At 64.3% G+C, this 230,686-nt stretch carries 165 protein-coding genes and 6 pseudogenes (1 of these 171 running past the window's edge); 116 read left to right on the forward strand and 55 right to left on the reverse strand.

What is annotated here, in order from left to right; translation table 11 throughout:
- The first annotated feature begins 77 nt into the window (after positions 1-77).
- The 5 genes from smc to def are packed head-to-tail and all read left to right on the forward strand — an operon-like array spanning position 78 to position 8,621.
- Complete coding sequence (gene smc, locus AC3RCJ_RS13275; RefSeq protein WP_492958835.1) at positions 78-3,605, forward strand: chromosome segregation protein SMC; 3,528 nt, start codon at positions 78-80, stop codon at positions 3,603-3,605.
- On the forward strand, positions 3,602-4,774 hold the full coding sequence (locus tag AC3RCJ_RS13280) for a cell division protein ZipA C-terminal FtsZ-binding domain-containing protein (protein ID WP_492958837.1): 1,173 nt from the start codon (positions 3,602-3,604) through the stop codon (positions 4,772-4,774). The genes smc and AC3RCJ_RS13280 overlap by 4 nt, the downstream gene beginning before the upstream one ends.
- 14 nt (positions 4,775-4,788) lie before the next feature.
- Complete coding sequence (ligA, locus tag AC3RCJ_RS13285) at positions 4,789-7,140, forward strand: NAD-dependent DNA ligase LigA (protein WP_492958839.1); 2,352 nt, start codon at positions 4,789-4,791, stop codon at positions 7,138-7,140.
- 54 nt (positions 7,141-7,194) lie between these two features.
- Positions 7,195-8,088, forward strand: a complete 894-nt coding sequence (galU, locus tag AC3RCJ_RS13290) for a UTP--glucose-1-phosphate uridylyltransferase GalU (protein WP_492958841.1) — start codon at positions 7,195-7,197, stop codon at positions 8,086-8,088.
- A complete protein-coding gene (gene def / locus AC3RCJ_RS13295; protein WP_492958843.1) occupies positions 8,085-8,621 on the forward strand; it encodes a peptide deformylase in 537 nt (178 codons plus the stop codon). The genes galU and def overlap by 4 nt, the downstream gene beginning before the upstream one ends.
- A 134-nt stretch (positions 8,622-8,755) precedes the next feature.
- Here the strand turns inward: def and AC3RCJ_RS13300 are convergent, their stop codons facing one another.
- The 4 genes from AC3RCJ_RS13300 to map form a co-directional block, all read right to left on the reverse strand.
- On the reverse strand, positions 8,756-9,520 hold the full coding sequence (locus AC3RCJ_RS13300; RefSeq protein WP_492958845.1) for a flagellar brake protein: 765 nt from the start codon (positions 9,518-9,520) through the stop codon (positions 8,756-8,758).
- Between the two features lie 159 nt (positions 9,521-9,679).
- Complete coding sequence (locus AC3RCJ_RS13305; RefSeq protein ID WP_289915539.1) at positions 9,680-10,429, reverse strand: pseudouridine synthase; 750 nt, start codon at positions 10,427-10,429, stop codon at positions 9,680-9,682.
- 47 nt (positions 10,430-10,476) lie between these two features.
- Entirely contained in the window at positions 10,477-13,044 is a 2,568-nt protein-coding gene (locus AC3RCJ_RS13310; protein WP_492958847.1) for a [protein-PII] uridylyltransferase, read from the reverse strand.
- A 39-nt stretch (positions 13,045-13,083) separates the two neighbouring features.
- Positions 13,084-13,896 carry a type I methionyl aminopeptidase gene (map, locus tag AC3RCJ_RS13315; protein ID WP_492958849.1) on the reverse strand — a complete coding sequence of 271 codons (813 nt, stop codon included), beginning with the start codon at positions 13,894-13,896 and terminating at the stop codon, positions 13,084-13,086.
- A 631-nt stretch (positions 13,897-14,527) separates the two neighbouring features.
- Here map and AC3RCJ_RS13320 point away from each other — a divergent pair.
- From AC3RCJ_RS13320 to AC3RCJ_RS13400, 17 genes are all read left to right on the forward strand, one after another.
- Positions 14,528-17,449, forward strand: coding sequence for a TonB-dependent receptor domain-containing protein (locus AC3RCJ_RS13320; protein ID WP_492958851.1), 2,922 nt, complete (start codon positions 14,528-14,530; stop codon positions 17,447-17,449).
- Between the two features lie 286 nt (positions 17,450-17,735).
- Positions 17,736-18,488 carry a 30S ribosomal protein S2 gene (gene rpsB, locus AC3RCJ_RS13325; RefSeq protein WP_086145236.1) on the forward strand — a complete coding sequence of 251 codons (753 nt, stop codon included), beginning with the start codon at positions 17,736-17,738 and terminating at the stop codon, positions 18,486-18,488.
- 159 nt (positions 18,489-18,647) lie between these two features.
- Positions 18,648-19,559 carry a translation elongation factor Ts gene (gene tsf / locus AC3RCJ_RS13330; protein WP_492958853.1) on the forward strand — a complete coding sequence of 304 codons (912 nt, stop codon included), beginning with the start codon at positions 18,648-18,650 and terminating at the stop codon, positions 19,557-19,559.
- 147 nt (positions 19,560-19,706) lie between these two features.
- Positions 19,707-20,423: a UMP kinase gene (gene pyrH, locus AC3RCJ_RS13335; protein WP_076569768.1), complete on the forward strand. Its 717-nt coding sequence runs from the start codon at positions 19,707-19,709 to the stop codon at positions 20,421-20,423.
- Positions 20,424-20,592: 169 nt separating this feature from the next.
- Positions 20,593-21,153 carry a ribosome recycling factor gene (gene frr, locus AC3RCJ_RS13340; protein WP_492958856.1) on the forward strand — a complete coding sequence of 187 codons (561 nt, stop codon included), beginning with the start codon at positions 20,593-20,595 and terminating at the stop codon, positions 21,151-21,153.
- A 99-nt stretch (positions 21,154-21,252) separates the two neighbouring features.
- A complete protein-coding gene (gene uppS, locus AC3RCJ_RS13345; protein WP_492958858.1) occupies positions 21,253-22,020 on the forward strand; it encodes a polyprenyl diphosphate synthase in 768 nt (255 codons plus the stop codon).
- Complete coding sequence (locus tag AC3RCJ_RS13350) at positions 22,020-22,853, forward strand: phosphatidate cytidylyltransferase (protein ID WP_492958860.1); 834 nt, start codon at positions 22,020-22,022, stop codon at positions 22,851-22,853. Before uppS ends, AC3RCJ_RS13350 begins: the two co-directional genes overlap by 1 nt.
- A 10-nt stretch (positions 22,854-22,863) precedes the next feature.
- A complete protein-coding gene (ispC, locus tag AC3RCJ_RS13355; RefSeq protein ID WP_492958862.1) occupies positions 22,864-24,048 on the forward strand; it encodes a 1-deoxy-D-xylulose-5-phosphate reductoisomerase in 1,185 nt (394 codons plus the stop codon).
- Entirely contained in the window at positions 24,045-25,400 is a 1,356-nt protein-coding gene (rseP, locus tag AC3RCJ_RS13360) for an RIP metalloprotease RseP (RefSeq protein WP_492958864.1), read from the forward strand. The genes ispC and rseP overlap by 4 nt, the downstream gene beginning before the upstream one ends.
- Positions 25,401-25,483: 83 nt before the next feature.
- Positions 25,484-27,820 carry an outer membrane protein assembly factor BamA gene (gene bamA / locus AC3RCJ_RS13365; RefSeq protein WP_492958865.1) on the forward strand — a complete coding sequence of 779 codons (2,337 nt, stop codon included), beginning with the start codon at positions 25,484-25,486 and terminating at the stop codon, positions 27,818-27,820.
- 50 nt (positions 27,821-27,870) lie between these two features.
- Entirely contained in the window at positions 27,871-28,389 is a 519-nt protein-coding gene (locus AC3RCJ_RS13370) for an OmpH/Skp family outer membrane protein (protein WP_492958867.1), read from the forward strand.
- Positions 28,390-28,450: 61 nt separating this feature from the next.
- Positions 28,451-29,506, forward strand: a complete 1,056-nt coding sequence (gene lpxD / locus AC3RCJ_RS13375) for a UDP-3-O-(3-hydroxymyristoyl)glucosamine N-acyltransferase (protein WP_492958869.1) — start codon at positions 28,451-28,453, stop codon at positions 29,504-29,506.
- Positions 29,503-29,997, forward strand: coding sequence for a 3-hydroxyacyl-ACP dehydratase FabZ (gene fabZ / locus AC3RCJ_RS13380; protein ID WP_071077748.1), 495 nt, complete (start codon positions 29,503-29,505; stop codon positions 29,995-29,997). Before lpxD ends, fabZ begins: the two co-directional genes overlap by 4 nt.
- Entirely contained in the window at positions 29,997-30,788 is a 792-nt protein-coding gene (gene lpxA / locus AC3RCJ_RS13385; RefSeq protein WP_492958871.1) for an acyl-ACP--UDP-N-acetylglucosamine O-acyltransferase, read from the forward strand. The genes fabZ and lpxA overlap by 1 nt, the downstream gene beginning before the upstream one ends.
- Positions 30,772-31,947 carry a lipid-A-disaccharide synthase gene (gene lpxB, locus AC3RCJ_RS13390; RefSeq protein ID WP_492958873.1) on the forward strand — a complete coding sequence of 392 codons (1,176 nt, stop codon included), beginning with the start codon at positions 30,772-30,774 and terminating at the stop codon, positions 31,945-31,947. The genes lpxA and lpxB overlap by 17 nt, the downstream gene beginning before the upstream one ends.
- 44 nt (positions 31,948-31,991) lie before the next feature.
- The gene (rnhB, locus tag AC3RCJ_RS13395; protein ID WP_426055891.1) at positions 31,992-32,630 is read left to right on the forward strand and encodes a ribonuclease HII; all 639 of its coding nucleotides are present in this window, start codon (positions 31,992-31,994) and stop codon (positions 32,628-32,630) included.
- A complete protein-coding gene (locus AC3RCJ_RS13400; RefSeq protein WP_492958876.1) occupies positions 32,627-33,409 on the forward strand; it encodes a TrmH family RNA methyltransferase in 783 nt (260 codons plus the stop codon). Before rnhB ends, AC3RCJ_RS13400 begins: the two co-directional genes overlap by 4 nt.
- Before the next feature lie 52 nt (positions 33,410-33,461).
- On the opposite strand, the gene ppsR is transcribed toward AC3RCJ_RS13400, so the two are convergent.
- The gene (gene ppsR / locus AC3RCJ_RS13405; RefSeq protein ID WP_492958878.1) at positions 33,462-34,310 is read right to left on the reverse strand and encodes a posphoenolpyruvate synthetase regulatory kinase/phosphorylase PpsR; all 849 of its coding nucleotides are present in this window, start codon (positions 34,308-34,310) and stop codon (positions 33,462-33,464) included.
- 152 nt (positions 34,311-34,462) lie between these two features.
- Here ppsR and ppsA point away from each other — a divergent pair, with 152 nt between their 5' ends.
- The 5 genes from ppsA to AC3RCJ_RS13430 all read left to right on the forward strand — a co-directional run bounded on the left by ppsA (position 34,463) and on the right by AC3RCJ_RS13430 (position 40,047).
- Positions 34,463-36,892, forward strand: coding sequence for a phosphoenolpyruvate synthase (gene ppsA, locus AC3RCJ_RS13410; RefSeq protein ID WP_492958880.1), 2,430 nt, complete (start codon positions 34,463-34,465; stop codon positions 36,890-36,892).
- A 166-nt stretch (positions 36,893-37,058) separates the two neighbouring features.
- Positions 37,059-37,556: a Dps family protein gene (locus AC3RCJ_RS13415; protein WP_492958882.1), complete on the forward strand. Its 498-nt coding sequence runs from the start codon at positions 37,059-37,061 to the stop codon at positions 37,554-37,556.
- 196 nt (positions 37,557-37,752) lie between these two features.
- A complete protein-coding gene (locus AC3RCJ_RS13420) occupies positions 37,753-38,169 on the forward strand; it encodes an NfeD family protein (protein WP_492958884.1) in 417 nt (138 codons plus the stop codon).
- Between the two features lie 15 nt (positions 38,170-38,184).
- A complete protein-coding gene (locus AC3RCJ_RS13425; protein ID WP_492958886.1) occupies positions 38,185-39,129 on the forward strand; it encodes an SPFH domain-containing protein in 945 nt (314 codons plus the stop codon).
- Between the two features lie 609 nt (positions 39,130-39,738).
- Positions 39,739-40,047: an H-NS histone family protein gene (locus AC3RCJ_RS13430; protein WP_492958888.1), complete on the forward strand. Its 309-nt coding sequence runs from the start codon at positions 39,739-39,741 to the stop codon at positions 40,045-40,047.
- Positions 40,048-40,351: 304 nt separating this feature from the next.
- Here the strand turns inward: AC3RCJ_RS13430 and smpB are convergent, their stop codons facing one another.
- Positions 40,352-40,801 (reverse strand): SsrA-binding protein SmpB, encoded by a 450-nt coding sequence (smpB, locus tag AC3RCJ_RS13435; protein ID WP_492958890.1) that lies wholly within the window; start codon positions 40,799-40,801, stop codon positions 40,352-40,354.
- Positions 40,802-40,894: 93 nt separating this feature from the next.
- Between smpB and AC3RCJ_RS13440 the strand changes: the two genes are divergently transcribed.
- Entirely contained in the window at positions 40,895-41,326 is a 432-nt protein-coding gene (locus AC3RCJ_RS13440) for a type II toxin-antitoxin system RatA family toxin (protein WP_035818194.1), read from the forward strand.
- Positions 41,319-41,618, forward strand: a complete 300-nt coding sequence (locus AC3RCJ_RS13445) for an RnfH family protein (protein ID WP_492958892.1) — start codon at positions 41,319-41,321, stop codon at positions 41,616-41,618. Before AC3RCJ_RS13440 ends, AC3RCJ_RS13445 begins: the two co-directional genes overlap by 8 nt.
- A gap of 8 nt (positions 41,619-41,626) precedes the next feature.
- Here the strand turns inward: AC3RCJ_RS13445 and AC3RCJ_RS13450 are convergent, their stop codons facing one another.
- On the reverse strand, positions 41,627-42,235 hold the full coding sequence (locus AC3RCJ_RS13450) for a hypothetical protein (RefSeq protein WP_492958894.1): 609 nt from the start codon (positions 42,233-42,235) through the stop codon (positions 41,627-41,629).
- 292 nt (positions 42,236-42,527) lie between these two features.
- On the opposite strand from AC3RCJ_RS13450, the gene guaB reads away from it, so the two are divergent.
- From guaB to AC3RCJ_RS13470, 4 genes are all read left to right on the forward strand, one after another.
- Positions 42,528-43,988 (forward strand): IMP dehydrogenase, encoded by a 1,461-nt coding sequence (gene guaB / locus AC3RCJ_RS13455; RefSeq protein ID WP_492958896.1) that lies wholly within the window; start codon positions 42,528-42,530, stop codon positions 43,986-43,988.
- Between the two features lie 82 nt (positions 43,989-44,070).
- Positions 44,071-45,681: a glutamine-hydrolyzing GMP synthase gene (gene guaA, locus AC3RCJ_RS13460; protein WP_071324006.1), complete on the forward strand. Its 1,611-nt coding sequence runs from the start codon at positions 44,071-44,073 to the stop codon at positions 45,679-45,681.
- A gap of 398 nt (positions 45,682-46,079) precedes the next feature.
- Positions 46,080-46,541: an Arm DNA-binding domain-containing protein gene (locus AC3RCJ_RS13465; protein WP_492958898.1), complete on the forward strand. Its 462-nt coding sequence runs from the start codon at positions 46,080-46,082 to the stop codon at positions 46,539-46,541.
- Positions 46,538-46,930: a primase-helicase zinc-binding domain-containing protein gene (locus tag AC3RCJ_RS13470; protein ID WP_492958900.1), complete on the forward strand. Its 393-nt coding sequence runs from the start codon at positions 46,538-46,540 to the stop codon at positions 46,928-46,930. The genes AC3RCJ_RS13465 and AC3RCJ_RS13470 overlap by 4 nt, the downstream gene beginning before the upstream one ends.
- 3 nt (positions 46,931-46,933) lie before the next feature.
- Here the strand turns inward: AC3RCJ_RS13470 and AC3RCJ_RS13475 are convergent.
- A protein-coding gene (locus tag AC3RCJ_RS13475; protein ID WP_492958906.1) for an IS3 family transposase occupies positions 46,934-48,096 on the reverse strand; the annotation gives its coding sequence in 2 pieces (ribosomal slippage) (positions 46,934-47,841 and positions 47,841-48,096; 1,164 coding nt in all).
- Positions 48,097-48,643: 547 nt separating this feature from the next.
- Here AC3RCJ_RS13475 and AC3RCJ_RS13480 point away from each other — a divergent pair.
- Positions 48,644-49,621, forward strand: coding sequence for an IS481 family transposase (locus AC3RCJ_RS13480; RefSeq protein ID WP_492965694.1), 978 nt, complete (start codon positions 48,644-48,646; stop codon positions 49,619-49,621).
- Positions 49,622-49,967: 346 nt separating this feature from the next.
- Here the strand turns inward: AC3RCJ_RS13480 and AC3RCJ_RS13485 are convergent.
- Positions 49,968-50,147: pseudogene (locus AC3RCJ_RS13485) on the reverse strand (transposase domain-containing protein); the annotation flags it as partial.
- A gap of 547 nt (positions 50,148-50,694) precedes the next feature.
- Between AC3RCJ_RS13485 and AC3RCJ_RS13490 the strand changes: the two are divergent.
- The 6 genes from AC3RCJ_RS13490 (at position 50,695) to AC3RCJ_RS13515 (ending at position 58,216) form a co-directional block, all read left to right on the forward strand.
- Positions 50,695-51,057: a hypothetical protein gene (locus tag AC3RCJ_RS13490; protein WP_492963362.1), complete on the forward strand. Its 363-nt coding sequence runs from the start codon at positions 50,695-50,697 to the stop codon at positions 51,055-51,057.
- 77 nt (positions 51,058-51,134) lie between these two features.
- Positions 51,135-52,448, forward strand: a complete 1,314-nt coding sequence (locus tag AC3RCJ_RS13495) for a TolC family protein (protein WP_492963364.1) — start codon at positions 51,135-51,137, stop codon at positions 52,446-52,448.
- On the forward strand, positions 52,445-53,965 hold the full coding sequence (locus tag AC3RCJ_RS13500) for an efflux RND transporter periplasmic adaptor subunit (protein WP_492963366.1): 1,521 nt from the start codon (positions 52,445-52,447) through the stop codon (positions 53,963-53,965). The genes AC3RCJ_RS13495 and AC3RCJ_RS13500 overlap by 4 nt, the downstream gene beginning before the upstream one ends.
- Positions 53,962-57,126: an efflux RND transporter permease subunit gene (locus AC3RCJ_RS13505; protein WP_492963368.1), complete on the forward strand. Its 3,165-nt coding sequence runs from the start codon at positions 53,962-53,964 to the stop codon at positions 57,124-57,126. The genes AC3RCJ_RS13500 and AC3RCJ_RS13505 overlap by 4 nt, the downstream gene beginning before the upstream one ends.
- A 75-nt stretch (positions 57,127-57,201) precedes the next feature.
- Positions 57,202-57,606, forward strand: a complete 405-nt coding sequence (locus AC3RCJ_RS13510) for a copper-binding protein (protein WP_492963370.1) — start codon at positions 57,202-57,204, stop codon at positions 57,604-57,606.
- Positions 57,607-57,952: 346 nt separating this feature from the next.
- The gene (locus tag AC3RCJ_RS13515) at positions 57,953-58,216 is read left to right on the forward strand and encodes an HNH endonuclease (protein ID WP_492963463.1); all 264 of its coding nucleotides are present in this window, start codon (positions 57,953-57,955) and stop codon (positions 58,214-58,216) included.
- Between the two features lie 297 nt (positions 58,217-58,513).
- Here the strand turns inward: AC3RCJ_RS13515 and AC3RCJ_RS13520 are convergent, their stop codons facing one another.
- The 5 genes and pseudogenes from AC3RCJ_RS13520 to AC3RCJ_RS13540 form a co-directional block, all read right to left on the reverse strand.
- Positions 58,514-58,909: an ACT domain-containing protein gene (locus AC3RCJ_RS13520; protein WP_492963372.1), complete on the reverse strand. Its 396-nt coding sequence runs from the start codon at positions 58,907-58,909 to the stop codon at positions 58,514-58,516.
- Positions 58,910-59,552: 643 nt separating this feature from the next.
- Positions 59,553-60,810, reverse strand: a pseudogene (locus tag AC3RCJ_RS13525) (IS3 family transposase).
- 227 nt (positions 60,811-61,037) lie between these two features.
- Positions 61,038-61,226 (reverse strand): annotated as a pseudogene (locus AC3RCJ_RS13530) (hypothetical protein); the annotation flags it as partial.
- Between the two features lie 365 nt (positions 61,227-61,591).
- Positions 61,592-62,689, reverse strand: coding sequence for an MvdC/MvdD family ATP grasp protein (locus tag AC3RCJ_RS13535; RefSeq protein ID WP_492963374.1), 1,098 nt, complete (start codon positions 62,687-62,689; stop codon positions 61,592-61,594).
- A 108-nt stretch (positions 62,690-62,797) separates the two neighbouring features.
- The gene (locus tag AC3RCJ_RS13540) at positions 62,798-62,998 is read right to left on the reverse strand and encodes a bacteriocin (protein WP_492963376.1); all 201 of its coding nucleotides are present in this window, start codon (positions 62,996-62,998) and stop codon (positions 62,798-62,800) included.
- Between the two features lie 682 nt (positions 62,999-63,680).
- Here AC3RCJ_RS13540 and AC3RCJ_RS13545 point away from each other — a divergent pair.
- From AC3RCJ_RS13545 to AC3RCJ_RS13575, 7 genes are all read left to right on the forward strand, one after another.
- Positions 63,681-65,447, forward strand: coding sequence for a hypothetical protein (locus AC3RCJ_RS13545; protein WP_492963378.1), 1,767 nt, complete (start codon positions 63,681-63,683; stop codon positions 65,445-65,447).
- Positions 65,440-65,859 carry a hypothetical protein gene (locus AC3RCJ_RS13550; protein ID WP_492963380.1) on the forward strand — a complete coding sequence of 140 codons (420 nt, stop codon included), beginning with the start codon at positions 65,440-65,442 and terminating at the stop codon, positions 65,857-65,859. Before AC3RCJ_RS13545 ends, AC3RCJ_RS13550 begins: the two co-directional genes overlap by 8 nt.
- A complete protein-coding gene (locus tag AC3RCJ_RS13555) occupies positions 65,856-67,124 on the forward strand; it encodes an HlyD family secretion protein (protein ID WP_492963382.1) in 1,269 nt (422 codons plus the stop codon). Before AC3RCJ_RS13550 ends, AC3RCJ_RS13555 begins: the two co-directional genes overlap by 4 nt.
- Before the next feature lie 22 nt (positions 67,125-67,146).
- A complete protein-coding gene (locus AC3RCJ_RS13560) occupies positions 67,147-69,297 on the forward strand; it encodes a peptidase domain-containing ABC transporter (protein WP_492963384.1) in 2,151 nt (716 codons plus the stop codon).
- 116 nt (positions 69,298-69,413) lie between these two features.
- A complete protein-coding gene (locus AC3RCJ_RS13565) occupies positions 69,414-70,250 on the forward strand; it encodes a DUF6624 domain-containing protein (protein WP_492963386.1) in 837 nt (278 codons plus the stop codon).
- Between the two features lie 206 nt (positions 70,251-70,456).
- A protein-coding gene (locus AC3RCJ_RS13570; RefSeq protein ID WP_492963388.1) for an IS5 family transposase occupies positions 70,457-71,261 on the forward strand; the annotation gives its coding sequence in 2 pieces (ribosomal slippage) (positions 70,457-70,792 and positions 70,794-71,261; 804 coding nt in all).
- A gap of 358 nt (positions 71,262-71,619) precedes the next feature.
- Complete coding sequence (locus tag AC3RCJ_RS13575) at positions 71,620-75,465, forward strand: P-loop NTPase family protein (RefSeq protein WP_492963390.1); 3,846 nt, start codon at positions 71,620-71,622, stop codon at positions 75,463-75,465.
- 1,083 nt (positions 75,466-76,548) lie between these two features.
- Here the strand turns inward: AC3RCJ_RS13575 and AC3RCJ_RS13580 are convergent.
- From AC3RCJ_RS13580 to AC3RCJ_RS13590, 3 genes are all read right to left on the reverse strand, one after another.
- A complete protein-coding gene (locus AC3RCJ_RS13580) occupies positions 76,549-78,444 on the reverse strand; it encodes a DUF8600 domain-containing protein (protein WP_492963392.1) in 1,896 nt (631 codons plus the stop codon).
- A gap of 6 nt (positions 78,445-78,450) precedes the next feature.
- A complete protein-coding gene (locus AC3RCJ_RS13585) occupies positions 78,451-80,490 on the reverse strand; it encodes a hypothetical protein (protein ID WP_492963393.1) in 2,040 nt (679 codons plus the stop codon).
- Positions 80,491-80,599: 109 nt separating this feature from the next.
- Positions 80,600-81,454: a siderophore-interacting protein gene (locus AC3RCJ_RS13590; RefSeq protein WP_492963395.1), complete on the reverse strand. Its 855-nt coding sequence runs from the start codon at positions 81,452-81,454 to the stop codon at positions 80,600-80,602.
- An 88-nt stretch (positions 81,455-81,542) separates the two neighbouring features.
- On the opposite strand from AC3RCJ_RS13590, the gene AC3RCJ_RS13595 reads away from it, so the two are divergent.
- The 4 genes from AC3RCJ_RS13595 to AC3RCJ_RS13610 all read left to right on the forward strand — a co-directional run bounded on the left by AC3RCJ_RS13595 (position 81,543) and on the right by AC3RCJ_RS13610 (position 84,006).
- A complete protein-coding gene (locus AC3RCJ_RS13595; protein WP_492963397.1) occupies positions 81,543-82,118 on the forward strand; it encodes a TetR/AcrR family transcriptional regulator in 576 nt (191 codons plus the stop codon).
- Positions 82,119-82,292: 174 nt separating this feature from the next.
- On the forward strand, positions 82,293-82,967 hold the full coding sequence (locus tag AC3RCJ_RS13600; protein WP_492963399.1) for a CsgG/HfaB family protein: 675 nt from the start codon (positions 82,293-82,295) through the stop codon (positions 82,965-82,967).
- Positions 82,968-82,987: 20 nt separating this feature from the next.
- On the forward strand, positions 82,988-83,347 hold the full coding sequence (locus tag AC3RCJ_RS13605) for a DUF4810 domain-containing protein (protein WP_492963401.1): 360 nt from the start codon (positions 82,988-82,990) through the stop codon (positions 83,345-83,347).
- Entirely contained in the window at positions 83,344-84,006 is a 663-nt protein-coding gene (locus AC3RCJ_RS13610) for a DUF799 domain-containing protein (protein ID WP_492963403.1), read from the forward strand. Before AC3RCJ_RS13605 ends, AC3RCJ_RS13610 begins: the two co-directional genes overlap by 4 nt.
- Positions 84,007-84,123: 117 nt before the next feature.
- Here the strand turns inward: AC3RCJ_RS13610 and AC3RCJ_RS13615 are convergent, their stop codons facing one another.
- The gene (locus AC3RCJ_RS13615) at positions 84,124-84,762 is read right to left on the reverse strand and encodes an NAD(P)H-dependent oxidoreductase (RefSeq protein WP_492963405.1); all 639 of its coding nucleotides are present in this window, start codon (positions 84,760-84,762) and stop codon (positions 84,124-84,126) included.
- Between the two features lie 108 nt (positions 84,763-84,870).
- Positions 84,871-85,869 carry an aldo/keto reductase gene (locus AC3RCJ_RS13620; protein WP_492963407.1) on the reverse strand — a complete coding sequence of 333 codons (999 nt, stop codon included), beginning with the start codon at positions 85,867-85,869 and terminating at the stop codon, positions 84,871-84,873.
- Positions 85,870-85,983: 114 nt separating this feature from the next.
- Here AC3RCJ_RS13620 and AC3RCJ_RS13625 point away from each other — a divergent pair, with 114 nt between their 5' ends.
- A complete protein-coding gene (locus AC3RCJ_RS13625) occupies positions 85,984-86,880 on the forward strand; it encodes a LysR family transcriptional regulator (protein WP_492963409.1) in 897 nt (298 codons plus the stop codon).
- On the opposite strand, the gene AC3RCJ_RS13630 is transcribed toward AC3RCJ_RS13625, so the two are convergent.
- Together AC3RCJ_RS13630 and AC3RCJ_RS13635 are read right to left on the reverse strand one after the other, a co-directional pair.
- Positions 86,881-87,966 carry an ATP-binding protein gene (locus tag AC3RCJ_RS13630; protein ID WP_492963411.1) on the reverse strand — a complete coding sequence of 362 codons (1,086 nt, stop codon included), beginning with the start codon at positions 87,964-87,966 and terminating at the stop codon, positions 86,881-86,883.
- Entirely contained in the window at positions 87,966-88,718 is a 753-nt protein-coding gene (locus AC3RCJ_RS13635) for a response regulator (RefSeq protein ID WP_492963413.1), read from the reverse strand. Before AC3RCJ_RS13635 ends, AC3RCJ_RS13630 begins: the two co-directional genes overlap by 1 nt.
- Before the next feature lie 162 nt (positions 88,719-88,880).
- Between AC3RCJ_RS13635 and AC3RCJ_RS13640 the strand changes: the two genes are divergently transcribed.
- Genes AC3RCJ_RS13640 through AC3RCJ_RS13650 form a run of 3 tightly spaced genes read left to right on the forward strand, consistent with a single transcriptional unit; the run spans position 88,881 to position 94,590 of the window.
- Positions 88,881-90,014, forward strand: a complete 1,134-nt coding sequence (locus tag AC3RCJ_RS13640; protein ID WP_492963415.1) for an efflux RND transporter periplasmic adaptor subunit — start codon at positions 88,881-88,883, stop codon at positions 90,012-90,014.
- Between the two features lie 44 nt (positions 90,015-90,058).
- Positions 90,059-93,205: a multidrug efflux RND transporter permease subunit gene (locus AC3RCJ_RS13645; RefSeq protein WP_492963417.1), complete on the forward strand. Its 3,147-nt coding sequence runs from the start codon at positions 90,059-90,061 to the stop codon at positions 93,203-93,205.
- Positions 93,205-94,590, forward strand: coding sequence for an efflux transporter outer membrane subunit (locus tag AC3RCJ_RS13650; protein WP_492963419.1), 1,386 nt, complete (start codon positions 93,205-93,207; stop codon positions 94,588-94,590). Before AC3RCJ_RS13645 ends, AC3RCJ_RS13650 begins: the two co-directional genes overlap by 1 nt.
- Positions 94,591-94,598: 8 nt before the next feature.
- On the opposite strand, the gene AC3RCJ_RS13655 is transcribed toward AC3RCJ_RS13650, so the two are convergent.
- Both AC3RCJ_RS13655 and AC3RCJ_RS13660 read right to left on the reverse strand, forming a co-directional pair.
- Positions 94,599-95,285 (reverse strand): DAPG hydrolase family protein, encoded by a 687-nt coding sequence (locus AC3RCJ_RS13655; protein ID WP_492963421.1) that lies wholly within the window; start codon positions 95,283-95,285, stop codon positions 94,599-94,601.
- Positions 95,272-96,471 carry an MFS transporter gene (locus AC3RCJ_RS13660; RefSeq protein WP_492963423.1) on the reverse strand — a complete coding sequence of 400 codons (1,200 nt, stop codon included), beginning with the start codon at positions 96,469-96,471 and terminating at the stop codon, positions 95,272-95,274. The genes AC3RCJ_RS13655 and AC3RCJ_RS13660 overlap by 14 nt, the downstream gene beginning before the upstream one ends.
- A gap of 135 nt (positions 96,472-96,606) precedes the next feature.
- Between AC3RCJ_RS13660 and AC3RCJ_RS13665 the strand changes: the two genes are divergently transcribed.
- From AC3RCJ_RS13665 to AC3RCJ_RS13780, 24 genes are all read left to right on the forward strand, one after another.
- A complete protein-coding gene (locus AC3RCJ_RS13665) occupies positions 96,607-97,371 on the forward strand; it encodes an IclR family transcriptional regulator (protein WP_492963425.1) in 765 nt (254 codons plus the stop codon).
- Between the two features lie 172 nt (positions 97,372-97,543).
- Positions 97,544-99,121: a flavin monoamine oxidase family protein gene (locus AC3RCJ_RS13670; protein ID WP_492963427.1), complete on the forward strand. Its 1,578-nt coding sequence runs from the start codon at positions 97,544-97,546 to the stop codon at positions 99,119-99,121.
- 29 nt (positions 99,122-99,150) lie between these two features.
- Positions 99,151-99,660, forward strand: coding sequence for a RidA family protein (locus tag AC3RCJ_RS13675; RefSeq protein ID WP_492963429.1), 510 nt, complete (start codon positions 99,151-99,153; stop codon positions 99,658-99,660).
- A 20-nt stretch (positions 99,661-99,680) separates the two neighbouring features.
- On the forward strand, positions 99,681-102,062 hold the full coding sequence (locus tag AC3RCJ_RS13680; protein ID WP_492963431.1) for a TonB-dependent receptor plug domain-containing protein: 2,382 nt from the start codon (positions 99,681-99,683) through the stop codon (positions 102,060-102,062).
- Between the two features lie 50 nt (positions 102,063-102,112).
- On the forward strand, positions 102,113-103,036 hold the full coding sequence (locus AC3RCJ_RS13685) for a LysR family transcriptional regulator (RefSeq protein ID WP_492963433.1): 924 nt from the start codon (positions 102,113-102,115) through the stop codon (positions 103,034-103,036).
- 161 nt (positions 103,037-103,197) lie between these two features.
- Positions 103,198-104,034 carry an ABC transporter permease gene (locus AC3RCJ_RS13690; protein WP_492963435.1) on the forward strand — a complete coding sequence of 279 codons (837 nt, stop codon included), beginning with the start codon at positions 103,198-103,200 and terminating at the stop codon, positions 104,032-104,034.
- Between the two features lie 2 nt (positions 104,035-104,036).
- Positions 104,037-104,891 carry an ABC transporter ATP-binding protein gene (locus AC3RCJ_RS13695; protein ID WP_492963437.1) on the forward strand — a complete coding sequence of 285 codons (855 nt, stop codon included), beginning with the start codon at positions 104,037-104,039 and terminating at the stop codon, positions 104,889-104,891.
- A 1-nt stretch (position 104,892) separates the two neighbouring features.
- Positions 104,893-106,116, forward strand: coding sequence for an acyl-CoA dehydrogenase family protein (locus AC3RCJ_RS13700; RefSeq protein ID WP_492963439.1), 1,224 nt, complete (start codon positions 104,893-104,895; stop codon positions 106,114-106,116).
- On the forward strand, positions 106,113-107,225 hold the full coding sequence (locus AC3RCJ_RS13705; protein ID WP_492963441.1) for an LLM class flavin-dependent oxidoreductase: 1,113 nt from the start codon (positions 106,113-106,115) through the stop codon (positions 107,223-107,225). The genes AC3RCJ_RS13700 and AC3RCJ_RS13705 overlap by 4 nt, the downstream gene beginning before the upstream one ends.
- 13 nt (positions 107,226-107,238) lie before the next feature.
- Entirely contained in the window at positions 107,239-108,183 is a 945-nt protein-coding gene (locus AC3RCJ_RS13710; protein ID WP_492963443.1) for an NAD(P)-dependent oxidoreductase, read from the forward strand.
- 29 nt (positions 108,184-108,212) lie between these two features.
- The gene (locus AC3RCJ_RS13715; protein ID WP_492963445.1) at positions 108,213-109,082 is read left to right on the forward strand and encodes a class II aldolase/adducin family protein; all 870 of its coding nucleotides are present in this window, start codon (positions 108,213-108,215) and stop codon (positions 109,080-109,082) included.
- A 12-nt stretch (positions 109,083-109,094) separates the two neighbouring features.
- Positions 109,095-109,871: an energy transducer TonB gene (locus AC3RCJ_RS13720; RefSeq protein ID WP_492963447.1), complete on the forward strand. Its 777-nt coding sequence runs from the start codon at positions 109,095-109,097 to the stop codon at positions 109,869-109,871.
- Between the two features lie 20 nt (positions 109,872-109,891).
- Entirely contained in the window at positions 109,892-110,107 is a 216-nt protein-coding gene (locus AC3RCJ_RS13725; RefSeq protein WP_492963449.1) for a hypothetical protein, read from the forward strand.
- Positions 110,104-111,096 (forward strand): ABC transporter substrate-binding protein, encoded by a 993-nt coding sequence (locus AC3RCJ_RS13730; protein ID WP_492963451.1) that lies wholly within the window; start codon positions 110,104-110,106, stop codon positions 111,094-111,096. Before AC3RCJ_RS13725 ends, AC3RCJ_RS13730 begins: the two co-directional genes overlap by 4 nt.
- Positions 111,097-111,188: 92 nt before the next feature.
- Complete coding sequence (locus AC3RCJ_RS13735) at positions 111,189-113,666, forward strand: TonB-dependent receptor plug domain-containing protein (RefSeq protein ID WP_492963453.1); 2,478 nt, start codon at positions 111,189-111,191, stop codon at positions 113,664-113,666.
- Positions 113,656-114,651, forward strand: coding sequence for an ABC transporter substrate-binding protein (locus tag AC3RCJ_RS13740; protein ID WP_492963455.1), 996 nt, complete (start codon positions 113,656-113,658; stop codon positions 114,649-114,651). Before AC3RCJ_RS13735 ends, AC3RCJ_RS13740 begins: the two co-directional genes overlap by 11 nt.
- Complete coding sequence (locus AC3RCJ_RS13745; protein WP_492963457.1) at positions 114,648-116,006, forward strand: LLM class flavin-dependent oxidoreductase; 1,359 nt, start codon at positions 114,648-114,650, stop codon at positions 116,004-116,006. The genes AC3RCJ_RS13740 and AC3RCJ_RS13745 overlap by 4 nt, the downstream gene beginning before the upstream one ends.
- A 28-nt stretch (positions 116,007-116,034) precedes the next feature.
- Complete coding sequence (locus AC3RCJ_RS13750) at positions 116,035-116,637, forward strand: cysteine dioxygenase family protein (RefSeq protein ID WP_492963459.1); 603 nt, start codon at positions 116,035-116,037, stop codon at positions 116,635-116,637.
- A 21-nt stretch (positions 116,638-116,658) separates the two neighbouring features.
- Complete coding sequence (locus AC3RCJ_RS13755; RefSeq protein WP_492965712.1) at positions 116,659-118,281, forward strand: rhodanese homology domain-containing protein; 1,623 nt, start codon at positions 116,659-116,661, stop codon at positions 118,279-118,281.
- A 141-nt stretch (positions 118,282-118,422) separates the two neighbouring features.
- Positions 118,423-121,197: a heparinase II/III domain-containing protein gene (locus tag AC3RCJ_RS13760; protein ID WP_492964956.1), complete on the forward strand. Its 2,775-nt coding sequence runs from the start codon at positions 118,423-118,425 to the stop codon at positions 121,195-121,197.
- 133 nt (positions 121,198-121,330) lie between these two features.
- Positions 121,331-122,611 carry an arsenic transporter gene (locus AC3RCJ_RS13765; protein WP_492964955.1) on the forward strand — a complete coding sequence of 427 codons (1,281 nt, stop codon included), beginning with the start codon at positions 121,331-121,333 and terminating at the stop codon, positions 122,609-122,611.
- A gap of 46 nt (positions 122,612-122,657) precedes the next feature.
- Positions 122,658-123,287 carry a Rossmann-fold NAD(P)-binding domain-containing protein gene (locus AC3RCJ_RS13770; protein ID WP_492964954.1) on the forward strand — a complete coding sequence of 210 codons (630 nt, stop codon included), beginning with the start codon at positions 122,658-122,660 and terminating at the stop codon, positions 123,285-123,287.
- A gap of 47 nt (positions 123,288-123,334) precedes the next feature.
- Positions 123,335-123,811 (forward strand): GNAT family N-acetyltransferase, encoded by a 477-nt coding sequence (locus tag AC3RCJ_RS13775; RefSeq protein ID WP_492964953.1) that lies wholly within the window; start codon positions 123,335-123,337, stop codon positions 123,809-123,811.
- Between the two features lie 24 nt (positions 123,812-123,835).
- On the forward strand, positions 123,836-125,125 hold the full coding sequence (locus AC3RCJ_RS13780; RefSeq protein ID WP_492964952.1) for a glycosyltransferase: 1,290 nt from the start codon (positions 123,836-123,838) through the stop codon (positions 125,123-125,125).
- Here the strand turns inward: AC3RCJ_RS13780 and AC3RCJ_RS13785 are convergent.
- The 5 genes from AC3RCJ_RS13785 to AC3RCJ_RS13805 all read right to left on the reverse strand — a co-directional run bounded on the left by AC3RCJ_RS13785 (position 125,122) and on the right by AC3RCJ_RS13805 (position 129,626).
- Complete coding sequence (locus tag AC3RCJ_RS13785) at positions 125,122-126,066, reverse strand: DUF2145 domain-containing protein (protein WP_492964951.1); 945 nt, start codon at positions 126,064-126,066, stop codon at positions 125,122-125,124. The two genes, AC3RCJ_RS13780 and AC3RCJ_RS13785, sit on opposite strands and share 4 nt — an antisense overlap.
- Positions 126,063-126,512 carry a hypothetical protein gene (locus tag AC3RCJ_RS13790; protein ID WP_492965716.1) on the reverse strand — a complete coding sequence of 150 codons (450 nt, stop codon included), beginning with the start codon at positions 126,510-126,512 and terminating at the stop codon, positions 126,063-126,065. Before AC3RCJ_RS13790 ends, AC3RCJ_RS13785 begins: the two co-directional genes overlap by 4 nt.
- A 140-nt stretch (positions 126,513-126,652) precedes the next feature.
- On the reverse strand, positions 126,653-127,486 hold the full coding sequence (locus AC3RCJ_RS13795; RefSeq protein ID WP_492964949.1) for an HDOD domain-containing protein: 834 nt from the start codon (positions 127,484-127,486) through the stop codon (positions 126,653-126,655).
- 173 nt (positions 127,487-127,659) lie between these two features.
- Positions 127,660-128,766, reverse strand: coding sequence for an acyl-CoA dehydrogenase family protein (locus AC3RCJ_RS13800; protein WP_492964948.1), 1,107 nt, complete (start codon positions 128,764-128,766; stop codon positions 127,660-127,662).
- Positions 128,767-128,840: 74 nt separating this feature from the next.
- Positions 128,841-129,626 (reverse strand): AraC family transcriptional regulator, encoded by a 786-nt coding sequence (locus tag AC3RCJ_RS13805; RefSeq protein ID WP_492964947.1) that lies wholly within the window; start codon positions 129,624-129,626, stop codon positions 128,841-128,843.
- A gap of 147 nt (positions 129,627-129,773) precedes the next feature.
- Here AC3RCJ_RS13805 and AC3RCJ_RS13810 point away from each other — a divergent pair.
- The 4 genes and pseudogenes from AC3RCJ_RS13810 to panB all read left to right on the forward strand — a co-directional run.
- Positions 129,774-130,100, forward strand: a pseudogene (locus AC3RCJ_RS13810) (EamA family transporter); the annotation flags it as partial.
- Positions 130,101-130,239: 139 nt separating this feature from the next.
- Positions 130,240-130,680: an EamA family transporter gene (locus AC3RCJ_RS13815; RefSeq protein WP_492965719.1), complete on the forward strand. Its 441-nt coding sequence runs from the start codon at positions 130,240-130,242 to the stop codon at positions 130,678-130,680.
- 36 nt (positions 130,681-130,716) lie between these two features.
- Positions 130,717-131,163, forward strand: coding sequence for a PaaI family thioesterase (locus tag AC3RCJ_RS13820; protein ID WP_492964946.1), 447 nt, complete (start codon positions 130,717-130,719; stop codon positions 131,161-131,163).
- Positions 131,164-131,186: 23 nt separating this feature from the next.
- Complete coding sequence (gene panB / locus AC3RCJ_RS13825) at positions 131,187-132,014, forward strand: 3-methyl-2-oxobutanoate hydroxymethyltransferase (protein WP_492964945.1); 828 nt, start codon at positions 131,187-131,189, stop codon at positions 132,012-132,014.
- On the opposite strand, the gene gstA is transcribed toward panB, so the two are convergent.
- Positions 132,011-132,625, reverse strand: coding sequence for a glutathione transferase GstA (gene gstA / locus AC3RCJ_RS13830; protein WP_492964944.1), 615 nt, complete (start codon positions 132,623-132,625; stop codon positions 132,011-132,013). The genes panB and gstA overlap by 4 nt on opposite strands.
- A gap of 362 nt (positions 132,626-132,987) precedes the next feature.
- Positions 132,988-133,848: a LysR substrate-binding domain-containing protein gene (locus tag AC3RCJ_RS13835; RefSeq protein WP_492964943.1), complete on the reverse strand. Its 861-nt coding sequence runs from the start codon at positions 133,846-133,848 to the stop codon at positions 132,988-132,990.
- Positions 133,849-134,010: 162 nt separating this feature from the next.
- On the opposite strand from AC3RCJ_RS13835, the gene AC3RCJ_RS13840 reads away from it, so the two are divergent.
- Both AC3RCJ_RS13840 and AC3RCJ_RS13845 read left to right on the forward strand, forming a co-directional pair.
- Positions 134,011-135,516: an MFS transporter gene (locus AC3RCJ_RS13840; protein WP_492964942.1), complete on the forward strand. Its 1,506-nt coding sequence runs from the start codon at positions 134,011-134,013 to the stop codon at positions 135,514-135,516.
- 45 nt (positions 135,517-135,561) lie between these two features.
- Positions 135,562-136,353 carry a hypothetical protein gene (locus AC3RCJ_RS13845; RefSeq protein ID WP_492964941.1) on the forward strand — a complete coding sequence of 264 codons (792 nt, stop codon included), beginning with the start codon at positions 135,562-135,564 and terminating at the stop codon, positions 136,351-136,353.
- Between the two features lie 19 nt (positions 136,354-136,372).
- Here AC3RCJ_RS13845 and prpR read toward each other — a convergent pair whose 3' ends face one another.
- Positions 136,373-138,325 (reverse strand): propionate catabolism operon regulatory protein PrpR, encoded by a 1,953-nt coding sequence (gene prpR / locus AC3RCJ_RS13850; protein WP_492965723.1) that lies wholly within the window; start codon positions 138,323-138,325, stop codon positions 136,373-136,375.
- 175 nt (positions 138,326-138,500) lie between these two features.
- Here prpR and AC3RCJ_RS13855 point away from each other — a divergent pair, with 175 nt between their 5' ends.
- Entirely contained in the window at positions 138,501-139,388 is an 888-nt protein-coding gene (locus tag AC3RCJ_RS13855; RefSeq protein WP_492965188.1) for an isocitrate lyase/PEP mutase family protein, read from the forward strand.
- Between the two features lie 21 nt (positions 139,389-139,409).
- Here the strand turns inward: AC3RCJ_RS13855 and AC3RCJ_RS13860 are convergent, their stop codons facing one another.
- Positions 139,410-140,192, reverse strand: coding sequence for an alpha/beta fold hydrolase (locus AC3RCJ_RS13860; protein WP_492965725.1), 783 nt, complete (start codon positions 140,190-140,192; stop codon positions 139,410-139,412).
- A gap of 11 nt (positions 140,193-140,203) precedes the next feature.
- Positions 140,204-141,220: a M14 family zinc carboxypeptidase gene (locus tag AC3RCJ_RS13865; RefSeq protein ID WP_492965182.1), complete on the reverse strand. Its 1,017-nt coding sequence runs from the start codon at positions 141,218-141,220 to the stop codon at positions 140,204-140,206.
- A gap of 209 nt (positions 141,221-141,429) precedes the next feature.
- On the opposite strand from AC3RCJ_RS13865, the gene AC3RCJ_RS13870 reads away from it, so the two are divergent.
- The 12 genes from AC3RCJ_RS13870 to AC3RCJ_RS13925 all read left to right on the forward strand — a co-directional run bounded on the left by AC3RCJ_RS13870 (position 141,430) and on the right by AC3RCJ_RS13925 (position 167,237).
- Positions 141,430-142,167 carry a hypothetical protein gene (locus tag AC3RCJ_RS13870; protein WP_492965181.1) on the forward strand — a complete coding sequence of 246 codons (738 nt, stop codon included), beginning with the start codon at positions 141,430-141,432 and terminating at the stop codon, positions 142,165-142,167.
- Positions 142,164-142,727: an RNA polymerase sigma factor gene (locus AC3RCJ_RS13875; RefSeq protein WP_492965180.1), complete on the forward strand. Its 564-nt coding sequence runs from the start codon at positions 142,164-142,166 to the stop codon at positions 142,725-142,727. Before AC3RCJ_RS13870 ends, AC3RCJ_RS13875 begins: the two co-directional genes overlap by 4 nt.
- Before the next feature lie 8 nt (positions 142,728-142,735).
- Positions 142,736-143,728 (forward strand): FecR family protein, encoded by a 993-nt coding sequence (locus AC3RCJ_RS13880; RefSeq protein ID WP_492965728.1) that lies wholly within the window; start codon positions 142,736-142,738, stop codon positions 143,726-143,728.
- Positions 143,729-143,872: 144 nt separating this feature from the next.
- Positions 143,873-156,496: a filamentous hemagglutinin family protein gene (locus AC3RCJ_RS13885; RefSeq protein ID WP_492965730.1), complete on the forward strand. Its 12,624-nt coding sequence runs from the start codon at positions 143,873-143,875 to the stop codon at positions 156,494-156,496.
- The gene (locus AC3RCJ_RS13890) at positions 156,493-157,188 is read left to right on the forward strand and encodes an RNA polymerase sigma factor (RefSeq protein ID WP_492965732.1); all 696 of its coding nucleotides are present in this window, start codon (positions 156,493-156,495) and stop codon (positions 157,186-157,188) included. Before AC3RCJ_RS13885 ends, AC3RCJ_RS13890 begins: the two co-directional genes overlap by 4 nt.
- Positions 157,189-157,295: 107 nt before the next feature.
- Positions 157,296-157,958, forward strand: a complete 663-nt coding sequence (gene paoA, locus AC3RCJ_RS13895) for an aldehyde dehydrogenase iron-sulfur subunit PaoA (RefSeq protein WP_492964974.1) — start codon at positions 157,296-157,298, stop codon at positions 157,956-157,958.
- Positions 157,955-158,914 carry an FAD binding domain-containing protein gene (locus tag AC3RCJ_RS13900; protein ID WP_492964973.1) on the forward strand — a complete coding sequence of 320 codons (960 nt, stop codon included), beginning with the start codon at positions 157,955-157,957 and terminating at the stop codon, positions 158,912-158,914. Before paoA ends, AC3RCJ_RS13900 begins: the two co-directional genes overlap by 4 nt.
- A gap of 4 nt (positions 158,915-158,918) precedes the next feature.
- Complete coding sequence (gene paoC, locus AC3RCJ_RS13905; RefSeq protein WP_492964972.1) at positions 158,919-161,117, forward strand: aldehyde oxidoreductase molybdenum-binding subunit PaoC; 2,199 nt, start codon at positions 158,919-158,921, stop codon at positions 161,115-161,117.
- 122 nt (positions 161,118-161,239) lie between these two features.
- The gene (locus tag AC3RCJ_RS13910; RefSeq protein ID WP_492964971.1) at positions 161,240-162,877 is read left to right on the forward strand and encodes a response regulator; all 1,638 of its coding nucleotides are present in this window, start codon (positions 161,240-161,242) and stop codon (positions 162,875-162,877) included.
- Positions 162,874-163,905 (forward strand): ABC transporter substrate-binding protein, encoded by a 1,032-nt coding sequence (locus AC3RCJ_RS13915; RefSeq protein WP_492964970.1) that lies wholly within the window; start codon positions 162,874-162,876, stop codon positions 163,903-163,905. The genes AC3RCJ_RS13910 and AC3RCJ_RS13915 overlap by 4 nt, the downstream gene beginning before the upstream one ends.
- Before the next feature lie 10 nt (positions 163,906-163,915).
- A complete protein-coding gene (locus tag AC3RCJ_RS13920) occupies positions 163,916-166,426 on the forward strand; it encodes an ATP-binding protein (protein ID WP_492964969.1) in 2,511 nt (836 codons plus the stop codon).
- Between the two features lie 91 nt (positions 166,427-166,517).
- Complete coding sequence (locus tag AC3RCJ_RS13925; RefSeq protein ID WP_492964968.1) at positions 166,518-167,237, forward strand: SIMPL domain-containing protein; 720 nt, start codon at positions 166,518-166,520, stop codon at positions 167,235-167,237.
- Between the two features lie 88 nt (positions 167,238-167,325).
- Here the strand turns inward: AC3RCJ_RS13925 and AC3RCJ_RS13930 are convergent, their stop codons facing one another.
- The 3 genes from AC3RCJ_RS13930 to AC3RCJ_RS13940 are packed head-to-tail and all read right to left on the reverse strand — an operon-like array spanning position 167,326 to position 171,266.
- Positions 167,326-169,746, reverse strand: coding sequence for a TonB-dependent siderophore receptor (locus AC3RCJ_RS13930; protein WP_492964967.1), 2,421 nt, complete (start codon positions 169,744-169,746; stop codon positions 167,326-167,328).
- A gap of 60 nt (positions 169,747-169,806) precedes the next feature.
- Positions 169,807-170,781 carry a FecR domain-containing protein gene (locus AC3RCJ_RS13935; RefSeq protein ID WP_492964966.1) on the reverse strand — a complete coding sequence of 325 codons (975 nt, stop codon included), beginning with the start codon at positions 170,779-170,781 and terminating at the stop codon, positions 169,807-169,809.
- Positions 170,760-171,266, reverse strand: a complete 507-nt coding sequence (locus AC3RCJ_RS13940; protein WP_492964965.1) for a sigma-70 family RNA polymerase sigma factor — start codon at positions 171,264-171,266, stop codon at positions 170,760-170,762. Before AC3RCJ_RS13940 ends, AC3RCJ_RS13935 begins: the two co-directional genes overlap by 22 nt.
- A gap of 240 nt (positions 171,267-171,506) precedes the next feature.
- Here AC3RCJ_RS13940 and AC3RCJ_RS13945 point away from each other — a divergent pair, with 240 nt between their 5' ends.
- On the forward strand, positions 171,507-172,493 hold the full coding sequence (locus AC3RCJ_RS13945) for a magnesium and cobalt transport protein CorA (RefSeq protein WP_492964964.1): 987 nt from the start codon (positions 171,507-171,509) through the stop codon (positions 172,491-172,493).
- 7 nt (positions 172,494-172,500) lie between these two features.
- Here the strand turns inward: AC3RCJ_RS13945 and AC3RCJ_RS13950 are convergent, their stop codons facing one another.
- The gene (locus AC3RCJ_RS13950) at positions 172,501-173,199 is read right to left on the reverse strand and encodes an alpha/beta hydrolase (RefSeq protein ID WP_492964963.1); all 699 of its coding nucleotides are present in this window, start codon (positions 173,197-173,199) and stop codon (positions 172,501-172,503) included.
- A 320-nt stretch (positions 173,200-173,519) separates the two neighbouring features.
- Between AC3RCJ_RS13950 and AC3RCJ_RS13955 the strand changes: the two genes are divergently transcribed.
- The 4 genes from AC3RCJ_RS13955 (at position 173,520) to AC3RCJ_RS13970 (ending at position 176,325) form a co-directional block, all read left to right on the forward strand.
- A complete protein-coding gene (locus AC3RCJ_RS13955; protein WP_492964962.1) occupies positions 173,520-173,831 on the forward strand; it encodes a hypothetical protein in 312 nt (103 codons plus the stop codon).
- A gap of 264 nt (positions 173,832-174,095) precedes the next feature.
- Positions 174,096-174,812, forward strand: coding sequence for an STN domain-containing protein (locus AC3RCJ_RS13960; RefSeq protein ID WP_492965736.1), 717 nt, complete (start codon positions 174,096-174,098; stop codon positions 174,810-174,812).
- Positions 174,812-175,354, forward strand: a complete 543-nt coding sequence (locus AC3RCJ_RS13965; protein WP_492964960.1) for an RNA polymerase sigma factor — start codon at positions 174,812-174,814, stop codon at positions 175,352-175,354. Before AC3RCJ_RS13960 ends, AC3RCJ_RS13965 begins: the two co-directional genes overlap by 1 nt.
- A gap of 14 nt (positions 175,355-175,368) precedes the next feature.
- Positions 175,369-176,325 (forward strand): FecR family protein, encoded by a 957-nt coding sequence (locus AC3RCJ_RS13970; protein ID WP_492965738.1) that lies wholly within the window; start codon positions 175,369-175,371, stop codon positions 176,323-176,325.
- 26 nt (positions 176,326-176,351) lie between these two features.
- Here AC3RCJ_RS13970 and AC3RCJ_RS13975 read toward each other — a convergent pair whose 3' ends face one another.
- A complete protein-coding gene (locus tag AC3RCJ_RS13975; RefSeq protein ID WP_492965141.1) occupies positions 176,352-176,693 on the reverse strand; it encodes a transposase in 342 nt (113 codons plus the stop codon).
- Between the two features lie 487 nt (positions 176,694-177,180).
- On the opposite strand from AC3RCJ_RS13975, the pseudogene AC3RCJ_RS13980 reads away from it, so the two are divergent.
- From AC3RCJ_RS13980 to AC3RCJ_RS14000, 5 genes and pseudogenes are all read left to right on the forward strand, one after another.
- Positions 177,181-177,300, forward strand: a pseudogene (locus AC3RCJ_RS13980) (FxDxF family PEP-CTERM protein); the annotation flags it as partial.
- Positions 177,301-177,457: 157 nt separating this feature from the next.
- Positions 177,458-177,718: a hypothetical protein gene (locus AC3RCJ_RS13985; protein ID WP_492965142.1), complete on the forward strand. Its 261-nt coding sequence runs from the start codon at positions 177,458-177,460 to the stop codon at positions 177,716-177,718.
- Positions 177,719-178,342: 624 nt separating this feature from the next.
- A complete protein-coding gene (locus AC3RCJ_RS13990; protein ID WP_492965147.1) occupies positions 178,343-178,747 on the forward strand; it encodes a putative metallopeptidase in 405 nt (134 codons plus the stop codon).
- Complete coding sequence (locus AC3RCJ_RS13995) at positions 178,744-179,688, forward strand: structural protein (protein ID WP_492965143.1); 945 nt, start codon at positions 178,744-178,746, stop codon at positions 179,686-179,688. Before AC3RCJ_RS13990 ends, AC3RCJ_RS13995 begins: the two co-directional genes overlap by 4 nt.
- A 75-nt stretch (positions 179,689-179,763) precedes the next feature.
- The gene (locus tag AC3RCJ_RS14000) at positions 179,764-180,411 is read left to right on the forward strand and encodes a lecithin retinol acyltransferase family protein (RefSeq protein ID WP_492965145.1); all 648 of its coding nucleotides are present in this window, start codon (positions 179,764-179,766) and stop codon (positions 180,409-180,411) included.
- Positions 180,412-180,576: 165 nt separating this feature from the next.
- Here the strand turns inward: AC3RCJ_RS14000 and AC3RCJ_RS14005 are convergent.
- A pseudogene (locus AC3RCJ_RS14005) lies at positions 180,577-181,011 on the reverse strand (transposase); the annotation flags it as partial.
- A gap of 222 nt (positions 181,012-181,233) precedes the next feature.
- Between AC3RCJ_RS14005 and AC3RCJ_RS14010 the strand changes: the two are divergent.
- Entirely contained in the window at positions 181,234-194,031 is a 12,798-nt protein-coding gene (locus tag AC3RCJ_RS14010; RefSeq protein WP_492965740.1) for a filamentous hemagglutinin family protein, read from the forward strand.
- Complete coding sequence (locus tag AC3RCJ_RS14015; protein WP_492962707.1) at positions 194,031-194,612, forward strand: RNA polymerase sigma factor; 582 nt, start codon at positions 194,031-194,033, stop codon at positions 194,610-194,612. The genes AC3RCJ_RS14010 and AC3RCJ_RS14015 overlap by 1 nt, the downstream gene beginning before the upstream one ends.
- 21 nt (positions 194,613-194,633) lie before the next feature.
- Here the strand turns inward: AC3RCJ_RS14015 and AC3RCJ_RS14020 are convergent, their stop codons facing one another.
- The 7 genes from AC3RCJ_RS14020 to AC3RCJ_RS14050 form a co-directional block, all read right to left on the reverse strand.
- On the reverse strand, positions 194,634-195,479 hold the full coding sequence (locus tag AC3RCJ_RS14020; RefSeq protein WP_492962699.1) for a universal stress protein: 846 nt from the start codon (positions 195,477-195,479) through the stop codon (positions 194,634-194,636).
- A 33-nt stretch (positions 195,480-195,512) separates the two neighbouring features.
- Complete coding sequence (locus AC3RCJ_RS14025) at positions 195,513-197,327, reverse strand: PHA/PHB synthase family protein (protein WP_492962697.1); 1,815 nt, start codon at positions 197,325-197,327, stop codon at positions 195,513-195,515.
- 61 nt (positions 197,328-197,388) lie between these two features.
- The gene (locus tag AC3RCJ_RS14030; RefSeq protein ID WP_492962695.1) at positions 197,389-200,946 is read right to left on the reverse strand and encodes a PAS domain S-box protein; all 3,558 of its coding nucleotides are present in this window, start codon (positions 200,944-200,946) and stop codon (positions 197,389-197,391) included.
- Positions 200,943-202,088, reverse strand: coding sequence for an FIST signal transduction protein (locus tag AC3RCJ_RS14035; protein WP_492962693.1), 1,146 nt, complete (start codon positions 202,086-202,088; stop codon positions 200,943-200,945). Before AC3RCJ_RS14035 ends, AC3RCJ_RS14030 begins: the two co-directional genes overlap by 4 nt.
- Before the next feature lie 14 nt (positions 202,089-202,102).
- On the reverse strand, positions 202,103-203,161 hold the full coding sequence (locus AC3RCJ_RS14040; RefSeq protein ID WP_492962691.1) for an HD domain-containing phosphohydrolase: 1,059 nt from the start codon (positions 203,159-203,161) through the stop codon (positions 202,103-202,105).
- Positions 203,162-203,210: 49 nt separating this feature from the next.
- Positions 203,211-203,714, reverse strand: a complete 504-nt coding sequence (locus tag AC3RCJ_RS14045) for a chemotaxis protein CheW (RefSeq protein WP_492962689.1) — start codon at positions 203,712-203,714, stop codon at positions 203,211-203,213.
- 57 nt (positions 203,715-203,771) lie between these two features.
- Positions 203,772-204,674, reverse strand: coding sequence for a GGDEF domain-containing protein (locus tag AC3RCJ_RS14050; RefSeq protein WP_492962687.1), 903 nt, complete (start codon positions 204,672-204,674; stop codon positions 203,772-203,774).
- A 493-nt stretch (positions 204,675-205,167) separates the two neighbouring features.
- Here AC3RCJ_RS14050 and AC3RCJ_RS14055 point away from each other — a divergent pair, with 493 nt between their 5' ends.
- A complete protein-coding gene (locus AC3RCJ_RS14055) occupies positions 205,168-206,826 on the forward strand; it encodes a methyl-accepting chemotaxis protein (RefSeq protein ID WP_492962685.1) in 1,659 nt (552 codons plus the stop codon).
- 18 nt (positions 206,827-206,844) lie between these two features.
- On the opposite strand, the gene AC3RCJ_RS14060 is transcribed toward AC3RCJ_RS14055, so the two are convergent.
- From AC3RCJ_RS14060 to AC3RCJ_RS14095, 8 genes are all read right to left on the reverse strand, one after another.
- Positions 206,845-207,591 carry a 4'-phosphopantetheinyl transferase family protein gene (locus AC3RCJ_RS14060; protein ID WP_492962683.1) on the reverse strand — a complete coding sequence of 249 codons (747 nt, stop codon included), beginning with the start codon at positions 207,589-207,591 and terminating at the stop codon, positions 206,845-206,847.
- Between the two features lie 124 nt (positions 207,592-207,715).
- A complete protein-coding gene (gene bcaP, locus AC3RCJ_RS14065) occupies positions 207,716-209,113 on the reverse strand; it encodes a branched-chain amino acid transporter BcaP (protein WP_492962681.1) in 1,398 nt (465 codons plus the stop codon).
- 211 nt (positions 209,114-209,324) lie between these two features.
- Positions 209,325-211,118 carry an MFS transporter gene (locus AC3RCJ_RS14070; RefSeq protein ID WP_492962680.1) on the reverse strand — a complete coding sequence of 598 codons (1,794 nt, stop codon included), beginning with the start codon at positions 211,116-211,118 and terminating at the stop codon, positions 209,325-209,327.
- A 38-nt stretch (positions 211,119-211,156) separates the two neighbouring features.
- Positions 211,157-212,251 carry an N-acetylglucosamine-6-phosphate deacetylase gene (nagA, locus tag AC3RCJ_RS14075; RefSeq protein ID WP_492962679.1) on the reverse strand — a complete coding sequence of 365 codons (1,095 nt, stop codon included), beginning with the start codon at positions 212,249-212,251 and terminating at the stop codon, positions 211,157-211,159.
- Between the two features lie 3 nt (positions 212,252-212,254).
- Entirely contained in the window at positions 212,255-213,022 is a 768-nt protein-coding gene (locus AC3RCJ_RS14080; protein WP_492962678.1) for a DeoR family transcriptional regulator, read from the reverse strand.
- Positions 213,023-213,056: 34 nt separating this feature from the next.
- On the reverse strand, positions 213,057-214,400 hold the full coding sequence (locus tag AC3RCJ_RS14085) for a D-tagatose-bisphosphate aldolase, class II, non-catalytic subunit (protein WP_492962705.1): 1,344 nt from the start codon (positions 214,398-214,400) through the stop codon (positions 213,057-213,059).
- Positions 214,400-215,362: an ROK family protein gene (locus tag AC3RCJ_RS14090; RefSeq protein WP_492962677.1), complete on the reverse strand. Its 963-nt coding sequence runs from the start codon at positions 215,360-215,362 to the stop codon at positions 214,400-214,402. The genes AC3RCJ_RS14085 and AC3RCJ_RS14090 overlap by 1 nt, the downstream gene beginning before the upstream one ends.
- A complete protein-coding gene (locus tag AC3RCJ_RS14095; RefSeq protein ID WP_492962676.1) occupies positions 215,349-216,485 on the reverse strand; it encodes an SIS domain-containing protein in 1,137 nt (378 codons plus the stop codon). Before AC3RCJ_RS14095 ends, AC3RCJ_RS14090 begins: the two co-directional genes overlap by 14 nt.
- A 356-nt stretch (positions 216,486-216,841) precedes the next feature.
- Here AC3RCJ_RS14095 and AC3RCJ_RS14100 point away from each other — a divergent pair, with 356 nt between their 5' ends.
- The 5 genes from AC3RCJ_RS14100 to AC3RCJ_RS14120 all read left to right on the forward strand — a co-directional run bounded on the left by AC3RCJ_RS14100 (position 216,842) and on the right by AC3RCJ_RS14120 (position 229,572).
- Positions 216,842-220,192: a TIM-barrel domain-containing protein gene (locus AC3RCJ_RS14100; protein ID WP_492962674.1), complete on the forward strand. Its 3,351-nt coding sequence runs from the start codon at positions 216,842-216,844 to the stop codon at positions 220,190-220,192.
- Positions 220,193-220,288: 96 nt separating this feature from the next.
- Complete coding sequence (locus AC3RCJ_RS14105; RefSeq protein ID WP_492962672.1) at positions 220,289-223,249, forward strand: TonB-dependent receptor plug domain-containing protein; 2,961 nt, start codon at positions 220,289-220,291, stop codon at positions 223,247-223,249.
- A gap of 491 nt (positions 223,250-223,740) precedes the next feature.
- Positions 223,741-226,788 carry a TonB-dependent receptor gene (locus AC3RCJ_RS14110; RefSeq protein WP_492962670.1) on the forward strand — a complete coding sequence of 1,016 codons (3,048 nt, stop codon included), beginning with the start codon at positions 223,741-223,743 and terminating at the stop codon, positions 226,786-226,788.
- 66 nt (positions 226,789-226,854) lie between these two features.
- A complete protein-coding gene (locus AC3RCJ_RS14115) occupies positions 226,855-228,246 on the forward strand; it encodes a Gfo/Idh/MocA family protein (RefSeq protein ID WP_492962669.1) in 1,392 nt (463 codons plus the stop codon).
- 63 nt (positions 228,247-228,309) lie between these two features.
- Positions 228,310-229,572, forward strand: a complete 1,263-nt coding sequence (locus AC3RCJ_RS14120; RefSeq protein WP_492962667.1) for a DUF3472 domain-containing protein — start codon at positions 228,310-228,312, stop codon at positions 229,570-229,572.
- A 4-nt stretch (positions 229,573-229,576) separates the two neighbouring features.
- On the opposite strand, the gene ertE is transcribed toward AC3RCJ_RS14120, so the two are convergent.
- Positions 229,577-230,686, reverse strand: the 3' portion of a protein-coding gene (gene ertE / locus AC3RCJ_RS14125) for an N-carbamyl-l-glutamate amidohydrolase ErtE (RefSeq protein ID WP_492962665.1). The gene runs 162 nt beyond the window's last position; 1,110 of the gene's 1,272 nt are visible here — the last part of the coding sequence; its start codon lies off the right edge, out of view; it ends in the stop codon at positions 229,577-229,579.

Genomic DNA, 230,686 nt, shown 5'->3' on the forward strand with positions numbered 1-230,686 from the left:
TGCCGTCGCGATTGTGAATGCGATCCGGGTTCGCCCATAATTTCAACCGCCAGCGTAGGCCAGGAACTCTAAAACACGTGCGTCTCTCTTCCATCAAGTTGTCGGGATTTAAGTCTTTCGTCGATCCCACCAATTTCCAGGTGCCAGGCCAGCTCGTGGGCGTGGTCGGACCCAACGGTTGCGGCAAGTCGAACATCATCGACGCCGTGCGCTGGGTGCTGGGCGAATCGAAAGCGTCGGAATTGCGCGGCGAATCGATGCAGGACGTCATCTTCAACGGTTCCACCCACCGTAAACCTGCCGGGCGCGCTTCCGTGGAACTGGTGTTCGACAACAACGACGGCAAGGCGTCCGGCCAGTGGGGCCAGTACGCCGAGATCGCCGTCAAGCGCACCTTGACGCGCGACGGCACGTCCACCTATTACATCAACGGCCAGCCCGTGCGCCGGCGCGACATCCAGGACATCTTCCTCGGCACGGGCCTGGGGCCGCGCGCCTACGCCATCATCGGCCAGGGCATGATTTCGCGCATCATCGAATCGCGCCCCGAAGAGCTGCGCGTGTTCCTCGAAGAAGCGGCCGGTGTCTCCAAATACAAGGAACGCCGCCGCGAGACGGAAAACCGCCTGCAGGACACGCGCGAGAATCTGCTGCGCGTGGAAGACATCTTGCGCGAACTCAATGCCAACCTGGAAAAGCTGGAAGCGCAGGCCGCTGTCGCCACGCGTTTCCACGCCTTGCAGGCGGACCAGGAAGAAAAGCAGAAACTGCTGTGGCTGCTTCGCAAGAACGAGGCGCACAACGAGCAGACGCGCTATTTCCGCGAAGTGGAACAGGCGCAGACGGACCTGGAAGAACAGACGGCCAAGCTGCGCAACGTGGAACTGACCCTCGAGCAGATGCGCCAGGCGCACTTTGCCGTGGGCGACCGTTTGCATACGGCGCAAGGCCATCTGTACCAGACGAACGCGGAAATCGGCAGCCTGGAAGCGCAGATCAAGTTCGTCATCGAATCGCGCGCCCGCCTGCAGGCCCAGCTGGCCACCCTGACGGCCCAGCGCGACCAGTGGACCAGCCAGGGCGGCGAATACCAGGAACAGATCGAGGAGGCGGAATTCCACCTCGAGGAACTGGCCGCGAAGGTGGAACAGTCGCAAATGATGGCGGAACAGAAGGGCGAGCAATTGCCCGAGCTGGACGCGGCCTGGCGCGCCGCGCAGAACAAGAGCACGGAATCGCGCGCGCGCATCATGCAGGCCCAGCAGCAGCTGGAACTGGAATCGGCGCACCAGCGCAACGCCTCCAACATCCTGGCCAGCCTGTTGACGCGCCGCGAGCGCTTGCAGCAGGAAAAGAACAGCCTGAGTTTGCCCGACAGCAGCCACCTGGAAAACCTGAAGCTCCAATTGGAAGAAAAGCAGCAAACCCTGGAAGAGCAGGGTTTTTACCTGGAAGAAGCGCTGGAGCAACAACCCAAGCTGGAGCAGGAGCGGATGGAAGCGCAGGCGCAGGTGAATGCCGAAACGGCCGCCAACGCCCAGCTGGAAGCGCGTCTTTCCGCTTTGAAGCAATTGCAGGAACGCGTGCAGACCCAGGGCAAGGTCCAGCCGTGGCTGAAGAAGCACGAACTCGACACCTTGCCCCGTCTGTGGCAAAAGCTGCAGATCGAGGCGGGCTGGGAAGCGGCCATGGAATCGATCTTGCGCGAGCGCACGTCGGCCTTGCAACTGTCGAATATCGACTGGGCCAAGGCCTTCTTTGCCGACGCGCCGCCGGCCAAGCTGGCCCTGTACGCGCCATCGACCGTGGCGCCGCTGCCCGTGCCGGACGTGCCAGGCCTGAAACCGTTTTTGAACTTGTTGAAACTCAACGATCCGGGCTTGCGCGGCTTGCTGCAGGATTGGCTGTACAACGCCTATGCCGTGGAAGACGCGGCCGAAGCGCTGGCTGAGCGGGGCAAGTTGCCGCCGGGCGGCTATTTTGTCACGCGCGCGGGCCACGTGGTCACGGCCAGCAGCGTGCGCTTCTATGCGGCCGATTCCGAGCAGGAAGGCATGCTGGGGCGCCAGCAGGAAATCGAGAATATCGGCAAGCAGCTGCGCGCCCAGCAATTGCTGGCCGAAGAGGCGCGCGCCCGTTCCGTGCGGGCCGATGCGGCCGTGGGCGCCTTGACGCGCAACCTGTCCGACTTGCGCTTGCGCATACAGCAACTGACGTCTTCCGTGCATACTCTGCAACTGGACGTGGTGAAACTGTCGGAAGTGGAAGCGCGCTTCAACCAGCGCAGCACGCAGATCGGTGCAGATCTCGCCGAAATCGCCGCGCAGGAAGCCGAGCAGCAGCAGATCAAGGCAGAATCGGAAGAGAAATTCGAACAGCTGGACATGGAACTGGGCAACTTGCAGGAAGCGCACGAAGACGGCCATACCGATTTTTTGCAGAAGGAACAGCGCCTGGCCGACGCGCGCGAAGCCTTGCGCGACCTGGAACGCGCTGCCAAGGATACGGAGTACGCGGAAAAAGCCCACCGCGCGAAGATCGAGGAATTGCGCCGCAATATCGCCACGGCCAGCACGCAGGCCCAACAGGTGACGGCAAGCCTGCAGGCGGGCGAACTGGAACTGGCCAACCTGGAAAGCGGCGCGGCCGCCGACGGCTTGCAGGACCTGCTCGAGCGCCGCACCACGCAGGAGCGGGCGCTGGCCGATGCGCGCCACGAACTGGACCAGATCACGCAGCAGCTGCGCCTGTCCGAGGATGCACGCACGCAATCGGAACGCAGCTTGCAGCCGCAGCGCGACAAGATCATGGAAATGCAGCTCAAGGAACAGGCCGCGCGCCTGAACCAGGAGCAATTCGCCCAGCAATTGCTGGAAGCGGGCGCCGATGAGGCCGCCTTGACGGAAAAATTGCATCCGGACATGCGCCCATCGTACCTGCAGGGCGAAGTGACGCGCCTGACCAACGCCATCGCGGCCCTCGGCGCCGTCAACCTGGCCGCGCTCGACGAGTTGGCGCAGGCGTCGGAGCGCAAGAATTTCCTCGACGCCCAGAATGCCGACCTGACGGAAGCGATCAACACCTTGGAAGACGCGATCCACAAGATCGACAAGGAAACGCGCGATCTGCTGCAAGACACGTTCGACAAGGTCAACCACCACTTTTCCGAACTGTTCCCCATTTTGTTTGGCGGGGGGCAGGCCAGGCTGACCATGACGGGCGACGAGATTCTCGATTCCGGTGTACAAGTCATGGCGCAGCCTCCCGGCAAGAAAAATGCCACCATCCACCTGTTGTCCGGTGGAGAGAAGGCGCTGACCGCGACGGCATTGGTGTTTTCCATGTTCCGCCTGAATCCGGCGCCGTTCTGCCTGCTCGACGAAGTCGATGCGCCGCTGGATGATTCGAACACGGAACGCTTCTGCCGCATGGTCAAGCGCATGTCCGACCAGACCCAATTCCTTTTCATTTCGCATAACAAGATTGCGATGGAAATGGCCCATCAATTGATCGGTGTGACGATGCAGGAGCAGGGCGTATCGCGCATCGTGGCGGTGGACATGGAGTCCGCCGCAAATTTTGCAACCGAGGCACAAGCAGCATGACAGACCTTCAAATTACCTTGTTCGGCGCCGGCGGCGTCTTTATCGTCGGTGTTTTTTCCTACAATAAATGGCAGGAATACAAGGCCAAGAAAAGCGTGGAACGCGCGTTTTCCACCGACCACGATGACGTGCTGATGCGCGAGGGCGATGCGCCCGTGGCGGATGGCCAGCAAGCCGTCTTGCGCCAGGAACCGCGCTTCGATGCGGCGCCCGCCGCCAAGGCGGAACCGTCGTTCGGCGCACCGCCGGCCGCCGTTGTGCCCGATGCGCCCGTGCATGCGGAACCGTCGCTGGGCGATGTGCCCGCCGAACCCGCTCCAGTGGCCGCGCCTGCTGCCCCGCCCGTACAGGAAGTGAGCGCCGCCAGCGAACAGGCGACCAGCCTGGTCGATCCGCTGATCGACTGCCTGCTGCCGCTGTCGCTGGAAGCGCCCGTGCGCGGCGACAAGATCCTGCCCGTGCTGCAAACCCTGCGCCTGGTGGGCAACAAGCCCGTCCATTTCATCGGCCTGCACGTGAATGGCGACTGGGAACCGATCACGCATGGCGGCGTCTACACCAGGATGCAGGGCGGCGTGCAGCTGGCCAGCCGCAGCACGGCCCTGAACGAACTCGAATACTCGGAGCTGGTCACGCGCCTGCGCGGCGTGGCCGACGACATCGGCGCCGAGCCGGAAGTACCGGACATGATGGAAGTGATGGCCGAAGCGCGCAATCTGCACCGCTTCGTCGCCGGCCACGACGCCCAGCTGGGCGTGAACCTGCACACCAACGGCGCGCCGTGGGCCATTTCCACCTTGCTCGTCGCACTGGAAAAACAAGGTTTCGACGTGCGTCCCGATGGCCGCTTCGTCATGCCGGACGGCGACGGCGGCCATCTGTTCTCGCTGTCGACGAATGTCACCCTGGCCGAGGAAACGACGCCCCGCCTGACCCTGCTGCTGGACGTGCCTTGCGTGGCGCCCGCGCGCGACGGCTTTGGCGCCATGGTCGCCTGCGCGAAATCGCTGGTGGGCCGCCTGGACGCGACCATCGTCGACGATTACAACCAGGCCCTGTCGGACGCTGCCCTGGCCGAGATCGCCGGCCAGGTACAGGAGTTTTACCAGGAAATGGACGCGGCCGACATCCCGGCCGGCTCCACCCGCGCCCTGCGTTTATTTAGCTGAAGAATCCCGCAACAATGACTGATCCGACCAACCAGGACGCCGCCCAGCGGGTCCTGGCACTCACCGCCGAACTCAACCGGCACCTGCACGCCTACCACGTGCTCGACAATCCCACCATTCCCGACGCCGAGTACGACAAGCTGTTTGCCGAACTGCAGGCGCTGGAAGCGGCCCATCCCGACTTGCTGCAACCGGATTCGCCCACCTTGCGCGTGGGGGCGGCGCCCTTGCCGCAATTCGAGCAAGTCACGCACACGGTGCCGATGTTGTCGCTGAACAATGGTTTCACCGATGACGATATCGTCAACTTCGACCGCCGCGTGCGCGAAGGCCTGGATCTTGACGTTGCGGAGGTCGACTATGCGGCCGAGGTGAAATTCGACGGCCTGGCCATCAACCTGCGCTATGAAAACGGCCTGTTCGTGCAGGCGGCCACGCGCGGCGACGGCGCCACGGGCGAAGACGTGACGGCGAATATCCGCACCATTTCCGGCATCCCGCTGCGCTTGCATGGCGACAAGATACCGGCCGTGCTTGACGTGCGCGGCGAAGTGATGATGTTCAAGGCCGATTTCGCGCGCCTGAACGAGCGCCAGCGCGAGGCCGGCCACAAGGAATTCGCCAATCCCCGCAATGCGGCGGCCGGCAGCCTGCGCCAGCTCGATTCGCGCATCACGGCCCAGCGCAAGCTGCGCTTCTATGCGTATGGCATCGGTGCGCTGGAAGGCGCCGCCATGCCGGTGTCGCATTCGGCCTTGCTGGACTGGTATGAAACGCTGGGTATCCCCGTGTCGAAGGAGCGCAGGGTGGTGCGCGGCGCGCGGGGCTTGCTCGATTACTACCATGATATCGGCGCGCGCCGCCCGGCCTTGCCTTATGAAATCGACGGCGTTGTCTACAAGGTGAATGCCACGCAAGACCAGCAGGAACTGGGCTTTGTCTCGCGCGCGCCGCGTTTTGCCTTGGCACACAAGTTTCCCGCCGAAGAGGCATTGACGGTGGTGCTGGGCATCGATATCCAGGTGGGCCGCACCGGCGCCATGACGCCCGTGGCGCGCCTGGCGCCCGTGTCCGTCGGCGGCGTGACGGTGACCAACGCCACCTTGCACAATGAAGATGAAGTCCTGCGCAAGGATGTGCGCGTGGGCGATACCGTCATCGTGCGCCGCGCCGGCGACGTGATCCCCGAAGTGCTGGCCGTGGTGCTGGACAAGCGCCCGCAGCCGGCGCCGTTGCCGTTCAAGATGCTGGAGTCCTGCCCCGTGTGCGGCTCGCACGTGGTGCGCGAAGAGGGCGAGGCGATTGCCCGCTGTTCGGGCGGCCTGTTCTGTTCGGCCCAGCGCAAGGAAGCGTTCCGCCATTTCGCGGGCCGCCGCATGATGGATATCGAGGGATTGGGGGAACGTTATATCGATACCCTGGTCGAACTCGAGTACGTGCATGGCCTGGCTGATCTGTACAGCTTGACCCTGGACAAACTGCTGGAAATGAAACTGCGTGCCGATGAACGCGATGGCAGCACGCCGGAAACGGTGCAGCAAGGCAAGATTCCCACCAAGTGGGCGGAAAACTTGCTCGCTGGCATAGAAGCGAGCAAGCGTCCGCCGCTTGAGCGTTTCCTGTTCGCGCTGGGCATCCGCCACGTGGGCGAATCGACGGCCAAGACCCTGGCCGAGTGGTTGGGCAGCCTGGAGCGCGTGCGCCGCGCGCCGGCCGCCTTGCTGCGCGTGCTGCCCGATATCGGCGGCACGGTGGCCGAGTCGATTGCGGACTTCTTCGCCGAAGAGAAAAACCAGCAGGCGCTCGATGCCCTGCTGGCCGCCGGCGTGGCGCCGCAGGGCGAGCATGCCCCGAGCGCCAAGTTGCGCACGCAGCTGGAACAGGTCAAGCTGCTGGCCGCCATCGGCATACCGAAACTGACGGAAGCGCGCAGCAAGCAGCTGGTGGAGCGGGGCATGACCCTGGCCACGCTGGCGTCGCAGGGCAGCGGCTTCCATGCCGGCTTGCCGGCCGCTGTGGGCGAGGCGCTGGCTGCCTGGCTGGCGGACGAGGACAATCTGCGCCTGCTGCGTCAACTGGACGACTTGCGTACGGAATTGCTGTCACAATTGCCTGAACTGCCAGCTTCTGGCGGCAAGCTGGACGGCAAGACCTTTGTCTTGACGGGCACCTTGCCCAGCTTGAGCCGCGATGAAGCGGCGGCGCTGATCGAGGCGGCTGGCGGCAAGGTCAGCGGGTCCGTGTCGAAGAAGACGGGTTTTGTCGTTGCCGGCGCCGACGCGGGCAGCAAGCTGGCCAAGGCCCAGGAGCTGGGCGTGGAGCTGCTCGATGAAGCGGGGTTGCTGGCCTTGCTGGCGCAGCAATAAGAGGCTCCTCGTTGCCGTTGACGCGTATTCATTCCCTATTTTGCAGACAGACCCATGAAAAAAATCAGAAAAGCAGTGTTTCCCGTCGCCGGCCTGGGCAGCCGTTTCTTACCTGCCACCAAGGCACAGCCGAAGGAGATGCTGCCCATCGTCGACAAGCCCCTGATCCAGTACGCAGTGGAAGAGGCCGTGGCGGCGGGGGTCACGGAACTGATCTTCATCACGGGCCGCAACAAGCGCGCGATCGAAGACCATTTCGACACGGCCTATGAGCTGGAAGCGGAACTGGAAGCGGCGGGCAAGCGGCAGTTGCTGGACATGGTGCAGAACGTGATACCGAAGCATGTTAATTGCATCTATATCCGCCAGTCGGCGCCGCTGGGCCTGGGGCATGCCGTGCTGTGCGCCCGGCCCGTGATCGGCGACGAGCCGTTTGCCGTGCTGCTGGCCGATGACTTCATGGATGTGGAGGACGGGACGCGCCCTGTGCTGGCGCAGATGGCCGATGTTTTCCAGTATGAAAACTGTTCGCTGCTGGCGGTGCAGGATGTGCCGCGCGCGGAAACCCGGCAGTACGGCATTGTCAGCGCCCAGCATTATCAGCCTGACCTGGAACTGGTCTCGGCCATCGTGGAAAAACCGCTGCCCGAGGAAGCGCCATCGACGCTGGCCGTGGTCGGCCGCTATGTGCTGACCAGCCGCATCTTCGATCACCTGGAGAACCTGGGTACGGGGGCGGGCGGCGAAATCCAGCTGACCGACGGCATCGCCGCGCTGATGCGCGAAGAGCGCGTGCTGGCGTACCGCTACGCGGGCCAGCGCTATGATTGTGGCTCGAAACTCGGTTATCTGAAGGCCACCACGGCGATGGGCATGAAGCATCCGGAAACGGGCGCTTCCTTCCGTGCCTATTTGCAACATTTACTAGCTACCCTGGAAACAAAATGACCGTACGCGAGATTTTGAAAATGGGCGATCCGCGCTTGCTGCGGATGGCCGAGCCTGTGCGTGAATTCGGCACGCCCGAGCTGCACGCCTTGATCGCCGACATGTTCGACACCATGCACGCGGCCAATGGCGCCGGCCTGGCGGCGCCGCAGATCGGCGTCAACCTGCAGGTGGTCATCTATGGCTTCAAGCAGAATGCGCGCTATCCCGATGCGCCGCAAGTGCCGGAAACCGTGCTGATCAATCCAGTGCTGACGCCGCTGTCGGAACGCAAGGAAGAGGGCTTCGAAGGCTGCCTGTCCGTGCCTGGCTTGCGTGGCAGCGTGCCGCGCTGGAGCGAGCTGCACTATGAAGGCCTGGACCAGTTCGGCCAGTCCATCAGCCGCGATTGCGACGGCTTCCATGCGCGCGTGGTGCAGCACGAAGTCGATCACTTGCACGGCATCCTGTATCCGATGCGTATCGTTGACTTTACGCAATTCGGCTATACGGATGTGATGTTCCCCGACCTGGACCCGAACGACGACGACTGATCTGCGTCTGAGAAAACGTCCATGGCGGCGTTGCCTTGCCCTGAAGGTTTTTCAGGTGCCTCGCGAGTTCGACTGTCAAAAAAAATGGCCGCGCAGCATGAGCTGGGCGGCCATTTTTTATGGGCGAAGCGAGTCTAGCGTACCTTGCGGCTGCTGCCCAGGTTGTCGAGCAGCGTCTTCAGTTCTTCGCGCATGGCGTCCGTCAGGTTCAGGAAGCGGCAGCCGATCTGTACTTGCTCGCCCAGCAGGAAGGAGCGGAAAGTGCGCGACAGGCGGATTTCCAGGTCGGCGATCATGACCTTGTTGGGACCGAGTTCGAGCCGCACGCGCGACAGCTTGCGTCCCACGTACAGGCCGACCGTATCGCGCGGGTGGGCGCGCATGCCGATGCCGCCGGCCGAGAAATCATACAGCTGCAATTCATATGGCCGGCCTTCGAGCACGAAGGCGGCCAGGTAATAGACGCCCAGCGGCGTCTCCAGGCGTGCCGATTCGCGCCGCTCGAGCACCAGGCAGTGACTGGGGAAGTTGGTCAGGTAGACATTCGGTCGTTCCGGATAGGCTTGCCACTCGCCGTTGATCGTAAATTGCAGCTTGGCATTTTGCACCCACGAGACAAAGGTGGCGCCGCCCGCAGGCAGGGTCTCGCCTTCATTCAGTTCCAGCACGAATTGCGGCAAGTCGTCGTCGACGGACAGGATGCGCGCCATGATGACGTCTTCGCCGCCGGCGGGATAAATGGAAAGCGCATCGCCATTGTCGGCCAGGCTGCACAGCGTTTCGCCGATATCCCACGGGTCGCTCATGTGGTGCGGCTTGGTGCCGGGGGCCATCGGCTCGGCCACATCGGCCAGGCTGGGCGCACCTTTGCGCAGGGGATTGGGGATGGGATCGTTCACGACGGCTTATCTCTTATGTTCTGATGGGGGAATAGTGTATAGGCTTACGGCAAGATTTGCTAACTAAATCACAATAGTTATCTTTATTGCACTATATTCCCGTGGTGTTGATGCTACAGGCTGGCATGCCGCGCGGCATGCCATGCCGAGGCGCCGCGCTTAAAATTGCTCATCCGCGCTCAGGTAGCGCCATTGGCCCGTCGGCAGGTCGCCCAGCTTGACCTTGCCGATGCGCACGCGCTTCAGGCCCAGCACTTTCAGGCCGACGGCTTCGCACATGCGGCGGATCTGGCGCTTCTTGCCTTCGCGCAGGGTAAAGCTCAGCTGATCTTCATTTTGCCAGCGCACCTTCGCCGGCAGCAGGGGCTTGCCGTCGAGCCACAGGCCGTGATTGAGCCTTTTCAGCTCGCTGTCGGGCAGGGTGCCGCCCTTGGTGTAGCTCACGCGCACCAGGTATTCCTTGTCGATGTCGGTGTCGTGTCCGATCAGCTGCTTGGCCACGCGACCATCCTGCGTCAGCACCAGCAAGCCGACGGAATCGATGTCGAGGCGGCCGGCCGCCACCAGGCTGCGCAGCTGTGTCGGGTGGAACTGTTCCGGGCTGCGGTCTTCCGCCCAGCGATTCTCGGCCTTGATCAGGGCCACGGCCGGCGTGTAGCCATCCTCGGCCTGGCCGCTGACATAGCCGACGGGTTTGTTGATCAGTACGGTAACGCGCTTGGATTGTTCGGCCGCCGCCTGGCGCTCGACGGTGACGCGCTGGCTGGGATAGACCTTGCTGCCCAGTTCGGACACCACTTTGCCATCCACGCGGACCCAGCCGCGCGCGATCCATTCATCGGCTTCGCGGCGGGAGCACAGGCCCAGTTCGGACATGCGTTTGGACAGGCGTAATAATTCTTCGGTCATGGTTTGTGTTTCACTAAATCAAGAAAGGTAGGCGATGCGCGTGGGGCTTACACCTTGAGCGCATCGAGTAAATCGGTTTCCAGCAATATCTGGTTGCGGGCATTGTTGAGCGCGGGACCGTCGACGAGAAACACGTCTTCGACCCGCTCGCCCAGGGTCATGATCTTGGCCGTATGCAGGTTGATGCGGTACTTGGTCAGCACGTTGGCGATCGCATACAGCAAGCCCGTGCGGTCGTTGGCGGCCACCGACAGCAGGTAGTACTGGCCTTTTTCGTCGGGCCGCAAGTCCACCGTGGGCTGGAAGGGGAAGGTGCGCGACAGCCGCGACAGCCGACCCTTGCCCGGCGGCGGCAGCGGCGTTTGCGACTGCAGCAGCTCGCCCAGTTCGTGCTCGATCAGGCTGATGATGTCGCGGTAGCTCTTGGCAAAATTCTGCTCGGTGACGAGGAAGGTGTCGAGCGCATAGCCATTCCGGGTCGTGTGGATCTTCGCGTCGAGGATGCTGAAGTTCTTGCGGTCGAAATAGCTGCAGATGCGCGCGAACAGGTCGGGCTGGTCGGAAATATACACGGCCACCTGCAAGCCTTCGCCGATGGGCGCCAACCGGCATTTTACCACCGGTGTCTTACTGTCGAGCTTGTCGTACAGCGAGCGCGTCTGCCAGGCGATGTCGGAGGCGTCGTGGCGCAGGAAGTACGCCACGTCCAGTTGCTGCCACAGCTTCTGGTGCGCGTCCGGCGGCAAGCCGTACAGGCGCAGCGTGGCCAGCGCCTCCTGCTGGCGGTTTTTCAGTACGCGGTCGGCCGTGTGCGGTTCGCCGCCCAGCACGCGCAAGGTGACCTTGTACAGGTCTTCGAGCAGCTTGCCTTTCCAGGCATTCCACACTTTCGGGCTGGTGCCGCGGATGTCGGCCACCGTCAGCAGGTACAGGCCCGTCAGGTGGCGCTCGTCCTTGACCACTTTCGCGAACGCCTGGACGACGTCGGGGTCGGACAGGTCCTGCTTTTGCGCCACTTGCGACATGGTCAGATGATTTTCCACCAAGAAAGCCACCAGTTCCGTATCTTCCGGCGACAGGCCGTGGTCCTGGCAGAACTGGGTGGCATCGGCCACGCCGAGTTTCGAATGGTCGCCGCCGCGGCCCTTGGCGATATCGTGGAACAGGGCTGCCACGTACAGCAGCCACGACTGCGAAAAATCGGCCATCAGCTGGCTGCAGAATGGGTATTCGTGCGCATGTTCGCTCATCGTGAAGCGGCGCATGTTGCGCACCACCATCAAAATGTGCTGGTCGACCGTGTACACGTGGAACAGGTCGTGCTGCATCTGGCCCACGATGCGGCGGAAATTCGGCAGGTAGCGCCCGAGGATGCTCATCTCGTTCATGCGCCGCAGCGCGTGGATGATGCCCACGGGCGCCTGCATGATGCGCAGGAACAGGGCGCGGTTGGCGGGGTCCTGGCGGAAGGCCGCGTCGATCTTGAAGCGCTCGTGCCACAGGGCCCGCGTGGCGCGCGACGTCATGCCCTTCAGGGCCGGGCGTTCCGTCATCAGCACGAAAATCTCCAGCATGGCGGAAGGAGTTTGCTCGAACGTATCGTCGGCACTGATGTCGATCAGGCTGTTGACTTCATTGAAGCGGTCGTTGATGGGCACTGGCACATTGTCTTGCGGGAACAATCGCGCCTCGATGTTTTGCAGCAGGATCGTGTTGAGCTGGGTCACCGTCTTGGCGGCCCAATAATAGCGCTGCATCAGGAATTCGCTGGCGCGGCGCATGTGCGGCCCGCTGCCCGTCGCCTGCAGGCCCAGCGATTCGGCGATGGCCGTCTGCACGTCGAACACCAGGCGGTCTTCGCGCCGTCCCGCGTGCAGGTGCAGGCGCACGCGGATATCCTTGAAGGCGCGCTCCTTTTCCATCAACTGGCGCGCTTCCGTCAGGGTGATCAGGCCACCCGTGGCCAGGGTGCGCCAGGAATTGGCCAGGCCGGCCGCCTTGGCCACCCACAGGATCACCTGCAGGTCGCGCAGGCCGCCCGGGCTTTCCTTGCAATTCGGCTCCAGGCTGAAGGCCGTGTCTTCGTACTTGGCGTGGCGCTGGCGCATTTCCGCCGTTTTTGCCTGAAAAAACGCCTGCGGGTCCATCGCCGCCTGGTAGCGCCGCTGCAGGTGCGCGAACAGGTCCGCGTTGCCGCAGACGAGGCGCGCTTCCAGCAGGCTGGTCTGCACCGTGATGTCGGCCTTCGACTCGACCATGCATTCCTCCACCGTGCGGATGCTGTGGCCGATTTCCAGGCCCAGGTCCCACAGCAGTTGCACCAGTTCCTCGAGCTTTTCCTGCGTGGCGGCGTCGGGCGCCGCTTGCAGCAGGATCAGCAGGTCGACGTCGGAGTAAGGAAACAGTTCACCGCGGCCATAGCCGCCCACGCCCACGAGGGCCGTGCCGGGCGGCAGTCCCGCTTCCTGCCAGGCGCGCGCCAGTACGCCATCGACGCTGTGGCGCAGGCTGCGCAGCAGTTTTTCAGGCTTGCCGTCGGCCTGAAAGGCCGCAATGACGACCTGGCGGTCGGCTTTCAGTTGTTGTTTCAGCTGTTCCCGAACTTGCTTTTTCATCTGGGCCTTGGTGTGGCGGTGCGCGTGGCTGGGTAAATATCAGGCTTTGCTGGCGATGAAGGCGGGCGGTGGCGGCATGCCGGGCGATACGGTCAGCACTTCATAGCCCGTTTCCGTGACCAGCACCGTGTGTTCCCACTGCGCCGACAGGCTGCGATCCTTGGTCTTGATGGTCCAGCCGTCGTTCATTTCGCGGATTTCGCGGCGGCCCGCGTTGATCATCGGTTCCACGGTAAAAATCATGCCCGCTTCCAGGCGTTCCAGGGTGCCAGGCTTGCCGTAGTGCAACACTTGCGGTTCTTCATGGAAGACCTTGCCGATGCCGTGGCCGCAGAATTCGCGCACCACGCTGTAGCCGGCTTTTTCCGCGTGCTGCTGGATGGCGTGGCCGATATCGCCCAGGTGGGCGCCCGGCTTGATCTGATCGATTCCCAGCCACATGCACTCATAGGTGATTTCCGACAGGCGCTTGGCCAGGATGGTGGGCGTGCCGACCAGGAACATGCGGCTGTTGTCGCCGTGGTAGCCATCCTTGATGACGGTGATGTCGAGGTTGACGGAGTCGCCGCTTTTCAGGACCTTGTCGCCTGGAATGCCATGGCAGATGACGTCGTTGACGGAGGTGCAGATGGCCTTAGGATACGGTGTATAGCCGGGCGGGCAATAGTTGAGCGGGGCAGGGATGGTGCCCTGTACGTTGACCATGTATTCGTGGCAAAGGCGGTCGAGTTCGCCGGTGGTGACGCCAACCTTGACGAAGGGCGTGATGTAGTCGAGGACTTCGGCGCCGAGCTTGCCGGCTACGCGCATGCCTTCGATGTCGGCGGCGGAATTGATACGGATGGTGGACATGATGTGGATCGCAATCTGAATATATTCGGGGAAAAAGCGCAGACGAGTCCTGTCGGACAAAAAAAATCTGCAAATATGCTGAAATTATAAACGAGGCGGTAGTAATGCGCGGGGGACTTCCCGGAGGGGATGATGAGACGCGGGAGGGGGCAGTGCGAAATGGGCCAAATTAGTGCGTGATGAAAAACGTGGAAGCAAAGAAGAAGGAATGTTTCACAAAATCAGAGAATGTTTTTCTTGCCGGCATCAGGGTTCGCGGCCGTTTCAGGCGAATGTGCTTCTTGCACCGAAAAATGGCGTGCAAACATGCGGCAGCCGTGCCTTTGCACCGGCCTGGTGCATGCACAATCGCCATGTAGGATAGCAACGTTTTTTTTGGAAGAACATGAAAATAATTAGCATCAAAAAAAGTGTTGTTTCTTTGATGAATCCGCTTTCGTCGATTATTGACAGTGCCGCTTTGAAAATGGTTTGATGTAGTGATGTCAAGGAAATCTTGCTGACTCGCTCACAAAGCGGGCAACGATTGGAGACACAGTCGGCAGCGTTTGATTCGAAAAGACATTAGACATAATTTTATTTCTACAAGAGCCTGACTAGATCAGTAGGTAGTATTCAAATCGGAGAACTTATGCATCAACGCACCAAGATTGCTGTCGCAGTCGCAATGGCTTTGAACTCGCTGACCGCTTTTGCTCAGGCGCAAGCCGAAGCTGAAAGCACGCAACGCGTCGAGATTACCGGCTCCCGTATCCGCCAGGTTGACCTGGAAACGGCGCAACCTGTACAAAAAATCACCGCACAGCAAATCCAGGCTACCGGCCTCATCACTGTTGGTGATATTTTGAATCAGATGACTTCGGCTGGTACGCCAGCTTTCAGCAAGGGTTCGGTACTGACTTCGAACCGCGAGCAAGGCGGTCAGTACATCGACATGCGCAACCTGGGTGCCAACCGCCTGCTGGTGCTGGTCAATGGCAAGCGCTGGACGCAATCGGTTGATGGCTATACCGACATGTCGACCGTGCCTTCGTCCATGATCGAGCGCATCGATATCCTGAAAGACGGCGCTTCGTCGATCTACGGTTCCGATGCGATCGCCGGCGTGGTCAACATCATCCTGAAGAAGAAGCTGGAAGGCGCATCTCTCAGTGTCTACAAGGGCATTAACGAAAAAGGCGACGGCAAGACCGAAGACTATTCGCTGTCGTATGGCGCGAATGGTGAAAAAGCGTCGATGATGTTCGGCATTTCGCATAGCAAGACCGAGCCAGTCTGGGCCAAGACGCGTGATATCACTTCGCAAAGCTATGGTACGGGTAACTTCTTCGGCGACAATTTTGGTGCTTCGCCATGGGGCCGCATCACGCCGATCTATACCTCCGGACCGAAGGCTGGTGCTAGCAATGCCGTTGTCAAGGAAGGTGGCTTCAACAAGATCCTGAACCATACCGGCAGTTTCGATGGTAGCGGCGTTGGCGCGGATGCACGCAATGCTGCCAATTACCATAATTACACGGGCGCGCAGGAAGATAAGTATAACTCGTCGCAGCAGATGATGTTCCAGTCTCCGACGAAATTGACCTCGATCTTTACCAAAGGCACGATCGAGTTGCCAATGGATATGCGCTTCACGACCACGGCCATGTATGCCGAGCGCAGTTCAACGCGCCAGGTCGCCGGCTATCCACTGAGCAGCCTGTCGCAGCCCAACTATCGCGTCTATATCGACAAAGATAGCTATTTCAATCCGTACGGCAGTCAAGCGGCGGCTGGTGGCGTTGGTCAGGACCTCTTCTTCTCCCGCCGTACCACCGAGCATCCGCGCGTTACCGAAAACAATAATCAGACCTTGCATATCGATGCAACGCTGGAAGGCGAATTCACGCTGCGCAACTTGCCATGGAGCTGGAGTGTTGGTTACAACCACAATTCGCTCAAAGGCGAAAACCTGAGTACGGGCAACCTGAATCTGTTGAACCTGAAGAAAGCCCTGGGGCCATCGTTCATGAATGCCGCCGGCCAAGTGCAGTGCGGTACGGCAGCGAGCCCGATTCCATTCAAGCAGTGCACGCCATTTAATATCCTGGGCGGCCCATCCGTGGTGGATGCGGATGGCTGGAATTATATCCTGGCGAATGGTCAGGGCACTTATGGCAGCACGGTCAACAGCATTACCGCCGATGTTTCCGGCGAGTTGTTCACTCTGCCAGCGGGTCCGCTCGGTTTCGCTGGCGGTATCGAGAAGCGCGACGTGCGTGGCTATGATCGTCCAGGCCAGTTCGACCAGTCCGGTTATTCGACCGACCTGGCCGCGCACACCACCGAAGGTCGTTACTCGGTCAAAGAGCTGTATCTGGAAGCAAATATTCCTTTGCTGAAAGACAAGCCATTTGCCAAGTTCCTGTCGCTGGATCTGGCATCGCGCTATTCGGACTACGACAACTTCGGTACGACGACCAACAGCAAAGCCAGCATCATGTGGAAACCTGTTGACGACCTGCTGGTTCGTGGCACCTGGGCTGAAGGATTCCGCGCTCCTGCGCTGGGTGACACCTTTGGTGGTGGTGGTCAGAGTTTCGACCCATACCTCGATCCATGCGACAGCCGCTGGGGCGTGGCTGCGCGCGATCCTGCCGTAGCTAAGCGTTGCGCAGCGACCGGCGTGCCGGCTGGCTATCGCCAGTTGAATCAATCGGGCTCGGAGGTAGGTGCTTCCGGTGCGCAATCGACGGTGCCTTTCAATACGGGCGTGGGTAACAATACGCTGACGCCTGAAACGGCAAAAACCAAGACCCTGGGCTTTGTGTATAACCCATCGTTCGTGCCCGGCCTGACGGCTAGCCTGGACTGGTTCAAGATCAGCGTGAAAAACCAGATCTCGGGCTGGAGCGCCGCTGAAATCATCGCCAATTGCGTGGAAGATAATCTGCAAGCGTATTGCCCTGACGTCACGCGTGATTCGACCGGTGCCATCATCGGCCTGTCGCGGGGTCGTATCAATAAAGGCGAGTTGTCGACCGAAGGTTTCGATATCGGCCTCGGTTATCGCCTGCCACGCACGGCATATGGTAACTTTGCCATCCGTACTGAATCGACCCTCCTGCGTTCGTTCAAGGAAAAATCGTCGGCCAAGGCGGACTGGCAAGAGTACGCAGGCGAGTTTACGTATGCCCGCCTGAAGTCGAACATCAGCCTGGACTGGATGATGGGCAACTGGAGTTCGACCCTGACCGCGCGTTACACCAGCGGCGTGAAGGATGTGTGCGTGGATACGGAAATCGAGTGCTCGAATCCGGATGCACCTGGCGTCAGCTACAATAGCCCTGCTTACAACAAGCGTGGTTCGACCACCTACATCGACCTGAACGTGGCGTATAAAACGCCGTGGAAAGGCCAGATCTCGGTCGGCGCGAACAACCTGTTTGACCGTGCTCCACGTCTGATGTACGCGGCGACCAGCCTAGGCGTTAATACTTCGTCCTCGTCGGCCGTTGACCCTAATGCGCCTATCGACCGCTTCGTCTACGTGCGTTACAACCAGGCTTTCTAATTCCGCGCTCCGCAAGGGGCACGGCATGACAGTCTGAACAAAGCCCGCCAGGTTCGCCTGGCGGGCTTTTTTTCATGGCGCGAGCGCAAGCGGGGCGCCTGGGGCGGGGCGCGCAAGGCGGACTTGAAATCCTTGCTGTTTCGGTGTAGAATCCCGGGTTGCTTGAATTCTCTTTTAAGCAATGCAGTAAAACAGTGTCTTTAATTTATATAAACACGCGAATCCGGTCGACAAGGGTGCCTGTATGGTGACTGATCGGATTCCAGACCCAACCCTGGAGTTAATAATGTCCGTAACAATGCGCGAAATGCTGGAAGCCGGTGTCCACTTTGGTCACCAAACCCGTTTTTGGAATCCAAAAATGGCACCGTTCATCTTCGGCCATCGCAACAAGATCCACATCATCAACCTGGAAAAAACCATGGCGATGTACCAGGACGCAATGAAGCACGTGCGTCAACTGGCTGCAAACCGTGGCACCATCCTGATGGTTGGCACCAAGCGTCAAGCTCGCGAAATCATCGCTGCTGAAGCGCAACGCGCTGGCGTGCCTTTCGTTGATCAACGTTGGTTGGGCGGCATGCTGACCAACTTCAAGACGATCAAGACCTCGATCAAGCGCCTGAAGGACATGGAAGCGATGGTTGAAGACGGTTCGATCGAAAAGCTGTCGAAAAAAGAAGCGCTGATGTTCTCCCGTGAAATGATCAAGCTGCAAAAATCGATCGGCGGCATCAAGGACATGGGCGGCGTTCCTGACGCAATCTTCGTCGTCGACGTCGGCTACCACAAAGGTGCGATCACCGAAGCAGCTAAACTGGGTATTCCGGTCATCGGCGTTGTCGATACCAACCACTCCCCAGAAGGCGTGAACTTCGTGATCCCAGGTAACGATGACTCCTCGAAAGCCATCATGTTGTACGCTCGCGGTGTTGCAGATGCAATCATCGAAGGCCGTGCAGCTGCCGGTAACGAAGTTGTTGAAATGGTTAAAGCAGCCGCTGGCGACGAATTCGTCGAAGTTAACGAACAGGCTTAATGGCCAGGCTATCGCAGGATAGCCGTTTGTAAGCACAGCAGTAAGGGAAAAGGGGTGGCAGCAGCTCCCCCTTTTTTTTAACAAAAAAAACGATAGTGACCGCTGGCGAGGCATGCATGCCCGGCCGCGACTATCGACTCACCGAATCAGGAGAAACACATGGCAGCGATTACAGCAGCGATGGTAGGCGAATTGCGCGGCAAAACCGACGCACCAATGATGGAATGCAAAAAAGCACTGACCGAAGCCGAAGGCGACATGGCGCGTGCGGAAGAGATCCTGCGCGTCAAACTGGGCGGCAAGGCATCGAAAGCATCGGCACGCATCACCGCTGAAGGCGTCGTGGCAACCTACATCGCCAACGGCGTAGGCGCCCTGGTCGAAGTGAACTCGGAAACCGACTTCGTTGCGAAAAACGACGACTTCCTGGCACTGGCCAACAACGCTGCCCGTCTGGTAGCGGAACACAACCCGGCTGACGTCGCTGCCCTGCTGGCCCTGCCACTCGATGGCAAGACCCTGGACGAAGTGCGCGCTGCCCTGATCGGCAAAATCGGCGAAAACATGACCATCCGCCGCTTCCAGCGTTTCGAAACCAGCGCCAAGCTGGCTTCCTACCTGCACGGTTCGCGCATTGGCGTGATCGTCGAATTCGACGGCGCCGATGAGCAAGTGGGCAAGGACGTGGCCATGCACATCGCTGCAATGAAGCCAGTGTCGCTGTCGGCGAACGAAGTTCCTGCGGAACTGATCGAAAAAGAGCGTTCGGTTGCACAACTGAAAGCTGAAGAAGACGCAGTCAAAGCGGCCGCCGAAGGCAAGCCAGCGCAATCGCCGGAAATCCTGGCCAAGCGCCTGGAAGGTTCCGTGCAGAAGTTCCTGAAAGAAGTGTCCCTGTTGAACCAGGCTTTCGTGAAAAACGACAAGCTGTCGGTTGAGCAAATGCTGAAGGCGGCTAACACCAGCGTCAAAGGTTTCGCCATGTACGTAGTGGGCGAGGGCATCGAGAAGAAGCAGGACGACTTCGCAGCAGAAGTCGCAGCACAGATGGCTGCCTCCCAGGGAGCGTAAGTAAAGCGGGCCGAGAGGCCCGTTTTTTTGGCCCGCCCGCACCTGTCGTGCCGGGCGGCGGCATGGGCAGTCCCGCGCGCCTATCCGGCGCTGCAAGGCGCTGCGCCATGTCATACTCGAATAACCTCATTTATGGAGCCCCAGCTCATGTCAAAACCAGCCTACAAGCGCGTCCTCCTCAAGTTGTCCGGCGAAGCCCTGATGGGTGATGATCCCTACGGCATCAACCGCGCCACGATCGAGCGCATGGTGGCCGATGTGGCCGAGGTGGCGAAGTTGGGTGTGGAACTGGCAATCGTGATTGGCGGCGGCAATATCTTCCGTGGCGTCGCGCCCGGCGCGCAAGGCATGGACCGTGCCACCGCAGACTACATGGGCATGCTTGCCACCGTGATGAATGCCCTGGCCCTGGCCGATGCCATGCGTCACGTCGGCATCACCGCGCGCGTCATGTCGGCCATCGGCATCGAACAGGTTGTCGAGCCCTACGTCCGTCCGAAAGCCCTGCAATACCTGGAAGAAGGCAAGGTTGTCGTCTTCGCCGCCGGCACCGGCAATCCATTCTTCACCACCGACACGGCAGCTGCCCTGCGCGGTTCCGAGATCAGCGCCGAGATCGTCCTGAAGGCCACCAAGGTCGACGGCGTCTACACGGCCGATCCGAAGAAGGATCCGAATGCCACCCTGTTCCACACGATTACCTTCGACGACGCCATCGCCAAGCACCTGCAAGTGATGGATGCCACCGCTTTCGCCCTGTGCCGCGACCAGAAACTGCCGATCAAGGTGTTTTCGATCACCAAGCCAGGCGCGCTGATGCGCGTGATTCTCGGTGAGGACGAAGGTACTTTGGTTCACGTCTAACAGACGCCATTTTAATAGTAGTTATCATTAATAACGCCTGACAAAGCCGTCGCGAGCGCAGGGGAGTTGTGGCTGGGAAGCGCAACCGTACCGAGGTACGGTGAGCATCGCAGGCCGCAAATGCCGACGCGCAGCAGGTTTTGACAGGCGTCACTACAGGAGTACGGTAATGTCCTTAGCTGACGTTAAAAAGAATGCCCAGGAACGCATGGCGAAGTCGCTGGAAACACTGAAGGCCGACCTGGCCAAGGTGCGCACCGGCCGCGCCCATACGGGTATCCTGGACCACGTAATGGTCGAGTACTACGGTTCGCCGACGGCGCTGACCCAGGTTGCCAACGTGACCTTGATCGACGCGCGTACCATCGGTGTGCAGCCGTATGAAAAAAAGATGGCCACCACCATCGAAAAAGCCATCCGCGACGCCGACCTGGGCCTGAATCCATCGGCGCAGGGCGACATGATCCGCGTGCCAACCCCGCCGCTGACGGAAGAGCGTCGCAAGGAAATGGTCAAGCTGGTCAAGAGCGAAGCGGAAGACGCGAAGATTGCCGTGCGTAATATCCGCCGCGATGCCAATGAATCGCTGAAAAAACTGGTCAAGGAAAAAGCCTGCTCCGAAGACGACGAGCGCCGCTCCTCGGAAGAAGTGCAGAAGCTGACGGACAAGTTCATTGCCGACATCGACAAGATGGTCGTCGACAAAGAAAAAGAAGTGCTGACCGTCTAGTTTTCAGCTTGCTTGGCACTGCCCGGAAAAGCATCGCTTTTCCGGGCAGTGCTATTTGGCGCATAATAGCTATCTTTTATTTTTGGCATTAGTGTTTTCATGATCTATTCGAGTTCGACAACGGCAGTACCGGAGGTGGGCACGGTGCCGCGCCATGTAGCAATCATTATGGATGGCAATGGTCGCTGGGCAACCAAGCGCTTCCTGCCCCGTGTGGCTGGCCACGTCAAGGGCGCCGATGCCGTGCGCGGCGTGGTGGAAACTTGCCTCGACCGTGGCATCGAATATCTGACCCTGTTTGCCTTCAGCTCGGAAAACTGGCGCCGCCCTGAAGAAGAGGTGTCGATGCTGATGCGTCTGTTCGTCACCATGCTCGAACGGGAAGTGGTGAAGATGCATGCCAACGATATCCGCCTGAAGGTGGTCGGCGACCTGTCGCGCTTCAATGAGCAACTGCAGACCCTGATCGCCAATGCCGAACGCAAGACGGCGCGCAACACGCGCCTGACGGTGACCATCTGCGCCAACTATGGCGGCCGCTGGGACATCATGCAGGCTGTCAATAAAATGACGGCAACGGCGATCGCCAATGGCCAGCCCGCCAGCCACGCGTATGCGGAGGAAGAGCTGGCGCCGCACCTGGCCATGGCCTACGCACCCGAGCCCGACCTGTTCATCCGCACGGGCGGCGAGCAGCGCATTTCCAACTTCCTGTTGTGGCAACTGGCGTACACTGAATTGTTTTTCACCGAGACCTTCTGGCCCGACTTCGGCGTCGAGTGCCTCGACGCGGCAATCGCGTCTTACCAGCAGCGCGAACGGCGCTTTGGCCGTACCAGCGCGCAACTAATTGAAAAGACAAACTGATGCTGAAAACACGGATAATCACCGCCCTGGTCTTGTTGGCGGTCTTGCTGCCGGTTCTGTATCTGAATTATTTCCCCGCCTTCGCCGTGATCGCCACGGCGTTCTTCGGCGCCGCCGTCTGGGAAAGCTTCCGCATCTTCAAAAATCGCCAGGCGCTGCTGATCGCGGCCGTCTGGACCGCCGCCTTCGCATATACGTTTTTTGTCGGCAACGGCATGGCCCAGCTCAATTTCTGGTTCGGGATGTGCGTGGCCATCTGGCTGATCCGCTTCGTGCCCTCGCTGGCGACGGGCTTGCCGCCCATGGAAGGCATGGGCAACACCTTGCTCAGCCTGGTGTACCCGGTGACCATCGTCGGCTGCTTCGTCGCCATCATCGCCCTGTTCCTGCATAGCCCCTTGTTCCTGCTGTCCGTGATGGCCCTCGTGTGGATCGCCGATATCGGCGCCTATTTCTCGGGCAAGGCTTTCGGCAAGCGCAAGCTGGCGCCTAGTATTTCTCCAGGTAAATCCTGGGAGGGCGCCATCGGCGGCGGCATCGCCGTGCTGGCCATCGCTGCCATCACCATCGTTGCCGCGCCATCGCTGCCCGTGCTGCAAGATACCTTTGCCGTGCAGCTGCAGCTGCGCCGCGGCTGGCCCATGGCCTTGCTGGTGCTGCTGGTGCTCGTCGCCGCCAGCATTGTCGGCGACCTGTTCGAATCCCAATTGAAGCGCCGCGCCGGCATCAAGGACAGCAGCAACCTGCTGCCTGGCCACGGTGGCGTACTCGACCGTATAGATGCCCTGATCCCGGTCTTGCCATTTGCCGCCCTGGTGGCTAGCTGGCTTTAAGGAAACTTTCATGCAATACATTACCATCCTTGGCGCTACCGGTTCGGTCGGCGTGTCCACCCTGGACGTGCTCGCGCGTCATCCCGAGCAATACAGTGTGTATGCGCTGAGCGCCCACAGCCGCGTGGTCGAACTGGCCGCCCAGTGCCTGCAATTCCGTCCGCAGCGCGCCGTCGTCGGCACGGCGGACGCCGCCCTTGAACTGACGCGGCTGCTGCGCGGGCAGGGCGTCGCTACGCAGGTCGAGTATGGCGTCGAAGCCCTGTGTGCCATCGCCAGCGCGCCGCAGGTGACGGGCGTGATGGCGGCCATCGTCGGCGCGGCCGGCCTGGCACCCACCTTGGCGGCGGCACGTGCCGGCAAGAAAGTATTGCTTGCCAATAAAGAAGCGCTGGTCATGTCCGGCCAGCTGTTCATCGACGCGGCGCACGATAACGGTGCCGTGCTGCTGCCGATCGACAGCGAGCACAACGCAATCTTCCAGTGCCTGCCGCATGCCTACGGGCGGGCGCCGGGCGCGGCCGGGGTGGCGAAGATCGTGTTGACGGCGTCCGGCGGGCCCTTCCTCACGCGCGACGTCGAGACGCTCGACAGCGTGACGCCGGACCAGGCATGCAAGCATCCGACCTGGGCCATGGGCCGCAAGATTTCCGTCGATTCGGCCACCATGATGAACAAGGGCCTGGAAGTGATCGAGGCGCACTGGCTGTTCGGCGCGCCGGCCGAGCAGATCGAGGTGCTGATCCATCCGCAAAGCGTGATCCACTCGATGGTGTCGTATGTGGACGGTTCCGTGCTGGCCCAGCTGGGCAATCCGGACATGCGCACGCCGATCGCGCACGCCTTGGCGTATCCGCAGCGTATCGCTTCCGGCGTGGCACAGCTTGATCTGGCGCAAGTTGCTACATTGCAATTCGAACGGCCCGATTTGCGCCGCTTTCCTTGCCTGGCGCTGGCCTTCGACGCCCTGCGCGCGGGCGGCACGGCGCCGACCCTGCTGAACGCGGCCAATGAAGTGGCCGTGCAGGCGTTTCTTGACGGGCAGATCGGCTTTCGCCAGATCGACCGCGTCATCGCCCATGTGATCGAGACGGTGCCGCACGGCGCCGCTTCCAGCATCGAGGCCGTGATGGAGCAGGACCGCCTGGCCAGAGCGGCCGCGCAGGCGTACATCGCCCACAGGCTGGCCGCATGACCTTGATGACCACCTTGCTGGCGTTTATTGTCGCGCTGGGCTCATTGATTACCTTGCACGAGCTGGGCCACTACCTGGTGGCGCGCTGGTGCGGCGTGAAAGTGCTGCGTTTTTCCATCGGCATGGGCAAGGTCGTGTATTCGCGCAAGTTTGGCAAGGACCAGACGGAATGGGCGATTTCCGCCTTGCCGCTGGGCGGCTACGTGAGCATGCTCGACAGCCGGGCGCAGGACCTCAGCGGCTTGCCGGAAAGCGAATTGCGCCGTGAGTTCACGCGCCAGAGCGTCTGGCGCCGCATCGCCATCGTGGCCGCCGGGCCGCTGGCCAATTTCCTCGTCGCCATCGTGCTGTATGCTGGCCTGTTCATGCACGGCATCGAAGAGCCGTCGAGCAAGCTGGGGCCGGTGGCCGAACGGACTGCCGCGTATGCGGCCGGCTTGCGCAGTGGCGACATGGTGCAGTCGGTAAACGGCAGGATGGTGGTCAGCTGGTCCGACATGCGCTGGGAACTGATCCAGGCGGCGCTTGACAAGCAGCCGGTGCGCGTCGAAGTGCGCCGGCCCGACCGCGGCCTGCAGGAGGCGACCTTGTCGCTGGACGGCCTGACGGAGGCGGACTTCGAAGGCGATGCGCTGGGCAAGCTGGGACTCACGCTGGCCCGCTCCGCGCCGATGTTGATCGAGATCATGCCGGGTGGCGCCGCCGCGCGCGCCGGTCTGCAAAAAGGCGATCAGCTGCTCGCCATCGATGGCCGGCCCGCGCAGGACGTGGCAGCCATCATCGACACCCTGAGCCGCTCGCCAGGGCGGACCCTGCAGCTGCAAGTGCGTCGTCAGGGGCGCGATCTGAGCTTGCCCATCACGCCCGACGCCGTGCGGGGCGGCGACGCAGCTGTAACAGTTGGTAAGATCCAGGCGAAGCTGGGACAGGTGCCGGATATGATCACCGTGGCATCGGGACCGTTCGCCGCCGTGGGCAAGGCGGCCACCAAGGTCTGGGATACCAGCGTGATGAGCCTGAAAATGCTGGGCAAAATGATCACTGGCCAGGTTTCGCTGAAAAATGTGACAGGACCGATCACCATCGCCGATTATGCGGGGCAGACCGCCCGCATCGGCCTGGTAAGCTACCTGAGCTTTATCGCCTTCATCAGTATCAGTCTGGGAGTGATGAATTTGCTACCCATTCCTGTTCTGGATGGCGGGCATTTGCTGTATTATTCGCTGGAAGTTTTGACCGGACGCCCCTTGCCGGAGCGCGTAGGCGAGATTGCCCAGCGCCTGGGGATCGGTCTGTTGCTGACCTTGATGGTGCTTGCCGTCTTTAATGACGTGCTGCGGCTGCTCAACTAAGGCAGTAGCCGATGCCATTGAGTGAGCCGCACAAGCAATCTTTTGTGTATGTTGTCCATTGATTTACCCATTGAATAACCCCAATGAAATTACATTCTGCTCGTTTTGCCTTGCCTTCCTTTCGCCGCAGCCTGATCGGCGCCGCCGTCATGGCCTTCTGTGCCGGCCACGCGCTGGCCGTCCAGCCGTTTACTGTCAAGGATATCCGGGTCGAAGGGATCCAGCGTACCGAAGCGGGCACTGTCTTCAGCTACCTGCCGGTGCGCGTCGGCGAAACGTTCTCCGACGAGAAGAGCATTGCCGCCATCAAGGCCCTGTACGCGACGGGTTTCTTCAAGGATGTACGCCTGGAAGTCGATGGCGACGTGCTGGTGGTGCTGGTCGAGGAACGTCCGGCCATCGCTTCGGTGGAATTTACCGGCACCAAGGAATTTGAAAAGGACGTGCTGGTCAAGGCATTGAAGGAAATTGGCGTGGGCGAGGCCAAGATCTTCGACAAGGCTTCCGTCGACCGCGCGGAACAGGAACTCAAGCGCCAATACCTGTCGCATGGCCTGTACGGCGTGAAGATCACCACCACCGTCACGCCGATCGAGCGCAACCGCGTCAACGTGGTGTTTGCCGTCGACGAGGGCGACGTGGCCCGCATCAAGCAGATCAATATCGTCGGCAACAAGGCTTTCTCGGACAAGGAGCTGCGCGAGCAGCTGGCCTTGAACACGGGCGGCTGGTTCAGCTGGTACACCAAGGCGGACCAGTATTCGAAGACCAAACTGACGGGCGATATCGAGTCGCTCAAGTCCTTCTACCTGGACCGCGGCTACATCGAGATGCAGGTCGATTCGACCCAGGTGTCGATCACGCCCGATAAAAAAGACATCTACCTGACGATCAATATCACCGAAGGCGAGAAGTACAAGATCGCCGGCACCAAGTTCGAAGGCGAGATGTTCGGCCGCGAGGAAGAACTGAAGGCCTTGAACCTGATGCGCGATGGCGACATCTATTCCGGCGCGCGCCTGACCGCCACCAACAAGCGCATCCAGGATCGCCTGGCCACCTTCGGCTATGCGTTCGCCAACGTCAATGCGAATCCGGAAATCAACCGCGAAAAGCATGAAGTGGCATTTACCTTCTTCATCGATCCGGGCAAGCGCGTGTATGTGCGCCACATGAATATTGCCGGCAACACGACGACGCGCGACGAAGTCATCCGCCGCGAATTCCGCCAGTTCGAATCGTCCTGGTACGACAGCAACAAGATCAAACTGTCGCGCGACCGTGTCGACCGCCTCGGCTACTTCAAGGACGTGACCATCGACACGCCCGAAGCGCAGGGCACGAACGACCAGGTCGACGTGAATGTGACGGTGGTGGAAAAACCGACCGGTAACTTCCTGATCGGCGGCGCGTTTTCGCAGTCGGAAAAATTCACGCTGTCGGCCTCGATTTCGCAGGCTAACTTCGCCGGCAGCGGCAACACGGTCGGTATCGAACTCAATACCAGCCATTACAGCCGCACCATCGCGTTCTCGCAAACCAATCCGTACTTCACGGACGACGGCATTTCGCGCAGCTTCGAAGTGTATCTGCGCACCACGGAACCGCCGGCGCTGAACATCGGCAGCTACAAGATCAAGCAGACCGGTGGCCGCGTCAGCTTTGGCGTGCCGTTCTCGGAAGTCGATACCGTCTTCTTCGGTATCGGTGCCGAGCGTTCGCGCATCGAGACCGATCAGACCAGCCCGCTGCGCTTCCGCCAGTACGTGATCGACAATGGCGGCCCGTCCGATGGTATCGGTTCAGCTACCACCAACGCCATCCCGCTGACGGCGGCATGGCAGCGCGACAGCCGCGACAGCGCCCTGACGCCATCGATCGGCCGCTACCAGCGCGTCAACCTGGAAGCGGACTTGATCGGTAACCAGAAATATTTCCGCGCCATCTATGAGCACCAGTATTTCCGTCCCTTGTTCAGCAAGGTGACCCTGGCGCTGAAGGGCGAGCTCGACTACGGTCATGGTATCGGCAAGCACGTCTATCCGGTCTTCAAGAACTTCTACGGCGGCGGCATCGGTTCGGTGCGCGGCTACCTGAGTTCCTCGCTGGGTGCGGTCGAGCCGAATACCAATGACGCCCTGGGCGGCGCGTCGCGCCTGATCGGCAACGCGGAGCTGCAGATGCCATTCCCCGGTTCGGGCAATGACCGCAGCCTGCGCTGGTTCGGTTTCCTCGACGGCGGCCAGGTGTACCAGGAAGGCGAAAAAATGCGGATCTCGCAATTGCGCTATTCTGCTGGCTTGGGGATCAGCTGGATTTCACCGGTGGGCCCGCTCAAGCTGAGCTATGCCAAGCCGCTGAATGCCAAGCCGACGGACCGCCTGGAGCGCTTCCAGTTCCAGATGGGCACGGGTTTCTGACCGGCCATCTGTACCTGGCGCCAGCTTTCACTTTTTGACCATGGAGTATCATGAACACCGCATCCGCTACCCTGCCCAAGTCCCTTGCCGTGATCGCATTGTGCTGGAGTTCGCTGTTGCCGGTGCAGGCGCAGGCTCAGGAGTCGAAGATCGCCTGGATCAGCAGCGAACGTATCTATAACGAATCGAGGCTGGCCAAGCTGGCCAGCGCCAAGCTGGCGGAGGAATTCCGCACGCGCGAAAAAGCCGTGCAGGAACTGGCCAGCCGCTTCAAGGTGGCCAACGAGGCGCTGGAAAAGGACATGCCGACCCTGAGCGAGGCGGAGCGCGCCAAGCGCCAGCGCGAGTTTTTCGAGCTGGACAAGGAACTGCAGCGCCGCCAGCGCGAGTTCCGCGAAGACTTGAGCCAGCGCACGAACGAAGAGCGCAGCGCCATCGCGGAAAAAGCCAACACCATCATCCAGCAGATGGCGCATATCGAAGGATATGACATCGTGCTGCAGGAAGCCCTGTGGGCCAGTCCGCGCATCGACATCACCGACAAGGTCCTGAAGGCGCTGGACAAGTAATCGAAATGGTTTTAAGCCTGCCGGTGCATGCGCTGGCAGGCGTACTTATAAAGGTAATCAGATGGGCACTCGACTAGGAGAATTGGTCGAACGCTTCGGCGGACAGTTGGCGGGCGATCCCAATCTGGAAGTTTCAGGGATCGCGCCGCTGGCCGACGCCGGCGCTTCGCACATCAGCTTTCTCAGCAACAGCAAATTCCGCGCGCAGGCCGCCAGCAGCGGCGCCGCTGCGCTGATCCTCACGCCGGCCGACGACGCGCTGATCGGCGTTGAATACGCCGGCGCGCGCATCGTCACACCGAATCCCTATGTGTATTTCGCGCGCGCGGCGCAATTTTTCGCCGCCCTGCATGAAATCAAGGCGCCAGCGGGCATTCACCCGAGCGCCGTGGTCGATGCGGGCGCGCAGGTCGACGCCAGCGCTTCCATCGGCGCCAACGCCGTGATCGAGGCGGGCGCCGTGATTGGCGCCGGCTGCGTCATCGGTCCCGGCTGCGTGGTGGGCCGCGACGCCGTCATCGGTGCCGGCACCGAGCTGTTCGCCAACGTGACTTTCCACGCGCGCTGCGTGATCGGCCAGCGCGGCATCATCCATTCGGGCGCCGTGATCGGCACCGACGGATTCGGCTTCGCCAACGAAGGCGGCGTGTACATCAAGATTCCGCAGACGGGCAGGGTGGTGATCGGTGACGATGTCGATATCGGCGCCAACACCACCATCGACCGTGGCGCACTGGCCGACACCATCATCGAGGATGGCGTCAAGCTGGACAACCAGATCCAGATCGGCCACAACTGCCATATCGGCGCGCACACGGCCATGGCCGGCTGCGTCGGCGTGGCCGGCAGCGCCATCATCGGCAAATACTGCACCTTTGGCGGCGCCGCCATGGTGCTCGGTCATTTGACGATCGCCGACCGCGTCCACGTCGGTTCGGGCAGCATGGTGTCGCGCTCGATCGCGGAGCCTGGCCAGTACACGGGTTTTTATCCGCTGGCCAAGAACGCCGACTGGGAAAAGAGCGCCGCCATCGTGCGCAACCTGTCAAGCATGCGCGAGAAGATCCGCGCGCTTGAAAAAACAATGAAAACACTGACCACGCAAGACGAAAAATGACTACTGAAAAAAAGACCCTCGACATCCTGGCCATCAAATCGCTGCTGCCGCACCGCTACCCGCTGCTGCTGGTGGACCGCGTGCTGGACTGGGAAGCGAACAAGACCATCACCGCCATCAAGAACGTGACGGTCAACGAAGAGTTCTTCCAGGGCCACTTCCCGCATAAACCAGTCATGCCCGGCGTATTGATGATCGAAGCACTGGCGCAGACGGCGGCCTTGCTGTCGTTCCTGTCGATGGGCGTGAAACCGGACGAGAATTCCGTGGTGTACTTTGTCGGCATCGACAATGCGCGCTTCAAGCGTCCCGTCGAGCCGGGCGACCAGCTGAAGATGGATGTGGAAATCCTGCGCGTCTCGCGCGGCATCTGGAAGTACAAGGCGGTCGGCTCGGTCGACGGCAAGGTTGCGCTGGAAGCGGAACTGATGTGCACCATCCGCAGCGCGCAGGATGCGAGCCAATCTGCGAGCCAGCCAGCGGGGCAGTGATGGCGGCCATCCACTCCACGGCGGTCATCGATCCCCGGGCTGAGCTCGACAGCTCGGTCGAAGTGGGCCCGTATTCCATCATCGGCCCTCATGTGCGCATCGGCGCCGGCACCAAGGTCGGCCCCCATGTTGTGATCGAAGGCCATACGACGATAGGCACGGACAATCATCTGTTCCAGTTCTCGTCCATCGGCGCGCAGCCGCAGGACAAGAAATGGGCGGGCGAGGCGACGCGCCTGGAAATCGGCGACCGCAACACCATCCGTGAATTTTGCACCTTCAACACGGGCACCGTGCAGGGCGGCGGCGTGACGCGCCTGGGCCATGACAACTGGATCTCGGCCTATGTGCACCTGGCGCATGACTGCCAGGTGGGTAGCCACACGATCTTTTCGAACAACGCCCAGCTGGCGGGTCATGTGGAAATCGGCGACTGGGTCATCATGAGCGGCTTCGCCAATGTGCACCAGTTCTGCAAGATCGGCGCGCACGCCTTCGTCGGCATGAGCACCAGCCTGACGCAGGACGTGCCGCCATTCGTGCTCCTGAACGGCAATCCGGCCGCCGCCCATGGCGTGAATATCGAAGGCCTGAAGCGTCGCGGTTTTACGCGCGAGCAGATCAACGGCATCCGCACCGCATATAAACTGATCTATCGCTCGGGACTGACCCTGGAAGAAGCCAAGGCAGCCCTGTTCGAAGAAGAAGCGGCATCACCGCCCGAGGTGGCGCAACACATTCGCGCCATGCGCGAATTCCTTGGCGTGGCGTCGCGTGGCATCGTCCGCTGACCGGAGCAGCGACCTGTCGGTCGCCATCGTCGCCGGCGAGGTGTCGGGCGATTTGCTGGCCAGCCGGCTGCTGTCCGGCCTGGTGCCGCAGCTGCCCGGCGCCCGCTTCCACGGCATCGGCGGCGAGCACATGGCCAAACAGGGCTTTGTTTCGGACTGGCCGCTGGACAAGCTGACCGTGCGCGGCCTGTTCGAGATCATTCCCCGCTACCGTGAAATCAAGGGCATCCAGAATGCGCTGCGCGACCAGTTGCTGGCCGAGCGGCCCGCCGTCTTCATCGGCGCCGACTATCCCGGCTTCAACCTGGGACTGGAGCAGCAGCTGAAGGAAGGGGGCATCCCCACCGTGCACTACATCGGGCCGCAGATCTGGGCCTGGCGCGGCGGGCGCATCAAGAAAATCATCAAGGCCGTCTCGCACATGCTGGTGATCTTCCCGTTCGAGGAAGAAATCTACCGCAAGGCGGGCGTGCCCGTCACCTACGTCGGCCATCCGCTGGCCGAGATGATCCCGCTGCAGCCCGACGAAGCGGCCGCGCGCCGTGTCCTGGGCTTGCCGGAAGACGCGAATGTCGTGACCCTGATGCCGGGCAGCCGCATGGGCGAACTCAAATACAATGCGGTGGCCTTTGTCGGCGCCTGCAAGCTGCTGCTGGCGCGCGACCGCTCCTTGCGTTTCGTCGCGCCCATGGCCGGCGAAAAGCAGCGCCAGTACTTCCTGCAGCTGATTGCCGAAGCGGGCCTGCAGGACGTCGAGATCCTGCTCACCGACGGCGGCTCGCACACGGCCATCTGTGCCGCCGATGCGGTGCTGGTGGCATCCGGCACGGCCTCGCTGGAAGTGGCGCTGTACAAGAAGCCCATGGTCATCGCCTACAAGATGATGCGCGCCTCGTGGGAAATCATGCGCCACATGGGCTACCAGCCGTGGATAGGCTTGCCGAATATCCTGGCGCGCGACTATCTGGTGCCCGAACTGCTGCAGAACGCGGCCAGCCCGCAAGCGCTGGCCGACGCCATGTGGCAGCAGCTGAGCGACGTGCCGGGCCGCTTGCGCCTGGTGCAGCGTTTTACGGACATGCATCTCAGCCTGCTGCGCGACAGCGCGCAGGAAAGCGCGAATGCGGTGATGCAGGTCATCGCCGCCCACCGCAAGTAAATCCCGATCACCGCTTCAAGCGCATTACCAACCAAAGATTCAACGTGAAAAATATCTATCCCGGCCTGTTTGACGACTTGCCATTCTCGCTCGATGAAATCATCTGCGGCGTCGACGAGGCAGGGCGCGGTCCGCTGGCCGGCCCCGTGTTCGCCGCCGCCGTGATCCTCGACCCGAACCAGCCCATCGACGGCTTGCGCGACTCGAAAAAGCTCACCGAAGCCAAACGGGACCTGCTGGCGCCGCAGATCAAGGCCAAGGCCCTGGCCTGGGCCATCGCGGAAGCGTCGGAAGAGGAAATCGACCGCCTGAACATCCTGCAGGCATCGATGCTGGCCATGCGCCGCGCCGTCGAGGCTTTGAGTACCGTGCCGACACTGGCCCTGATCGACGGCAACCGCTGCCCCGTGATGCCGATACGCGGCATGGCCATCATCGGCGGCGACGACAAGGTCGATTCGATTTCCGCCGCCTCTATCCTGGCCAAGACGGCGCGCGACGCGGCCCTCGTGCACCTGCATGCGGCCTATCCCGAGTACTGCTTCGACCAGCACAAGGGCTATGGCACCAAGCTGCACCTGGAGCGCCTGCACCTGCACGGCGCCTCTCCCGTGCACCGCCGCTCGTTCGCGCCCGTGCGCAACGTGATCGCCCTGTTCGGTGGACAAGAGGTGGTGGCATGAAGACGATCACCTCGCGCGACAACGCGCAATACAAGGAGCTGCTGAAACTGGCGGGCAGTTCGCAGGCGCGCCGCAAGTCGGGCCGTACCTTGCTCGACGGCGTGCACCTGTGCCAGTCGTACCTGCAGCTGCGCGGCACGCCGGAGCAGTGCATCGTCAGCGAAAGCGCCTTGCAGAACCCCGAGGTGGCGGACATCGTCGGCCAGCTGGAAAGCCAGCGCGCGCACGTGCTGGGCTTGCCCGACGCGCTGTACCACGCGGTGAGCCAGGTCGAGCACGGCGTGGGCGTGATGTTCCTCATCGAGACGCCCGAACGGGCCGTCACGCAGCCCCTGAGCGTGTCGGCGGTGCTGCTCGATAACCTGCAAGACCCGGGCAATGTCGGCTCCATCCTGCGCAGCGCGGCCGCAGCCGGCATCACGCAGGTGTACTGCAGCGCCGGCACGGCCTTCTGCTGGTCGCCGAAAGTGCTGCGCGCGGCAATGGGCGCGCATTTCGTGCTCGAGATCTTTGAAAACGTCGACCTGGCGGCGCTGGTCGCCGGCGCCAAGGTGGCGACGCTCGCCACCAGCGGCTATGCCACCCGGCGCCTGTATGACGTCGACCTGCGCCAGCCCGTCGCCTGGCTGTTCGGCCACGAAGGGCAGGGCGTGGCCGACGACTTATTGTCGATGGCGACGCACCAGGTGGTGATTCCCCACCAGGGCCAGATCGAGTCGCTGAACGTGGCCGCCTGCGCCGCCGTCTGCTTCTTCGAGCAACTGCGGCAGAACCAGTAGCGGGAAATGCAACGGGGCCGCCATGGCCCCGTTTTTTTTCCGGCTGCCCGAATCAGTATTCGCGGCGGTTCGGCTTGATCTCTTGCAGGATCGTGGTGGAGATCTCCTCGATCGACTTGGTGGTCGAGGAAAGCCAGCGGATGCCTTCGCGCCGCATCATTTTTTCCGCCTCATTGACTTCGTAGCGGCAATTTTCAAGGGCCGCATACTTGCTGCCAGCCCGTCTTTCGTTGCGTATTTCCGACAAACGTTCGGGCGTAATGCTCAATCCGAAAATTTTATTCTTAAATACGAGCAGGGCCGAAGGCAGCTTCTCGCGCTCGAAATCGTCGGGAATCAGCGGGTAATTGGCCGCTTTGATGCCGTATTGCATGGCCAGGTACAAGCTGGTCGGGGTCTTGCCAGAGCGCGAAACACCCACCAGAATGACATCGGCCGACGACAGGTTCTTGTGCGACTGTCCGTCGTCGTGCGCCAGCGAGTAATTGATCGCCTCGATGCGGTTCTTGTATTCCTCGCTGTCGACGATGTTGTGCGAACGGCCGATGGTATGGGTGGACATCACGCCCAGCTCCTGCTCCAGCGGGGCGACGAAGGTTTGGATCAGGTCCATGTGCATGCCGCTGGACTTGCGGATCACGGCCGACAGATCGCTCTTGACCAGGGTCGAGAAGATGATGGGGCGCTGGCCGTCGGCGGCAAACGCCTCGTTGATCTTGCGCGCCGCCTCATATGCCTTGTCCATGGTGTCGATGAAGGGCAGGCGGATCTGGCGGAAGCGCAGTTCAAACTGCGTCAGCACCGAGTGGCCGAAGGTCTCGGCGGTGATGCCGGTACCGTCCGAAACAAAGAAAACGGTGCGGGCCGCGGAGGGCAGGGGGGGGCGTGGTTCTTGTGTCATTGGTCTTCGGATCAAGATTGTGCGTCGTCAATTTGCGCCGCACAAGGTAAAATGGCTGTAACGGTATGATTGTGCTGCACGACGCCAAGAATAACAAGAAGACTGTCTGTGCGCCTCGCGTAAAGATTTCTATCATCAGTAAGGGTGTCATTATGACCAACGCAGTATCGCAGGAGAAAGACCAGGACGCGGTGTACGTCGCTTCGTTCGAGCATTTGCGCATGACGGATGTCGAATCCGTCGGCGGCAAGAACGCCTCCCTGGGCGAAATGATCAGCCAGCTGGCCGAAGCCGGCGTGCGCGTGCCCGGCGGCTTCGCCACCACGGCACAGGCATTCCGCGATTTCCTTTCGTATGGCGCGAATGGCGGCTTGCCATTGGCCGAGCGCATCGCGCAGCGCCTGGAAGGCTTGAACATCGACGACGTGCGCGCCCTGGCGCAAGCGGGCGCCGAGATCCGGCAATGGATCGTGGAAACGCCATTCCAGCCGCGTCTGGCTGCCGAGATCGATCAATTCTACGCCAAGCTCGTCGCTGATTCCGATACCGAAATGTCGTTTGCCGTGCGCTCGTCGGCCACGGCGGAAGATTTGCCGGACGCATCTTTTGCCGGCCAGCAAGAAACTTTCCTGAACGTGGTCGGCATCGACAACGTGCTCGACGCCATGAAGCAGGTGTTCGCCTCGCTGTACAACGACCGCGCCATCTCGTATCGCGTGCACAAGGGCTTCACCCACGCCGAAGTGGCGCTGTCCGCTGGCGTGCAGCGCATGGTGCGCTCGGACCTGGGCGCTGCCGGCGTGATGTTTACCATCGACACCGAATCGGGCTTCAAGGACGTGGTCTTCGTCACGTCCAGCTATGGCCTGGGCGAGACCGTGGTGCAGGGCGCCGTCAATCCCGACGAATTCTATGTGCACAAGCCGATGCTGGAAAAAGGCAAGTCGCCTGTAATCCGCCGCAACATCGGCTCGAAGCTGCTGAAAATGGAATTTACGAACGAAGCGAAAGCCGGCCGTTCCGTGAAAACCGTCGACGTGCCCGTCGAAATGCGCAACCGCTATTCGCTCAACGACAGCGAAGTGGTGGAACTGGCGAAATACGCCGTCATCATCGAAAACCACTACGGCCGTCCGATGGACATCGAGTGGGGCAAGGATGGCCGCGACGGCAAGCTGTACATCCTGCAGGCGCGTCCAGAGACCGTCAAGTCGCAGCAAAAGGCGACCGACGTGCAGGAACGCTTCAAGCTGAAGAGCACCGGCACCGTGCTGACGTCCGGCCGCGCCATCGGCCAGAAGATCGGCGCCGGCCCCGTGCGCGTGATTCACGACCCGGCCGACATGGAGCGCGTGCAGCCAGGCGACGTGCTCGTTGCCGACATGACGGACCCGAACTGGGAGCCGGTCATGAAGCGCGCTTCGGCCATCGTTACCAACCGTGGCGGCCGCACTTGCCACGCAGCAATTATTGCCCGTGAACTCGGCGTGCCGGCCGTGGTCGGCTGCGGCGATGCGACCGACGTGCTCAAAGACGGCACGTTTGTCACCGTCGTCTGCTCCGAAGGCGATGAAGGCAAGATCTATGATGGCCTGCTGGAAACGGAAGTGTCGGAAGTGTCGCGCGGCGAATTGCCGAAGCTCGATACCAAGATCATGCTCAACGTGGGCAATCCGCAGCTGGCGTTCGACTTCCAGTCCGTGCCGAACGCCGGCGTGGGCCTGGCGCGCCTGGAATTCATCATCAATAACAATATTGGTGTGCATCCACGCGCGATCCTCGAATACCCGAACATCGATGCCGACCTGAAAAAGGCCGTGGAATCGGTGGCGCGCGGCCACGCTTCGCCGAAAGCGTTCTATATCGACAAGCTGGCCGAAGGCATCGCCACCATCGCCGCCGCGTTCTGGCCGAAGAAAGTCATCGTGCGCCTGTCCGATTTCAAGTCGAACGAGTACAAGAAGCTGATCGGCGGTTCGCGCTACGAGCCGGACGAGGAAAACCCGATGCTGGGCTTCCGCGGCGCCGCACGCTACCTGTCGGCCGACTTCTCCGAAGCGTTCAACATGGAATGCGAAGCGATGAAGCGCGTGCGCAACGACATGGGCCTGACGAACGTGGAAATCATGGTGCCATTCGTGCGTACCCTGGGCCAGGCCGAGAAAGTCATCGACCTGCTGGCGAAAAACGGCCTGAAGCGTGGCGAAAACGACTTGCGCGTCATCATGATGTGCGAAGTGCCGTCGAACGCCATCCTGGCCGACCAGTTCCTCGATTATTTCGACGGCTTCTCGATCGGTTCGAACGACCTGACCCAGCTGACCCTGGGCCTGGACCGCGATTCCGGCATGGAATTGCTGGCCGCCGACTTCGACGAGCGCGATCCTGCCGTGAAAGCCCTGCTGGCCCTGGCCATCAAGGCTTGCCTGGCACGCGGCAAGTACATCGGCATCTGCGGCCAAGGTCCTTCGGATCACCCGGACTTCGCCGTCTGGCTGATGGAGCAGGGCATCGAATCGATGTCCCTGAATCCCGACTCGGTGATCGACACCTGGCAAAAGCTGGCGGCGCTGAAAGCGTAAGCTCGCTTCCGCGCCCTTGAAAAACCCGCTGCCGCTCACTGGCAGCGGGTTTTTTTATGGCTATGCCTTCCGCATCAAGCCGATGGCGGGCGGCGCGCACACCTGAATGATGAGGTAGCGCAAGATCAGCTAAAATGATTCCACCAACACATTGACGGGAGTTCACATGGCAAGCAAGAAACCGACCAAAGCCGCAAAGATCGATATCGGCATTTCCGAGGCGGACCGCGCGAAGATCGCGGAAGGCCTGTCCGGCCTGCTGGCCGACAGCTATACCCTGTACCTGATGACGCATAACTTCCACTGGAACGTCAAGGGACCGATGTTCAATACCTTGCACCAGATGTTCATGACGCAGTACACGGAGCAGTGGGGCGCGCTGGACCTGATCGCCGAGCGCATCCGCGCCCTCGGTTATCCTGCGCCAGGAACCTACAAGGAATTTGTCAAGCTCGCCTCGATCAAGGAAATCGACGGCGTGCCGCCCGCGCTGGAGATGGTCAGCCATCTGGTGGCGGCGCAGGAAGCGACCGCGCGCACGGCACGCCGCTTGTTTCCGCTGCTGGAAAAAGCCAATGACCAGCCCACGGCCGACCTGATTACGCAGCGCCTGGATGTGCATGAGAAAACGGCGTGGATGCTGCGCAGCCTGCTCGAAGAATAAAAATGCCGTCCGTCCTGAGGTATTGCCTGCGGCATTAAATCGCCTGCTTGCTATTGACGTCATCAGGAATTGCGTTAGACTGCCTGTATATAGGTGTGTGGCAGGAACAATATCAGGCAAGGCAGTGCATTAAACCCCGTCGCTTATATAGGCTGCGGGGTTTTTGTTTTTTTGGATTCAAATGGGTGGAGGCATCATGGCTGAATGGGTGGGCTGGTTTGTGGCGGCTGGCGCGGTATTGATCCTGGAATTGTTTACGGGAACGTTTTATTTGCTGATGATCGCCATCGGCATGGGCGCGGGCGGATTGGTGGCGCTGGCTGGCGCGAATGGCAGCGGGCAAGCCGCCGTTGCCGCCATTGTCGGCGTCGTCGCCACCCTGCTATTGCGGCGCAGCCGTTTTGGCAAGGCGGCGCGGCGCGATGCGGCCCAGGATCCGAATGTGAATCTCGATATCGGCCAAAGCGTGGCGGTGGCGCACTGGGTCGATGGGGTGGCGCGCGTCATGTATCGCGGCGCCTTGTGGGACGTGGAATTGATTCCGGGAAGCGATACGCAGGCCGGTCATTACACCATACGTGCCGTGCGTGGCAGCCGTTTGATTGTTGGATAACCTGGAGAGTAGATTATGGAAGTAAGCATCGGAAGCGTATCGTTGATCTTGTTATTGCTGGCCCTGGTATTTGTTTTCAAGACGGTCAATGTCGTGCCGCAGCAGCATGCATGGGTCGTCGAACGCCTGGGTAAATTCCATGCGGTATTGGGTCCGGGCCTGAATATCGTCGTGCCTTTTGTCGACCGCATCGCCTATAAGCATGTGCTCAAGGAAATTCCGCTCGATGTACCGCCGCAGGTGTGCATTACGCGCGACAATACCCAATTGCAGGTCGACGGGATTCTGTATTTCCAGATTACCGATGCCATGCGCGCGTCGTATGGTTCGTCGAACTATATCGCCGCCATTACGCAACTGGCGCAAACGACCTTGCGTTCCGTGATCGGCAAGATGGAACTTGACAAGACATTCGAGGAACGTGACCACATCAATACGGCCATCGTGAATGCCATCGATGAATCGGCCGCCAATTGGGGCGTGAAGGTGCTGCGCTATGAAATCAAGGATTTGACGCCACCCAAGGAAATCCTGCATGCGATGCAGGCGCAGATTACGGCGGAACGCGAAAAGCGCGCACTGATCGCCGCATCGGAAGGGCGCAAGCAGGAGCAGATCAATATCGCCAGCGGCGAGCGCGAAGCGAACATCGCCCGATCGGAAGGCGAGAAGCAGGCCTCGATCAACCGTGCCGAAGGCCAGGCCACGGCCATCGTGGCACTGGCGCAAGCCAGCGCCGAAGCGCTGCGCCAGGTGGGGGCGGCCATCCGCGAGCCCGGCGGCGAGGATGCCGTCAGCCTGAAAGTGGCCGAGCAATACGTGAGCGCCTTTGCGCAACTGGCAAAGGCAAACAATTCGATTATCGTGCCGGCCAATCTGGGCGACATGAGCGGATTGATTGCCACCGCCATGCAGGTGGTGAAAACCCAGAAACCGAAAAGTGGCGTGGCCATTCCCTGATGATTGACTAGCTATGCAATAGCCGGTGCCGCCCGCCTTTCGCGGGCGGTTTGCATTTGGGGCATAAAAACCTGCGACTGGCATTTTTCTGCGGAATGCAGGCTGCCAGCGGTATCAGGCATTTCTTTTTCTTTATGTTATGCTACGCGTGCTTTTAATATCGTGCGGATGAACGGCGTTTGCCCGGACTTTTCAATACGGTAGAGCTGGTTGCTTATGCGCCACATGAATAGGCAGTGTCCTGTATTTGTTTTTCCTCTAGCCTCTTCTAAATGGCGAATAGTATGCTGTCCGCATGTGCTTTGAATTGCCATTTACAATTACTATAAATTGCAATGAAACAAAAAGTGCTGCAGAATTAAAGGCATGCCGGTGTTGGCTGGTTGAATCATGGCCGGCTTCGGTGATTGGCCTTTGCTGGCAATGTATGGCTTGCGCCATCTTCCCGAATTTGCGCCGGCGCCCTCGCAGGGGCATGGGGAAGTGCGATTTCAGGTAAAAGAATTGTAAAAAACATTCAAATCTTAAAAAAAATCACCTCAGCCGCGTTACAATTGGATAGAATTTGACTGTTCAGTTATATTGTTCAACTCACACAAAGGAAATATCATGGATCTGTCCAGCTTATCCCTGTCCGAACTGCGTACGCTGCAGGACGACATCAAGAAGCAAATGAAAAAACGCGAGCAAGATGATTTGTCCAAGGCGCGCGAGCAAATCCTGGCGATCGCCCAGAGCGTCGGCGTTTCCGTAAAAGACCTGGTGGGCACGGGCATTCGTGCAAAAACCGGTACCGTGGCGGTGCGTTATCGCAATCCAGATGATCCGACTCAGCAATGGACTGGCCGTGGCCGTCAACCGAAATGGGTCAAGGAATGGACCGATGCGGGCAAGTCGCGTGATCTGCTGAAGGTTTAATGCCGAGGCTTTAATACCGTTCATTCGGATGCTTGTCCTGTGTCGTAGCACAGGTGTGGTACAGAGCAGCATGCAAGCATCCGGAACTTCCTTTTCTTCCTGCCATTGGCTATCCCTGGCCCGCATGCATACCCATGCATATCTGTATGGCGTTTCTGGTCATGCCTGTTTTTCTTCCTTGCTTCCCCTGTTCCATGGTATGGCTCGCTGATATGCCCATTTGCCGTCTGCAATCGGCAAAATAAAACCCGGCATATAGCCGGGCTGCTTGAGATTGCCGCGCACCTGGCGCGCGGGTCCGATATCAGCGGCGGTGTATCTTCATTGCCGCCTGGACTTCGCGTGCGCCATCGCGATCGCGTTCCGCGGCCCGCTTGTCGTGCTGCTTCTTGCCTTTGGCCAGGCCGATTTCGCATTTCACGCGGCCGCCCTTGTAATGCAGGTTGAGCGGCACCAAGGTATAGCCGGAGCGTTCCACCTTGCCGATCAGTTTATCCATTTCCGCGCGGTGCAGCAGCAGCTTGCGCGTGCGCACGGCTTCCGGGTGGATATGGGTGGAGGCGGTCGGCAGGGCGCTGATATGCGCGCCGAACAGGAAGAGTTCATCGCCGCGGACGACGACGTAGGCTTCCTTGATTTGTACGCGGGCGTCGCGGATGGCTTTGACTTCCCAGCCTTCCAGTACGATGCCCGCTTCGTAGCGATCCTCGATGAAGTAGTCGTGGAAGGCTTTTCTGTTGTCTGCTATGGTCATGAGATGGTAAATGTGCGCGGGTCGGTTAAACTACTGTCTCGCGCAAGCGCGATAAAATCAAATGTATCCAACATCATAGCAAATGGTTCTTCAATGGCAGTAGTACATAAATCAGTTTTTCTCGGCTATAGCGCCGAACAAATGTTCGCGCTGGTGGCGGCGGTGGAGGATTATCCCAAATTCCTGCCCTGGTGCGGTGCGGTCGAGATTCGCGAGCGGGGCGAGAACACGGTTGTCGCCAGCGTGGGCATACATTACCACGGCGTGCGCCAAAGCTTCACCACATCCAACGAGAACGTGCCCCCGACGTCCATCAAGATGAAGCTGGTGGACGGCCCTTTCAAGACCCTCGACGGCGTGTGGACCTTCAAGGCCCTGCGCGAAGACGCCTGCAAGATCGAACTGGACCTGCATTACGAGTTTTCCAGCCGCGTGCTCGAACAGATCATCGGCCCCGTGTTCGGCATGATCGCCAACAGCATGGTCGATTCCTTCTGCAAGCGCGCGGAGACGGTGTATGGCTGAGGCGTGCATCGAGGTGCAGGTGTGCCACGCCGCGCTGCCGGAACAGGCTTTCCTGCGCTCCCTGAGCGTACCCGTCGGCACCACGCTGGAGCAGGCCCTGGCGCTCAGCGGCTTGTTGCAGGCGGTGCCCGGCATCGACCTGAGCGTGAATATGGTCGGTATCTATGGCAAGAAAAAGCCGCTCGATACGGTCTTGCGCGAGCATGACCGGGTGGAAGTGTACCGCCCCCTGCAGGCAGACCCGAAAGAGGCGCGCCGGCGTCGCGCAGGCAGCAAGCCGGCCAAGGCGTGAGCGGGCGGCTAGACCCGCACGATATTTTCAAGATGAAATGAAATCGGCGTCGACGATGGGCCGCAGCCGCCGCCCGTGATGACGACGTCGGCGCTGGCAATGCCCAGCAGGGACAGTTCCGTGTCGACCGGCGAGAGCGGGGCCGGGGCCATGGCTTCGCCGGCAGGCATTGTCGACACGGCACTTATCCGGATGGTCGGCGCGGATGCGGACACGGCGTCCTGGAGTGGCTCTGCCGTTGTTGTCGCGACCGGCGCCATTGCATTGCTGTCGAGGCTGGCGTTGCCCGGTTCCGCTTGCCTGTTCCCGCGCGCTTCGGCGGCCTCGATGGCGTCGCGGTTGCGCCTCAGGATTGCATCCATATCCATATCCATTTCCAGATCCATGTTGCGGGCGGCGGCGCCCCATTGCGGCGGGTAGTCGGCGCCAAGGCCGCCAGCCTGCGCCTGCAGCGGAAGCAGGAGCGGTCCTGGGTCATCGATGGCACGGCTGCCGATCATCCGCCAGGCCAGGGCGCCCGGTTCGCCGGAGGCGCCGCCATTGCTTTGCTGGAAGATGGCGAGGCGCGGGTTGTTGGTTGCGCTGGAACGGTTAATGAAGTTCAGTTTGATTTGCATGTGCATGTCTTCCTGGTGCGGTGCCGCTTCGGCCGGCGATCGGCAAGAATTATAGATAAAATGATCAATCAGGAATCTAACGAATTGTCGCGCCAGTGGGAGGGCGCGAGGGCAGGCGGAGCCTGGCCATCTGGGCGAAACGAGGGCGAAAACACAGGCTTTTCCATGCACTTCCAGGTATTGGGCCTAGGGTCGTGACGGCATTTCTCCTATGTCTGCGGCGCCTTGAGATGGTTTAAGCAAAGAAATGAAAATTTCTGTATAATCTGCTTTTGCGCCAATAGGAAATGCTATGCGTCTACTTCAAAAAGCACTCACATTCGATGACGTGCTGCTCGTCCCAGCCTACTCCAACGTTCTGCCCGCCGATACGTCCCTCAAAACTCGCCTGACCCGCAACATCACCCTGAATATTCCCTTGCTGTCCGCAGCCATGGATACGGTGACGGAAGCCCGTCTCGCAATTGCGATGGCCCAGGAAGGCGGCATCGGCATCATTCACAAGAATTTGAATCCGAAGGACCAGGCGCGCGAAGTAGCTCGCGTGAAACGTTTCGAAGCAGGCGTACTGCGCGATCCGATCACGATTCCGCCGGACATGAAAATCCGCGACGTGATCGCCTTGACGGAACAGTATGGCATCAGCGGCTTCCCTGTCGTCAAGGGCAAGGAAGTGGTCGGCATCATCACCAACCGCGACTTGCGCTTTGAGCAGGAACTCGATGCGGAAGCTTCCGCCAAGATGACGCCGCGCGACAAGCTTGTGTATGTCAAGGAAGGTGCCGATACGGCCGAAGCCAAGCGCCTGATGAACAAGCACCGCCTCGAGCGCGTGCTGGTCGTCAACGACGCATTTGAGCTGCGCGGCTTGATCACCGTCAAGGATATCCAGAAGTCGACTTCCCACCCGTTCGCGTCGAAAGACAGCCAGGGCAAGCTGCTCGTCGGCGCTGCCGTCGGCGTGGGCGCCAAGGATGAAGAGCGCATCGACCTGCTGGTCGCCGCCGGCGTCGACGTGCTGGTGGTCGACACGGCCCACGGCCACTCGCAAGGCATCCTCGACCGCGTGAAGTGGATCAAGACCAAGTATCCGCAAGTGGAAGTGATCGGCGGCAACATCGCTACCGCCGCCGCCGCCAAGGCGCTGGTGGAGTACGGCGCCGATGCGGTCAAGGTCGGCATCGGTCCCGGCTCGATCTGCACCACGCGTATCGTCGCTGGCGTGGGCGTGCCGCAAATCACGGCCATCTCGAACGTGGCTGAAGCACTCGAAGGCACGGGCGTGCCATGTATCGCCGACGGCGGCATCCGCTTCTCGGGCGACATTTCGAAAGCGCTGGCCGCTGGCGCGTCCACCGTGATGATGGGTTCCATGTTTGCCGGTACGGAAGAAGCGCCGGGCGAAGTGATCCTGTACCAGGGCCGCAGCTACAAATCGTACCGCGGCATGGGTTCGCTGGGCGCGATGTCCGATGGGTCGGCTGACCGTTATTTCCAGGACGCCACCATGAAGGCCGACAAGTTCGTGCCTGAAGGTATCGAAGGCCGCGTCGCCTACAAGGGCAGCGTGCTGGCGATCATCTTCCAACTGGTGGGCGGCGTGCGTCAATCGATGGGTTACTGCGGTTGCGCCACCATCGACGAACTGCGCGAAAAGGCGGAATTCGTGGAAATCACCTCGGCCGGCATGCGCGAGTCGCATGTCCATGACGTGCAGATCACGAAAGAAGCCCCGAACTACCGCTCAGAATAAGCCGTAGCGATAGTCCAGACCGGCGCAAGGGTGAAACATCCCGGCGCCGGTTTTGCAATAGCCTCCAGATAAAGTCCCCACCATGCATTCTAAAATCCTCATTCTTGATTTCGGTTCCCAAGTCACCCAGCTGATCGCCCGCCGCGTGCGCGATTCCGGCGTGTTTTCCGAAGTCTTCCCGTATGACGTCAGCGATGAATTCGTGCGCAACTATGGCGCCGCTGGCGTGATCCTGTCGGGCAGCCACAATTCCACGCTGGAAGGCGACTCGCCGCGCGCGCCGCAAGCCGTGTTCGAGCTCGGCGTGCCCGTGCTGGGCATCTGCTACGGCATGCAAACCATGGCGGCCCAGCTGGGCGGCAAGGTGGAAAACGGCCTGGTACGCGAATTCGGCTACGCTGAAGTGCGCGCCCGCAGCCACACCAAGTTGCTCAACGGTATCGCTGACTTCGTTACCGACGAAGGCCACGGCATGCTGAAAGTGTGGATGAGCCACGGCGACAAGGTGCTGGACATGCCGCCAGGCTTCAAGCTGATGGGCAACACCCCGAGCTGCCCGATCGCCGCCATGGCCGACGAAGAGCGCCAGTTCTACGGCGTGCAATTCCACCCGGAAGTGACCCACACGGTGCAGGGCAAGGCCATCATTGGCCGTTTCGTGCATGAAATCTGCGGTTGCAAGTCGGACTGGAACATGCCCGACTACATCAGCGAAGCGGTGGAAAAGATCCGCGCGCAAGTGGGCACGGATGAAGTCATCCTGGGCCTGTCCGGCGGCGTCGATTCGTCCGTCGCGGCAGCGCTGATCCACCGCGCCATCGGCGACCAGCTGACCTGCGTCTTCGTCGACCACGGCCTGCTGCGCCTGGACGAGGGCAAGATGGTGATGGACATGTTCGCCAAGAACCTGGGCGTGAAAGTCATCCGCATCGATGCGGAAGACCAGTTCATGGGCCACCTGGCGGGCGTCGCCGATCCTGAGCAGAAGCGCAAGATCATCGGCCGCGAATTCGTCGAAGTCTTCCAGGTCGAGTCGGGCAAGCTGGTCAATGCCAAGTGGCTGGCGCAAGGCACGATTTACCCGGACGTCATCGAATCGGCCGGCAAGGGCAAGAAGGGCCAGACCATCAAGAGCCACCACAACGTGGGCGGCTTGCCGGACACCATGAAGCTCAAGCTGCTCGAGCCGCTGCGCGAACTGTTCAAGGATGAAGTGCGCAAGCTGGGCGTGGCCCTGGGCTTGCCGCATGACATGGTCTACCGTCACCCCTTCCCGGGTCCGGGCCTGGGCGTGCGTATTCTCGGCGAAGTCAAGAAAGAATTCGCCGACCTGCTGCGCCGTGCCGACGCCATCTTCATCGAAGAACTGCGCAACACGCCATACGAATTCGTGGCTGGCCAGGCCGTCGATCCGGACGCCTTGCCAGCGAACTGGTATGAAGCGACGAGCCAGGCGTTCGCCGTCTTCCTGCCCGTCAAATCGGTGGGCGTGATGGGCGATGGCCGCACCTATGAATACGTGGTGGCCCTGCGCGCCGTACAGACGCAGGACTTCATGACGGCCCACTGGGCGCACCTGCCGCACAGCTTGCTGGGCAAGGTCTCGAACCGCATCATCAATGAAGTGCGCGGCATCAACCGCGTCGTCTACGATATCTCGGGCAAGCCGCCTGCGACCATCGAGTGGGAATAATCTTCCGTCCGGCACCGTAAGGTAATGCCGGGTCAATGAAACAGCTAAGCCCCTGATTTTTCAGGGGCTTTTTTTATTTTGTCTGGCAAACCCAAGCAACCCATGGCAGAGCCAAGCACGCTTTTTTGTGGGTATTTTTAAGGGGACTCAAATTGCCGTAGGGAATATTTAACATTTGGTTCTTACTGGTCATTTCCACCGCGAGGGTATCAATGAGGGTATTTTTTATGCCAAGTCATTGATTTTAAGGTTAATTTTAGGTTCCGGGGAAGCTCGTCGGGGCGAGGGTATCTGGGCCTCGCGAGTGGCGGTGGATATCACTTTTTTCGTACTCAGTGATTGATTGTTTGAAATGCGTCCGGTGCCGGTACAGACTTGTGAACGAATGGGAGGTGCCCATGCTGACCGATACAAAATTGAAAAATCTGAAACCAGCTGAAAAAGCCTACAAGGTGCCGGATCGTGATGGAATGTATGCAACGGTCCTTCCCAGTGGCACGATCTCGTTTCGCTATAACTACCGCGTCAATGGCCGATACGAAACCTTGGTGCTTGGACGGTACGGCGCCGGTGGCTTGAGTTTGCAAGAGGCGAGGGAGCGCCTGCAGGACGCGAAGAAAGCGCAATCGGAAGGCAAGTCCCCGTCGCGGCTCAAAGCCCAATCGCGCAATCAGCTGGCCGATGGAGAGCCTTTCCACAGCGAGGCCGGCCGGAGAGATGAACGAGATTTCTCACGTTCAACGAACTGCTGTCGGGGCGAGTTGGCTTTGCCATTGAGCACGGGTGGCTGTTCACGCGCCGCGTGGCGTGCCCGAACCGAGGCAGTTCTTTCGGGACCTGACATGGGGAGGTCAACATGAGCAGAAATAAGGAAGAATTCAACGCGCATTTTCAGCAAGTCAAGCAGCGCGCGTTTGGTCGATGGACGGAAATTTTGCTGGCGCTGGGCGTGGATGCCAAAGTGCTCAATCAACGCAACCAGCCGTGCCCATTGGGTGATTGCGGCGGCACAGACCGGTTTCAATACACGAATAAGTTTGGCCACGGCAATTATATTTGCCGTGGCTGCGGCGCCGGTGGCGGATTTAAATTGCTAATGGGCTACTTGGGGCTCAGTGCTGTAGACGCGCTGAGCAGGGTTGAAGGCTATCTTGGCGTGACTGCGCCGAGGGCGCCGATCTCGCTCCCACAGGACTCGCGTACAGAACGCGATGGCCTGATTCGGAGGATTCTGGCCGAGACAGTGTAGTGGTCAACCCATCCCGGACACTACGTTAAGTTTTTCTTCGGCGACGGCCGGTGCCAGTCCCTGGTTGAACTGATGTGGCCGTATCCAGTTATACCGGTGCATCAGGTAATGGCTGATGTCCCGTTGTGCTTCTTGTGCCGTCACGTAACCGGTTGACGGCACCCATTCCGTTTTGACGCTACGGAACAGCCGTTCCATCGGGGAGTTATCCCAATAATTTCCCCGACGGCTCATACTCTGTCGTATCCGATAGCGCCACAAGCGCTGACGGAATTTTCGACTGGCGTACTGGCTACCTTGATCCGAATGAAACAGCAGCCCCTGCGGTCGACCTCGCTGCTCGTAAGCCATTTCCAGCGCTTGCACAACAAGGTCAGCGTCGGGCCGTAGCGAGAATGCCCAGCCCACCGCGCGGCGCGCGAACAAGTCCAACACCACGGCCAAGCAATACCATCGGCCTTGCGCCCAGACATAGGTGATGTCCCCGCACCAGACCTGATTTGGCGCCTCCACTGTAAATTCACGATTGAGGTGGTTCGGAATATCGACCCGCTCCACAGAGGCCTGCTTATAGGCATGGCTGCCAGGCTGCTTGCAGACCAGGCTCAATTCCTCCATCAAACGACTGACTTTGAAACGGCCAATTGCAGTGCCTTCCTCGCGCATCATGCCCATAATGCTGCGACTTCCCGCCGAACTACGACTCTCGACGAACAGCTCGTGCACACGGCTACGCAATGCCATGCGCTCAACATCAATGTGGCGGGCGCGCTCCCGATATGCATACAGGCATGACCGTGCTACGTCGAACACCGCGCAGATCAACTCGATTGATTCGTCACCACAAATCTGATCGATTACCTCGTACGTTCTATCCCTTCCGACATCAAGAGCGCGGTAGCCTTTTTTAAAATGGACTTCTCCCGCTCGAGACGCTCAATGCGCGCTTCGAGTTCCTGTATGCGCTGCTGATCAGGCGTCATTGCCTTACTCTGTGGCGTGATGCCTTGCCGCTCCAACTGAAGCTGCTGCACCCAGCGGCGCAGCACTGATTCGCCGATGCCGACCGACCGGCTTGCCTCCGTATGGCTATATCCTTGATCCAGTACCAGGCATGCCGCCTGCTGTTTGAACTCAGGGGAAAACGTACGTCTTTGCTTGCTCATCAAACACCTCTCCATGGCGAGCATTCTCGCCTAAATCAGTGTCCGGGTACATTAAACCACTACAATCCATCGGTTTTTCATCCTTCAAGAACCATGGATCAGGGGAGCCTAAGCTACTGATGGCGATTCAGTCATCCAGCCAATGGGACGACCGAACGCTGCACGATCCCAAGCCCCCCCTGAAGATGCTGCGGCTGCGCATGCCGGGTTCAGGGTCCTGCCCATGCGTTGGGTCGCCGAACGGACACGCGCGTGGATGGAGCGCTGATGCCGCAGAGTGACGCATCACGACCGCAAATTCACTGTTTCGGCAGCCTGGGCGTGGTTGGCTGAAGCGCGTCTGCTGCTCAGCAGACGCGCTTTTAAGAGTAGATTTCGTCTACACCCTCTAATCCCTGACACCGTGTTACCTGTTTAGTTTCGTGCGATCATATTCCTCGTCGCAGCATGGCCCTGTTCCGGGCCAAAGCTGTGCTTGACGAGTTGATCGGCGGTTTGCCACCGAGATCGTCCCACCGGTTACAGCACATCGCATAAACTTCAGTCCATGAGCTCACGCATTCATCCCCAAGCCCGCACCACCCCGAAGATCCGGCAGGAAATCAAGGACTCCGGACTGTCCGACCGCGAGGCCGCCAAGGTCTTCAACATCACTCGTGCCACGGCTGCCAAGTGGCTCAAGCGGGACGATGTGCAAGACCGTTCGCACCGCGCCCATACGCTGCATACGACCCTGAGCGCGACGCAGGAGGCCATCGTGCTGTCACTGCGCCAATCGCTCTATCTGCCGCTCGACGACCTGCTGTACATTACCCAGCAATACATCAATCCCGACGTCTCCCGCTCGGGCATTGCGCGTTTGCTCAAGCGCGAAGGCATGGCCCGCCTGGAAGATGTGATTCCCAAGGCCGAGGGAGAAACGATCTCGGCCAAGAAGACCTTCAAGGACTACGAACCCGGCTTTGTTCACGTCGACATTAAATACTTGCCGCAGATGCCAGACGAAACCTCGCGCCGCTATCTGTTCGTGGCCATCGACCGCGCCACGCGTTGGGTGTTCCTGCATATCTACGGTGACATGACAGTCAAAAGCAGCGTCGACTTCCTACGCCGGCTCAAACTGGCCTCACCGATCAAGATCATTAAACTGCTGACCGACAACGGCTCGCAATTCACCGACCGCTTCACAACAAAGGACAGGAAGCCCAGTGGCCAGCACGCTTTCGATAAAGTCTGCACCGCCATGGGTATCGAACACCGCCTGGCACCGCCCCGGCATCCGCAAACGAATGGTATGGTCGAACGATTCAACGGCCGTATCAGCGAACTATTGCAGCAGACCCGATTCGACAGCCGGGCCGATCTGGAGACGACCTTGCTCAACTATTTAAAGCTTTACAACCACCACATTCCACAACGGGCCATCGGTGCCAAAACACCCATCCAGGCGCTCAAAGAATGGCAGCAAAAGAAGCCGGAGCTATTCGTCAAGCGCGTTTATGATCAAACGGGACTGGACAACTAAGCACCTAATATTTCACCGAAATAAGTACGCAGATGGTTCGCACATCGTGAGCACAGTCGATTCTGTTTGGCGGTGCACGATGAAAGCGACTTTTCAAAGGGGCGAGGGTGAGATATTCCAATAACGGCACCTGCAACGGCTGCAACGCGTTGCAGGTTGCTACACCAAACCGTCAAGGGACACTTGCGATAACCATCAAAGCCCGTTGCAAGGGTGGCGCCGCGTCGCGCACGGGCATACCGACTCGCCAGGAGTCAGCTAGGTAAGCATAAGTCAGTGCCGTCTTGAGCCGGGTATTGATTTGCTCGATAGATGATGGCATCCCACCGCTGGGAAGCGGCGTGTTTCAAGCCGTTGAAATCTGCGCGGCTAAGTGCCAAGGTAGGAATTCGTCGAGCCGGTTGACAAAGTGATCTGCGATCTGCACCAGCATATGGAGCAGCCAGGCCTCGGGATCGACGCCATTGAGCTTGGCCGTTCCGATCAGTGAGTAACTAACGGCGGCGCTGGCGAACAGGCGGTTGCGGCAGCTGGTTGTACCGACAGCCCGCCGAAGCTCAAGTAGCTTTTGCTAGCGCGCAGCAGAAGTCTCTGCGGGGCAGGTGGACAGACAGCCAGCCCGATCTCGTCATTGGATCAGACAGCTACGAGATCGCACGCTATTCGTTCGACAAACTGCGCAGCAACGTACCCTTTCGTAGTTGCTCTGGTGGGTGACCGCGGCAAAACGTGAACGTCTCCTGTCCGGCAAAAATGGACCAACAGCGGCATTTGTGTTGGATCCGGCTCAAAGAAATGCGCCGAAAGTTACCGTCCAGCAGCTACTGGCAATGCGGTGCCAACATCTTCCCGGCTCGCCGGCTACACTTGAATGTACTGGTATGCCCAAGACATGTAGCGGTAGACAGAAAAAGCTTGACCTTCCCGCCATTGGAACGATTACAGTGTGAATATGGAAAAGGACTAATAATTGTCGACTCCTATCTCAACCAGGTTGGCTGCATTCCTTTAAAACGTTGATGAAGACTACTCGCTCCACGCGCTTATTGACGATGTTCGTCGCGATACTCAGCATGCTGTTCATGCAGCATGCTGCCGCGGCGTACCTGTGTCCGGGCGCGCCGCAGGCGGGGAGTAATCAGACTGCATCCATGCATGCAATGATGATGGCCATGCCGGACATGCCCGGTTGCACCGGCATGGATACGGATCAATCGACCCTGTGCCATGTCTACTCGCATGGCGACGCCGCCAGACAATCCCTGGACAAGATACCCGTCGCCGACCTGCCGCCTTTCGTCGCCATTGTCGTGCCGCTGTTGTGGGTGGTTCTTGACGTACCCATCCTGCCGGAAGTCCGTCCGCCCTTGGATGTGGCCTTGGCGCGCTCCACCGCACCGCCCATCGCCATCCGCCATTGCTGTTTCCGCATTTGACACTGCAGATTGCCTAGAACGTTGCCGTCTCGCCATCTTTGGTGTGACGCTATTGTCCATTGCATTCTGGAGATCCCATGTCACTCTCGTACTGCGTGCAGACGCACGCACGCGCAGCGCGTCTTCGCCCTTGGCGCAAGACGGCGCTTGCATTCGCCCTGGCATTGCCCTTGCTGGCAGCGGCCGCGCCGCATCCACTGACTTTCAACGAGGCGCTGCGGCAGGCCGTCGCCCGCTCGCGGCAGCTGCCTGCGCAAGACCAAGCGGTGACCGCCGCGCAGCAAATGGCCATCGCGGTTGGGCAGCGGCCCGATCCCGTCCTCAAGGCTGGCATCGACAACCTTCCGCTGAGCGGCCACGACCGCTTTAATTTGAATAGCGATGCCATGACCATGCGGCGCATCGGCATCGCGCAGGAACTGACCAGCACCGATAAATTGCACTGGCGCGCTGTCCGCCAGGAACGCGAAGCGGGCAAGGCGCAGGCACAGAAGCAGGTGGCCCTGGCCGCCATCGAGCGCGAGACAGCAATCGCCTGGCTGAACGTGTATTACAACCGGAAGGTGGCCACCGTGCTGGCCAAGCAGTTGGAGCTGTCGCGCCAGGAAATCGACGCTGCCGAGGCCGCTTATCGCGGCGGGCGCGGCAGCCAGGCCGATCTGTTGGCCGCGCGCGCCGCCCTGTTTGTGCTGGAAGACCGCGGCAGTCAGTCCCGGCGTGACCTCGACGTGGCCGCCAATGCGCTGGCCCGCTGGACGGGATACGAAAGCGAATTGGCAGAATCCGACTTGCCGGACCTGGACAACATCGGCCTCGATCCGGCCATACTCGACGCCCAAAGCGCGCGCCGCCCGCAGATCGCCGTGCTGGCGCGGCAGGAAGAGGCAGCGCAAGCTGATGTGCACCTGGCGCAGGCGAACCGCCATGCGGACTGGAGCGTCGAGGTAGCCTTCCAGCAACGCGGCAGCGCCTACGGCAACATGCTTTCCGTGGGCCTGTCGCTCCCCCTGCAGTGGGACCGTCCGCAACGCCAGGACCGCGACCTGGCGGCGAAACTGGCCTTGGCCGAGCAGGCGAAGGATGAGCGCGAAGAAGCCATGCGCGACGATGCCGCCACCACCCATGCCTTACTCATCGCCTGGAAGAATGGGCGTGAACGTACCGAGCGCTACACGCGGCAACTGCTGCCCGTGCTGGAACAGCGCAGCGAAGCTGCCCTGGCAGCCTACCGGGGTGGAAAGGGCACGCTGGCCGACGTGCTGGCCGCCCGGCGCGGCACGATGGATGCACGTATTGAATTGGTACGACTGCAGATGGACACTGCCCAGCGCTGGGCGCAACTGCGTTTCCTCTTTCCTGACACCCAGCAAGACCTGGAGCACCCGCAATGAGCAATAAAAAAACACTCGCCATCGTCACCGTGCTGGCAGCCAGCTTTGCCGCCGTCGGCTACTCCGCCTATCAGTTCGGCGCTGCCAACGGCACCCACGCTGCACCGGCAGTTGCCAGCAGCAGGACGCCGCTGTACTGGCACGACCCCATGGTGCCGGGCCAGAAGTTCGACAAGCCAGGCAAATCACCGTTCATGGACATGCAGCTGGTTCCTGTCTATGCAGACAGCGATGCCGCCAACGATGACAGCCGCAGCATCCGCATCGATCCCCGAGTGCAGCAAAATTTGGGCGTGCGCACGGCGCTCGTCACTTCGGGCGCACTGTCCGTACCGCTGGCGGCCGTCGGCAACGTGGCCTACAACGAGCGTGACGTGGCCGTCGTGCAGGCGCGCAGCGGCGGCTTCCTTGAGCGCCTGGCCGTGCGCGCGCCGTTCGACCCCGTGCGCAAAGGCCAGGCTTTGGCTGAACTGTATGTACCGGACTGGATCGCCGCGCAAGAAGAATTCCTCGCCGCCCGCCGCATGCGGGGCGATGGTGCGGCTGGCCTGGCTGATGCAGCCCGCCAGCGCATGCGCCTGGCAGGCATGGACGAGGCGCAGATCCGCCTGGTGGAAACGAGCGGCACCGTACACGCGCGGCTGACGGTGACGGCACCCATCGGCGGCGTCATTGCCGAGCTGGCGGCCCGCGAAGGCATGACGGTCACCGCCGGCGCACCGTTGTTCCGCATCAACGGCCTGGCCAACGTGTGGGTTAACGCCGAACTGCCCGAGAGCGCTGCGGCCATGGTGCGTCCAGGCACGCCGGTCGAAGCGCGCGTGCAGGCGCTGCCCGGCAAGGTTTTCCATGGCAAGGTCAGCGTGATCTTGCCTGAAGTGAACGCAGCTACCCGCACCGTGACGGCCCGCATCGAGTTGGCCAATCCTGGCAGCCAGTTGCTGCCCGGCATGTTTACAACGCTCAATTTCGCGCCTGGGGCGGCTACCGACGTTCTGCTGCTGCCCTCGGAAGCTGTAATTCAGACGGGTACGCGCAAGGTCGTCATGCTGGCCGGGGAGGGCGGCCGCTTTACTCCGATCGAGGTGCAAACCGGTGCCGAGGGCAATGGCATGACGGAAATCCGTACAGGGCTGGCTGCCGGGCAGAAAGTGGTGGTATCGGGCCAGTTCCTCGTCGATTCCGAAGCCAGCCTGAAGGGCACCATCACGCGCATGGGCGGCATGCCTGCGGCCGACGCGACGCCCGCCGTGGCGCAACATCACGCGGCGGGCACGGTGGAGCAGGTCGGCCCGCAAGACATCACCATTTCCCACGGCCCTGTCGCGTCGCTGCAATGGGGACCAATGACGATGGCGTTCAAGCTGCCGTCGGGCGGTTTGCCGGCGCAGCTCCGCGTGGGCGACAAGGTGGACTTTGCTTTCAGCAAGGGCGCGCAGGGCGGCTTCGTCATCACAGCCATCCGGCCTGCCGCCGCATCCATGGGCGGCATGGCGATGCCGGGAGGCAAGCCATGATTGCCAAGCTGATACGCTGGTCCATAGGCAACCGCTTCCTCGTCCTGCTGGCGACTATTTTCCTGGCGGCCTGGGGCGCCTGGTCGTTGGCGCACACGCCGCTCGACGCGATCCCCGACCTGTCCGACACGCAAGTCATTGTGCGCACCAGCTATCCGGGACAGGCGCCACAGATCGTCGAAAACCAGGTCACGTATCCGTTGACGACCACGATGCTATCGGTGCCGGGCGCAAAAAGCGTGCGCGGCTATTCCTTTTTCGGCGATTCCTTCGTCTACATCCTGTTCGAGGATGGCACGGACCCGTACTGGGCAAGGTCGCGCGTCCTGGAATATCTGAGTCAAGTGCAGTCGCGTCTGCCGGCGCAGGCGAAGACGGCGCTGGGACCGGATGCCACGGGCGTGGGCTGGATCTACGAGTATGCGCTGGTCGACCGCAGCGCCAAGCAGGACCTGGCGCAACTGCGCGCTCTGCAGGACTGGTTCCTCAAGTTCGAGCTCAAGGCGCTGCCGAACGTGTCGGAAGTGGCCAGCATTGGCGGCATGGTGCGCCAGTACCAGATCGTGCTGGATCCAGACAAGCTGCGCGCCTACGGCATTCCACACGGGAAGGTGATTGCCGCCGTGCAGCGCGCCAACCAGGAAACGGGTGGTGCCGTGCTGGAACTGGGCGAGGCGGAATACATGGTACGTGCCTCGGGCTATCTGCAGTCGCTCGATGATTTCCGCAAGATTCCTCTGGCAACGACGGACGCGGGCGTGTCAGTACGCCTGGGCGACGTGGCCACGGTGCAGCTGGGGCCGGAAATGCGGCGCGGCATTGCGGAACTGAACGGCGAGGGCGAAGTGGCGGGTGGCGTGATCATCATGCGCTCGGGCAAGAATGCGCTGGAAACCATTGCCGCTGTGAAAGCCAAGCTGGCCGTACTGAAAGCGGGCTTACCGCCCGGCGTGGAGATTGTGTCCGTGTATGACCGATCCAGCCTGATCCAGCGCGCCGTGGGCAATTTGCAGCAAAAGCTGATCGAGGAATTCATCGTCGTGGCCCTTGTCTGCGCCGTGTTCCTGTTTCACTTGCGCTCGGCGCTGGTGGCCATCGTCTCGCTGCCGCTGGGTATCCTGATCGCCTACATCGTCATGCATTACCAGGGCGTTAATGCCAACATCATGTCACTGGGCGGCATCGCTATCGCGATCGGCGCCATGGTTGACGCGGCCGTTGTCATGATTGAAAACGCACACAAGCATATCGAAGCCTGGCACGACGCGCACCCAGGACAGCAGTTGCAGGGTGAAACGCACTGGAACGTGATCGGCGACGCTGCCGCCGAGGTGGGCCCCGCCTTGTTCTTCTCCTTGCTGATTATCGTGCTGTCGTTCATTCCTGTGTTTAGCCTGGAAGCGCAGGAAGGCAGACTGTTCGCCCCGCTGGCGTTCACCAAGACCTATGCCATGGCGGCCGCCGCCGGCCTAGCCGTCACCCTGATCCCGGTACTCATGGGTTATCTGATCCGCGGCCGCATCCCTGCTGAGCACAGCAATCCGCTCAACCGGTGGCTGATCGCGTTGTACCGCCCTTTGCTGGACAGGGTGTTACGGCGTCCGAAAACTACCTTGCTGCTGGCGGGCCTGACTGTGCTGCTGACGGCGTGGCCGATGTCGCGCCTGGGCGGTGAATTCATGCCGCCGCTTGACGAAGGCGACCTCTTGTACATGCCATCGGCCTTGCCCGGCTTGGGAGCGGGAAAGGTGGCCGAACTGCTGCAGCAGACGGATCGCCTGATCAAGACTGTGCCGGAAGTGCTGACGGTGTTCGGCAAGGCGGGCCGTGCCGAGACGGCCACGGACCCGGCGCCGATGGAAATGTTTGAAACGACGATACAGTTCAAGCCGCGCGCGCAGTGGCGGGCCGGCATGACGCCCGACAAGCTGGTCGAGGAGCTGGACCGCGCCGTGCACGTGCCGGGCCTGACGAATATCTGGGTGCCGCCCATCCGCAATCGCATCGACATGCTGGCCACGGGCATCAAGAGCCCCGTCGGTATCAAGGTGGCGGGCGCCAGCTTGCAGGAAATCGACCGTATCACGGCCGGCATCGAGCATGTCGTCAAGCAGGTGCCCGGCGTGTCCTCGGCGCTGGCCGAGCGCCTGAACGGCGGGCGCTATGTCGACATCAAGATAGACCGCAACGCGGCGGCCCGCTATGGCTTGAATATTGCCGATGTGCAAAGTATCGTCGCCAGCGCCATCGGTGGCGAAAACATCGGCGAAACGGTGGAAGGCTTGCAGCGCTTTCCCATCAGCGTGCGCTACCCGCGCGAGCTGCGCGATTCCGTCGAGAAACTGCGCGAGCTGCCCGTGCTGACGGAGCGGGGCGCGCAGATACGCCTGGGCGACGTGGCCTCCATTCGCATCGCCGATGGTCCGCCCATGCTGAAAAGCGAGAACGCGCGCTTGTCTGGCTGGGTGTACGTGGATATCCATGGGCGCGACCTGAGTTCGGCCGTGCGCGAGATGCAGCGCGCGGTCGCTGCGCAGGTCAAGTTGCCGCCCGGCTATTCGGTGTCGTGGTCGGGGCAGTTCGAATACCTGGAACGGGCCACGGCGAAGTTGAAAATCGTCGTGCCCGCCACCTTGCTGATCATTTTCGTGCTGCTGTACCTGACCTTCGGCCGCGTCGACGAAGCCGCACTGATCATGGCGACCTTGCCGTTTGCGCTGGCGGGCGGCATCTGGCTGCTGTGGCTGCTGGGCTACCACCTTTCGGTGGCCAGCGGCGTGGGCTTCATCGCACTTGCGGGAGTGTCGGCAGAATTTGGCGTGATCATGCTGCTGTACCTGAAACAGGCATGGGAGGCGAAACAGGCGCAGGGCGCGCACGGCGAGGCGGCCTTGCTGGACGCCATCCGCGAGGGTGCCGTGCTGCGCGTGCGGCCGAAAGCCATGACGGTGGCCGTCATCATTGCCGGGCTGGTGCCGGTGATGCTTGGGACGGGAACAGGATCGGAAGTGATGCAGCGCATCGCCGCACCGATGGTGGGCGGCATGATCACGGCGCCGTTGCTGTCGATGTTTGTCGTGCCAGCGGTCTACCTGTTGATTCGTCGTAAGGCGATGCGGGCTGCAATGGGCAAGCGGTTGTCTACAGATGTTGCGCACTAGGCAGGCGCAAGGTGCTCGCAGCTTGAGAGAGCTTGTGGGAGGAAATCTATTTTTTAGTTACTCAAAGGAACCATCATGAAAAACACTTTACAACTCCCTTTGCTACTGGTCATGTGTATTGCCGGTCCGGTGTTTGCACAAGCGCCAATGGCAGTGAAAGACGGAAAAATGGAACGGCCAGGTTGCCAGGCTATGAAGGGCATGGCGACCAAGGATTGCACAGAAATGATGGCCACTACCGACGCCAGTCACCGTCCTACAATCACCCATAGCGCCATCGCCACCGTCAAGGAGGTCGATGCGGCCAAGGGCAAGGTGATCTTGGCGCATGAAGCGATTCAAAGTCTGAACTGGCCACCGATGACGATGGGTTTCACAGTAAAAGATCTGGCTCTGTTTGGCAAACTGAAGGTGGGGAAGCAAGTACATGTCGACATCAAGAAAGAAGGTGCTGAATATGTTGTTGTCGGAGTAAGATAAGATCCGGTAGGAGGTGATCTCGATACGAGGTAGCACCTCCTTTAACAATGTCTATATATCGATTGCGACGAGATGATCCGAAACGCTGTGATCTTGCCCCCGTATAACCAAACTCTGCTCTTTGAACCATGAGGCGATCACGAACTGGGTAAAAGAAAATGTACCAGGGCAGGTATCGTTCAATCGCTTGTGTCAGCGTTGTGAGCCGGATGCACCCTGCGATGAAGCCGCAGTCATTCGTGACGATTTTGAAAAGCGAACTCGAAAAGTGATGAGCGATGATCGCGATGCTCGACGAACTCGGTTAGCTGCAAAGAAGATCCGGAAGCCAGACGTTCGCTATGTGATGACAATAGTATTTGATCGAGATCCTGACGTAGTCGCCGAAGTTTTAGAGCGCGCATGCGGTAAATGTGAAGGCTGTGGGGCATTGGCGCCATTTATTAAAAAGGCGAATGGGGAGCCATACCTAGAAGTTCATCACATTGTCCCACTCGCAGAACATGGCGACGACATGCCCGAAAATGCACTAGCGTTATGTCCAAATTGTCATCGTCAACGACACTACGGGAAAAAGCCGTGGAGATCAGTTTTCGTGGGAAGTTGTTAGTTGGGATGAAATCGACATTCGTTGTTGCGGTGCGCAGAGGCGTTGGTGCGGCAAAGAAGCACCAACGTGTGAATGAAAGCCCTGTTAAGCAAAATGGGAGATCGAGGTGTTTCGCGGCATCAGCGCGCTTTGGATATCAGCCCCCCCCGCACTGTGCACATGCGTCTCGAAATGCTTTCCGCAAGTTGGACTGTTTGACGAGTGCTGTGGCTACGTTCAAGGTGCCGACACTTCGGCTTCGGTGATACGGGCGAGGGCTGGGCTCAGTTTGTGATCCCGTGCGATTCTGTGCACACGCTATTTTTCGTCATAGCTTATGAATCGATGTCCTGCTGCGGTCAGCAGCGGTAACGCACGTTCGAGATCGCGTCTCTGAAGCAATAGATGATCGCCGTCGAAGGTCGATACAACGAAGATGCCGATCCCGCCGCGCGAGAGCGGCTCGATAACTGACAAGACAATGCCGGTGGCGCCGAAAGCGAACGGACCGACGAAACGCCAACATACCCAATCCTGTTCGGACTGAATGCCTGCGGGTACGCGATCGGCCCTGCAGACGATCGATAGCTCCTGGCGCGAGCGGCTGATGGTGACAAAGCCTTTTCCGTCGACCCAATCGGGAATTACCGAATCATGCGCGAGGCGGCTGACTGCATAGGAGTATGGATCTTGTTCGAGTGTTATCTGATGCATATTAATCTTTGCCCCTGGAATGATGTTGAAGCCAGCATATACGATCGGGTGGCCTCTTGTAGTGAATAGTTTTAATCATCCATTCACGACTCTAATGGTAATCCTCCCATTTTTAGAGCGCGCTAAAAGTAGAGGTTATGCGGCCATGGCAAGCTTCTGTTTTGGCGTGATGCTATGACGTGCCAGGCCGCGCCGGCCGTGGTGGCAAGTCCACCGCCAGCGCGCAAAGTCCCCGATCTGGCCGAGCGCACGAAGCAGATGACGGGCTAGTTTATCGTAGCAAATTGTGCCGTAATAGGCCCCAGAAGCCGGCGCACCGCTGCGACTGCCTCGATCGGCGCTCGCCTGCTTTTTCTAGCGTGCGGCATGAGTCTCTGCAGGGCAGGGGAGATAGACCCAGACCCGCTCTCGTCGTTGGATCAGCCAACTACGAGTTTCGCACACCATGTGCTTGGCAGCACGCCCAGGCTATAACACGATCCATCGGCTCTTCATCTTTCAAGAACTATGGAGCAGGAGAGTCTAGGTGACTAGTGGCGATTCACTTGACACTCAATTATTAGGTCATGCGAGAATTGTGGATTGAAGAATATTTGTAGGACCCACTGATCTTGCCCCCGTATAACCAGACACAGCCAATCGTTTAGTTAGCGCCGCTTTCCTGAGCCCGGCGCGCCAGCTCTCTCCTGAACATGCGAGGCGATTTCCATTTCAGCGACGAATGCGGATGGACCTCGTTGAAATGCGTAAAAGCGTCTGGCAACTGGGCGAGCACGACTTCTGCCGTGCCGCGATCCATCAGGCTGACGTAGTCCCGTTTAAACGTGTTCACGAAGCTCTCGGCCATGCCGTTCGACTGCGGGCTGCATACCGGTGTATGCACCGGTTCAATCCCAAGTGCGCGCACCAGCGCGTGCGTTTCATGGGTTCGATAGGCGCCGCCGTTGTCGCTCAAGAATTCCAGCCTGGTCGAGCCGACGCTGGCCTGGCCGAATCTTGTCTCGACCGCTTCCACCAGCATGTCGCGCACGGGCTCGCCAGGCAGGCCACGTTCGGCCCACGCACGCCAGGCAATGATTTCTCGGTCACAGCAATCCTTCATGAACACACCGGTCACCACTTCGCCGTTGTCGCAGGCGATCTCGAAGCCGTTCGAGCACCCTGTCGACTGGGTTTGTCCACCGCCATCACGCTATTGTGCACGCGGCTGCTCACTGGGCGTTTCGGCGCCTTGGGTAGCAGCAGACTGTTCGCTTTCATCACGCGATAAAACCGCTTGTGATTGATTGCTGGCAGGCCCATCAAGGCGCGCGTGCGGTTGACCAGAGCGCCAGCCCGGCGGTAGCCATAGGTCGGCAGCGCCGTAATCTCGGCGCGCACGGCGTCGACCAGGATGGCGTCGGCAGGTTGGTGGAACGTCTGCATGGTGCGGCCATCGATCCAGTCTGCGGGACGAACCAGCAGTTGGGCGACGTGTGAGCGCGCTACGCCAAGGGCAGAGCAGACCGGCTTCACTGGTCGTCCTTGCCCGACAAGGGCGAGCGCGCAATCCACTTTTTTTCGCGAGCGAACTCGACGGCCTCCTTCAGGATTTCCGCCTCCATCGTTTTCTTGCCGAGCATGCGCTGCAACTGGGCTATCTGCGCGCGCGCAGCGGCCAGTTCGCTCGCCGGCACCACCGATTCGCCAGCAGTGACCGCCGTTAGCGCGCCTTCCCGTTCGAGCTTACGCCAGTTGAACAACTGGCTTGCACCGACGCCGTGCTTGCGAGCGACCAGCGACACGTTCATGCCTGGCTCGTAAGTCTCGCGCACCAGCGCCGCTTTTTCCTCGGCAGACCAGCGCCTGCGGCGCTCCTGACTCACCGTCACCACCTCGATTGTTTGCTTGTTCCTAGTCATATGCACAGTCCTATTCCTATCCGTAAGAATAACGCATATGCTGTGTCTGGTGAATCAAGGGGCTATTTCACACAATTTTTCTTCCGGTTTTTTCGGTTCACCGTTTGTGTAGTTGCGTTGGTTTACAAGTCATTGATTTTAAAAAATATTTTTCAATTTTTATTGAAGGCAACTACTTACCCTTATCATCTTGATGCGTCCGTGTTGCCAAGCTACTGTCATAGTATGAGCACCCGAGCCAGATATTGCTTGGCTCCAAGGCCAAGGCGCAAAATCCGTTGCTGCCCCATGTGGCCCCGTTCGACCTTGTCGTCAAACGGCGAATAGTGGATATCAGCTGATGCATGTTTGAGCTCAATGCCGGCCAGCGTAGGATGGCAAATAACATCCACCTTGTGCGGTGAACGGGCCAAGGTCTACCGCCATTGGGCGCCAAAATTACATATTCGCCGGCGTCGGCCTGTGTTGAGCACCGCCCCGATCAACTCATCTGGGACGGCGAAGCCCAATGGCGTCGATCCCGAGGCATAGCTACCCCATGTGTTGGCTCACATCAATGATCAGCCAGTCGTGCGACTCGACTACCTCACCACCGAAAACGACCTCGCGCAGATCACGCCTGCTTGAAACAACACCTTTTCCCAATGGCGCCATGCGTTCACCAATCAACTCGGCGCTGGGCTCAAAATGGCAATAGCAAACGCTTGCGGCCTAGTTAGATTGCCAACTGTTCAAGCGTTTGATAGATATTAAATATCACAACACAGCGGATCACGCAGCTTCATCCCAAATTTGGCTCTGCCAATTGATGCGAATCGAATCGTAGTCTCAAGGTTTCATACTGTTCACTTGAGGCAATTTCGCTGAAAGTCACCGGATTTTCTGGCGGAATATATTCGAAATCAGGATTCTTCTCCACCAGAAACTGTACAAAAGGATCTAGAGCACGCAATTCAGGCACCATCTGCTCGATCCAAAGAAATTGGCCTGCTTCGTTGTTTTCAAGGAATATATGTTCACCATCTGGAGTGACAATAAAATCGATGCATCCGAAAACCAATCCTAGTTCACTCAGCAACATTATACATTTCTGTTTTAGCTTGTCCGGTAACTCGTAGGCCCTTGCCTTCAACTCATTTTTAAGCACAGACACTCGCCAATCAAGCTTATCTTCGGCGAATAATGCCGCTGAGATAACATGGTTACCCATAATCGTGACGCGCACTTCGAATGCTTTTTCGAAATATTCCTGATAGATTCCCGGACAAGAACGGATAAGCATGTCTTCCGGTAGATCCGCCTCACTCACCAAACTTGTATAGGTTATTAATTGAGTCTCCGGCTTACGCCAAGCGTATGCCCGAAGCGGTTTATAAATCACCTTGCGTGGAGAACATGATCGGATGAAACTTCTAAGTTTTTCCGGGTTATTGGTCACTACAGTTTCTGGAACTCTCAAGCCAACTTTTACAGCGGCTTGTAGTTGAACTATTTTATTGTCAGCATATCGACTGTTTTTTAGATCATTCACCCAAAATGCATCCTGACCAATCAAAGGAATTGCAGATGCCATGAAATAACGGATCTCACTGTCGACGAACTCTTTATCTATTGCCTCAACAGCGGGCATCGCGCACTGTGCTTTCGGAATTCTTCGATGCCAGACCACCTCAATTCCTGCAGTACTTTTAATGCACTCACTGTCGTCAGAAACTTCAAAAGTACTATTTTTATTTCCATCGAATACAAATTCCGCCGTTTGGTGAGACGGGAAGTCGCGTGTGAACCATGTTTGAACCTGAAATCCCAATTTTTCAAGTGCAATTTGTACTGAAATTGCATGACTGTCAGCAGGGATCGTATGAATAAGTATCGTCAAAATAAAGCCCTAAATATTGGAAAGTAACCCGCAGAACTTTTTGAAGTCACTAGACGGCCCAGCATAAGTCCATACTACTGGGCCGACGGCTGCTTTTACGAGCCGTTTTTAACCGGCATCGCTAGTATAATCAGCGTCCTTGAATGGACCTGTGGACGTATTATCCCAACCTGGTTTGGAGCCAACACCATAGTCCTTATTGAAATCGGTGTAGGCGCCCCCGCTAACTTCTTGCAGCTCTTCATTCGTTAATTCACGCGCCAAACGTCGGCCCAGTACTGCTCCATTACGCGTTTCCGTGTTTTCCAATTCGTACTCCTAAAAAAGTTGAGCTATTTTCAACGGATAGCAGACCGTACGCCGGCTTCCTTTAGCCGGAATTCTTAAGATGCATGATTACTCTTGGTAATAATTTTAGCTCTAAAAATTTAGAGAGGTATCTTTACAATAAATTCACACAAGATTGGATAAATACCGCTTCCGCCAACACTGTATTCATTGAAAAATATCCTGGATCTTTACCGGAAATAAGTCTTCCAAGAAAAAGTGCTCAAATTATTGATTGATACAATATTTTATGTCAACTATTTTTTTAAGAAGTTCTAAAAAATATTTTCCCACCATGACTACGATTGATATCAATAGTGATATGTTCTAACCACATTTCGCCAAAAAAAGATATGGCTCTAGTTATTTTACAGACATACACATTTTGATATGCATCGATGCTATTTTTGATATGTCATAAAAAAATGGAAAATTTTATCTTTATGTCGTGATAGCATTCGATCTCATTTTTTATCCTGTGAGCTGAAGTGATAGCGTGATATTTGGTGACAATTCAAGATGAGATTGTCGTTCCCGACGGAATCCATAATTTTTTCATCCTGGCCTCTCAACATTTTATGATTGAGTTCTATGATGCTGAAATTGAATTTCGTTTAGTCTTACTGCTATTGGTATTGGGGAAGTAAATTTGCGAATAAATTATTTGGCAGAGCCATACTCTGACAGTCTGTTCTATCCATTTAGTGGAACCAAGCTAAAGGCGCCGCAGACACTTTGGCTTGGCGGGAAGTTTTTCTCCAACGACGAAAATATTGTGACTGCACACAAACGATTCCAATCTAGATTCGCTTATGTGATTCCAGATTGTGAGTGTTTCGAAGAGTTGGCTTTTGAACACGCTACCACTCGCGTACTCATGGCGGAACGTTACGGTGGCGAGGGGGTTGCCGACAACGGAGGAGGTGTCCGTTGTGGAAATATTGACGCTTTCCAAGTGAAGGGGATTGGAAAAAATCCCTTGGCGGGCGCAGGCCACGACCCGCTGCACTCATACGGTGGGCTGAGTGCAATCGACGCAATTTACGAGACCATTTATGCTAATACAATTGACAAAATATTACCGTTTGGAGTGGCCAATATACATGGGATACTGCTGACTGGGCCTAATGCCGCGCTTAATCTTGGTCATGTAGCTGGCGAACGTGGTTGGGGCGCGCTCATTGTCAGAGATGTCGCACTACGGCCGGCACATTTTGTGCGTGCAGGACATTTCGTCCCAGCTCCAGCCTTTCGGCCATATATGAGCTCTGACGTGGCAAGGGTACGACGGATTAACCGGCAGTTCGCAAAGCAATTTACAGATATCCGGGATTACATCCGCTTTATTGGAGAGTTCTTGGGGAAATGCGCAAGTCAATTTACATTTGCACGTTTTGCACGGCTCACCCATGGCTCACTCGGCGTCGGGAACATATGTTTTGATGGTCGATGGATTGATCTAACGAATACCGGGTTTATAAGATCTGATCAAAATACCGCTGGCTTTCTATCGCATCTACCTTCATTTTATGACGAACTGCTCACTCCAATTAAGATTGTCCAGGAAAATGTCGACACATTCAATAAGTATAATAAAACAAACTTAGGTGTAGCACCGCTGGCCGCCTACTACGTACAGCAGCTCGATGTTTATTTTTTACTTCATGTTGGTTATATACTTGGAATTCGCAGTGAAGAGCTGGACAATTCGAAACTTGAACAACCGCTTAAGATTTTAAAAACCGCAATATTTAGTATTTTAAGCACTGGGGTTCTAGTACGAAATGCTTGGCCTTTATCATTGTCCCGAACAGATCCAATTCTATGTTTTGTTGAGAACATGTTTTTGGCATTATTTGATAGAAATGCTGGACATGCAGCATTAAAAAACAATGTTAACACTACCAACTTCAAAATTGATTCGTTGATTGAGTCTATAGTCACGATCTTTGATGTTATGTTACCCAAAGCCATATATGATATGAAAAAGAAAGATTTTTGGGTACTCGCGTATTTTTTCACCTCGCATAAACGGGCATGCCTAACGGAATATTTTTTTAAAGAGAGAATGGAACGGACGACACGCGCTGTTCTAGCGACGAACGATATTGAAAAGATTCGTACCTTCATTGCCAATTCAATTGATCTATCAAACTGGGTATTTGATGATGTAAACGAAAATTATGTAATTTTATTAAAAATACCACAGGCCGAAATAATTTTTAATGTTCAAATTGGAAATTATACAGTTTCTGACAATCTAACCGGCAATAACAAGATAATTCAATCTGCGCGAGAGATGTTGCTTTATGTTGAAAATTCAATTAAAGAACTATGGGTATTGCATGATTTCGATTTTCGATTGCATTTGAAACGCACATTAGTATGCGCAGTTAAGCTAGAAGAAAGCCTACAGAAAAACCATGACTGAGCAAGAAGAAGTGTTTCTTAAATTCCTAAAGTTACGCATGGCCTATCGCCATGATTTACCATATTCCATGTTGTCAGTTTTAAAATTTGCGGCACAAGTGGGAAACCATCAATTTATTTACGATGCTGGTGGGGCTATAAAAGATTACGTAGCCTGGGCGAACGTCAGTAAGGAGGGAATCTGGAAATTGCAAAACGAACACATGTTTCCGATGCATGATTATGAATGGAACGAAGGGCGTATAATTTTAATAGCAGATATCCTGTTCGAAAGCATGAGTAAGTTTGCGTTGCGCCAACTTTTAAATTCATCTTTTCCAAAGTGTAGATTAATCGTATTTTTACGTAAAAAGCGAATTTCGATGTATTACCGATACAATGGAAAATTCAAATTAGCTAAACGTTGCACATGACGCTGCCTAAGTTATTCCGGACAGAGGCAAATGCAGCTCGACAGGTAAACTGGATGGGGGATGTGGTGCTGATTCGCCCTGTTTCCTTTTCGGTGCTTACGTTTACAGCGGTAGGATGCGCAGCATGTCTACTTGCCTTTCTGCTGTGTGGAACCTATACCAGACGCATTACGGTCTCAGGCCAGCTCGTCCCCAATGGTGGTTTAGTTAAGGTTTTTTCTGCCCAAAAAGGAATAATATTAAAAAAGCTGGTTTTCGAAGGAAAATCGGTTAATAAGGGGGATGCTCTGTATATTTTATCAAGTGAGAGATACGATCGCGATAGCGGATCAGTTGAAGGAAATATTAACGACCAAATCAAGTCGCGCCGTGGATCACTTATCGCACAACGCGATAAGACTGTTGTGCTTCAAAACGAGGAGCGTATTACATTAACCAGAAAAGTTGACGCCATTCAGAGCGAAATGGCGAAGCTTGATAGTTTGATCGAAGGTCAAAGACGACGTCTTACGCTATCAGAGAATACTGTTTCCAGATACGAGGGACTTTTGTCGCAAAATTATATCTCTAAAGAAACTGCACAACAAAAACAGGAAGATCAACTTGATCAGAGCAACCGCCTGCGAACCTTGGAGCGGGACCGTATTTCACTCGGACGCGAACATATCGCAGTGAATAGTGAACTCAATACTTTGAGCATTCGGCAGCATAACCTGCTGGCTGTAATTGACCGCGACATTGCTGGATTGAATCAAGAGGTCACCGAAAGTGAAGCAAGACGCGGACAGGTAATAACTGCGCCAGAGCCGGGAATAGCAACAGCCGTAGTTGCTGAAGTAGGACAAGCCGTCGATAGCACTCGTCCACTAGTAAGCTTGGTACCTGCTGGCGCACTTCTACAGGCGGACCTCTATGTCTCCAGTCGCAATATTGGCTTTATTCGATCTGGAGATAAAGTACTGTTGCGGTATCAGGCCTTTCCATACCAAAAATTCGGGCACGCTCGAGCTATGGTGATGTCGGTATCTCGTACAACACTACCCGTCAGCGAGCTCGATGCGTTGGGATATTCGCGCCCAAATGACAGCAGTAACGAACCCCTCTACCGCGTGACGGTGCAGTTGACTGCTCAGACAATCACGGCATATGGAAGGCAACAATCCTTGCAAGCAGGAATGCTTCTTGATGCAGACGTTTTACAGGATACCCGCAAGATTTTTGAGTGGGTTTTGGAACCTCTATTCACTCTTAGCGGCAAGCTTTAAGCGCTAGTCAATTTTTTCTACCATGCTCTTATCTGATTCAATTTCATTCGGCTTCAGTCGACCGGTACCTCTATTGTTGCAAACCGAGGCTGCGGAATGCAGTCTTGCATGCTTGGGCATGATAGCGGGATACCATGGTTTTCGAACCGATCTTGCAAGCTTGCGTAACCGCTTCTCGGTCTCGTTAAAGGGCGCAACACTGGCGCATTGTGTTGATATTGCGAGTGAAATAAAGTTAGCAACCCGTGCCGTTAAAGTGGATTTAGATCAGTTAAATCAGCTGGCACTACCATGCATGTTACATTGGAACTTCAACCATTATGTAGTTCTGAAATCAGTTAGTTCGAAATTCATAACCGTGCATGATCCTGCGGTGGGAGTGCGAAAAATTTCGTTAGAAGATGCGTCGAAGGCATTCACTGGCATCGCTCTCGAAGCATGGCCGCAGACGGACTTTGCTCCAGTACAAATGATTCAAACGATCAAGCTGCGTCAAATGCTCGGCAGGACAGTTGGAATTGCGCGTTCGTTTGGCCAAATATTTCTGTTAGCGCTGGTGCTTGAAATCTTTGCTTTAATCAATCCATTTTTTCTACAATGGGTCATTGATGATGTTGTCGTATCAGCTAGCCACGAATTATTGACCACATTGGCACTCGGTTTTGGTCTACTCATTCTATTGCAAGAAGCTGTTGGGGCAATTCGCCAATGGGCTATTCTATATCTCAGCACAACACTTTACATTCAATGGAATGCTAATGTTTTTACGCATCTTTTGCGTTTGCCTGTCCAATATTTCGAAAAGCGTCATCTCGGTGATATTGTTTCCCGATTTGGCTCTATCGAACATATACAGCGAACACTCACGACATCATTTATCGAGGCTATGCTAGACGGCCTTATGGTAACTGTGACGTTAATCATGATGTTTATATACGACAAAAACCTTACCTTTGTTGCCCTGACTGCGATGGGTTTATACGTTCTCTGCAGATGGATATGGTATATGCCACTCAGAAATGCCACCGAGGAACAGATTATTCATGCTGCCACGCAACAGAGTCATTTTCTTGAATCAATTCGCGGGATTAAAGCCATAAAATTATTTCAACGTCAAAAAGAGAGGCATTCGCGTTGGCTGACCTTGTTAGTAGAACAGATTAATGCAAACTTACGGACGGAAAAGCTACAGTTAATCAATGGATTGATTAACAGAATTTTATTTGGTATTGAAAATATTGTTATTGTATGGCTTGGGGCAAAACTGGTCTTGAATGGAAATTTTAGTGTAGGTGTTTTAATGGCATTTATTGCGTATAAAATGCAATTCAGTAACCGCGTCACCTCTTTAATTGACAAGTTTTTTGAAGTTAAGATGTTACGATTACAAGGGGAGCGCCTGGCTGATATTGTGTTCACCGAATCTGAGCCACTTTCGAATGAATGTAATATTTCAAATGATAGCGATTTCCTGCCAACCATTGAGGTCGTCAATTTGCAATTCCGTTACGCTGATCATGATCCTTTTATTCTCGATGGCGTTAGTTTTACAATTTATCCTGGAGAATCGGTGGCACTTTCGGGGCCATCAGGTTGTGGCAAAAGTACGCTATTAAATATTCTTTTAGGAATACTTCCGCCGACCAAAGGGGATGTCCTTATAGGCAAGGCCAGCATTCGAAGGCTAGGTATCAATGCACTTCGTCGAACGATTGGAACAGTTCTTCAAGACGACGTATTGTTTGCCGGCTCGATTTCTGAAAATATCAGCTTTTTCGATCCACTTCCTGATCACGCATGGATCGCAGAATGTGCTGTCATGGCTGCTATTGCAGAAGAAATTAACGCAATGCCCATGGGCTACAATACTTTGGTAGGGGATATGGGTACTGTACTTTCCGGGGGGGAAAAGCAACGTATCCTTCTTGCCCGTGCTTTATATAAACGCCCTACTATCTTGGTTCTTGACGAGGCTACTAGCCATCTTGATATTGGCAAAGAAAGCCAGGTAAACGCGGCTGTACGTTCACTTAACATAACGAGAATAATTGTCGCACACCGTCCGGAAACTATCGCATCGGCAGATCGAATAATTGTGCTGCTTGGCGGGCGTGTGGTACAGGACGAAAAAATTCTGCGCCCGGCTGACGCGACACCCTCAATCGCCGCCTAGATCATTTACAACATATCTCTCGAAGTCAATTAAGATATTTAGTCAGTTTCACTTGGAAGTAGTAAAAACAATCGAGAGTACTTTATGAAAAAATATTATTGTTGAAAGAAATTGATATGCATAAGATTAAATTTATATTCGCTGCAGCGCTAATTTTAATTTCAGCTAATTCCAAATCAGTTGAGCTTTTCGATTCAATCCATTTCTCCGGAAAGATTTTTAGTTCAACTGGAGTGATTCCAAAGAAACTATCAGTGTTGGCGGACTGCCAAGACCAGCGGGAACGCATTCTAGGTAAAATTGAAGGTGGCCAGTATCATATTGATCTGCCACCTGGCATCACTTGCAGTATCGTGATTGCCGAGTATGAATGGGATTCTGATCCTCAGCCTGTATACGATGCCCGTACCGCAATAGCGCTTCCAGTTTTGATCTATCCGCGGCAGGTACCTGAACCTGGTCTCGCTCGCGAATTATTAGAACTGGGTCGGCAAGACAGTGTGATGCGGCGATCTTGGGCTACTGAGAGGAAAAGTTTGACCTCGACGAAGAAAATGCAAATTGATGATAGTTTGCGGCAAAAACGCCTGAGGCAAATTATTGAAAAGAAAGGCTGGCCAACGCACTCCATGGTAGGAGCGCAGGCTGCGCGCGGAGCTTGGCTTATAGCTCAGCATTCATCGCCTGAGCAATTAAAGCACTGGTTGGCGTTGATGCGGAAAGCGGCGAGTAAACATGAAATCAACCTTGCAAATCTTGCGACGTCGATCGATCGCGTACTTGTCAACGATAATAAAATGCAGCTTTACGGCACCCAATATCGTAAACGCGAGGACGGCGCCATCGAATCCCAGCCGATCAAGGATTTTGCAAATATCGATGCGCGCCGCTTCGCCATGGGTATGTCATCTTATGCGCAATACCTCGAGGTCATTCAATCCGCCCCACACTAAAGTCTTAAACCGCGCTGTCGCAGTGGAATACCAGTACAGTCGTTCTTTTTCTATCGACGTAGGGCCTATTCAAATCAGTGAAAAGGCACTTTGCGGCCAATGTTACCGATAGCGCGTCTTAGAGCGCCTAACAAAACGTCGTCCAGAGAAACAAACGGCCCCGAAGCTGGTCAAACCCACCTGACATTGTTTTCGGGAGCCGCGCCATGGCTAAAGCCCTTCTTCCTGACGACCTGTGGGCGCTGATTCAGCCATTGCTACCAGCATATCGTCCTTCCCCCAAAGGCGGGCGCCCTCGCATTGACGACCGCGCCGCTTTGACCGCCATCCTGTTCGTCCTCAAGACAGGTTTGCCTTGGGAATATCTTCCCCGTGAACTGGGCTGCGGCAGCGGCATGAGTTGCTGGCGGCGCCTGCATGCATGGCAACAGGCAGGTAGCTGGCAACGCATCCATGACGCCATGCTGCAGCACTTGCGGGAATACGACCAGATTCAATGGGAACGCGCCAGTGTCGACTCGGCCAGCGTGCCATCCCCCCCTCGGCGGACAGCATACCGGCCCCAATCCCACCGACCGCGGCAAGCTCGGTTGCAAGCACCATCTGCTCGTCGATCAACGCGGTCTGCCTCTGGTGGCGAGCATATCAGGGGCTCAGGTACATGATTCCCGCATGCTGGTTCCTCTGCTTGAGGCCGTCCCTTCAGTAGCAGGTCTTGCTGGCCGTCCACGCAAACGTCCTGCCAAACTGCATGCCGACAAGGCCTATGCTTCGCGCGCCCATCGGGCCTGGTTGCGCAGCCGCGGCATCGCTCCACGCATAGCCCGCTATGGCATCGAATCGCGCGAACGCCTGGGTAAATGGCGCTGGGTGGTCGAACGCACACTCGGTTGGCTGCACCGCTTCCGCCGATTACGCATCCGCTACGAGCGCCGTGCCGATATCCACCAGGCATTCCTCTCGCTTGCCTGCATACTCATCTGCTGGAGATACATTCAGCGGTTTTGTTAGGCGTTCTAAGTCCTAGAGCAAGTTATTAGAGACGGTCGGATAACTTAGCGGAAATTTAGTCGGTGCAGTAGCAACGATCCCATGGCCAGGTAAATCACCAGCTCCATTTGGTGGACTGGACCAAACCACTTTGTGCTAGAGCTTGCGATACGTTCCAGTTCGAGGGGATTACGGCGGTGACAGACAGGAGTGTGGAAAGGAAGAACGAAAAGCTACCAAGAGTAAAAATGAAAACAATGCTTAAACTTCGTGATAACGTCACGCAATAAATAGTTACAGCATCGGTTGGTTGTTCCAGTACTTTTTGGACTGCAGCGCTTACGTTATCCTTCATAAATCGTTTTATTAAGGTGATTTTTTGGCAATTTTTGACATCGAAAAAGACGACCTACTGCGTTTGTCGGAGACACAACTGGAGAATTTCATTGCTCGCCTTGCCGAAGCAGAAGTAGCAGCGCACGGGCATAGCCCTGCTTGGGTAAGTTGGTCAGGTTCGATCAATGCTCCGGACGAAGGAATTGATATTCGCGTCCAGGTTCCTGTAGACAAACTCAATACAGGGTTCCTTGAAAGGGCGGATACCATTCTTCAGGCCAAGAAACATTCGATGCCAAAGGGGGATGTGACGAACGAAATGGTCACGCGTGGAGTTTTGTCATCAACGATTAGGGCGCAAGGTGCGAAAGGTGGTAGTTACATCATTGTCAGTTTGGCCGATGATTGCTCGCCCCCGATGAAAAATGCACGGATGTTGGCGATGCGCAATGCTTTGAAGGACGATCCCAACAAATCCAATATTCATTTGGACTTTTACGACCGCTCGAAACTAGTTCAATGGGTACGACAACACCCTTCAGTGATGCTGTGGTTAAAGGGGCAACTTGGGCAAGGAAACTCGGGTTGGCAGGCATACGGAGCTTGGAGTAATCCGCCTCGAGGTGTTGACGATACGCTGATTTCGGCATCAGGCGTCTCAGTCACGTTGCCTTCGCAAAGGCATGAAAAGCTTAGCCTTGAAAATGCCATCGAACCGATGAGAGACCTCATCAGGACTACGGCTAAAGCGGTTCGCATCACTGGGTTATCTGGAGTAGGAAAGACCAGGATCGTACAGGCACTGTTCGATGAGGCGGTTGGTAAAAATGCACTCGATCGCACATTGGCAGTCTACGTCGATACTGGTGCGAATCCGGACCCTTCGGCTACGGCGATGTTGGACAGGCTTGTTGCAGAGCGCCGGCGTGCCGTTCTGATACTGGATAACTGCCCATCAGATTTACACTCTTTGCTTGCCAGCAGGGTATCAGCCGCAGGCGGTGAAGTGAGACTTATCACCGTTGAGTATGACATCAGAGATGATAAGCCTCAGACAACCGAGGTAATCCACATTGAAGCAGTCGGGTCCGAAATGGCGGAGCAGCTTCTGATTCGCCGCTTCCCGGGTATTGGCCAGAACAACGCTCGCCGTATAGCAGAGTTTGCAGATGGGAACGCGAGAGTATCCTTGGCAATCGCCGAGAGGGTAGAGGCAGGCGAGAGCTTGGCTCAGCTTTCTGACACTCAGTTGTTCAGTCGCTTATTCGAACAGCGTAATCAGCCGGACAACGAGTTGCGGGAACAGGCTGAGATATTGTCCCTGGTATATTCGTTTTCGATCTCAAACGGGGAGGTTGGTGACCAGGAGCTGGACACACTTGGCTCGATCTTTGGCCATTCTCGTACCCAGTTGTTTAGATCCGTAAACAAGCTATCGGAACGCCATGTGGTACAAAAACGGGCACATTGGAGAGCCATCCTGCCGCATGCTATTGCGAACAAACTGGCGGCGTCGGCACTCGATAGTATCCCGGTTGATAAACTCAGGGCAGTCTTTGAAAGACCGGGCCATCAACGATTACTAATGTCATTTGCACACAGGTTAGGTCTGTTGCACGACCATCCGGTAGCAAAGGAGATCGTTGAGACTTGGCTCCAGTCTGATGGTCTGCTAGGGAGGATATCAGAGTTGGATGAGATGTCACTCCGAATTCTAGACTATATCAGCCCAGTTGCGCCTGAAGCTCTCCTTGACAGGATAGAAGCAGAACTTTCTACACCTGATTTCAAAGGTATGCATCCTCGTTACAAGTTGCAGCGGACTACGATTCTTAATCTATTGCGATTGTTGGCATACGAAGCAGAAGCTTTTGACCGTTGCCTTAGACTGCTGATCCGTGCGGCGGATTACGAAGATGAGAGCAACAACTTTGACGCGGTTCGAGCCAAGATCAGTACTTTTTTTCAAGCATACTTATCTGGCACACATGCTTCATTAGGACAGCGGATCGCGATCATAAACGAGTGCTTTTCATCAGAAGTGGCGGGACGGAAGTCGCTAGGTTTCCGCATGCTTTCAGCGGCCTTAGGTGGGCCGCGGTGGACGGGAAGCGTTATGAGCGAATTCGGTGCTCGTCCCAGAAACTTTGGATTTCATCCAAACCATAAAGAACTCGTGGAGTGGCGTAGTGCCTTCGTCGACGTCACAGTGAAATTGGGCACATGTGGTGATACTGATCTTGAGGGGCCCGCACGGCGGACTTTGGCGAATGCGTTTCGGGTGATGTGGCGCCAGGAGGCAATGAGGGGGAAACTCGTCGATGCGGCCCGTAAGTTGCATGCTTACCAACCTTTTGGCGAGGGTTGGAGAGCCGTTCGATCAACGATTAACTTCGACTATTCCAATCGCCAGGGCAAGGAAAATTTCCATCGCTTACCAGAAGAGCTCGCCGCCTTGGATAGAGAATTGAAACCCAACGACTTGGTGCCGTCAATAAAGACATATGTGCTAACTAAGGGCAGCTACGGGTCGCTGGATACCGATTTTTGTCATGGAGGTAATAATTATGATGAAGCTGAGAGGCGGCTCCAAGCTAAGGCACTGCGCTTGGGTGAGGACTTTGCTACATCGGCCCATGACCTTGATGAATTGGGATCCAACTTGTTTTCCAATGATTGGATGCCCTATCGTGTCACGTTTGGGAGGGGGTTGGCGAAGGGGGCTCTTGATCTGCGAGCTGGATGGCGAAAACTCGTTGAACATCTGGAACAGCAGACCGAAGCCAGCAAGAATTTTGCAGTCCTTGGCGGCTTTATCGAGGAGACTAATTCTGTCAATCCTGCTTTAGTGCAGGAGTTGCTCGACCAATGCTTACAGCATCCAGAACTTCGACAGGTATTGGTCGGCTTGCACCCGCAGCGCGATTTCAAGGAATCGGACCTAAGCCGTTGCGAGGTGCTTCTAGATCATCCAGCCACTTACCTTGGGATGTTCGGGCCAATCTTTTGGCAAGACGGGTACGCCAATTTGCCCGCGCGACGTGTACTCAATCTCGCGCAGCGACTCCTGACAAAAACGAATGGCGATGATGTGGTTTTGGATGCGCTGAGTATGAAGTTGCACGACAAAGATGTCGCATTGGACACTCTTGGTCCCGAATTGCGACTGGTCGGACTGCGAGCTGCGATCCAGAGGCTACAAAGGGATCAAAATGATTTTGGCGGAAATGTGGATTATGCCATGGAGAACGTCGTAAGTGCCGCGTTGCGCTTTGATGGCAATGAAACCGAAAAGTTGGTGTGGCTTGATACAATTTTCGCGGTTATTGATGCGAGCTATGGTCATGTCTATGCGTTTGAAAATGCCATTCAGGCGACTATCGCACTGATGCCAAAGGCGTTCCTCGATCGCGCTTTTCAAGGTACTGAAAAGCAACAAGATCTACGATTGTTGTTTATTAGCAATGACAGCCTTGATAAGCCACCGCTCACGCAAATTAATGTCGAAGAGCTGATTGAATGGTGTAATGCCCGAAACGATAGCAGCGTTTGGGCATCTGTTGCGGCAGGTATCACCGTTTGGTCTAACCAGGGAGATACGGAGACGGTTAAGTTGTCCGATTCAGCGATGAAACTGTTGGAGGCTTCAAGCAATCCAGAGGTTGTTTTGGATGCTATTGCTGATCGCGTATTACCTTCAATTTGCTCAGGTGGATTGGCGAACGCGATGAAACCTAGAGCTGCTGCAATTGGCATGTTGGTTGAACATAAGAACGTGAAGATTGCTGCAGCGGCAAAATCAATATCTGAAAAACTTGCGAATCGAATCGAGCGTGAAAAGGAGCGTGAACAACGAGAGCATAAGGGTCGCGAACAGCGGTTCGAGTGAAGCAAGTCTGCTTTAATGATTGATTATTAAAAAAAAGCTTGGTTGACGATGGTATATAATTATAATTTTAATATTATTTAAAGGTCGCTGGGATGTGCTTGGCCGGAGGGGAGGGGCGGTCCGCCATTTGTAGCCGATCTCCGCTTTGGCCGTCTCTTTTTTTGGGCAAGTTGCACTTTATTAAATGCCGATACGGCTCGACTGACTGTCTAGTTCGAGACGTGAAAGGCGGAGGTAATGTGGGGCATGGTAAAAGCGGTAGATAGATAAGTGCGTCCCATTGTTTCGTCTTTGTCGCTATAGCGGGCGTGATATTACGCGAGTGGCAGGGAGACAGCGTGGCTCTGAAGATCGGCGTATCCTTAAATTCATCGGAGCGCTTCGATTGCTGTTGGGCTGAAATGAATGCGTTGTCGCCCAGAAGAATCGGATAACAATGCGAGCAAGCGGACTGGTGTCTCCTATCCCGGCCGCGACAAACCGGCAACAGCGGATTTTGCAGGTGAGGGTATTTTTGAGGGTATCAGTAACTGAATGGTTTGGAAAACACCGAAAAATCAAACGCTTAGCCAGCTCATTGACCATCGAGTGGGAATAATCTCCCGTCCGGCAGCCGCTGGCACAGCCGGGTAGATAGATGAGGCCAAGCCCCTGATTTTTCAGGGGCTTTTTCTTTTTCGGGATAGCTGCTCCGGCAAGCTCGGGTAACGCCGAGCAGCTTCTCTTGATGGTGCTCAAGATGGTATGTCCTGCCTGGCGTGATGCTGTGGGGGCACGCATACGATCAGGCTGACCCGGCCGGGAGCGCATCCGTGGGGCCCGCTTATTGGCGGGCAGTCATGCCATCGACCAGTTGGCGCAACTGATGCCTGCGGGCAGTGGCGTGCGTTATCGCACGCTGCCCCGTTTCAGTGGGCCGCGGGGTAGCCGGCGCCGTTCCGGTTCAGCCGCCCCGGGCATAGATACCGGACTTGCGTCCCGACAGACCTGTTTGTCCGATAGGGGTGTCTTTTTTCGGACGGCGAGGCAAAAAATGTGCGAAATATGGTTTTATTTCGGATGGACTGCCTGAAACCATATTCCCTACGTCAGATCCTGCAGCGTTGCCTTCCCATTCTCAACAATCAATTCTCCTATCTTCCACTCGGCGCCGTCGCCGAGCGCTGGACACTGCAGTTCGCTGGAAGTGATTCCCAGATTGATCACGCACGCCAGGTTGCGCGGTCCAAGTTCACCGGTATTGGAAAAATTCCTGGCCATGATCCGGTATCGTTGGCCGTGCCACAGACTGATGTCTATCCTTTCCTCGCCAGGACCTTGTCGCACGTCCTTTTCCAGCCGCGCGAAGGGCGGCTGCGCCAGGTCACCTTGTTCATTGAAATCGATACGCTCGACACGACCATCCGCGTGCTCGATGTCCAGTAGCAGGTCCATATCGAGCAGCGTTTCATCCCAGCGCAGAACGATGGTGGCCAGGCTGCCAGATTTCAGCGGCAGCGCGCTGGCCGGGGCCGGACGCGAGGTTGCGGGTAGCGGAAACAAGGTCCGTTGCAAGGCGTTGCCCAATTGCGCCGATTGCCGTTCATTTTCTGCGCTCACGCCTCCCATAAAGCGGATACGGCTGTTCAAGTCCGAAGTGACGGCTGCCGTCAATGCCGCTGGATTGATCGGGCCGTGATTGACAACCAGGACGCTCGCAGCAGGACAGCTGGTGGCATAGTCCCTGGCCGCCGCCGAGAAATTGGCCACGCTGGGCGCAAGATAATGCTTGCACTCCAGTACCAGATGGGTGGCCGCATTATGCGAAGTAGCGAGGGCGGGGCGCAGGATGCGGAAGTCGGGCTGGATGCCTTTCTTGCGCTTGCTGCTGGTGCCCACCAGTGCCGAGCGCAATTCCGCCCAGATGTCGAATTGCTCGCCGTTATAGACATAGGTGGCGAGCCGGCTGCCGCCGAAGGCAAACGAGAGGCATCCGTCGACGACATGGTAGTGAAACGATTCGGCATGTTCGCGCGCCGTGCACAACAGGACACGGCCCGTCCACACAGAGAACAATTCATGCCGCTTTTTCCAGCTTGGCAACTGAAGCGAGTCGAGCAAGTCGTCATAAGTGCGTTTCACCCAGTCCTGGTGTTGCTCGATTCCTGCCAGCAGAGGCCCCAGCGCAGCGGCCGTGCCGCCAGCGTCGAGCGAGCCATTTGCCGCTTGTGCAGCGATTTGCTGCACTGCCTCAAGCGCCTGGACATCCCAATAGTTGCTCGCTGCCCCAAGCAGCCCGGCGATTTTTCTTTGCCCCTCGCCATCCGGGGCGACGCCAGGTTCCGGGGCAGCCTGAAACGCCGCCCAGCGCGTGGCGCCAAACTTGCTGCACAGTGCTCTGAACTCGCTGGCCAAGCCGGTGACATCGCATAGCACTTTATCGAGCGCGGCATGGCCGCTGACTGGCGCCGCTGGAACGGCAGGAAAACCGGCGGGCACAGACGCAAGTGACGTCTTCACGCCGACTTGCCTCAAGCCGGGCAACAAGTCCCACAATTGCCTGGCCGAAGGCAGTTCAAAACGCGAAACCAGCACGTTTTCCACCCGTTCCACCACTTCCCGGAATTCTTCCAGCGTGTATCGGACAGGATCGCTGACCGCGTCGAAACGGAACTTCAGGTCCAGCGTGCCACTATCGCGTCTGGCGCCAGCATCGGCCAGCATTTCAAGCAAGTCGCGCATCATGAAGGCGTAGGCGCGCTGCGACGTCAGCAAGGCCACCAGGAAGCGCTCGATGCTCATCGTGGGTAGGGGCGCGGCGGCATCAAGATCGAGCCAGTCGGCCAGGGGGCCAGGATGGGCAGATAGACCCAAGGCTTCTTTCAGGCTGATTTCCACGTCGGCATCGCGTCCCGGCACGCCGGATTTGCGCCTGATTTCAAGCCCGGCATCCGTCTGGAGCCGGTGCCACAACTGCGGCGGGGAGGTCAGGGCGGTCATGGCGCATCACACCTTGGGAGCTATTTTCACGACCGAAAGAGGCTTGGAGGCACTTCGGTCCAGCGATTTCCCGGCCACGGGGCCAAGGTGGCCCAGGTGAGTGACGCCGGCAAGAAACGCGGCAGCCAGTTCCCTTTCCCTCTTGCCCCTGTACACCGCAAGCAGCTGATGCCAGCCTCCGCCCGCCAGCGCGGGCGCCAACGCGGTAGTGGTGGGCTGCATCGCACCAAGGAAGCTCTTCAGGCGCGCTTCCCGATGTCGCTGCCAGCCTTGGCCGCCTTGCGCGCCGGCTGCGTGGAAACGGTCGATCAGGCGGTCCGCCGCCATCTCCCCTGCGCCGCTGAGGGCCGCGATCCTGGCCGCCGGCATATCCAGATTCAAGCCGCCTTCGTCGGGACGCTGGCTGATCTGGACTATGCGGTCCCGGAAACCGGCATAGGGAAACATGATCTCGTCGCGCCAGCATTGCATGGTACTGATAATATCGCGGAAAAAGCCCAGTAATCCTGTGAGCGGCGTCCGCCCGTCTGGTGGCCCCCAATGGCGATGGCGCCCGCCACGGTTATCCTCGGCCAGATAAATTCGTCCACCCTGATTGTCGGCCTGTTCCGGTTCGGCGATCGGATAGTCGGGATGCGCGGGCTTCAGATTGATCGCAAACGTGGGATGCCCAGGCAGCATCGCATCGAACATATGCAGCGGCATGTTGCTGCTGATGCCACCGTCCGAGAACCACGCCCGCGTGGCCCGAAGCGGCGTTGTCGGCGGACCGCTGTCGTCATTCTTCTTCAAACTGCGGTCGATGGCATACAGCGGCACGGCGGACAGCAAGATGGGAAAGCTCAGGCTCATCCGCACGGCGACAAGCACCGGCAATGCCGCGCCGCGCGGCAACGGGCGCAATGCCTTGCCCTCGGGGCTGAGCACCGGCCGGCAGGGCGCCGTGCCATCCGACATGCAGGCGCCCAGGTGCGCCATGATCGCTGGTGGAAACAGCGCCGCCCATTCTTCGGGGTCGTAAAAAAACGGCGGCGTGCCGGCCCGGAACGGGATCTCGTAAGCCATCTGCTGGCTGACGGCGGTCGTCATGACGGCCAGATGAATCGCCCGCCGGGCGAGAGGATCGTCGTGCCCCCACAGGTGGCCAAACGTCAGGGGCGGACCGGCCGGATCGAGTCCAGCCAGCGTATTGAGGTAGCCCGCCAGCCAATTGGTCAAGCCTTCCTGCGCGGTGCCAGCGGCGTCGTCCGGCGTACTGCCGCTGCACAGGCCATAGCCGTTCTTGTCCAGCCCTGCCAGGACGGCCTGCGCAAACAGGGTGCCGAGCAACGCCACCAGTCCCAGCCAGAATAATAGCTCGACCACGATGATGCCGAGCGCCGTCGCCATGCGTTGCAGCACAGACGCGTTGCCTCCCTCTGCCAGCAAAGGCAGCAAGGTCAGGCCGAACAATGCCGCCGCATACGCCGCAACGTGCGCCCAGCGGCGCTGGCAGGCGCTGGCTACCGCCGGCGCACCTAGCGACGGCAGCAACAACTTCATGCTCAACGCCAGCGGCGCCAGCGCCAGCGTCTCGGCGCCCGGATGCAAGGCCTTGAAAAACGGCCATAGCAAGAGGCTGCCCAACAGCAGGCAGATGGCGACAATGCCTGCATGCATGTTGAGCAGGCCAAAGAAGATGCCTGGCAGTGCCTGCTGCTGCGGCGTATTCAATGCCTGCACCAGCACGGAAAAATGGCTGCGCAACGCCGCGGTCGGCTGAAACAGGGTGAAGAGCTTGGAGCGGCCATCGGAGGTGGCTGTATCGCCCAGCAATTCCGGAAGTTGCGCCAGTGTCTCGAAGGAAACCGGATTGCCGTGGCTGCGGCCGTACTCGGCCGCAGCGCAGGCGCCAGCCGCTATTGCGCCGGCCGACGTGCCGCCGATATTCTTGAACGTGTACCTTGAGGCGAGACGCGCGATCAACTTGGGATAGATCACGCCGCTGGTGATTCCTCCCTTCATCACGAGATCGCACAGGTCGGGAGGCGGAGATGATGTACTCATTGAAGGGCTTCAATAGCAGAATGTCGTAGGCAAGATGACATTATCCATGTTGCAAGCAAGTAAAAATGCATACATTGTCACCAGCCACCAGCCACCAGCCTGGCGGCGCCTACACTTCCACGGCCAGGTCGTCAAAGTCGGCCACGGTGCCGCCGTTGGCGAGCAGCCGTTCGAAGCTTTGCCGTCGGCGCGCGTCGATGTCGGTATTGCTCACGCCGCGTTTCCAGTAGCCGGCCACCAGCACGCGTTCTTTCGCCAGGCCGCTGCCGCTGCGGAAATGCTGGCGGATCGCGCGCATTTCGTCGCGCTCGCCGGCGCCCCAGACCAGGTAGTCGAGCGGCTTGGCGAGGGTCAGGGCCCGCGCCGCCAGCGGGCCGTCCGGCGCCACGTGCGCGGTGCCGATACGTTGCAGCGCAAGGCCAGGCAGCACAGGCAGTTCGGCAAACGCCGCGGCGTCATCCGTGGCAACCCAGCCGACTCCGCTGGCATTGCCGGGCCATTGCCGCAGTATCGCGTACAGGGCCGGAATGCCGGTGTCATCCAGGAAGAAGGCAATTTTCTGCGGCCCGCCGTCGGGCAGGCAGAATTGTGGACGCGGTCCGGTGAGGCGGAATGCATCGCCCGCGCGCAGGCTGGCGCCCCAGCGCATCATCGGACTGGCATGCTCATGCAGCACAATGTCGAAGGTCAAGGCGGCCGTGGCCGGGTCGAAGTCGCGCACGGTGTAGATGCGCGACGCGCCCCCGTATGCGGCGTCGTCCAGGTGGATGCGAAATGCCACATTGGGCTGCGTCCAGGCAGTGTCATCGCCCGAGTGCGCCAGTCTGGCTGTGACGCGCAGCACGCTGGGAACCGGGCGGGCCAGGGCGGTGACGACCGCGGCCACCGCATGCAGGGCGCGGTCATGTCCGGCATTGCCCAGCATGCCGGCGGTGCCTGCCGTGTTTGTCAGCTTGTCTGTCATCGTATGCTTTCCTTTGGAGAATTAGTTTCATCATGCTAAACTAATTATCCAAAACAGACAACGCAGCTGCCGCCACGGGAAAATACATATGAATCCTGCATTACCTGCGCCGCGTGCCGGGCGTCCGCGCACCATCACGCGGGCGCGCATCGCCGATGCCGGCATCGCGATGGGGCTGCCCGGCATGACCTTCGTCGGCGTCGCCGCCTTGCTCGGGGTCAGCCATATGGCGCTGTACAAGCATGTCGCGAACCTGGCGGCGCTCAAGCTGCTGGTCGCCGAAGAGATTTTCGCCCGCTGGGAACTTCCGCCCCCAGGCAGCGACGAGCTGGAGCGTTATCTGGTGAAGTTCAGCGCCTCGCTGCGCGAACTCGTCAAATCGCATGCGGGGCTGGCGGCGTATCTGATACGCAGGAAGGCGACGACGCCCGGCATGCTGGCCAGGATCGATGCGCATCACGACCAGGTCGCCCGCAGCTACGCCATGCCCAAGGCGCGCGCGCGCTGGCTGCTGTCGACGGTGGCCTTGCATTGCGTCGCGCTGGCCGATACCGTCTATGCGCTGGCCGGCGAGGAGTGGGACGAGGCCGACGCGGCCATCGAAGCGGAATTCGACCTCGGCATGCGCGCGCTGATCGTCGGCGCGCTGGCGCTGCAGCCATAGCGGCCATGGATGCCGCGCCTCATGCTATTCAACAATCTTTATTGCTTAAGGGTTAATTGTGACTTTCCGTGAGAATTGTGAGACATGCAATGTCATATAATTTCCAATAGGAAATTAACTTGCTTAAAATTAATTTTGCAAGGGCATCCTGATCCTCCATCTCATAAGGGCACTATGAATAAGAATAAACCTGGCGCGCTGCTGGTGGCCGCGCTGATAGGCGCGGCGCTGGCAGGTTGCGCTTCCGAATCGTCGCAGGCCTTGGCCGTTCCCACCGTCGCCAGCGCTGCCCGTCCCTATGTGGGACCGCGCACCGTGATCGCCGTCGGCAAGTTCGATAACCGTTCCAGTTTCATGCGCGGCATCTTTTCCGACGGCGTCGACCGCCTGGGCAGCCAGTCGAAAACGATTTTGATCGCGCACCTGCAATCGTCCAACCGTTTCAATGTCCTCGACCGCGACAACATGGCGGAAATCAAGCAGGAATCCGAATACAAGAAGCAGAGCCAGAACATCAAGGGCGCCGACTTCGTCGTCACCGGCGACGTGACCGAGTTCGGCCGCAAAGAAGTTGGTGATAAGCAATTGTTTGGCATCATGGGGCGCGGCAAGACGCAAGTGGCGTATGCCAAGGTCACCTTGAACGTGGTCAATATTTCCACCTCGGAAGTCGTCTTCTCCAGCCAGGGCGCGGGCGAGTACAGCCTGTCGAACCGTGAAGTGCTGGGCTTTGGCGGTACCGCCAGCTATGACGCCACCCTCAACGGCAAGGTGCTGGACCTGGCCATGCGCGAAGCTGTCGAACGTCTCGTTGCAGGCGTTGAAGCCGGCGCCATGCGCAAACAATAAGGCTGCCGATGAAACAGACCATGATGAACAAGGGCGCCGCCCTGCTGGCGCTGCTGGCCTGCGCCGCGCTGACCGGATGCGCCACGCAGCCCAAGACACTGTACCAATGGGAAGGCTATCAGCCGCAAGTGTACGAATACCTGAAGGGCGAGAGCCCGGAGCAGCAGATCGCCGCGATGGAAAAGGACTTGCAGGTGATCAGTGCCAAGGGCAACCAGGTGCCGCCAGGCTATCACGCCCACCTGGGCATGCTGTATTCGATCGCCGGCAAGCCGGACCAGGTCGTGCAGCAATTCGAGGACGAGAAAAAACTCTTCCCCGAATCGGCCGCCTATATGGATTTCCTATTGGGAAAATTGAAAAAAGGTGAGAAATTATGATGCCGCGCTTCCTGAAAATGGCCCTGTGCCTGGCACCGGCGGTCTTCCTGATCGGTTGTGTGAGCAAGCAGGCATCCTACGACTACACGGCGTTCAAGGCCGCCAAGCCGCGCTCCATCGTGGTGCTGCCGCCGCTGAACAACTCGCCGGAAGTCAATGCCGGCAACAGCGTCTACGCGCAAGTCACGTATCCCCTGGCCGAGGCCGGTTACTACGTGCTGCCGGTGGCGGTGGTGGGGGAAACCTTCAAGCAAAACGGCATGACCGATGCCGCCGACATCCATGGTCTCGACGCCAGGAAGCTCAATGAGATCTTTGGCGCGGACGCCGGCCTGTACCTGACCATCTCCAGGTACGGTTCCAGCTACACCGTGATCGATAGCGTGACGGTGGTGTCGGTCGACGCCAAGCTGGTCGACCTGAAGACGGGCGCCTTGCTGTGGCAGGGCGCGGCCAGCGCGTCCAGCAACGAAGGCAACAACAATAGCGGTGGCGGCCTGATCGGCATGCTGGTGACGGCTGCGGTCAAGCAGATCATCAACAGCAGCACCGATGCCAGCCATCCGCTGGCCGGTGTCGCCAATGTGCGCCTGCTGTCCGCTGGCGCGCCCAACGGCCTGCTGTACGGTCCCCGTTCGGAGCGCTACCTGGCGCAGTGACCGCCGCGCAATGCGTGTCCGGGCCCTGTTTGCGCAGGGCGCCACACGCTTTACGCATGGCCGGGAAGTACGCCAGGCACGGCCGATGTCCTTGCCGGCATCCGCCGTGCCTGTTCCTCAGGCCAGTTCGGTGATGAACTGGTCGCGCTCGCGGCGCACTTTTTTCAAGTCCACCAGCCAGTCGCCCTCGTCGGCGCGGTAGCCCAGCGGCAGCATCACCACCGAGCGCAGGCCGCGCGCGCGCAAGCCGAGGATCTCGTCGACCTTGGCCGGGTCGAAGCCTTCCATCGGCGTCGAATCGACGTGTTCCGTGGCGGCGGCGATCAGCGCGGTGCCCACGCCGATATACGCCTGGCGCGCCGCATGCTGGTAGTTGGTCTCGGCATCGCGCTGCGGATACGTGGCCAGAATTTGCTGGCGATAGGCTTCCCAGCCCTCGTTCTTGAAGCCGCGCACGGTATTGACCAGGTCAAACATTTGGTTGATGCGTTCGGTCGTGTAATTGTCCCAGGCGGCAAACACCAGCAGGTGCGAGCTGTCCGTCACTTGCGACTGGTTCCACGCATGCGGCTTGATCTGCTCGCGCAGCGCCGGATTCGTGACCACGAACACTTCATACGGCTGCAGGCCGCTGGAACTGGCCGTCAGGCGCACCGCTTCCAGGATGCGCTCGACTTTCTCTTGCGGCACCGTTTTCGTCGGGTCCATCTTCTTGGTGGCGTAGCGCCATTGCAGTGTTTCGAGCAAATCGGACATGTGAATCCCTTTCATAATGAATAGTTTAGATTGGAAATGATAGCGGATTCATCCATTTCAAGTGGCCGGGCGCAAAGAGAGTTGTATAGATGAGCCAAAACGGCCCGCTCACAGGTCCACCATGGCCAGCTCCACCTGCGGGTAGCGCGCGCCCTGCACGGCGCCTGGGGGGATGGCGGCCGCGATGGCGGCAAGCTCCGTTGTGCCCAGCTTGATCTGTGCGGCGGCGACGTTTTCTTCCAGGTGGGCCAGGCTGCGGGCGCCCGGAATCGGCACGATGGCGTCGCCTTGCGCCAGCAGCCAGGCCAGGGCCAGCTGGGCCGCCGTGGCGCCGCGCGCGGCGGCCAGGCGCTGCAGTTCGGCCACCAGGCGCCCGTTGGCCGCCATCGCCGGCGGCTGGAAACGGGGCAGGCTGTGGCGGTAGTCGTCTGGCGCCAGCCCGGCGCTGGACGGCAGCTTGCCGGTCAAAAATCCCCGTCCCAGCGGGCTGTACGGCACGAAGCCGATGCCCAGGGCGCGGCAGGCGGGCAGCACCTCCGCTTCCACGCCGCGGCTCCACAGCGAGTATTCGGACTGCACGGCCGCGATCGGGTGCACGGCATGGGCGCGGCGCAGGGTGGCGGCCGACACTTCCGACAGCCCCAGGTGGCGCACCTTGCCCGCCCGTACCAGTTCGGCCATGGCGCCCACCACCTCTTCGATGGGCACGGCCGGGTCCACGCGGTGCTGGTAAAGCAAGTCGATGCACTCGATGCCGAGCCGGGACAGCGACGCCTCCACGGCTTGCACGATGTGTTCGGGGCGGCTGTCGACGCCGGCCATGCGCTCCACGCCCTGGCCGTGAGGCAAGATCTTGAAGCCGAACTTGGTGGCGATGTGGACCTTGCCGCGCAGTTCTTTCAGGGCGCGGCCTACCAGTTCCTCGTTGGCGTAGGGGCCGTAGACTTCCGCCGTATCGATTAGGCTCACGCCCAGCTCCACGGCGCGGTGCAGCACGCGCAGCGAGGTGGCTTCGTCGGCGCCGCCGTAGGCAAAGCTCATGCCCATGCAGCCCAGGCCGATGGGGGCGACGCGCAAGCCGGAGTGGCCCAGTGTTCGATGTTCCATGTTCATTTCCTTTCAAAAGAAGATGCAAGGAGTATGGGTGAAGGAACAGCATGCGATAAGATCGCTTATCCTGCATGCATTACTGAATTGTTTTCATGAATTTTTTCCTCGACAATGACTGACCTCAACGAATTGACGGCCTTTGCCGCCGTCGCCCGCCTGCGCAGCTTCCGCAAGGCGGCCCTGGAGCGTGGCGTCTCGGCGTCTGCCCTCAGCCACGCGCTGCGCGCGCTGGAAGAGCGCCTGGGCGTGCGCCTGCTGAACCGCACCACGCGCAGCGTCACGCCGACCGAGGCGGGCCAGCTGCTGCTGGCGCGGCTGGAACCGGCCATGCGCGAGATCGGCGACGCCTTGCGCGAGCTGAGCACCCTGCAGGATGAACCGGCCGGCAGGCTGCGCCTGAACGTGCCCCGTCCCGCCGCCCGCCTGCTGCTCGCGCCCATGCTGGCCGGTTTTGCCGCGCGCTATCCGCGCGTGCAGGTCGACGTGGTCACCGAGGACGGCATGATCGATATCGTGCGCGACGGTTTTGACGCCGGCATCCGCTTCGGCGAGCAGGTGGCGGCCGACATGATCGCCGTGCCCGTGGGCGCGCCGCAACCGTTCGTGGTGGTGGCGTCGCCCGCCTACCTGGCGGCGCATGGCGCGCCTGGCACGCCACGCGCCTTGCTGGCGCACGCCTGCATCGGCCGGCGTTTTCCCAGCGGGCGCCAGTATGCGTGGGAGTTCGGGCGGGAGGAAGACGCCGTCAGCATCGCCGTCGATGGCCCGCTGGTGTTCGATGACGATGCACTGATGCTGCGCGCGGCCCGCGATGGGGCGGGGCTGGCCTATGTGTACGCGGCTGATGCGCGCGCCGATATCGCGGCGGGGCGGCTGGTGTGCGTGCTGGAGCGCTGCATGCCGCCGCCGTCCCGTTACTTCCTGTACTACCCGGGCCGGCGGCAGATGCCCGCCGTGCTGCGCGCCCTGGTCGACATGCTGCGCGCCGCAGCCGACGCGCAGCCGTGATCAGGCGACGCTGTCCGGCGCGACGTAATCGGCGGGCCAGCGGATGGTGAAAATGGTGCCGCCCGCCTTGCCGCGTGCGCAGGTGGCGCTGCCGCCGTGGGCGCGCGCGATGGCCTCGACCACGGCCAGTCCCAGGCCGCTGCCGGCGCTCAGGCCCGCGCTGTCGCTGTCGCCGCGGCGGAACGCTTCGAACACGTGCGGCGCCAGTTCGTCCGCGATGCCCGGCCCCGCATCCTCGACGCTCAGGTAATACTGGCCGTCGTGCACGCGGGTGGCCAGGCGCAGCGGGCCCGGATGCGCGTGGCGGCGCGCGTTGTCGAGCAGGGCCAGCACGATTTGCCGGATGCGCGCCGCGTCGCAGCAGACGGGGTGGTCCGACAATTGCAGGCGCAGGGTAAAGCCCGCCGTTTCCAGTTCCTGTGCCAGCAGGCGGCTCACTTCCTCGATCTCCAGCGCCAGGTCGGTCCACGCCATGCGCAGCTGCATGTGGCCGCTGTCGGCCAGGCTCAGGGTGCGCAAGTCCTCGATCAGGCGGCCCAGGTCCTCGACTTGCGACAGCAGGCTGGAAAACGGCACTTCCTCGGGCTTGAAGACGCCGTCGACGACGCCCTGCAAGGTGCCGCGCAAGATGGTCACGGGCGTGCGCAGTTCGTGCGCGATGGCCGCGTTCCACGTTTCGCTTTCCTTGGCCGCCCGCTGCAGGCGCTCGGCCATGCTGTTGAAATCATCGACCAGCATGGCCGTCTCGCCCAGGCTGCGGTCGCCCGCGAAGGCGCGCGCGGACAGGTCGCCATGCGCCACGCGGCGCACGCTGTCCATCACGGAATTGATCGGTTTCAAGATGCGCGAAGCCAGCTTGATGGCGAAAAAGGCCGCCAGCCCCAGGCCGAAGACGGTGATGGCGAAGATCCACAGCCATTCGACGGTGCTGGGCGACCAGTCGTCGGGCTCGGACAGCATGTCGGGATCGATCTTGAAGGCGATGGCGAAGAAAGTCCAGGAACCGATCCAGATGATCAGGATGCTGCACACCATCAGCACGGACATCGACAGGATGATTTGCCGGTTCAGGCCCGTGAAGCGCATCAGTCGCTTTCCAGCCGGTAGCCCACGCCGCGCAGGCTGGCCGGCATGTTCATCACGCCCGCTTCTTCGAGCTTCTTGCGCAGCTTGCTGACGTGGCTGTCCACCGTGCGTTCCATCGAATTGCTCTCAGGCATGCACGACTCCAGCAATTCCAGGCGGCTGCAGACGCGGCGCGGCGTGCGCGCCAGGTGGGCCAGCAGGCGAAACTCCGTCAAGGTCAGGCTGAGCATGAGAGGCTGGGCCATGCCATCCTGCAGCACGCTGGCCACATATGTTTCCTGGTCGATGTCGATGGGGCCGCAGCGCAGGCGCTGGCCGCCGACCGGATGGTGGCGCACGCGCGAGCGGCGCAGCACGGCGGCCACGCGGGCCACCACCTCGGCCGGATTGAAGGGCTTGATGATGTAGTCGTCGGCGCCTACGCGCAGGGCGGCCAGCTTGTCGGCATCCTGGTCGCGCGCCGTGAGCATGATGACGGGCGTCTCGCCGCGCCGCCGCACTTCCGTCAGCACGCCCCAGCCGTCGACGCGCGGCATTTGCACGTCGAGCAGCAGCAGGTCCGGCGCCAGCGCCAGGTGCTGCTGCAGCGCTTCCTGGCCATCGAGGGCAAAGGCCGTGCGGTAGCCGTCGCGCTCGAGGTAACCGGCCAGGATGCGGGCGATCTGCGGTTCATCTTCGGCGATCAGGACGAGGGCGGAAGGCGGGGTGGTGGCGAGAAAAGACGGTTGGCTGGCGCTGTGATGATAGTTCATTGAAATAGTCTAGCATTCTTCTTTCTCTCCATCGAATCTCCACATTTCTTTGACGAAATATCCACGTTGGCCTTCTATGCTCTTGTTATCTGTCGACCGGACCGCCGGTTGGGATCTGCCATAGAAAAGACCATGCATCCGAACCACCTTACGAAGAAAAACATGTTGATCGCCGCGGCGCTGCTTGGCCTTGCCGCCTGTTCCAAACCCGCGCCGCAAGAAGGCGCCGCGCCGCCCGCCGCCGTCACGGTACTCAAGCTGCAGACGGCCGCCGTGGTGCTCAGCGACGAATTGCCGGGCAGGGTGGCCGCTTTCCGCACGGCCGACATCCGCCCGCAGGTGGGCGGCATCGTGCTGCGCCGCCAGTTCGAGCAGGGCGCCGACGTGCAGGCGGGGCAAAAGCTGTTCCAGCTCAACCCGGCGCCGTTCCAGGCGGAAGTCGATTCGGCCGCCGCCGCCCTGCAGCACGCGGTGGCCACGGCGCAGCGCGCCAGCAGCCAGGCGGACAGGTTAAAACCGCTGGTGGAGGCGGACGCCATCAGCCGCCAGGCGTATGACGATGCCGTGGCCCAGCGCGAGCAGGCCGCCGCCACCGTGGCGCAGGCGCGCGCGACCCTGGCCCGGCGCCGCCTGGACCTGGCCTTTGCCAGCATCGAGGCGCCGATTGCCGGGCGCATTGGCTCCGAACTGGTGACGGAAGGCGCGCTCGTGGGCCTGGCGGACGCGGCGCCGATGGCGCGCATCCAGCAGATCGACAAGGTGTATGTCGACGTGCGCCAGCCGGCGTCCGCGCTGGCGGCCCTGCAGGCCTCGGGGCCGGCCGGCGTGGACAAGCTGCCCGTCACCATTTTAGGCGCCGACGGCCGGGCGCATCCCGTCACGGGCCGCATCCTGTTCTCGGGCATCAGCGTCGATGCGGGCACGGGCGACGCCACCATCCGCGTGCTGGTGGACAATCCGCAGCGCCAGTTGCTGCCCGGCATGTTCGTGCGCGCCCGCATCGCCCGTGCCGTGCAGGCGGACGCCATGCTGCTGCCGCAGCAAGCCGTGCTGCGCGGCAGTGGCGGCCAGGCGCAGGCCTGGGTGCTCGACGGCACGAACAAAGCCAGCCTGAAGCCGATTGCCGTGGGCGACGTGGTCGAGCACCAGTACGTGGTCAGCGGCGGCTTGAAGGCGGGCGACACCGTCGTCATCGAAGGCCAGGAGCGCCTGCAGCCGGGCGCCACCGCCGCACCGCAGCCATGGAAGCGCGCCGCCGCCGTGGCCACGGCCCCTGCCGCCAGCGCCCTGCGCTGATCCGTACGCGTTGAAAGTGTACTTATTGAAAGTGGTTTAAATACATGCCTCAATTTTTCATCAACCGCCCCGTCTTTGCGTGGGTGGTGGCGGTCTTCATCGTCCTGTTCGGACTGATCGCCATACCGCAATTGCCGATTGCGCGTTTTCCTTCCGTGGCGCCGCCCAGCGTCAGCATCAGCGCCAGCTACCCTGGCGCCACGCCGCAAACCATGAACGATTCCGTGGTCGGCCTGATCGAGCGCGAACTGTCCGGCGTCAAGCACCTGCTGTATTTCGAGTCGTCCACCGATACCTCGGGCTCGGCCTCGATTACCGTCACCTTCCAGCCGGGCACGGACCCGGAAATGGCGCAGGTGGACGTGCAGAACCGCCTGAAAGCCATCGAACCGCGCCTGCCGCAAGCCGTGCGGCAAAACGGCTTGACGGTGGAATCGGCGTCGTCCGGCTTTCTGATGATCGTCAGTTTGATTTCCGACCATGGCCAGCATGACGAAGTGGCGCTGGGCGACTACCTGGCGCGCAACGTGACGGAAGAGCTGCGCCGCATTCCCGGCGTGGGCAAGGTACAGCTGTTCGGCTCCGAGCGGGCCATGCGCATCTGGGTCGACCCGGCCAAGCTGGTGTCGTACAACATCGCCATGGGCGAGCTGACGGCCGCCATCGCGCAGCAGAATGCGCAGATCGCCCCGGGCCGCCTCGGCGATTCACCCGCCGTCGATGGCCAGCGCGTGACGATTCCGCTGACGGTACAGGGCCAGCTGCAAACGCCGGCCGAATTTGCCGCCATCGTGCTGCGCGCGAACGCGGACGGCTCGAAAGTGACCATCGGCGACGTCGCACGTGTTTCGCTGGGCGCGCAAAGCTTCAATTTCAGCATCCGCGAAAACGGGCAAGCCGCCTCGGGCGCCGCCATCATGCTGTCGCCCGGTGCCAACGCCGTGCAGACGGCGGCCGCCGTGCGCGCGCGCATGGCCGAACTGGCGCACACCATGCCGGCCGGGATCAAGTATTCGGTGCCCTTCGATACGGCGCCGTTCGTCAAAATCTCGATCGAAAAGGTGATCGTCACCTTGCTCGAAGCCATGGTGCTGGTCTTCCTCGTCATGTACCTGTTCCTGCAAAAGATACGCTACACCCTGATTCCCGCCATCGTCGCGCCGATTGCCCTGATGGGCACTTTTACGGTGATGCTGCTGGCCGGCTATTCCGTCAACGTGCTGACCATGTTCGGCATGGTGCTGGCCATCGGCATCATCGTCGATGACGCCATCGTGGTGGTGGAAGCGGTCGAGCGCCTGATGGCGACAGAGGGCCTGTCGCCGAAGGAAGCGACGTCGAAAGCCATGCGCGAAATCACCGGTGCCGTCGTGGGCATCACCCTGGTGCTGACGGCCGTGTTCATCCCGATGGCGCTGGCCAGCGGCTCCGTGGGCGCCATCTACCGCCAGTTCACCTTGGCCATGGCCGTGTCGATCCTGTTCTCGGCCTTCCTGGCCTTGAGCCTGACGCCGGCCCTGTGCGCCACCATGTTGAAACCCATCGGACCGCATGATCATGATAAAAAAGGCTTTTTCCTGTGGTTCGACCGCCAATTTGAGCGCATGACGGCCCGCTATGAAAAAGGCGTGGTGGCGATGCTCAAGCGCGCTGGGCGTTCGATGGTGCTGTACGGCGCCATCGTCGCGGCGCTGGGCCTGGCCTTCATGCAGCTGCCGTCGGCCTTCCTGCCCGAGGAAGACCAGGGCTACTTCATCACCTCGATCCAGCTGCCGTCCGACGCCACCATGGAGCGCACGCTCGATGTCGTCAAACTGTACGAGCAGCACGTGGCCACGCGGCCCGGCATTGAGGTGAATCAATCGATCCTCGGCTTCAGCTTTTCCGGCGCGGGGCCGAATGCGGGCCTGGCCTTCACCATGCTGAAGGACTGGAAAGAGCGCAATGGCGCCACGGCGCAGGAAGAAGTGGCGCTGGCGCAGGCTGCCATGTCCCAGGCGAAGGAGGGCATGATCATGAGCCTGATGCCGCCCGCCATCGATGAACTGGGCAATTCGTCCGGCTTTTCGCTGCGCCTGCAAGACCGCGCCAGCCAGGGCGTCGAAGCCTTGCAGGCGGCGCAGAACCAGTTGCTGGCACTGGCCGCGCAAAGCGCCAAGGTGGCGGGCGTGTATCCGGACGGCTTGCCGCCCGGCGCCAGCGTGCGCCTCGATATCGACCGTACCAAGGCCGAGGCGCTGGGCGTGCCGTTTACGGCCGTGGGCGACATGCTGACGGCGGCCATGGGCTCGACCTATGTCAACGATTTTCCGAATGCCGGCCGCATGCAGCAGGTGATCATCCAGGCCGACGCGCCGTCGCGCATGCAGCTCAACGACGTGCTGGCCTTGCGCATTCGCAATAACGCGGGCGGCATGGTGGCCTTGGGCGAGCTGGTGCGCCCCGTGTGGAGCGAGTCGCCGCTGCAGCTGGTGCGCTACCAGGGCTACCCCTCGGCGCGCATCTCGGGCAGCGCGGCGCCGGGCGTGTCGAGCGGCGACGCCATGCTGGAAATGGAGCGTCTGGTGAAGCAATTGCCGCCGGGCTTTGCGCTGGCCTGGACGGGCCAGTCGCTGCAAGAGAAGGAATCGGCGTCGCAAGCGCCCATGCTGATGGCGCTGTCGATGCTGGTGGTCTTCCTCGTGCTGGCGGCCCTGTATGAAAGCTGGTCGATTCCCGTCTCCGTGATGCTGGTCGTGCCTTTGGGCTTGCTGGGTGCCGTGCTGGCCGTGATGCTGCGCGGCATGCCGAACGACGTGTTCTTCAAGGTGGGCATGATCACGATTATTGGCCTGTCGGCGAAGAACGCCATTCTGATCGTCGAATATGCGCGCCAGTTGCAGGCGCAAGGGCGTGGACTGGTCGAGGCGACGGTGGAGGCGGCCCGCCTGCGCTTGCGCCCGATTTTGATGACATCATTGGCGTTCGCGCTGGGCGTGGTGCCGCTGATGCTGGCCACGGGCGCCAGCGCCGAGACGCAGCACGCGATCGGCACGGGCGTGTTCGGCGGCATGATCACCGCCACCGTGCTGGCCGTGTTTTTCGTGCCCGTGTTCTTTGTCGTGGTGCTGGGCGCCGTCGACAAGATGGGCACGTACTTCAAGAAACGCAATAATCACACTGCGGTTAAAGCGGTGGAAGGAGAATCGTAATGCGTTCGATATTCATCACGCCCCTGGCCGCGCTGGCCTTGTCGGCGTGTTCCCTGACCCCGCCGCTGGTCAAGCCGGCGCCGCCCATTCCGGCTGCGTATGGCGAGGCGTCCGCGCCAGGCGCGTCCAACACCGCGGCCGACAGCGCGGCCGACCTGGGCTGGCGCCAGATGCTGCTCGATGCGCGCCTGCAGCGCCTGGTCGATATCGCGCTGGAAAACAACCGCGACTTGCGCGTGGCCTCGCTCAACGTGGAAGCCGTGCGGGCGCAGTACCAGATCCAGGATGCGGGCCGCTATCCGGCCATCGGCGCGAATGCGGGCGGCGTGCGCCAGCGCGGCGCCGATGCCAAGTTGCAAAACACGTTCACGGCGGGCATCGCCATGAGCGCGTTCGAGATCGACCTGTTCGGCCGCCTGCGCTCGCTGTCGGACGCCGCGTTTGCCCGCTACCTGGCGACGCAGCAGGGCCAGCGCGCGGCGCGCATGGCCCTGATCGGCGCCGTGGCCGACGCCTATCTGGAGCAGCGCCTCGCCGAGGAACAGCTGGCGCTGGCGCGGCAAACGCTGCTTGACTGGCGCCAGGCCTTGCTCCTGACGCAGCGCCTGCATGGCGCGCAGCAGGGCAGCGGCCTGGACGTGGCGCAAGCCGAAGGGCAGGCCGCCACGGCGGAGGCGGACGTGCAGGCGCGGGAGCGGGCCAGCGCCTTGGCGCGCAACAACCTCGAATTGCTGCTCGGCGCACCGCTGCCGGCCGATCTGCCGGCGGGCCGCGCGCTCGACGGCCAGCCCGTGCTGACGCAGCTGCCGCCGGGCCTGCCGTCGGACTTGCTGGCGCGTCGGCCCGACATCCTGCAAGCGGAATATGCGCTGGTGGCGGCGAATGCGGAAATCGGCGCCGCCCGCGCCGCCTTCTTCCCGCGCCTGTCCTTGACGGCGCAGCTGGGCCTGGCCAGTCCGGAACTCGGCGACCTGTTCCGTGGCAGCGCGCGCAGCTGGTCGTTCGCGCCGCAGGTGACGCAACCGCTGTTCCAGGGCGGCCAGTTGCGCGCGGAACTGCAGCTGTCGCGCCTGCGCAAGGACGTGGCCGTGCTGCAGTACGAACAGGCGATCCAGGCGGCCTTCCGCGAGGTGCGCGACGGCCTGGCCGGCAGCGCCACGTTTGCGCAGCAGATCGCCGCGCAAGAGCGCGTGGTGGCGGCGGCGCGCCAGCGCCAGCGCCTGTCGCAGCTGCGCTACGACGCGGGCCAGGACAGCCGGCTGGAATTGCTCGACGCACAGCGCCAGTCGTATGCGGCCCAGCAAGCCCTGCTCGACGCGCGGCGCGACCAGTTCAAGTCGGCCGTGGCGCTGTACAAGGCGCTCGGGGGCGGCCTCGAGGAGTGAACTTCCTGCTACCAGGGCAGCGCCACGGGCACGCTGTCGCGGTGCTTCGCCTGGTAGTGGGAACGCAGGAAGTGCGACAGGAAGGTGAATTCGTTGTAGCAATGCATGAGCAGGGCGCGGGCGAATGCATCGGGGAAGAGGGCGGCGATTTCCTGCGGGCTGTGGCCGGCGTCCGGCAAGTCCTGGCCCATGTAGAAATGGCTGCGCAAGGTCATGCCCCAGGCCGTGTCGCGGCCCATGTGCAGCAGGCGCCCGCCGATGACGGCGCCGTCCGCCGTGCGGGGCGGCGCATAGCTCATGCCCACCCTGGCGCACACGGCGGCCGAAATGCGGCCCTCGGCCCGCGCCGCCGCGTATTGTGGTGCATCAAAGAATTCACGCGGATCGCGGAACTGGATGGCCAGCTGTTCGGCCGGCATGCCGCTGAAAAACTCTTCCGCCAGGTGTATCGAGCCGATGTGCGTCCCGGCGCTGCCTTCGGCCCAGCCGCTGGCCAGGTGGTCGACCGGGTGCCACATCAGGTAGCGTTCCGTGTCGGGCCGCGAGCGGAACCACCATTCGAACATCTCGCCAGTACAATTTGGCAAGTCGGTGCGGCACGCCACGTGCAGCACGCCGCTGGGCAGCCGTTCGAAGCCTGTTTCCAGCGCCAGGGGAGCGGGGTGGAGCAGGGCGTGCACGTCATTGAGGTCCATGGTCTTGCCTTTCAGGGTGGGTGGTGGAAACAGCGGTGGTGCCGGCGGGGCGGCGGCGCAGCAGCGGGGCGACGGCCACGGCCGCTCCCAGCAGGGCCAGCATGGCGGTCGCGGCAAACGTCGTGGTCTGGCTGCCCGGCATATACGCCAGGAACGAGGACAGGAATTGCCCGCCGAAGATGGCCATCGACAGGTAGGCGAGGTTGCGGCTGCGGCTGGGCAGGTGGCTGCGCTCGACCGTCATGTGCGTGCACAGCGGCACCGACAGGCCGAAGCCCATCCCCAGCGCCACGGCGCCGGCCAGCAGCATGGACGGCGCGGCGGCGTCCGTGAACAGGGCGTGGCCCAGCGCATAGCAGGCGAAGGCCGCGCCCAGGGTGCCGTGTTCATGCAGGCGCCGGACCGCCTTGGGCATCAGCCAGGCGGCCGCCACCGCCACCAGTGACACAAAGGAAAGCAAGTACCCGGCCTCGGCCTCGCTCCAGCGCAGCTGTTGCAAGCGCCCTGGCAAGGCGATGATGGCGGCAAAGAACACCGTCATGGACAGCGCGGCCAGGCCATACACGATGCCCAGGGCGCGCGACGGGGCCGCCTGCCGGCCCGGCGCAGGCGCCTCGGCGTCCTGCACGGGCACCAGTGCCGGCACGCAGCGCCAGACGCATGCCAGCAGCACCCACGAGGCCAGATACAGCAGGAAGGGATAGCGCCAGCCCGCCGTGGCCAGCAGGCCGCCCAGCGCGAGAAACAGCACGCCGCCCAGTTCGATCGTCATGCCTTGCCTGGCGATCATGCGCAGCCGCGCCTGGCCGCTGAACAAGGCCGAGATCAGTCCCGTGCCCGAGGCCATCACCAGCGCCGTCGGCGCGCCCAGCAGGAAACGGTTGGCGAACACGGCCAGGTGGCCATGCAAGAACATGCCCGACGCCCCCAGCAAGCCATACAGGAACAGCCCCGCCAGCAGGGCGCGATGCAGTCCCAGGCGCTGCATGAGCATGGCGGCGAAGGGACCGGCCAGCACCACGCCCAGCGAGGGCAGCGTGACAAGCCAGCTGGCGGCGTCGGCCACCCCGAGCCGCGCGGCGATGGAGGGCAAGCCCGGGACCAGCACGCATCCCACCATGATGGTCAGGCTGGCAACGGAAAGGAGCGTGCACGTTGCTGTCTTCGATATACTGCGGCTGGACATGCGCCTCCCCCGGTGCTTGCGTTAAAAAACCGTTAATCGGAACACTGTTCCGAATGATGGAACAATTATAGGGCCATGTACAATGCCGGTCAATGCCGTCACGGCAGCTATCGTCATGCACAATTGGGTAAAGAGATGAGTGAAGAAAACGAAGGCAATAGCGGCAAGCAAGTCATTGCGCGCGCGGCGGCGGTGCTGCGCGCGCTGGAAAACCAGACGGCGGGCCTGAGCCTGGCGCAGATCGCCAAGGGCGCGGACTTGCCGCGCACCACGGTGCACCGCATCGTCGCGGCGCTGGAAGCCCAGCAACTGGTCAGTTCCGGCGCCGGCGGGGTGAAGCTGGGGCCGGCCATCGCGCGCCTGGCGGCGTCGGCGCATACGGACGTGGTGGCGCTCCTGCGGCCGTATGCGGAAGCGCTGGGCCGGCGCACGCGCGAAACGGTGGACGTGTGCGTCTACCGCGGCCTGCATGCGGTGTCGGTGGACCAGTACTGTTCCGACCATGAACTGCGCGTCGTCTCGTCCGTGGGAACGGCCTACCCGATCCACTGCACCGCGCACGGCAAGGCCTTGCTGGCGCAGATGCCGGAAGACGCGCTGGGCCGGCTGTTCGGCGAACGCCTGGAAGCGCGCACCGGCCAGACCATCACGGCGCTTGCGCAACTGCTGCCGCACCTGGCGCAGGTGCGCGCGCAAGGCTACGCCGTCGATATGGAAGAGCACGCGCCGGGCGTGTGCGGCATCGGCGTGGCGCTGCACACGGGCACCAGCGAGCGCTATGCGCTGTCGCTGGGCGTGCCGGCCCTGCGTTTCCACGCCCAGCGCGAGTTGCTGCTGTCGGCGCTATTGCAGTGCAAGGCGGAAGTCGAAGCCGTGCTGGGCGTACAGCGGATGGCGTAGCGTCCGTCCGCCCGGCACCGAGCCGGGCGCGCGCCGCTGTGCGCATATGCAAAGAGGAAAAAAATTATGATTAAAATTCATATTTCCATATAAAAAACAATTAGTTTTAACATAATCACGACGGGCATAAGATGGGTTGATCGTTTTTCAACCCTCTTTTCCGGAGTGATTCATGAGCTTGACGCGTCGCCATTTTCTGATGCAGCTGGCCGCCAGCAGCGGCTATACGGCCGCTTATGCGGCCATGACGACCCTGGGCCTGGGGGCGGCCGGCGTGGCCGCCACGGCCGCCGCCGCGCCGCTGCGATTGCCGCCCGGTTCGGGGCAGGGGCGCAGCGTGCTGGTGCTGGGCGCCGGCATCGCCGGGCTGGTCTCGGCCTGGGAGTTGCGCAAGGCGGGCTACCAGGTGCGCATCATCGAGGCGCGCGACCGCGTCGGGGGGCGCAACTGGACCATCCGCGACGGCACGCGCATCGAGTACACCGATGGCAGCAGCCAGACGGCCCGCTTCGACCAGGGCCAGTACTTCAATGCGGGGCCGGCGCGCCTGCCCAGCCACCACCAGACCATCCTCGGCTATTGCCGCGAATTCGGCGTGGCGCTGGAAGCGGAAGTCAATACCAGCCGCAGCGCATATTTCCTGCCCGATGCGGCCAAGGGCAAGCCGCCCATCCAGTTGCGCCGCGCCGTCAACGACGCGCGCGGGCGCATCTCGGAATTGCTGGCCAAGGCCGCCGATGCGGGCGCGCTGGACCGCGAACTGGGCGCGGACGACCGCCAGCGCCTGCTGGAATTCCTGAAAGTCTATGGCGACCTGGCGCCCGACCTGGCCTTCAGGGGCAGCGAGCGCTCCGGCTACACGGTGTTTCCCGGCGCGGCGGAGCAGGTGGGCGTGCGCCCCGAGCCGCTGTCGCTGGACGACCTGCTGGACCCGGACCTGTGGACGTCGCTGATCTTCGATGAACTGCTGATTTTCCAGCCCACCATGCTGCAGCCGGTAGGCGGCATGGACCGCATCCCCGCCGCGTTCGGCCAGCGCCTGCAAAAGGAACTGCGCCTGCAGACGGAAGTCACGCGCATCCGCAATGGCGCCGACGGCGTGGCCGTCACCGTGCGCCACCGCGCCAGCGGCAAGGAAGAGACGCTGCGGGCGGACTACGCCATCGCCACCTTTCCGCTGCCCGTGCTGGCCAGGGTCGACGCCAATTTTTCGCCGGCCGTGCGCGACGCCATCGGCTCCGTCGAGTACGACACGGCCAGCAAGATCGCCTGGCAGGCGCCGCGCTTCTGGGAGACGGACAACCATATCTATGGCGGCATTTCCGTCGTCAAGCATGCGACCTCGCTGATCTGGTACCCGAGCGGCGGCTTCCAGCGGCCCACGGGCACCCTGGTCGGCTGCTACAACATCGGCCAGGTGGCGCGCGATTTCACGGCCCAGCCCCTGCAGGCGCAGTTCGAGGCATCGCGCCAGGTCATCGAGCGCGTGCATCCGGGACGGGGCGCCGCCTTGCAGCGGCCCGTCAGCGTGGCCTGGCACAAGGTGCCGTACAGCCTCGGCTCGTGGGTGCACTGGGCGCGCCCCGATGCGGCCCAGTATGTGCTGCTGAACCAGCCCGACGGCCGCGTGCACTTCGCCGGCGAGTACCTGAGCCAGATCGGCGCCTGGCAAGAGGGCGCCGCCCTGTCCGCCCATCACGCCGTGGCGGCGATTGCCGCGCGCGTGGCCCTGGCCTCCCCATCTTCCTGACCCCACCTTTGCCAACGAAAGTATCGACCATGAAAAAACCTGTCCGCATCCTGACCGCCGCCACCCTGTTTCTGGCTGTCGCCAGCGCCACCGCGCAAGACATCCGGCGTACGCCGCTGGCCAATTCGCATTTCCCCATTTCCGTCGCCGTGACGGTGCCCGCCAGTGCCGACACCGTGTACTTCAGCGGCGTGCTGCCTGAAGTGGCCAACGTGGCCGCGCCGAAAGGCTCGATCGAGGCGTATGGCGACACGCAGGCGCAGACCCTGTCCGTGCTGCGCCGGCTGCAGGCGGCGCTGGCGGCCGAGGGCCTGGCCTTCGGCGACGTGGTGCAGCTGCGCGTCTTCCTGGTGGGCGATCCCAAGCTGGACGGCAAGCTTGATTTTGCCGGCCTGAACGCCGCGTATGGCCAGTTCTTCGGCACGTCCGCGCAGCCGGCCAAGCCGGCCCGCACGGCCGTCCAGGTGGTGGCGCTGCCGCTGCCCGGCGCGCTGGTGGAGATCGACCTGGTGGCGGCCAAGGCCGTCCGTGCACATTAATCGATAGGGATTTCATCATCATGCAGACAGTTCATACCCGCTTCAAGCCACGCGCCTTGCCGCTGGCCCTGTTCCTCGCGTTTGCCGCCGGTGGCGCCGTGGCCGCCGATGCGGCCGACGCCAATGCCCAGGCCGCGCTGGCCGCCGCCGAAGGTGGCGTGGTGGTGGTGACCGGCACGCGCGACGCGCGCCGCTCGGCCGACGAAAGCCTCAGTCCCATCGACGTGATCAGCGCCAAGGACCTGCAGCGCACGGGGCAGACGGACTTGCGCGATGCGCTGGTCAAGCTGCTGCCATCGGTGAACCGCCTGGCGCAGGCGGGCGACGCGGCCAATCTCACCAGCGCGCTGACCTTGCGCGGCCTCAGTCCCAACCACGTGCTGCTGCTGATTAACGGCAAGCGGCGCCACACCTCCGCGAACATCTCGGCCGACCCGGGCGCGCAGCAGGGCGCCACGCCGGTCGACCTGGACCTGATCCCCGTCAGCGCCGTCGACCACATCGAGGTGCTGCGCGATGGCGCCGCCGCGCAGTACGGTTCGGACGCGATCGCCGGCGTCATCAACGTGATCCTCAAATCCTCGGCGCAGGGCGGCACTGTCAGCGCCAACAGCGGCAAGTACTACCAGGGCGACGGCTTGACGCTGGGCGCGGCGGCCGACATCGGCTTGCCGCTGGGCGAGGACGGCTTTGTCCACCTGAGCGCGGAGAGCAAGCGCCATGAGCACAGCGTGCGCAGCGGCCCGGACGAACGCACGGGCACCCATGTCAACCGCACCCTGGGCGACCCGCAGAGCCGGCGCGAAGCGGTGGGCGTCAATGCCGCTTACGCGCTTGGCGCCGCCACCGAATTGTATGCGTTCGGCAGCGCCGCGCACCGCAGCGGCGCCAGCGTGCAGAATTACCGCCTGCCGAACCGCCTGCCGCAGCTGTATCCGCATGGCTTCAGCCCCGTCGAGACCAGCAACGAGCAGGACGGCTCGCTGACGGCCGGTGCGCGCGGCGAGCAGACGGCCGGCTGGCGCTGGGACGTGAGCGCCACGTATGGCGTGGACAATGTCAAGATCGGCATGCGCGATTCGGCCAACACCGACCTGTACGCGGCGACGGGTGCCACGCCCACCAGCTTCCACCTGGCCAGCTACAAGAATACGCAGTGGGGCGTGAACCTGGACGTGGTACGCCCGGTCGACATCGGCTGGCGCGCGCCCGTTTCCGTGGCGCTGGGCACGGAATACCGGCGCGAGACATATGCAGTGGGCCCCGGCGACGCGGCCTCCTCGTTCGGCAGCGGCTCGCAAGCCTTGCCCGGCCTGTCGGCGATCAGCGCGGGCAGCCATTCGCGCACCATCTCGGCCGCCTATGCCGACCTGTCGACCAGATTGGGGCGCCAGTGGGAGGCGGAACTGGCCGGGCGCTACGAGCATTACAGCGATGCCGGCAGCAGCAGCAACGCCAAGCTGTCGGCCCGCTACCAGGCCAGCGAGCGTTTCGCGCTGCGCGGCACGGCCAGCACGGGTTTTCGCGCGCCGTCGCTGGCGCAGGAGTACTACACCAGCCTGGTGGTGTCGCCGACCACGGCGGGCGGCCAGCTGGCCGTCAATTCGGCGGCCGCCCGCGGCCTCGGGGCGCGGCCATTGAAGCCGGAAAAATCGCGCAGCGTCAACCTCGGCATCGTCGCGCAGCCCTGGGACAAGTTCAACCTGACCATCGACGCCTACCGCATCGACATCCGCGACCGCATCATCCAGGGCGGTACCTACACGGGCGCCACGGCCATCAATGCGCTGACGGCGGCCGGCATCAGCCTGCCCACGGGCCTGTCGTCCGTCAGCGCCAGTTACTTTGCAAACGGCGTCGACACGCGCACGCAGGGCGTCGACGTGGTGGCCACCTACCAGAGCGCCTTGGGGGCCGGGCGCATCGACTGGGACCTGGGCGCGAACGTGAATACCCAGTCGGTGCAGCGCACGGCCAGCGACGCAAACGGCAAGCCGCTCCTGAATGCGCAGCAAAAGGGCTATCTGACCACCTCGACGCCGAAGAACAAGTTCATTGCCGGCGGCGTCTGGAGCCAGGGACCGTGGGGCGTGAGCCTGCACGCCACGCGCTATGGCCGCACCGCCACCGAGGCGACCTTTTATTCGGGGCCGAACATCTATTCCACGTCCGTGTTCAACCATATCGAAAACGCGCCGCGCACCCTGACCGACCTGGAAGTGCGCTACGCCGTCAGCAAGCGGCTGCAGCTGGCCGTGGGCGCCAACAACCTGTTCGACGTGTACCCGAGCAAGGTGCCGCCGGCCAGCCGCTACCTGGGCGTGTACCAGTACGACACGGCCGCGTCGCAGACCGGTTTCAACGGCGGCTATTATTATGTGCGCGCCAGCTACACCTTTTAGCCGGCCTCGCGTTAAGATGAAACTTTGGGAATGAGCGGAACCGCACCACCATGAAGATAGATGATATCAGCGCCTTTGTCGCCGTCGTGCGCAACCAGTCGGTCAGCGCCGCCGCCGACGCCCTGCGCCTGACGCAATCGGCCATCACGCGCCGCGTGCAGAATTTCGAACAGGAGCTGGGCGTGGAACTGCTCGACCGCAGCGTCAAGCCGCCGCGGCCGAACGCCACGGGCAAGCGCGTGTTCGAGCAGTGCAGCAAGGTGCTGCTGGAAGTGGACCGCCTGCGCGACCTGGTGCAGAACGACCAGGCGCCGACCGGCGTGTTCCGCATCGGCGTGATCCAGACAGTGGGCGACCTGGTGCTGCTCGATACCCTGCAGCGGCTGAACGCGGCGTTTCCCGGCCTGCACACGGAAGTGGCGTCGGGCTGGGGCGCGCAGCTGCTGGAACGGGTGGCCAACGCGGAGATCGACGCGGCCGTGGCCCTGTTCCCGGCCACCAAGGTGCTGCCCGAGGGACTGGTGGGGCGCGCGCTGGGCCGGCTGGAGCTGGTGGTGGTGGCCCGCAAGGGCGCCATGCCGCGCCGCAGCTACAAGCTGCGCGAGCTGTATGACGTGGGCTGGGTGCTCAATCCCGACGGCTGCGGCTTTCGCGCGGGCCTGGCGCGCACGCTGGCGCAGCAGGGGCTGTCGTTCAAGGTCAACCTGGAAACCTTCGGCACCGACTTGCAACTGGGGCTGGTGGCCAACGGCGTGGGCCTGGGCCTGATGCCCCTGCCCATCCTCGAACGCAGCCGCCACCTGGCACAGCTCGACATCGTCGGCGTCAGCGATTTCAAGCCCGTGCTCGATATCTGGCTGATCCAGGCGCAGCTGCCCGGGCCGGTGCAGCACGCGATCGACTTCGTCGCCGACGCGGTCGAACAGGCGTTCGCCGCGCCGGCGCCGGCCTCCCTGACGGCGCGCGCGGGCTGACCGGGCGCGCTTGCCGCGGACCCGGTACCGTCCGCAGGATTATTCTTAAAAATCATATATCAATAGAATAAACAATTAGTTTCGTCATAATCATTTGCTCCCTATACTGAATTTACCGGTGCTGGATCACGCCAGCCGCCACTTCAGAACAGGGAAGCCAGATGTCCATCTCTCCAAGCGCCAACAGTCCCGTCCAGGCCGAGCCGCATGCGCCAGCGGCCCGGGCCAAACGCCAGTTCCTGTCGTCCTTCCTTGAACGCGCCGTCAGCCCGCTGATCCTGCTGGCCGCCTGGGAGCTGGCCGCCCGCACGGGCCTGCTGCCCGAGCGCGTGCTGGCGGCGCCGTCGCAAATCCTCGCCACCATGGCCGAACTGACACTGTCGGGCGAAATCGGCAGCAATGTGCTCGTCTCGCTGCGCCGCGTGCTGATCGGCCTGGCCATCTCGCTGTCGCTGGGCACGGCGCTGGCGCTGGTGGCCGGCCTGTCGCGGCGCGGCGAGGTGGCTGTCGACTCGCCCATGCAGATGGCGCGCACCCTGCCTTTCCTCGGCCTGGTGCCGCTGTTCATCCTGTGGTTCGGCATCGGCGAATTCACCAAGATCGCGCTGATCGCCTTCGCCACCACGTTTCCCATGTACCTGACCCTGTACAGCGGCATCCGCGGCATCGACTCCCGGCTGGTCGAGGCGGCGCGCCTGTTCGGCCTGTCGTACCCGCAACTGATCGTGCACGTGATCCTGCCTGGCGCCTTGCCTTCGTTCCTTGTCGGCCTGCGCTACTCGCTGGGCGTGAGCTGGCTGTCGCTGGTGGCCGTCGAGCAGATCAACGCCACGGCCGGGCTGGGCTACCTGATCAACAACGCCCGCGACTTCATGCGCACCGACGTCATCGTCGTCTGCCTGCTTGTCTACAGCCTGCTGGGACTGGCCACGGACTTCCTCGTGCGCGTCATCGAACACCATGCGCTGGCCTGGCGCCCGACTTTCATCAAGGATTGAACATGCCGACTCTCGAATTGCATCTGCCGCGCCGTTCCCACGCCGCCACGCCGCGCGCCGCGTACGCGGGAACGAATGCCGCCAGCGCCGCCGTCCGGGCGCGCCAGGTGAGCAAGCGCTTCGGCGACCAGCTGATCCTCGACCAGCTGGATCTCGACATCCGTCCCGGCGAATTCGTCGCGCTGCTGGGCCGCAGCGGCTCCGGCAAGACCACCTTGCTGCGCGCGCTGGCGGGCCTCGACCAGATCAGTTCCGGCACGCTGGACGTGCCGCCGGCGCGCGCCGCCGTCTTCCAGGAGCCGCGCCTGATGCCGTGGAAGCGCGCCTGGCGCAATGTCACGCTGGGCCTGGACATCGCCGCGCCGCGCGAGCGCGCCCGCCTGGCCTTGCGGGAAGTGGGGCTGGCGCACCGCGAAAATGCCTGGCCGGCCACCCTGTCGGGCGGCGAGGCGCAGCGCGTCGCGCTGGCCCGGGCACTGGTGCGCGAGCCGCAGCTGCTGCTGCTCGACGAACCGTTCGCCGCGCTCGATGCGCTGACCCGCATCCGCATGCACCAGCTGATCCTCGCGCTGTGGCGCCAGCACCGGCCCGCCGTGCTGCTGGTCACGCACGACGTGGACGAGGCGGTGCTGCTGGCCGACCGCGTGCTGGTGCTGGACCAGGGGCGCATCGCCGCCGACATCGCCATCGCGCAGGAGCGCCCGCGCAGCGCCGAGCGGCGCGCATTCCAGCAGGTGCGCGCCCAGCTGCTTGAACTGCTCGGCGTCGAGGTCGAGCCGCTGGAGCCGCCCGCCGCCGAGCCGCCCGCCCATGCGCCGCTGCCCAGTCCCTTCAACTTCAGTAATTTTTCGGTCTGATATGCCTACCTCCATCCTGCGCCTCCCCGTTGCCCCGCTGCCCGCGCACCAGCTCGACAGTCCCGAATTCGCCGCCTTGCTGGCCGGCCTGACGGCGCGCTTTGCGGCCGGCGCCGCGCGGCACGACCGCGACGCCAGCTTCCCGCATGATAATTTCGACCACCTGCAGGAACTGGGCTTGCTGGCCCTGACCGTGCCGCGCGCGCTGGGCGGCCTGGGCGCCACGCTGGAGCAGACGGCGCGGGTGGTGGCGGCCGTGGCGCGCGGCGAACCGTCGACGGCGCTGGTGCTGACGATGCAGTACCTGCACCACGCGTCCGCCAGGCACGCCACGCGCTGGCCACGCCACCTGCGCGACCAGGTGGCGCGCGAAGCAGTGGCAGAGGGCGCGCTGATCAACGCGCTGCGCGTGGAGCCCGAGCTGGGCACGCCGGCGCGCGGCGGCCTGCCCGCCACCACGGCGCGGCGCACGCCGCAGGGCTGGCGCATCAGTGGCCGCAAGGTGTATTCGACCGGCATACCGCGCCTGACGTGGCTGGCCGTGTGGGCACGCAGCGACGACGAGCAGCCGCTGGTCGGCAGCTGGCTGGTGCGGCGCGACACGCCCGGCATCAGCATCGTCGAAACCTGGGACCACCTGGGCATGCGCGCCACCGGCAGCCACGACGTGGTCTTCGACGACGTGCTGGTGCCGCTCGAGCATGCGGTGGACGTGGCCCCCGCCGGCGCGGCGCAGGAACCCGACGCCGAGTTGCTGACCTGGATGGCCGTGCTGTTGTCGAGCATCTACGACGCCGTGGCCCGTGCGGCGCGCGACTGGCTGGCCGGCTGGCTGCAGGAACGCGTGCCGGCCAACCTGGGCGCGCCGCTCTCGAGCCTGCCGCGCTTCCAGGAAGCGCTGGGCCTGATCGACACCTGGCTGTTTTCCAACGCCAGCCTGATAGCGTCGGCGGCGGCGGGGCGCATCGCGCCGGCCGACAGCTTCCGCGTCAAGTACCTGGTCACCAACCAGGCCATCGAGGTGGTGCAGAAGGCCATCGAACTGACGGGCAACCCGGGCCTGTCGAACGCGAACCCGCTGCAGCGCCATTACCGCGACGTGCTGTGCAGCCGCATCCACACGCCGCAAAACGACACGATTCTGATCAACAGCGGCCGCGCCGCCTTTTCCTCCCTTGCCACAGCTGTCCCATCCGCCAACACCACCACGAAGGAAGCATCATGAGCATTGAATTCATCGGCTTTAGCGCCACCCAGGAAGTGTCCGAAACCGTGCTCGGCACGGGTCCCGTCGTCAACAAGGCCTTCCTTGGCGCCGTCGCCCGCGCCCACGAATACGCGGGCTTCGACCGCGTGCTGGTGGCGCACAGCAGCGCCTCCGTCGACGGCTTCCAGGTGGCTTCCTACATCGCCGCGCAGACGCACAAGCTGGGCATCCTGCTGGCGCACCGTCCCGGCTTCGTCTCGCCCACGCTGGCCGCGCGCCAGCTGGCGACGCTGGACCAGTTCAGCGACGGCCGCCTGGCCGTGCACGTCATCAGCGGCGGCGACGACGCGGAGCAGCAGCGCGACGGCGACTTCCTGGAACACGACCAGCGCTATGCGCGCAGCGATGAATTCCTCGATGTCGTCAAGCGGACCTGGAGCAGCAGCGGCCCGTTCGACCACGACGGCGCCGTCTATAAGGTCAAGGGCCAGAACGCGGGCGTGCGCCCGGTGGCGGGCACGCACCTGCCGATCTATTTCGGCGGCTCCTCGGAGGCCGCCATCGAGGTGGCGGGCAAGCATGCGGACGTGTATGCGCTGTGGGGCGAATCGCTGGCGCAGGTCGAAGAGATTATCGCCAGGGTGCGGGCGGCGGCGGCCAGGCATGGCCGCGCCGACAAGATCCGCTTCAGCCTGTCGCTGCGCCCCGTGCTGGCCGAAACGGAGGCGCAGGCCTGGGCCAAGGCCGACGCCATCCTGGCCAGGGCCACTGCCAAGGTCCAGCACAACCCGCATTTCAGCGGCCGCCCGCAGCAGCCCGTCAACGTGGGCTCGCAGCGCCTGCTGGCCACGGCGGCCGAAGGCAAGGTGGTCGACGAACGCCTGTGGACGGGCATCGCCGCGCTGACCCGGGCGGCCGGCAATTCCACGGGCCTGGTGGGCACGCCGGAACAGGTGCGCGACGCCTTGCTCAAGTACTGGGAGCTGGGCGTGACCACCTTCCTGATCCGCGGCTTCGAGCCGATCCAGGACGCGCTGCAATATGGCCGCGAACTGATCCCGCTGGTGCGTGCCGCGGTCGCCGAACGCGAGGCGGCGCAGCCCGGTGCCGCGCGCCTGGCCGCCTGAGCTGGAGAACGACATGACTGCATGGACCATCGCCAGCCAGTTCGACCCCAAGGTCAATGCGCTGCTGGCCGCTCAAGCCGGCTTGCCGGTGCTGGACCTGGCGCCCGGTCCGTTGACCGCGCTGCCCGACGCCGACATTTTGTTCGTGCTGCCCGCGCCGAAGGGACAGACGCTGCTCGATGCGCCGGAACCCCTGCACTGGCCCTCGCGCGTGCGCTGGGTGCAGCTGGCCTCGGTCGGCATCGATTACTACCCGCCCTGGCTGTTCAGGGGGCCGGTAGTGACGTCGGCGCGCGGCACGGCTTCGGACGCCATCGCCGAATACGTGCTGGCGGCCATCTTCAGCGCGGCCAAGCAGATCCCGGCGATCTGGCTGGAACAGGCCGGCGACTGGCGCCGCCTGTCGCTGGGCCTGCTCAAGGGCACAACCCTGGGCCTGTACGGCTTCGGCTCGATCGGGCAGGCGGTGGCGCAGCGCGCGCTGGCGCTGGGCATCAAGGTGGTGGCCCTGCGCCGCTCCGACGCGCCGTTCGGGATCGACGGCGTGGAAGCGGTGCCGGACCTGGCGAGCCTGCTGGCACGCGCCGACCACCTGGTGCTGGCCGCGCCGTCGACGCCGCAGACCCGCCACGCGATCGATGCGGCCGCGCTGGCGCACGCGAGACCGGGCCTGCATCTGATCAATGTCGCGCGCGGCAACCTGGTCGACCACGCGGCGCTGCAGGCGGCGCTTGATGCGGGGCAGGTGGCGCTGGCGACGCTGGACGTGACGGATCCGGAACCGCTGCCGGCCGGCCACGCCTTCTACACGCATCCGAAAGTGCGATTGTCGCCGCATATCTCGCCCAGCACGGAGGCCATCGTGCCGGCGCTGATCGACAAATTCCTGCACAACCTGCGACATTTCCGCGCCGGCGCACCGCTGACTGACGTGGTCGACACCGCGCGCGGCTATTAGCCTGTCAATCACCTGAACAAGGAACCATCATGAGCAGCACCGCCCCCCTGTATTCCGCCCCCTTGTCGCGTCCGCACCTGCGCGCCGTGGGCGCTTCCGTACCGCGTCCCGCCATCTACGGCGCGCCGCGCGATGCCAGCGGCAACATCATCTTTGCCGAGCCGCCGCCACCGCCGACCTTGGCGGCGCAGCGCCAGCACCGCAAGGAGCGCCTGGCCGTGTCGTTCCGGCTGTTCGCCCGCTACGGCTACGACATGGGCGGCGCCGGCCACATCACGGCGCGCGATCCGGAATTCCCCGACCACTTCTGGGTCAACCCGGCCGGCGTGTATTTCGGCCATATCCGCGTGTCCGACCTGATCCTCGTCAGCCACGACGGCAAGGTGGTCGAGGGCGACGGCTTGCTCAACCGCGCCGCCTTTGCCATCCATTCGGAACTGCACAAGGCGCGCCCGGACGTGATCGCGGCCGCCCATTCGCACGGCCTGTACGGCAAGGCATTCGCCGCGCAGGGCCGCCTGCTCGATCCGCTGACGCAGGATTCCTGCATGTTCTATGAAGACCACGCGCTGTTCCAGGACTTCAGCGGCGTGGTGCTCGACACCAGCGAAGGCGAGCGCATCGCCGCGACGCTGGGACCGCGCAAGGCGGTGATCCTGCAAAACCACGGCTTGCTGACCGTGGGCGCCTCGGTGGAGTCGGCCGTATGGCGCTATATCGCGTTTGAAAACGCGGCCCAGGCGCAACTGCTGTCGGAAGCGGCCGGCCCGACCAGGCCGATACCGCACGCAGTGGCGCGCCATACGGCGGGCCAGATCGGCTCCGACGCGGGCGGCTGGTTCAGCTTCCAGCCGCTGTGGGACGTGATCACGCGCGAAGAGCCGGACCTGTTCGACTGAGTGGAGACTGCCATGAACAGCGCTACCTTGACCCGTGCACCATTGCCGCGCGAGCCCATCGCGGCGACGCCCGTACTGTTTGTCGCCAGCCAGCCCGCGCTGCGAACAGGCGCGCCGGCCTGGCGCCGCTACCGTGGCGTGCTGGTTTCTGTCGCCTTGCATGGCGGCGCCGGGCTGCTGGTGTGGAGCCTGGCCAGCCCGCACCCGGCACCGAAGGCGGCGGCCACGGTGGTGCAGCTGATCCGCATGGCGCCGCCGAAAGCCATCGCACCGCCGCCACCGCCATCGACGCCGGAGCCGCGGGCAAAAGCGGTGTCGCTGGCGCCGCCACCGCCCGTCGCGGCAAGCGTGCCGCAGCCGAAAACGGCGGAGGCGCCGGCCGCCAGCGCGGAAGTCTCTACGCCACCTGCCACGCCGATCGGCCCCGTCACGCCGGCCGCGCCAGCGCCGGCGCCGATGGCGGCCAGGCCGGCGCCGCCCGCGCCGAAAGCGGTCGGCATGGACGGTATCCCCACCGACTATGTGAACCAGGTGTTCGCGCGCATCAACCGCAATACCGATTATCCGCAGGCGGCCAAACAGCGTCGCCAGCAGGGCCGGGTGGGCTATGTGCTGACGCTCGATCCGCAGGGCGCGCTGCTGAAGGTCGAGATCCAGCCTTCCGGCGTGGAAGCGCTGGACGAAGCGGCCAGGCAGGCCATCGAACGGGCCGCGCCGTTTCCCCGCTTGCCCGACCTGGGCGGCAGTACCTACCTGCTGGCCGGGAACATCATCTTTAAATTGAACTGAATCGACTCCTGGAGAACCGCATGAACCCGACCGCCATTTTCACCCTCCTGTCGCCGCTGGACCTGCTCCGGCAAGCCGGCGGCATCGTCAAGGCCATCCTCGCGCTGCTGATGCCGGCGTGTCTCGTCAGCCGGGGCGTCATCATCGACACGCTGCGGCGCTTCCGGCGCCTGCGGCGGCTGGCGCGGCAATTGCGCGCGCAGCAGAAAAAGGGCCGCACCAAGGATCGCCCATGAGCACGACACACAACCCGTACGCACGCCGCCGCTTCCTGCAGACGACGGGCCTGGCCCTGCTGGCCGGCGGCATCGGCGGCTTTGCCGGCGCGGCGCGGGCCGCGCCGCAGCTGCGCGACACCACGCTGCGCATCGGCACCTACAAGGGCGGCGATTCGTATTATTTCGACGAGGCGGGGGTGGCCGCCTTGCCCTACAAGAGCGCGATCGCGGAATTTGCCGCCGGCAACCTGATCGTCGAGGCACTGGCGGCCGGTTCGCTCGATTGCGGCGGCATGAGCGAGATACCGCCGATCTTCGCGGCCGCCTCGGGCGCGCCGATGAAGGTGATCGCGGTGCTGCGCGGCGATGTCAACAACCAGGTCGTGCTGCTGCCGAAGCATTCCGCCATCACGGATCCGGCGCAGTTCAAGGGCAAGCGCATCGGCTATGCGCGCTCGACCACCTCGCATTACTTCCTGCTGCAGCTGCTCAAGGAAAAAGGCTTGAGCTTCAAGGACATCGAACCGGTGGCGCTGGCGCCGCAGGATGGCTTTGCGGCCTTCCAGAGCGGCCAGCTGGACGCATGGGTGATCTACGGCCTGGTGGTGGAACTGGCGAAGAACCAGGGCGCGCGCGTGCTGCGCACGGCCGACGGCTATTTGTCGGGCAACTACGTGATCAGCGCGGCCACCTCGGCGATTGCCGATCCGCTCAAGCACGCGGCCATCGGCGACTACCTGCAGCGCATCGCCAAGGTCTACCAGTGGATCAACGAGCACCCGCAGCAGTGGGCGCAGAAGAGCGGCCGCATCGCCGGCGTGCCGCCGCAACTGTTCCTGAACCAGGTCAGGGCGCGCAGCCAGCCGTACAAGCTGGTGGCCGTCGACGCGGCCGCCATCGCCTCGCAGCAGCAGGTGGCTGATACGTTCGCGCAGGCGGGCCTGCTGGCACGGCGCATCGATGTCACGCCCCTGTGGGACCGCAGTTTTGCGCGCTATCTGGCGTAAATGCCGGGGCCTGGCCCCGGATCTTTTGCATGCAATAATCAGACGAGGATATTCCGATGCTTCAGACTTACCAGCGGCTCCGATACCAACCCGTGCACCTCGCGCTGCTGGCCTGCGGCCTGGCCGGCGGCAGCGCGACATCCCTGGCGCAGGCGCAGAACGGCATCGGCCAGGTACAGGACGTGGTGGTGACCACGGGCGTGCGCGGCGAACAGCGCACCGTGGCCGACAGCCCCGCGCCCATCGACGTGATCAATGGCGAACAGTTGCTGCACACGGGACGGGCCGAGTTGAGCGAGGCGCTGGCGCGCCTGCTGCCCTCGTTTAACTTCGGCACCAACCAGGCCGGCGTCAATTCCGTCGTGCGTCCCGTCAGCAACCGCGGCATGGGGCCTGCCTATACGCTGGTGCTGGTCAACGGCAAGCGGCGCCACAATGCGGCCCTGCTGACGAATGGCGGCGGCGACACCAGCGGCGTGAATCCGATCGACCTCGATACGATACCGCTGTCCGCCATCGACCATATCGAAGTGCTCAAGGATAGCGCGGCCGCCCAATACGGCTCAGATGCCGTGGCCGGCGTGGTCAACGTGATCCTGAAGACGGGCGAGCATGGCGGTTCGCTGGGCCTCGCCGCGGGCCGCCTGCAGGAAGGGCAGGGCAAGCTGAACGACTTCAAGCTGGAAGCGGACGCCGGCTTCAGGCTGGGCCAGGACGGCTTCGTGCATGTCGCCGCGAATGCGCGCCAGCGCGGCCAGTCGTGGAACAATTTCAAGTCCGCCAATCCCGTCAATTATTCGCCGGCCGGCAATCCGAAGAACGCGAGCTGGAACCGCGACGGCGCGCGCAACGGCGATCCCGGCATCGAAGCCTATAACCTGGCCTTCAACGCGGAACTGCCGCATGCCGCGTCGGGCGCGACCCTGTATGCATTCGGCACGGCGGGCACGCGCAATACCGTCGCCGGCAACAACTTTCGCCGCGCGAACGGCCTGGCCACCCTGGGCCAGCTGTTTCCGGACGGGTACTTCGCCGAAAACAACATGAGCGCCTACGACTTCCAGCTCACTGCGGGCGCGCGCGGCAAGGCGGCCGGCTGGCACTGGGACGTGAGCACGGGCTACGGCAAGAACCGCGCGCGCCAGTACAGCAACCTGAGCAGCAATCCTTCGCTGGGCCCCGCTTCGCCCACCAGCTTCGACAAGCTGGCCATCTACCAGTTCGAACAATGGACCACCAACGAGGATGTGACGCGCGCCTTCGACATCGGCTGGAGCAAGCCGCTGCAATGGTCGCTGGGCGCGGAGCAGCGCCTGGAACGCTTCACCACGTATGCCGGCGATCCGCTCGGCTATCTCAATGGCGGCTATCTCTTCAAGCCGGGCGACCAGGAAGGCAACCCGAACGTGGGCAAGCCGGCCGCCGTCGGCGCGCAGGCGGGCGTGGCGCTGTCCCCGCTTGACGCCACGCGCATCGCGCGCACGGTGCTGGCGCTGTACAACGACATCGGCTTCTATCCTGCGGCCGACTGGTTTGTCGACGTGGCCGTGCGCGGCGAACACTACAATGACAGCGCCGGCAATACCCTCAGCGGCAAGCTCAATTCGCGCTACGACATCACGCCGCGCCTCGCCGTGCGCGGCACCGTGGGCACGGGCTTCCGCGCGCCGTCGCTGACCCAGCTCGGCTACGCGCAGACGGACAACCGCACCAATATCAACCCCGTCACGGGAGAAGTGGCGCCCAGCCTGTCCAAGCTGCTGCGCAACGATTCCACGCTGGCGCGCCAGTTCGGCGCGCGCGACCTGGCGCCGGAAAAATCCACGAACGCGGGCCTGGGCATCGTCTTCAAGGCCGGCGACAGCGCCAACATCACGCTCGATGCGTATCAAATCCGCATCCGCGACCGCATCGTGCGCACCGCTTACATGTTCGGCCCGGCCTTCGCGCCGCTGCTGAAAGGCGCCGGGCTGACGGGCAGCGAATGGGTGCAGTATTTCGCCAATGGCGTCGACACGCGCACGCGCGGCGCCGACCTGGTGGCTGACGCGACGTCCGACTACGGCGCGCTCGGAGTGGTGCGCTGGGGCGCGGCACTGAACTGGAACCGCACGGCGCTGCTGGAGGTGAAGGCCACGCCGGCCGAGATCACGGCGCTGGGCGCCAATCCTGGCGGCACGCAGGTATGGTACGGCTATGCGGCAGGCGGCGGCATCGGCGACCTGACGGCATCGCCGCGCACCAAGCTGATACTGTCGGCGCGCTGGTTCATCGGCCAGTTCGACGTCAACCTGCAAGCCACGCGCTACGACAAGTCCACCTGGCAGACGACGGCCAGGCGCGCGCAGGACTACCATTTTGGCGCCAAATGGCTGACCGATCTCGACGTGAGCTATGCGCTGGGCAAGCATGGCAAGCTGCTGCTGGGCGCGGCCAACCTGTTCAACGTCTTCCCGGACAAGAACGGTCCCGGCGACGCCAACACGGGATCGTCGGGCTTCGTCTATGGCCCGTCGCCATTCGCGCCCACCGGCGCCTATTACTATGCCAAGGCGTCGTATGACTTTTGATCCGTGGCGCCGCCGCCTGCTGGGCGCCTTGCCGGCCGCCGCCCTGCTGGCCGCCTGCGGCGAAAAAGTGCTGGCGCCGTCCTCCAGCGAACTGTCGGCAGTCACGCTGGTGCTGGGCGACCAGGTCAACCTGCTGCGCTCGAAGGCGGAAGCGGCCGGCGTGCTCGCTGGCGCGCCGTACACGATCGAATGGGCCAGCTTCCAGGGCGCCGCGCCGCTGTTCGAGGCGGTCGTCTCGGGCGACGTGGACACGGCCATGGCCGCCGATACGCCGGCCCTGGCGGCGGCAGCCGGCGGCGCGCGCGTCAAGGTGGTGGCGGCCAGCGTGTCGTCGCCGGCCGGCGTGGCCATCCTGGTGCCGCCGAAGTCGCCCATCATGTCGGTGGCCGACTTGAAGGGCCGTTCAGTGATCGTTTCGTCGGCGCGCGGCAGCGTGGCCCATTACCTGCTGTTCGGCGCCCTGCGCGAGGCGGGCCTGTCGATCGACGACGTGACATGCGGCTTTATGCTGCCTGGCGACGCGGCGGTGGCGTTTGCCAGCGGCCAGGTCGAAGCGTGGGCCACCTTCGGCACCTACCAGGCCAGCGCCGAACTGCGCGGCGCGCGCGTGCTGCGCGACGGCGTGGGCATCAATTCCGGCATCGGCGTGATCGCCGCCTCCGATGTGGCGCTCGCGCATGCGGGCAAGCGCGCCGCGCTGGCCGACGTGCTGCGGCGCCTGGCCCGCTCGAATGCGTGGGCGAACGCGCATCCGGCCGACTATGCCAGGGTCTTCGAGCGCATCACCGGGCTGCCGCCCGACGTGGTGAAACTCGTGGTCGGGCGCGACCGGCCGCAGCTGCGCGCGCCGGACGCGCAGATCGTCGCGCAATTGCAGCAGGTGGCAGACGCCTTGTATGCCGCCAAACTATTTCCGCGCAGGGTCGACGCGCGCCAGCTCGTCGACACCAGCCTGTTTCCCCCCAACTTAGGAGCATTGACATGAGCACCACAACGCGCACCACGCAGGACCCGGCGGCACGGCAATTGAAACTCGGCTTCATCCTGCACGGCGTCGGCCCCGGCTGGGGCGACTGGCGCCATGCCGACGCCCAGCCGGGCGCCAGCACCGATGTCGATTTCTATATCCGCCAGGCGAAGCTGGCCGAGGCGGGCAGGTTCGACTTCCTGTTTGTCGCCGACAGCGTGCATATCACGGAAAAATCGAGTCCGCACTACCTGAACCGCTTCGAGCCGCTGACGATCCTCTCCGCGCTGGCCACCGTCACCAGCCACATCGGGCTGGTGGGCACCCTGACCGTCAGCTACAGCGAACCGTACACGGTGGCGCGCCAGTTCGCCTCGCTCGACCACCTGAGCCGTGGCCGCGCCGGCTGGAACGTGGTCACTTCCTGGCTCTCGGGCAGTGCGGAAAACTATGGCAAGCCGCAGCATCCGCCGCACGCGGTGCGCTACCGCATCGCCGCCGAGCACCTGCAGACGGTGCAGGGCCTGTGGGATTCGTGGGAGGACGACGCGCTGACCCACGACAAGGCCAGCGGCCAGTTCTTCGATGCGTCCCGGCTGCACGCGCTGCATCACCATGGCGAATTCTTCCAGGTGCGCGGCCCGCTGAACATCAGCCGCTCGCCGCAGGGCCAGCCCGTGATCTTCCAGGCGGGGGCCTCGGAAGAGGGGCGCAATTTCTCGGCACGCCATGCGGAAGCGTTCTTCACGGAGGGGTCGACGTTCGAATCGTCGCTGGCCTACTACACGGACATCAAGGCGCGCGCGGCGGGTTTTGGCCGCCCGGCGGAGCGCCTGGCCGTGCTGCCGGCCCTGCGCGCCATCGTCGGCGCGACGCAGGAAGAGGCGCAGGAACTGTACCGGCAGGCCGTGGCGCTGGTGCGCATCGAGGATGCGCTGGTGGCGCTGGCGCGCTCGTTCAATGAGCACGACCTGACGCAATATGCGCTCGATGCGCCATTCCCCGACATCGCGCAATACGGCGCGCAAAGCAACCGCAGCGCGTCCGAGCGCATCGTGCGCACGGCGCGCGAGGAAAGCCTGAGCCTGCGCCAGACGGCGCTGCGCTACGCCAGCCCGCGCCAGGAATTCGTCGGCACCGGCACGCAGGTGGCCGACGCGATCGAACGCTGGTTTGCGGGCGGGGCGGCCGACGGCTTCATCCTGTTCGAGTCGCTGCCCTATCAGCTTGACGCGTTTGTCGCGCACGTGGTGCCCGTGCTGCAGGAACGCGGCCTGCTGCGCCGCGAGTACGCGCATACGACCCTGCGCGGCCACCTGGGGCTGGACGTGCCGGAAAACCGCAATACGGCCGCGCGCCGCCAGGCCGCATGAGCGGCTATCATCGCACAAGGAGGAAAACATGACGACGCAAACCCGGAAACAAGCTGAAACGCAGGCTGACCTGCCCGCGCCGCTGCGCCATCTCGTCGACGGCTTCGACGCGCTGCTGGAGCAGGGCGCGTCCGAGCCGGCGCTGGTGGAGCAGGGCGGCGCCCTGCTGCGCGCGCTGCTGGCCGACGACGGCTGGCTGCCCCCGGAGGCGGCGCGGCCCGATCCCGTGCATTACCGCCAGTACCTGCTGTACCGCGATCCGCAGGCGCGCTTTTCCGTGGTCAGCTTCGTCTGGGGGCCTGGCCAGTCGACGCCCATCCACGACCATACCGTGTGGGGCTTGATCGGCCTGTTGCGCGGCGCGGAAGTGTCGCAGGATTTTCGCCGCGCGGCCGACGGCGCGCTGGTCAGGACGGGGCCGCCGCGGCGCCTGGCGACGGGCGAGGTGACGGCGGTGTCGCCCGCGCTGGGCGATATCCACCAGGTGGCCAATGCCCATGACGACCGCGTCTCGATCGGCATCCACATTTACGGTGCCGATATCGGCGCCGTGGAGCGTTCCGTGTTCAGCCCGGACGGCGCGGCAAAACCGTTCCGTTCCGGGTATGCGAACGCGGCGTCTTCCCTTTGACTTTCACCGATAGCTACGACCATGACAAAAAATCCGCAACAAACGGCCTTGCCCGTCTTCCCGCGCCGCAGCTACCAGCAGGTGCGCGCCGAATTGCTGGCCGGGCGGGAAATCGCGCTGCTCGACGTGCGCGAGGAAGACCCGCATGCCCAGGCCCATCCGCTGTTTGCCGCCAACCTGCCGCTGGGGCGCATCGAGATTGACGCCTACACCAAGCTGCCGCGGCGCGGCGTGCCCATCGTGGTGATCGACGGCGGCGAAGGCCACGACCAGGTGGCGGCCGAGCGCCTGCGCCAGCTCGGCTACACGGACGTGGCCGTGTTCGACGGCGGCGTCGACGGCTGGCGCGCGGCGGGCGGCGAGTTGTTCCGCGACGTGAATGTACCCAGCAAGGCCTTCGGCGAACTGGTCGAGGAAGAAAACCGCACGCCGTCGCTGGCGGCCGAGGAAGTGCAGGCGCTGATCGATGCCCGCGCCGACATCGTCATCCTCGACGCGCGCCGCTTCGACGAATACCAGACCATGAGCATCCCCGGCAGCATCAGCGTGCCCGGCGCCGAGCTGCTCCTGCGCGCGCGCGCGCTGGCGCCGGACCCGGCCACCACCATCATCGTCAATTGCGCGGGTCGCACGCGCAGCATCATCGGCACGCAGTCGCTGCGCAATGGGGGCGTGCCGAACCGGGTGGCGGCGCTGCGCAACGGCACCATCGGCTGGACCCTGGCGGGCCAGCAGTTGCAGCATGGGCAGTCGCGCACGTATGACGCCGAGGCGGGAACCGGCGGGGCCGCCGCCGCCGCGCGCGCGCTGGCCGAGCGCGCCGGCGTGCGGCGCCTGGACGTGGCGCAACTGGACGCGCTGGCGCGCGACGACGCGCGCACCACGTATTACCTGGACGTGCGCAGTGCCGAGGAATTTGCGCGCGGCAGCCTGCCGCGTTTCCGCAGCGCGCCCGGCGGCCAGCTGGTGCAGGAGACGGAGCAGTTCGGCCCCGTGCGCGGCGCCCGTTTCGTGCTGCTCGACGACGACGGCGTGCGTGCCAACATGAGCGCCTCGTGGCTGCGCCAGATGAACCATGAGGTGCATGTCGTCGATGGCGCGCAGGCGGCCGATTTTGCGGGCAATGCCGCGTGGAGCGCGCCGCTGCCGCCGCTGCCCGCCGTCGATGAGGTGGACCCGGCGCAGCTGGCGCAATGGCTGGCCGCCGCGCCGCGCCAGACGGTGGTGCTGGATTTTACCAGCGGCGCCAACTACAACAGGCGCCATCTGGCCGGCGCCTGGTTTGCCCTGCGCTCGGACTTGCGGGCGGCGCTGGCGAAGCTGCCAGCCGATGCGCGCCGCTATGTGCTCACCTGCGGCAGCAGCCTGCTGGCGCGCTTCGCCGTCGCCGACCTGCGCGCGCTGACCAGCCTGCCCATCTTCGTGCTGGCGGGCGGTACGGCCGCATGGGCGGAGCAGGGCTTGCCGCTGGAAACCGGACCGTCCCGGCTCGCCTCGCCGCTGATCGACCGCTACCGCCGTCCGTATGAAGGCACGGACCAGCAGCGCGAACAGATGCAGGCTTACCTGGACTGGGAATTCGGCCTGGTGGCGCAGCTGGGCCGGGATGGCACGCATGGCTTCAAGGTGCTGCCGCCCAGCTGACGCGCAGGCAGGCAGAGGCTGGCGATGATTTCAAAATAATATGTTTGCTGCCTTGATGTTATTATATAAATAACATCACTGCTCCTGTCGTCCGCTGCGGGACCAGTGTCTTTCCTGGTTCACCTTTGAAGAGGAGCATGCATGCGCCAGTCCCGCGTCGCCCTGTTGTTATCTGCCTGCCTCGGTGGCGCGCATGCCGCGCCCACGATCCTGGCATTCGATGCCGATCACCTGACGGTGGTTGAAGGCCAGCCGGTACGCCTGCACTGGGAGGTGAGCGGGGCCGCCACGGTCATGCTCAATGGCGTGCCGGTGAGCGGCAACAGCGGCATCGTCAGGTATGCGCCTGGCGATGCCGCCACGCTGCGCCATACCTTGACGGCCAGCGCGCCTGGCGAGGGGGAAACCGCCACGCGCACCATCGAACTGTCTCCCGCGATGGTGCTGGACAAGGACTATATCCCCGAAGCGTACGCGGCTGGCTGCAAACCCGTGCAGGAGCCCGATTTTGTCCTCAGCCATGAGTATGCGCGCATCGAGCCGCGCGACTGCGCCTCGGTGAAGGTGCGCAACCCCGTGTTTGTCTGGCCGGAGATTTATAACGCCACGCAGACGGTCTTGACGCTAAATTTCCCTAGCGGAAAGAGTCCATTGCAGATACCCACGACGCGCACCTCGCTGATCCTGCCGGAACTGTTGAGTGAAACCGGGCTGTACACGTGGCAGGTGCAGTATCGCCTGCCGGACGGCCAGAGCAGGTCCGGCGCGGTCCGGCGCTTTCATTTCGACGGCAATGCCGTCGACAACCTGCCCGACCTGCCCACCGCCGCCGAAGTCATGGCCAGGGTCGGACCGCGCTTGCATCCGCGCTTGATTCCGCTGGCGGCCGATGGCCAGGTCATGCAAGCGTCGGCCATCCACGCCGCCGTGCAGGCCAGCTCCCTGGCCGCGTCCTACAAAACGTATCTGGACGAGGCGGAGCAGGTACTGGCCAATGCGAAGTACCCGATGCCGGCGGAGCCCATCGGCCTGAAACCGGAAGCTATCGCCGACGCAGCGTTCAGGGCTGCCCAGGGGATAGAGCGGCTGTCCGTGGCGGCGCTGCTCAAGGGCGACCAGCGGTATCACGCACAGGCCATCGCCCGCCTGCTGCAGCTGGCCAGCTGGGCGCCCGACGGCGCTACCGGCGAATGCCGGCAGGACCAGGCCAACAGGCAGATCATGCTTACCCTGGCCCAGGGGCTGGACATGTTTTACAACAACATGACCACGGCGGACCGCTATGTGCTGATCAATGTGATCAACCAACGGCTCAACCCGCTGATGTACAAGATGGAGGCGAGTTTGCGCGCCAATCCGTATGACTCCCATGTGCTGGCCGCGGCCTATTATGCGGTGCAAACCCTGATGCTGTCGGCCGGTGCCGTCGGCCAGGGACCTGGCGGCGACGTGACGTTTGAACAGGGTGCGGAATATGACAAGTCCTGCAATGCAAAAGGCAAGCCGCTGGCGCCGGTTGACCGTTTTACCACTGCCTGGGAAACGCTGATCACGAGTTCCGGCACGTGGGGCGGCGGCACGGACAGCGCGTTCGGCAATGGTGTCAGTTACGCGTGGAACTCGCTCAATGCCTATGCGCCGGCCCTGGCCTCGTATCTGTTGATGGCCAACGTGGATCTCAGCCGTATCCCCGCGCTGCGGCAGTTCGGCGACAATTTCCATGCGCAGACGGTGCGCAACCGCTGGAGCAAGGTGCGCGGTGCGTTCGGCGACGGCAGCAACCTGACCGGGGATTATGAATCCTATGCCTGGAACTCCTACCGCCTGTTTGCCCAGGTATCGCAAAATCCTGTCGATGAATGGTATTACCGGGACAATATTGAGCAGACCCAGTCTTTTTCCTTGCCTTTCCATCATTATTTTCTGACGGCAATTAGACCGCCCGTTGAGCCCGCCGTGCGGCCGGCCTTGAAGCGCACGTATCTGTTCGAGGATGCGGGCGTGGTCGCCATGCATTCCACTACGGCCGATCCGCGGCGTTCCAGCCTGTTCTTCCGTTCCAGCCGCCTTGGCTCCATCAACCACAGCCATGCGGACAACAATGCCTTTACCTTTGTTTCAAAAGGCAAGAGTATTTTCATTTCAGGCGGTATCTACAAGAATTTTGAACGGGCGCTGAACCAGCGGATATCGCGCGCCACGCGCTACAAGAACGCGCTGACGTTCGATGCCGGGGAGGGGCATGACGATGCCGGCATAGGCCAGGCCGAGCCGGCGGCAAGCCCCGTTGTGCCGGGCGCGCCGCTGTTTTATATGCAGCCACATGGCAGGCTGATCAATTTTCATGCGGCCGAGACGAGCGACTGGTCGGTCGCCACCGGGGATGCCACGGCCGCCTACCGCAGCCGCGACATAAAAACGTGGATCTGGAACCCCTTGCTGCAAGGCGCGGTGCGCACGGTCGCCTATAACCCGAAGGCGGGCGTGGCCCTGATCTACGATTGGGCACACAGTGCAACCAAGCGCCGCTGGCAGATGAATTACCAGACGCTGGTGGCGCCGGTGGACATCGGGGCGCGGCAATTCCGGGTCGATGCGGGCGATGGCGTCAGCGTCTGCGTCAGTTATCACGGCTATGACGGAACGTTTGCGGCGCCGGAAAAGATGTCCGAGGTGGTGAGGTCCGAGGCGGGTGGGGACCCGGACATGGAATGGCCGGCAGGCGAACCTGAGCAATATCACACCGCGTACAGGACGAGGATGCGCAGCAATTCCCTGGCCAGCCTGATCGTCCTGAAGGAAGACTGCAATGCCGTTTCCGTGACGGCCGAGTATTTGTCGTCGACCAAGCTGCTCGTCCAGGTCGATGCCAGCTGGTTCGTCTTCGACAAAAAGGCGGTGCAGCTGTCCGAGTAACTGCGGCAAGAGCCTGGCAAGTGAATCATTGTTTTGATTCCATTTGATATTTCCAGTATTATGGAATCATTGTGTCCATTCACCGGCCTGGGCGCGATTGCGCGCCGTGCCGCCTTATCCGGAACCTCGCCGCATGCTGACCGCTTTCCTCATCTTTCTCGCCACGCTGACTCTCGTGATCTGGCAGCCGCGCGGCCTCGGCATCGGCTGGAGCGCCGTCATCGGCGCCGGCGCGGCGCTGCTGGCCGGCGTCATCCACTGGGGCGACATCCCCGTCGTCTGGCACATCGTGTGGAACGCCACCGGCACGTTCATTGCCGTGATCATCATCAGCCTGCTGCTTGACGCGGCCGGCTTCTTCGAATGGGCGGCGCTGCACGTGGCGCGCTGGGGCGGCGGCAGCGGACGCAAGCTGTTTACCCTGCTGGTCTTGCTCGGCGCCGCCGTGTCCGCCGTATTCGCGAATGACGGCGCCGCGCTGATCTTGACGCCCATCGTCATCGCCATGCTGCGGGCCCTGAAATTTTCCGCGAAAGCCACCCTGGCCTACGTCATGGCGGCCGGCTTCATCGCCGACACGGCCAGCCTGCCGCTGGTGGTGTCCAACCTGGTCAATATCGTCTCGGCCGACTATTTCAAAATCGGCTTTGCCGAGTACGCCTCCGTGATGGCGCCCGTCAACGTGGTCGCCGTGCTGGCGACCCTGGCGGCCTTGCTGGTTTTTTTCCGCCACGACATTCCGCGCGACTACGACGCCTCGCAGCTGAAACGCCCCGGCGCCGCCATCCGCGACCTCGCCACCTTCCGCGCCGGCTGGCTGGTGCTGGCGCTGCTGCTGGTGGGCTTTTTTTCGCAGGAAAGTCTTGGCGTGCCCATCAGCCTGATCGCGGCCGTCGGCGCGGCGCTGTTGCTGGGCGTGGCGGGCAGGGGGCACGTCATTTCCACGCGGCACGTGATCCGCCATGCGCCGTGGCAGATCGTCGTCTTTTCGCTGGGCATGTACCTGGTCGTGTACGGCTTGCGCAATGCCGGCCTGACGGGCTATCTGACGGGCGTGCTGAATCACTTTGCGCAATATGGCGTGTGGGGCGCGGCCATGGGCACGGGGGTGCTGACGGCCTTGCTGTCGTCCGTGATGAACAATCTGCCGACGGTGCTGGTGGGCGCGCTGGCCGTCGATCCCACGACGGCGCAGGGCGCCGTGCGCGAGGCGATGATCTATGCCAATGTCATCGGCAGCGACCTGGGGCCGAAGATCACGCCCATCGGCAGCCTGGCCACCTTGCTGTGGCTGCATGTGCTCGACAGCAAGAACATCCACATTTCCTGGGGATATTACTTCCGCGTCGGCATCGTGCTGACCGTGCCCGTGCTGCTGCTGACCCTGGCGGCGCTGGCGCTGCGCCTGTCCTGAGTTCCGTGTATGGTGCTGGCTGAAAGCCACTTTATATTGGGAAACGATGAAATTACTGCTTGTGGGGGCCACCGGCCTGGTGGGCCGCGAAGTGCTGCGCCTGGCGCTGGCCGACGCGCGCGTCAGCCGTGTCGTCGCGCCCGTGCGCAAGGCCTTGCCCGCGCATGGCAAATTGCAAGCGCCGCTCGTCGACTTCGAGCGCTTGCCGGCGGACGCGCCCTGGTGGCGGATGGATGCCGTCATCTGCACCCTGGGCACGACCATGAAGCTGGCCGGCACGCGGCAGGCATTTTCGCGCGTGGACCACGACTATCCGCTGGCCGTGGCGCGCCTGGCGCTGGCGGCCGGCACGCCTGCGTATGCGCTCAATTCCGCAGCCGGCGCCAATCCCGGCTCGCGCATCTTCTACAACCGCGTCAAGGGCGAGCTGGAACGCGACCTCGAGCCGCTGGGTTTTGCGTCGCTCACCTACGTGCGCCCGGGGCTGATCGGCGGCGAGCGCGACGTGGCGCGCGCTGGCGAGGGGGCCGCCTTGCGCCTGTTGCGCGTGCTGGGGCCGCTGCTGCCGCGCCGCTGGCGCATCAATCCCGCGCCGCGCATCGCGCATGCCCTGCTGGAAGCGGCGCTGGCCGCCGCGCCGGGCGTGCATGTCGTCAGTTCGGAGCAGCTGGCATGAATGCGCATCGCCTATAATCGGCATTCATGTTCTTTTGAGTACGTAAAATGCAAACAATACGTCCCTACCGGGCCGGCGACCGCGACGCCTGCCTGGCCCTGTTCGACGGCAATACGCCGCGCTTTTTCGACTCTTCGGAGCGTGTCCGCTTTGCCGCCTGGATCGATGCGGCGGCGCAGCCATATGTTGTCATCGAGCGCGTCATCGATGGTGCGGCGCGCATCGTCGCCTGCGGCGGCCATGTGCTCCAGGCGGACGGCACGACGGCCAGCCTGTCGTGGGGCATGGTGGCGCAAGACCTGCACGGCCAGGGGCTGGGCCGCGCACTGACGCAGGCGCGCCTGGATGCCATCGCCGCCATGCCGCAGCTTAGCCGTGTCAATATGAACACCAGCCAGCACACGCAGCGGTTTTATGCGCGCTTCGGTTTCGTGCCCGTGCAGGTGACGCCGGATGGCATCGGGCCCGGCCTCGACCAGTGGGATATGGTTTTGCAGCTGCCGGCGCGCGGCGCGCACCGATGAGCGCCGCCCGGCACGGAGGGCGGCATGGCGGATGACAACCTCCCGCCAGCGCCGCTCGTCATCGTCGCCAGCAGCGGCACCGGCGGCGACATGCAACCGTTCATCGCGCTGGCCCGGGGCCTGCTGCAACGGGGCCGGCGCGTGCTGCTGCTGGTGCCGGGCTGGCAGGAAACGGCCGCGCTGGCATCAAGGCTGCCGTATCGCACCTTCGGCACGCAGGAAGAAGGCCAGGCCATGCTGGGCGACCCGGACCTGTGGGATGAGCGCAAGGGCTGGGGCTTGGTGTGGCGCGGCCTCGTGCCGCACCTGGGCGCCGTGCGCGACGTGGTGCAAGGCTTGCCGGACGGTCAGGATTGCGTGGTGCTGTGCCACCCCTTCCTCGTGCCGATGGCCGCCCTGGCACGCTCGGCACGCCCCGACCTGCGCATCGTCGCGGCCTATCTGGCGCCATCGAATCTGTGCAGCAGCCATGATTTCCTGGCGGCCGGCTCGCTGCGCATTCCCGCCTGGGTGCCGCTGGCCTGGCGCCAGGCGCTGTGGCGGCTGATCAACCGCAGCATGGTCGACCCGGTGCTGCTGCCCGGCCTGAACGGGGCGCGCGCGCGGCACGGACTGCCGCCCGAAGCGCATTTTTTTGCGCACATGCTGGCCGCGCCGGATGCCTCGCTGGGACTGTTCCCCGCCTGGTTCGCCGCCCCGCAGGCGGACTGGCCGCCGCACTTCACGCAAGCCGGTTTCGCGGGCGCCGCCGTGGAGCAAACGGCGGCGCTGCCGCCGGAGCTGGAACGCTTTCTGCGCGAGGGCGAGCCGCCCATCGTCTTTACGCCCGGTACCGGCCACCAGCACGCGCAACGCTATTTCCGCATCGCCCTCGAAGTGTTGCGGCGGCTGGGGCGGCGCGGCCTGTTCCTCACGTCCCATGCGGCACAGGTGCCGCAGCATTTGCCCCTGAACGTGATGTGGCAGGCGCACGCGCCGTTCGCGGCGCTATTGCCGCGCGTGGCGGCCATCGTGCACCACGGCGGCATCGGCACCAGCGCGGACGCCTTCCGCGCGGGCATCCCGCAACTGATCGTGCCGTTCGCCTACGACCAGTTCGACAACGGCTGGAGGACCAAGCGGCTCGGCGTGGGCGATGTCTTGCTGGCCAGGCGTTTGTCGGTGCGGCGCATGCGGCGGCAGCTGGCGCGTCTGCTGGCCGCGCCCGAGGTCCAGCTGGCGTGCGGCGAGGTGGCCCGCCGGATGGGCCAGGGGCCGCAGCCAGCGCACTTGCTCGATCACGTCGAAGCGGCGCTGGCCGCCCGGACTGCTTAGGGGATGTCGTGCGGCGTATCGTCGAGGGCGATGACCCGGTCGCCCGGGCCGGGCACGCAGCCGTCGGCGATGGGTTCCCAGCCCCGGTGCACCACCACCTGCCTGCCGTCATGGCAGATTTCCACGCGTTCGCTGGCGGGCAGGCGCTGGCGCGCGAACGCCTCCAGGCTGGCCGGCAGGCTGACCGCCAGCTGCATCGTGCCGATGGCCTCGGGCGGGTGGTCGTCCATGTGCACGAGGGGCACGAAGATCGAACCGAGCATCAGCCAGCGCGCACCCACGTCGACGGGGGCGGGCGCATACCGGGCGGCGCGCAGCCAGTCCTGGGCGCGGGCGCGCAAGTCGCCGCCCGCGGCCAGTTCGCCCCAGGCGGAGGCCAGCATTTCCACCACCCACTGATTGCAATTCTGGTATTTCAGGCTGAACGCATAGGCGTTGGCGCTGTAGCGTCCCGCCAGCAGCAGCTGCACGCGCGACGGGTCGAGCAGCGCGCGGCGCAGCGGCGCCACCGTTTCCGCCGGCAGTTTCACCAGCGAGATGTAGCCGAGCGCGGCATCGTCGGTGCCCATGGCGAAACCGGCCGTGCCCTGGTCGAAGATGCGCGGGCGGCCTTCGTCGCAGGCGTAGTACAGCTGGCGCGCGGACCAGCCGCTGTCGTCGTCATGGCGCCAGGCCAGCGCCGCGTGCGAATAGCGGATGCCGAAGCGCGCCAGGTCCAGTCCCGAGCGGCTGATCAGCGCCACGCTGCCTTCGCTGGCGGCCAGTTCTTCGCGCACCACGGCGGCAAAGCGCAGCAGCCGGTCCTGCTCCGTGGCCGTGAGTGCCTGGGCGCGGTCGCAAAAGCGCGACGATGCCATCGATCCCGCATGCGCGCCGGCGGCCAGCGCGAGGGCGGCGCCGGCGCCCAGCAGCCGTGCCAGGTGGCGCAGACGCGGGATCAAAGGCTGACCGGACGCGTGGCCAGTTCGCCGTACCAGTCGTCGGCCAGCACGAGGAAGAAGGCGGCGCGCGTGTCGTTGCGCGAGAATTCGATGCCGTAGGCGCGGTTTTGCGCGTGCACCAGGTCGCCCTGCGCCAGCTGCTGCTGGTCGAAGGCGGCCCGCGGCAGGTCCAGCACCAGCGGCGCGGGTGCGGCATCGGCCCGCATGGTCAGGCGGGTCATGCCGTCGCGCCCCGGCGTGGCGGCGATGTCGATGATGCGGTACGGGCCGTTGGCCACCTTGTTGTCGCGCGACGAGCTGTTGCTCGAGCCATTGAGCGACGTGGAAATGCTGCCGCTCGAGGCGGAACCGGCGCTGGAAGCGGACGAGGCGAAACTGTCGGCGTTGGCGTTGCACGCCACGGTCAGCGCCGCGGCCAGGCCGAGCAGGCGTAGGGAGGTAGTCAAGGCAGTGTCCTTCATGATGAGCGGAAAGGGAATCGTGCGTATCGGCCGCATCATATAACGGCCGGTCCGCGCGGTGGCGGCCAGGCCGGTTTTTTTTGCCGGGGACTTTGTTACCGAATGTATCGGCGGGACCGCCGCGATCAGCTCAGCAGCACGGCGATCAGCGCGCGCGCCTCGGCCGATGGCGCCGTGCGCAGCGCATGCAGCACGGGATCGGTGGCCAGGTACGATTGCAGCCGTTCGCTGACGGTGACGGGCGCCTGCGGCAGCGGCGACGCCACGGGCGCCAGCGCCTTGGCCAGCAGCAAGGTATCGCGCAGGCCTTCCGGCGGCAGCATGATGGTGGAGCCGGGCAGGGCATTGACGGCATCGGCCACCACGGACGGCACGCCCAGCTGCTGCATCAGCGCGCGGCCGATGACTTCCAGCGCGGGCGCCATCTGCGCTTCCAGCTGCGCGTACAGGCCTGGCGTCCTGTCGGCCTGGGCCAGCAGGTAAAAGCCGGCCACCTCATGCACGATGCCGGCGAACAGCGCCGTGTCGGCATCCGTGTGCGTGACGCAGCGGGCGACTTCGTGCGCCAGTGCCGCCACGTGCACGGTATGCGTCCATAGCGCGCCGGCCCGGGCGCGCAAGGCGGAATCGGCGATGCCGGAGTTCAGCTGGCGGATCACGGCTGCCGTCGCCAGCGCATACAGGTTGCGGTGGCCCAGGCGCTCGACCGCCGCGCGCACGCTGGTGACGGCGGGGGCCAGGCCGCGCGCGAACATCGCCGAATTGGCCATGGCCACGGCGCGCGCCGACAGCGTCGGTTCGCACAGCAGCAGGCGGCTGATGTCGGCCGAGTGGCAATCGGGATTGGCCAGTTCCTTCTGCAGCAGGAGCGCCGTGTTGACGCTGGTGGGAAAGGCCAGGGTTTCCTGTTCGGCGCTGGCCAGGATTTGCGCCAGGCTGCTGAGGGTATCGACGTGCATGGGTAGGGTACCGAAAAAGTTTGCTGTATGGAATAGTTAACATTATCTGTCAAATCCGGCGCCGGTGCCGTTCGATGGCGCACCGTGACAATGAATGTTTTTCATGCCGCCATGCCGGACCCGCCCTCGGCCGCCCGCCGCTGCCGTAGCATCATTGCGGAGGGGCAAACAGCCTAGGGCAGCAGCAGCGCGTGCTGGCTGGCTGTATGGAAATCGCGCCACACGCGGTTGATGGTGCTGTCCTCGCGCGCCGCGTACAGGCCGCAATACGGATACAGGCCATCGACGGCCGCGCGGCTTGCGGCCACCAGGTCTAGCGAACTGGCCTGCACTGCCTGCATGGCATCCGCAGCGAGCGGCGCAGCGGCCGCCACCTGCGCCCAGCTGTCGTCGAGCACGGCATAAAAATGCGCGCGGGCGGCAGCGACCGCCTGCTGCTTGTCACGCAAAAAGGATGCCACTTCCGGCACCTCCAGCAGCGGCAAGCCGGCGCGCGCATGGCGGCGGTGGCGCATGCATTCCTCGGCCAATTCCATGAAATGCGCAGCCATGCCGGCCACGTTGGCGGCCAGGGTGACATACGCCAGTGAATAGAAGGGGTAGCGGTACAGCGGGCCGCCGGCCGTCGCGGTGTCGGGACTGATGGTAAAACCGTGTTCCTTGCCGAGCCATTGGCCGTCGATGCGGTAGCTGTGCGAGGCGCTGGCGCGCATGCCCAGGCTGTTCCACGACGGCACCAGCCGCACCAGCGCGGCCGGCACGAGGAAGGCGCGGATGCGCGGCTGGCCTTGTTCGTCGAGCAGGGGCTGGCCAGCGCGCTGCAGCCGGGCGTTCAGGGTGAAGTGGGTGGCCATCGGCGCACCGCTGGCGTAGTCCCAGCTGCCCGTGATGCGGTAGCCGTCGCCGTCTTCCTCCGCATGGCCGGTGGCGGCGCCGCTGCCGCCCAGGCAGGCGCGCGGCGTGCCGACGATGGCGCGCGCCAGCTCAGGTTCCAGGAAACCGGCGAACCAGCCCGCGCCCGCGCACAGGGTCAGCACCCAGCCCATGCTGCCGTCGACGGCGGCCACGGCTTCTTCCAGGCGCACCGCCTGCGGCAAGGGCAGCTCGGCCCCGCCCGCGCTGCGCGGCGCCAGCATGGTCAGCCAGCCGCGCTGGTGCAGCAGGGCCTGCTGGGCCGGGTGCAGGAAGCGGGCGGCGTCGGCCGCGGCCGCGTGGCGGGCGATGCGTCGAGCGTCGCGCTCGGCAAGGGTAGCAAGGGTAGCAAGGGCAGCGTGCGGCATGAGTCCAGTCCGGCAATGGCGAAGGCGGGCATTTTCGCACAGCGCGGGACATTGCGGGCGCCTGGCGAGTGCGGCTAGGCGCTGCGCCGCCGGTACTCGTCCGGCGTCTCGCCTGTCACCTTGCGGAACATGGTGATGAAGGCCGAGGAGCTGGCATATGCCAGGTCGAAGGCGATGCTTTCCACTGTCTGGCCCGCTTCCAGCATGGCCATCGCCTTGATCACGCGCAACCGCGCGCGCCATTGGGCAAAGCTCATGCCGAGGTCGCGCTGGCAGCGGCGCATCAGCGTGCGCTCCGTGGTGTTGACGGCCTGCGCCAGCGCGGCCAGCGGGCGGTCGTCGCCAGGGTTGCTGTCGAGCATGGCCAGCACCTTGCCCAGCATGGGGTCATCCGAGCTGGGCAGATAGCTGCCCACGGGCGTGGCGCGCGCCAGCTGGTCCAGCAATACGTACAGGAGGCGCTCTTCATGACTCGTCTGCGGCAAGCCGGGCGGATGGCTGCGCAGGTGCTCGTGCATGGCGCGCACGAAGGGCGTGACGGCCAGCGCGCATGGCGCGGCGGGCAGCTCCCCGCACAGAGCTTCGCTCACGTACAGCGAGCTGTGGCAGGCGGGATGGCGGTTCTGCCCCGTATGCGCCACGCGGGGCGGCAGCCAGATGCCGTACTGGGGCGGCACCAGGTAGTGTTTTCCTGCCACCAGCACTTCCACCACGCCGCCCAGCGCATACACGAACTCGCCCCAGGAGTGGCTGTGGCTGGGATAAATCCCAGCGGCCGGCATGGCGGCGCTGCGAAAGCAGATGGCGGCTGGCAGGGCGCCGCTGTAGGGCGCCAGCAGCAGATGTCTTGCGGTGGGCACGGGCATTGTGGTTGGCTGCAATGAAGGGCGGAGTGTCGGATTCTCACTATATCAAGAAAAGCCGCGCCATTGATAATGAGGACTCCGACATGGACAAGGAAGACTGTGGAGATGCGCAAGGCAATGGATGGGCAGGCGGTGGTGGTCATGACACTGCTGTGCGTCGTATGGAGTCTGCAGCAGGTGGGCATCAAGGCGGCGGCGCGCGACATGGCGCCCGTGTTGCAGATCGCGCTGCGTTCGGGCCTGGCCGCCGTGCTGGTGGGCCTGCTGATGCTGGCGCGCCGCGAAAACCTGGCGCAGGCGCGCGCCGCCTGGCGCCCGGGCCTGCTGGCGGGAGGCTTGTTCGCGCTGGAATACGTGCTGCTGGGGGCGGGATTGCAATACACGAGCGCCGCGCATGCCGTGGTGTTCCTCTACACGGGCCCTTTGTTCGTGGCGCTGGGTTTGCATTTCCGGCTGCCGTCCGAGCGCCTTGCCCCGCTGCAATGGGCCGGCGTGGCGCTGGCCTTTGCCGGCATCGTCGTCGCCTTTGTTCCCCTTGTCCCGGTAGCGGGGGGGGCTGGCCAATCCGCATGGCTTGCTGGGCGACCTGCTGTGTCTGGCTGCTGGCATGGCATGGGGCGCCACCACGGTGGTGGTGCGCTGTTCGCGCCTGGCGCACGTGCCGGCCACGCAAGTGGTGCTGTACCAGTTGACGGCGGGCTGCGTGCTGCTGCTGGGCGCGGCGGCGATGCTGGGCCAGCTGGCTTTCACGGCCACGCCCCTGGTCATCGGCAACCTGGCATTCCAGTCCGTGATTGTCTCGTTTGCCAGCTTGCTGGCGTGGTTTCATTTGCTGCGCCGCTATCTGGCGTCGCGCCTGGGCATCTTTTCCTTCCTGACGCCGCTGTTCGGCGTGCTGCTGGGCGCGGTGTTGCTGGACGAGCATGTGTCGACGGCGTTTCTGCTCGGCGCGGCGCTGGTGCTGGCCGGTATCGTGCTGGTCAGCGCCTGCGGCACCTTGAGCGTGTTGTTCGCGGCGCGCAAGAAGCAGGGTAGAGTGGTGCCGTAAGCCTTTTTTTCTGTTCATTTGAGAAAGTATTTCACCATGACACGACTTCCCGACCCACAATTCGCCGACCGAGTCCGCGCCAGTTTTGATCTGCAGAATGCCATGACCCTGATCCGCGCCAGCCTGCCCGTGGTGGCGCAGGGCAGCACGGGAATCCATGTGCCGCACTGGAGCGGCATCGAGCAGCAGCACGGTTTCGTGCACGGCGGCGTGGTGGGCATGATTGCGGACTCGGCCGCAGGCTACGCGGCCATGACCATGGTGCCGGAAGGCGCGTCCGTGTTGACGGTGGAATACAAGATGAACTTGCTGGCGCCCGCCGATGGCGAGAAATTGATTGCGCGTGGCAAGGTGGTGCGGCCAGGCCGCACGCTGATCGTGACGCAGGCCGAAGTGTTTGCCGTCAAGGATGGCCAGGAAACCCTGTGTGCGCTGATGCAGCAAACCATCATGGTGATGCACGGCAAGTCCGAGAAAACTTGATATAACTTGATGAAATGAAAACTATGTCCACTCCAGACCACCATGAACACTTGCCGCGGAGCAAACCGTTGACGGTGCCAGCCTTGCAGGCCATGCGCGCCGCGGGGCAGAAGATCGGCGCCCTGACTTGCTATGACGCCAGTTTCGCCACCCTGATGAATGCCTGTGGCGTGGAACTGCTGCTGGTCGGCGACTCGCTGGGCAATGTGGTGCAAGGGCAGGGCACGACCTTGCCCGTCAGCGTGGCCGACATCGTTTACCACACGGCCAGCGTGGCGCGCGGCAACCGTACGGCCGTGCTGGCGGCCGACATGCCGTTCGGCAGCTATGCCACGCCGCAAGCGGCGTATGACACTGCCGTCCAGCTGATGCGGGCGGGCGCGCACATGGTCAAGCTGGAGGGCGGCGGCTGGCTGTGCGAAACCGTGCGCTTTCTCACCGAACGGGGCATCCCCGTGTTCGCCCATCTGGGCTTGACGCCGCAGTCCGTGCACCAGCTGGGCGGCTTCAAGGTGCAGGGCAAGACGGCGCACAGCGCAGCCTTGCTGCAAGCCGACGCGCTGGCCCTGCAGGCGGCCGGCGCGTCGCTGTTGCTGCTCGAAGCCATACCGGCCGCGCTGGGCCGGGAAGTGTCGCAGCTGCTGGCCATTCCCACCATCGGCATCGGCGCCGGTCCCGACTGTTCAGGCCAGATACTCGTCATGCACGATATGCTCAACGTGTTTCCTGGCAAGAAGGCGCGCTTCGTGCGCGACTTCATGACGGGGCAAGCCGGCATCGGCGGCGCGTTCAGTGCCTATGTGGCGGCCGTCAAGGCAGGGGCGTTCCCGGCGCCGCAACACTGCTTTTAAGCGCTTTTCTCCAGTCCCTCCGCCGCCAGTGCCGCCTTGACGCTGTCGCGCTGGCCCACTCTTGCCAGGAAGGCTTGCAGATGCGCCAGCGCGGACAAGTCCACCCCCACGCCTGGCGCCCAGCCCGCGATGACGAACAGGTAGGCGTCGGCCACGGTGAAGGTGTCGCCCGTCAGATAGGCACGGCCTTCCAGGCGGCTGTCCACCCACTTGAATTTTTTGCCCAGTTGCTCGATGAACAAGGCCTTGGTGGCCGCGTCGTAGCGGGGATCGAACAGGGGGCTGAACGATTTATGCAGTTCGGACGTGATGTAGTTCTGCCATTCCAGCACCTTGTAGCGGGCCAGGCTGCCCACGGGCGGCAGCAGGTCCTGCCTGCCGGCCTGTTCGGCGATGTACTGGGCGATGACGGGGCCTTCGCTCAAGGTCGTGCCATCGTCGAGGGCCAGCAGCGGCACCTGGCCTTTCGGGTTGAGTTCGTAATAATTGCCGCCTTCCTGCGTGCGGTGCTGGCCCAGGTCGACCTTGACCAGGGTGCATGGCGTGCCCGTTTCGCGCAGGATGATGTGCGGTGCCTGCGAGCAGGCGCCCGGCGAGTAAAAGAGTTTCATGGCGATCCTTGAACGGATGGGAAAATGCCACTATAGCCCTGCGCCGCCGCGCGGTAAACGCGCGCACGCGCCATGGACTGTCACTGCCCGGTACACAATTGCGCTGGCTCAAACCCGGGAAGAGCGCAAGGTGTCGAGCAGCAAGGTAAGCGCGGGCGAGGGCTGGCGCGGCCTCATGCCGGCGCTGTTGCATCGCATGCGCGAACCGCGGTGTCACCTGGCGGCACGCGCGTTCAGATCGAAGACCTTGTGCAAGGTGGCAAAGTCGGTGTGACCCGCTGGCGGGGGCGAGGCAATGCCTGCATGGTTGACAATGCCATCGATGTCACACTGTTTTTTCAGCGCCTTGGGACGCTGCGCCGTCATGCCGCCGCGGCGGCTGACCACTCGCGCAGCAGTTGGCCGAACGCTTCTGCCGCCGCCGTGGTGCCGGCGGCGCGCCACAGCAGCTGGAACTGTGCGGCCGGCAGCGCGGGCAAGCCATGTCGGCCGTCGATGACCAGCATGCCCGCTTCCAGGTCGCCTTGCGGCAGGGCCGTGACGGCGAGTCCAGCGAGCACGGCGGCGCGCAAGCCCTGCTGGCTGGGCGAGGTGAATGCCATGCGCCAGTCCAGGCCGGCGCCATCGAGGGCGGCGACGCCCACTTGCCGGTGCAGGCAGGGCGCCGGTGAAAACGCCAGCGGCAGCGGCGCCTGGCCGTCGTGGTGGAAGTCGTGCGCCGCCGCCCAGACGAAACGCGTGCGGCGCAGCACGGCCGTGTCATCCGGGGCGCCGGCCAGGGCCATGACCACGGCCAGGTCCAGCGCATCGGCGGCGACCAGTTTTTGCAAGTCGAGATAGGTGCCGACCGTCACATCCAGGCGCACGGCGGGAAACAGGTGCGCGAACTGCGCCAGCAGGGCGGGCAGGCGCGCGCCCATGAAATTTTCCGGCACGCCAAAGCGCACGGCGCCGGCAATCGCGGAGCGCAGGAAGCGCCGCGACAGCGCCTCGTGCGCGGCCAGGACCTGGCGCGCGTGGCGCAGGAAGTCTTCGCCATCCTCGGTGAGGCTCAGGCTGCGCGTGGTGCGCAGCAGCAGGGCCGTGCCAGCCTGTTCTTCGAGGCGGCGGATCTGGTGGCTGACGGCGGACTGGCTCAGGTGCAGCCGCTCGGCCGCGCGCGTAAAGCCGCCCGTTTCCTGGACGGTCACAAAGGCGCGCAGCAGTGCGGTATCGAAATCCATGGCCTGACTCATGATGAAAATGAATGAATGGGGTGAAATTTTATCATTTCCCTCATGAATGGGGCGCTCCTAGAATGGCCGCTGCCTGCGTATCCGCGCCAGGCGCCCTTTCACCGCTAAACAAAGGCCACGATGCCCCTTTCTTCTTCTCAACAAAATACGATGACGCTGGCTGCCGTGTGCCTGGCGTCGCTCATGTTCGGCCTGGAAATATCCAGCGTGCCCGTGATCCTGCCCACGCTGGAGAAAGTCCTGCACGGCGACTTCAAGGATTTGCAATGGATCATGAATGCCTACACGATCGCCTGCACCACGGTGCTGATGGCCACGGGCACCCTGGCCGACCGCTACGGCCGCAAGCGGCTGTTCCTCGCCAGCGTGGCGCTGTTCGGCCTCACGTCGCTGGCGTGCGGCTGGGCCGGCAATGTGGAGGTGCTGATCGCCGCGCGCTTCCTGCAGGGCATGGCCGGTGGCGCCATGCTGATCTGCCAGGTGGCCGTGCTGTCGCAGCAGTTCCAGGACGGGGCCGCGCGCGGCAGGGCGTTTGGCGCCTGGGGCATCGTGTTCGGCATAGGGCTGGGCTTCGGCCCGGTCATCGGCGCGGCCATCGTGGCGCTGTCGGGCTGGCAATGGGTGTTCCTCGTGCAGGGGCCGCTGGCGCTGGCCGCGCTGTCGCTGGTGATGGCCGGCGTGCGCGAATCGCGCGATCCGCAGCGGCGCAAGCTCGACGTGGCCGGCATCGCCACGCTGTCGCTGGCCGTGTTCTGCCTGGCGTGGTTCATCACGCAGGGGCCGGCGCCGGGCTTCGCCGACGGCCGCACGCTGGCCAGCCTGGCCTTGTCGCTGCTCGGCTTTACCGTGTTCGTCGTCATCGAGCGGCGCCAGCCCGACCCCATGTTCGACTTCGCCGTCCTGCGCATCCGCCGCTTCTCGGGCGCGCTGCTCGGATCGGCCGGCATGAATTTCAGCTTTTGGCCATTCATGATCTATCTGCCGCTGTACGTGCAGAATTGCCTCGGCTACAGCAGCCTGGGCACGGGCCTGACCCTGCTTGCCTATACCTTGCCCACCTTGCTGGTCCCGCCGCTGGGCGAGCGGCTGGCGCTGCGCTACCGGCCCGACGCCGTGATTCCCGCCGGCCTGCTTGCCATCGGCCTGGGCCTGCTGCTGATGCTGTGCGGCAGCCGCGCCGCCGACGCCAGTTGGCTGACGATCCTGCCGGGCTGCCTGCTGGCCGGCAGCGGCCTGGGCCTGACGAATACGCCCGTCACCAACACGACCACGGGCGCCGTGGACAGCGACCGGGCCGGCATGGCGTCGGGCATCGACATCAGCGCCCGCATGATCAGCCTGGCGATCAATATCGCGCTGATGGGCTATCTGCTGGTCGAAGGCATCCTGGCCGCGCTGCGCGCGCGGCTGCCAGCCATGGCGGACGACGGCGCGCTGCGCCTGGCGGCGGAAGGCTTGTCGGCTGGCAAGTCCGGCGCAGACCTGGGCCTGGCATTGCCCGCGGGCGTGGCCCGGGCCGCGCTGGCGCACGGCTTTGGCGCGGTGATGCTGTATGGCGGCCTGGCGGCCTGCGCCTGCGCGGCGGCCAGTTGGCTGGTGTTTGGCGCCGGCCCGGCGCGGCGCGCCGCCGCTGCCGCGCCGGGCGGTCGGCTATAATCGCCCGGCGTTGGCAACCGTTGCGAACGCCGCCACAGGATAGCCATGCACAAACTGATCGCCGAATTAAACCGTTTATATCTGTTCGATACACAACAGCAATGCCAGGACGCCGATGGCGGCGCGCAGGCGCTGACGCCGGCCGTGCTGGCGCGCCACCTGTCGGGCGAACACACGGTGGCCGCCAGGCTGGTGACGGACGGCGGCCTGGCGCGCGCGCTGGTGATGGAATTCGGCGGCAAGGGCGGCGGCGAGCTGCACTGGAGCGCGCTGTGCACGATCGCCAATGCGGTGCAGCACGAACTCGACCTGCCGGCGCCCGCCGTCAGCATCTCGGGCACGGCCTTCCAGCTGTGGCTGTCGCTGGCCGCGCCCGTGCCCGTCGCGCAGGCACGGCAATTCCTGCAGTTGCTGCGCGCGACCTTCCTGCCGCCGTCGGCGGACATCCTCGCCGCGGCGCCGCCCGCCTACGTGGAGCAGGCTGCGCTGCCGCCTTGCCTGCAGCCGTCGGGCAAGTGGGCCGCCTTCATCCACCCCAGCATGGGCGCCGCCTTCGTCGACGAGCCGGGCCTGGACATGCCGCCGCCGCCGGCCGCCCAGCTGGGTTTCCTGGAAAGCTTGCGCAGCATCACGCCGGCGCAGTTCGCGCAGGCGCTGGCGCAGCTGCACCGGCATGCGGGACTGGCGCCCGTCCAGGCACCGGCAGCCACTCCCGCCGCCGGCGTGGCGGCCGCAACGCCGGCCGGCCTGCTGCTGCAGGACGCCACCCTGGAAGACATCGTGCGCTGGCTGCATGCGCGCCAGATCGAGCCGACCTTCCGCCACCTGCTGCCCTAGTACCGCTGGCCGGCCCGGCTCACGCGTCCGCCTCCTTCAGCAGGCGCCACAAGGTGGTGCGGCCGATGCCGAGGCGGCGGCTGGCGGCCGCCCGGTTGCCCTTGCAGGCGTCGATCGCCGCCATGATGTCTGCGCGCGACAGCGGCGCCGCTTCGGGCTGGCGCGCAGGGCCGTGCGGCGCCGCGGCGGACGGCGCCGCGTCGCGCCATGCGTCCAGTTCGGGAAACAGCCCGGCCAGGCCATCGGCCGCGCCGCCCGGCGCGTCGTTCAGGTGGATGGCGGCGCGCGTCAGCAGGTTTTCCAGCTCCCGTACATTGCCCGGCCAGCCGTAATGCAGGAACAGCGGCTGCAGCTGGCGCAGGATGTCCGCGGCCGGCGCCGCCGGCAGGCCGTACTGCGCGACGATTTTTTCCAGCAGGTGCGCCGCCAGTTGCGGCAGGTCGCCGCGCCGCTCGCGCAAAGGGGGCAGGCGGATCTGCAGCAGGTTCAGGCGGTAATACACGTCGGCGCGGAAGTGGCCCGTGGCGACCAGCTGCTTCAGGTCGCGGTGCGTGGCGGCGATCACGCGCACGTCGACGGGCACGGGCCGTCCCGAGCCCAGGCGCATCACTTCGCGCTCCTGCAGCACGCGCAGCAGGCGGCTTTGCAGCGCCATCGGCATTTCGCCTATCTCGTCCAGGAAGATGGTGCCGCCGTGCGCCATCTCGAACAGGCCGGCCTTGCCGCCGCGCCGCGCGCCCGTGAACGCGCCGTCGTCATGCCCGAACAGCTCGCTCTCGATCAAGCCTTCCGGCACGGCGGCGCAGTTGAAGGCGACGAAGGGATGGTCGCGCCGCCGGCCGGCATTGTGGATGCCCTGCGCGACGACTTCCTTGCCGGTGCCGCTTTCGCCCGTCAGCAGTACGGTCGCCTCATGCCTGGCGGCGCTCGCGGCTAGCCGGCGCACCTGTTCCAGCGCGGCGCAGGCGCCCACCAGGTCGCGCAGCCGGTGGCGCGCGATCAGGTGCCTGGGCCGCTGGGCCGTGCGCAGCGTACGCTCGATCTGCTGCGCGACGAGCGGGTCCTGCAGGGTGAGCACGGCGCCCGCGCGCATCTGCTGCTCGACCATCGGCACGCAGCTGAGCACCAGCGCTCGGCCATCGACGTCGATGACGCGGTTTTCGATCGCGCCCCCGGACGCCGCCTCGCGCAGGAAGGGCGCGGCGAGGCGGGCCACCCGCGCCGCGGCCTGCTGCTCCGGGGCGATGCCCAGCAGCTCGAACAGCACCGGATTGGCCGCCTCGAGCTGGCCCGCTTCGTCGAAGGCGGCCACGCCGTCGCGCAGGTGGGCCATGATGGTATTCATGCGGATGCGCTTGGTTTCCTTCTGCCGGCTCAGCAGGGCCAGTTCGACACAGCGTTGCAGCGCCTCTTCCACGGCGCCCTGCGAATACAGGAAGATGTGGTCGAGACCGATCTGCTGCGCCACGTCGCACGCCATGCCCGGCCCGATGATCACCGTGCAGCCGCCGGCCGCCAGCGCGCGCACGACGCGGTCGACGTCATTGATCGAGTCATACGAGCGTTGCCGCAGCTCGATGTTGAGCCAGGCGCCCAGCGCATCGAGCTCCTGCGCGATGCCGCCATGCATGACCAGGCCGATGCGCGCGCCGGGGCGCGCCGCTGCCGCTTCGCGGATGGCATCGAGCACGTCGAAGCCATTCACCTTGACCGTCACCACGGGCACCGACAGGTGGTCGCGCAAGTAGGCGCCGTTCGAGCCCGCCGCCAGGACCACGTCGACGGCGCCCGCGTCGATCGATGCCTGCAGCGCGGCCACGGCCGCGTGAAAGCCTTGGCGCAGCGGCAGGAACCTGACCTTGTCGCTGTAGCGGGGCAGCATGTTTTCGCACAGCGTCTGCAGGCGGCTGATGGTCACCAGCGCGATGCCGGGCAAGTCGCGTTTCAGCGCGGGGGCGGTAAAGGACGGCATGTGCTTGAACTCTCCAGGTGTTCCGATGGTGTTCGCGGGAACGTTCTGAAACGTTTCATTGCGTGAGGCGATTGTAGCGCAGAAATGCAAGTGATTGTTTTTACTGAGAAATTGTTATTGGCGCATCGGTGGCACGCTTCCTGCTAATAGACGAGGATTTAACCTGGAGTTCACCATGTCATCTTCTTCCGCCATCCGCCGTGCCCTGTTCCGCGACAACATCCTGCAGCGCCGCGCCTTGCTGATGCCCGGCGCGTTCAATGCGCTGAGCGCGCGCGTCGTCGCCGATCTCGGCTATGAAGCGCTGTACCTGACGGGCGCGGGCGTCACGAATATGTCGCTCGGCCTGCCTGACCTGGGCTTCGTGGGCTTGCAGGAAATCGCGGAACAGACGGCCCGCGTGCGCGACGCCGTCGAACTGCCGCTGATGGTCGATGCCGATACCGGCTTCGGCAATGCGCTCAATGTGCGCCAGAGCGTGCGCGTGCTCGAACGCGCGGGCGCCGATGCGATCCAGTTCGAGGACCAGGTGCTGCCGAAGAAATGCGGCCACTTTGCCGGCAAGCTGCTCATTTCGGCCGATGAAATGGTCGGCAAGCTGCACGCCGCCGTCGATGCGCGCGAAGACCGCAACGTGCAGATCGTGGCGCGCACCGATGCCTGTGCCGTGGAAGGCATCGAGGCGGCCATCGCGCGCGGCCACCGCTATATCGAGGCGGGCGCCGACGTGCTGTTCATCGAGGCGCCCGAGCGGCAGGACGACATCGAGCGCCTGCCGCGCCTGTTCGACGCGCCGCAATTGATGAACGTGGTCATCGGCGGCAAGACGCCGACGCTGTCGCAGGCGGCACTGGCGCAATTGGGGTATGGCGTGGTGCTGTATGCGAACGCCGCGCTGCAGGGCGCCGTGCTGGGCATGCAGCGCGCGCTGGGCGTCTTGCGCGACAGCGGCCGCCTGGACGAGGACGGCACCCTGGTGGTGCCGTTCAGCGAGCGCCAGCGTCTCGTCGACAAGGCCCTGTTCGACCGCCTGGACCTGCAGTACGGGAGCGGCGGCAAGTGATGGCGGTTGCCGGCCGCGGCGTCACGGCGCGGCCGGCCGGGCGGCCAGCCGGCGCAGCCATTGCAGCACCGCGTCCGCCACCCAGTCGCCGTCGTCGAGCGGCAAGTCGTGGCCCGCGTCGGGGTGCAGCATGCAGGGCGCCTGCCACGCCTGCGCCAGGCGCAGCGTGCAGCGGTGGTCGACCAGGCGGTCGCGCGCGCCGGCCAGCAGCAGCAGCGGCATGGCGGGGCGGCTGTCCGGCGCGCGGAAGCGGGCGGCCGACTGCAGCTGGCGCAGCGCATTGCGGCGGCTGACCGGGTACTGGCGCTGGTAGCGCAGCCAGTCGGCCAGCAGGGCGGCATTGCCGGCGCCGTGGCGGCGGCTGGTCAGGCGCAGGATCAGCGCTTCCTGGCTGCGCCGGCCGCCGAACAGCAGTTGCGCCAGCAGGGCCGGGTAATTCTGCCAGCGCAGGCGCCGGTAGAACGGATTCCAGGGCCGCATGCTGGTGTTGATCAGCACGCACAACGCGATTTCCTGCGGATGGCGGTGCGCCCATTCGACGGCCACCATGGCGCCCAGCGACAGGGCCAGCAGGCGGTAGGGCGGCGCCATGCCGCGTTGCAATAAATCCTGTCGGCAAAATTCCACCATGTCGGCCACCCGCGTGGCGCTGGGCAGCGCGTGCCGCTCGCCATTGCCGGGCAAGTCCGGCGTGACGATGGCCGCGCCCGGCAGCGCCTGCGCCAGCCGGGCGGGAAAGCCGCCCCAGTGGCGCTGTTCGCGCATCAGGCCGCGCAGCAGTATCCAGGCAGGCTGTCTGTCCATGCTTTTCTCCGTCATGCTTCATACCATTGCGCCAGCGCGCGCCGCCGCTGTGCCTTGCGGGCCAGGCCTTCCGGTATCCAGCGGCCGTGGCTGTTGGCGGCGCGCATGAGGAAGTCGAACCAGACCAGGTGCCGCCGCAGCACGCGCTGCAGGCGGTGCGCGGCCGTCGGGTTGAAGATGCTGACCCGGTTGAACAGCTGGCGCGGGTTTTTCTTGACCCACAGCCAGGAACCCATTTCCAGGGTCAGCGGCAGGAAAACCCGCTCGCTGTAGCTGGTGCCGTTCAGGTACAGATAATCCCACAGGTCGCCATGCGTGCGGTACTGCCGGCTTTGCGGCTCGAACACATAGTTATGGTTGGGATAGCTCTGGCTGAACAGCTCTTCCAGCGCGCCGATCTCGGCCAGGTGGGCGATCGGCACCTTGGTGTGTGCGTGGGGAAACCAGATGCGGTCGCGCAGGCCGAAGCCGGAATGGCAATCGAGGGCCATGCTGAACTGGCGCGACAGCAGTTCGCGCTCGACCAGCGCACACACGGCGGCGCTTTCCGCCTCCATGGCCGCCCCGGGCGCGCCCCGGTACCAGGGCAGGCGCCGGCTGTAGCGCTGGCCGCCCAGCATGAACGGCACTTTTTCGCGCGCGCTCAGCGGCGCATTGCGCATCAGGTCCACGCCCTGCGGATTGCAGCGCGTGGCTTGCCACATGCCGCCCGGATTGACCAGCGGCATGAAGACGAGGCGCATCGATTCGAGCTGCTGGTGCAGAGTGGCGTCCCAGCGCAAGCGCGCCAGCAGGCTTTCCAGGAAGGACAGAATGACTTGCGTGCCGATGCGCTCGAGGCCGTGGATGCCGCCAAAAAAGCCCAGTGCGGGCACGTCGGGGCTGGGGTTGCCCAGCGCAATGGTGTACACGGGAAACTGGCGCCCATCCATGGCGATGCTGCAGGGCGCGGCCACTTCCAGGTGGCGGCCGCCTTCGTCGATGAGGCGCTTCAGCATGACCAGCTCGGGCAGATTCTTTTCGATCATGGATCGCTTGAATGGGAGAGTGACGGCCAGTGTAGCCGAAATCGCGGCCGTTGCCGACGTCCCGCATGGCGAAATTTAGTGATGGCAAGCATGTCACGAAGCCGTCATTTTTGCTGTGTAGGCTATTGCAGTTGGCGCAAGAATTGTTACTTGATAACACCCCGTTGCAGCGTCTTTCCACTCTTTCACGATAGCGACACGATAGCGATATGACAGGCAGCCCCGCATCCGTTCATATGCTTGCGCTGGCGGGATACCTGGTCCTGCTGGGCTTGCTGGCCGCCGCGGCGCCGGCGCGGGCGCAGTCCGCCGATGGCGCCGTGCTGCAGTTCGATATCGCCGCCCAGAGCCTCGGCGATGCGCTCGAGCTGTACAGCCGCCGCACGGGCATCGCCGTGCTGATGGACCAGCGCCATGCGCAGCGCCGGTCCGGCGCCGTGCGCGGCGCGCATGCGCCCGGCGCAGCCCTGCAACTCCTGCTGACGGGCACCGGCCTGCAGGCGCGCCAGTCCGACGCGCAAGCCGTCATCGTATATGCCCCGGCAAGCGCCGCCGACGCGGCCGAGCTGCCGCCAGCTGCCGTCGTGGCCGCCGCCGATATTCCCGGTGCACAACAGGGCGGCGCCGATGTCGCGGCCTATGCGAGCCGCCTGCAGCACGTGCTGTTGGGGCTGCTGTGCCGCGCGGCGCAGACGCGTCCGGGCGGCTACCGGCTGGCGCTGCAGCTGTACCTGAACCGCGCCGGCGTGGTGGAGCGGGTGCAACTGCTCGACAGCACGGGCTTGCCCGCGCGCGACAAGGCCATCGCGCGCCTGGTGCTGGGCATGCGCGTGGGCGCCGCGCCGCTGCCTGCCATGCCGCAGCCCGTCTCCATCCTGCTGCTGCCGGAAGGGCCGGGCGCGGAAGTCGATTGCGCCGCGGGCGCGCCGGCAAGGTCGGCGCCATGAGCATGCCCGACCTGCGCAGCAAGCTGAAGCGCCACCTGAGCTCGCGCTACGCCGTGCTGCGCTGGCGCCTCGAGCGCGTCGTCGGCTGCCGGCACAACGCGGCCGATGCGCTGCAGGAAACCTGGCTGCGCCTCGAAGCGATGGCGCAGCCGGCCGCCGTGCACAATCCCGACGCCTACCTGCTGCGCATGGCGGCCAATATCGCCACCGATGCCTACCGGCGCGACCAGATCATCGTCACCGAACGCGAACGCGAGGAACTGATGCACATGGCCGACGAGTGCGGCAACGATGTCAGCGACCCGGCGCGCATCGTCGCCGCCCGCCTCGACGTGCAGGCGCTCGACGCGGCGCTGGCGCGCCTGTCGCCGCGCCGCCGCGCCATTTTGACCGGCGCCAGGGTCGATGGCTTGCTCAACGAAGAAATCGCCGAGCGCTTCGGCATTTCCGTGGCGATGGTGAAGAAAGAATTGCAGGCCGCCATGCAACACTGTAAAACGTGCATGGCCGACGCCGATGCCGCCCAGCGCAGCGACGTGTCGGGCCGCCGAAAATATTGATAACGCTCATGAATACTTCCGATCGCGGTCAGCGCGACCCTTGCGGCAGCGCCGGTGACACCGACGCCGCCATCCGCCAGCAGGCCGATGCCTGGTGGCTGCGGCTGCGCGCCGCCGATTTTACGCGCGCCGACGCCGAGGCCCTGCGCGCCTGGTGCGCCAGCAGCCCGGCGCACGCGCGCGCCTGGCGCGAGCTCAATCAACTGTGGCAGGCCCTCGACCCGGCACTGGAACGCGCCGCCGCGCCGCCAGCAGAGCCGCCGCGCGCGGCCGTGCTGGCGTTCCCGCTGCGGCCGGGGCGCCGCGTTTTCCTCGGCGGCGCGCTGGCCGCCGGCGTGGCCGTGCTGGCCCTGCGCCCGCCGCTGGGCGCCTGGCCGTCGCTGCAGGAGCTGGGCGCCGACTACCGCACGGGCACGGGCGAACAGCGGCAGGTGGCGCTGTCGCAGCAGATGACGGTGCAGATGAACACGCAGACGCGCATCGATGTGCGGGCGCCCGAGTCCATCGAACTGCTGGCGGGCGAGGCGGAAATCCTCGCCCGCGGCGCGCGCCAGCCCGTCAGCGTGGTGGCGGGAGCGGGGCGCCTGCTGGCGCAGTCGGCCCGCTTCAATGTGCGCCACACGGACGACGCCGTCTGTGTCACCTGCCTGGCGGGCGCCGTGGATGTTGTCTGGCAGCAACGGCGCCTGACCCTGGACGCGGGCCAGCAAGTGGTCTACGACGGGCGGGGCGTGCAGGCGGCCACGGCCGCACCAAAGGGCGAGGCCAGCGCGTGGCGCACGGGCGCGCTGTCGTTCGCCGGCAAGCCGCTGGCCGAGGTGGTGGCCGAAATCAACCGCTACCGGCCCGGACGCGTGCTGCTGCGCAACCCGGAACTGGGGCGGCGCCTCGTGCGCATGCGCTTTTCCATCGCCCAGATGGATGGCGCGCTGGCGATGATACGCGACCTGACGGGCGCGAAAATGACCAGTTTGCCGGGCGGCGTGGTGCTGCTGAGTTGATCGCCGCATGTCCTGCGGCGGGGGCTGGCAAAATATTTTTCAAAAAACATTATCCCTTCCGCCACCGAGCTACGTCATGGAGGCATGGACGTCTGCGCTACCGCCAGACCCCGTTCCCTACTCACTAGCCAGGAAACCATTGCCATGACCAAGTTTCACACTGCCCAGCGCCCAGTCCCGAACGTCGACACGGGCGCGCAGCGTAGCTCCACGCTGGGCAGCCGCCTGCGGCTCACGCCGCTTGCTTACGCATTGACCACCATGCTGATGGCGGGCGCCTTTGCCGCGCCGGCGCGCGCGCAGCAGGCGTTCAGCGGCGGCTGGTTCGCGGCCAAGGGCGCGAACCAGAACACGGCATCGACGTCGGGCCGATTGCCGAACGGCCAGCCGCTGCCGCTGGGCAGCCGCCCCGAGGGCCAGCAACAGCAGGCGAACCAGCAGTTGCAGCGCTCGCTTAACAACCTGAACCTGGCCGCGCGCGCCATCGCCGCGCAGCAGGCGGCCCAGGCGCAGGCGCGCCAGGCCGCCGCCGGCGACGCCAGCGTGCCGAACGGCCTGGCGCAGGGCGGCCTGCAGGTCGACACCAACAGCCTGACGGCCGGCTGGCTCCATGCCCAGGCGCCCGTGCAGACGGTGGCGGCGGGCAAGACGGCCGTGGTGGTGCAGCAGACGGCGGACAAGGCCATCCTGAACTGGGAAACATTCAATGTAGGCAAGGACACGACCCTGACCTTCCAGCAGCAAAAGGACTGGGCCGTGCTGAACCGGGTCAACGATCCGCAAGCCCGTCCCAGCCAGATCCAGGGCCAGATCAAGGCCGACGGCACGGTGCTGCTGGTCAATCGCAACGGCATCGTGTTTACCGGCACGAGCCAGGTCGACACGCGCAGCCTGGTGGCGGCCGCGGCCCGTATCGGCGATGCGCAATTCCAGAAAAACGGCATCTACAGCGCCGGCACGGCCGGTGCCACGACATTTACCGATGCGGACGGCAAGGTGCAGGTGCAGGCGGGTGCTCGCCTGGCCAGCAACGCGCCCAAGGGCAGCACGGAAGGCGGCGGCTATGTGATGCTGCTGGGCAAGGAAGTGCACCATGCGGGCGAGATTGCCACGCCCAAGGGCCAGGCCCTGCTGGCCGCCGGCGACAGTTTTACCATTAAAAAAGGCGTGGGCACGGACGGCAATCCGCTGTCGACCACGCGCGGCAGCGAAGTCACGCCGCAATTCGCGGCCGCCAGCACGGCGGGCAAGGTCGTCAACACGGGCCTGATCCAGGCACGCGAAGGCGACGTCACCCTGGCCGGGCGCGACGTGCGCCAGGAAGGTGTGGTGCTCGCTTCCACCACGGCGGCCACGCGCGGCACCATCCACCTGAACGCCCTGGGCAGCGACGCGGCCGTCACCGTGGGCCGCGGCGCCACCACGGCCATCGTGCTTGAGGACGATGGCAAGACGACGGCGCTCGACAGCCAGCGCGACGCCATGCGCGGCCCGGCCGTGACGGGCACGGAAAACATCGTTGCCGTCAACGACCGCCGCGACCAGTCGCGCATCGAGATCGGCAGCGCCGGCACGGTGGAGTTCCTCGGCGACTCGCTGACCCTGGCCACGGGCGGCCAGATCGCCGTCAACGCGGCCAGCCGCAGCCTGCTGCGCGACGGCGCCCAGCTCGACGTCTCCGGCGCCGTCGGCGTGAAGGTGGCCATGGAGGCGAACAATGTCGAGATCAACGTGCAGGGCAACGAGCAGCGCGATGCGCCCGTCAACCGCGACGGCAAGGCCTTGCTCAACAGCAGTATCTGGGTCGACCGCCGCAAGCTGGTGTTCGTACCGAAGGGCACGAACGGCTACGACAGCGACCGCTGGTACACGGCCGGCGGCTTGCTGGAAGTGGCCGGCTACCTGGGCACGCAGGGCCATTCCGTCAGCGAGTGGATGGCGCAGGGCGGCACGGTGAGCTTCGGCGGCAAGGACGTCGTCACGCAGGCAGGGTCCGCCATCAACCTGTCGGGCGGCACCCTGGACGTGCAGACGGGCGCGCTGCGCCAGACCTGGCTCAAGGGCGCCGATGGCAAATTATATGAGGCGGGCAGCGCCCCGGCCGACCTGGCGTATGCGGGCGTGTACAAGGGCTACGAGGAAGAGCATGCGCGCTGGGGCAAGGAAGCGAGCGCCTTCTACGCCAGCCCATTGATCGCCGCGCAAAAACGCCTGGAAAACGGCTATACGGTGGGCCGCGACGCGGGCAAGCTGGTGGTCGCGACGGGTTCGGCCGTGCTGGAGGGGGGCATGACGGGCGAGGTCTTCCAGGGCGAGCGCCAGACGCAGGCGCCGCAGGCCCTGCTCGACGGCTACCAGCAGTCGCAGCTGGCGGCCGCGCAGCGGGGGCAGCTGATCGTCGGCCAGTATCAGCCCATGTTCGACAAGCGCACGGGCGTGCTGCAGCACGCCTTGTCGGCCGTCATGGACGAGGTGCGCCTGACGCGCGTGCAGGACGGCATCGCCGCCGGCCTCGACGTCACAGGCGCGCTGGCACCCGAGCGCCAGGGCAGGCTGCTGCTCGACACCAGCTTGCTCAATGAGCAACATCTGGGCGCCATCCGCCTCGCCGCGAAAGGATCGATCACGGTCGACAGCGCGCTGCAGGTGGCCGACGGCGGCAATATCACCCTGTACGGCAAGGACGTGGCCATCAATGCCAGCCTGCGCAGCCATGGCGGCAGCATCATGGCCGGCAATGTGCTGAACCAGGTCGGCGCGCTGGGCATGTTGGACACCGTCGTCAATCCGGGTGGGCCAGCGGGCAAGCTGCTGCTGGCCGATGGCGTCACGCTCGATACGAGCGGCCTGCTCAGTAACGTGCTGCGCGATCCGCTGGCCGCCGCCGGCCTGCCTTATATCAATGGCGGCAATGTCTCGCTGCGGGCGCACGGCGACGTGCGCATCGGCAGCGGCAGCCTGATCGACGCCGGCTCGGGCGCGGCCATCCTGTCGCAGGCAAAACAGCAGGGCGGCAAGGGCGGCAATGTGAGCCTGGCCAGTTATGGGGCCAAGGCCGATTTGCTGCTGGGCGAGGGCGCGCAAGTGCGCGGCCATGGCGTGCAAGGCGGGGGCAAGCTCGAATTGCAGGCGAACAAGATCGTGATCGGCGAAATTGAAAACCCCGGGGCAGGCACTTTGCACCTGGGCGGCGACTTCTTCGACAAGGGTTTTTCCAGCTACAGCCTGTTCGGCAAGCAGGGCTTGACGGTGGCGGATGGCACGCAAGTGGACGTGCGCATGCCCGTGCTGCGCGTGGTGGACAACGAGAAACTGGCCTTGTGGATGCCGGAGCAGGTCACGGAAAACGCGCTCAAGGGCACCTTGACGCAGCGCAAGGGCGCCAGCCTGGCCCTGCAGGTGGGCGATATCCAGTCCGGCGCGGCCGACATGGCCAGCGCCGAGCTGCTGATAGGCAAGGGCGCCGTCGTGAGCGTCGATGCGGGCCAGTCCATCAAACTGGCCAGCGTGGGCCAGCTGACGGTCGAAGGCCGGCTGAACGCCTGGGGCGGCAAGATCAGCCTGGGCGGCGTGGGCGTCGACGTGAGCGTGTCCGAAGCGGTGGAAGCGGCCGGGCATGGCCGTTCCCTGTGGATAGGCGACAATGCCGTGCTCGACGTCGCGTCGCGCGCCGTCACGGCCATGGACGTGCAGGGCCGGCGCTATGGCAAGGTGGCGGACGGCGGCAGCATCGTCATCGGCGGCGAAATCGACCATGCGCAGGGCAGCACCTCGGCGGCCAGCCTGTTCGTCGTCGTGCGCGACGGCGCTGTATTGGATGCTTCCGGCGCACATGCGGTGCTGGACGTAAACGGCGCGGCCATCGACGTGGCCAGCGCGGGCGGCAGCATCGCGCTGGCGTCGAACAATGGTTTGTACCTCGATGGCCAGCTGCTGGCCAGGGCGGGCGGCGCGGGCGCGGCGGGCGGTAGCCTGTCCGTGGCCACGGGCACGCCCGTCTACCTGAAAACGCTGGCGACGGACAAGGTGTTGCAGGGGCGCCAGCTGGCCTTGACGCAGCACAAGGTTGCCAGCGACTTGGCCGACGGCGTGCAGGCGCGGGATGCGGCACAGGACGGGCCGCAGGCGCTGCAGTACGGCCATGGCCGCTACTCGGTGGAGCAGGTGCAGGCGGGCGGCTTCGGCAGCCTGTCGCTGCTGGGTGCCGCCTCCTTCGATGGCGACGTGTCGCTGACGCTGCAGCAAAGCTTCCAGCTGTATGGCGCGCCCGTGCTGTCTCCCGGCAGCAAGCCCGGCGCGCGCATCAACATCGCGGCGCCATACGTGCGCCTGGCCAGCGTCAAGCCGGCAGGGCGCGACTACTATGTCACGCCGGGCACGGCGGGCCAGTCGCCGATGGCCGGCCAGGTCAGCATAGCTGGCGACCTGATCGACGTGCGCGGCTTGGTCGACATTCGGGCGGACGACGTGCGCCTGACGAGCCGCGGCGACCTGCGCTTCCTGCTGTCGCCGCTGGGATGGGATGGCAACCAGGCGACGACGGTGCTGTCCACGCCGGGCGACATGACCCTTAGCGCGGCCCAGCTGTATCCGGAATCGGGCGCCGGCGCCGCCGTGCGCGCCGGCTATGGCAGCATCAATGGCAAGATCGGCTACGATCCCGCGCACAGCCTGAACATCGCCCGCACCACCGACAGCGTGCCGGCCATGCCGTATTCCGCCTTCGGCTCGCTGGAACTGGCGGCCGCGCACATCGAGCAGGGCGGCGTGGTGCGCGCGCCGCTGGGGCGCCTGGCCATCGGCGCGGCAGGCTATGACAATGACAAGAGCCTGAGCGTGAATCTGCTGTCCAACAGCATCACCTCGGTCAGCGGCGCCGGCCTGGCCATGCCGTATGGCGGCACCGTCGATGGCCAGACCTGGAACGTCGGCGGCAAGCCGGTCACCTTGATGGGCGTGGGCGGCATCAATGCGCAGGGCGGCCTGCACAACGGCGTGGAAATGGCCGGCGTGGCCGTGGACGTGCGGCCTGGCGCGCTGCTCGACCTGTCCGGCGGCGGCGAACTGGCGGGCGCCGGCTTCATCGCGGGCCGCGGCGGCTCGACCGACGCGCGCTACCACCCGCTGGCGCAGGTGGGGGCCAATGGCGGCTTTGTCCTGCCGGGCCTGGCCACCAACCCCGTGTACGCCATCGTGCCGGGCGTGCAGGTGCCGCAGGCGCCAGCGGGCGGCGAAAAGGCGGCGTCCGATCCGGCCGTGGGCCGGCAGGTGACGATAGGCAGCGGCGTGCCCGGCCTGGCCGCCGGCACCTACACGCTGATGCCGTCGACTTACGCCCTGTTGCCGGGCGCCTTCCGCGTGGAGCTGAACGGTTTGGCGGGCCAAGGCAGCGGCGCGGCCCCGGCGCAGCAGCTGCGCAACGGTTCCTGGGCCGCGCCCGGCACCCTGTCGATCGCCGGCACGGACATCCGCGCGCCGCTGGCCAGCCAGCTGATACTCACGCCGGCCAAGGTCCTGCGCAGCTATTCCCAGTACAACGAAACGGGCTATGCCGCCTTCGCGCTGGCCGATGCGCAAACGCGGGGCATTCCCCGCGCGCTGCTGCCGGCCGACGCGAAGACGCTCAAGCTGACCCTGGCGCAGGACGGCGGCCCGGACACCTTCCAGTTCAAGGGCACCGGTAAATTCGGCGCCGCCGAGGGCGGCTATGGCGGCACCGTGCTGCTGATGCCGGGCCAGAGTGCCAACGGCGATATTGAAATTCTCGCCGACGGCGCGCCCGCCACCAGCGGCGCCGGGCTGGTCAGCGTGCGCGCCTCCAGCCTGAACAATATCGGCGCTGCCCGCATGATGCTGGGCAATGCACCATCGGTGGAATATGGCCAGGCTGGCAACTACGTGAACTTCGGCGCCAAGTCGGCCCGCGCCATCTACCTGCGCGCGGGGGCCGTCCTGTCGGCGCCCGAGGTGTTCCTCGTCGCCCAGGACCCCAGTAGTTATCTGCTGGGCGATGGCTTGATCGATATCGCGCCCGGTGCCGGCATCAGCACCGTGGGCAAGGGCAAGGCCGCGTATGACGCCAACGACGGCTTCATCTACAAGAAGGGCCGCGCGGACGTGCACATGCTGGCGGCCTCGAACGGCTTGCTCAACGTGGCGCCGGCCAGCGGCACGGCGCGCGGCGGCATCCGCATCGGCGTGTGCGACGACGCCTGCACCGACAAAGGAACAGCGAGCCTGTACTCGGAAGGTACTTTGCTGCTGTCGACGAATGGCAGTTTCGCGCTGGACGACACGGCCCGCTACGGCACGCGCAACCTGAGCCTGGCCGTGGGCGCCATCAACATGGGCAGCGGCGAGGCGCTGGCGGCGGCCCAGGCCAGCGGCACGCGCTCGAGCGGCCTGACCATGAACCAGGGCGTGCTGGAACGCCTGCTGCGCGGCGATACCGGCACGGGCGCGCCGGCCCTGCAGTCGCTCATGCTGAGCGCGGCCGACAGCGTCAATTTCTATGGCAACGTGGTGCTCGACACCTACGACAAGGGCACGGGGAAATCGACCTTGGAGCGCCTGGTGCTGACCACGCCGGCCATGTATGGCCAGGGCGGCGCCGATACCGTGGCCACCATCCGCACGGCCAACCTGATATGGGGAGGCGCCCTGTCGCCGGCCGGCAATGTGATCGCGCATGGCGCCGGCACGGGCAGCGGCACCTTGAACCTGGAAGCGGAGCGCATCGATTTCGGCTTCGGCCCGTTCACGCAGCCGGCCGGCGTCGCCTCGTTCGACCGCCTGGCGCTCGGTTTTGGCACGGTCAACCTGAAGGCCAGCGGACAGGTCACGGCCAACCACAAGGGCAGCCTGTCCGTCTACCAGGCGCAGGGCGCCTACGAGGCGGGCAAGGGCTTTCAGTACAGCGGCGGCAACCTCAATATCAGCACGCCGCTGCTGACGGGCGACGCCGGTTCCTCGCACAGCTACACGGCGGGCGGCGCGTTGAAGGTGGCGGCCCCGGCCGGTACGGCGCCAGCGGCCCCCGTCACGAATAACGATGGCCTGGGCGCGCAACTGGCGCTGAACGGCGACAGCGTGAGCGTGGCGACGGCCGTGGTGTTGCCGAGCGGCAAGCTGGCCATCAGCGCCCAGCGCGACATTACCGTGGCCGACGGCGCGCGCATCGACATGGCGGGCCGCAAGAGCACCTTCTTCGACGTGGACAAGTACAGCTGGGGCGGCGACGTGACCCTGGACAGCCGGGCCGGCGATATCCGCGCAGCTGGCGGCGCCGTGATCGACCTGTCGGCCGAGCACAACCGCGCCGGCAGCCTGAAGGCCGTGGCCCTCGATGGCGCGGCCGGCATGGTCGACTTGCAGGGCAAGATCCTTGGCGGTGCCAGCGGCAGCTACGACGCGGGCGGCACCGTCGTGCCATACAAGCAGGGCAGCGTGGACGTGCGCGCGCAGACGCTGGGCGCGGGCGGCACGCTGGACAGCCAGTTCGCGTCGCTGAACGCGCGCCTGACGGAAGGCGGCGTGACGGGCGGGCGCAGCTTCCAGCTGAAACAGGGCGATTTGACTATCGGCAATGAACTCAAGGCGGGCGAGGTGCAGGTATCGCTCGACAATGGCCGCCTGACGGTGGCCGGCACGATAGACGCCAGCGGCGAGCGCGTGGGCAGCATCCGCCTGGCCGGCAAGCATGGATTAACTTTGGCCGGCAACGCCGTGCTCGACGCGCATGGCACGCTGTTGCGCGTCGACAGCTATGGCAAGATCATCGACAGCCCGAACCGCGCCACGGTGGAACTGAATGCGGGCGAGGGCACATTGGATCTGGCCGGCGGCGCGCAGATCGACCTGCGCCACGGCACGGCCGCCGTGGCCGGCAAGGGCAAGGGCGAATACGACGGTGCCGCGCGCGGCACGCTGGAACTGAGCGCGCCGCGCCTGGGCAGCGGCGGCGTTCGCACGGATCTTGATGCGGCCACCTTCGGCGACATCGCCATTGCGGCCGGTGGCGGTTTGACGATACGCGGCGCGAAATCGATCGCCGTCAACGCCATGCAGCGCTATGACGACGCGGCCTACGCCACGGACCTGTCGGCCAGCGGCCGCCCCTACCAGGTGATCAACCAGGCATATCTTGACAGCAAGCATGCGGACAGCACGGCCTTCATCGACGCGGCGCTGGCCAACACGAACTTGCGCAATATCAAGCTGGCGGGCCTGGCCACGGCCGCGTATGCCGATGCGCTGCACTTGCGTCCCGGCGTCGATATCGTCAGCAAGACGCCAGACGGCGACCTGGTGGTGCGGGGCGACCTGGACCTGTCGGGCATGCGCTACGCCAGCCTGAACCCGCGCTTTCAAGCAACAAATGTGCGCGGTTCGGGCGAGGTGGGCAGACTGCTGCTGCGCGCCGGCGGCGATTTGGGCATCTATGGCAGCATCAACGACGGCTTCGCGCCGCCACCGGCCACCCAGGATGACAAGGGCTGGATCTTGCTGCCGGGGCGCGACATCAATGGCAGCGACGTCATCGTGCCGGGCAAGGGCGTGACCGTGGCCGACGGCACCTTGTTCCCGGGCGGCATCGCGCTCAATTACGACTTGCCCGTCAAGGGCTTCAATCTGGACGCGCAGACGCGCCTGCCCGTGGCCGCGACGCTGGACCAGGCCGTCACCTTGCCGGCCGGCACGGTGCTGGCCGCTGCCGTGCGCGACGGCGCCGGCAACATCGTCCACGCTGCCGGCAGCCTGCTGGCCACGGCGCAGACCTTGACAGCCGGCATGCGCCTCGACGCGGGCAGCGTGCTGGCGCAAGCGGTGATGGTGCGCGGCATGACCTGGCCCAAGGGCGTGCCACTGCCTGGCGTGGCCGGCGAACGCTCGGTCTTCGCGCTCAATGGCAACCTGGCGCTGGCAGTGGGTTCGCTGATCCCGTCCGGCACGGACGTCAAGCTGATGGCCGGCGTGGAATCGATCGCGCTGCGTCCGGAAGTGGCGGGCAGCCAGGGCAAGCTGTGGGCCATCGCGCCCATGCTGGCCGAGGGTTCGCAGTCGTGGGGCATGCGCCTGGTGGCCGGCGCCGACCTGGAAGGGGCCGACACGCGCGGCGTGCAGGCGCATCCCGCGCACGGTACCCTGCGCCTGGCCGACAGCCACTACGGCATGTACGGCATCCTGATCCCGCCGAAAGGCGTGCAGTACTGGAGCAAGGAAGCGGGAGAGCAGGGCATCGAAGGCGTCGTGGCGGGCGAGCCGATCTCCGAGGAATTCCTCAATCAGAACGGCACCACGATTGCGCAGTTCTGTGCCGACACCCCCGGCTGGTGCGATCTGAGGGTGGCCTACGTGTGGACCAAGGCCGGCGCGGAAGAGTTTGCGGATGACAACGTGAAGGCGGGCGACCTGCTCGACCCCGTGGCGCTGGGCTGGCCCACCCTGTGCGAGGAAAATCCCACCTGGTGCGGCACGTCGAACCCCACGTTCGACTACAAGGCGAGCAGCCTGCGCTACAGCGTGCTGCGCACGGGCACGGGCGACCTGGACCTCGTCAGCGGCGCCAGCCTGCGCATGGACAGCCTGTATGGCGTGTACACGGCCGGCATGTCGTCCGCGCCGACGGCGGCCGGCGACCCGTACAACCTGCCGCGTTCGCGCAATGCGGACGGCAAGGTGCTGGGCAACCCCGACGGCGCCCATGAACGCCTGGTCGATGGCGGCGCCGACAGCATTTACCGCGCCTGGTATCCGGAGCAGGGCGGCAATCTGTTGCTGAAGGTGGCGGGCGACTTGAGCGGCTCGCTGGTCGACGCGCCTTCCGCCAGCAACGAGCGTCCCGTCAGCAAGGATGCCATGGCCGATTCGGTGACAGTGGGCAACTGGCTGTGGCGCCAGGGCAGTGGCGGCGTGGCCACGGGCGGTGCGCCCCAGCCGGTGGCGTGGTGGATCAATTTCGGCAGCTATGTAGGCCGCGGTACGCTGGCCGATACGGTGCTGGGTTTTACGGGCTTCGGCACCCTGGGCGGCGGCAATGTGCGCGCCGAAGTGGCGGGCAATGCCGGCGTGCTGGCGCCACTGACGGGCAGTTCGTACAACGGCAGCATCAACCCGCGTTCGCAGGGCTTGCTGCTGGCCGTGGGCGGCACGGGCCGCATGCAGGCGGACGGCAGCCTGCTGCAGACGGGCGGTGGCGATCTTGACCTGCGCGTGGGCGGTGCCCTGAATCCCGCCGGCAAGGCCGGTGGCAACCACCTGAACGGCGCGCTGGTCGATGTGCGTGGCCACGCGGAAGCGTCGGCCACGCAACTGGGCAGCGTGGCGCTGCAATACGGCACCCAAGCCACCGATCATGTGCCGCTGGAATCGCGCGCCTACGATGCCTTCCGCGCCACGCGCGCCACGCCCCGGGGCGCCATGACCCTGGTACCGGGCGACGCCACGTTCAGCGTGGCAACGCTGGGCGACCAGGTGCTGCAGGATGTGGCCGACCCCGGCCGCGTGACCCTGTTCAATGGCACGCCGTTTACCGGCGCGGCGGGCGAGCACGGCTACGGCTACAGCTGGTTCAGCCTGTGGACGCCGCGCACGGCGCTCGATCTGTACTCCGCCGGTGGTAACATGATCCCGCTGACTGCGGCGCTCGGCACGGCCACCGACCTTGCCGTCGTCTATCCGTCCATCATGCGGGCCGCGGCCGCGAATGGCAGTTTGTATTATGGCAAGGCGATCGGCAGCCCGAATGCCGTCCGCGACTATGGCCACCCACTGCTGCTGGCGCCGTCGCCCAACGCCCAGCTGCAATGGCTGGCCAGCGACTCCATCTACGCGGGCGGCTACGCCGTCAGCCAGTCCGGCGCCGCCGCCGACAGCATGGCGACGCCGTTCAAACCAGGCTTCACGGGCTGGGATATCCAGCCTAATGTGACCAATCCCCTGGCCACGAATGTCTCGAGCACGGGCACGCCGGCGACGAAATGGAACTTCCCGCTGTTCGCCTTCGGTCCCGACTCCTCGGCCGGCCCCGCCAACAGCGGCACGCAGACGGCCCGCATCTATGCCGTCACGGGTGACCTGGTGGGCGTGAACAGCGGCCGCATCGTCGAATTTTACAATGCCAGGCGTGCAGGCATCACCTGGTACGAGGGCGCTCAGCCCGTGTGGATGAAGGCGGGCCGCGATATCGTCGGCAGCGGCACGGCGCTGCTGGAAGGCATCGACGGCAGTGGCGATGGCGCCACCATGTTCCGCAATGTCAGCAACCTGTTTGTCCACAACAACGCCTATGACGTGTCGGTGGTCTCGGCCGGGCGCGATATCCTGAACAGCTCCTTCAACGTGGCCGGCCCCGGCACGCTCGATATCAGCGCCGGACGCAACATATTGATGCAGGACAAGGGCAGCGTCGTCAGCCTCGGCCCCGTCGTCGCCGGAGACAAGCGTCCGGGCGCCGGCATCGCCATGCAGGCGGGCGTGGGCGCGGCCGGTCTCGACTACCTGCGCTTCGTCAAGCCGTATCTGGACCCGGCCAACGTGGCGCAGGCGGGTGTGCCGCTGGCCGAGCAGGCTGGCAAGGTGGTGAAGTCGTATGCGACCGAATTGACGACCTGGCTGAATGAACGCTACGGCTTCAAGGGCACGGCCGCCGAGGCGCAAGCCTTTTATCTGGCCTTGCCCGAGCCGCAGCAGCGCGTCTTCGCCCGCGACGTGTATTTCGCGGAACTGAAGGCGGGCGGGCGCGAGTTCAACGATGCGGACAGCGCCCGCTATGGGAGCTTCCTGCGCAGCCGCAATGCCATCGCCGCCCTGGCGCCGGCCAAGGACGCCAGCGGCAAGGCCATCGATTATGCGGGCGACATCGTCATGTACCGCGGGCTTTACGCCAAGCGGAACGATGGCGAACAGCGCTGGGACTATTTCCCCCGCAGCGGCTACGTGCACACCAACTTCGGCGGCGACATCCAGCTGCTCACGCCGGGCGGCAAACAGATCTTCGGCATCGAAGGCGAGGCGCCGCCGTCGACCTCGGGCGTCATCACCAAGGGCGGCGGGAGTATCGAGCTGTTCTCGCACGGCAGCATACTGCTGGGCCAGAGCCGCGTCATGACGACGTTTGGCGGCGATATCCTCGGCTGGTCGTCGGCGGGTGACATCAACGCTGGCCGTGGCTCGAAGTCGACCATCGTCTACACGCCGCCCAAGCGCGTGTATGACAACTGGGGCAATGTGACCCTGTCGTCCGACGTGCCAAGCACGGGCGCCGGCATCGCCACGCTGGCGCCGATCGCCGAAGTGCCGGCCGGCGACGTCGACTTGCTGGCGCCGCTGGGCACCATCGACGCGGGCGAGGCGGGCATCCGCGTCTCGGGCAGCGTCAACCTGGCCGCGCTGGCGGTGGTGAACGCGGCGAACATCCAGGTCAAGGGCGAAGCGAAGGGCATGCCGACGGTGGCGTCCGTCAACGTGGCCGCCATGAGCAACGCCAGCGCGGCCGCCACGCAGGCGACGGCCGCGGCGCAGGACGTGGTGCAGCGCGAGCGCGCCGCCAGCCGCGCCGCGCAGCCGTCCGTGTTCACGGTGCGCGTGCTGGGCTTTGGCAGCGATGCCCCGTCCGACAGCGCGCAGGCCGCGCCGCAGGATGGCGCGCGCGCCGAGGCGGCCGGCTACAACCCGCGCAGCGCCGTGCGCGTGCTGGGCCTGGGCCCGCTGCCGGAATCGGCCACGCGCCAGCTGACGGCGCAAGAGCGCAGCAGGTTGTCGCCATGATGGCCGGCATGGGCGGGAGCGCCGGCACGGCCGCCAGGCGCCAGGCGGGCATGCGGCTGCCGCCCGGCCTGGCCGCGTATCGCCCGGCCATCCAGCCGCGCCTGCGGGCGGCCAACGATGCGCCGGCCGCGCAGGCCGGCGGCTTGCAGGCGGTGCTGGTGGCCCACTATGCGAGCCTGCACCGGCGCCTGGCGCGTCACCTGGGCTGCGCGGAACTGGCCAGCGACTGCCTGCACGACGCCTGGCTGCGCCTGGGCGCGGCGCAGCAGGGAACAGGCGCGCCGCTCGCGCACAACCCCGTTGCCTATGTGTTCCGCGTGGCCTGCAACGTGGCCACGGACAGCCTGCGCCGCAACCGCGCCTGGCTGTATGCGGACGACGGCGAGGGCGATGCCATCGACGGCGTGGCCGACGCGGCGGCGGGGCCCGAGCGGCTGGCCGAGCTGCGCGGCGACCTGCGGCGCCTCTTGCAGGCAGTCGAGCTGCTGCCGCGGCGCCATCGCCAGGTGCTCGAGGCCGTGCGCGTGGAAGAACTGAGCCGCCAGGAAGTGGCGCAGCGGCATGGCATGTCCTTGCGCAACGTCGATACGGCGCTGCGCCAGGCACTCGACCATTGTGCGCGCCATACGGGCCTGGCGGCGTTGGGCGGCGTCGGCACGCCGCGGCGCAGCCTGCGCTTGCGCCTGGGATAGGCGCATCATCCGTACGTTCGCGTACAGACGCGCAGCCATCCTGCTGTCACGCTGGAATCCCGGGCCTGCACGCGCCTGTCCAGCCAACAGCCAGGAGGTAGCGTCACATGACACAGGCCAGACCCCATGACGATGAAATCGATGCGGCGCGGCGCGGGCTGCTGATCGCCGGTGCGCTGTCGGCCACGGCGGCGGCCGTGCCCGGCGTGGCGGGAGCGGTAAAGACGGCCACCGAGGCCGGTTTTTCCGCGCCGCCCGTGCTGATGACAGTCAGCCTCGACGTCAACGGCCAGCGCCGCAGCCTGGAACTCGACACGCGCACCACCTTGCTCGACGCCTTGCGCGAGCACTTGCACCTGACGGGCACGAAAAAAGGCTGCGATCACGGCCAGTGCGGCGCCTGCACGGTGATCCTCGACGGCCAGCGCATCAATGCCTGTTTGACTCTTGCCGTGATGCATGAGGGCGCGAAGCTCACCACCATCGAGGGATTGGGCACGCCGGATAAATTGCATCCGATGCAGGCCGCCTTCATCGCGCATGACGGCTTTCAATGCGGCTACTGCACGCCGGGGCAGATCTGCTCGGCCGTGGCCGCGCTGGGCGAAATCCGCCAGGGCATCCCCAGCCACGCCAGCGCGGACTTGAACGCGCAGCCACAGGCGACCCCGGAAGAACTGCGCGAGCGCATGAGCGGCAATCTGTGCCGCTGCGGCGCGTATGCGAACATCATCGAGGCGATCTCCGAGGTGGCGGGGAGGCCGGCATGAGAGTGTTCAGCTACCAGAAGGCCGCCACGCCGGCCGAGGCGGCGGCCGCCGCCTTGCACACGCCGGGCGCGCGCTTCATCGCGGGCGGCACGAATCTGCTCGACCTGATGAAACTGGAAATCGACACCCCGGCACATTTGATCGACATCAATGGCCTCGCGCTCGATACAGTGGAAACGACGGCAGACGGCGGCCTGCGCATCGGCGCCCTGGTGCGCAATACGGCGCTGGCGGCGCACGCCACCGTGCGGCGCGACTACGGCGTGCTGTCGCGCGCCTTGCTGGCGGGGGCCTCGGCGCAGCTGCGCAACAAGGCGACGACGGCGGGCAACCTGCTGCAGCGCACGCGCTGCGCGTATTTCTATGACACGAACCAGGCCTGCAACAAGCGCGTGCCGGGCAGCGGCTGCTCGGCCATCGCCGGCTACAGCCGGCCGCTGGCCATCCTGGGCGGCAGCGACGCCTGCATCGCCACGCACCCGAGCGACATGGCCGTCGCCATGCGCGTGCTCGACGCCGGCATCGACACGGTGCGGGCCGATGGCAGCATGCGCCGCATCCCGATTGCCGACTTTTACCGCTTGCCGGGCAACACGCCGCAGCTGGAAACGGTGCTGCAGCCGGGCGAACTGATCACCAGCGTGACCTTGCCCCCGCCCGGGGGCGGCACGCACGTCTACCGCAAGGTGCGCGACCGCGCCTCGTACGCGTTCGCGCTGGTGTCCGTGGCGGCGATTATCTTGCCCGATGGCGCGGGCCGGCTGGCCTTGGGCGGCGTGGCGCCGCAGCCGTGGAGCGTTGCTGACGCGGAACAGGCGCTGCCCGCCGGCGCCGCCGCCGTCAGCGCGCGCCTGCTGGCCGGCGCCCATCCCACTGCCGACAACGCCTTCAAGCTGATCCTGGCGCAGCGCACGATTGCCGCCGTGATGGCTGAAGTACAAGCGAAGAAAGGCTAGGGCCATGAAATTTACGACACCCGCCACCACCAATCCCATCGACCAGCTGAAAGTCGTGGGGCGGCCCACGGACCGCGTCGACGGCTCCCTGAAAACCACGGGCACGGCGCCGTATGCGTATGAGCAGAACAAGGCCGCGCCGCACGCCGCCTACGGTTACGTCGTCGGCGCGGCCATCGCCAGGGGGCGCATTGTCTCGCTCGATGCCAGCGCCGCGCGCCGGGCGCCCGGCGTGCTGGCCGTGGTGACGGCGCAATCCGCAGGAAAGCTGGGCAAAGGCAAGATGAACACGGCGAAGCTGCTCGGCGGCCCGGACATCGAGCATTACCACCAGGCCATCGCGCTGGTGGTGGCGGATACCTTCGAGCAAGCCCGTTCGGCCGCGCAGTTGCTCGACGTCAAGTATGTCGAGCAGCCGGGCGTATTCGACCTGGCCAAGGCCAAGGGCGGCGCTGCCAGGCCGAAGGATGGCCAGCCCGACAGCAAGACGGGCGACTTCGCGCGCGCGTATGCGGCGGCCCCCGTGCGCCTGGACGCGAGCTACACGACGCCCGACCAGTCGCATGCCATGATGGAGCCGCACGCCTCGATCGCCGCCTGGGAGGGCGATAAATTGACAGTCTGGACGGCGAACCAGATGGTGGATTGGGGCCGGGGCGACCTGGCCCGCACTTTGGGCATGCCGAAGGACAGGGTGCGCATCGTCTCGCCCTACATCGGCGGCGGCTTCGGCGGCAAGCTGTTCGTGCGCGCGGAAGCCTTGCTGGCGGCGCTCGGGGCGCGCGCGGCGCAGCGCCCCGTGAAAGTGGCCTTGACGCGGCCCCTGATGTTCAACAACACGACGCACCGGCCCGCCACCATCCAGCGCCTGCGCCTGGGCGCCACGCGCGACGGCAAGATCACGGCCATCGGCCATGAATCGTGGTCGGGCGACCTGAAAGGGGGCCAGCCGGAAACGGCCGTGATGCAGACGCGCCTGCTGTACGCGGGGCCGCACCGCATGACGGCCATGCGCCTGGCCGTGCTCGACTTGCCGGAAGGCAATGCCATGCGCGCGCCGGGCGAGGCGCCGGGACTGATGGCGCTGGAAATCGCCATGGACGAGCTGGCGGAAAAATTGCACATGGACCCCATCGTCCTGCGCATCCTCAACGATACGAAGGTGGACCCGGAAAAGCCTGGCCGCCCGTTTTCGCAGCGCCGGCTGGTCGATTGCCTGCGCACGGGCGCCGTGGAATTCGGCTGGAAGGAGCGAGCAACCCAGCCGGGCATGCGGCGCGATGGCCGCTGGCTGCTGGGCATGGGCGTGGCCGCCGCCTTCCGCAACAACCTCGTCATGCCGTCCGCCGCCCGCGTGCGCCTGGACGGCCAGGGCATCGTCAGCGTGGAAACGGACATGACGGACATCGGCACGGGCAGCTACACGATTATTGCCCAGACGGCGGCGGAAATGCTGGGCGTGACCCTGGACAAGGTGGTCGTGCGCCTGGGCGACTCGGATTTTCCCGTGTCGGCCGGGTCGGGCGGGCAGTGGGGCGGCAACAGTGCCACGGCCGGCGTGTACGCGGCCTGCGTGCGCCTGCGCCAGGCCATCGCGGGCAAGCTGGGCTTTGACGAAAAGCAGGCGCGCTTTTCCGATGGCCAGGTGAGCCAGGGCGAGCGCAGCGTGCCGCTGGCGCAGGCGGCGGCGAATGGCGACATCGTCGCGGAAGACCGCATGGAATACGGCGACCTCGATAAAAAATTCCAGCAATCGACGTTCGGCGCGCATTTCGTCGAAGTGGGCGTCGACAGCGCCACGGGCGAAGTGCGCGTGCGCCGCATGCTGGCCGTGTGCGCGGCCGGCCGCATCCTCAATCCCAAGGCGGCGCGCAGCCAGGTGATCGGCGCCATGACCATGGGCGTGGGCGCGGCCCTGATGGAAGCGCTGGTGGTCGACCGGCGTCGCGGCTTCTTCGTCAACCACGACCTGGCCGGCTACGAAGTGCCCGTGCACGCCGACATTGCGCACCAGGACGTCATCTTCCTCGACGAAACGGACCCCCTGTCCTCGCCGATGAAGGCCAAGGGCGTGGGCGAACTGGGCATTTGCGGCGTGGCGGCGGCCATTGCCAATGCCGTTCATAACGCCACGGGGGTGCGGGTGCGCGACTATCCGCTGACCCTCGACAAGCTGCTGCGCGGCCTGCCCGCGATGGCCTAGCTTCGCGGCGTCGCCGCGCGCGTGACAAAGCGTGTATTTTTGGTAATTTTCAAGTGCTATGCTCGGAACGCATGTTGCGGGGCAAGTTCCCGGTCCGCAAGGTCATACCGCCAGGAGATTGCATGAACAGGTCCTCAATGCCGCCCCGGATACTGATTGTCGACGACGAGCTCGCGCACGTGCGCGCCCTGTGCGACACCTTGCGCGGCCAGGCCTACGAAACGACGGGGCTCACGTCGGGCGAGTCGGCGCTGTCGCTGCTGGCCATCGAATCGTTCGACTTGCTGCTGGTCGACCTGATGATGCCGGGCATGAACGGGATCGCCGTGGTGGAAGCGGCGCGCCAGATCGACCCGGACCTCGCCTGCATCGTCATGACGGGCGAAGGCACCATCGCCTCGGCCGTGCAGGCGATGAAGGCGGGCGCGCTCGACTATGTCGTCAAGCCCTTCAAGGTCTCGGGCATCCTGCTGATACTGGCGCGGGCGCTGGAAACGCGCCAGCTGCGCATCGCCAATGCGCGCCTGGAACTGCTGCTGCGCCAGCACACGGCCGAACTCGATGCCATGAACAAGGACTTGCAGCTGGCGCGCGAGGTGGCCGAGCGGGCGAACCAGGAAAAGACCAGTTTCCTGTCCAGCATGAGCCACGAGCTGCGCACGCCGCTCAACGCCATCCTGGGCTTTTCGCAGATGCTGACGTCCGATTCCATCCCCTCGACGGCGCAGGAAAGGAAAACCTTTGCCTCGCATATTTTCGGCGCGGGCCGGCATTTGCTGACCCTGATCAACGATATCCTCGACATCGCCAGGATCGAGTCGGGCAAGATGTCGCTGTCGATGGAGGCCGTGGGCCTGGCCGACATCTACCACGACTGCTGGCAGATGATGGAGCCGCTGGCGCAAAAGCGCGGCATCACGCTGACGTTTGTCGAGGCGGGCAGCGTGCACGTGCTGGCCGACCGCACGCGCCTCAAGCAGGTGCTGCTCAACCTGTTGTCGAATGCCGTCAAGTACAACCGCGAACAGGGCGAGATCCATGTCGATTGCCAGCCGCTCGATGCGCGGCTGCTGCGCCTGTCCGTGCGCGACACGGGCCTCGGCCTGAGCGCGGCGCAGCTGGAAACGCTGTTCCAGCCCTTCAACCGCCTGGGCCGCGACACGCGCGACGAAGAGGGCACGGGCCTGGGGCTGGTGGTCAGCAAGCGCCTGGCCGAAGCCATGCAGGCGCGGATAGGCGTGGCCAGCACGCCCGGGCGCGGCAGCACTTTCTGGCTCGATATCGCCAGTTGCCCTGCGCGTGCGCCGGTGATGGAAATCCCGCGCCTGCCTGTCTTTCCCCGTCCCGCCGAAGCCGTGCGGCTGCCGGACCGCAAGACGCTGCTGTATGTGGAAGACAATCCCCTGAATGTGACGCTGGTGGCGGGGCTGGTGCACTTTCGTCCCGATCTCGACCTGCTCTCCGCCGGCGACGGGCAGACGGGCCTGGAAATGGCGCGCCGCCACGTGCCGCAGCTGATACTGATGGATAGCGACCTGCCCGATATCAGCGGCACGCAAGTCATGCAGCTGCTGCGCGCCGACGCCCGCACCGCGCATATTCCCGTCATCGCGCTGACGGCCGTGGCCGGGCCGGCCGACGTCCGCCACGGACTGGCGGCGGGCTTTTATCGCTATCTCACCAAGCCGATCGACGTGGTGGCGTTTTCCGAGGCCATCAACAGCGCGCTGGAATCGGCCACGGCGCAGCGCAGCGCATGAACGGCGCCGCGCCAGCGCGACGGGGGATCTGGCTGGCGGCCATCGCGCTGCTGCTGGTGCTGGCCGCGGCGGCGGCCATCTGGCGGCTCAATGCCCGGCCCGGCCCGGCACCCGGTCCCGTGGAAGTGCTGCGCCTGGCCGTGAATGCGGACTACGCGGGCAGCTGCCCCGTGCTGGCCGCGCGCGGGCACGGCTATTTCGCGCGCGAGGGCATCCACGCGCTGCTGCAGCCGTATTCGTCGGGCAAGGCCTCGATGCAGGCCGTGCTGCAGGGCACGGCCGACCTGGGCACCGTTTCCGACATTCCCGTGGTGCTGGCCAGCCTGGAAAACCATGCCGTCGTCATCATTGCCAGCATCTTCGAGGCCGAGCGCGACCACGGCATCGTGGGGCGCCTGGATCGCGGCGTATCCACGCCCGCCAGCCTGAAGGGCAAGCGCATCGGCGTGACCCTGGGCACGTCCGGCCATTTCACGCTCGACGCCTTCCTGAACCGCCAGAAGCTGCTGCCCGGGGAGGTCAGCTTGCACAACTATGCGCCGGAGCAGCTGGCCGGCGCGCTGGTGCGGGGCGAGGTCGACGCGGCGGCCGGCTGGGAGCCATTCCTGACGGGCATGACGCATGCCATCGCGGGCAATGCGGCCATCTTCTATGGCGAGGATGTGTATGCGGGGCTGTTCAACGTGGCCGGCACGCGCGACTATGTGCGCAGCCACCCGGCCACGATGCGCAAGGTGCTGCGCGCGCTGATCGCCGGTGCGCGCTTCTGCCGCGACGAGCCCGATGCCGCGCGCGCGCTGTTTGCCAGCGCCTCGCCCGCCGAGGCGGCGCGCCTGCAGGCGGCCTGGCACGGCTACCAGTTCGGCGTCTGGCTCGACCAGGGCTTGCTGCTGGCGCTGGAGGACGAGGCGCGCTGGGCCATCAAGAACCGCCTGGGCGGGCGCGGCGAGATGCCGAATTTCCTTGACGCCGTCTACCTGGACGGCCTGGAAGCCGTGGCGCCATCGGCCGTGACGGTCATTCATTGAGAGGCCCACCGTGAAAATCGTGACGCGCTTCAAGCTGGCCGAGCTGTTCTGCGTGCTCATCGTGGCCATCATCGTCACCGTGCTGTTTTCCACCACCATGGCGATGCAGCGCGAGCTGGCGAAGAACAAGGCGGCGGCCGACATCCTGCAGGCCGTCACCTCGCTGCGCTACCTGTCGATCGAATATGCGCTGCACCATGGCGCGCGCACGCGCGCCCAGTGGCAGTTGCGCAGCGAGTCGCTGGCCACGGGGCTGCTGGCCACGCCCGCCTTCAACGGCGGCGAGGAGCGCGCGCTGCTGCGCGAATTGCAGGGCGAGCTGGCCGGCGTGGGCAGCCTGTTCGAGCTGTTCGTCGCCAACCACCGCGAACTGGGGCAGGACCCGCGGCGGCGCGAGGTGCTGGGCGAGCTGGAGTCGCGCCTGTCCGGGCAGATCATGGGCAAGGTGCAGGGCATGATCTCGGACGCGATGCGGCTGTCCGAGCTGAGCCGGCAAGGGGTGCTGGCGGCGCAGCAGCGGGCCAACGTGGCCGTGATCCTGTTCGGCGGCACGATCATCGCGCTGGTGGCCGGCTTGATCTATTTCACCATCACCAGCGTCACGGGGCCGCTGGAAAAGCTGCGCCAGGGCACCCTGATCGTCGGCGCCGGCAAGCTCGATTTTGCGCTCGGCGTGCACACGAAAAATGAAATCGGCGACCTGGCGCGCGCCTTCGACGGCATGACGGACAAGCTGCGCCGCACCACCGTCTCGCGCGACGAACTGGCGCAGACGAATGCCGCCCTGGAGACGCAGATCGCCGAGCGCCAGCTGGCCGAGCGCAAGGTGCATGAACAGCTCGAGCGCCTGAACCTGCTGCAGCAGATCACGCGGTCGGTCGGCGAACGGCAGGACTTGCGCAGCATCTTCCAGGTGGTCGTGCGCAGCCTGGAAGACCAGCTGCCCGTCGATTTCAGCTGCATCTGCCTGTACCAGCCGTCCGAGCACGCGCTGCAGGTGACGTGCGTGGGCGTGCGCAGCGAGGCGCTGGCGCAGTCGTTCATGATGGGCGAGCAGGCGCACATCCCCATCGACGAGAATGGCCTGTCGAGCTGCGTGCGGGGCAAGCTCGTGTATGAGGCCGACATCGGCGAAGTGGCGTTTCCGTTTCCGCAGCGGCTGGCGCAGGGGGGCTTGCATGCCCTCGTCATGGCGCCGCTGCTGGCCGAAAACACGGTGTTCGGCATCCTGATCGTGGCACGCCGCGCCGCGCACAGCTTTACCAGCGGCGAGTGCGAATTCCTCAGCCAGCTGAGCGAGCACGTGGCGCTGGCCGCCAACCAGGCGCAGTTGTACGGCGCGCTGCAGCGCGCCTACGAGGACTTGCGCCAGACGCAGCAGTCGGCGATGCAGCAGGAGCGCCTGCGCGCGCTGGGCCAGATGGCCAGCGGCATCGCGCACGACATCAATAACGCCATTTCTCCCGTGGCCCTGTACACGGAATCGCTGCTGGAGACGGAAACGAGCCTCAGTCCGCAGGGCCGCCATTGCCTGCAAGTGATCGAGCGGGCCATCGACGACGTGGCCGCCACCGTGGCGCGCATGCGCGAATTCTACCGCCAGCGCGAACCGCGGCTGGCGCTGGCGCCCGTCAACGCCAACCTGGTGGCGCAGCAGGTGCTGGACCTGACGCGCGCGCGCTGGAGCGACATGCCGCAGCAGCGCGGCATCGTCATCGAGCTGCGCACGGAACTGGCCGAGGCGCTGCCCATGCTGCCCGGCAGCGTGGGCGAAATCCGCGAGGCGCTGACCAACCTGATCTTCAACGCCGTCGACGCCATGCCGGAAGGCGGCACCCTGAGCGTGCGCACGGCCAGCGTCGGCGTGGCGGGCGCGCGGCAGGTGCGCATCGAGGTGGGCGACACGGGCATCGGCATGGATGACACTACGCGCCGGCGCTGCCTGGAGCCGTTCTTCACCACCAAGGGCGAACGGGGCACGGGCCTGGGCCTGGCCATGGTGTACGGCATGATGGAGCGCCATGGCGCCAGCATCGACATCGTCACGGCGCCGGGGCAGGGCACGACGGTGCGCCTGGCGTTCCCCGCCGATGCCGCGCAGGACGTGGCCGAACCGGACGATGCGGCCCACGTGGTGCCGCCGCGCCTGCGCATCCTGGTGGTGGACGACGACCCGATGGTGCTCAAGTCCCTGCGCGACATCCTGGAAATCGACGGCCACGAGGTGGTGTCCGCCGATGGCGGCCAGGCCGGCATCGACTGCTTCCTGGCCGCGTACGACCGGCACGAGTACTTCGCGGTGGTCATCACGGACCTGGGCATGCCCTACGTGGACGGACGCAAGGTGGCCAGCGCGGTGCGCCAGTGCTCGCCGGCCACGCCCATCGTCATGCTGACGGGCTGGGGCCAGCGCCTGGAGGCCGACAGCGACTACCCCGAACACGTCAACTGCGTGCTGGGCAAGCCGCCGCGGCTGAAGGAATTGCGGCGCGCCCTGAACAAGGTCATTTCGACGGGCTAGCGCCATGCCGGCGGCGCGCGGCCGGCGGATTGGGGGGGTTGTGTCAGTACTGCTATATTGTCGAAACATTATTTAATCACACGGGAGAGGCATGAAGCGCAAACTGTTGCTGTTGATGGGTCTTTTTACCTTGAACCTGGCCGCCCAGGCCTCGTCCTTGCCTGATTATCCCTTCATCTTCCAGACCGGCACGGCCCGGGTGGAAGTGCCGCCGGACATGGCCGTCATGGACATTACCGTTTCCAGCCGTGGCGCCGACGCGGCAAAGACGCTTGCCGTGGTCAATGCCAGTGCCGCGGAGATCTTTCAGTCGCTGGGTCAGGTGAAGATAGCGCAAGCCGATATCCAGTCGTCCAATATCATGCGCTCGCTCGATTACGCCAGCAGGGAAAAACGCGATGCGCCGCCCGTGTATGTGATCAACCGCAACTTGCGCGTGTGGGTGCGGGATTTGGCGGCCTGGACGCCGCTGGTGTCGCAGCTGGCCGCCATGAAAAATATCACGCGGCTGGACACGGAATTCAAGACCAGCGCGCACGATGCAATTGTCGCCGAGCTCGATTTGAAGGCGGCCAAGGATGCGGAGGCGAAGGCGGCGCGCGCTGCCAAATCGTTCAACCGGAAGATCGCGTCCGTCATGGCCATCTCGGAAGTGTCGTTTCAGTCGCTGGAGCGCACGCTGATGCATTCCGGCAGTGAGGTTTTCGCGCCGCCGCCCTATATTCCTCCAGCCGATGCATCGTCAGCCGTGCGCGCGCCCGGCAGCATCGCCTTGGAGAAGAGCGTGCACGTCTTGTTCAAGCTGGAGTGACGCTCGCCGGCACCGGGCCGATCCCGCCGGCGCGCCGGCCCGGCCGACCAAGGCGCTTCGCGCAATGCCAGGCCGGCCTGGCGCTACATCAAAAACGGTAGGTCAAGGTCCCCCGCACGCTGCGCGGCATGCCATACGTGCCTTGCGCATAGGTGTTGATGTTGATGTACTTCTTGTCGAGTACATTTTCCACGTTCAGCTGGGCCGTCAGCTGGCGCGACAGCTGGTACGTGGCCATCAGGCTGGCCGTGCCGTAGGCTTGCTGCGCGACGCGCTGCCTGCCGTTCGGGCCTTCGTCGTCAAAGTAGAACCTGCTTTGCCAGTTGACGCCGCCGCCCACGGTGAGGTCGGGCCGCGCCTTCCAGGTCATGAACAGGCGCGCCGTCGAGCGCGGCGACAGGGTGTTGATGTCCTGCTGATCGCGGTCTTTGGCGCGGAAGTGGCTGGCGCTGGCCGTCACGTTCCAGCCCGGCGCCAGACGGCCCGATAATTCTGCCTCGATGCCGCGGCTGGTGGCGCCGCGCGCCGCGTAATACGCCTGCGTGGTGGTGCCCGGCACGCGCGAGGCGCCGTCCGGCTGGGCCAGCTTGTCCTGCTTGATTTCAAAGATGCCGATGGAACCGTTGGCCTGGCCGCCGGCCAATTCCCCCTTCAAGCCCACTTCGATGCTCTGGCCCGTCAGCGGGTCCAGCCAGGCGCCGCTGCGGTCCTGGTTTTCCTGCGGGCGGAAGATGTCCGTGTAGCTGGCATACGCGGAATAGGTGTCGTTCAGGTCCAGCACCAGGCCCGCATACGGCACGAACTTGCTCTTGGCGAAGGCGAAGCGGGCGCTGCCGTCGAAGCCGACGCGGTCCTTGTCCCAGCGGCTCAGGCGTCCGCCGACGATCAGTTTGGTGTTCTCGGCCAGGTTCAGGCGCGCCGCGCCATACGCGCCATATTGCTTCGTCGTGTACTTTTCCGACAGCACGGGCTCGCCCCAGGCCGGTTGCGGGTAGCTGCCATCCCAGGCGAGGAAATTGCCGATCGGTTCGGGATCGAGCGCTTCCTTGACGCTGAATTCGGCATGTTGCACGGTGTAATTGGCGCCGATGATGACTTCATGTTCGCGTCCGCCAAGGTTGAACGGGCCGGACAGCTTGACGTCGGCGCTGCTCTGGTCGCGCTGGCCGAGGTAGCGGTTCGGATAGCCGAGCATGCCCAGCCCCGTGACCTTGTCCGGCCGTTCCGCCAGGAAGAGCAGCGGCGTGTCTTCCGTATGCTTGCTGTACATGGTTTGCGCCTGCGCCTTCCAGCCCTGGCCCAGCGCGTGTTCCACGGTGGCGTGCACGTTGGTCTGCTCGGTGGCCCAGGCGGCCCAGCGGGGCGCCGTGGTGACGGAACGGTCGAAATCGGTGCGCGAACCGTCGCTGTACCACAGGGGGAAGCCGCCCCAGTTGCTGCCTTTCGGGTCGTTCTTCTGGTAGCTGGCGCCCACCATGACGACGGTGCCGGGCGCCAGGTCCGCTTCGGCGGTGGCGTACAGGATCTGGCGCTGGTTTGAATAACCGTTGGTAAACGACTTGCGGTCCTGCCAGGCGCCAGCGATCCTGCCGCGTACGGAGCCGTCTGCGTTCAGCGGTGCGGCCAGGTCGACGGTGCCCCGGTAATCGCTCCAGGAGCCGGCCGCCAGCGACCATTGCCCCTCGAATTGCCGGGCGCTGGCCCGCTTGCGCACCAGGTTGATCGAGGCGGACGGGTAGCCGGCGCCCGTCAGCAGGCCCGTGGCGCCGCGCGTCACTTCCACGCGGTCGTAGATCAGCGCATCCATTTCCGACTCGCCGCCCGAATACTGCACCTTATAGGTGGTGGGCACGCCGTCGTACTGGAAATTGTCGACGTCGAAGCCGCGCGCGGAAAAGGTGCTGCGCTCCGTGTCGAACTGGTTGACGGCGATGCCGGGCGTGTTGCGCAGCACGTCGCGCACCGTCTGCAAGTCCTGGTCATCCATGCGCTGGCGCGTGATGACGCTGACCGATTGCGGCGTGTCGCGCAGCGACAGCACCAATCCGGTGGCGCTGGCCGTGGCTGGCGTCGTGTACGAATTTGACCCTTCCGTGCTGGTGCCGCGCTCGGCCATGGCGCGCACGGCGATGCCGGGCAGGGTGGCCGCGTCGGCGGCCGACGGCAGCCGGCGCACGGCGTAGTGGCCGCCGCCCTGGTCGACGGCGACGAGGCCGCTGCCATCGAGCAGGCGGGCGAAGCCGCCCGCCACGCTGTAGCTGCCGTGCAGGCCCTGGCTGCGCAAGCCCGCGTACAGCGTGGAAGCGCCGGAAATGCTGACGCCGGCGTCGGCCGCGAAAGCGGACAGGGCCGTGCCCAGGGGGCCGGCGGCCACCTGGTAGTGGCGCGCGGGCGCCTCCTGCTGGTGCGCTTGCGCAAAGGCGGGCGCGCTCAAGGCCAGGCTGCCCAGCAGGGCCAGGGTCGTGGTGGTGTTGCGGTAGTGCTTCATCAGGTGTTTCCCTTCGTTCATGTGTTGGTCCTGTGTGGATTGACGGGGCACATGGCGGAAAGGGACATTGTTTTCAAAAATTTATGCGGGCCCGACGGAAATCCACCAGCGGCCGTGGCGTTGCACGCGGATGGGCAGCGAGGCTTGCAATAGTGATAATAATTGATCTGTATCATGCAGTTGGTACACGCCCGACACGCGCAGGCGCGCCACGGCCGGGTCGCAGCGCACCACGCCGTGGCGGTAGCGGGCCAGCTGCGCCAGCACCTGGGCCAGCGGCGTGTCGTCCGCATACAGCAGGCCCTGGGTCCAGGCGTCGGCGTGCGGCGCCAGCGGCTGCGGCACGCTGGCGGCCGTCGTATCGAAGCTGGCTTGCCAGCCGGCCTGCACGATGACGGGGCTGCCTTCGGCGGGGCGCACTTCGACGGCGCCCTGCGAGACGGCCACGCGGGTGCGTGCCTGGATCAGGCTATCCTCCTGGCGTACCGTGAAGCGCGTGCCGAGGGCGCGGATGCTGCCGTTGCTGGTGCGTACGATGAAGGGGCGCCGGCGCGCATCGGGGCTGGTCGCCACGTGCAGTTCGCCGGCGCGCAGCTGGACCAGGCGCAGCGCATCGCTGAAGGCGATATCGGCGGCGCTGGCCGTGTTCAGGCTCAGGCGGCTGCCATCGGCCAGGGCCAGGTGGCTGATTTCTCCCGTCGCCGTGCGCAGCCCGGATGTCCATTGCTGCCACGGCGCCACCTTCAGCATGGCCCAGCCGGCTGGCCCGGCGACGATCAGCAGGGCCAGGGTCTTCAGGGCGGCGCGGCGGGCGGCGCCGGTCGGGCGGTCCAGCACGGGCAGGGCCAGCGGCGCGGGCAGCATGCCGAAGCGGCGGCACACTTGCTCGGCGCGCTGCCAGGCCGTTTCATTGTGCGGATGGCGGGCGCGCCAGCGGGCCAGCGCCTGCCGCGCGGCGTCGTCCAGTTCGCCGCCCTGCAGGCGCATCATCCAGTGTGCCGCTTCGCGCGCGGCGCGCGCATCGATGGCCGCGCTCATGCCAGCAACAGGATGCATTGCTCGAACGCCCGCACCATATAGCGCTTGACGGTGCGCTCGCTGACCCGCAGGCGCGCGGCGATGTCCGCATACGCCAGGCCTTCCAGCTGCGACAGCAGGAAGGCCGTGCGCACCTTCGCGCCCAGGCCGTCGAGCATGGCGTCGATCTGGTGCAGGGTTTCCAGGATCAGCAAACGGTCTTGCGCCGACGGCGCCACGGGCGCGGGCAGCTGTGCCAGGGTGGCCAGCCAGGCCTGCTCCAGCGACTGGCGGCGGTAGTGGTCGATCAGCAGGCGCCGCGCCACCGTCGTCAGGTAGGCGCGCGGCTCGCGCACGGTGACGGCCCGTTCCTCTGGCGTGGCCAGCAGTTTGACGAAGGTGTCTTGCGCCAGGTCGGCCGCGTGGTCCGAACAGGCCAGCTTGCCGCGCAGCCAGCGCAGCAGCCACGGGTGGTGCTCGCCATACAGCAGGGCAAGGGGATCGGCGGCGGGGGCAGGTTTCACGACACACGTCACGGCACACTCCAGGTTGGCGCTGAAGTTCCCAAGCCGCTGGCGGATGCTGGTCCTTCTTAAATGCGAATGGTTCTCATTTTACATTGATGTGTTTGAATGTCAATGGCGCCGGCCGCAGGGGCGCCGGCTCGATGGGCGACATTTTCTGGTTGTGAAGCAATTAACAGAGCGCTGCCGGCCTTCCGCTATACTGGCCCTCCAGCACAGCAGCCCCTCTCCGGAATCCCCATGGAACTCAGTACACACGCCGCCGTCGTCAATTGCGCGGCCTATCGCGCCGGCAAGAAGATCGCGCATTTCGACATCGACAAGGTGGGCGACTTTCTCGACGACCCCGATTGTTTCGTCTGGATCGGCCTGGCTGGTCCCGACAGCGCCGCCATGCAGGCGCTGCAGTCGGCCTTCGGCTTGCACGAGCTGGCTGTCGAGGATGCGGAAGGCGCGCATGAGCGGCCCAAGCTGGAGGAGTATGGCGACACCCTGTTCATGGTCTTGCACACTGCCAGCCTCGACGGCGCCGCCATCGTGTATGGCGAAACGCACGTCTTCCTTGGCTGCCGCTTCATCATCACCGTGCGCCACGGCCCTTCGGCCGGCTATGCGAAGTTGCGCGAGCGCAAGGAGAGCGTGCCCGAGAAACTCGCCAGCGGCCCCGGCTATGTACTGTATTCCATCATCGATTTCATCGTCGACCAGTACCAGCCCTGCATCGACCATCTGCAAGCGACCTTCCAGCAATATGAACAGCAGCTGTTCAAGCCGACCCTGTCCGAAGACAAGCTGCAGGATTTCTACCAGCTCAAGACGGAATTGCTGAAGCTGGACGCGGCCGTCAACCCGCTGCATGAAATCTGCACGCAGCTGATCCGTTTCCACGGCGATATCGTGCCCAAGGAAAACCGCATTTATTACCGCGACATCCTCGACCACGTGAAACGGGTCACGCACACGGCCGGGCAGATGCGCGAAATGGTCAATTCCGCCATGCAAGTGGCGCTGGGGCAGATTTCGCTACGCCAGAACGAAGTGGTCAAGCGCCTGGCCGGCTGGGGCGCCATCCTGGCCGTGCCCACCATGGTCTTCAGCCTGTACGGCATGAACTTCGAATTCATGCCCGAGCTGAAATGGCGGGGCAGCTATCCGGCCGTGATCGCCGGCATCTTCGTCGGCTGCTACCTGCTGCACCGGCGCCTGAAGCGCGACGGCTGGCTGTAGCCGGCGCTTATTCGCCGGCTACCGCGCCCGCCGCTTCCAGGATCAGCGCCGCCACCTCCACGGGACGCGAAGCGAGCGAAGCGTGGCTGGCGTCGAGCGTGATGACTTTCCTGGCCTGCAGGCGCGCCGCCATGCGCTGCTGGTTGGCGGGCGAAATCATGCGGTCGGCGCTGGACACCTGGTACCACGACGGCTTGTGGCGCCAGGCCGGGTCGGCCACGCTGTCGCCGAAGGTGCCGGCCAGCGGCGCCTTCTGCACCACGCCCAGCACGGCGCCTTCTTCCGCGTCCAGGTCCTGGCAAAAGCTCTCGTGGTACTTGTCGGCCTTGACCCACAGGTAGCCGTCGCTGTCGCCTTCCAGGCTGGCCGCGCCCAGCGGCGGGTGTTCCTGCGTGATGCTGCCCGGACTTTCGCCGGCATCGGGCGCGAAGGCGGCGACATACACGAGCCCACGCACATTGGGCGCATGGCCCGCCACGCTGATGACGGCGCCGCCGTAGGAGTGGCCTACCAGCAAGACCGGCCCCTGGACCTGCGCCACCATCTTGCGCGTGCGTTCGGCGTCGTCCGCCAGCGAGGTCAGCGGCAGTTCCACGGCGCGGATGGCCGTATGGCCCTGGCGCCGCAATTCGGCGATGACGCGGCTCCAGTGGGCGGCGCCGCCCCAGAAACCGTGGACGAGGACGATGGTGGTCTGATTGTTCATGCCGATACTCCTGGTGGCGGGGGCTGACCTGCTATGCCATGCCGCCTGTCAGCAGGTTGCGGCGCGGCGGCCGGCGGCATGCCGGTCCAGCCCTATTGTAGACGCTTGCGGGCATCGCCAGCGCCAGGCGCGGCTGCAAGCATTCGAGAGATTTGGCGCGCATTTAGCTGCTACCATGAATTCGTCATACCGTTTGCGAGTTAGCTTATGCGGAAATGCCCGCAGCGGCGGCTCGTCCCTTGCCGGGTCGCGGCGCGGTCTCGCACAAGCGCTGATGCAAGCCGTGGGCCGGTTCATGGTTTACCTGTCGAGGAGCAGCAATGAAACGTCATTTCCTGAGCGCCCTGTTGGTATCGATGTCCTTCCTTGTGCTGGCGCAGGCGCCGGCCCTGGCCCAGGACAAGCCGGTGAAACCGGCCAGCGGCGAGATGGCCAAGCCCGAGGCCCCGGTCGCCGCGCCCAACGCGGCATGCGATGTCAACGCCACGGTACAGCAGTGCTGCTCGGCGGCCAAGTGCGGCGGCGACGTGCTGAGCAATCGCGATGCGCATAACTGCAAGGTGAAAAGCTCGGGCAAGAGCTGGCATCCGGCCGCGCGAAACGGCCAGCCGGCCGCCTGCCAGCGCATGTAGTCAGGCGCTCGGGCACGGGACAGGGCGGCGTTGACCGCCGCCTGCTACCCGACGCGTACTCGATGAAGAAGTCGCCGTGCTTGCCATTGTCGATGGCCGGCCGGCGCCTGCCCGGCAGCGCGGCCGAGCATGGGGAGAGAATGACGGAAGGCGGCGTCCGGTCCGGGCGTGTCACGACAGTGTCACTTTTGCCGTGTAGCCTGCTGCTGGCGATGGACGGTCCGTCGGCAACAGCCCCATTTTCGAGAACAGGACGATAGCGTGATGACAGCGAGCCCGGCGTCGCTCAGTGTGCTGGCGCTGGCCGGATGCCTGCTGCTGGCCGGCCTCGCCGCCGCGGCAGTACCGCTCTACACGTTCCAGATTCCCGCCCAGCCGCTGGCCGACGCGCTCAGGGCATATGGCCTGGTCACGGGCATTTCCGTGCTGGCACCCAGCGGCGCCCTGCGCCAGCGCTACAGCAGTGCCGTGCAAGGCAGCCTGCCGGCGCCGGAGGCGCTGCAGCGCCTGCTGTCCGGCACCGGCCTGCAGGCCCATTTTCCAGAGGCGAATGCCGCCATCATCCAGCTGCCTGCCGGCGAGACCGAGACCGAGGCTGCGCCGCCAGCGCCGCCGGAAAGCGCTGCCATCGCCCTGGACGCCATCGATGCCGTGCATGCGGGCGGCGCGGACTATGGCGCTTATGTCAGCGGCGTGCAGGCGCAATTGCTGCGCGTCCTGTGCCGTTCGACCCTGACCCGCCCCGGCGGCTACCGCCTGGCGCTGCGCCTGCGCATCGCCGCGTCGGGCGGCGTGGCGACGCTGAAACAGGCGGGCAGCACGGGGCGTCCGCTGCGCGATGCGCTGATCTCCAGCCGCCTGCGCGCGCAGGTATTCGAGCCGCCGCCGCCGGCCATGCCGCAGCCGATCACGATACTGCTGCGTCCGCACGAGGCTGGCGGCGCCGCCTGTCCAGCGGCGGCAGGCGAAGGGCCAGGCTGATGCCCGATTCCTTGCGCGCGCGCCTGCGCGGCGTGCTGGTGACGCGCTATGGCCAGTTGCGCCGCAAGCTGGAATATATCGTCGGCACGGGCGAGCGCGCGGCCGATGCGCTGCAGGAGACCTGGCTGCGCCTGGAGTCCATGCCCGGTAATACGGCCGTGCGCAACCCCGACGCCTACCTGCTGCAGATGGCCGTCAACGTCGCCACCGACCAGTACCGCCGCGAACAGCGGAAACTGAGCGATGCCGATATCGACGCCCTGTTCGACGTGGAAGACGAACTGGCCGACCCCGAACGCATCGTCGCGGCGCGCAGCGAGATCGCGGCGCTGGAAACGGCCCTGCGCCAGCTCACGCCGCGCCAGCGCGAGATCCTGCTGGCCGCGCATATCGATGGCCAGCTCAATCGCGAGATCGCCGCGCGCCTGGATATCTCGCTGAGCCTGGTGGAAAAGGAGTTGCGGCACGCCTTGCGCCATTGCCAGCGATACGTGGGCGCGCCGGCCGACGTGGCCGCCCGTGGCGGCCCGCGCCGCTTCTGATACGATTCTTCATCATGACCCAACACCGCAACGACAGCCACGCCAGCGACGGCGATATCGAGGAACAGGCCAGGCAATGGCTGGTACGCCTGCGCTCGGGCCAGGCGAGCGAGGCCGATGCGCAGGCGTTCGCCCGCTGGCGCGCGCAAAGTCCCCGCCACGCCCGGGCTGCGCGCGAGCTGGGACAGCTGTGGCGCGGCTTGCGCCTGGCGGCGCCGGCGCTTGCACGCGCGCCGGCCAGGCGCGCGCCGTCGCTTGGCCGGCGCGCCTTCCTGGGCGGCGCGCTGGCCGCCGGCGTGGCGCTGCTGGCCGTGCGCCCGCCGCTGGCCCTGTGGCCGTCCGTGGGCGACCTGGCCGCCGACTATCGCACGGGCACGGGCGAGCAGCGCCAGCTGGCGCTGGCCGGCGGCGCGCAAGTGCGCATGAATACGCAGACGCGCCTGAACCTGCGCGGTGCGGGCGACGCCGCGTTCATCGAATTGCTGGCCGGCGAAGCGCAGATCGTGGCGGACGGGCACGACGCGTGTACGGTGCTCGCTGGCGGTGCGCGGCTGCAGGCGCGCGCCGCCAGTTTCAATGTGCGCTGCCTGCCCGGCGGCGAGGTGGAATTGAGCTGCCTGGAAGGCAGGGTCGAGGTCGACCATCCGCTGCGGCGCACCACCTTGTCCGCGTCGCAGCGCCTGCGCTACGACCCGGCCGCGCTGCACCTGGCCGCGCCTGCCGATTCCGCAGCCGTGCTGGCCTGGCGCCGGGGCTTGCTGCTGTTCAATGACACGCCGCTGGCGCAGGTGGTCGACGAACTCAATCGTTACCGGCCCGGCAGGATCTTCGTGCAAAGCGAAGAACTGGGCTTGCGCCGCGTCCAGGCGCAGTTTTCCATCGACAAGCTCGATGTCGCCCTGGCGCTGATCCGCGACCTGTATGGCGCCCGGCTCACCTACTTGCCTGGCAATCTGGTCTTGCTCAGCTAGGGTGTGTCTGACTGAGTTCATGGAGGCTACATCATCATAATTGTTGCCACAAGCACGGCCGTGAAGAAGTTATGGCCGCGTCTGTCGTATCGTGTTGCGACGGCGTGGTAATCTTTTAGCCGATGGATCGCGCGCTCGACGACATTGCGGCTTTTGTCGGCTTCGGTCTCGAACCGTGGAGGCGGGCCTCCACGGCGCCCTCGACGTAATCGATTTTTTCTCGCGTCGAGGCGCTCAGGGCACACGCACCGGATGCCGCGTTGCTGGATCGCCTTTCGATAACAACGCGCGCCATAAGCACAGTCCACACGCAAGCTGGTCGGGCGCTCACCACGCGCTATGGCCGTGGCAGCAAAAAACAAAGCCATCCTCGAGGTGTTTTTTTTACACCTAGAATTTTCATTATGTTAATATCATTGACATTATTAAAACTTCTAGGGGACTTCCATGTTTAAACGAATTGCTGGCGTCGTCGCCGCCTCTTTGTTCTGCGCTGCTTCGGCGCAAGCGGCTGATTACCGATTGGATTTCACGGCAATGAACTTCATCCCAGTGTCTTACGATGATTACGAAGAACCTAGTCCGGCACCGTTCAATTCGGCCAAGGGTTACGCCATCTTCTCGGCGGATTCACTTGGATCGAATTGGACCGCAGTAAAAAAATTCGACCTTACGATAGGTAACGTGCACTACACTCGGTCCGATGTGGGTGTCGCCTTCGTGAATAAGGGCGCTTTGGTCGGTGGACTGCTGAGTGGCTATAACGGGATCACCAACGAGACTAACGATTTTTGGATTTACTTAAATACTACGCAGTCGTACGATTTTACATACGCGAGCGAGAGTAAATTCGGATACTGGGGAACTTACAACATCAAGCAGACCGTGTCTGCCGTCCCTGAGCCGGAGACGTACGGCATGTTCCTCGCAGGCTTGGGGCTGCTGGGCGTTGTAGCGCGCCGCCGCAAGGCATAAACACCATTGCGGCCCTGGCCGCGCAATAAATCGAAGCCCGCCCCGAAACGATAGCGGGCTTTTTTGCGTCTACCGTTTTCGCCCCAGCAGGGATGTCATCTACGGCCGTAACGGTATCGATATGGGCACGCTACGCGGGCACTTCAGCATTGCCCAGATGGACGTCGACACGACGCTGGGCGAATACGAGTTGGCGCCACGCCGAGGCCTGCGTATCGTAGGGCACAAAGGCCCAGAGCTGGAATACATCAGCAGCCATTGGACGCCGCAGCAAATGGCCACCGGGGTGCGCGATATGACTCGCCATCTGGCTGTTGCGACCGCTGGCGGTGTCGACGCCTGGATGCGCGAGCGCAGCGAGGCCGCGCACCAGGCCATGATGCAGCATGCCCGGCGCGGCGGCATCCCATACAACTGACACTTGCGACTGCCAGTGCGCTCCAGTGGCAGGGCTTTGAAAAACGGGCGCAGTCACCGACGTAGCAAAGATCCAGAGGACTCCAGCCGCGATGCACCGCGGCGCCTGCTGGGGGCGGCGGCATAACGAAAGCAGCCACGCAGAAAATCCAACACCCATCGAATAACGGCGTGCTGGGCGCACCTGCAGGTTGGGACCAGGGCGAACTACCTTGCAACGCGCTGCCAGTCACGCGCACACATGTTGGCGATCTGCCTGCCGTGGTGTCGTACTGGCGCCCGAGCGTCGAGGAATTGGCCGTGCTGAATTGCGGCGGCTCTATCGCGCTGTGGGGGCTGGGCGCGACCATGCCGCCGGTCAATTTAAGCATCGAAGGCGCGTACGACACTACATTTAGTAGGTCGCGAACGAAAGTGTCAAAAATCACCGGGCTGAGACCGCCAGAATTGCTGTCAAACACTACATCTAGTAGGTCGGAATGAAGAAAAGCCGCAATCTCGCAGCGCCCAGATCCTTGCGCCCGATGCCGCCACCCGCATTCGCCGACCCGCTGAACAAGCGGTACCAGCCCGCGCCCGAGGTGCCAAGTGGGCGCGCACAACCATCCTCATCGAAGGCGGAGCGCTGCACAACGAAGACCACGCCCGCCTGGAATATGCCGACGTGCAGTTTCTGTGGGCACCACACAGCTTCGCCAAACAAGGTCGCACGGTGCTGGGCCAGTGCGAAGAAGTCACGTTCTGCCGTGGCCCGTGGCAGAAGGGGCGCCAGCAACAACAGATGGCCGACTGGTTCGGCGCAGTGCCGGACTGCCTCATTACCCTGGGTGCGCTACTGCGCGAGTCGAATGCGGTGATTTCGTCCCACTACACCGGCATGCAGGCCGAAATACCCCGCAACCTGACCGGCATGGTCCGCATCAACGCTGATTACATGACCAAGGTGCTGGCGCAGGCCCTGAAGATCGAGCTCGGCGCCAAGTTGCCGCCGGCCACCTATCTGGAAAAAAGCTGGTCGGTGACACCTTGATCAAGGGTGCGCCATCGGCGGACTGGTGGAAGCGCCAGGCGGTGGATACGCAATTCCGCTTCGCCAGCCAGGTCCGGCTCGGTGCTGCGCAGGGTGAGACGACGTCGCAGATCGTGTCGCGCGTGCCGGGCAAGAGCGCCAGGGCGGCCGATTCACTGGCCGACAAACCTGCGTTGCCTGCCACGCCGCCCATGCCTGACCCGAAAACTTCGCTACCCTCGGGCAGGCCGGGCGAGAAGTCGGCCAGCGAGCCGCCAAGTGCAAAAGGCAAGACGCCCGATGTGCCAGGCGCGCCACTGACCGGGCCGGCAGGAAAGCCTGGCGCGCCGACAGCAGCCCCGGCGGCCAAACCTGCAGCCAAGGGTCCGACGGCTGCGCCAGATCCTGTCGCCCCGGGCGAGCAGGGCCTTCTCAAGGCGTCAGCGGCAAATGCCCGTGCGCTGGTGCATAGCTCGGTGCAGGCCGTGGGCGACGCTGCGCGCCTGGCCTCGTCCGGGCAGAATGCGGACCTGATCGAGTGGCTGGTGTGGCTGGCCACGCTGGATTCGCATACCTGCCGGCTGTGCGCCATGCGCGACCTGCATGAGTACTCGCTGCATGATCAGCAGACGATCAACCACACGCACGAGCGGGCAGGTGGGCCCGGCGCCATCCATTTCAGCTGCCGATGCGTGCTCAGTACGCGCACCAAGTCTTTCAAGGATCTGGACATCGAGCCGGACGAGCCTGGCGAAAGCGCACGGCCCAGCGACGGAAGCCCGCTCAACAGCAAGATGAAACTCAAGGACTTCCTCGCCAGCAAGGACAAGGCCTGGCGGGCTGAGTACCTGGGCCCGGGCCACGCCGAAATGTATGAGGCGGGCAAGATCACGCTGGATGACCTGATGAATCTCAAGTGGCGGAAGCTGACGCTGGAGGAGTTACGGGCGAAGTATAAATAGTCTGGCAAAAACACTAAGTGTTAATGGATATGAAAAATTTCCATAAGGCACTATTCATTCGGTTGCAAAGTTGCTATGATGAAACTTCTTATTTTGAATATGCTTGCCATGACCAATCCTTCCAACTCGGCCCGCTCATCGTACGCTTACGGCAAGTCCAATTATTTTACCGACGCTGGATACGAATTGAAGATTGGCGATCACCTGATCGTGAGCCGCACGTTTTATACTCATCATGGCATCTATGCGGGTGAGGGAATAGTCATCCACTATTCTGGGTTCAGTGAAGGCTGGACATCAGGGCCGGTCGTTTTCGATACGCTTGATACCTTTTCTGGCGGCAGAGAGATTACTGTTAGAGGGTATTCCTCTGCTTCCTTTCAAGGCAAAGAAGTTGTCCGCCGTGCAGAATCCCGCCTCGGCGAGAATGAGTATGACCTCCACAGTAATAATTGCGAGGACTTTTGCTCGTGGGCAATTACAGGAAAGTCCCGAAGCACCCAGGTTGATGTCGTCGAGACGGTAGTGGGGTGTTTTCTGCCGGCAGTAGCCCTGGCAGCAACGGCACGAAAGCACCTCTCAAAGAAGGATGCTTCCGCCATTGAAACGAGCAGCTCAGGTGTGGTCACTGGGGTGGTCACCGCTGCAGCTGTCGTAGCGTGCTTGCCGGTAGCAGCTCCTGTCTTAGCGGTCACGCAAGCTGTCCGGTGGTTTCGCAAGTAACCTCGTATTCACCCGCTAGGGTGTGTCTGACTGAGTTCATGGAGGCCACATCATAATTGTTGCCACAAGCACGGCCGTGAAGAAGTTATGGCCGCGTTTGTCGTATCGTGTTGCGACGGTGCGGTAATCTTTCAGCCGATTGATCGCGCGCTCGACGTAATCGATTTTTCTCGCGTCGAGGCGCTCAGGGCACACGCACCGGATGCCGCGTTGCTGGATCGCTTTTCGGTAACAACGCGCGCCGTAAGCACGCTCCACACGCAAGCTGGTCGGGCGTTTGCGTGGAGTCCTCGTGCCGGTCGCGGCACGCTGATCGCGTCCAGTACAGGGCCGATATTTGCCGCATCGCTGCTTTGTCCGGCGGTGACCACGATCGATAATGGCAAGCCGTTCCCATCAACGCATAGATGGATTTTGCTGCTCAATCCACCACGTGATCGCCCCAGCCACTCGTCAGTTATGCGCCCCTTTTTTCTGCGTCCGGAATTTCTTCCTGGCGCCAACTGCACTGCGTTGTGCCTTGACGTGGGTCGCATCCAGTGCAGCGCCATCCCAATCGATACGCCCGGACGCTTCGGCTGCCGCTTGCAACTCAGTCAGATAGACCCTAGGCCCTGTCACGCGCGCGCGCATCAAGCCGGGCGTGGACACAGCGTATCTCGTTTTCCACTATGGGAACGCTCCCGGCGTTGTCTTCCATAGTGTTTCTGGAAAAAATAAATGCGGGTTAGGCGGGCAGCATGCGTCCCAGTCATGAGCAGCGCTTTTTCGGCGCGCCTTGCCTGACCAACCAGCACCTTCATTTTCCAGGAAATCATTGCCATGACCATGTTTCACACTGCCCGGCGCAAGACCATGACACAGACGCAGCGCGTGCCCGCGCCGCAAGCGGCCATGCGGCTTACGCCGCTCGCCTATGCCGTGGCCGTGCTGCTGGCGGCGGGCGGCACGGTCCAGCAGGCGCAGGCGCAGCAGGCGTTCAGCGGCGCCTGGTTTGCCGGCAAGGGCGCGACGCAGGCGACGGCGGCGCAGACGGGCCGCCAGCCGGGCGGCGTGCCGCTGCCCGGCCGGCCAGCCGCGCCCGGCCCGCAGGCGGGCGAGCAGCTGCAGCGTTCGCTCAACAACCTGCACCTGGCCGCGCGCGCCATCGCCGCGCAGCAGGCGGCGCAGGCCCAGGCGCGCCAGGGCGCGGCCGGTGCGCCTGGCGTGCCCGATGGCCTGGCGAAAGGCGGCCTGCAGGTCGATGCCGACAGCCTGACGGCCGGCTGGCTCAACGCCCAGGCCCCCGTGCAGACGGTGCAGGGAGGCAAGACGACGGTGCTGGTGCGGCAGACAGCCGACAAGGCCATCCTGAACTGGGAAACGTTGAATGTCGGCAAGGATACGACCTTGTCTTTTCAGCAGCAGAAGGACTGGGCCGTGCTGAACCGGGTCAATGATCCGCTGGCGCGCCCCAGCCAGATCCAGGGCCGCATCGAGGGCGATGGCACGGTGCTGCTGGTCAACCGCAACGGCATCGTCTTCCATGGCGCCAGCCAGGTCGATACGCGCAACCTGGTGGCTGCCGCCGCCGGCATCGGCGATGCGCAGTTCCGCGAGCGCGGCATATACAGCAATGGCAGCGCGCCGTCGATCAGCGACGCGTTGGGCAAGGTCGACGTGCTGCGCGGCGCGCGCCTCGCCGCGCGCGCGCCCGCCAATTCCACCGAGGGTGGCGGCTATGTGCTGCTGGCCGGTGCCGAGGTGCATAACGGCGGCGAGATCGTCACGCCGAAGGGACAGGCGCTGCTGGCCGCCGGCGACAGCTTCGTCATCCGCAAGGGCGTGGGCACGGATGGCAACGCGCTCTCCACCACGCGCGGCAATGAGGTCGTGCCGCGCTTCGAGGCGGCCGGTGCGGCAGGCAAGGTCGCCAATACGGGGCTGATCCAGGCGCGCGAAGGCGATGCGACCCTGGCCGGGCGCGAGCTGCGCCAGGATGGCGTGCTGCTGGCCACCACCAGCGTCGTTGCGCGCGGCACCGTGCACCTGCAGGCGCTGGGCGAACAGGCCGCCGTGGTGCTGGGACAGGGCGCCACGACAGCCGTCCTGATCGAGGACGATGCGAAGACCACGGCGCTCGACAGCCAGCGCGACGGCCTGCGCAGCCCGGCCGTGACCGGTACCGCGTCCATGCCGCCGCTGGCGGACCGGCGCGACCAGTCGCGCATCGCCATCGACAGCGCCGGCACGGTGGATTTCCAGGGCGCGTCGCTGACGCTGGCCACGGGCGGGCAGATCAGCGTCAATGCGGCCGGCCGCAGCCTGGTGCGCGATGGCGCGCAGATCGACGTGGCCGGCGCGGCCGGGGTCAGGCTGGCCATGGAAAGCAACAACGTCAAGGTCAACGTGCAGGGCAACGAACAGCGCGACGCGCCCGGCAACCGCGATGGCAAGGGGCTCAATAACAGCGATATCTGGCTGGACAGGCGTGGCCTGGTGTTGGTTCCCAAGGGGGCGAACGGCTATGACAGCGACCGCTGGTACACGGCGGGCGGCTTGCTGGAGGTGGGCGGCTACCTGGGCATGCAGGGACACATGGTGGGCGAATGGATGGCGCAGGGCGGCACGCTCAGTTTTGGCGGGCGGGACGTGGTCACGCAGGCCGGCTCCAGCATCAATCTGTCGGGCGGCACCTTGCAGGTGGAGGGCGGCTCGATCCGCCAGACCTGGCTGACCGGGGCCGATGGCCGCCAGTACGAAGCATCGCGCGCGCCCGGCGACATGCTGTACACGGGCCTGTACCGGGGCTTTGAAGAGCTGCACCCGCGCTGGGGCGAGTCGGCCACGGCTTCCTACCGCAGTCCGCTGATCGCGCCGCTCCAGCGGCTGGAAAACGGCTACATGGTCGGGCGCGATGCCGGCAGGCTGGTGATCGGCACGCAGGCGGCCGTGCTGGAAGGGCTGATCGATGCCAGCGCCGTCCAGGGCCCGGGCCAGCAGCAGGCGGCGCAGGCCGGTGTCGATGGCTACCAGCAGTCGCACAAGGCCGCCGCCACGCGCGGCCAGCTGATCGTCGGCCGCTCCGTGCCCATGTTCGAGAAGAGCACGGGCCTGACGCACGACAGCCTGGGCGCCGTCATGCGCGAAGTGCAACTGGCCGGCGGCGCGGACGATATCGCCGCAGGCGTGGACCTGGGCACGCTGCTGCCGACCGCGCGCCAGGGGCGCCTGGTGCTCGATACGGCGCGCCTGAACGGCTTCGAACTGGGGGCCATCCGCATTGCCGCCACGGACACGATCGCCGTCAATGGCGCCGTGCGCGTGGCCGACGGCGGCAGCGTGACCCTGTACGGCAGCGACGTGGCGGTGAATGCCGACGTGACGGCGCACGCGGGCGGCATCCAGATCGGCAATATCCTGCGGCAGGCTGTCAACGACCGCATCGAGGACAGCGTGCTGAGGACGCCGGCCGGCGGCAAGGCCGGCGTGCAGGTGGCCGGCGGCGTGACGCTGGACGCGAGCGGCTTGTGGAGCCAGTCCCTGCAGGAGGAGGATGCGCTGTCTGGCGGCAAGCTGGCATACCGGCATGGCGGCAGTGTTTCCCTGCGCAGCAGCGGCGACGTGCTGCTGCGTCAGGACAGCCGCATCGACGTGCGCTCGGGCGCGGCGCAGCTGGCCGGCGGCGCGGTACGCGGCGGCAAGGGCGGCAACGTGACGCTGGAAACGCGCATGCAGGGCAGCGACCGCGCGGCCGGCCTGGCTTTCGCCGGCGCGCTGCTGGGCCAGGGCATGGAGGGTGGCGGCACGCTGCAGGTGCGCGCGGCGAAGGTGCTGATTGGCGCACCGGCGCTGGCGGCCGACACGCTGCAGCTCGACAGCGGGTTTTTCGACAAGGGTTTTGCCCGCTACGATATCGGCGGCAACGGCGGCCTGACGGTGGCCGATGGCGCGCAGGTGGCGGTGACGATGCCGCTGCTGCGCCTGGCCGGGCAGGAGGTGGAAGCGTGGCTCTCGCCCGTGTACCGCGAAGACGCGGCGAAGGGCGTGCTGACGCAGCGCCTCGGCGCCAGCCTGCGGCTGCAGGCCGGCGTGGCGGACGTCTCCGGCGGCGCGGACATGGCCAATGTCCAGGCGCGCATCGGCCACGGCGCCGTGCTGGAAGTCGATCCCGGCCAGTCGATCACGGTGGCCGGCATCGGCCAGCTGACGCTCGATGGCCGCCTGAATGCCTGGGGCGGCAAGATTGCCCTGGAAGGCATGGCGGGCGATGTGCAGGCGGGCGAGGCGGCCAACGGCGCCGGGCATGGCCGCTCGATCTGGATCGGCGACGGGGCCGTGCTGGACGTGGCGGCGCGCGCCGCCACGGCCGTCGATGCACGCGGCCAGCGCTATGGCCTGGTGCGCGACGGCGGCAGCATCGTGGTGGGCGGCACGCTCGACCAGGCCACGGGCAAGGCCGATGCGGCGCACCTGTTCGTGGCCGTGCGCGAAGGCGCGCTGCTCGACGCTTCCGGCACGCAGGCGCAGCTCGACGTGGCGGGCCTGGGCGCCACGCAAGTGGCCAGCCGTGGCGGCAGCATCGCGCTGGCGTCGAACAACGGCCTGTATCTTGACGGCCGGATGCAGGCCGGTGCGGGCGGCGCCGGCGCGGCCGGCGGCACGCTCGCTGTCGCGCTGGAAACGCCGCAGTACCGCGATACCGCGGGCGAGCGCGTGCGCCATGCGCGCGAGTTCATGCTGCGCCAGCAGCCGGCCGGCGGCACGCTGGCCGCCATGCAGCCGGAACAGGCGGCCGCGCAGTTCGTGTATGGCCAGGCGGCGCTGGCCGCCTCGCAGGTGGCCGCTGGCGGCTTCGGCAACCTGTCCATCCTCAGCAACGGCATGCTCGGCTTCGATGGCGACCTGTCCCTGTCGCTGGGCCAGAGCCTGCATCTGTACGCGCCCACCCTGGTCCTGGCCGACGGCGCGGCGGCGGCCACGCGCGTGCTGCTGGCGGCACCGTCCATGCGCCTGGCCGGCATCGGCGCCGTCGGCACGGGCGACGGCCAGATACGTCCCACGCTGACAGGCGGCATGTCGACGCAGGCTGCCGCGGGCACCTTGCGCCTGGCGGCAGGGCAGCTGCTCGACGTGCGCGACGTGCTGACGACGGGCGCGCATGGCGGCCAGGCGCGTTCGCAAGGGCTGCCGGCCACGCTTGACCGGCGCGCCTTCGACAGCGTGGAACTGGCCAGCCAGGGCGACTTGCGTTTCCTGGCTTCCACGGTCAACGGCCAGAATACCGTCCTCAACACGCCGGCCGACCTGTCGCTGGCGGCGCGCCGCATTTATCCGGCAACGGGGGCCAACGCCATCGTGCGGGCCGGCTACGTGGGCGGAAACAGCGATTTTGCGCAGCAGCGCCTGCTGCGCATCGGCCGCGCCGGCACGGCCGATGCGCCGCCGCTGCCGCCATATTCCGCCTTTGGCGCGCTGACCCTGGGCGCCGCCGCGATCGAGCAGGGCGGCGTGCTGCTGGCTCCGCTGGGCAGCATCGTGCTGGGCCTCAGTACGGGCGCCAGCATGTCGGGCACGCGTTCCGTGCGCTTCCTGCCGGGCAGCGTGACGTCGGTCAGCGGCGCCGGCCTGATGCTGCCGTATGGCGGCACGGCCGATGGCGTCAGCTGGCGCTACGATGGCCAGGATGTCAGCCTGCTGGGCGCGGGCGGCACCTATGGCACGACGGCCAATCTGAAAGTGGGACTGGCGATGACGAGCCGCGCGGTCGAGGTGCAGCCGGGCGCCGTGCTCGATCTGTCGGGCGGCGGCCAGTTGCTGGGCGCCGCCTTCGTGGCCGGCCGTGGCGGCTCCACCGATGCGCGCTACCATCCGCTGGTGCAGACGCGGGCCAGCGGCGGCTTCATCCTGCCTGAACTGGCCGGCAATCCCGTGTACGCCATCGTGCCGGGCACGCAGGCGCCGCTGGCCCCCGCCGATGGCGAGCGCGGCGCCAGTATGCCGCTGCCGGGCCAGCAGGTGACGATAGGCGCCGGCGTGCCGGGCTTGCCGGCCGGCAGCTACACCTTGCTGCCATCGACCTATGCCTTGCTGCCGGGCGCCTTCCGCGTCGAGATCAATGGCCAGGCCGGCATCGCGCCGGCCGCGCCGAATGCCATGCGCAACGGCTCCTGGGCCGCCAGCGGCCGCCTGTCCGTGGCCGGCACGGGCATCGGCGACGCCCTGTCGCGACAGCTGATCGTGACGCCGGCCAGCGTGTTGCGCAGTTATTCGCAGTACCGCGAAACCAGCTATGCCGATTTCGTGCGCGCCGACGCGGCCAGGCTGGACGTGCCGCGCGCCATGCTGGAAGCCGATGCGAGGACCATGACGGTCCAGTTAATGCCAGGCAATGGCGACGCCATCGATTTCCATTTCCAGGGCCAGGCCCGCTTTCAGCCCGCCGACAAGGGACATGGCGGCACGCTGGCCTTCCCGATGGACGGCGGGCATCTGGAAGTGCTGGCGGCCGCTGGCCAGGCCAGCGCCGGCATCGACACCGTCTCCCTGCGCGCCGCTGACGTCAACGCCGTGGGCGCGGCGCGCCTGTCGCTGGGCAACTTGCCCGTGGTGCGCTACGGCCAGGGCGGCAAGCTGCTCGACTTCTCTACCGGCAGGGCCGCTGGCGCCATCAGCGTGCGTGACGGGGCCTCGCTGTCGGCCGCCGAAGTATTGCTCGTCGCCAACTCTTCAGGGGCAACCCAGGGCGCCGGCATCCAGGTCGAGCAGGGTGCGGCCATCAGCACGCTGGGGCGCGGCAAGTCCGCCTTCGATGCCGATGACGGCTTCGTCTACCAGCCCGGCTATCGCGGCGTGCTGGCCGTGTCCAACGGCCGCCTGCAGATGCTGGCGCCGGAACACGATAGCGTGGGCACGCCGGCCAGCATCCGCATCGGCACCTGCGCGCAAGCCGCCTGCGCCGGCGCCACCTCGCTGTATTCGGAAGGCTCGATCGCCTTTGCCACCAGCAGTGCCTTCGAGCTCGGCGACGCCGTGCGCTACGGCACGCGCCACCTGGCCCTGGCGGTCGGCGGCATCAACGTGGGCAGTGCGCAGGCGCTCGATGCGGCGGCCGCGCGCGCTGCCCTGCCGCCGGGGCTGACCTTGAACCAGGAGGTCCTGGACCGCTTGCTGCGCGGCGATGCCGGCACGGGCGCGCCGGCCTTGCAGACCTTGTCGCTGACGGCGGCCCAGTCGCTCAATTTCTACGGCGACACGACCCTGAGCACCATGGATGCCAGCGGCAAGTCGCTGCTGGAGAAGTTGTCGCTGACGACGCCGGCCATGTATGGCAGCGGCAAGGCGGGCGAGGCCGCACGCATCATCACCGATACCCTCGTCTGGAATGGCGGCACGGCCGGCGCGGCAGCGCTGCCCGGCGCCGTGCTGGCCGGCGGCGCCGGCACGGGCAGCGGCACGCTGGACGTGCGCGCGCGGCACATCGAGTTCGGCTATGGCCCCGACACGCGCCCGGACACGCTGGCCGACGCGCCGCGCCTGATCCTCGGCTTCGCCGACGTCAGGCTCAATGCCAGCGAGCGCATCACGGCCAACCACAAGGGCAGCCTGGCCGTGCACCAGTCGCAGGGCGCTTATGCGACGGGGAAGGGCTACCAGTACGCTGGCGGCGACCTGTACCTGAATACGCCGCTGCTGACGGGACAAGCCGCTTCCGTCAGCCGCATCACGGCAGGCGGCGCGCTCAGTGTCGCCGGGGCGGGCGGGCCGGCGGCGCATGCCGGCAGCGAGGCGCTGGGCGCGGAACTGCTGCTGGCGGGGCATAGCGTGACGCTGGATACGGCCGTGGTGTTGCCTAGTGGTAAATTGAGCGTGGCTGCCGAGCGCGACGTGCGCCTGCTGGACGGCGCACAACTGGACCTGGCGGGGCGCAAGGTCAGCATCCACGACGCGGACAAGTACAGCTGGGGCGGCGAGGTGATACTGAGCAGCCGCAGCGGCAATATCGCGCAGTCGGCCGCCGCCGGCATCGATGTCTCGGCCCGCAACAACCAGGGCGGCAGGGTGCAGGCCATCGCCCTCGACGCGGCCGCAGGCAGGGTCGACCTGCTGGGCCGGCTGCTGGGCGGTGCCAGCGGCCGCTATGACGCCGGTGGCACCGTCTTGTCCTACAAGGGCGGCGCCGTGGATATCCGCGCGCAGGACGTGGGCGACTTCGCGGCCCTGAACCGGCGCCTGAACGACGGCAAGGTCGACGGCGAGCGCAGTTTCCAGATCAAGCGGGGCGACCTGAGCATCGGCGACGAGATCAGGGCGGGCAGCGTCAATGTCTCGCTCGACAATGGCCGCCTGACGGTGGCGGGCAGCATCGACGCCAGCGGCGAGCGCGTGGGCGCCATCCGCCTGGCGGGCAAGCAGGGCGTGACGCTGGCCGGCACGGCCGTGCTCGACGCGCATGGCAGCGTGCTGCGCGTCGACAGCCACGGCAAGATCATCGACGCGCCGAACCGGGCGTTGATCGAAATCAATGCGGGCGACAGTGTGCTGGCCCTGGACAGCGGCGCGCGGCTCGATGTGCGCCACGGCACGGCCGCCGCCAGCGGCGCGGGCAAGGGCCTGCATGACGGCCAGGCGCGCGGCACGCTGGACTTGCACGCGGCGCGCCTGGGCAGCGCCGGTGGCGCCGGCGACGCCGACGCGGCCACGCACGGCGACATCGCCATCGCGGCCGGCGCAGGTCTGCGCATCGAAGGCGCGCGCGAGATCGCCGTGCACGGCACGGCGCGCTACGCCGACGCGCCGCAGGGCGTGCTCAAGGATGTCAGTGGCCAGGTCGTGCCGGGCCCGGACGGCTTGCCGCAGGCGGACTTGGCGGCGGGCGGACGGCCCTACCAGTTCATCGACCAGGCTTACCTCGATCGCAAGCATGGCGACAGCATGGACTTCATGGCGGCGGCGCTGGCCAACGCCAATTTGCTGGGAAATAAGCTGGCCGGCTTGCGCACGGCCGCGCATGCCGGGGCGCTGCATGTGCGGCCCGGCGTGGAAATCGTCACGCAGGGCGACCTGGTGCTCAGCGGCGACATCGACCTGTCCGCGCACCGCTATGCGGGCCTGAACGCGCAGACGCCAAAAACCGCCGTGGCCGGCTCGGGCGAACCGGGCAGCCTGGTGTTGCGCGCGGGCGGCAATCTCGACATCTTTGGTAGCATCAACGACGGTTTTGCGCCGCCGCCCGCCACGCCGGACGACAAGGGCTGGGTGCTGACGCCTGGCCGCCAGGCCTATGGCGGCGACGTCGTGGTGCCGGGCCATGGCGTGGTGCTGGCCGAGGGAACGTTGTTTCCTGCAGGCAAGGTCTTGAATTATGCCTTGCCCATGCAGCCGGCGACGCTGGCCGCGGGCACCGTGCTGCCGGTGGCGGCCAGCCTGGCGGCGGCGCTGGAAGTGCCGCTCGATACAGTGCTGCGCGCGGACGTGCGCGACGGCGCCGGCCGCCTGCTGCATGCGGCCGGCACGCTGGTCGCGGGCCAGCCGCTGCTGCTGCCGAAAGGCACGCAGCTGGGCGCCGGTTCGCAGTTGCCCGGGACGGCCGCGCTGGAAGGCCTGACCTGGCCGGCCGGCGTGCCGCTGCCGAGCCTGGCGCAGTTTGACACGGGCAGCAATCCGAACGGGGTCTTGCTGGCCGGTGCGCTGGCCTTGCGCGTCGGTGCGCTGATCCCCGCCGATACCAGCGTCAAGCTGCCGGGCGGCGCCCTCGGCGTGCCGCTGCGCGCCATCACGGGCGGCATGCAGGGCCGTAACTGGGCGGTGGCGCCCATGCTGCCGGAAGGCTCGCTGTCGTGGTCGATGCGGCTCGTGTCCGGCGCCGATACCAGCGCGGCCGACACGCGCAGCATCCGGCCCGTGCTGGCGGGCGACCTGCGGCTGGCCGACAGCCATTACGCGCTGTATGAAACGTATGACCGGAAAATCATCCCGGGCACGCCGGCGCGGCCGGGCGGTGCCTGGTTCTGGAATGCGCTGGGCGGCGAGCTGGGCTACGAGCCAGGCACGCCGGTGGCGCCCGATCTTGAAAGCCTTTGCGATGAGGGCGCCTGCGACCGCCACAACTATGCCTGGAGCGACGGCGCCAGCCTGTATGACCCCACCTGGCTGGCCGGCAAGCCCGTGCCGCTGGATGTGGAAGGACTGTGCGACACGGAGATCTGCATCCCGCTGGGCAAGGCGATTCCCGGCACGCCGGACCGGGTGGAAATCGGCGCGCTGAAAAGCGTGACGCCAGCGACCCAGCATTTCAGCGTGCTGCGCACGGGGACGGGCGAGCTGGACCTGATCGCGGCCGGCAACGTCAGTACCCTGTCGCCCTATGGCATCTATACGGCGGGCACCTCCACCGCCAGCCTGGGCAATGCCGCCTACAATCAGGCGCGCGGGCGCGCCGGCGACGGCGCGACAGTGCTGGGCAGCGGCGGCGCCGCATATGAGTCCCTGGTCGACGGCGGCGCGACCAGCCCGTATGCGGCCTGGTATCCCGACCATGGCGGCAATCTGCTGCTGCGCGCGGGCGGCAACCTGACGGGCGACATCGTCAGTGCGTTCGGCGTTGCGCGCCAGGAAGACTTGCGCAGGCAGGCGGCCAGCGCCAACGTCGGCAACTGGCTGTGGCGCCAGGGCACGGGCGGCACGGGCGGCGTCGACCCCATCCCCGCCAGCTGGTGGATCAATTTTGGCACGTATATCAAGGAAGCCGGTGGCGCGAGCGTCCTGCAGCCCGACCAGGCGATCATCGACAAGCTGCCCATGCTGGTGGGCTTCACGGGCATGGGCACGCTCGGTGGCGGCAACCTGAGCGTCGACGTGGGCGGCCATGCGGGCATGCAGGCGCGGCGCGGCTCGGCCGATGGCGACCAGTCGCCGCGCAGCGAAGGACTGGTGCTGGCCGTGGCCGGCACGGGCCGGGTCGGCGCCGACGGCGGCCTGCTGCTGACGGGCGGCGGCGACATGGACGTGCGCATCGGCGGCGACCTCAATCCCGGCCTGCTGGCCAGGGCGGCCGTCAACAACGGTTCCGGCATGCAGCAGGGCGCGGCGACGGATTACCAGAACCAGAACCTGAACCTGAACGGCGCGCTGAGCAATCTGCGCGGCGCCCTGGCCCTGCAGACGGGCAGCCTGGGCGGCGTCGCCTTCAATTATGGCGGCATGCGGCTGCAGCACGACAGCAAGGAGCAGCGCGCCTACGATCCCTACGGCGCCACGCTGGGCACGGCCACCGGCGGCGCGACGCTGATGCTGGGCGATGCGGCGGCGCGCGTGTCCACGCGGGGCGACCTGGTGCTGGCCGGCACGGGCGACCCGGGCCGCGTGAAGACAGCCCATTCGTCCGCGTTCACGGCCAATGGCAAGGCCCATGCGCAGGGCGGCCATGCCTGGTTTTCGCTGTGGACGGACGGCACGGCGATCGACCTGTTCTCCGCCGGCGGCAGCCTGGCGCCGAGCGTGCAGCTGGGCGACGTCGATTTTGGCAGGACACCGGCCAGCCAGGGCAACCATGCCGATTCGGACGGGCGTTTCCTGTTTCCTTCGCAGCTGGGGGCGGTGGCCGCCAACGGCAGCATCTTCCTGGGCAAGTCGGCGCTGGGCGTCCGCGACTATTACGCGCCAGGCTATTCCATGCTGCTGGCGCCATCGGCCAACGGCCGGCTCGATTTGCTGGCGGGCGATTCGCTGTATGCCAGCGGCTATGCCGTGAGCCGCTCGGGCGCCGCCGCGTCCAGCCTGCCGACGCCCGCTCATCCCGCCTTCGCCGGCTATGAACAGCCGGCCACCTACGTGGCGGGCAATGGCGGCGTGGACGGCATCCTGTCGACCCTGGTGCGCTTTCCCCTGTTCGCGTTCGGCAGCCCCAGCGCCGTGCCGCTCGGCGAGGCCGGCGCGCCGTCGCGCCTGTACGCGGGCAAGGGCGATATCGTCGGCTTGCGCAGCGGAGAAATCCTGGCGTTTGTCAACGGCCAGCGGGCCGGGCAGACGTGGTACGAGGGTGCCGCGCCCGTGTGGATGCGGGCCGGGCGCGACATTGTCAACTCCGGCACGCAGCCGGGCCAGCCGACGGCGCTGCCGAACGCCATCACCAATACCCGCGAGAACGTGTCTGGCAACGGCGTCAGCACGGGCAACCTGTTCGTGCATGCGCGCGCCACGGACGTGTCCATCGTCGCGGCCGGCCGCGACATCCTGCATAGCAGCTTCAGCGTGGCCGGCCCCGGCACGCTGGAACTGACGGCGGGGCGGCATATCCGCATGGAAGAGCAGGGTGCGCTGGTCAGCCTGGGCGCCGTGGCGGCCGGCGATAAACGCCCCGGCGCCGCCATCGTGCTGCAGGCGGGGCTGGGCGAAGCCGGCGTGAATGGCATCGATTTCGCCGCCTTCGCGCAGCGCTATCTGGACCCGGCCAACCTGGCCCAGGCTGGCGTGCCTTTGGCACAGCAGGCGGGCAAGGTCGCCAGGACCTATGCGCCGGAACTGGCCGCCTGGCTGGCGGCGCGCGAGGGTTTCAGCGGCACGCCGCAACAGGCGCGCACGCGCTTCGCCGCCTTGCCGCCCGAGCAGCAGCGGATCTTCGCGCGCCAGGTCTTCTTCGATGAATTGAAGGCGGGCGGGCGCGAATACAACGATGCGCAAGGCCCGCGTTTCGGCAGCTACCTGCGCGGCCGCAACGCCATCGCGGCGCTGTTCCCCGCGCAGGATGGGAGCGGCGCGCGTATCGGCTACCAGGGCGATATCAGCCTGTACGGCCCGTCCGGCGTCAATACCCTGTTTGGCGGCGATATCAGCATGCTCGCGCCGGGCGGCAAGCAGGTCTTCGGCACCGAGGGCCAGGCGCCGCTCGCGGTGCCCGGCCTGGTGCCCGGCGTGCTCACGCAGGGGGCCGGCGATATCGCGCTGTACGCGCAGGACAGCATGCTGCTGGGCCAAAGCCGCATCATGACCACCTTCGGCGGCGCCATCCTGGCCTGGTCGGCGCAGGGCGACATCAATGCGGGGCGCGGTTCGAAGTCCACCATCGTCTACACGCCGCCCAAGCGCGTGTATGACCAATGGGGCAATGTGACGCTGGCGTCCGACGTGCCCAGCACGGGCGCCGGCATCGCCACGCTGGCGCCGATACCGGAAGTACCGGCCGGCGATATCGACCTGATCGCCCCGCTGGGCACCATCGATGCGGGCGAGGCGGGCATCCGCGTCTCGGGCAATATCAACCTGGCGGCGCTGCAGCTGGTGAACGCGGCGAACATCCAGGTGCAGGGGAAATCGAGCGGCATGCCGGTGCTGGCCGCCGTCAACGTGGCCGCCCTGAGCAACGCCAGTGCGGCGGCGTCGCAGGCGACGGGCGCGGCGCAGGAAGCGCTGCAGCGCGAGCGGGCGGCGGCGCGCGGCAACCTGCCGTCGATCTTTTCCGTGCGCGTGCTGGGCTTCGGCGACGAGACGCTCGAGGGCGGCGACAGGCCGGCCGGCGGCAAGCGCGCCGGGGCGGCCGGCTACCGGCCGGACAGTCCCGTCGCCATCCTGGGCCTCGGCGGGACGGGCGCCACCCAGCGCGCCCACCTGACGCGCCAGGAGCAGCAGGAGCTGGACCTGTGATGGCCGGCGTGGAAGCGCTGTCGCCGTGCCTGCAGGCGCACCTGGCCACGCATTACGCGCGCCTGCACCGCCGGCTGACGCGCTATCTCGGTTGCCCGGAGCTGGCCAGCGACTGCCTGCACGACGCCTGGCTGCGCCTGGCGGACAAGCCGGCGCCGCCCGCCAGCAGCATGGATGCCTATGTCTGCCGCGTGGCCTGCAACCTGGCGGTGGATCAGTTGCGCCAGGCGCGGCCCTGGCGGTATGCGCCAGGGGCGGAAACGCTGCTGGAGCAGTTGGCCGACGCGGCGGCGGGACCGGCCGCGCTGGCCGAAGTGCGCTCCGAGGTGGCGGCCGTGGACAGGGCGCTGGCGCGCCTGCCCCGGCGTCACCGCCAGGTGCTGCTCGGCTTGCGCCTGGAGGACGCCACGCGCGACGAGGTGGCCGCGCGCCATGGCCTGTCGCTGCGCAATGTCGACACCTTGCTGCGCCAGGCGCTCGACCACTGCGCCGCGCACACGGGTCAGGCCGTCATCGGCGGCATCGGCCAGGCGCGCCGGGCCTTGCGGGGCGCGCGGATGGCCAGGCATCCGACGTCCTGAAGCGGCGCCCGCCCGCCGCTGTCAGTGCGATACCAGCACCGGCAAGTCCATGTGCTGCAGCACCGTGCGCGTGACGCCGCCCAGCAGCGCTTCGCGCAGGCGCATGTGGCCGTAGCAGCCCATCACCAGCAGGTCGCACTGGCCCTGCGCGGCCATGGACAGCAGGGCCGCGCCGACGTCCGCGCCGGGCGGCGTGTCGTGCTGCAGCACGTTGACGTTGACGCCATGGCGGGCCAGGTACAGCGCCAGGTCGGCACCCGGCTGCTCGCCGTGCGCGGCCGGCTGCAGGTGGGAATTGACGACGGCCAGCGTCACCTGCTGCGCGCGGCGCAGCAGCGGCAGCGCGTCGGTGATGGCGCGCAGCGCTTCGGCGCTGCCGTTCCAGGCCAGCAGCGGCCGCCTGGCGGTGTCGGCCGATGGCGCGCGCGGCGCGGTCGGCACCATCAGCACGGGGCGGCCGCAATGCAGCATCAGGTATTCGGCGGTGCCGGCGATCACGCGCGAAGGCGTGTCCTGCGGGTCGGTCTGGCCCAGGATCAGCAGGTCGCAATAGCGCGCCTGCAGCAGCAGCGCGCCTTGCGCATCGTCGTCGACGAAGCGCGTTTCATAGGTGGCCAGGCCTTCCTCGCGGGCGATGCGCTCGAAACCGTGCAGCGCGTCGCTGGCCTGGCCGCGCAGTGCCTGCATTTGCGCCGGCGCAAATTGCAGCGCGTTCGTGCCGCCGCCGTAGGCATAGCGCGAGATGCCGCTCATGGCCGAGCCGACCAGGTGCGCCTGTTCGGCGATCGCCAGGCGCACGGCCAGGCGGATGCGCTGCTCGCAGTGGCGCGAATTGTCTACATGGACCAGCAGGGTGGTGTAGGGCATGGCGTCGTCCTCGTGGATGGTGGATGGGGAATGTCAGGCTTGCAGCACATAGCTGCCGGGCGCGTCGCCCAGGTCGGGACCGGTCGCTGGCGGCGCCACCAGCGGGCCCGAGCGCTCGGCCAGCCACGCCTGCCAGGCGGGCCACCAGGAACCGTCGTGGCGCGGCGCCGTCTGCTGCCAGGTATCGGCATCGACATATGGCGCGTCGTGGCGGTGCGTGGCCAGCTGGTAGCTGCGGCGCGGCTGGCCCGGCGGCGAGACCACGCCCGCATTGTGGCCGCCCGAGGTGAGCAGGAAGGTGACGTCCGTGTCGGTCAGCAGCTGCAGCTTGTACACGGAGCGCCAGGGCGCCACGTGATCGGTCAGGGTGCCCACGGCGAAGATCGGTACGTGTATGTCGGGCAGCGCGATGTGGCGCCCGGCGCTGCGGTAGCGCCCCTCGGCCAGGTCGTTGTGCAGGAACAGCTGGCGCAGGTATTCCGAATGCATGCGGAACGGCATGCGCGTGGCGTCCGCGTTCCAGGCCATCAGGTCGCTGTCCTGCTCACCCTCGCCCAGCAGATAGTGGTGCAGCCGGCGCGACCAGATCAGGTCGTTCGAGCGCAGCAGCTGGAAGGCGCCCGCCATTTGCTTCGTGTCGAGATAGCCCTGCTTCCACATGGCCGCTTCCAGAAAACTGACCTGGCTGTCGTCGATGAACAGCGACAGTTCGCCCGGTTCCTTGAAATCCACCTGCGAGGCCAGCATGGTCAGGCTGGCCAGGCGCGCGTCGCCGTCGCGCGCCATGCTGGCGGCGGCGATCGCCAGCAGCGTGCCGCCCAGGCAGTAGCCGGCGGCGTGCACCTGCGGCGCACCCGTGATGCGCGTGACGGCATCGAGCGCGGCCATCGCGCCCAGCTCGCGATAGTCTTCCAGCGACAGGTGGCGGTCGGCTTCCTGCGGATTTTTCCAGGAAATCATGAAGACCGTGTGGCCCTGGCCGACCAGGTAGCGCACCAGCGAATTGTGCGGCGACAGGTCGAGGATGTAGTACTTCATGATCCATGCCGGCACGAACAGCAGCGGCGCGGCATGCACGCTTGCCGTCGCGGGCGCGTACTGTATCAGTTCGATCAGGTCGTTGCGGTAGACCACCTTGCCCGGCGTGACGGCGACGTTCGCGCCGACCCGGTAGGCGCGCTCGTCGGGCGCCCGGTCGCCCATGGCGGTGCGGCGCCAGTCGCCCGCCAGGTGCGCGGCACCGCGCGCCAGGTTGGCGCCGCCGCTGCGCAGCGTTGCCTCCTGCACCACCGGGTTGGTCAGCATGAAATTCGACGGCGCCAGCATGTCGAGCCACTGGCGCACGGTAAACGTGACGACATCCTCGTGGTGCTGCGACACGCCGCGCACGCCGGTGGTGGCGCGGTGCCACCATTGCTGCTGCAGCAGGAATCCCTGGTACAGCAGGTTGTACGGCCAGTGCTGCCAGGCGGGGTCGTCGAAGCGCCGGTCCTGCGGCAGCGGCGCGATGCACGGCTGTTCGGCGGCGCCCGGCAGCGCCGACTGCAGCGCGTACTGCTGCCAGCGCCACAGCTTTTTCCACGCTTCGAGCAGCAGCGTCTGCTGTTTCGACGGCGCCAGCGCCAGGTGGCTGAGCCAGTCGGCGTAGGCATTGCCCAGCGCGGCCGGTGAAATGCCTCCTGTGAACTTGCCCAGCCAGGCGTTCAGGAACAGGTCCAGGGTGGCGCCGGACGGGGCGCACTCGGGATAGGGCCGTACGGACACGCCTTGCCAGGCGCTACCGAGCCGTTCGCTGTTCGAGGATGCCGCGGTCGTATCGGCCACGGGGGCATGCTGCACAATGTTCATGAGGACTCCGGCTATTTTTTTACAGGATAGCAAGAGCTTGTTAAAAAAATTATGATCTATATCAAGTTTGCCCGGATGCGTGGGCCGGCTGGCTTGCCTCGCCGAGGGTGGCGCCTGCCGCCTGGACAAACTGGCGCAATTGCTCCTCCAGCCTCTCGAGCCGCTCCCGCAGCGCGCGCGGCAGGGCCGTTGCCGCCTCGCGCTCGATGGCGGCCGCGATGGCGATGGCGGGGGCGGCCTGGAAATTGCCGAGCAAGCCGGCCAGCGTATGCGCCTGCCGGCTCAGGGTGCTCCTGTCGCCCGCCTGCAGGGCGGCATGCATGGTCGCCAGCTGCGACGGCAGGCCGGCCAGGAACGATGCGCCGATGATGCCGATCACCTCGGCATCGGCGCCGGCCAGCGCGGCGCCGTAGTCGAATGGCGCCGTGCCGTCCGCCTCCCTGCGCGTCGGCGGATACGCCGCGTCTGGCGGCACGGCCGATGGCGGCACGTGCTTGCTTATTTGCAGCACGTGCTGGCGGATCAGCTCCTGGAAGGCTGCCGTGCGGAAAGGCTTGGACAGGTAGTCGTCCATGCCGCCGGCGATGCAGCGTTCGCGGTCGCCCTCGAAGGCGCTGGCCGTCATGGCGATGATGATGCTCTTGGGCATGCCCTGCGTCTCGCGCTGGCGGATCTGGGCGGTGGCTTCGAAACCGCCCATTTCCGGCATCTGCAAGTCCATCAGGATCATGTCGAAGTGGCCGGCCGCATGGCGGTCGAGCGCGATGCGGCCATTTGCCGCATGCGTGACGCGGTGCCCCGCGTTCGACAGCAGCACGGTGGCCAGTTCGCGGTTCATGGCATTGTCCTCGACCAGCAGGATGTCCAGGCTGGGCGTGCTTTCCCTGACGGAGTGGCGCGTCACGACGGGCGTTTCGGCCGGCATGCCGCGGCAGGTGCCCAGCACGCTCATGGTGATCGCCAGCAACTCATCGGCGCTGGCGGGCTTGAGCAGGTAGCCCTGGATGCCCAGTTCGCGGCAGCGCGCCGCGTCGCCCAGGCTGCCGCTGGACGACAGCATGACAATCGGCACCTGGCTCCAGTGCGGCAGGGCGGCCAGCGCCGCTGCCGTGTCGAAGCCGTTCATGCCCGGCATGGCGAAGTCCATGATGATGCAGTCCGCCGGCAGGGCGCCGCGGCAGCCTTCCAGCGCCGTCTCGCCCGACTCGTAGGCGCTGACGGCGGCGCCGCAGTGCTCGAAGATCCTGCGCAGGATGGTCAGGCTGCTCGCATTGTCGTCGACCAGCATGATGGCGCGCCCCGCCAGCGACGTGCCGGGGGGCGGCAGCAGCTGGTTTTCGCTGATGGGCAGGGCCAGGTCCACGGTGAAGCTGCTTCCCTTGCCCAGTTCGCTGGACAGGCTGATGTCGCCACCCATCATCGTCACCAGGCGGCGCGTGATCGACAGGCCCAGCCCCGTGCCGCCGAAACGCCGCGTGGTCGAGCCGTCTTCCTGCTGGAAGGCGTCGAAGACGGCATCCTGCATGTCGGCGGCGATGCCGATGCCGGTATCGCGCACGCTCAGGCGCACCTGTGCCGTGCCGCCATCGCTGGCGCGCAGCTGGACGCTGACGGCCACTTCGCCGCGCGGCGTGAACTTGATGGCGTTGCCCGTCAGGTTGGTCAGCACCTGGCGCAGGCGGCCGGGGTCGCCCAGCAGCATCTGCGGCAGCGCCGGATCGAGGTCGAGCACCAGCTCCAGGCCGCTGGCCTGCGCGCGCATGACGTGGGAGCGCATGGTTTCCTGCATCAGCTGGCGCAGGTTGAACGGGATGCTTTCCAGGGTCAGCATGCCCGCCTCGATCTTCGAGAAGTCGAGGATGTCGTTGATGATGCACAGCAGGGCGTCGGCCGAGGCCTTGACGATCTCCAGGTATTTGCGCTGGTGGGCGTCGAGCTCGGAATCGAGCACCAGGTCCGTCATGCCGAGGATGCCGTTCATCGGCGTGCGGATCTCATGGCTCATGTTGGCCAGGAACTCGCTTTTCGAGCGGCTGGCCGATTCGGCCACTTCCTTGGCCAGCAGCAGCGCGCGTTCGGCCGCCTTTTGGCTGGAAATGTCGACGATGGTGCCGACCAGGCCGCTCAAGCCGCCATCGGACTTCAGCAGGGTTGCCTTGCTGAACAGCACGTCGACCTGGCGCGCGCCGACGGTCAGCCGGTCTTCATAGGTCTGGTTGCCCTTGTCGAGCATCAGGCGCAGGTCTTGCCGCGCCACCTGCTGCGCTTCCTGCGGCGGCAGGAGGTCGGCGGCCGTCATGCCGAGGATATCCGACTGCTTGAGCTTGAAGAAGGCGCAGAAGGCGCGGTTGGCGCGCAGGTAGCGGCCCTGCACGTCCTTCAGGTACAGCGGAATGGGGATGGTCTCGATCAGCGCGTCGACGAAATTGAGGTTGTGGCGCAGCTCGCGCGCCGCCTGGCGCCGCTCCGTGATGTCGGTCAGGCTGCCGGTGATGCCGGCCAGCCGCCCCTGGCCATCGTGTTCGGCGCGCGCGCACACGTCGATCCAGCGCACGTTGCCGTCGCTGGTCAGGTAGCGCGCTTCGTGGCGCATGCTGTCCACCTGGCCCCCCAGCAGCTGGGCCAGGCCGGCGGCGGCGCGGTCGCGGTCGCGCGCATCGATAAATTGCAGCACGTTCCGGCCCAGGCTGTCGGCGATGGCAAAACCGGTGATGGTGTGCCAGGCCGGATTGAGGAAGGTCCAGGCGCCCTGCAGGTCCGTGCGGAACACCACTTCATTGAGGCTGTTGACGACGTTGCGGTATTCGCGCTCGCTTTTCGCGATGGTCTCGGCCATGCGCTTGCTTTCGCTGATTTCCGTGCGGATGGCGATGTATTGATACGGCTTGCCGGCCGCGTCGAGGAAGGGCACGATGGTGGCGTCCACCCAGTATTCTTCGCCGCCCTTGGCGTGGTTGCATATTTCACCATGCCACACCTGGCCCGTGGTGATGGTTTGCCACATCTGCGCAAAGAAGGCGTCCGGATGCGTGTGCGAATTGATCAGGCGGTGCGTCTGGCCGATCAGCTCTTCGCGCGGAAAGCCGCTGATGGCGCAGAACTTGTCGTTGACGTAGATGATGACGCCGGCCGTGTCGGTGATGCTGACGATGGCATGCTGGTCCATCGCAAAGCGCTGGTTCAGCAGTTCGATGCGGCGCAGCTCCTGCTGCGACACCAGCTCGGCCAGCAGCACCGACAGGCCTTCGATATCGCCTTCGGCCGGCAGGCGCAGGCCGGAATCGTTGTTGTCGAGCAGGCGCACGGCCGCCACGCGCAGCGACTGGATCACGCGGTTGCGGCTGGCCAGTTCCGTGCGCAGCAGGTCATTGGTCAGGCTCAGTTCCGTGGAACTGAGCTCCAGGCTGCGCGAACGCAGGTCCAGGTCGCGCTCGGACTGGTCGTAGGCGCTGTCGATGCGCAGCAGCAGGGCCGGCAGGCCGGCCAGGAAGCCGGCCAGTTCGGGCGGCGTGTCCGCCTGCGCGCCCAGTGCCTGGGCCTGCTCCAGCAAGGCGTTGCGGGCGCTTTCCGAGTCGATGTTGCAGACGCGGTTCAGCTGGCGTGCGAGGGTGCGGTTCATGTTTCGCTCAGTACGGTCACGGTCATCGTCTGGTTGTGCAGCTGGCACGCGCCGTGCGGCTGGGCGATGCCGATTTCGCCATTCGAATAAAACCCGGCGATGCAGGTCGCGCCGCCGCCCAGCAGGTCGGCCACCGCTTCGACCTCTTCGTCGACCCGGTCGCCCATGACCAGCTTGCGGCCCACGCAGCTGACCAGCAGGGCCAGCTGGTCGCCCACGGCATCGGCCTGCGGCGCGACGCCGCGCGCGGCCGTTTCCGCGCCGTCGATCAGCTTGTTGGTGCTCGAATGCATCAATTTCAGGTAGCCATCGGCGAGGATGTCGCCGGCCAGGGTCAGCGAACCGTGTTCCTCGTCGACGGCGAGGATGGTGCGGAAGACATTGCTTTTCTCGTGTGCGGCCGAGAGCATTTCAAACGGGAACAGCAGGCCCGAGCCGGGCAGGTCGCGCGCATAGTCGCCCAGGTACAGCTTGTAGATGTCGAGCGCGCGCGCGCCGTCCAGGCCATACAGCACGTTGCCGACGCAGCGCGTCACCTTGCGTGCCGGGCCGAACGCTTCCCAGCCCGCATGGCTGCCGTAGCCGAGGCGGATACGCTCGCCGTACAGGCCGACGGCGACGACGGTATTGTCGGCCGCGCCGCGCGGACCCAGGGTCCAGGTCTGGCGGAAGGCGCCGCCGTCGGCCGCCAGTCCGCCTGAAATCGTCACGCCCGGCGGCAGGTTCGCCTGCAGGCCGGCGATGAGCGCGCTGCCGTTGATGGCTACGCCCGTGCCCAGCATGAAGACGGCCGCCAGTCCATCCTGCGGCAGCGCCTGCGCCAGGCGCTCGCCCGTGTCGTGCGAATCGGCCATGTCGCAGATGATGGCGTCGGCGATGGCCACCGTGGTGTGGGCAAAGCGGATGGCCGTGACGACGCAGCAGCCGTCATAGGAGCGGTTGCCGGCGATCTCGCCGGCCGTGGAGCAGCCGGCGATGACGGCCAGCGGCAGTTGCCGGCGCAGCGCCGCCGTCAGTTCCGGCGTGGCGAAATAGGCGCAGGCGCCGAAGACGAGCACCAGATGGGGCTCGATGGCGGCCAGCGGCGCCAGCGCGGCATCGAGGTCGACATGGTTTTTCAGGATCAGTTGTTGCACGCGCATGGCAGGCTCCGGGCTCAGAGTGGGTGGGCAAGGGGTTGGACGGGGTCGGGCAGGCTGCTGCGGATATCGAGCACCTCGTCCCAGGCGCCGAGGAAGGCGTCGATGCATCGCGGGCAGAAATGGCTGCCCTTGTTCTGCTGCAGGAACTGGCGCGCCTGCGCCAACGGCCAGGCCGGCTTGTACGGCCGTTCCGAGGTGAGCGCGTCGAAGACGTCGGCCACGGCCACGATGCGCGCCGAGACCGGAATCTGTTCGCCCGCCAGGCCGCGCGGATAGCCGCTGCCGTCATATTTCTCGTGGTGGCCGCAGGCGATTTCCTCGGCCAGGCGGATCAGCGGCGAATCGCTGCCGGCGAGGATCTGCCCGCCGATCTCCGCATGCTGGCGCATGATGGCCATTTCATCGGCGTCCAGCCGCCCCGGCTTGAGCAGGATATGGTCGGGCGTGGCCAGCTTGCCCACGTCGTGCATGGGCGCCGCCTTGAGCAGCAGCTCCTGCCATTCCGGCGCCAGTCCCAGCTCCCTGGCGATCAGCGCCGAATAGCGGGCCATGCGCATGATGTGGCCACCCGTTTCGGGGTCGCGGAACTCGGCCGCCCTGGCCAGGCGCGTGACCAGTTCCATCTCGCGCGCCGTCACGTCGGCGATGGCCTGGCGCACTTCGTGCTCGAGCAGCTTGGCGCGGTCGGCCAGCATGGTTTGCGCATTGCGCAGGGCCAGCAGGTTGCGCACGCGCAAGCTGAACTCGATGGTATCGACGGGCTTGGTGAGAAACTCCGTCACGCCCAGCGAAAAGGCCTGGTTGCGCACGGCGCGGTCGTTTTCGGTGGTCACCATGATGATGGGAATGTCGGCCATGTGCGGCATCTTGCGGAAGATGTTGAGGAATTCATTGCCGGACAGGCTGGGCATCCGATAGTCGAGCAGGACCAGGTCCGGCACGTTCGACTCGCACCAGTACAGGGCATCGATGGGGTCGTTCATGCAGACGGGGTCCACGGCGCTGGACTTGCGCGCCAGCGTCGATAGCAGGCTCAGATTGGTTTCGTTGTCATCGACGATCAGGATGCTCATGGTGTCTCCGGCGGATGGCGGTCAGGTGGGGGCGGGGGCGCTGGCGGCTTCAGGCCGCCAGCTTGCCCATGGCGTGCATGCCCATGCCCGACAGCAGGCTGTCCATGTCGAGCACGATCAGCATGCGTTCGTCCAGCGTGCCGATGGCCGTCACGTGGCCGGCCATGGCCGAGCCGTGCAGCTGCGGCGGCGGCTTGATCTGGGCCGGCGCCAGCGGCACGACGTCGGCCACGCGGTCGACCACGATGCCGGTGGCGCCGTGCGCGAAGATCAGGATGATGACCACGGTCGAGGCGTCGTACACGGGTTCGGCATGGCCGAGCGAGATGCGCAGGTCGACCAGCGGCACGATGCTGCCGCGCAGGTGGATGAATCCCTTGAGGAAGGCGGGGGCGTTGGCCATGCGGGTGACGGCGCCGTAGCCGCGTATTTCTTGCACCAGGCCGATGTCGATCGCGTATTCCTCCTGGCCCAGGCCAAAGACCAGCAGTTCCCGGGCGCCCGCTTGTACCGGTTGGCCGGCTGCCGCCGCATGCGTAGTGATGGTTTCCATGTGCTTGCTCCTGTCAGGTGCTGCTTGGTGAATGAAACTTCCGGGGGACTACGGTGTTCAGGCCTGCTCGATGCGGTTGCGGCCATTTTTCTTCGCTTCGTACAGGGCGGCATCGGCCTGCATGAAGCCGGCTTTCCAGTCGCCGTTCTCGGGCAGCGACGCCAGGCCGATGCTGATCGTTGCCGTGATGTCGAGCTGGTCGAAAAGGAAGTGCGTGCCGGCCACGGCCAGGCGGATGCGCTCGGCCACCTGGCGCGCCATGGCCAGGTTCGTATGGGGAAACAGGAAGCCGAATTCCTCGCCGCCCACGCGGGCGATGACGTCGGATGCCCGCGCCTGGGCCTGGAACACCTTGGCGATGGCTTGCAACACGGCATCGCCGGCGGCATGGCCATGCTGGTCGTTGATCTTCTTGAAGAAATCGATGTCGGCGATGCCGATGCTCATCGGGCTGCCCGAGCGCCTGGCCCGCGCCGCCGAGCGCACGGCCTCGATGTCGAAGGCGCGCCGGTTCGGCAGGTGGGTCAGGGGGTCGCTGAGGGCGATGCGCTGCAGCTGCTGCCAGCGGGCCGCATTCTGCTGCTCGATGGCGCGCTCGCGGCGCTGGTCGATGAGGAAGGCGCCCATGTAGTTCTGCTCGTCGAGCGTGCCCAGGTCCATGGCCTTGAGCATGATGGGCAGCATCGAGCCATCGCGGTGGCGGATGGCGAACTGGCGCTTCTGGCCGAGTACCTTGGACAGCTTTTTGCCGGCCAGGTAGGCGTCGATCTGCCCGGCGTGCTGCTGGCGTATGCCATCGGGCAGCAGCGTTTCGAGCTGCCGGCCTGGCAGGCTGCCCCTGGCGTAGCCGCTCAGTGCATACATGGCGTCGTTCGCATACCGGATGCGCGATGTGGCATCGATGATGACGGCGGCGTCATCGGCGGCGTCGAGCAGGCGCAAGGCCAGTACTTGGTTCATATGTTTCTCCCCTGCATGAATACGGATACTCCGATGTGGTGGAGGCTGCGATGTCTGTTGCACCACTTTGGTTTCTCCTCAGAAATCATCATACATCAAATAAAAATGATTGCAACAAATTTTGCGATTTCAATGATTTAGTTGGATTTTCCACACAGCAGATTTCTGCCTAGTGAGTGAAAAAAATGTGCGGACTGGCATTTTTTTACCTATGGCGCACGCGATTGCAGGGGATCCGTCACCGGAAGCCGGAATCGAGAAAAATGTTTCCATGTGGATTTATTTGTTGTAATTGGTAAATTTATGCGGCACAATGAATTTGATCTAAATCAAAAAGCAGTGAATGAGGGCCGGAACGTGGTATTGGCGCCCGCTTCTTCACCCGCTGCTTCGCGATCCAGGCAGGAACAGGTCGACGGGTTGAAGCAGGGGCGCGAGCCCTGTCATTCAGGATGGCGCGGCCATCCGCTTACGGTGGATAGAGGAGACAGACATGCGTACGAATATGCCGGTAACGAACAGGGAATATGTGCTCAGTGACAAGCAGACGGTGGTATCGAAGACTGACTTGCAGGGCAATATCACTTATGTCAACCAGGATTTCATCGATATCAGCGGTTTTTCGGCGCAGGAGCTGATCGGCGCGCCGCAAAACATCGTGCGCCATCCGGACATGCCGGCCGAGGCCTTCGCCGACTTCTGGCGCACCATCAAGAGCGGCAAGGCGTGGACGGGCATGGTCAAGAACCGCTGCAAGAATGGCGACTACTACTGGGTGGAAGCGAACGCGGCGCCGATGCTGGAAAACGGCAAGATGGTGGGCTACACCTCGATCCGCGTCAAGCCCAGCCGCGAGCAGGTGGCGGCCGCCGAACAGGCCTACCGCGCCATCAAGAGCGGCAGCAAGGCCATCGAAGTGCGCGAAGGCGCGGCCGTGCCCCGCTCGTCGCTGCGGCGCCTGAACCTGCTGGCGCGGCTGTCGCTGCGCGCCAGGATGGCGCTGGTGTTCGGCGTGCTGGCGCTGCTGTTCGCCGCGACGCCTGCCTGCTCGTATGCGGCCACGGGACAGGCCGGCATGCTGGTGCTGCTGACGGCGCTGTGCGGCGTGCTGTCGTGCGCGGCCGGCGGCTATGCGCTGCAGCGCGCGGCCGTGGCGCCGCTGGGCCGCATGCGCGCCGATATCGAGCGCATGAGTGCGGGCGACCTGTCGGGCGCCATCACCGCCAGCGGTGACGACGAGCTGACGGCGGTGGTGCAGGCGCTGCGCGTGCTGCAGACGAATGTCAAGCTGCTGGTCGGGCAGATCAAGGAATCGACAGGCGTGGTCAGCCGGGGGGCGCAGGAAATTGCCGCCGGCAATGCGGACCTGTCGCAGCGCACGGAGTCGCAGGCGAGCGCGCTGGAAGAAACGGCATCGTCGATGGAGGAGCTGACGGGCACGGTCAAGCAGAATGCCGACAATGCGCGTGAAGCGAACCGCCTCGTCAGCAGCGCGTCGGAGACGGCGCGCAAGGGCGAGCAGGCCGTGTCGCAGGTGATCGCCACGATGGGATCGATCCAGGACAGCTCGCGCAAGATCGTCGATATCATCGGCGTCATCGACGGCATCGCCTTCCAGACGAATATCCTGGCCCTGAATGCGGCCGTGGAAGCGGCTCGGGCGGGCGAGCAGGGGCGCGGCTTTGCCGTCGTGGCGTCCGAGGTGCGCAGCCTGGCGCACCGTTCGGCGCAGGCGGCCAAGGAAATCAAGGTCTTGATCGGCGATTCGGTGGGCAAGGTGGAGACGGGCAGCCGCCTGGTGCAGGATGCCGGCAAGACGATGGAGGCAATCGAACATTCGGTGCGGCAAGTGGCCGGCTACATGGCCGACATCACGGCCGCCAGCCAGGAGCAAAGCGGCGGCATCGAGCAGATCAACCAGGCCATCACGCAGATGGACGACGTGACGCAGCAAAATGCGGCGCTGGTCGAGCAGGCGGCCGCGGCGGCTTCCGACATGCAGCGGCAGGCCGTGCAGCTGGCACTGCTGGTCGATTCCTTCCAGCTGGTGCGCAGTGCCGCGCCGGTCGCGCGGCAGGCGCCTGTCCTCGACGCGGCCGCCGCGCCGCGCCTGCGTTCCAGGCTGGGCCCGGCAAGCCCGGTGCCGGCCTGAGGCGGCGTACCGCGGGATTCACCAGAGGAAAAGCGTCAGCAGGTCGGCGTCGTCCAGGTAAGTGTAGTGGATGATGCCGGTCGCGCCGGCCGGCCAGTTGGCCGACAGGTGCTGGCGCACGGTAAAGCGCAGCGCGCCGGCCGCCGCATCGATGGCCGCGATGCTGATCGCCTGGAAGTCAAAGAAATGTCCGACATCGCCGTAGACTGCCTTGTAGAAGCTTTCCTTGGCGGAAAAAAACAGCGTCATCGTCTGGCCAAACGCCAGCGGCGAGGCGGCGACCAGCGCCAGTTCATCGGCATTGATGGCGACCGAGGCGATGGCATCGTGCTGTTCCGCCGTACCGGGCGCTTCCAGGTCGAGGCCGATGCCGCGTGCGGTGCCGCACGGCAGCGCGACGGCGCCGCTGCGATGGCGGTTGTGGCTGATGGAGCCGAGCATGCCGGCGGGCCAGACGGGCTCCCGGTTGGGGCCGGTCGGAACTTCCAGCGTCCGCGGCGCATGCGCCTGCAGCGCCAGGCGCGCCGCCAGGCGGCCGAAAAAGAATTCCGCCTGGCGTATCTGCCGGCTGTGCAGGATATGCGGCGGCAGGGGCATGGCGGCATGGCGGTAGGCGTCCGCGTGAAAGCGCGCCGCATCAAAGCCGATCAGCTGCACCTCGAGCGCCTGGCCGCCGATGTCCATGCGCAGCCGTTGCGCCGATTGCAGGCCATAGGGCGCCAAGGGGATGCAATCGGCGTCGACGATGCTGTGCATGGATGGCATGATGCCTAGCCCTGAACACTGTCGCTGCATGGGCGATTCCCGCTTGCGCCGCGCCGCTGGCGTACGCGGACGGCTTTTTGGGCCATCCGGTGCGGCAGGGAGCGGGCGCGGGGCAAGGTCGGCCTTATTGCGGCGGGTGCAGCAGCGAACGGCGGCGCGCGTAGCCGAAGTAGATGACCAGGCCGATCACCAGCCAGATGGAAAAGGCCATCCAGGTGACCCAGCTGAGGAAAGTCATCAGGCCCACGCACAGGATCACGGCCAGCGCCGGCACATATGGCACGCCGGGGCAGCGGAAGGCGCGCGGCAGGTCGGGGCGCTTCTTGCGCAGCACCACCACGGCGACGGAGACCATGGTGAAGGCGGCCAGGGTGCCGATGTTGATCAGCTCGGCGAGGATGTTGAGCGGGATCGTGGCGGCGATCAGGCCGAAGACGATGCCGACCAGCCAGGTGGCGAAGAATGGCGTGTGGAAGCGTGGGTGCACGGTCGACAGGCGCTTGGGCAGCAGGCCGTCGCGCGACATGGCGAAGATGATGCGCGTCTGGCCGAAGGCCATCACCAGGATGACGGTGGTCATGCCGAGGATGGCGCCCAGGTCGACGAAGCCGGCGATCCAGTTTTCGCCCGCATATTGCAGGGCCAGCGAGACGGGATGGTCGACGCCGAGGAATTTTTGATATGGCACGATGCCCGTCATGATGGCCGAGACCACCACGTACAGCACGGCGCACACGGCCAGCGAGCCGATGATGCCGATCGGCAGGTCGCGCGACGGTTTCTTGACTTCCTCGGCGGCCGAGGTGACGGCGTCAAAGCCGATGAAGGCGAAGAAGACGAGGGCGGCAGCGCTCAGCATGCCGTGGTAGCCGAACGGCATGTAGGGCTGCCAGTTGGCCGGCTGCACGTGGCGCGCGCCGAAGATGATGAACAGCAGCACCACGCCCACCTTGATGGCCACCATGATGTTGTTCAGGCGCGCCGATTCGCGCACGCCCCAGCCCAGCATGGCCGTCAGGGCCAGCATGATGACCAGGGCCGGCAGGTTGATGAAGGTGGTCACGCCGGGCAGGGCGCCGGGCGCCGCCGTCAGGGCCACGGGCAGGGCGATGCCAAAGCCCGACAGCAGCGACTGGAAATAGCCGGACCAGCCGACGGAGACGGCGGCCGCGGCCAGGCCGTATTCGAGCAGCAAGTCCCAGCCTATCATCCAGGCGGCCAGTTCGCCCAAAGTGGCATAGCTGTAGGTGTAGATGGAGCCGGCCACCGGCACGGTGGAGGCGAATTCCGCATAGCACAGGGCGGCGAAGCAGCAGGCCACGGCCGCCACGACGAAGGACAGCGACAGGGCGGGGCCGGCCGTCAGCGCACCCGTGCCGGTGAGCACGAAAATGCCGGTGCCGACGATGGCGCCTATGCCCATGAGGACAAGGTCGAAGGGCCCCAGTACTTTTGCCAGACCTCCCGGCTTCTTGCTGTGGGCAATCATATCATCCAAATTCTTGGTTCTAAATAAGCTCACTGTGTCTCCTGGTGGTTTTTGTCATGGCGCCATTGCCGCCTCGTGAGTAGCACGACGCAGCCAGATTCTAGCCCACGCGCCCGTGATTCCAGAAGGAAAACCGTACATCGCCGTGCGCACCCGCCCTGTCAACTTGCGAAACAGGCAAAAAAAAGCCCCGGGATGATGGACCGGGGCCGTAAAGGAGACTGTTACAGTTGGTTACTTTGGCTTACCTGGAAAAGTGCGCTTCGATCTCTTCGAGCGTCTTGCCCTTGGTTTCGGGGAGCAAAAACGCGGCCGCCAGGAAATACAGCACGGTGCAGCCGGCGCCGAAGAAGAACAGGGTCGAGTAACCGTGCAAGCCCACGGTGGGCAGGAAGATGGCGGCGATCACGGTCGAGACGAACTGGTTCACCAGCAGGGCGATACTCATGCCGTTCGAGCGGATGCGGGTCGGCATCAGCTCGGACAGGGCCAGCCACACGCACACGCCCGGTCCCACGGCAAAGCTGGAGACGAACACGCAGATGGCGATCGCCACCAGCCAGCCGTGCGTGGACGAGGGCACGGGGCCCAGGCTGGCCTTTTCGATGCGCAGCGGCGCCTCGCGTCCGGCGGCCGGATCGGCGAAGGGGTTCAGGTGCAGCTTGCGGAAGAACACGCCGATCACGCTGTCGGCCTGCACGGCGTCTTCGCGGGCAATGCTGACCTGGCGCAGCACGGGATCGTCGCTGCGCAGGCTTTTTACGTTCGTGAACGGGCCGTAGGCGTAGGCGATGGTCAGCTGCTGCGGCGTGCCGTCGGCGGCCGCGCCCAGCGCCGTCAGGGTGGCCGCGTCCAGGTGCACGGCCAGGCCGTCGTTTTGCACTTGGGCGGCGATGGCGGGGCGCACGTCGGCCAGGTGCGCTTCGGCGCCGCGGAACAGCAAGCCGGCCGCCAGCAGCGAGACGACGATGCCACCCGTGCCCAGCATCAGCAGGAACTTGCGGCCCTTGCGGTCGACCAGCAGCACGGCCACCACTGTCATCACGGCGTTCAGCACTTTCAACAGCACGTCCGCCATGTTGGCCGAGGCGCCCGACAGGCCCGCCTGGTTCAAGATATTGACGACATAGGCGAGGATGGAATTGATGCCCGTCGCCTGGGTGCAGGCGAGGATCAGGCAGGCCAGCAGGAAGGGCAGCACGTAGCGGCGGCTCAGCAGCGGATCTTTTGCCTTGGCATTGCCGCCGGCCTTGGCCGCGTTCTCGGGCGTGTCGAGCATGTCGCGCAGTTCCAGGTCGGCCACGGCGGGCAGGCGCGTGCGCAGCAGCGACTGGCGCGCCTGTTCGATGCGGCCCCGTTGCGCCAGCCAGCGCGGCGACTCGGCCAGCAGCAGGGCGCCGATGGTAAACACCAGGCCCGGCGTCAAACAGACCCAGAAGATGCTGCGCCAGGCGTGGTCCTTGGCCGCGAAGATGGCGGCGATGCGGCCCGCTTCCGGCAACGCTTGCGCCGCCTGCGTGGCCGTTTCCACCGTCTGCGCCTGCAGCAGGCCGATCAGGGCGGCCGCCACCAGGCCGATGGTCAGCAGCAGCTGGAACAGGGCGGCGCCTCTTCCGCGCTGCTGCGCGGGCAGGCATTCGGCCAGGTACAGGGGCACGACGACGCCGATCAAGCCGCCGCTGATGCCTTGCAGCAGGCGGCCCAGCAGCAGCGGCGTATAGCCGTCGGCCAGGGCGATCAATGGAATGCTGGCGCTGAACAGGGCGCCGGCCAGGAACATCACCCAGCGCCGGCCCAGGATATCGGCCAGGGCACCGGCGAACAGCGACGACAGCACGGAGCCCAGCAGCACGGCGGCGACGATAAAGCTCAGCTGCTGGGCCGTCAGTTTCCAGGCCACCGAGGCCGTCGATTCCAGGTAGGGCAGGGCGCCGGCGATGATGCCGATGTCTATGCCGTACAGCAATCCCCCCATGCCGGCAATAAATAGCAGGTAGCGCATGGCCCACACGGGGGCCTTGTGTGACGTGTCGTGCATGGTAACTCCGGGACGGGGTTGAGGTGGGTGGTAGGGGTCTAGCGGGTGGAAAGATCGATGGCCGCGCCTTCGACGAAGACGGACACTGGCTGCAAGCTGGAATCGAGGACGACGATGTCGGCCCAGGCGCCCGGTGCCAAACGGCCCCGTTCGGATACGCCCAGGTAATCGGCGGGATAGAGGGACAAACGGTTCGAGGCGTCGGCCAGGTCCAGGCCCAGCTCGACGAAATTGCGCAGGGCCTGGTCCATGGTCAGCACGCTGCCGGCCAGCGAGCCCGTGGCCAGGCGCACGCAGCCCAGGCATTTGTAGACGCGCTGCGTGCCCAGGCCGTATTCGCCATCGGGCATGCCGGTGGCCGAGGTGGCGTCCGTCACGCCGTACAGGCGCGGGATGGCGCGCAGGGCCGCGCGCAGGGCGCCCTTGGCCACGTGCTGCAGGTCGGGGATGATTTCCGCGTATTCGGCGTGCGCCAGCGCCGCGCCCACCATGCCGGGGTCGTAGTGCGTCATGCCCGTCATGCCGTTGTACAGGTGGGTGAAGCCGGAGACGCCGGCCTTGAGGGCCGCCACGCCTTCGTCATACGTGCCGGCGCTGTGGCCGATCTGCACGCGGATGCCCATGGCCGCCAGTTGCGGGATCAGTTCCAGGTGGCCGGGAATCTCCGGTGCCATGGTCAGCACCTTGATGGGGGCGATGGCGTGGAAGCGCTGCACCAGCGCCAGGCTGGCCTGCACCACGTCGGGCGGCTGCGCGCCCAGGCGGTGCAGGTTCAAAAACGGGCCTTCCAGGTGCACGCCCAGCATGCGCGCGCCGTTGGCCGGGCGCTCGGCGATGACGCCGGCCAGGCCTTGCAGGGCGCGCACGATCGACGGCTCTTTCGCCGTCAGGGTGGTGCCCAGCAGCGCCGTGGTGCCGTGGCGCGCATGCACCCGCGCCACGCTGGCGCCCGCGTCACCGCCTTCCATGATGTCGACACCGGCCGCGCCATGCACGTGCAGGTCGATAAAGCCGGGCAAAATGGTCAGCGCGCTGTCGGCGGCAGGGTCTTCCTGTATCTGGACGATGCGCTGGTCAAAAGTGATGGTGCCCGTGATCCAGCCAGATGGGGTAAGGATTCTGCCGCTCAGCATGTGTTATTCCGCTATAAAAAGTTCGATGCCCAGCTTGTGCAGCCCTTCGCGGTACTCCTGGCTGATGCTGGCATCGGTGATGACGGTATCGACCCGGTCCAGCTGCACGATGCGGTGCAGGCTGACGCGGCCGAACTTCGAGGCGTCCGTGAGGACGATGATTTTCTTGGCCCGTTCCACCATCTTGTGGTTCAGGCTTGCTTCCGCTTCGTGGTGGGTGGTGACGCCGAACTGCAGGTCGAAACCGTCCACGCCCAGGAACAGCTTGTCGAAGCTGTAGGCCTGCAGGCAGGTCTCGGCCTGGCTGCCCTGGATCGACAGCGACTGCTTGCGCAGCAGGCCGCCCGTGAGGATCAGGTCCACGCCGGGTGCGTCGGCCAGCTCCCACGCGATGTTCAGGCCATTCGTGGCCACCGTCACGCCCGTCGCATCGCGCAGATGGCGCGCCAGCGAGATGGTGGTGGTGCCCGAGTCGATGATGATGTTGTCGCCCGGTTCCACCAGCCGCGCCGCATAGGCGCCGATGCGCTCCTTCTGCTCGTGGTTGATGGCGTCCTTCTGGCGTATCGTGTGTTCAAGCGGCGGCGTGCGCGTCAGGGTCGCGCCGCCGTGGCTGCGCGTGGCCATGCCTTGCGCTTCCAGCGCATTCAAGTCGCTGCGGATGGTGACCGCGGACACGCCGAGCTTTTCCACCAGATCGGTCACTTGCACCGTGCCCTGCTGGGCAAGCATTTGGAGGATGGATTCACGGCGTTGGCTGGTATTTCGCATGGTGGCGGGCTCGGTAAAAGTGAAAATACCGAGCTTAACAGATTGCCGCTTCGGCAATGACGGCCACTGCCGCATTGCGGTTGCAGGCGCGCGCATATTGCGCCAGCAAGCTGCCGATCTTGTGCTCGATCAAGGCCGGCGCCTGTGCTTCCAGGCTGCCCTGCACCACGGCCAGATACTGTTCCGGCAAATGCTGGCTCAGCAGCGGCAGCGGAATCGCCACAGTGTCCAGGTTGGCCAGCAGCTTGCCGACGGCGGCCGCCACTTCCGGCTCGCCCCAGTAATAGCGGCAACGGTCGCTCAAGCCGTAGCGGCGCATCAATCGCTGCTCTTCCGGCGTGCCCAGGTAATGCTTGATCCAGTTCTTCGGCTTGGCCACCATGACGTCGTCGAGCACCTGCATCAGCTGCGAGGTGGCGTGCGCCGGCAGCAGCTCTTCCTCGATCTGGCACAGGGCGAACAGCGCCTCGCGCAGGGCGAAGGTGGCGGCCGGGCCCACTTTCAGGATGGCGAAATGGTCGCGCACCATGGCGTGCAGGGCCGATTCGCGCTGGTAGTCGGTCGAGTGGGCTTCGAACACGAGGCCGGGCTGCTCGGCGACAAAGGCCGACAGCTCGGCGGCGGCATCCGCATCGTAGTGCTGGATGCTGCTCTGGTCGAAATCGACGCCCGGCTGCACCACCATGGCGATGACGCGGCGCCAGGCGCCATGCAGCTCGTTTTCCATGAAGGCGCGGCGGTGCACGTCCAGGGTGCGGCGCGCGGCCTGCGGGCTGGTGACGGCGCCGGCCTGCGCCAGCGATGCTTCGCCGCCGGGAACCGGTACTTCCGTGCCGATCACGTAGACGGGCGGCGCGAAGCCGGCGGCGGCGGCCGCCGCTTCGGCGACGAGGCACAGGCGCGCCGAACGGGCGGCCACGGTTTCATCGTCGAGCTGCAAGGGGTCGTCGGCACAGCGCATGCTGCAATCGAGGTGGATTTTATGGAAGCCGGCCGCCGCATACGCGGCGATCAGGGTCTCGGCGTGGTCCATGGCGGTGGCCGCATCGAGATGCTGCCAGGCGTTCGGGCCCAGGTGGTCGCCGCCCAGCACGAGGCGGCTGGCGGGGAAACCCTGTTCGCGGGCCATGGCCAGCATGCTGTCGCGGAAAACGCCCGGCGTCATGCCCGTATAGCCGCCGAACTGGTCGACCTGGTTCGAGGTCGCCTCGACCAGCAGCACGGTGTCGTAGTCGCTGGCCACGCGCATGGCGGCGCGCAGCACGCTCGGGTGGCTGCAGCAGACGGCATACAGGCCCACGCGCTCGCCGCGGCGGTGCGCCTTGATCACTTGCTGGATCGGGGACAGGGTAAAGGTCGGGTTTTCCGCTTGCGTCATCATGTTGATGCCTTTGTATGTTGTCGTATCAAAAGGGCCGCGCCGCGCGCGCCGCCGGCGTCGCCAAAGCGCGGTGGCAAAATGGGCGGCACGTGCACGCCGGGGAACAAATGGCGCTTGACGGCGGCCGGCAGCTTGTCGTACAGGTGCGGCAGCTTGGACAGGCCGCCGCCGAGCACGATGACGTGCGGGTCGTAGGCCAGCACCAGGCCGGCCAGCGCGTGGCCCAGCACGTCGAGGTGCACGGCCACCGTGCGCTGGGCCACGGCGTCGCCTATATTGGCGCGCGCGACGATGGCCAGCGTGGCCAGCGGCTCTGTGCCTTCGCCGCCGAAATGCGCATATAACTTGCTCATGGCGGGGCCGGAGACATAGCGCTCCAGGCAGCCCGTCTTGCCGCACGGGCAGGCGTAATCGATCAAACCGTGCTGCGCCAGCAGGGTGGCGGGCAGGCTCCAGTGGCCCCACTCGCCGGCCACGCCGTTCAAGCCGCGCAGCAGCTGGCCGCCCACGCAGTAACCGCCGCCGGCGCCCGTGCCGAGGATGGCGCCGAACATGCTGGCGGCATGGTCGGCCGCGCCGCCTTGGGCTTCCGACAGGGCGAAACACTGGCAGTCGTTGCCGATGGCGACAGGGCGCTGCAAGGCTTGCCGCAGGGTGTGCGCCACCAGGCGGCCATTCAGGGCCGGCACGTTGGAACTCAGCTGCCGGCCGCTGGCGCTGTCGATCACGCCGGGCAAGCCGATGCCGACGGGCGCCGTCGTGCCGAGGGCGGCGTCGCCGTGCGCCACCAGGTCGACGATCGCCTGCACGAAGGCGGCAAAATCGTCGCCCGGCGTGGCCACGCGTTCGCGGAATACTTCCGTCAGCGCGCCGTCGCGGTCGGCAAACGCGACCAGCTCCATCTTGCTGCCGCCGATGTCGATGCCGTGGTAGCCGGCGGTGTGATTAGAATTGCTCATGGCCATAGATGGTGACGCCCTGCACGACACGGTTGACGATGCCGCCGGCGAATGGATTGTCGGGGCGCAGTTGCAGCAGCGCGGACTGGTGCAGCGCATATTGCTGCGCCATCAGCAGCCACAGCGGGGCCAGCCAGGCGTCGGGCCAGGCCGGCGCGTCGGCTGACAGGTCGCCGCCGCTGCCCACCGTCAGGCACGTCTGCGCCACGCTGTCGCGCCGCAGTTCTTTCAATAGATCGTCTTCGTACTGGCGCGCCAGCGGCTTGCTGCTGCGCAGCAGGATCACCAGGGATTCCGTGGTGACGGCCGATTTCGGGCCGTGGCGGAAACCCAGCGGTGTATTTGCCATCGCCATCACGCGCCCGCCCGTCAATTCCAGGATCTTCAATGCCGCTTCCTTGGCCAGCGCTTCCAGCGGGCCGCTGCCCAGGTAGACGACGCGCTGCACGGGTGTGGCACCCAGCTCCGCCACGGGCGCCGACCAGTCGCGCAAGGCTTGCTCGCCCAGCTGCGCCAGCGTCTCCAGACGGGACAAATCCGTGTCCTGGCCCAGTACCGACAGGGCCGCCAGCAGCATGCTGCTAAAGCTGCTGGTCATGGCGAAGCCACGGTCGCAGCTGCCTTCCGGCATCAGCAGGTTATAGGTATTGCTGTCGTTGGCGCCCTGGCGCGCCAGCTTGCCGTCCGCGTTGCAGGTGATGTTCAGGAAGCGCGCGCCGGGCACGACCTGGCGCAGCAGCTCCACGGCCGCCAGGCTTTCCGGGCTGTCGCCGCTGCGGGCAAACGACACGAGCAGGGTGGGCGCGTCTGCTTCCAGGTACAGCTCGTGGTGCGTCAGCAAGGTCGTGGTGGCGATGGCGCGGATCTGCGCGGGCCAGGCCGCATTCAAGGTATCGGCGATGATTTCGCCCACATAGGCCGAGCTGCCGGCGCCCGTCAGGATGACGCGCTGCGCGGGATGGGATAGCGCGTCGCCGAGGAAGGCGGCCAGGCCGGCTTGCTCCTTGCGCAGAATGCCGGCCAGCGCGCGCCAGATGGCCGGCTGGTGGGCGATTTCCTCGGCCGTGTGCAGGCCGCCGATGTCGCGCCAGGTTTGAATGTCACGCTGAAGAAGGGTAGTCATGGAGTGTCAGTAAAGTGTTTGTTGGAGAAAGCATAAATACTAAATTTCGAAAAGTCAAATACGAAAGTAAAACGAAAGTAAATAGTTGTGAGGCTTGCGAAATAATGTCGCTGCATTGGGGTTTTTCTGGACCGCAGTCATGTTGCGGTGCCGCATGAAAGCCAGCCGTGCTGCCGCCTGTCGCTGAAATGCGACGATAACGAAAGTATGTTTTGTGACATTTTGGTGAAACGTAAGATAAATGCGCCAATTCTGGGCATTTTATCAATAAATTGACGTTTTAACTTTCTTTTGGTTGACGATATTTATTTTTCTTCTTAAAGTATTTCCATCACTTCGATCCTGAAAGCCGTCTGATGAAACCTCTCCCGCTTCCCCGCCGCGCCCTTGCCGCCTGCGTCCTCGCCGCCCTGGCCACCCTGGCCGCCCCTGGCCTGCAAGCCGCGCCCATCGGCAATCTGAGCAGCTTGAGTGCCGTGCATGCGGCCGACGTGGCCAAGGGCGATGCGCTGGGCTGGGATCTGCGCAGCGACACGGGCATGCAGCTGCGCGTCAGCCTGCCGCAATCGGACGTGCTGCGCATCCAGGCGGGCGGCAAGGCCGGCTTGACTGGCCCCGGCGACAAGGCCGCGCCCATCGTCGTGGGCCAGCCTGCCGCGCAGGTGGCATACCAGATCGATGAACAGCCGGACCATATCGTGATCAGTACCGAAGCCCTGAGCCTGCGCATCGACCGCAAACCGCTGCGCTTTACCTTGTTCCGCAAGGGCGATGCGGTGCCGCTGTGGCGCGAAGTGCAGCCGCTGTCGCTCGACGACAAGCAGGGCGTGCAGCTGCTGTCGAGCGTGCCGGGCGAGCGCTACTTTGGCGGCGGCCAGCAGAATGGCCGCTTCGAATTCAGGGGCAAGCAGGTGCCCGTGTCGTATTCGGGCGGCTGGGAAGAGGGCGACCGGCCGAATCCCGCGCCATTCCTCATGAGTTCACGGGGCTGGGGCATGCTGCGCAATACCTGGTCCGACGGTAATTACGACTTGCGCGACCAGGAGCAAATCTCGCTGCAGCACGCGGAAGGCCGCTTCGATGCGTATTTCTTTGTCGGCAAGGACTTGCGCGACGTCGTTGCCCGCTACACGGACTTGACGGGCCGCGCACGCATGCTGCCCCGCTGGGCGCTGGAATACGGCGACGCCGATTGCTACAACGATGGCGACAACGTGAAAAAGCCCGGTTCCGTGCCCAAGGGCTGGACGGACGGTCCCACGGGCAAGACGCCGGACGTGGTGGAGACCGTGGCGCGCCAGTACCGCGAACACGACATGCCGGGCGGCTGGATCCTGCCCAATGACGGTTACGGCTGCGGCTACACGAACTTGCCGGACACCGTGAAGGGCCTGGCCGGCTATGGTTTCCGCACGGGCCTGTGGACGGAAAACGGCGTCGACAAGATCGCCTGGGAAGTGGGCCAGGCGGGCAGCCGCGTGCAAAAGCTGGACGTGGCGTGGACGGGCAAGGGATATCAATTTGCCATGGATGCGAACAAATCCGCGTATGACGGAATCCTGAACAACTCCGACAGCCGTCCCTTTCTGTGGACGGTGATGGGCTGGGCCGGCATCCAGCGCTACGCCGTGGCGTGGACGGGCGACCAGAGCGCCAGCTGGGATTACATCCGCTGGCACATCCCGACCCTGATCGGCTCGGGCCTGTCCGGCCAGGCGTATGCGTCCGGCGACGTGGATGCCATCTTCGGCGGCAGCCCGGAAACCTATCTGCGCGACCTGCAGTGGAAAAGCTTTACGCCCGTCCTGATGGGCATGTCCGGCTGGGCCGCGGCCGAGCGCAAGCACCCGTGGTGGTTCGAGCAGCCGTACCGCGACATCAACCGCCGCTATTTAAAACTCAAGATGCGTTTGACGCCGTATATGTATACGCTGGTGCGCGAAGCGGAGCAATCGGGCGCGCCGCTGGTGCGGGGCCTGATGTGGGATTACCCGCAAGACCCGGCCGCCTACACGGAAGCATATAAATACCAATTCCTGCTGGGGCGCGACGTGCTGGTGGCGCCCGTCTACCGCAGCCAGGCCGTCAGCGGCGGCTGGCGCAAGGGCATCCACCTGCCGCAGGGCACGTGGTACGACTACTGGGATGGCCGCCAGGCCACGGCCGACGCGAAGGGGCGCGACCTCGATCTGCAGGTGACCCTGGACAAGCTGCCGGTTTTTGTCCGCGCCGGCGCCATCCTGCCCATGTATCCGGAAATGCTGTACGACGGCCAGAAGCCGAAGGACCAGCTCACGCTGGACGTTTATCCGCACGGCGATTCCGAGTACACCCTGTATGAAGACGACGGCAATACGCGCCAGTACCAGGGCGGCGCCTTCAGCCAGCAAGTCATCCGCATGCGCCAGACGGGCGCCGACGTGCAGGTCGACATCGGCGCCGTCGATGGCCAGTACCAGGGCCAGGAAGCGCGCCGCGGCTATGCGCTGCGCATGCTGGCGGGCCAGGCCCCGGCCGCCGTGCGCGCCGGCGAACGCCTGATCGCGGCATCCGCCGACCGCGCCGCCTACGACAAGGCGCTTGATGCCTGGTTCTTCGATCCTGCCGACCGCCAGGGTACCGTGCACGTGAAAGTGGCGGCGCAGGACATCCGCCAGCCCTTGACCGTGCAGGTGGCCGGCGCGCTGGCCGTGGCGCGTATCGATGCCGACTTCCCCGTCGCCCCCGTACCGGGCCGCGCCTTGCCGGCCGACGCCATGCAGGTGGTGGCGCGTCCTGCGGAAGAAAGCGGCTACCCGCTGGAAAACGCCTTCGACGGCAAGCCCGAGACCTGGTTCCGCACCGTGCGCAGCCCGTCCGTGAAAAGCGGACCGCATGAATGGGTGATCGGCTTTACGGAACGGCGCCTGGTCGACGGCATCGAACTGGCGCCGCGCAATGACCAGCACTGGAAGCATGGCCAGGTGCGCGATTATGAAATCTACATCGGCGACAACAACGGCGAGTGGGGCGCGGCGCTTGCGCGCGGCACCCTCAAATTGCAAGAGGGTACGCAGACGATCAATTTCCCCGCCACGGCCGGGCGCTTGCTGCGCTTCCGCGTCATGAGCACGCACAATCCGGAAGGCGACGGCGCCGCGTCCACCGACCCGATGGTGACGGCGGCGCAAACGGGCCCGGTGGCGCGCGCGTTCGACGCGGCGCTGGCCACCGACGTGGCGCCCGTCACCTTGTCCGCCTTCCGCGTGCTCGAGCACCGCGTGGCCGAAGGCGAAGAGGTGCAGCGCTATCTGTCGGACCTGGCGCTGCCGAAGACTGTCGCGAAAGACCGCCCGGCCGGCAAGGCGGCCGAGATGCGCATGAACGGGCTGTGGTTCCGCAAGGGCCTCGGCGTGGGACCCGCCAGCCGCATCGACTTGCAGCTGGCGGGCAACTGGAATCTGTTGCGCGCCGACCTGGGCGTGGACGACAGCTGCCGCAGCGCGGGCGGCTTGCAATTCCAGGTCTGGAGCGGTGAACGGCTGCTGTATGACAGCGGCCTGGTCACGGCTCCCGGGGTGGTCAAACCCGAAATCGACGTGCGCGGCCTGAGCCAGCTCAGCTTGCGCACCCTGGGCGCGCGCGGCGCCCACCCGGCCCAGGTCTGCGGCAACTGGGCCAACGCCGTGCTCACCGGCACGGAAGGCGCGACCGTCAAGCCGCGCTAACCACGTTTCACTTCATCAAAAAAGAGCCCCTCTTCGGACCGGGGAGGGGCTCTTGCAGCCTGACGAAAACAAATCACTTATAAAAGGGAGATGGGAATGCACTTGAAAAAACTGATGGCCGCCATGGTGGCGGTAGGATTGTGCTCAACTGCGCTGGCATCAACGGCGCTGGCAGCGGAAGAGGAAAAACTGGCGCGCGTCGAAGTGACGGGGTCCAGCCTGAAGCGCATCAACGCGGAAACGGCGTCGCCGGTGCAGGTGATCAATGCCAAGCAGATCGAAAACATGGGCGCGCTCACCTTGCTGCAGGTGCTCGACAACCTGCCTGCCGCCCGCCCGGCGCAGCAGGACTTCCGCTCGATGTTCACGGGCTCGGACGGCGGTTCGCAGGCGAACTTGCGCGGCCTCGGCGCGCAGGGCACGCTGGTGCTGCTCAATGGCCGCCGCCTGTCGTTCTATGGCGCGCCGGCCGGCTTCCAGACCATGTTCGTCAATATCGACGCCATTCCCGCCGCCGCCATCGAGCGCATGGAAATTTTGACGGACGGCGCGTCGGCCGTGTATGGCTCCGATGCCGTGGCCGGCGTCATCAACGTGATCACCAAGAAGTCGTATCAGGGCCTGGAGGCGCGCGCCAACGGCGAGTTTTCGCCCAGCGTGAAAGCGTATGGCGAGCGCCAGGCCAGCGTGCTGTATGGCCTGGGCGACCTGGCCAGCGACGGCTACAACATCTACGGTTCCGTGAACGTCTACCAGCGCGACCGCATCGCGCTGGCCGACACCTGGCAAAAGCGTCCCGCGTATTTTTATGCGAATAATCCGAATTTCATCCCGAACATGCGCGTGGGCGTCGGCAGCGAGCCGGGCGTGATGAATCCGGGGACCTTCTTTGTCTTCGACAAGGCCAACAACAATGCGCGCACCCAGCGCGCCGCGCCCGGCTGCAACAACAGCATCACCGAAGCGTCGGGCACGCGCTGCGTGTGGAATGCGCTGCCCAACCAGCTCGACACGGGCCCCACCTCGGAGCGCGCCACGGCCTACCTGAGCGGCCGGCTGAAACTGGGCAACGACATGGAAGCGTTCGCGGAAGGCGCGTTCACCCACATCAAGATGCGCGGCGAGAATGGCCCGTCCAGCTTCAACAGCGGCAGCACGAACAACTGGTTCGCGCGCAATACGGGCAATACCCTGAACACCTTCGCCACGCCTTTCCTGAGCCCGAACAACGTCTACCTGAAGGGCAAGCTCGATGCCGACATGCTGGCCAAGATGGGCGGCGCGGCGGGCTTGAACTATCTGCTGCAGGACGCCACGGGCCACTTCGGCCAGAAGAATGTCGATGAAAACTACCGCGCGCTCGTCGGCCTGCGCGGCGGCATCGGCGGCGGCTGGGATTTTGAAACGGCGCTCAGCGTGGCGGGCAGCCATTCGACCCTGTTCCAGACGGCGAACCTGAATATCAATGGCTTCAAGCAGGCGTTCGGCCCGTTCACGAAAGATCCCGTCAGCGGCCGCACGTATATCTCCGACAATCCCGCCTACAAGTTCGGCGAAATCAGTGACGCCAATGCGGCGCTGCTGCGCGCCGCCTACCCGACCTTCGCCATCGAATCGTGGACCAAGCTGATGACCTGGGACGCGAAGCTGGAAGGCACCTTGTTCAAGCTGGGCGAGCGCGAAGTGCGCGCCGCCGTGGGCACCAACGTCATGCGCGAGAGCTTTCTCACGCCCGGCAACGCGGACGCGGCCAATGGCCTGATCACGCAGCAGGGCGGTTCCTGGTTCGATGGCAAGCGCACCATCGCCGCCGTGTTTGGCGAAGTGGTGGTGCCGCTTTCCGACACGCTGGAAGTCAACGCCGCCGCGCGCCTGGACAAATATCCGCATTTCTCGGCCAACCTGGCGCCCAAGCTGGGCGTGATCTGGCGCGCGCGGCCCGACCTGATGCTGCGCGGGACCTATTCGGAAGGCTTCCGCGCGCCCAACCTGGCTGAATCGGGCTCGGGCGGCGTGTTTGCCCAGGTGGGCGGCATCCGCGACACGGTGCGCTGCGATGAAACGAATGCCATGGCGCGCGCCCTGATGAAGTCATCGGTGGCGACGGATGCGGACCTGGGCAAGAGCCTGCTCAATTCGAACTGCTCGACGACGGTGGGCGGCCTGACGCCGCCGAACCAGAACCTGCGTCCGGAAAAGGCCAAGATTTCCACCGTGGGGCTGGTGCTGCAGCCGGCCAAGGACGTGAGCATCTCCATCGATTACTGGTTCATCAACCGCCGCGACGAAATCGTGCGCCAGGACTTCAACGAGCTGTTTACGGAACTGGTGGACAAGTACGGCCCGACCCTGGCCGGCACGCCCAGCGCCATCCGCAACGACTTGACGGACGCGGACCGGGGCAATATGGCGGCGGTGGCGGCCATGTGCGCCAATCCCGCCAACGCGGGTGTGTGCGCGGGCGGCGTGCCGAAGTATTCCGTGGGCAACCTGGGCGGCTTGATCAATTCGTATTCGAACCGCGGCCGCACCCTGATGGATGGCGTGGACATCGACGCGCGCACGCGCTTTGCGCTCGGCGACTGGGGCAAGCTGAGTACCGGCATCGCCGCCACCATCCGCAAGCGCGACACCCACGACAGCGAGGACGGCAGCGACATCAAGGGCAATACCGTCGGCTACTACGATTCGCCGCGCTACCGCGCCACGGTCAACGCCGACTGGAGCTACCGCAACTTCGTCAGCAGCGTGTTCATCAACTATTCGGGCAAGACGCGCTGGGCGTACGGCCCGTGGGACAAGGACAACACGCCGGAAAACTGCACCGCCGCCTCGGTCTCGCTGCCGGCGGGCCAGTGCAAGGGCGCGCCGTCGTACACGACGGTGAACCTGGCCTTCAGCTGGAAGCCGATCAAGCACCTGGACGTGGGCCTGAACGTGAAGAACGCGTTCAACAAGCAGCCGTACTACGACCCGAACGGCTGGGAAGGCTACAACCATAGCCAGGACCTGTTCGGCCGCCAGTTTGCGCTCTCGGCCAGCTACAAGTTCTTTTAAAGCCTGATGCCGCCCCGGCCTGCCAACGGGCCGGGGTATGGCCATGAAAAGAAAAAGACAACATTCCGAACTGCGCAATACGAAAGATAAACGTAAGTGAAAGCTGATTGCCAAGGTCTCTTTCGCGTTTTTCCCTCAGGATTGCCGTGCGGAATGTCCCCTGCCGGCCGCCTTCTTGCCTGCGTGTGTATCCGTAACGCCACGATAACGAAAGTTATCTGCCGTATCGCGGATTGAATCGAAAGATAAAACGTCTTTATTTACTGGATTTAGCGATAAATTTGCGCTGAAACTTTCTTTTTGTTGACGATACTTATTTTTCTTTTTAAAGTAATCCCAAGAAAACGAAAATCAGCCAAGACGGACTGATTTCCCGGAAGGGACGGCTGCCTGGCTCTCCCTTCCGACGCTCACCATAAAAATTGCATCCCCCGGCTTCGCCCTGGAGCGGGGAGGGCGCGCATAACCCTCGATAAAGACGGAGAGACACCATGCATACCACCCGACTCAAATTGCGCGACATCAGCCGCGCCGCCGCGATCGTGATCGCCCTGGCGGCCGGCGTGCCAGGCCAGGCCTGGGCGCAGTCGAACGCCACCAGCACCATTTTCGGCGAAGTGAGTGCGCCGGCCGGCGCCACCGTGGTACTGGAAAACCTGGCGACGGGCGTGCAGCGCAGCCTGACGCCGGATACGTCGGGCCGCTATGTGGCCAACTCCATGCCGCCGGGCCGCTATGCGGTGCGCGTGCTGCGCGCCGGCTCGGTGGAAGCGACGCAGGAAGTCGAAGCCTTGATCGGCGCGGGCGCCGAAGCGAACTTCGGCCCGGCCAGCGCGGCCGGTTCCGTGGGCCAGGAGCAGACCGTCGTGGTGAAGGCGTCGCGCAATCCGATCGACGTATCGAACACCAACAATGGCGTGATCTTCACCGCCAAGGAATTGAAAGCGCTGCCGGTCGGCAACGACGTCGCTTCCATCGTGCAGCTGACGCCGGGCGTGGCGCGCGGCACCAACAGCGTGTATGGCAATGCGCCGTCGATCGGCGGCTCGGGCCAGTCGGAAAATGCGTTCTACGTCAACGGTTTTCCCATCACCAACCTCCTGACCCAGGTGGGCGCGTCGGAGCTGCCGTTCGGCGCCATCTCCAACCTGCAGGTGCTGTCGGGCGGCTATGGCTCGGAATTCGGCCGCTCCACGGGCGGCGTGATCAACATCACCACCAAGAGCGGCGGCAACAAGGTCGAATTCGGCGGCAAGGTCTCCATCATCCCCCGCTCGCTGAAGGGCACGACGGAAAACCGGTATTACCCGAACACGGGCGCCAATCCGGAGACGGATGGCACCTTGAAGTATTGGAACCGCGATAACGGCAGCACCAGCAAGGTCGTCGGCTTGTACGGCAGCGGTCCGCTGATCAAGAACAAGCTGTTCGCCTTCGTGGCGCTGGAACAGACGCGCACGGACGGCGGCGCCGTCGCCGGTGCGCGCGACGACCTGGTGGACAAGGTGCTGCCGAACGGCTGGCGCGAGAGCAAGAGCAAGGTTGACCGCATGATGGCCAAGCTGGACTACAACCTGACGGACGACCATCACTTTGAATATACCAAGCTGTATGACCGCACGACGACGGACAGCCAGAGCTATGGTTTCGACTATGCCACCTTAAAACGCAACAACGTGCCTGGCGGCGGGAGCGAGACCACCATCAACTGCTGCGGTTCGTCGGCCGCGCCGGGCGCGAATGTCGATATCTTCAAGTACACGGGCTACCTGACGGACAAGCTGACGGTGACGGCGATGATGGGGCAGTCGCGCACTTCGCACCGCCGTACCCCGGAAGGCTACAATCCGCTGCTGGCGCAAACGTCGTCGAATGAATCGACCCAGGTGCCTGGCCTGACGTACACCAATCCGCAAACGGTGACCGGTACTCTGGTCGACCCGTCGTCGGAAGACCGCCAGAAGGCCAAGCGCCTGGACCTGGAATACAAGCTGGGCAAGCATTCGCTGCGCGGCGGCATCGACCGCATCGACGTGGAATCGAAGGTGGGCCTGAGCCTGGCCGGCGGCTACCGCTGGAGGTACGAGAAGGTCAAGGATCCGACGCTCTTGATCAACGGCGCCTTTGAGACGCCGGCCCAGGGCAACGGCTATGGCAAGGATGGCTATTACGTCAGCAAGGAATTGAACGCCAACCTGGCGCGTCCGACCAGCGTGCAATCGGCGCAGTACATCCAGGACCACTACCAGGTCACGGAACGCGTGCTGCTGGACCTGGGCCTGCGCCGGGAACAGTTCACCAACTACAGCACCGATGGCGTGGCCTTCATTTCGCAGCGCAACATGATCGCCCCGCGCCTGGGCGCCACCTGGGATTACCTGGGCGACGGCACCCTGAAATTCTTCGCCAACGGCGGCCGCTACCACCTGCCGGTGCCATCGAATTTGTCGAGCAACATGGCCAGCCCCTTCCTGGCCACCAGCGAGATGTTCACCTACACGGGCGTCGATCCCGTCACGGGCGCGCCGACGGGCCTGCACGCCATCAGCAAGCCGTATTCGGCCAACAACGCCTATGGCCAGAGCCGCGATGCGCGCGAAGTGACGGCCATCGGCTTGAAACCGCTGTCGCAGGATGAGTTTTCGCTCGGTTTCGAACGTGCCCTGAGCAAGAAGCTGGTGGTGGGCGCGAGTGTGCTGTACCGCAAGCTGAACGACACCAACGACGACAGCTGCGATGAACGTCCGCTGCAAGCCTGGGCCGCGCGCAACAGCGTCGACACGGGCAAGTGGAGCGGCTTCCAGTGCGCCATCATCAATCCGGGCCGCGACAACAGCCTGATGGTGGACTTCGACGACGGCAAGGGCTTGCGCCGCGTGGATATTTCGGCGGCGGAGTGGGGCAACCCGCTGCCATCGCGCACCTACCGCGCCCTGAACCTGTTCGTCGAACACCCGTACACGAATGGCTGGTACGGCAAGCTGACCTACACCTTGTCTGCCCTGAAGGGCAATATGGAAGGCCAGACGGACAGCATCGGCGGCGGCGACGTGGGCCTGACGGTCAGCGACGACCACAAGGAACTGATGTACAACGCCTATGGCTACCTGCCTGGCGACCACCGCCACGCGTTCAAGGCCTACGGCTTCATGCAGGTCATCCCGGACGTGACGGTGGGCGCCAACCTGTCGCTGACCTCGGGCGCGCCGCGCAACTGCATCGGCGCGCTGCCCGATGAACTGAAGTTCGAGAACAATTACGGCGATTCCTACTTCTATTGCAACGGCAAGCCGGCGCCGCGCGGCAGCCAGGGCCGTCTGCCATGGCAAGCCCAGCTCGACATGAATGTGGCCTATACTCCCAGCGCCGTCAAGGGCCTGAGCCTGAAAGTGGACGTCTTCAATGTGTTCAACAGCCAGACCGTCACCCGCTATACCGAAACGCGCGAAGACCATGGCGCCATCTCCCGCAATTACCTGCAGGTCGATGGACGCACGGCGCCGCGTTCCGTGCGCTTTACGGCGGAATACACCTATTAACCTGCAACCGGCCCGCTGTGCGGCGGGCCGGTGACGATCATTACCAACGGAAGCGAGAAGAGACCAATGACGACACAAATCAATCGACGCAATTTCCTGTCCGCCAGCGCAGCGCTGGCCGGTGGCGCCATGGCCGGCAGCGCCTTGCTGCCTGGCGACGCCAACGCCGCACCGGCCGCCGGCCGCGACAAGGTCCGCCTGGGCGTGATCGGCACGGGCATGCGCGGCCAGGTGCTGCTGGCCGAACTGGTGCGCCGCGATGACGTGGAAGTGGTGGCCCTGTGCGATATCGAGCCGATCATGCTGAAACACGCGCTGGGCCAGGTGGCCAAAGCCGGCAAGCCGCGCCCGCGCACGTACGGCGAAGACCGCGATCAGAAAGCCTACCAGCGCATGCTGGACGCGGGCGGCCTCGATGGCGTGATCATCGCCACGCCGTGGGAATTCCATGCGCCGATGGCGATCGCCGCCATGCAGGCGAAAATCGCCGTCGGCTGCGAAGTGGTGGCCGGCATCACCCTGCAAGACCACTGGGATGTCCTGAACACCCAGCTGAAGACGGGCACGCCGTACATGTTGCTGGAAAACGTGTGCTACCGCCGCGACGTGATGGCGGCGCTGCAGATGGTGCGCGCCGGCCTGTTCGGCGAACTGCTGCACCTGCAGGGCGGCTACCAGCATGATTTGCGCGCCGTCAAATTCAACAGCGGCAATCCGGCCAAGCCGTATGGCGGCGGCGTGGAATTCGGCGAGAAGGGCTGGTCGGAAGCCCATTGGCGCACGCAGCACTCGGTCGAGCGCAATGGCGAGCTGTATCCGAGCCACGGCATCGGCCCCTGCGCCATGTACACCAACATCAACCGCGGCAACCGTTTTACGCGCATCAACGCCTTCGCCACCAAGGCGCGCGGCTTGCACGACTACATCGTCAAGCAGCCGGGTGGCGCGCAGCATGCGAACGCCAAGGTGAAATTCAAGCTGGGCGACGTCGTCACCACCACCCTGGCGTGCGAGAACGGCGAAACCATCATCCTGCAGCACGACACGAGCCTGCCGCGCCCGTATTCGCTGGGCTTCCGCGTGCAAGGCACGGACGGCCTGTGGATGGACCTGAACAATTCGATCCACATCGAGGGCGTCAGCAAGCCGCACCAGTGGGACGATTTCAAGCTCTACCAGGACAAGTATGAGCACCCCGTGTGGCGCAAGTACGCGGCGCAAGCCGAAGGCGCGGGCCACGGCGGCATGGACTTCTTCGTCATCCACGCCTTTGTCGAAGCCCTGAAGGCCAATGCGCCGATGCCGATCGATATCTACGATGCCGTGACGTGGAGCGCCATCACGCCGCTGTCCGAGCAGTCGATCGCCGCCAACTTCCAGACCCTGGACTTCCCGGACTTCACGGGCGGGCAGTGGAAGTCGCGCAAGCCGATCTTCGCCCTCGACGGCAAGTACTAAGCCCCATTCGCCCGCTACCGCGCATGCCGCCGTAGCGGGTTTTTTGCATTCCAGGAGACGTTGATGAAATACAGGAGTTCATTGCGCTACGCAGTCCTTCCCGCGATGGCCTTGCTGGCCGCCTGCGTGGCCGCGCCCGTGGCGTCCGCGCCGTCCGCCACCGTGGAACTGGCCGGCAACGCCTTCATCACCAGCGGGCAGGAGGGCGCCATCATCAACGGGCGTGGCCTGTCCGGCTGGAGCAATCCCGATGCCGTCGCCAGCACCTATTTCCGCGTGGCCGGGGCGGGACCCGTCCACGTGGCGCTGGACGCCAGCCTGGCCGATGGCGGCAACAGCACCATCCGCGTGACGATCAATGGCGCGCCGTTCGACGTCAAGCTGGCCGGCAAGGCGCGCAAGACCTACGCCGTCGGCACGGTGAACGTGCCGGCGGCCGGCTACGTGAAGGTGGACTTGCAGGGGCTGTCGCGTGCCAATGCCACGTTCGGCGAGGTCGCCGCGCTGAAGGTGGCGTCGAACGCCGCGCTCAATTACGCGAATGACCCGGCCAACTACTACTGGTCGCGGCGCGGCCCGTCCGTGCACATGGGCTACACGGTGCCGGCCAATACCGAGTATTTTTATAACGAGATGACGGTCCCCGTGGGCCAGGACGCCATCGGTTCCTATTTCATGTCCAACGGCTTCGGCCAGGGCTACATGGGCATCCAGGTGAAGTCGCCCAGCGAGCGCTGGATACTGTTTTCCGTGTGGGATGCCGAGAATGGCGCGAAAACCACCCTGGTCAGCAAGGGCGCCGGCGTGGTCGACAACGCATTCGGCGGCGAGGGCACGGGTGGACAGACTTATCTGTCGTACAACTGGGCGGCCGGCACGACCTACCGTTTCATCACGCGCGCGCGGCCCGACGGCAAGGGCGGCAGCGACTATTCGGCCTGGTTCTTCGCGCCCGAGACGGGCAAGTGGCGCTATATCGCCACCTGGAAGCGGCCGGCGATTTCCACGTATTTGACGGGCGTGCATTCCTTCCTTGAAAACTTCATCGACACCCTGGGCTACACGGAGCGCAGCGTCCAGTTCGGCAACCAGTGGGCGAGAACCAGCGCCGGCGCCTGGGCCGAAGTGACGGCGGGGCGCTACACGGGCGATGCGACGGCCACCAATGCGCAGCGCATGGATTACGCCGGTGGCCTGGAGGATGGCAGGTTCTACCTGCATAACGGCGGTTTTTTTGCCGATTATGTGAAAACGGGCCAGAACTTCACGCGCCCGGCCACGGGCCAGGCGCCGGCCGTCGACGTGGCGGCCTTGCCGATGCGGTAGCGGCCTATGGCGCCAGCGCGCGGTCCAGCTCCACGATGGACTGGTACAGCACCCTGGCGCCGTCGAGCAGCTGCGTCGGTTCTATCCATTCTTCGGGGCAGTGGCTGCGTCCGCCAAGGCAGGGAATGAAGATCATGCCCACGGGGCCGGTCGGCGCCACGTACACGGCATCGTGGCCGGCGCCGCTGGGCATGCGCATGCTGGCGTAGCCGAGTTTACCTGCTGCGTACTCGACGGCATCCATCACCAGCGGCGCGCAGTCGGTGGGCTTCGAGCGGCTCACCGTCTGCATCTCCACCGTCAGGCGCAGCTGTGCCAGTCCGTCGGCCACCTCGGCCATCAGCGCTTCGGGGAACGCGTCGAGCACCTGCGCATTCTCGCTGCGTACTTCCAGCATCATCTCCACCATGCCCGGCACCGCGTTCGAGGCGTTCGGCGTGAGCGACAAGCGGCCGATGGTCGCCACCACGTAGTGGGGCTTGCCCGACAGCGCTGCGGCGCGTCGGTTGGCCGCGTCGATGACGCGCGCCGCGCCCACCAGCGCATCCTTGCGGATATCCATCGGCGTCGTGCCCGCATGGTCGGGCTGGCCCCGCACGACGATGGAAACGCGGCGGATACCGACGATGTTCGTCACCACGCCGATCGGCAGGCCCCGCGTTTCCAGCACCGGACCCTGCTCGATATGCAGCTCGACAAAGGCCGCCGTGCCGCCCGCCGCGCGCAGGGGCACGCCCAGGTTTTCCGGATGGCAGCCGATGCGGCGCATGCCCTCGGCCAGCGTCTCGCCGTCGGCATTGCGCGCTGCCAGCATGTCGGGCGGCAGGGCGCCGGAAAAGGCGCGGCTGCCGATGCAGGAGATGCCGTAGTCGCTCGGTTCCTCGGACAGAAAATCGATCACCTCGAACGGGTGCTCCAAAGCGATGCCCTGTTCGTGCAGGGTGCGCGCCACTTCGATGCCGGCCAAGACGCCGATGATGCCGTCGAAGCGGCCACCCATCATGACCGTGTCGCAGTGCGAGCCGGTGGCCAGGGGCGCCCGCGCCGGCGCGCCCGCGCGGGCCGGCAGGCGGCCCACCAGGTTGCCGCCGTCGTCCTGGTGCACCTGCATGCC

It is taken from the genome of Janthinobacterium sp. GW822-FHT07H11 (genome assembly GCF_058798615.1).

Coding starts and splice junctions, on each gene's coding strand:
- AC3RCJ_RS13280 (WP_492958837.1), top strand. CDS start 3,602: ATGACAGACCTTCAAATTACCTTGTTCGGCGCCGGCGGCGTCTTTATC.
- ligA (WP_492958839.1), top strand. CDS start 4,789: ATGACTGATCCGACCAACCAGGACGCCGCCCAGCGGGTCCTGGCACTC.
- galU (WP_492958841.1), top strand. CDS start 7,195: ATGAAAAAAATCAGAAAAGCAGTGTTTCCCGTCGCCGGCCTGGGCAGC.
- def (WP_492958843.1), top strand. CDS start 8,085: ATGACCGTACGCGAGATTTTGAAAATGGGCGATCCGCGCTTGCTGCGG.
- AC3RCJ_RS13305 (WP_289915539.1), bottom strand. CDS start 10,429: ATGACCGAAGAATTATTACGCCTGTCCAAACGCATGTCCGAACTGGGC.
- AC3RCJ_RS13310 (WP_492958847.1), bottom strand. CDS start 13,044: ATGAAAAAGCAAGTTCGGGAACAGCTGAAACAACAACTGAAAGCCGAC.
- map (WP_492958849.1), bottom strand. CDS start 13,896: ATGTCCACCATCCGTATCAATTCCGCCGCCGACATCGAAGGCATGCGC.
- AC3RCJ_RS13320 (WP_492958851.1), top strand. CDS start 14,528: ATGCATCAACGCACCAAGATTGCTGTCGCAGTCGCAATGGCTTTGAAC.
- rpsB (WP_086145236.1), top strand. CDS start 17,736: ATGTCCGTAACAATGCGCGAAATGCTGGAAGCCGGTGTCCACTTTGGT.
- tsf (WP_492958853.1), top strand. CDS start 18,648: ATGGCAGCGATTACAGCAGCGATGGTAGGCGAATTGCGCGGCAAAACC.
- pyrH (WP_076569768.1), top strand. CDS start 19,707: ATGTCAAAACCAGCCTACAAGCGCGTCCTCCTCAAGTTGTCCGGCGAA.
- frr (WP_492958856.1), top strand. CDS start 20,593: ATGTCCTTAGCTGACGTTAAAAAGAATGCCCAGGAACGCATGGCGAAG.
- uppS (WP_492958858.1), top strand. CDS start 21,253: ATGATCTATTCGAGTTCGACAACGGCAGTACCGGAGGTGGGCACGGTG.
- AC3RCJ_RS13350 (WP_492958860.1), top strand. CDS start 22,020: ATGCTGAAAACACGGATAATCACCGCCCTGGTCTTGTTGGCGGTCTTG.
- ispC (WP_492958862.1), top strand. CDS start 22,864: ATGCAATACATTACCATCCTTGGCGCTACCGGTTCGGTCGGCGTGTCC.
- rseP (WP_492958864.1), top strand. CDS start 24,045: ATGACCTTGATGACCACCTTGCTGGCGTTTATTGTCGCGCTGGGCTCA.
- bamA (WP_492958865.1), top strand. CDS start 25,484: ATGAAATTACATTCTGCTCGTTTTGCCTTGCCTTCCTTTCGCCGCAGC.
- AC3RCJ_RS13370 (WP_492958867.1), top strand. CDS start 27,871: ATGAACACCGCATCCGCTACCCTGCCCAAGTCCCTTGCCGTGATCGCA.
- lpxD (WP_492958869.1), top strand. CDS start 28,451: ATGGGCACTCGACTAGGAGAATTGGTCGAACGCTTCGGCGGACAGTTG.
- fabZ (WP_071077748.1), top strand. CDS start 29,503: ATGACTACTGAAAAAAAGACCCTCGACATCCTGGCCATCAAATCGCTG.
- lpxA (WP_492958871.1), top strand. CDS start 29,997: ATGGCGGCCATCCACTCCACGGCGGTCATCGATCCCCGGGCTGAGCTC.
- AC3RCJ_RS13400 (WP_492958876.1), top strand. CDS start 32,627: ATGAAGACGATCACCTCGCGCGACAACGCGCAATACAAGGAGCTGCTG.
- ppsR (WP_492958878.1), bottom strand. CDS start 34,310: ATGACACAAGAACCACGCCCCCCCCTGCCCTCCGCGGCCCGCACCGTT.
- ppsA (WP_492958880.1), top strand. CDS start 34,463: ATGACCAACGCAGTATCGCAGGAGAAAGACCAGGACGCGGTGTACGTC.
- AC3RCJ_RS13415 (WP_492958882.1), top strand. CDS start 37,059: ATGGCAAGCAAGAAACCGACCAAAGCCGCAAAGATCGATATCGGCATT.
- AC3RCJ_RS13420 (WP_492958884.1), top strand. CDS start 37,753: ATGGCTGAATGGGTGGGCTGGTTTGTGGCGGCTGGCGCGGTATTGATC.
- AC3RCJ_RS13425 (WP_492958886.1), top strand. CDS start 38,185: ATGGAAGTAAGCATCGGAAGCGTATCGTTGATCTTGTTATTGCTGGCC.
- AC3RCJ_RS13430 (WP_492958888.1), top strand. CDS start 39,739: ATGGATCTGTCCAGCTTATCCCTGTCCGAACTGCGTACGCTGCAGGAC.
- smpB (WP_492958890.1), bottom strand. CDS start 40,801: ATGACCATAGCAGACAACAGAAAAGCCTTCCACGACTACTTCATCGAG.
- AC3RCJ_RS13440 (WP_035818194.1), top strand. CDS start 40,895: ATGGCAGTAGTACATAAATCAGTTTTTCTCGGCTATAGCGCCGAACAA.
- AC3RCJ_RS13445 (WP_492958892.1), top strand. CDS start 41,319: ATGGCTGAGGCGTGCATCGAGGTGCAGGTGTGCCACGCCGCGCTGCCG.
- AC3RCJ_RS13450 (WP_492958894.1), bottom strand. CDS start 42,235: ATGCAAATCAAACTGAACTTCATTAACCGTTCCAGCGCAACCAACAAC.
- guaB (WP_492958896.1), top strand. CDS start 42,528: ATGCGTCTACTTCAAAAAGCACTCACATTCGATGACGTGCTGCTCGTC.
- guaA (WP_071324006.1), top strand. CDS start 44,071: ATGCATTCTAAAATCCTCATTCTTGATTTCGGTTCCCAAGTCACCCAG.
- AC3RCJ_RS13465 (WP_492958898.1), top strand. CDS start 46,080: ATGCTGACCGATACAAAATTGAAAAATCTGAAACCAGCTGAAAAAGCC.
- AC3RCJ_RS13470 (WP_492958900.1), top strand. CDS start 46,538: ATGAGCAGAAATAAGGAAGAATTCAACGCGCATTTTCAGCAAGTCAAG.
- AC3RCJ_RS13480 (WP_492965694.1), top strand. CDS start 48,644: ATGAGCTCACGCATTCATCCCCAAGCCCGCACCACCCCGAAGATCCGG.
- AC3RCJ_RS13490 (WP_492963362.1), top strand. CDS start 50,695: ATGCTGTTCATGCAGCATGCTGCCGCGGCGTACCTGTGTCCGGGCGCG.
- AC3RCJ_RS13495 (WP_492963364.1), top strand. CDS start 51,135: ATGTCACTCTCGTACTGCGTGCAGACGCACGCACGCGCAGCGCGTCTT.
- AC3RCJ_RS13500 (WP_492963366.1), top strand. CDS start 52,445: ATGAGCAATAAAAAAACACTCGCCATCGTCACCGTGCTGGCAGCCAGC.
- AC3RCJ_RS13505 (WP_492963368.1), top strand. CDS start 53,962: ATGATTGCCAAGCTGATACGCTGGTCCATAGGCAACCGCTTCCTCGTC.
- AC3RCJ_RS13510 (WP_492963370.1), top strand. CDS start 57,202: ATGAAAAACACTTTACAACTCCCTTTGCTACTGGTCATGTGTATTGCC.
- AC3RCJ_RS13515 (WP_492963463.1), top strand. CDS start 57,953: ATGACAATAGTATTTGATCGAGATCCTGACGTAGTCGCCGAAGTTTTA.
- AC3RCJ_RS13520 (WP_492963372.1), bottom strand. CDS start 58,909: ATGCATCAGATAACACTCGAACAAGATCCATACTCCTATGCAGTCAGC.
- AC3RCJ_RS13550 (WP_492963380.1), top strand. CDS start 65,440: ATGACTGAGCAAGAAGAAGTGTTTCTTAAATTCCTAAAGTTACGCATG.
- AC3RCJ_RS13555 (WP_492963382.1), top strand. CDS start 65,856: ATGACGCTGCCTAAGTTATTCCGGACAGAGGCAAATGCAGCTCGACAG.
- AC3RCJ_RS13560 (WP_492963384.1), top strand. CDS start 67,147: ATGCTCTTATCTGATTCAATTTCATTCGGCTTCAGTCGACCGGTACCT.
- AC3RCJ_RS13565 (WP_492963386.1), top strand. CDS start 69,414: ATGCATAAGATTAAATTTATATTCGCTGCAGCGCTAATTTTAATTTCA.
- AC3RCJ_RS13580 (WP_492963392.1), bottom strand. CDS start 78,444: ATGACCGCCCTGACCTCCCCGCCGCAGTTGTGGCACCGGCTCCAGACG.
- AC3RCJ_RS13585 (WP_492963393.1), bottom strand. CDS start 80,490: ATGAGTACATCATCTCCGCCTCCCGACCTGTGCGATCTCGTGATGAAG.
- AC3RCJ_RS13590 (WP_492963395.1), bottom strand. CDS start 81,454: ATGACAGACAAGCTGACAAACACGGCAGGCACCGCCGGCATGCTGGGC.
- AC3RCJ_RS13595 (WP_492963397.1), top strand. CDS start 81,543: ATGAATCCTGCATTACCTGCGCCGCGTGCCGGGCGTCCGCGCACCATC.
- AC3RCJ_RS13600 (WP_492963399.1), top strand. CDS start 82,293: ATGAATAAGAATAAACCTGGCGCGCTGCTGGTGGCCGCGCTGATAGGC.
- AC3RCJ_RS13605 (WP_492963401.1), top strand. CDS start 82,988: ATGATGAACAAGGGCGCCGCCCTGCTGGCGCTGCTGGCCTGCGCCGCG.
- AC3RCJ_RS13610 (WP_492963403.1), top strand. CDS start 83,344: ATGATGCCGCGCTTCCTGAAAATGGCCCTGTGCCTGGCACCGGCGGTC.
- AC3RCJ_RS13615 (WP_492963405.1), bottom strand. CDS start 84,762: ATGTCCGATTTGCTCGAAACACTGCAATGGCGCTACGCCACCAAGAAG.
- AC3RCJ_RS13620 (WP_492963407.1), bottom strand. CDS start 85,869: ATGGAACATCGAACACTGGGCCACTCCGGCTTGCGCGTCGCCCCCATC.
- AC3RCJ_RS13625 (WP_492963409.1), top strand. CDS start 85,984: ATGACTGACCTCAACGAATTGACGGCCTTTGCCGCCGTCGCCCGCCTG.
- AC3RCJ_RS13630 (WP_492963411.1), bottom strand. CDS start 87,966: ATGCGCTTCACGGGCCTGAACCGGCAAATCATCCTGTCGATGTCCGTG.
- AC3RCJ_RS13635 (WP_492963413.1), bottom strand. CDS start 88,718: ATGAACTATCATCACAGCGCCAGCCAACCGTCTTTTCTCGCCACCACC.
- AC3RCJ_RS13640 (WP_492963415.1), top strand. CDS start 88,881: ATGTTGATCGCCGCGGCGCTGCTTGGCCTTGCCGCCTGTTCCAAACCC.
- AC3RCJ_RS13645 (WP_492963417.1), top strand. CDS start 90,059: ATGCCTCAATTTTTCATCAACCGCCCCGTCTTTGCGTGGGTGGTGGCG.
- AC3RCJ_RS13650 (WP_492963419.1), top strand. CDS start 93,205: ATGCGTTCGATATTCATCACGCCCCTGGCCGCGCTGGCCTTGTCGGCG.
- AC3RCJ_RS13655 (WP_492963421.1), bottom strand. CDS start 95,285: ATGGACCTCAATGACGTGCACGCCCTGCTCCACCCCGCTCCCCTGGCG.
- AC3RCJ_RS13660 (WP_492963423.1), bottom strand. CDS start 96,471: ATGTCCAGCCGCAGTATATCGAAGACAGCAACGTGCACGCTCCTTTCC.
- AC3RCJ_RS13665 (WP_492963425.1), top strand. CDS start 96,607: ATGAGTGAAGAAAACGAAGGCAATAGCGGCAAGCAAGTCATTGCGCGC.
- AC3RCJ_RS13670 (WP_492963427.1), top strand. CDS start 97,544: ATGAGCTTGACGCGTCGCCATTTTCTGATGCAGCTGGCCGCCAGCAGC.
- AC3RCJ_RS13675 (WP_492963429.1), top strand. CDS start 99,151: ATGAAAAAACCTGTCCGCATCCTGACCGCCGCCACCCTGTTTCTGGCT.
- AC3RCJ_RS13680 (WP_492963431.1), top strand. CDS start 99,681: ATGCAGACAGTTCATACCCGCTTCAAGCCACGCGCCTTGCCGCTGGCC.
- AC3RCJ_RS13685 (WP_492963433.1), top strand. CDS start 102,113: ATGAAGATAGATGATATCAGCGCCTTTGTCGCCGTCGTGCGCAACCAG.
- AC3RCJ_RS13690 (WP_492963435.1), top strand. CDS start 103,198: ATGTCCATCTCTCCAAGCGCCAACAGTCCCGTCCAGGCCGAGCCGCAT.
- AC3RCJ_RS13695 (WP_492963437.1), top strand. CDS start 104,037: ATGCCGACTCTCGAATTGCATCTGCCGCGCCGTTCCCACGCCGCCACG.
- AC3RCJ_RS13700 (WP_492963439.1), top strand. CDS start 104,893: ATGCCTACCTCCATCCTGCGCCTCCCCGTTGCCCCGCTGCCCGCGCAC.
- AC3RCJ_RS13705 (WP_492963441.1), top strand. CDS start 106,113: ATGAGCATTGAATTCATCGGCTTTAGCGCCACCCAGGAAGTGTCCGAA.
- AC3RCJ_RS13710 (WP_492963443.1), top strand. CDS start 107,239: ATGACTGCATGGACCATCGCCAGCCAGTTCGACCCCAAGGTCAATGCG.
- AC3RCJ_RS13715 (WP_492963445.1), top strand. CDS start 108,213: ATGAGCAGCACCGCCCCCCTGTATTCCGCCCCCTTGTCGCGTCCGCAC.
- AC3RCJ_RS13720 (WP_492963447.1), top strand. CDS start 109,095: ATGAACAGCGCTACCTTGACCCGTGCACCATTGCCGCGCGAGCCCATC.
- AC3RCJ_RS13725 (WP_492963449.1), top strand. CDS start 109,892: ATGAACCCGACCGCCATTTTCACCCTCCTGTCGCCGCTGGACCTGCTC.
- AC3RCJ_RS13730 (WP_492963451.1), top strand. CDS start 110,104: ATGAGCACGACACACAACCCGTACGCACGCCGCCGCTTCCTGCAGACG.
- AC3RCJ_RS13740 (WP_492963455.1), top strand. CDS start 113,656: ATGACTTTTGATCCGTGGCGCCGCCGCCTGCTGGGCGCCTTGCCGGCC.
- AC3RCJ_RS13745 (WP_492963457.1), top strand. CDS start 114,648: ATGAGCACCACAACGCGCACCACGCAGGACCCGGCGGCACGGCAATTG.
- AC3RCJ_RS13750 (WP_492963459.1), top strand. CDS start 116,035: ATGACGACGCAAACCCGGAAACAAGCTGAAACGCAGGCTGACCTGCCC.
- AC3RCJ_RS13755 (WP_492965712.1), top strand. CDS start 116,659: ATGACAAAAAATCCGCAACAAACGGCCTTGCCCGTCTTCCCGCGCCGC.
- AC3RCJ_RS13760 (WP_492964956.1), top strand. CDS start 118,423: ATGCGCCAGTCCCGCGTCGCCCTGTTGTTATCTGCCTGCCTCGGTGGC.
- AC3RCJ_RS13765 (WP_492964955.1), top strand. CDS start 121,331: ATGCTGACCGCTTTCCTCATCTTTCTCGCCACGCTGACTCTCGTGATC.
- AC3RCJ_RS13770 (WP_492964954.1), top strand. CDS start 122,658: ATGAAATTACTGCTTGTGGGGGCCACCGGCCTGGTGGGCCGCGAAGTG.
- AC3RCJ_RS13775 (WP_492964953.1), top strand. CDS start 123,335: ATGCAAACAATACGTCCCTACCGGGCCGGCGACCGCGACGCCTGCCTG.
- AC3RCJ_RS13780 (WP_492964952.1), top strand. CDS start 123,836: ATGGCGGATGACAACCTCCCGCCAGCGCCGCTCGTCATCGTCGCCAGC.
- AC3RCJ_RS13795 (WP_492964949.1), bottom strand. CDS start 127,486: ATGCACGTCGATACCCTCAGCAGCCTGGCGCAAATCCTGGCCAGCGCC.
- AC3RCJ_RS13800 (WP_492964948.1), bottom strand. CDS start 128,766: ATGCCGCACGCTGCCCTTGCTACCCTTGCTACCCTTGCCGAGCGCGAC.
- AC3RCJ_RS13815 (WP_492965719.1), top strand. CDS start 130,240: ATGGCATGGGGCGCCACCACGGTGGTGGTGCGCTGTTCGCGCCTGGCG.
- AC3RCJ_RS13820 (WP_492964946.1), top strand. CDS start 130,717: ATGACACGACTTCCCGACCCACAATTCGCCGACCGAGTCCGCGCCAGT.
- panB (WP_492964945.1), top strand. CDS start 131,187: ATGTCCACTCCAGACCACCATGAACACTTGCCGCGGAGCAAACCGTTG.
- gstA (WP_492964944.1), bottom strand. CDS start 132,625: ATGAAACTCTTTTACTCGCCGGGCGCCTGCTCGCAGGCACCGCACATC.
- AC3RCJ_RS13835 (WP_492964943.1), bottom strand. CDS start 133,848: ATGGATTTCGATACCGCACTGCTGCGCGCCTTTGTGACCGTCCAGGAA.
- AC3RCJ_RS13840 (WP_492964942.1), top strand. CDS start 134,011: ATGACGCTGGCTGCCGTGTGCCTGGCGTCGCTCATGTTCGGCCTGGAA.
- AC3RCJ_RS13845 (WP_492964941.1), top strand. CDS start 135,562: ATGCACAAACTGATCGCCGAATTAAACCGTTTATATCTGTTCGATACA.
- prpR (WP_492965723.1), bottom strand. CDS start 138,325: ATGCCGTCCTTTACCGCCCCCGCGCTGAAACGCGACTTGCCCGGCATC.
- AC3RCJ_RS13855 (WP_492965188.1), top strand. CDS start 138,501: ATGTCATCTTCTTCCGCCATCCGCCGTGCCCTGTTCCGCGACAACATC.
- AC3RCJ_RS13860 (WP_492965725.1), bottom strand. CDS start 140,192: ATGGACAGACAGCCTGCCTGGATACTGCTGCGCGGCCTGATGCGCGAA.
- AC3RCJ_RS13865 (WP_492965182.1), bottom strand. CDS start 141,220: ATGATCGAAAAGAATCTGCCCGAGCTGGTCATGCTGAAGCGCCTCATC.
- AC3RCJ_RS13870 (WP_492965181.1), top strand. CDS start 141,430: ATGACAGGCAGCCCCGCATCCGTTCATATGCTTGCGCTGGCGGGATAC.
- AC3RCJ_RS13875 (WP_492965180.1), top strand. CDS start 142,164: ATGAGCATGCCCGACCTGCGCAGCAAGCTGAAGCGCCACCTGAGCTCG.
- AC3RCJ_RS13880 (WP_492965728.1), top strand. CDS start 142,736: ATGAATACTTCCGATCGCGGTCAGCGCGACCCTTGCGGCAGCGCCGGT.
- AC3RCJ_RS13885 (WP_492965730.1), top strand. CDS start 143,873: ATGACCAAGTTTCACACTGCCCAGCGCCCAGTCCCGAACGTCGACACG.
- AC3RCJ_RS13890 (WP_492965732.1), top strand. CDS start 156,493: ATGATGGCCGGCATGGGCGGGAGCGCCGGCACGGCCGCCAGGCGCCAG.
- paoA (WP_492964974.1), top strand. CDS start 157,296: ATGACACAGGCCAGACCCCATGACGATGAAATCGATGCGGCGCGGCGC.
- AC3RCJ_RS13900 (WP_492964973.1), top strand. CDS start 157,955: ATGAGAGTGTTCAGCTACCAGAAGGCCGCCACGCCGGCCGAGGCGGCG.
- paoC (WP_492964972.1), top strand. CDS start 158,919: ATGAAATTTACGACACCCGCCACCACCAATCCCATCGACCAGCTGAAA.
- AC3RCJ_RS13910 (WP_492964971.1), top strand. CDS start 161,240: ATGAACAGGTCCTCAATGCCGCCCCGGATACTGATTGTCGACGACGAG.
- AC3RCJ_RS13915 (WP_492964970.1), top strand. CDS start 162,874: ATGAACGGCGCCGCGCCAGCGCGACGGGGGATCTGGCTGGCGGCCATC.
- AC3RCJ_RS13925 (WP_492964968.1), top strand. CDS start 166,518: ATGAAGCGCAAACTGTTGCTGTTGATGGGTCTTTTTACCTTGAACCTG.
- AC3RCJ_RS13930 (WP_492964967.1), bottom strand. CDS start 169,746: ATGAACGAAGGGAAACACCTGATGAAGCACTACCGCAACACCACCACG.
- AC3RCJ_RS13935 (WP_492964966.1), bottom strand. CDS start 170,781: ATGCATCCTGTTGCTGGCATGAGCGCGGCCATCGATGCGCGCGCCGCG.
- AC3RCJ_RS13945 (WP_492964964.1), top strand. CDS start 171,507: ATGGAACTCAGTACACACGCCGCCGTCGTCAATTGCGCGGCCTATCGC.
- AC3RCJ_RS13950 (WP_492964963.1), bottom strand. CDS start 173,199: ATGAACAATCAGACCACCATCGTCCTCGTCCACGGTTTCTGGGGCGGC.
- AC3RCJ_RS13955 (WP_492964962.1), top strand. CDS start 173,520: ATGAAACGTCATTTCCTGAGCGCCCTGTTGGTATCGATGTCCTTCCTT.
- AC3RCJ_RS13960 (WP_492965736.1), top strand. CDS start 174,096: ATGACAGCGAGCCCGGCGTCGCTCAGTGTGCTGGCGCTGGCCGGATGC.
- AC3RCJ_RS13965 (WP_492964960.1), top strand. CDS start 174,812: ATGCCCGATTCCTTGCGCGCGCGCCTGCGCGGCGTGCTGGTGACGCGC.
- AC3RCJ_RS13970 (WP_492965738.1), top strand. CDS start 175,369: ATGACCCAACACCGCAACGACAGCCACGCCAGCGACGGCGATATCGAG.
- AC3RCJ_RS13975 (WP_492965141.1), bottom strand. CDS start 176,693: ATGGCTTTGTTTTTTGCTGCCACGGCCATAGCGCGTGGTGAGCGCCCG.
- AC3RCJ_RS13985 (WP_492965142.1), top strand. CDS start 177,458: ATGGACGTCGACACGACGCTGGGCGAATACGAGTTGGCGCCACGCCGA.
- AC3RCJ_RS14000 (WP_492965145.1), top strand. CDS start 179,764: ATGATGAAACTTCTTATTTTGAATATGCTTGCCATGACCAATCCTTCC.
- AC3RCJ_RS14010 (WP_492965740.1), top strand. CDS start 181,234: ATGACCATGTTTCACACTGCCCGGCGCAAGACCATGACACAGACGCAG.
- AC3RCJ_RS14015 (WP_492962707.1), top strand. CDS start 194,031: ATGGCCGGCGTGGAAGCGCTGTCGCCGTGCCTGCAGGCGCACCTGGCC.
- AC3RCJ_RS14020 (WP_492962699.1), bottom strand. CDS start 195,479: ATGCCCTACACCACCCTGCTGGTCCATGTAGACAATTCGCGCCACTGC.
- AC3RCJ_RS14025 (WP_492962697.1), bottom strand. CDS start 197,327: ATGAACATTGTGCAGCATGCCCCCGTGGCCGATACGACCGCGGCATCC.
- AC3RCJ_RS14030 (WP_492962695.1), bottom strand. CDS start 200,946: ATGAACCGCACCCTCGCACGCCAGCTGAACCGCGTCTGCAACATCGAC.
- AC3RCJ_RS14035 (WP_492962693.1), bottom strand. CDS start 202,088: ATGCGCGTGCAACAACTGATCCTGAAAAACCATGTCGACCTCGATGCC.
- AC3RCJ_RS14040 (WP_492962691.1), bottom strand. CDS start 203,161: ATGAGCATCCTGATCGTCGATGACAACGAAACCAATCTGAGCCTGCTA.
- AC3RCJ_RS14045 (WP_492962689.1), bottom strand. CDS start 203,714: ATGGAAACCATCACTACGCATGCGGCGGCAGCCGGCCAACCGGTACAA.
- AC3RCJ_RS14050 (WP_492962687.1), bottom strand. CDS start 204,674: ATGAACCAAGTACTGGCCTTGCGCCTGCTCGACGCCGCCGATGACGCC.
- AC3RCJ_RS14055 (WP_492962685.1), top strand. CDS start 205,168: ATGCGTACGAATATGCCGGTAACGAACAGGGAATATGTGCTCAGTGAC.
- AC3RCJ_RS14060 (WP_492962683.1), bottom strand. CDS start 207,591: ATGCCATCCATGCACAGCATCGTCGACGCCGATTGCATCCCCTTGGCG.
- AC3RCJ_RS14070 (WP_492962680.1), bottom strand. CDS start 211,118: ATGCACGACACGTCACACAAGGCCCCCGTGTGGGCCATGCGCTACCTG.
- nagA (WP_492962679.1), bottom strand. CDS start 212,251: ATGCTGAGCGGCAGAATCCTTACCCCATCTGGCTGGATCACGGGCACC.
- AC3RCJ_RS14080 (WP_492962678.1), bottom strand. CDS start 213,022: ATGCGAAATACCAGCCAACGCCGTGAATCCATCCTCCAAATGCTTGCC.
- AC3RCJ_RS14085 (WP_492962705.1), bottom strand. CDS start 214,400: ATGACGCAAGCGGAAAACCCGACCTTTACCCTGTCCCCGATCCAGCAA.
- AC3RCJ_RS14090 (WP_492962677.1), bottom strand. CDS start 215,362: ATGAGCAATTCTAATCACACCGCCGGCTACCACGGCATCGACATCGGC.
- AC3RCJ_RS14095 (WP_492962676.1), bottom strand. CDS start 216,485: ATGACTACCCTTCTTCAGCGTGACATTCAAACCTGGCGCGACATCGGC.
- AC3RCJ_RS14100 (WP_492962674.1), top strand. CDS start 216,842: ATGAAACCTCTCCCGCTTCCCCGCCGCGCCCTTGCCGCCTGCGTCCTC.
- AC3RCJ_RS14105 (WP_492962672.1), top strand. CDS start 220,289: ATGCACTTGAAAAAACTGATGGCCGCCATGGTGGCGGTAGGATTGTGC.
- AC3RCJ_RS14110 (WP_492962670.1), top strand. CDS start 223,741: ATGCATACCACCCGACTCAAATTGCGCGACATCAGCCGCGCCGCCGCG.
- AC3RCJ_RS14115 (WP_492962669.1), top strand. CDS start 226,855: ATGACGACACAAATCAATCGACGCAATTTCCTGTCCGCCAGCGCAGCG.
- AC3RCJ_RS14120 (WP_492962667.1), top strand. CDS start 228,310: ATGAAATACAGGAGTTCATTGCGCTACGCAGTCCTTCCCGCGATGGCC.